Below are 230686 nucleotides of genomic sequence, written 5' to 3'. Positions count from 1 at the left end.
TTCCTCTTCTAAAAAATCTTCAAAGCTCCCTCTGACCAGTACAAGAAAAAGGCGCGGAGATACATCAGGATCTGAGAGGATCGTATCAATTAACGAGATGACTTCTTTTTTTGCCAGTTTTTCATTAATGATCAGCATGCGAAGTTGGCCAAACTTCAATTCCCGATAAAACTTCAGGTTGAATTCTTTTTTCCCCTGCTTTAATAAATCCACATTCAATGTAAACAGCCTTTTTTTATCATTAGTAACCGGAGGAACGAGGGTCGTTAATTTAAATTTGCCTCTTTCCCCTTGATTCAGGGACCAAAACGTGACCGGAGCAATCTCCTCAACCGTATTGTTTTCAACATAAGGTGATGAACAGCCTGAAAAAACAAGGAGGATACAAAGGATGGACAAAAGAGTCTTCATCTAAGACTGCCTCCTCTTCCATTTAATGGCAACGGCAAGTACAGAAGGAACCAAAAGGTAGGTTATTGCCCCCAGCCATAGCTGCAGTGTTACCCATACATTTAATTCCTCTCCTTCCCTCCAGTACCAACCATTAATGATCAGCATACAGATAAAAACTGCAGCTACACTTCCTAAAAAGCCCTTGCGATCCGTCTTGATGTTTATTCTCCCTGCCACGATTCTTATTGCTCCATACAAACATAATAAAAAAAGGGCAATCAAATAGAGAAAATAAATCATGTTTAGGGAAATTAATATAAGATCCACCCTTTCGAAAACAGGGGACTGAAGATAGCGGATCATATTCACAACCGGGAAACTAATCTTCTCCAAATATGGTGAACCATAATAGAGAAGACAAGCCACAAACAGAACAAGGTATTCAAAGACTGAGAGTGCATTGCCTATACTCATTCCCCTTAAAATCTTTTCCTTAGGGCCGATCCATGGGCCCAGGCAAACTAAATATTCCGGTCCGGAAAGAGCAGACCAAACCATCAGCAGTCCGTACCATGAATGAAGTGAAACCTCCCCCGGCACCAACGGATACAAATGATGAGTTTGGGAAATGGGCGGCAAGAAATATGGAATATAGACAAGAATCACCCAGATCGTGGCCAAAAAACTGATGATGGACAAACGAATCGTTTTCTCCATCCCTTGAGAAGCAATATAAAACCCGGATGCCATCAAGAAGAAAATAAGCCAGCTCGTCTTCATCGAGGGAAGCATAAATTGGTGGACAATTTCGACATACCCCAAAGTGGTCACGATCACTTTCATTAAAATGAAAAAAATCCCCAGAAATGCAAAGAATCGGACCATCTTTTCGCTGAATAATTGGACAAATCCGTTATAACCCAGCACAAAATAATGAGATGTTAAATATTTTGACAAAATCACAAGGTTGATCTGCGAAAGAATACCAACTCCAAGGATCCCTGCCATCATATAAGGATGGACCAAATTTTTGGGCAAAATTAATACGTAGTACAGCATTTGCATCCGGTTCACCATGGCAAAGATATAGCCGCTTCCCATAACGGCCGTTTTGTCAAACAAGCGAAATCTGCTGCTCATTCGCTCCCCTCCCCTTTAGAAACCCGCCATTTTTTCACCGTCTTCAAATATTCCGGCCGCAGCTTTGCCCACGGCAATGGTGCGCGAACAAAAAGATCTTTCCAATCTCTCCAGTAAAGCGGAGCAACCGGTGCAAAAAATGGTTGTTTTAAGGAAGAAAGACCATTCAGATGAGCGAGCAGGAGTATCAATCCAAAGGCAATCCCCAGGATCCCCAAAAAGGAAGCGAGAATAAGAAATAAAAATTGAAGGACGGTAGTTGCTTTTGTGACTAAATAATTCGGCACTAAAAAGCATGCAATCGCGGAGATTCCCACAAGAACAATCAGCACCTTGCTGGCAAATCCCGCTTCAACAGCAGCTTGTCCGATGACAATACCGCCAATAACTCCAATGGTCTGACTCGTTTTTGTCGGCATCCGTAAACTCGCTTCTTTAATAATTTCAATGATAACCAACATGATCAGTGATTCCCAAAATGGGGTGAACGGCAGTTTGGACCGTGATTCCATGAGTACATACAGAATCTGGAGTGGAATCATCTGATAATGATAAGTGGTTAATGCCACATAAAGAGGAATCAAAGTGATGGCTATAAAAAAACTTAAATAACGAAGGGTTCGTAAAAAACTGGCAATCACCCAGCGATGAACATAATCTTCTGGAGATTGAAACAGATGAAAAAAGGTAATGGGGGCGATAAGTGCAAAAGGTGTATCATTTATCAAAATAACGATCTTGCCAAGCCCCAGTGAATAGGCGCACGAGTCCGGACGATCCGTCTGCATAAACTGTGGAAACAAACTGTGCGTATGATCATCCATAAAAGCGGAAAGATTGGAGGCCTCCAAAATCATGTCAAAGTTTACTGTCGAAATACTTTCCCGTGCAATTTCGACGATATCGGGATTCGCAATTCCTTCAATATACAGCATCTGAACCTGTGTTTTGGTATTCGAACCTGCCTGGAACTTTTCTGCTTTTAGCTCAGTAACGGGCAGACGCCGCCGAATCATGAACACATTCTGCTCAATCCTTTCCGTAAAGCTGTCTTTGGGCCCGTACATTATCGTCTCTGTTTCCGAATTTTCGATCGCCCGGCTGAGTGAACTCTCCAGCTTTACGGCCCACCATTCATCCATCCCTTGATCATGGATGAGCACAGCACCAAACAGCATGTGTTCTTTGGCTTCTTCTATTGAATGGATTCTTAGAACGCTGCAGGTGGATATACATTGAATAAACGCCTGATCCCCACTCTGAAGAAGAGGCTGAATAATAGCCTCGTTCAGCCTCTCCTTGTCGATCAGAGTTTGTATGTATACAAGCGAAAAAGAAGCCCCGTTGTTTGTTTGCCGCTGCACGATTTCAGCATCATCCATTTTCGCTGTTACATTTTTTAATAATTCGAGCGTCACAGCTTCATGCGTAATCCTGTTCATCTCTTCATTTTTTTTCTGATTGGCTGCTGTCCTTTTCTTTTTACGGAACATCAATACCTACCACCTAACCGAATACCTTGATAGTTTCTGCATTTATTATGTACAGGTGAATAGATTTTAACCAAAGAAAAAAGCAAGTGCTCCGCCCATGTGCTTTGCCATGCACAAAAAAAACTGCGGGTCATATACAGGTATATCGGTTCAAATCGATGAGGGAGATGATGAATTTTATGCTGCCTATGGAAAAATATTTCGGTAAGTTTGAACTCGTTTATTCATTTTATGGGGCTATGCCTACAGGCGTTACCGTGTCAGAAACCGGGCGTATTTTCGTTTGCTTTCCGAAATGGGGAGATGACGTGAAATTTACGGTGGCTGAAATTGCGGGTGATCAATTACAGCCTTATCCAAATTTGGAAACAAATTTGGCCAACCCGGCAAACGTTTCGATGTCATTTATCAGTGTCCAAAGTGTAGTGGCTGATGGAAGGGGAACACTTTGGGTATTGGATACAGCAGCACCCAATTTTTCTGAACCGATTAAAGGGGGAGCAAAACTGGTCGCTGTTGATTTAAAAACAAATACAATCAGAAATATATATACCTTTACAGAAGAAGTCATCCTGCCAACCACATATTTGAATGATGTTCGCTTTGATTATCGCGTAGGAAAATCCGGTTATGCCTATATCACAGATTCATCCTCCAAAGGTCCAGGAGCGATCATTGTTGTGGATTTAGAAACCGGAAACGCATTCAGACGGTTAAGTGGCACCCCGCCTACATCCCCCGATCCTTATTTCTTGCCAAAAGTAGAAGGTAAAATACTGATGAACCGCAATAAAGACGGCTCCATTTCTCCCTTTCGACTGGCGTCTGATGGTATCGCGATTTCTGCGGATGGAAAGACATTATTTTTTTGTCCATTAACGAGCCGTCATTTGTTCTCCATTTCAACAGAAGCCCTGAGAGACAGAACGATACCGGAGAAGGACTTACTTTCCCGGGTGGAGTATTTTGGGGAAAAAGGGGCATCTGACGGAATGATTACCGGGGCAAAAGGAAACGTCTATGCAGGGGATTATGAAAACAACAGCATACGAAAGATCATGCCGAACGGAAACATGGAAACCATTGCACATGACCCGAGGCTTTTATGGCCGGATACGTTTTCGATTGGACCGGATCAATACTTATATGTGATTGTGAACCAATTACACCGGCAGGCCAGGTTTCATTATGGAAGGGATCTGCGGGAAAAGCCGTATAGTTTGCTTCGCATAAACATAGATGAATTGCCTGCTCCTGCATACTGACAATAAATGGCTGTCCAAGAAGTCTGGAAGTCGTTGATTTTTGTTCCAGGCCGCTCGCTTTAACCGGCTTAATCGCCTACTTTCGCAGGGCGGGCGGTGAGCCTTACCGGCGTGAACGCCTACCTTTTGGCGCAAGCACCTTCGGGAGTCTCACCTGTCCCGCTAGTCCTGCAGGAGTCTCGCACCTTCCACTACAATCAACTTTTCCACGAAGTTTTTTCTCGCAAAAAGGGTGCCTGAAGGTCATTTTTTGACTTTTCAGACAGCCCCTTTACATCATCTATAGTGTTGGCAAATCCAAAGCGGTATTCATATTTGTCAAATTCAATTGGATCTGCTCGTTCGTATCCCAAGCATGATACCATCCTTTTTCCGCCATATAACCGGAAATTTGTTCATGCATCTCTATGGCTTCCTCCAAATGCCGGGTTAACATTTCTTTGATTTCAGGTGTTCCGGCTTCCGTGGCAGCCATCGCGTAATTTCTGACACCGCTTTTTGCCGCAATCAATAAATCCATTGCAACAACCTGGTCCGAAATGGCATCCATTCCTGTTAAGTTTTCAATGATTGAATTCAATTTAACTCAGCTCCTAACGATTGCTTTGCATTGGATAAAACAGAGGTATATTCGTTCAACTGACTGGTGGAAAGATCAATGTCTTGCTGCATTATTTCTTTTAGCCTTGGGTCACTAACCAGTGCTTTCATCGTTTTGGACTTGGTTAAACAATTTGTTTTAAAAGCGGCCATTTCTTGAACCTCAAGTACTTCGTGCAGAGCATAGTTCATTTTCAATCCTCCTTCCTAAGGCTTCAGGACGACTTTTATGCAATCATCCGTTTTGGTATCAAAAATTTCATAGCCACGCTTAGCTTCACTGAGCGGAAGGACATGGCTGACCACATCTCCCGGATCGATCTTTCCTGTAGAAACGAGTTCAAACATATAAGGCATATAGTGAATAACAGGTGCTTGTCCGGAGCGGATATTGACATTGCGGTTCATAATATCTCCAAATGGGAAACCGTTGTATTTTCCCGCATAAACGCCGGTCACCTGGATATTGCCGCCTTTTCGGACAGCCTGGGTCGCCATGATAAATGCACCTAATGCACCACTGTGAAGTTTTAACCCACTGGCAAGAAACTCCATATCTGTCATTTTTCCATCCATACCAACCGCATCAATGACTACATCCGCACCGCCCTTGGTGATTTCCTTTAGGTATTCTCCACAATTTTTATGATCCTCAAAGTTAACGATTTCAACCTTGTTCGTCCGTTTCGCATGCTGCAGGCGATAATTGACATAATCAACGGCAATCACGCGCTTCGCCCCTTTTAGCCAGCAAAACTTTTGTGCAAAAAGCCCCACCGGACCACATCCCAAAACGATAACGGTATCCCCGTCCTTTACGCCCGCATTATCGACACTCCAAAAACCAGTGGTCATCGCATCCGCAATAACCGCTAACTTTTCATCAGGTTCCTCGCAGGTCTCCGGGATTTTAAAATGAGTAAAGTTGGCAAAAGGAACTCTCAAATATTCCGCTTGCCCGCCTGGGTAACCGCCAGTTGTTCCGGAATAGCCGAAATAGGCTCCCATATCTCCATTATCATTTGAATTGTCGCATTGGCTTTCCAAATTGTCCTTACAGAAACGGCATTCACCGCATGCGATGTTAAATGGAATGATGACGCGGTCTCCCTTTTTTACATTAGTCACTTCAGGGCCAACCTCTTCAACGATTCCCATCGGTTCATGTCCAATGACATAGTTCTCTTGCAGGTTAGGGATCATGCCATGAATTAAATGCAGATCAGAACCGCATATTGCTGTACTGGTTACTTTGATGATCATGTCATCCGGTTTTTCAATCTTAGGGTCTGGCACTTCTTTCACAACAACATTTTTTATCCCTTGATACGTTACCGCCTTCATACTATATAACCTCCAGTGTCAATGTTCATCAGGTGTCCGATCGAACAAGCCCTTTCGATTGGTCTCAACAGGAAACAGGTTCATTTTGCCAATTTTCATCGTATTGTTGGCCGATAGCTGGTCCAATTGGTACTGTTCCGTTAATTCGTAAGGATGGAACCATTTTTTCTTGATCATCAATTCAGATATTTCCTGATGCATCGCTATGCCCTGCATCAATTGTTTTCTTAATGTGGCACGGACATCAGGTGATGCGGATTCGGTTAATGCTACAGCTATGTTGCGAACACCTTCTTTGGCACGAAGAAGAAAGTCCATGGCAAAGGTAGTGTCTGCCATCTCAGGCATATGCAGCGAGTTTATCGGGTCCAAATAATCATTATTCAATGGATGGTACCTTCCTTTCCATCAATGATGGGAGTGGGGCGATTTTGAGGAACAGGAGCTTGAAAAGGCGCTCGTTCATAGAGGGACTGCAATTCAGTAAGATCCTGCGATGATTGTTGAACATCTTTTTTCATTAAATTCCTCAAATCGTCATCAAAAACCAGTCCTTGCATTAATTTTGACTTGGCGATACAAAGCGTTTTAAAGTTAATGGCCTCATGTAAGTCCAAAGACTCGTGGGCAGCTAATACTTTCTGTTGATCCATTTTGTTTCCCCTCCTTTTTTCGTAATACAATGGTATTGTTCCAAACATAGGATGAAGTATGCTTTACAATAATTCCTACAAAGACCAATCAATTACAAGAATAGAGTAACAAAGAGATAAGTGATTTTTCCTTTTTTGACCAAAATTTATTATGAATTGACATTATTGGTATTGATTTGATTTCATCCAGGTTTATAATCATAGAAAAAAGAGATGAAAAGTTTCAGGTGGTTACAATGAGAAAATGGTTATTACAATTACGACAGCAAAAAAACATGTCTCAGGGAAAAGTGGCATCCGCTGCTTTTATCGACAGGAGCTATTACTCCCAAATTGAATGGGGAAAAAGGGTCCCGAGCCAGGAGGTCGCCAGAAGAATAGCCGAAGTACTAAACTTTGATACGGCACGGTTTTACTCGAGCTATTTTAATGAACCTTTTAATGAAGTCCTATCCTGCTCACCTGTATCCATTGCCCACTGCGATTTGCAGCTCCGGTACACATGGGCCTTTAATCCTCCGTCTGATTACGATGCGCCCAATTTTCTTCTAGGAAAGAGAGATGATGAATTAATCGATCATGCAGGCTCCAAAGAATTTATGGCATTGAAGTATAAAATCATTAAAACGGACCAGCCCCAGCGCAAGCTTATTCATTATGACATGTCCGATGGCATTCATATGTATGACATTTTTGGAAAACCAATATATTCAATGGAGGGAAAATTGACGGGCGCCAGTTTTGTTGGCACAGATCTTACTGCCATAAAGCAACAACTCCTTCAGAATAGATCCGATTAGAGGAAAAAGGAAAAACAGGTGACCCTTATTCCGGTTCACCTGTTTTTCCTTTTTAAACATGATCTAATCCATCGAACTTGCGGTCATTTTGGCAGCTTTCACAGAGATGAAGAATTTTCGGGGAATCGCCTGCTTCGTGGTTTTCGAGCGGCTCTTCCAATCCGCAGATTTCACATTTTTTCATGCGTTTGTTCTCCTTTTTTCATCTGAATCATTGAAGACCATTCTCCACAACATAGCCTCTCTCATGGATGGCCTGAAGAAAATCCTCATAGGACGCCATACTTGGGTCGAAGCTGATGCTTGCTTCTCCCCGGCTGATGTTGACATCAACCTGCCCAATACCCCATACATGCTGAAGTGCATTTGAAATGGTATCGGCATCCTGCTCATTTTCAAGCCCTTTAATTTTGATGATTTTTGCTTCCAATGCGGGTTTCATCCTTTATTTATTGTGTCTTGGTACTTCATTTATGCCTTCGCCCATGCCCTGCAAAAACTCCATCATCATGGCCATCGTGGCTCTCGCTTCAGGAGTGCGCATGCTTTTTCCCAGCTGCCATAAACTTGGTGTTTCCTCTTTTTCTGCAGAATCGGCCGCTCTCTCAAGCCCCTTACTCATCCCGGAAAGCATCGTTTTCAGTTGATCCGGATGGATGGTACCGAGAAAATTAAAGGCATTGATTCCGTTTTTAATCGTTTTGTGCATTTCAGGCTTGTTAATTTGCTGAATGGCGATTACTCCAACATCGTTACGTTTTTCAATAAGAGCGGATAAAGTATCCAGTGCCCCCATTTCATGAAGGTTTTTCACAATGCTAATCATGGTCAAAATCGCTTCGCTGTTGTCCGCCAGTTCCCGAACAATTCCTGCCACTGCTTCTGCCTGTTCTTCTTCCCGGGTGCGGCCTTCCTTTTTAATTTGCCTGATTGCTTTCGCCATGCTTGTCCCCCCTTATCAACTCTTCAATCGGCGTGAAATCGTCACGCTTCCACTTGGCTTCCACGCGGACACTGATTTGTGGAATACGGTTCCCAAATCGGTGATTCACTTTTGGTAATGGAGGCTCTCCGGAAGTTTCGAGAACTTCCATTCTGACATCCATTTCCTTATATGCCGGTGTGTGAGTAATAATGTCGTGGTAGCTGCTCGTCAGCTTGTTAACCGCTTCAATGTCCTCAGAAGTGTTCATGGTCAGATATAGCTCATTGCCTTTCACCCGGTCGGTGACGATTACCCGGACCTCCACATGGCCATACGGGGAAGTCAGGCCAACGAGTGCCCCGTCCTCAAGCTCCCGTTCACGGGCAAGCTCTGGCGAGACTTCCACCCATGGATGTGGAACTTTGTGTGTAAGCCCCTCTGAGCGGTACGTCATGTTTCCTTCATGGAAATGTTCCAGCAAACGGCCGTTATTTAAATGCAGGTCGAACTCTTCACCCGGCTTAAACGGCTTAGTCCATTCAACAGCAACCAGCTTCGCCTTACCGTCAGGAAATGCAAACCTCTCCTTGTACAAGAGCGGAGAATCGGTACCATCTGCTGCTACCGGCCAAAGCTGGCTGTTCCATCCTTCCAGCCGATCATAGCTTACACCGGCAAAAAACTTGGCTAGGCTGGCCGCCTCTTTCATGATTTCACCAGGATGTGTGTAGTTCCAATTGGCTCCCATCAAGTTGGCCAACTCCTGAAAGATTTCCCAATCCGGTTTCGACTGGCCAAGCGGCTCAAGAACCTTGTAAAAACGCTGGATGCGTCGTTCCGTGTTGACAAACGTACCGTCCTTCTCCAGACTTGGTGCTGCCGGTAAAACCACATCCGCAAATTGAGCGGTTTTACTGAAGAAAATGTCCTGCACCACAAAGAATTCCAGCTTTTCAAAGCCATCATCCACAAAATTCGAATTGGAATCCACCAGTGACATGTCTTCACCGAACAAATAAAGTGCCTTTAGCTTTCCTTTATGGATGCCTTCCACCATTTGATGGTTGTCCAATCCCGGCTCTTCCGGAAGCTTGACGCCCCATGCCTTTTCATAGCGCTCACGCACCGCTTTGTCCTGGACAGGCTCATAACCGGGAAACCATGCCGGCATCGTGCCAAAATCACACGCACCCTGAACGTTGTTGTGTCCTCTAAGCGGATACGCACCTGTTCCGGTTCGTCCGTAGTTTCCTGTCACCAGCAGCAAATTGGAGATTGCTGTACTCGTATCGGTCGCTCCCATATGCTGGGTGACACCCATTGCCCATAAGGCACAGACCGACCTTGCCTCATGAATCATAGTTGCCATCTGGATCAACGTTTCTTTGGATAATCCTGTTTTTTCCTCAGCGTATTCCAGTGTGAACTTATTCAATGATGACCGGTATTCTTCCAATCCATTGACCCGTTTCTCCAAAAATGTTTTGTCTTCCCATCCTTGATCAAGAATGTACTTTGTAACTGCTGAAAGCAAAATCAAATCTGAACCCGGTTTGGGATGAACATGCAGATCAGCCCGCTCAGCCAGTTCATTTTTCCTCAGATCCACGACCATTAATTTCTGCCCGTGCAATTTATGGGACCGTTTAATTCGGGTAGCCAGAACAGGATGGGATTCTGCCGGATTGGCCCCAATAATCATTACCAGCTCAGATGCTGCAATATCCTTAATGGTTCCGGCATCACCGCCAATTCCAACGGTCCGCAACAGTCCTGCCGTTGCCGGAGACTGGCAGTATCGTGAGCAATTGTCCACATTGTTGGTTCCCATAATGGATCGCGCAAACTTTTGAAAAAGATAATTCTCTTCATTCGAGCATTTGGAAGAGGCGATATAGCCGATGGAATGAGCACCATGCTCTTCCTTTATCCCTGTCAGTTTTTCCGCAATGAGTTTCAACGCTTCTTCCCAGGTGGCTTCAACAAACTCTTCTCCTTTTCGGATCAAAGGCTTCGTCAGACGCTTGTCACTGTTAACGAAATCCCAGCCCCATTTTCCTTTGACGCAGGTGGATATTCCGTTAACCGGAGCTTCTTCACTCGGTTCGATCTTCAGGATTTCCCTGCCCTTCGTCCAAACCTCAAAACTGCAGCCTACCCCACAGTATGTACACACTGTTTTCGTCCGTTTGATCCGGGCTTTCCGCATGGCTGCTTCCATTTCGGATATGGCGAAAATCTCCTTATACCCCGGCTCGACTTCCTTCGTAAGATCGATCATCGGTCCAAGCATGTTGGCCGGAATGCCTGTCAGATACCCCGCCTCTCCAAGCATCGATTTTTCCATTAGTGCATTACAGGGACAGACCGTGACACAGTGGCCACAGGAAACACATGATGATTCATCGATCGGAACATCGTTATCCCAAATCACGCGCGGAGCTTCGCGTTCCCAGTCGATGGTCAGCGTCTCATTCACTTGCAAATCCTGGCAGGCTTCCACACACCTTCCACACAAAATGCACTGATCCGGTTCATAACGGTAAAAGGGATGTGAGTTATCCGGCGGGTAAGGTTTCGCTTCAAATTTATATTTCTGATGCTCAATCTCCAGATATTCAGCCGTATTATGCACCACGCAGTTGCCGTTATTGTTATCGCAAACCGTGCAATAGAGCTCATGATTTTTTAAAATGCGGGACATCGCTTCATATTGTGCATCCTTGACGGTTTTTGACAGTGAATCGACCTGCATCCCGGGTATTGCCTTAGTGGAGCAAGCACGAACCAGTTCGCCTTCTACCTGCACAAAACAGGTATCACACGTTTGAATCGTACCAAGGTCAGGGTGATAACAAATGCTCGGAATCTCATAGTTCTGTGATTTGGCCACCTGCAGAATGGTTTGGCCTTCTGTAGCAGGAAATTCTTTTCCGTTGATTTGTATGGAAAAATGGTTGTCTTCCATTGAATAAATCAGCCTCCTTTTATTCCAATTTCGTTTCTTTTTAACAAGCATTTCCAAAACCGAAGGGAATTAAAATGGATTTGCATAGAAAAAGTAGAGATTGGTTAGGATTTTGATAGATGTGATAAAGGAGTGGATCAAAAAATGGAAAAGGAAGAATTACTTTCGCATGTCACGGCGATGATTGTATCCTCAGCCAAAGTGCCGAAGCATATGGCGGTTTCACCTGTAAAAATGGCCGATTTGTATGGAGTCCAAGCAATCGAAGTGGAAAGGGGACTTGATGAATTAGTGGATGAAGGGAAGTTAAGAAGAGAGCAATTGCAGGATTATCCGCACTATATGGTATATCTCCTGCCTTAAAAATCCATATAAAAAAACAGGCTGTTCGTGTTCAACAGCCTGTTTCCTTATGTTATAAAGCTTTTTTCTGAAGAACATCAGTATCTTTCTCAACGCTCACATACCGGTTGCTTCCCGCTCCCATGCCAACGAAAAAGAGTAGCACGCCGGCCACGACCAACACTATAAGGGGAAGGGTCCAGCTATGGGTTTTATCATGCAAAAAGCCAAAAAGGGCCGGTCCAATCGCAGCCAGCAAATAACCGACCGATTGCGCCATTCCTGAAAGCTCTGCCGCCTGATGGGCATTTTGCGTCCGAAGCACAAAAAACATGGTCGCCAGGCCGAATCCTGAGCCGATGCCGATCCCAATCAAAATCACATAGAGAGGAGCGAGCCAGGTTATCCCGCTAAGAATGCCTGCATAGCCCAAGAGTAAAAAGAGGACCGTAAAGGCTACGAGTTTTCGCTGATCTGCGCTCCTGCCCGCCAAAACCGGAACGAAGAACGTTGGAAGAAGACTCGCAAATTGAGTCAGTGACAGCAGCCAGCCGGCTTTTGAAGGACTCAGTCCCTGCTGATGCAAAATGGCCGGTAGCCAGGTAATAATCGAATAAAAAACGGTGGACTGCAGCCCCATAAACAGCGTCACCTTCCAGGCAAGCCCTGAGCCCCACATGGATGTGCCTTTTAAAGAAGATATGGGAACATGCTTCATCCTTAGCTGAGGAAGCCAAACAAGAATGGAAACGAGCGAGATGAGCACCCAGCACACTAGCGCAAAGCGCCATCCATAGCCCAATCCTTTTGAAATGGGAATACTCACGCCGGAAGCAACGGCTGCCCACATGTTCATGGAAACCGAATAGGTTCCTGTCATCAACCCTACCTTGTTCGGGAACTCTCTTTTGATTAAACTCGGCAGCAGAACGTTGCATACCGCTATGGCAACTCCAAGCAATACCGTCCCGCCAAACAATCCGGATGAGAGAGGAACAGACCGCAATAAAATACCTGCTCCGAGTAACAGCAATGCACCAAAGAGCGTGTACTCCAGGCCGAATTTACGTGCCATTTTAGGCGCCAGTGGCGAGATCAACGCAAAAGCGAGCAGCGGCACTGTCGTCAGCATACCCGCGAGTGTGTTGGACATCCCTGTGTTCTCCCTTATCATCTCGATGAGCGGCCCTACACAGGTTAATGGCGCTCTCAGATTAGCGCCGGCAAAGATAATACCCAAAATCAAAAGCCATCCAGCCGGCTTGGAAACAGACAACATATGAACGTGTTGATTTTTCATTCTATCTTTCCTCCAATAAGAAAAGGCCCGACTCCTCAAATCCAATGGGGGGGCCGTGGCACAATGTCATTAGTCTATTTGCATCATAAACACTTATGTATTCGCCATAAGAGAATAGAGCTGAAAAAAGTGTCATACCTATAGTATAACATAAATCCAATTCCTTTAAAGGGGCACAGGAATAAAACGGTCGTTTAACAAACAAGCAGCCTCCCTCTTCGTGGTACGGGAGGCGGCTGCTTTTACACATTGTAGCCATTCAATATATTTTCTGCTTTTTAAGAATCGTAAAATCCTTATCAACCAGCCAAACCTGGTGCACACGGCGCTCAGGATCAGCTTCTGTGCTGAAATGGTCAAGACTTACAGTGAAGAATCGCTCCACTTGTTCGTTATAGGACTCATTTTTCGATTGGATGATAAAGAAGGTTTCCTTTTTAGCCAGAACCGCCTGCGTATCAAGAACCGAATGGTATCGTTTCAAATCCCCAAAAGTATAGGACATGGAGGCGCGAAACTCCTCTTCGATATCCTGCTTCATCTGACTTTTCGCTTCCCGCTCCAGCTGCTTCGGATCGACTCCAGCCACTATCAGGCCAGCCGGGGAAGTCTCATTATCTTCATATTTTGCAAAAAGCAGCTGATTCACTTTCATACCCGTACAAAGACCGGTTACAATAATAAACGCCATAAAAAAGAAAAATACTCCCCGTTTCATACATCCCCTCCATTCTGGTTGCTCAAATCTCTTAATACAACCTATGTCAGGGTGAAGGGAATTAGTAGTGAAAATCTAGCAAAATTTTATGTTTCTATCAGTTCATGAAACAAAAAAAAGTAACCACCCTGTCAGCGAAGACAACCTGAGGTGGTTACTTTTGCATAGAATCGAGCCACCGCACTTGCCGGATAGCTGTAGGAAGAACTTTGATGTTCCCGCATCAGGGTTCTTATTTATACTTATTATTTAGTTATTTATGTTACAAGCAAGGCCTCATCCCTTTTGCGAAAAGGGATTCCTCCACTCCATCAGCACTGCGCAGTTCCTGGATTCTTCATCCTCCAGATAGTTTTCCACGACCTTGACAGGAACACGGCCGCAGCTCATGAGAAACGTAATGACCGGATCATGAAACTCTCCCTTCACAATCGATTCGAGATACGCCTCTGGTGTATGACTGCTGCATTTTTCATGATAGCCCGGCATTCTTCCTCCGCCAATCAGCCGCTCAAGCCCATGGTGAACCACAATCTCATACATGGAGTTCATCAGGCATTTGCCGATTCCAAGCTTTCTATAGGAAGGGCGCACACAAATATCAACTACATACAGTGAGTTACCGTCTGGCTGGTGATTTCGGATATACCCGCCGTCTGTCACCTCTTCCCAGGTATGGTCCGGATCATCCTGCTGAAAATGAACCAGGTGAGAGGTCATGGAACCGGCCATTCTTCCGTTGATTTCTGCACAAAGCGCTCCCTGGGGGAATAATTCCACGTGATTCCTCAATTGCTCTTTTTCCCACCAAAGATCGGAAGGAAAAGGATGCGGGAAGCTTTCCTGCTGAACCGCAATCAAATCATCGAAATCCTCTTCGTTGTAGTTTCGGATGACAGCAGAAATGGGCGTTTTACGGTCTAACACATAGAATTCTTTCCGGTACATGAGCGCCTCCTTTGGAAATTTTAGAATTTTCTTACATTTATTATTATTGAAGGTGATGAAAAAGGCAACAAGAAAAGAGACTGTTCCCAGTCCCTTTGGTAAGGAGGCATCATGCAGCGGTATTCTGCTGCAGAGGTCTCTTCGTCTTTTTATTCGGTGATAATCGTTTCTCCAGCCATCCCATCATTAAATCTGCCAGAACAGCCATTACCGCAGTGGGAATCGCTCCAGCGAGGATGATGGATGTGCCATCGGTTGCGTTGGTACCGCGAAGAATGATATCCCCTAATCCGCCGGCGCCAATAAATGTACCAATGGTGGCAATCCCGATGGTGATGACCAATGCGGTACGCAACCCAGCCATGATGACTGAAATTGCCAACGGGAGCTCCACCATCCATAATACTTGAAATTTGGTCATTCCCATTGCTTTTCCTGACTCAAGCAAGGCATGGTCCACATTCCGGATTCCCGTATACGTGTTTTTAATAATAGGAAGCAGTGAATAGAGAAAGAGTGCAAATACCACCGTATTGGTGCCAAGCCCCATGACGAGCATCAGCACCGCCAGCATGGCCAGAGCAGGAATCGTTTGAATGACATTAGCCAATGAAATGACCCAGCCTGCAAGCCGGTGATAGCGCGCGATGAGTATGCCAAGAGGAATCGCTACAATGGCAGCAAATAACACGCCGTAGGCCGACATGAGAAAATGCCGGTAAAATTGTTCCCAAACGTAACTTCCATTCTGCATGTAATAGTTGAAAATTTCATTGATCGTCTCCAATTTGGCACCTCCTATTTAAAATAGTTGTGTTTCTCCAGGAATTCTTTTGCGATAATGGACGGTTCCTTCTTTTTTCCATCCGCTTCGAAATTCATCTTCTGCATCGTTTCCGTATCAATTTTTCCAGAGAGCTTTTCAAGCTTGCCTTTCAGTTCCGGATGTTCCTTCAGCACTTCATTCCGTGCAACAAGAGAACAATCATATGGCGGGAAAAACTGTTTATCGTCTTCAAGTACTTTTAAGTTATAAGATTTGATCCGTCCATCGGTTGTATAGGCCAGCACCACATCCATTTTCCCTTTGGCTGCCGCCTGATAGACCAGGCCGATCTGCATCGGATAGGTTTTTCCAAACTCAAAACCGTATTTTTCCGTAAATCCTTTATAACCGTCTCCCTTTCGTTTTAACCAGGCGTTATCTACACCAAGTTTAAGATTCTGGGCATGCTTCTCCAAATCCGAGACGGTATGAAGATTCTCTTTCTCGGCCAGTTCCTTCGTGACGGTAAACGCGTAGGAATTGGCAAAACCATAAGAATCAAACCACGTTTGATCGTATCTCTTTTGAAATTCCCGCTGAACAACTTTCAGGGCTTTCTTCGGATCTTTTACAGGTTCCATACCTAATGCCCCTTCCAGATCCGTTCCCGTATAACGTGTTGCCGTAATATCCACGTCACCGTTGATCATGGCCTGATGCTGAACGGTGGACGAACCCAGGTTATTGACCATATTGACTTTCAAATCGCTGTCATGTTCGATCATGAGACGAACCATGTTACCCATGATTTGAGATTCGGACGTTCCAAGTGTTCCGATTGCGATCGTTCCTTTTGCCGGGCCGCTTAATCCTGGAAGAGAGCAGCCACTGAGGCATAGAACTGCCATAACGGCAGTGACTAAAATAAGCCGGTTTACGCTTTTCATCAGTTGTCTCCTTCCTAAGCAGCTTCCTTCATTTTTCTCATGCCTTTTGGTGTAACCCATCGCTCGAGTCTGCCCAAAAGAATATCCGTTAACAGGGCAAGGATGGTAACAGGCACCGCCCCTGCAATAATAAATTCAGCCTGAAAAAGATTCAGCCCGTTGAAAATGTAATCGCCAAGGCCGCCAGCACCGATGTAGGCAGCAAGTGTTGCCCAGCCAATCAAGTAAACAGTAGAAAGCCGGATGCCCGCCATAATGACAGGAACAGCAAGCGGCAATTCCACATAGCGGATCCGCTCCCAACCGGACATTCCCATTCCTCGGCCGGCCTCCAGCAGACTGCGTTTCACGTCCTTCACCCCAATATAGGTATTTCGCAAAATCGGTAAAACGGAGTAAAAAAACAAAGCTATGATGGCCGGAACTTTTCCCACCCCGAGAAGAGGAATAAAAAAGGCCAAAATCGCAAAGCTCGGGAATGTCTGGACAATTCCCAAAATCCCCATCACCGCTCCTGCTGCTTTAGGAACCCTGGTTAAGGCGACACCAAGAGGAACAGCGATGATGATTCCAAGCAAAGCGGCAAGTAATGAAATATATAAGTGTTCCCACGTTTTGTACGCCAATTCACTGCCATACGTAGTTAAAAATTGGATGACGGCGTCCATTGCATCTCCTCCCTTGCTTCGCCCCAGATGGAATCGTAAACAATATCAACCAGGCTCGCCCTCGTCACAATGCCAGCAAGACGCTGATTTTCATCCACAACGGCTACATATTTCATTCCTTTTTTAAGGATCTTTCGGATGGTGTCACGTACCAGGTCATCTTTTTGCACGGTGAATTCCGTTTTAAGGACCTCATGGATTAAGTTTGCTTTTTTCCGGTTCTGATCAATAATCTCCACATCCACATACCCTTTAAGGATGTTACTTTCATCAACCACCAGCAAAGAATCCACACGATGCTGCTTCATCACTTGAATGGCTTGAGACAACGAACGATCCCCGGTAATCGTTACAGGCTGCGGATTCATGATTTGTTCAACGGTTTGAATGTTTGGTCTCGCTTGTACCAAACGGTCTTTCCCAATGAACTCTTCAACAAAATCGTTGGCCGGATTGCGGAGAATCTCATCTGGTGTATCGCATTGGACCAGCTCTCCATCCCGCATAATAACGATTCGGTCTCCCAACTTCAGAGCTTCATCCATGTCGTGAGTGACGAACACAATGGTTTTATCCAATTTCTTCTGCAGTTTCTTGAACTCTTCTTGCAGCGAATCCCTGGTAATGGGGTCAAGAGCACCAAACGGCTCATCCATTAAAATCAACGGCTGATCGGCAGCCAGCGCACGTAAGATACCAATTCGCTGCTGTTGGCCCCCACTCAGTTCATGAGGGTATCTCTCCAGATATTCTGGTGTCATATCCACAAGGGATAACAATTCTTCTGCCCGGGCGCGCCGTTTATCTTCCGGCCATTTCAACAATTTAAGGACGATGGAAATGTTCTCCTGGATGGTCATATGAGGAAACAACCCAATCTGTTGAATCACATAGCCAATTTCTCTTCTGAGCTCAACCGGATCCTTTTTTAATACATCCACACCATTAATATAGATGCTCCCTTCGGTTGGCTCGATGAGTCGGTTAATCATTTTCATCGTTGTTGTTTTTCCGCATCCACTAGGGCCAATAAAACAAATAAATTCGCCCTTTTCAAATTCCAGCGATAATTGGTTAACCGCTCTCTTTCCTCCTTTATACACTTTTGAAACTCGATCAAATTTCAGCAATGATAAAACACCTCCGTAAATTTCCCCTTCTGATTCGGATCTCACATTGGTTAACAACATTCCGTGACTTTTGTGCTATCTTCAGCTTAAATTAAACTTTGTGAAATAAAAAGTTTACAAATTGTATAAAATGCACAATATTTACGTAAAATTATTCAGATAATAAGTACAGACCGGCTTTTCCTTACAATTGCTTGCTGATTGCCTTGGTTTCTTTGATATATTGATTTTTGGTTTTCGCGGGTTTGTGATACATTGGCTCATGAAGAAGCTGGGAACTGGAAGGGTGATTCATTTGGTTGAAAAACAGCCATCTGTGAAAATAAGGAATGTTGAAGATCAACTGGTTGAGAAAATTGCTGACAATATGCACACCTATGGTGTTTCTACAACTGTCGGGCGGGTATTAGGCATCATTTATATGAATCGAAAGCCGATGACGCTTGATGAGCTATCAGAAGCTACGGGTATGAGCAAGACCCGTATGAGTCAGGTTGTCAGGGAAATGGTCGATCTGAATATTGCTGAAAAAGTGTTTGAGAAGGGTATTCGGAAGGATTTATATAACGTGGAGCAGGACTACTACCAAACCTTTATTTCCTTGTTTACCTCCAACTGGCAAAAAACGATCAACAAGAATAAAATGTTTGAAAAAAAGCTGTCAGCTGAGATAAAGGGCATATTGGATAATGAGACCCTTACGGAAGAGATGGAACTTAAGGTCAATGATCTTCTAAAGGAAACAAAAGAATGGCTGGATTATTATCAATGGTTGTCCCGCCTGGTCGATTTCTTTGAAAGCGGCGAGATCTTCAAGCATGTTCCTAAACCCTAAAGTTGAGCTACAGCGTACAACGAAAAAGAAAATGGAAGATTCTCTCCATTTTCTTTTTTTTACCCTTTTTAAGGAGGAATCCCTATGAATCAGAATGTTATTGTAACGTGTGCAGTAACCGGTGCAGGAGAAACCACCCAAAAAAGCCCGCACGTTCCAGTCACACCTAAGGAAATCGCAGAATCAGCCATCGAAGCCGCCAAAGCTGGTGCTACCATCGCCCATATCCATGTTCGTGATCCAAAGACCGGTGGAATCAGCCACGACCCTGAACTTTTCCGCGAAGTTGTAGAACGGATTCGGGAGTCTGAAATGGACGTCATCTTAAACCTCACTGCCGGCGGTGGCGGAGACTGGTTGCCCAGTAATCAGGACCCGGCCACCGGTGGGCCCGGCACTGATATCCAGCTGCCTGCAGAACGCCATGAACCTATTGGTAAACTTCTACCCGAGATATGCACGCTCGATTGCGGCAGCCTGAATTTTGGAGATCAGCTTTATATTAGTACGACCTCCTGGCTTCGTGAACAGGCAAAGCTCATCCAGCAAAGCGGCGTGAAGCCTGAACTTGAATGCTTTGATACCGGACATCTTCGCTTTGCCAAGCAGTTGATCCACGAAGGGCTGATCGATGACGATCCCATGTTCCAATTTTGCCTTGGCATTCCTTGGGGAGCAGAAGCAGATGCCGAAACGATGCTGTATATGAAGAACAGCCTGCCGGCAAATGCCCATTGGTCAGCGTTTGGCATTGGACGCCTGCAACTCCCAACGGCAATACAATCCATGCTGCTTGGCGGCAATGTACGTGTTGGTCTGGAAGATAACCTTTATGTTGGTAAAGGGATTTTGGGAACCAATGCCCAGCTGGTGGACAAGGTCGTCGGTATCATGGGTGGCCTTGGAGCTAACCCGATGACACCAGCAGAAGCGAGAAAACACTTAAAATTAAACAACCCGTTTGCAAAAGGAGTTCCCCATGAATAATCATTCGATACAGAAAATAACGGTCGTTGGAACAGGTGTAATCGGGAACGGCTGGATTGCCCGTTTTTTGTCACAAGGTTATGACGTAGTCGCTACGGATCCTGCACCTGGAGCGGAATCCAGAGTGAAAAACGCTTTGGGAAAAGCTTGGCCGGCGCTTGAAAAAGCTGGACTCGCAAAGGGTGCTTCAAAGGATAAGCTAACCTTTGAACCCAACCTGGAAAAAGCAGTTGCGAATGCCGATTTTATCCAGGAAAACGCTCCTGAACGCGAGGACATCAAGCGCAGCTTGTTGGCTCAAATTGATCAGTACGCAAACCCTGTGGCCATTATTGCCTCAAGCACATCAGGGTTGATGCCAAGCAGTCTGCAATCCGATTGCACTCGACCCGAACGGATCATTGTTGCCCATCCGTTTAACCCGGTTTATTTGATTCCTCTTGTTGAGCTTGTGGGGGGAAAGAAGACCTCTCCCAAAGTGATTCAAAGGGCTGAGCAATTCTATCATTCTATCAAGATGAAGCCGCTTGTCATTTCAAATGAAATTGAGGGTCATGTGGCTGACCGTCTGATGGAAGCGATTTGGAGAGAATCACTCCATCTTGTAAATGACGGGGTGGCTACTACCGAAGAAATAGATGCTGCCATTGTATATGGTCCCGGTCTGCGCTGGGCGCTGATGGGTCCCTTCTTAACACTGCATCTGGCCGGCGGAGAACAAGGAATGAAACACATGCTTGAGCAATTCGGACCCGCCTTGAAACTGCCTTGGACGAAACTCGTTGCCCCTGAACTTACCGAGGAATTAAGCAATAAAGTGATTGACGGCTGTGAACAACAAACGAAGGATCACACCATCACTGATTTGGAAAAGCGCAGAGACGACTTTCTGATCGAATTGCAGCAATTGCTTTCAAAATATTGGCCGGCAGCCAATTTAAACGGAAGACTCTAACTGATAGATTTGGAGGGAAAGTGATGGGTAATTTTATCAATCCTTTGCTGAAAACGACTGTACACAGCGACTGGATCGACTATAACGGCCATATGAACGATTCGGCCTATGCTCTCGTCTTCAGCAAAGCAGTGGATCAATTCATGGATGACCTGGGGATTGATCATCAATTCCGTGAAACACAACAGTACTCAATCTATACCCTGGAAACCCATCTGGTTTATTTAAAAGAAGCGCATTTGGATCAGGAACTTCATATCAGCCTTCAGCTTCTGGACTATGACACGAAACGTCTGCATGTCTTTTTTACGATGTATGATGAACAAGGAAATCGTCTGGCAATCAGCGAGCAAATGCTGATGGGCATGGATATGGCCAATGGCCGTGCAGCCCCTTTTCCGCCCGCCATTCAATCCAAGATTGATACTCTCGGAAAAGACCAGCAAATTCTATCAAAACCAGAAGAAGCGGGAAGAAGGATCGGGATACGGAGAAAATAGCAAAACGGCTGACCAGAAACCTTAGGTCAGCCGTTTTGAGGTCTGGTATATCTCAGTTGGACAATATTACTAGAATTTGCAAAGAGGAAGCGCAATATAAAATTGTTCCCTCCAGGCTGATCATAACCTTATGAAAATGGATATTGTCTAGGTTCCTTTTGAACGGATATCCATTTAACAGTTGTAAACTCTTCGAATGCCCATTCACCGCAATATCTGCCTAAACCTGAACTTTTCTCTCCGCCAAATGGAACATTAGACTCGACATTGATTGTTTGATCATTAACATGAATCATGCCTGTCTTAATCTGTTTGGCGACATCGATTCCTCTTTCAAGCGAGCCTGAAAATACTGCGCCACTTAAACCAAATGGGGTGTCATTAGCCACTTTAATGGCTTCTTCTTCATTATCTACTGGAATAATACAAGCTACAGGAGCAAACACTTCATCTTGGGCGATTGTCATATCATTTGTTACATCTACAAGGACAAACGGCTCCATGAGATTACCTTCGACATTTCCTTTTTTAATTAATTTTGCTCCTTGCTCCACACTTTTGTCGATAATACTCAATGCTCTATCCACTTGTTTTCGATTGATCATTGGGCCAATGATTGTATTACTCTCACGCGGATCCCCAACTTTAACCTTTGCAGTCTGTTCTAAAAATTTCTCAATAAACGGTTCATATAATTTACGATCTACAATGATACGATTAATCGCAATACAAATTTGGCCTGAATGCATGAATTTACCAAACGTTGCTGCAGAAACAGCCTCGTCTAAATTTGCGTCATCTAAAACGATAAAGGCATTGTTTCCTCCTAGTTCCAAGGCAGGCTTTTTAACATGCTTGACTGCAAGTGAGCCTACATGTTTTCCAGCAGCAGTAGAACCTGTAAATGAAATGACACTTGGAACTGGATGTTCTACGAAGGAGTCACCTATTTCTTCAAGATCGGCCACAGTCACGTTAATGACTCCTTTTGGAAGCCCAGCTTCTTCAAAGATTTTGGCAATGATAAGACCGCCAGTAATAGGGGTTTGCAGATCAGGTTTCACAACTATGCTGTTTCCAGTAGCAATGGCAGGTGCAACAACTCGCATTGTTAAATGTAAAGGCCAATTCCAAGGAGTGATGGCGCCAACAACTCCTGTAGGTTCACGGTAAACTCTGTTTTCTTTTCCTGGAATGGCGGATGGACGAATCGATCCCCCCATCAATAATGGGAAAGTAGCAGCTAGTTTTATATCGCCGATGCTGCAGTCAACTTCTACGCTGGCTTTTAAATGCGAGCTTCCTGTTTCTTCAATAAGAAGTTGGACCAGTTCTTCTTTCTTATCTTGCATAATTTGAGCAGCTTTTTCAAGAATGCTAATTTTTTTGTAAGGAGCAACTTTTGCCCAACTTTTTTGGGCCTCTTCAGCTGCCACATATGCCTCATGGATATCATTTTTACTCGCAAACTTCAATTCTGTCAGAATTTCATCATTATAAGGGTTCGTTACTGTACAAGTTTTCTCACTAGATCCTTCTCTCCAGCTACCATTAACCAGGTTATTGCTCCACTCAGAGTATTTAAGTGTTTTTACAGTCATTTTCATTTCCCCCTCTCAAAATTTAACCTATTTTTAGAACTGGTTTAATTGTCACTCCTGATGCTGAATCTGCACTCGCTTGGTTGATTTCTTCCAAACTATAAAATTTTATTAATTTATCAAACGGAAATTTCCCTTGTTTATAAAGTTCAATTAATTTCGGGATAAACATCTGAGGAACAGCCGATCCAAGTAAAACACCAATCACTGATCTTTCAAATAAAATGGTATTTACATCTAAATGAACTTCAGTCCCTACCGGTGGAGCACCAATGACTACGGCTTGTCCTAAAGTAGCTAGACAATCAACAGCTTGACGTAAAACTTCAGGACGGCTAGTGGTTTCAATGGAATAATTCACACCGCCTCCTGTTATTTTTTGGATTTCTTCAACCGAATTTGTATCTTTCGGATTAATAGTGTGGGTGGCACCAAGTTCCTTGGCTAATTCCAAGCGGCTTTCGTTAACGTCTATTGCAATAATCGTTGTACAGCTTGCCACCTTAGCACCCATGACAGCACTTAAACCTACTGCTCCGCATCCAAAAATGGCGATACTTGATCCCACTTTAGGCTTCAATTTATTTAGGACAGCTCCACTCCCAGTTTGAATCCCACATCCTAATGGCCCTAATAAATCAAGTGGAACATCTTTTGGAACTTTAACAACATTTCTTTCAGAGACGATGGAAAAATTAGCAAAGCTAGATTGACCAAAGAAATTATGAACGTCCCTTCCATCCTGGTGTAACCTGCAAGATCCATCTTTCATAGTACCTGTAAAGTTTAGCTCAAAAAACTGATTGCAGGCATAAGGGTCACCACTATGGCAATTTGAACAATCCCCGCAAGAACTATACGACATAACGACATGATCACCAGGTTTAACGCTGCTGACTCCCTCTCCTACCTTTTCAACAATACCTGAACCCTCATGACCCAATACGGCAGGTAGAGGAACAGGATAATATTGATCTCGAACAATCAAATCAGTATGACAAATCCCAGTAGCCTGAATACGAACGAGCACCTCTCCACCCTTTGGATCATCTACCGTAATGTCCTCGATTTTGAATGGCTCTCCTTTACCATGCGTGACAGCTGCTTTGGTTTTTAACATACCATCAACCTCCTTTTGAAAGCGTTTTCAATGACAATAATAACAGAATTCAATATTTTAGATTTTTAAAATATTACTTTCTTGCTTTTAAAATATGCTCCTTCGCCCTTTTCCAAAGGAAAAGGATTAATAATAGCCAAATGAATAGGGGGAAGAAAAATGAAAATATTGTTAATGGCTTTGGTTTCAGTATTTCTCGTCACAGGTCTTCTCGCAGGATGTGTATCCCAGCAAGGGGTACAAGGATCAAAAACGGACGAAGGTGCAAAACAGGCCGGCAAGGAATTTGGAGTAGATGTGATCTATTCTGGTCCTACTGAACATGACGCTTCGCAACAAGTTTTTTAGTGTAATCGCTCCGGCTGGTACTATCGTAACCGTTCAAACTCGATCTTTAAATGCCATTGTTTTTGATTTGGTTTTTGACAGTTTTTCGTTTGCGACTTTAAGTTCAAAGTCTGGATGATATGATATAGAACGTTCTGATACCTGTTTATCATTGGGATTCTTCTTTAACTGTGCAACCTGAAAGGTATATTTGATCCCCCGAATATCTAATTGTGTTGATTATAAACAAGTTTAAGGAATAGGAACATAAAAAAACCCGACTAGGGGTTTTTTTAGCTGACCATTATTCAGGTTACAGTTCAAATAAAGACCGGTTTTTTTTTTTAACTCTTATTTAACATGGTTTGCTGTTGTTCCTCTCCAAGCGTCTTTCTTTCTCGTATAAAGTTCATGGCAGCCAAAAACAGACCTGACACAATCAGTAATAAAACGAGACCTGTTAACCCATTTTTTTGCAGCGATCCCATTTCTTCAAAGAGGAAGATCGTTGAAAAGATTGAAAATAGAATGGAAAAGAAACCTAGACTACGGAAGGAAAACCTCCACTCCAACACTCCATCATTATCGATTAAACTTACTATCATAAGTGTAAGGATGTTAAAAATCATACCGATCCAAACAGGATGGACATTCTTATAGAATTCATTAACTTCCCATCCACCCAGATGGTACCAAATTAGCCCTGAAGCAGATCCGGCAAATAAAGAAACCACTGCTGCTTTCCTTGTAGCAATTGGCCAGAAAAGTGCAGCTACCACTGGGGCAAAAGTAGCGGAATTACGGGTTACCCATGCAAAAACATTCCACCACGCAGACTGTTCCGAACGAAGCAACGCAAAAATAACCATTAATACAGATAACAAAACTAAGGATTTTTTTGTATAACCCACAAGCTGCAGTTCTGTTGCCTTCGGGTTAAAAGCTTTACCGGCATCCCTTCCAAGACTTGTAGCTCCTGAAAACTGGCATGGTGCTCCCCAACTCAGAGCAGCAGCCCAGAACCCAAGGAAGAATAAAGCCACAAGAGGGGCAGGAAGCGTCTGCATTAAATAAAGGGGCACCGCAACTAATCCACGTGTTTCATTTGGTACAACTGACGCAGCCGCAAGACCAAATAACACCGCACCTACAATGAGGGGGACACCTAATACAGAAGCATAAATTAATCCGCGGCGTCCCTGTTCAGGCGTTTTACAGGAAAGAGCCATTTGAAAAGCTGCTTGTGCAAGGATGACATTAAACAAAAATGTCCCAAACCATGCAATGATAGTCTGAATACCAGCTCCATCCCACGAAGCAAATTGGGGTTTCTCCGCAAACAGGGTATGAATCCCCTCGATACCCGGATTGATAAAGAATGCGTATGTTCCTATTGCAAGCATAATGAAAAAAACAATTACATTGCTGAGCTGTGTAAATCCTATTGACCACATTCCTCCAAAGTGCAAATAGACCAACAACAGTAACGCAGTCAACGCAACCGACGCGATAAGGGAGATTCCTGTAAAAACAGATAATGCAGAGGCAAAAGCAAGCGCTGTAGCCACAGACCACATTGGAAATGTAAAAGCTGTAATTACCCCAGCGATCCCCCGAACTTTTTCGCCGTAACGGTCTCCTAACAAACCCGATATGGTTATAAGTGCTCTTTTTCTGAAAGGCGCAATTAATACTAATGCAATAATTAATATGTGGATGGTCTCCGCCACACCATACCAGATAGCTGATATTCCAGTAAGATAACTAAGCTCTAAAATAGATATATAAGAGGAACCAGAGAAAAGGCCCGTAATACATACCGTAACAAATAATGTATTAAACCCTCTCCCGCCGACAAAGAAGCCACTTCCATTTGTTGCTCTTTTTCTGGCAATCTGACTTACAAAAATAAGAAAAAATGTATAAGCCAGTGCAAAACCTATAAACCAATAACCAACATCAGTCATAATCTGCCTCCTTGTAAATACTTAGAGTATCCTAATAACTATATAGAACAGCAAAAAAACCTCTTCCTTGAGGAAGAGGTCAAATTTCTCTTCCTCATCTTCCAGACACTAATGTCTGTTGGAATTAGCACCTTACTATTCACAAGAAAAACGTTTTTCTTGAAAATAACAGGTTGCTGCAGGATCTTAGGACCAATTTCCTCCCCCGACTCACGATAAGGATGTTCTCCGTATAAAGTTAGGTATAACCTTACAAGAAACTTTTTTTGAAGTCAATAATTTTTTATTCTTTCAGTTGGTATCTTCGGGGGCTTTCCCCTGCTGACAATGAACAACTCTATCAACCTGGCACCTACTGTCAAAGCATGACCTGTCTCACACAATCTGAGCTTGCGCTGTGGTTGGACATCCCCTAAGCTTGTAGTTGGCCCAGTACCAGCGTTCGTGTAACAAGGGGCAAAGTAGATAACAATTAAGTATCTTTACTTTGCCTCGTTCACTATATATTGTCCTAGTTACCTTCTGTAACTTCCGTACAGAGTCATACGAGAGATACCAGCCTTTTCAGCAGCATCCGTACGACTCATCCCTTGATCCATAAGATATAAGGCATAATTACCCTTTTCCTCATCAGTTTTCGGTCATCCAGGATGTTTCCCTCGGCTGCTAATAGCAGCTGGGTCTTCAATACAAGGGGTTTGTGTAGCAATGGAACCAAATCACGCAATAAACATTAGTGGACATTATCTTTGAGAAAAAAGCGCCCTATATCATCAAAGAAAAAGCATTACCTCGAATAGAAGTAATGCACTAAATGATTCTTTAATATACATTGTCACTTGTTTTAAAATGATTTTCTTTTTTTGCTGTGGCAGGTGACAACTTAAATTATTAAATCTACCAAATCGGTTGCTCTTCAGCAATTTCTTGAAGGTAGTTCCTTTTAAACTCTTTCATAACAGATAATAATTTGCTCATTTTTAATGAAATTCCACATCTATTTTCTTGGTATTATTTGAGCTATTTTTGGCATTGTTATTTCAAGAACACCATTTTTGTAAGTAGCTTTACACCTTGGTTAGACACTGAAGCAGGAAGCGTTATAGCTCTGTGAAAGCTGCTGCTATATCTCTCTTTCCTATGCATATTCTCTTGCTCAACTTCATGTGTTTTATTCATTGATCCACTTATGCTTAATATATTCTTCTCAATATTTATATTTATATCTACTTTTTTCTCCAATCCAGGAATATCACAAGTTGCCACTACCTCACTATCTGTTTCATGTATATCTACTCGTATGTTTCCAAAGTGCCCGCCTTCAGCTCCTAAATCATCAAAAGGGGATTCAGCAAAAATTCGCTCAAAATCTCTTCTCATATTAGATAATTGTCTAAATGGTTCATAAGGTATTAATGACATCTCTTTCAAACTCCTAAATTATTTTAAACAACAATATTTTTTGTTACTAGCCAAAATATTATTCGTATAATTTTTCTCTTTAAATAAAAAAATCGATTCCTGAGCACATAGAAATCGATTTTTTCAAACTATCCTTTTTATGTAGTAAACCAAAGCAAAGATTATAGCTATCTAGATATTTTTATGAAATATTATTATCTTCTTTTTTCACGAACTTATTATAACAACCATGCTTTACTACTTATCAAACCTCAAGTGGCGCATTCTTTTCAATTTCTATCATATCTGAAACATTACAACAATCGTATTTGGCCCAGTACCAGCGTTCGTGTAACCATAAAGCTGTTTATCCAGATGCAAAACCATTAAAATACGGACCAGAGATGAAGCGTTAGTGGAGAAAGACATAGATGAAGTTATTGTACCTTTGGATGACGAGTTGAGATAAAACGCAATTTTTAGCCTCGTGAAATTCATTGAACTTCTTCACGGTGTGAAACTCACTTCACTCTTTAAAGTTCGTAATCTTTCCAGGCACCATTTTGATCTTCCTCTCTCTATATCGTTCTTCCCTCTTAGATAGAGAAAAAAGGAGAAAAAGAGGCATGGATCTTTCAGTGAATAAAAGCTTTTTTTATATCTATTTTATAACAAATCTAATTTACTAAGCAAACCGGTACGGTTCTTGACATCTAGCTTACTAAATATATTTTGAATGTGTCGTTTTACAGTATTAATGCTGATACATGACTGTTCGGCAATTTCCAAGTTTGTATATCCCTTTCGAATAAGACCACAAATTTCCATTTCTCGTGGTGTTAAGAGGGAGAGTGTATGATCAATCGTTGGTGTGGAGGTGTTATTATTTGTGTCTGGTATAAGATGGACAATATAGACGGGTTCCTTTTGAAAGTCGGATTTCGGATCAAATTGAATGGTGTATTGTTGAAATGAAGGAGAAGAAACGAATCTTACAAATCCCAATTGTACATAGCTTTGGCTCAACAGGTACTTTTGCACAAAGATATCTATTGTTTTTTCACTCTTGTTGGCCAATAGATCTGACGTGATGTCCCTAGCAGAACTATTGTAATAAAGGGGACGGAAAGTCAAATCTAAAATGATAAGACCATGAGGAGATCGATCTGCATGCGCTTCGAAGATTCTTTTTTGATATTCGGCTTTCTCCAACATTATTTGGCTGGAAATTTTTAGCGAAATAAATGTGGATATCGCTTCAAATCGCTTCACGTCTTGCTTGTCAAAAGGACGATCACCTTTCGATCTTAACAACCCTAGCGTTCCTACTAATTTGTTTTGGTAGGTAAAGTTGACTACCATTTCATCATCATAATGGTGCTTTTTCATAAAGCCATTATAAAATTCGCTTTTCTCAAATTTAGCATTTGAAACCATATCGCTGATGCGAAAAATCGTTTGCTCAGAGATCTTGTTCAAGTGCTTTTTGGGATGGAGAAAGTCCAGTTCATCATAATTGGCTAAATAATCAAAAATCACCTTATCTTGAATTTGATATAAATGTGGATGGGAAATATTCCCCGATTCGTCCGTGAACCATAAAACAGAATGATGATACCCCCACATTTTACATAGGAAATGTTGAATCTGCTGCCGGAAATGTTCAGGGGAATGTTCCAGGTGTTTTAAAAATTCCAATATTCCGTGATAGTCTTTTGTAGATAATTGGTAATCTTTAATAAGGTTCCACCTCCCTAATAGTAAAATGATTATGAATATTATAACATTAACTTTTAATAGTGATCACTCGAAAGTACTATTTATGATCGGATGGGTTAGTTCTATCAATTTAAGTTTCTATGCTTTAGCTTTATAAAATCATTCCCTACACCTTTTTATTAGACTCGAAACTATTGGATCAACAGGCGTAACTCAAAAGTGTTACTATTGGTCAAAAAAATCCCCCTTTTTAGTAATAGGTCTAGTAGTTAAACTCTGAGATAATGCAGATGAGAAGGTCAATAAATCATAAGGAGGAAAGAAAATGAAGTTTTCTGAGTATTCTCGCTATGATGCAACAGGTTTGGCAGAATTAGTTAGAAATAATGAAGTTACTCCCCAGGAATTGAAAGATACGGCTGTTGAAGCAATTCGAGAATTGAATCCAAAATTAAACGCTGTTAATAATGTTTTGGCAGAGTCAGGCCAAGAAATTGAAGGATCACAGGAAGGACCGTTCGCAGGAGTCCCATTTCTGATTAAAGAGGCTTTATTACATGCTGAGAATGTGCCGTCAAATCTTGGAAGCCGATTAGCTGAAGGTTTAGTTTATTCGGATGATACTGAATTGATGACCCGATTCAAAAAGGCGGGATTAGTAACTGTCGGAACAACTACGACTCCTGAATGGGCTTATAACGCGACAACAGAATCCATTTTTTATGGGCCGACCCGAAACCCATGGAATACTGATCATAGCCCAGGAGGATCTAGCGGCGGGGCAGGTGCAGCTGTGGCGGCAGGTATTGTACCTATAGCACATGCTAATGACGGAGGAGGTTCCATCCGTATTCCAGCCTCATGTAATGGATTGATAGGGTTGAAACCAACTCGAGGACGCACTCCAACAGGGCCTTTCGGAGAACTGCTTAGCGGAATCGGTGTGGAATTTGCTGTTTCTCGGAGTGTCCGTGATACAGCGGCACTGTTGGATGCTGTCTCCGGTCCTGATATTGGTGCTTACTCTTTTGCTCCGCCTCCCAATAGGCCGTTTTTGGAAGCGGTTACAGAACCGCCTAAACGGCTTCGTATTGCATTCATGGAAAAGCCGCTTACTGGAGTTCCAGTGAATCAAGAGTGCATAAATGCATTACGTGAAACAGCAGCACTTTGTCAGGAACTGGGACATGAAGTGGTAGAAGCTTCCCCGCAGATAGATGTTGAATTGCATAATCTTGCTACACTTCGAATTTGGACCGCGCACGTGGCCCATATGGTGAACGGAGTAGCTAAAGCCTTAAATCGTGTTCCGTCAGAGGAAAACCTGGAAACAGCAAGCTTCGCATGTTATCAATATGGTCAGGCAATCACAGCTCCACAGTTACTTGAAGCAACCGACATCATGGCAGCTGTTACTAGGTCGGTTGGCCGCTTTTTCGCGGAATACGATATTTTATTATCACCGACAACAGCCCAGCCGCCTCTCCCTCTTGGTGAATTAAATCAAAATGCTCTAGGAATAAATGCAGAACAATGGACTGAACAAATATTTACTTATGCCCCATTCACTAATCTATTTAATACAACAGGTCAACCAGCCATATCTCTTCCGCTTGCCTGGAGCAGCAATGGCCTTCCGATCGGAATGCAGTTTGGCGGACGATTTGCTGATGAGTCAACTCTAATTAATCTAGCAAGTCAACTAGAACAAGCACGTCCGTGGAAAGATAAACGCCCTCCTGCACTTGTTAATGCTTCATCATTAAATTAAAAAAAAAGCACCTATCTAAGAAAGACTAAAATTACAGTCGTTAATGGAGGGAAGAACAATGTCTCAAGAAACGAGAGATAAAGCAGTCTATTTGGATATAGACAGGCGGATTTTTGAAACGAAAATCAAGCCTCTCATTACAAAACAGTTATTGGACGAATACAAATTAAATCCTATTGGCAAACATAGCGAACAACTGGATGTCGTATTAAATTACCTGCGAAGACATCATGAACAAATGGAAGGGAAATATGTCATCGTATGTACCGAGCCACATAAGGAGTGGCATATAGGAGAACACCCAGGCGTTCGAGGAAAACATCCTAAAATTTTCTGGGAGGAAAGCTTTGATTCAAGAGAAGCAGCTGAATACGGCCTTTTTCTTAAGAGATTACAAAAATATGGTGTGGAAGTATAATTCAAAAAAAGGGAGAGAGTCATAGTGACCATTCATGGATATCCAGACAAACTAAGCGTAGAACCAGGACAAAATGTTAAATTTATGATCAATAGTGAGGGGAATGAAAGCTATCAGGCTGAAATCGTTCGACTAATACATGGGGATACTAATCCTGATGGACCAGGATGGAAAGTTGAATTGATTGATACTGACCTTAAAAAACAATACAGGGGGAGAGAACAGAAAATTTATAGCGGCTCGTATGTCACCGTACCGGATAACTCCTTGTTGAGGGAGATTGAAAGTTTTTCATTACAGGCGATGATTTGGCCAACTACACCTGATAAGGGTGCTCAGGGTCTACTCACAAAGTGGTCTGACTCGAAAAAAACTGGATATGGTTTATTTATCGATGAAAGCGGTTTCCTCTCATTATGGATTGGTGATGGCAGCGGTAAAGTGGAGAGAGTAAACACGGGGAAAAAATTAGTAGAGAGATGTTGGTTTTTTGTAGGGGCGTCTTTTGATGCAACTAATGGTACAGTTGAAGTATTTCAACAACCTTTAGTAGATAAAACTAATGGGAGATTCTCACTTGCATATTCGTTAGAGACAATGACAGCACATGTTAAGCAAGTAATTAAATCAAAACCTGATACTGATCATGAAGCCCCTTTTATTATGGCTGGCTATTTAGAAACTATCGTTGAAGGCAAGAGCATTGTTAGAGGCCTTTATAATGGAAAAATAGATAGGCCTCGCATGGCTGACCGTGTGCTTACTCGTCAAGAGATGGAACAATGTATAGAAAATCCCTTTGTGGATTTGCTAGCAGCATGGGATTTTGCAGCGAATATTGGCCCTAAAGGTTTGGAAATTCCCAGCCAGATTATAGACAAATCGCAAAATGAACTTCATGGAAAAGCTACTAATCTTCCAACTCGGGCGATGACAGGTTATAACTGGACATCTAATGAACAAAATTTTATCCATGCTCCAGAGCAGTATGGCGCTATTCATTTTCATGATGACGATCTTTCTGATGCCGACTGGAAAGTAGATTTTGAATTTACCATCCCAGATGATCTGAGAAGCGGTGTGTATGCAGCACATGTAAAAGCTGGAGAAGATGAAGACTACGTTACATTTTTCGTAAGACCTAAAAAGGGAACTGCAACGGCTAAAATTGCATTATTAATCCCCACAGCAAGTTATTTAGCGTATGCTAACACTAGATTCCAAGATGTCCCCCTTGCTCAATTGATGTTTGGCCGGGCTCCGGTTATACAAGCAGAAGATTTATATCTTATGGAACATAAGGAATATGGTCTTTCCACATACGATGTGCATTCCGATGGCAGTGGTGTCTGTTATTCATCAGGACTTCGGCCGATACTTAATATGAGACCCAAGTACAGGCATAATCTGTCGCCTTCATTATGGCAATTTAATGCCGATCTTCATTTAGTAGATTGGTTGACTGAAAAGGGATATACATTTGATGTAATTACCGATCACGACCTCAACGAAGAAGGGGTTGAACTTTTAAAACCATACAACGTTGTACTTACCGGATCTCACCCTGAATATTATTCAGGGGCTATGTTAGATGCAGTTGAAAATTACCAGCAACTGGGTGGAAGATTTATGTATATGGGAGCTAATGGCTTTTACTGGATCATTCAATTTAATCCAGAAAACCCTAATATCATCGAGGTACGAAAGCAATTTGGTTCAAATGCATGGAAAGCAAACCCCGGCGAATTACATCTGAGCTTTAGTGGGGAACAAGGTGGACTATGGAGAAACAGAGGCAGAGCACCCCAAAAAATTGCCGGAACAGGATTTATTGCCGAAGGATTTGATGTGTCTTCCTACTACCGTCGGAACCCAGATAGCCTTGATCCAAGAGTCTCCTGGATTTTTGAGGGAATTGGTGAAGACGAGCTAATTGGCAATTTTGGCTTAGTTGGCGGTGGTGCAGCAGGACTTGAAGTGGATACTTATGATCTTGAGTTGGGGACACCACCGGAAACACTTATTCTTGCATCTTCGGAAGGCCATTCTAATGCTTACATGCAGGTTGTTGAGGAACTGTATTTTAACGTTCCAAGTATGGGAGGTGCGGAGAATCCTAGGGTTCGGGCAGATATGGTATATTACCCGACTCCAAAGGGAGGAGCAGTTTTCTCGGTCAGTTCTATTGCTTATTGTGGAAGTTTATCCCATAACAATTACGATAATAATATATCCCAACTAACGGATAACGTACTTCAAAAATTCATGTCAGACGAACCGTTGCATTGGGAAGAAAAATCACCTCAAATTGCAGGTGCTAAAAGTAATAAAAACTAACTGGGCACTATTGTGAAAAGCCGGTATCCCCATGGTGGGTGAATACCGGCCTTTTACGCTCATAAAATCCAGTGCACAGAGGGTTCATTTTTTTGAAATAAAACCATTCTGTATGTACCCTCTCTCTCAATTGGTCTATCTTCCTATTCCCAAGACCTTTTACCCCTTTAGAAATTTTCTGAATTTAAGTTTTATATTAATTTCTTGCTTTATATTATTGCTTTTAATCGATATCATCCTCCCAGGAAATTAAATCTTTTATTACTAAAAGTGGGAGATTTCTTTATCAAAATAATAAAATTTTTGTATACTTCTATTAAAATTTTTTTGATAATAAAGCGTTAAATCCGGCAGGCGTTCAAACCAAGCTCTCCAAGGCATTTAGATCTCTTATACGTATACGAGCGCGACCTTTTGTAAGAGAAAAAAATACCTAGTGAAGAAAATCAATAGAATCTTTGGTAATTGATAATGGATGCGGATCTTTTAGTTGCTCTTTTTAGTTAATAAATCTTTTTTACTCATCTAGAAGAAACAAAAATTATTAACAAATAAAATAAATCAATTTATAACTAACCACCTTCTAAACTATTGTAAGCTATACGTACACTATTCTCAGGAGGGTTCTATATGTTAGTCGTTCGAACGGCGAAGGAATCGGAATATGATTTCCTTCAAGAACAAAGAATTAACGCTTATTCACAATATGAACAAGATGTACCTGAAGCGCATTTGCAAGTTTTACTAAAAGCTATTTCTGCTGATGTCAGCACAGAGGAAGAAGTAGAGTATTTGGTGGCAGAATGGGATGGGGAGATTGCTGGAAGTATCGTAGTATTCCCTCCAGAAACCGATGCCTATGATGGGCTGACTGGGATTTCAACTTTGCCGGAAATAAGAATGCTAGTGGTGGATCCTTCTTTCCGGAAGCGGGGGATTGGTAAAGCGCTCGTTGAAGAATGCCTTGTTAGAACCAAGGCCAAAGACTATTCTGCGGTCGGTCTTCATACGGCAGATTTTATGAAGAATGCCGTTAAGCTTTATGAGCGAATGGGTTTCAAGCGGTTACCTCAACTGGACTTTTCTCCCCTTGACGACGGGATTGTCGTAAAGGCCTTTCAATATACCTTATAAAGTCTCGCGCACTAAAACACTTAACGTGTTTCTAGTGCGTTTCCTTTAATTCGAGTGCGGATCACTTTATTTTCTTTACTATATGTTTCAGAAACAATCATACTTGTCCGGTTCATAGCGACTCCCTGGATCACTCGATAACTGTTCCAACCCTCCGATAATGATGAAAACACGTTATGTTCGGTTAAATAGGCACCTAATGCACACGCAGCTACACCTGTTGCCGGATCTTCGTTATACCCGGCTCTTTTGGGAAATTGACGAGCTTGGACACTGTGCCGATTGTTTTGTTCAATCGCAAAAGGGTAAAATCCAGTCGTGTTATATTCGTCACATAATTTCCAAAGGTATTCATAATCCGGTGTAAGACGATTAAGTGTTTCAACGCTTTTTAATGGAATGATTAATTTATAACGAGACGCAGAAACAGATTGAACAGGAAAGTCATGAATGTCATCCATTCCAATACCTAATGCTTTGCATACTTCTTCCTTTGAAGGGTTTTCGTCCTTAAATTCCGGGGAGAATTGTTCAACAGTAACGTCTACCTCCGATCCTCTTACTTCCCATTCCACTCTAACTGGCCCTAACAAGGTCTCCACCTGAAGCGGTGAGTGTTTGATCAATCCCCGTTTTACAAGAACAGTGGTGCTTCCAATTGTCGCATGAATACACATTTCCATCTCATGTAATGGAACAAAAAAACGAAACTTTACATCACAATCTGGACGAGTTGGTTTTAACACAAAGGCTGTTTCATGAGCAAAGTCCTTTGTCATCCTTTGCATTTCCTCTGTTGTTAAATCATCGGCATTTAACACAACGGGACATGGATTTCCTCCACCTTCTTCTAAAGAAAACACGTTGGTATGTACAACTTCGTAAGACATCTGCTTCCCCTCCATCCACTTTGTGATCCATTATAACATCAGCTTCTCCCCCCAAAAACAAAGACGACCCCGGAACCATACCGAGGTCATCCTATCATGAATACTCTATTAATGAGTAAGAGCTTTCCCCTCACTCACCCCAACCTTCACAATCTGCTTGGTCTGGTTCGACTCAATCGCAGCGAGGATGACATCCAGGGACTTCATGCCTTCTTCTCCCGTAATAAGCGGAGTTTTTCCATTCAGGACAGCGTCCGTGAAATGGTCGATGACATGAGATTGGGTCTGTCCGCCTTTATCATTGGATTGGATTCTCTCCAGCTCGTAGTTGACGGTTTCGCCGGTTTTGTATTGAGCGACGAGGGAATAATTCGGATTATCTTCCAGACGTAGAATGCCTTTCTCACCGTAAATGATGGTTGAGTTGTCTCCGCCGGAAACATAGGACCAGCTTGCAGCCAGGGTGCCGATAACGCCTTTTTCGGTCTTTAAAATGCAGACTGCGTTGTCATCGACTTCTGTGTTTTCCTTAGCGCTCGTATCGATGAACGAGCCGACTTCGGTGATCTCACCGAGGAGGTAGCGCATGAGGTCGGTTTTATGTACGCCAAGGTCACCCATCGCGCCGATAAAAGCTTTTTCTTTGTCAAAGAACCAGCTGTTGCGGCCATCGATGCTCCACTGCTCCGGTCCAGGATGGCCGAAGGTGGTGCGGAAGCTGTAGATTTTTCCGAGCTCACCGCTGTCGATCAGTTGCTTGGCCTTCTGATGGGAAGCCACAAATCGTTGGTTATGAGCGATCATCAATGTTTTGCCGCTTTCCTGAGCCGCCTTGTTCATCTCTTCTGCTTCTTCCTTTGAAGTAGCCATTGGCTTCTCACAAAGCACGTGCTTGCCAGCATTTAGTGCCGCAATCGTTACAGGCGCATGCAGGTAGTTCGGCAGACACACGCTGACTGCATCAATATCCGGATTTTTCAAAAGTTCTTCATAATCGGTATAGCTGGCAGCTCCATACTTGCTTGCAGTTTCCTGCACCCGTTCTGGGAGAAGGTCGCAAACTGCTACAATCTCTACTTGTTCGTTTGCTTCATATTCTGGCAGATGGCGCTTTCTTGCGATACTGCCGCAGCCGATCACTCCAACTCGTAATGTGTTCATTTATTGGTTCCCTCCTGATACTAACGTTTCGTTTACGCCTGCCGGGCGGTTGTAAGTGCTCTGCATGTCATAATGCTTGCCAAGTGACGCCGCCTCGTGGAATCCGTGCATGATCTCCAGCACATGAAACGCTTGTTCACCTGAAGCTCGATGCGGCCGTTTTTCCAAGATCGCATCTGCCATATCAGCGATTCCGATTCCTCTTGAATTTTCCACTGTTTCAGACACAAGCTCCTGCTCCACCCACTCGTCAGATCCCTTTTGCTTCAACACGACAGGACCGCCGAATGTGTTTGGATCCGGAACGGAGATCGTTCCCTCCGTTCCATAAATCTCGATAAAAGGAAGCCGGCTCGCCTGCACGTCAAAGCTTGTGATAATCGTGCCAACGGCTCCGCTTTCAAACTCCACATTACCTGAAATATGTGTCGGTGTATGAACAGGGATTTTCTTGCCCGCATCTTCTCCTGACATAATCGTACGCTCCAAAAACGGCATGCCGGCAGACGCGGTTACGCGTTTTACCGGTCCGAGCATTGAAATAAAGGCGGTCAGATAGTAAGGGCCCATATCATACATTGGTCCGCCGCCCGCCTGGTAAAAGAACGCCGGGCTCGGATGCCATTGCTCCGGTCCCCTTGACAACATGAAAGCCGTCGCCGCGACCGGCTGGCCGATGGCTCCGTCCTCAATCAAGGCACGGCATGTTTGCAGCCCTGCTCCAAGGAACGTATCCGGCGCAGCACCGATCAGCAGTCCTTTCTCGTTTGCCGTATCAATCAGTTCCTGAGCTTCCGGAACAGAAACCGAAAGCGGCTTTTCCACGTAAACATGCTTACCGGCGTTCAGCGCCTGCAGGCAAAGCGCATAATGACCGCCCGGAGGTGTCAGGTTCAGCACAATGTCAATATCTTCATGATGGATCAGTTCATCCACTGAAAGAACAGACGGAATGTTGTACTGCTGGCCCTTTTCTTCTGCCCGCTTCTGATCCAGATCGGATACAGCCACCACTTCCAGATGATCGTAACTGCTGCAGTTTTTCAAATAAATATCACTGATCACACCGCAGCCAATCAGTCCAATGTTAATCTTTTTCATGGTATCTCTCTCCTGTCTATTACTCTTTTACTGCTCCGCCCGCAAGTCCCTTGACCACTTTTTCCTGCGAGAAAATATAGACAACAAGAATCGGCAGGCTGGCCAATGTCAGTGCGGCCATCAAGCCCGGAATGTTGACAGAAAATTCGCCTTTAAAATCCTGCAATCCTAGCGGCAAGGTCATATTTTCAGGACTTGAAATGAGCACGAGAGCAAAGATAAATTCGTTCCATAGATGGATAAAGTTATAAATTAAAACGGTCATCAACGCCGGAGTCAGCATCGGCAGAATCACCCGCCAGAAAATGCCAAAATGGCTGCAGCCGTCAATCTTCGCCGCTTCCTCCAGTGAAGCCGGAATCTCCTGCATGAACTGCGTCAAAATAAAGATCGAAATCGGCAAGCTGAATGCGATATACGGCCCGAGCAGCGCCCAAACGGTGTCATACAATCCCATGCTTTGGGAAAGCTTAAAGACCGGGATCAAGGTGGCGTGAATCGGAAGCATCATGCCCGCAATAAACAGCAGGAACACCACGCGGTTCAGCTTAAATTTCATCCGGCTCAGCGGATAGCTGGCCAGCGCCGCAATCAGCATAACGGCAAACACAGCAATGACCGATACAAGAATACTGTTGAAAAAATAACGGGACAGTCCCATTTCAAATACACTTTTAAAGTTTTCTAACGTAAAGGATGAAAAAAGGGAATACGGCTTTTCAAAGAACTGCGTCCGGCTTTTTAAGCTGGTGGAGATCATGTAAAGAAAGGGATAGCCTGTGAACACCAGCAGAATAAGGGCAATCACATACAAAGGGACTTTTTTAATCGCTACATTCATACATAGGCTCCTTTCTTTTTCCGGTAATAATCAAGCGCCTGAATGATGATGGTCACAATCATGGCCAGGAAGAACATGACAAATGCGATGGCGCTGGCATAGCCCATGTTAAAGTTCACGAACGCCTGCTTGAACATGTACGTTCCGAGAAGCTCCGTACCATGGTTCGGTCCGCCGCCGGTCATAACGTAGAAAATATCAAACGCCTTCAGCGATCCGACAATCGCGAGGATGGATGAGCTCACAATCGTTGGCATCAAGAGCGGCAAGGTGATACGAAAGAACTTCGTGAAAGCGCTTGCCCCGTCGATTTCCGCTGCTTCATACAGCTCTTCCGGAATTCCGACGATCGCTGCCTTAAAGAGAATCATGTAAAACGGAGAAAACTGCCAGACAATAACGAGCAAGACCGCAAACATGGCTGTATTCGACTGGCTTAGCCATGCAACATTTTCAAAGCCAAACAGACTCACAATCTGGTTGATAATCCCGTTCAGCGGATCAAGCATCAGTACCCATAACAAACCGACCGCAACCGTGGAGATCAGGAATGGAAAAAAGTAAACACCGCTGAACAGCCTGATACCGCGAATCGGTGCCAGGAGCATCAGTGCCATGATCAGCCCGAGCGGGATCTGAACAAAAATCGATGTCAGAATTACCCACGTATTGTTCGTAAGCGACGTCCAAAACACGTTATCACTCAGCAGGTTAATATAGTTTTGCAAACCCACATATTCACCGGCGCCGACCCCGTCCCACTTGTAAAAGCTGTAGAGCAGCGTCGTAAAGATCGGGTAGAGCACATAAAGGATATAAACAATGATGGCTGGGGCCAGAAATAAGCTGATCGTAATGAATTTGTTCAATGACTTCTTCTTTGGCCGTGTTGCTGTTTGCGCCGCGGGTGTTGCCGTTCGTACTCCTTTTAATTGCGTTTCCACGTCATCCCTCCTCACGTTTTATGAAGGAAAGAATCAAAGGGGCTCTTTGCCCCTTTGATCCTCCGTCATTTACTCCTTCTTCAGGTCTTGCTTCGCTTTTTGCTCCATCTTTTTCGCTGCTTCCTGCGGTGTCATATCGAGACCGAACACAGCTTGTGTAGTGTCTTTGTGAAGCTCAGCAAGCTCTGGAGGAAGTGTCTGGTCGTAAGGCATTTGAAGGTGGGTTGCATTACTTACAGCTTCATAGAAGCGTTTGGTCATTTCATCTTTAGGAACCACGCCATTCACTGACGTTAATGATCCCGTACGGTCCACATAGGCTTCAGCGGTTTCTGTGCTAGCAAGCTCATTGGCAAGCTCAGTCGCAAGCTTCTGGTTTTTGCTGTTTTTCGCAACAGACCATACCGGAGCTGCTGCTGCGCCAAGGTTTGTTTGGTCACCTTTGCCGCCTTTAACGGTCGGGAAGATGAAGAAATCAAGCTTGCTCGCAAAATCAGGCGCTTCTTCTTTCATGTTGTTCACAAATGAAGTCGTCATATCCATCATGGCTGCCTTACCGGAATACATAAGCTGACGGCCCTGTCCTTCATCATAAGGAATGCCGTTAAAGCCTGAGTTAAAGGCCTTCTTCTTCACCATTTCCTGAATCAGCTCACCTGCTTTCACATACGCAGGATCATCAAAGGTTTTGCCCGTACGGTGGAACGCGCTGTCAAACAATTCAGGTCCGCCTACACGGCTCGCGAAGTTCATGAAATAATAGGCACCCGGCCATTTGGTTTTGTTGGCCAGCGCAAGAGGAATAATGTCATTCTTATTCAGTGTATCGATGATTTTCAGCCACTCATCATAGGTTTTCGGAGGGGTTAACCCGTATTTTTTGAAGATGTCTTTGTTGTAAAAGACCACGTCGATGGATAAGCCCAGCGGCACTCCGTAGACTTTGTTGTCAAACGTTGAATTGTCGAGCGCCAATTTGTTGAAATGATCTTTGTCAGTATCGGCTGTGATATCAAGCACCTTATCCTGGTCCACAAAGTTTTTGAGCCAGCCGCCGCCCCAGCTGGTAAACACGTCAGGCGCACGGTTGCCGGACATCGCAACAGAAAGCTTTTGCTTGTAAGCGTCGTTCGGAATCGTAAGGAATTTTACGTTTACATCTGGATGCTTTTTCTCAAAGCGTGCGACCGCTTCCTTATACACCTTTTCCTTTTCACCCGGATCAATCTGCCAGAATTCCAGCGTCTTTTTCCCTTTCGAGCCTGAACCATCGGCAGAAGACTCCTTCGATCCGCCGCCATTTAACCCACATGCTGATAACAACAGTGCTGCCACAAGGCTTAACATCAACATTACTCTTTTCACAGCAATTCCCTCTTTTCTTGTTTTAAATGATGGTTATACCGTTATGTAGTTCTTGGTGAGGTATTGAAAACTCATTTCGATGCTCTCAAGCGGTGAACGGCGGCTTTGGTCCTGTTCAACGACCCACCATTCGACCTGGGAAGCTTCTCCTTTATTTAAAATCGCAGAAAGATCCACGCCGCCGGTGCCAAGCTCTGCGAAGAACTTCTCCCCGTCTGTGGTCATGTCTTTTAAATGAACGAGTGGTGTGCGTCCCTGATACCTTTCAAGCCATTTCACAGGATCTTCTCCCGCTTTCGTCAGCCAGTACACATCAAACTCTGCTTTTACCCGGTCATGATTGGTTTCTTCGAGCAGCACTTCAAGCGGCTTGCGTCCGTCAGACAATGGCTGAAGTTCGAAATCATGGTTATGGTACGCGAAGGACAAGCCTTCCTTGTCACAGGTTTCACCAACAGAATTCAGAATGGAAACCAGCTCGCGGTAATCCTGCTCGCTTCTTCGCTCAGGAGGCAGGAACGGACAGACAATGTGCTTGTTGCCAATCGCATGCTGATACTCAATAACAGAGCTCAGTTCAGATTCCAATGTCGTCAATGGGACATGGCTGGATGCAGCTTTTAATCCAAGATCATCGAGCACCTTCTTTAATTCAGTAGCCTCCAGCCCGCCATATCCGGCAAACTCTACGCCTTCATAGCCGATTTCCGCTACTTTTTTCAGCGTTCCTGTGAAATCCTTCTCTGTTTCATTGCGCAGCGTGAACATCTGCAGCGCAACGGGTATGCGTTTGGACATAAACAACCTCTCCTTTTTGATATAGAGCATATTTTAAAATGTAATCGGTTTCATTTTTCATTGTTGCTGACCCCCTAAAATAAAGGGGTTCTTAAGTCTGTAAAAATGTAACCCATTACATGACTAACCGAGTTTTTTCTGATTTGCTCCGCAGGACTCCCGGATCACAAGCTCATTTTGAAGCACGTATTGTTTCTTGCTCGTCTCATCCCCGTTGATCTGCTCAAGCAGCAGCTCCATTGCTTTGCTTCCCATTTCAAACATCGGCTGGGCGATGGTTGTAATGCCCGGGTCATAAATGGCGGAGAGCTTGACGTTATCAAATCCCACAACCGCTAGATCTTCAGGAACTGAGAGCCCATGATCCTTCGCCGCCTTGATGATGCCTGTAGCCATTTCATCATTGGCCGAAAACACCGCAGTTGGCGGATGTTCCAGCGCCAGCAGCTTGGTCATCTGGTTGTACCCTGATTCATGGGAAAAATCGCCCTCCTGGATCAGGATGTTGTCAACATCCAGGTCATTTTGCAATAGCGCCTGACGGTACCCTTTCAGGCGGTCCTGACTGACCAGCAGATGAAGCGGACCGGTAATATGAGCGATTCGGGAGTGTCCAAGCTTAATGAGATGCTCGGTTGCCGTCCGGCCGCTGCTTACATTATCGATGGTCACCGTCGGAATGGGAATGCCTTCGAGATAGTCTGCAGTGAGAACAACCGGATACTGTTTCATCACTTCTGATAAGACGCCTTTATCCATCCGGGCTGACAGCAAAATCATGCCGTCCGCCTGGCGCTGTCTCAAATGGTCAAGATACTCATACTCCTTTTCCACCTGCCTGTTCGTATTGGCAAGAATTACACGGTACCCATGCATCCCGGCTTCATGTTCAATTCCGCCAAGAATATGGGAAAACACCGTATTCATGATGTTCGGAATCACGACAAGAATCGTATTCGTTTCACTGCGCCTGAAATGCCGCGCCAAAATGTTCGGCTGGTAATTCAACTGCTCAATGATCGCCAGCACCTTATCCCGCGTTGCTTTTTTCACGGTTTCCGGATTTCTCAAAACCCGTGAAACCGTCGCTTTTGAAACATTCGCCTTATCTGCCACATCGCTCATCTTTACCATTGGTGCATCCCCTATACTCATGAAATGATTTCTGCTAGATGTAAAATGTAATCGGTTACATTTAGTATAACTTTTATTGTCAGAATTGCAAGATAAATTTAATAAATTTGTTGAATAAAAAAGACGAATCCAAATTCATCACCGGGCAAATCATCCAAGTAGGCGGACATTATATCAGCAATCCAACCATGCCTGATTTTATGGCGGGCACTAAACGGGATGCTAAAATAAGACTTGTCCTTGAAATTGGACAAGTCTTTTCTTGTTGAATAAAACTATATAGATTATATTTTCTGATTTGTAATTTCAAAAATCTGGATTTAAAGATTTCTTTCGTTCCCATTCCAAGTACTCGTCAAATTTTTCTTTTGTCAAACCTATCTCTATTGCTTTATTGATGAGAAAAATCCATTCATCATCTATTTGGTTATGTGGATCTTGGTGTACAAGAGCATATGCCGGAACTCTTAGGGTTTGTGCAATTTTATGTAATATTGAGATAGACGGATTGGATTTGGCATTTTGCTCTATAGAACTTAAATAGGATTTAGCGATGCCTGTTTTCTCTGCTAATTGATTGATTGACATCTTCCTCTTTAGACGGTATTTTTTTACACGGTCCCCAATCAAATCATCACCTTCCTTCATTGATGAGAATATTACTTGATTTTCTTTTTTTGATACGTGGTCTTAAATCAACAAATTTCTTAACTTGGCGAATCAGCGGTCTTTCAATTAATTGGTAAACCAAGAGGCAAGACCCTACTGTACAAAGTTGAAGAAAAAGTAAAGACAAAAAGTTTCCCAAGACATGGGACAAATTTAGAAATTTAAATACGTATAAATAAAATTGAATACAGGGTCCATGTGCAATATATATAGAGTAAGAGGCATCTCCTAAAAGAGCTAAAACTGATGGAACCTTTGTTTGTTTCTTCAAATCTGTTATCGTAATTCCCAGCACCATCATGAACGAGAATAAGAAATAAAAATGGGGTTCATAAATGGATACCACGTGAAAAATATTGTCAGCCCATACAAGAAAATATCCGACTAAACCAATTAAGATCCATAACAAACCTTTTTTTATTTTCACATGCTGCACCAAATAAGAAATCAAACAGCCAGCAAGAATTTCTAAATTACTAAAGTTTAATAGAAATGTATCTTTACCAGGAATTAAACCCATTTGTACAATTAGTAAGATAACAGACCAACCCATCAGGATATACTTGAATATTTTCGGCCACGTTAAGAACCCTGCAAAAACTAGATAAAATAGCATAATATACTGCAGAGACCATGCAACAGTAAGAACAGGATCCACTGGAAGAAGAAACAGTGATTTAATAATGACTAGCATATTCCGTTTATGACTCTCATCCTCTATAGGCACTATGAATAATGTGGCAATTGCGGCTAGAGTAAACAAGAAATAAAGAGGATATACCCGTATCCATCTTTTTAAAAGGAACTGCTTTGCCTCAGTTAGAGAACCCGCTTTCCTGCCATACAAAAAATAGATCATGAAACCTGTAACAACAAAAAAGAAATCAACGCCCCCCATACGATTCCATTGGCTAATATGAAACCAGTCATAGTGAAATCGTTTGTAAAACATGTGGTTTGCATGACCCAACATAACAATGATAATCGCAATCGCTCTAAAGCTTTGGACTAATTGTAATTTATCTCTTCCAGCCCCCATTAATTCTGCACCTTCTTCTCAAATTAACCTGCGATCATTTGGTCCCTAACATCCTGTACTGATGTTTATGCTGCTCAGTCTTTACACCCTGAGCTTGATCACGCTGTAGTACCACTCCGATGGTTTGAAGTAAAATTTTAATATCCATGGTTAAAGAATAATTCCGTACATACATGAGATCATAACGAAGTTTATCCTCTACCGTTGTTGTGTAATTTCCCAAGACTTGTGCCAATCCAGTAATCCCCGGTTTAACTGTTAGCCGATATAAGTAATTGGGAACCTGCCGTGTAAATTGATGAATAAAGAACTCCCGCTCCGGCCTAGGACCAACAATGCTCATTTCTCCTTTTAAAACATTGATGATTTGAGGAAGTTCGTCTATCCTGGTTGCACGCAGCAAATGTCCTACTTTGGTGATCCGTGGATCATGATCTATAGCCAGAGTCGGACCTGTTAGTTTTTCAGCATCCTGCTTCATACTTCTGAATTTGTAAATATTGTATCTTTCTCCCCTTAATCCAATTCGTTCTTGTTTGTAAAAAGCAGGACCTCTGGATGTAGCAGGTATTAGAATGGAGAACAACAGGAAAATAGGACTGGTTAAGATAAGAATGGATAGAGCCACTGTTATATCAAATATCCTTTTAGCCAACAATGAACTTTTGCTCATCTTAGGAGGTTGAATTGAGAACACGAGCATATCATCAATTTGCTGGGTTTTAGCAACTGAAATAAATAGCTCATACATCTCAGGCACAATCAAGATTTCCTTTCCTTTTTCGGTACATATACTCATAATGTCATCCGTTATAGCCTTTGGAAGCCCGGACCCGATAACTACCGAATCGATGTTAGACAGATGTTTTTCCAATTGTCGGGTATTGTCTGCTGAAAGAAAGCCCTCCACATTAAACCATCCTTCAGTATGATTTAAAAATTTATTGGCCATATGAAGGCTTTCATCTTCATCCTTGGCAATAATTAATACGTTATTTTTTCCGGTATTCAGAAGGGCAATGTACCAGACAGCGAGACGGAAGGCGACAATAAGAATACATTGAGCCACAAAGGCAACCAATAGAAGCTGGTGGTTCTGCAAGAAAAGAAAACTCTTTTCAAAAGATCCCGCTACTTGTAAAAAAATTTGAAAAATAAAAAGAGCAATCATTAATGGGTACAACAGGTGCTTTATTCTTTTTCTCCTGCAATCGCTGTACAAGTCGAATAAGTAAAAGGTTACTATCCCAGCCAGTGACACGAAGTAAATCAGGAAAGGATCATCCACCCTGGACCCTTGAATTTTTAAGGCTAAAAGAAAACTGGCATGTAGCAAAACAAAATCTCCTAACGTTAATGCCCACTTACCTAACCGCCCATTATCGTTTTTTTCCATCTTCACCCTACTCCTTATTGTGGACTTATATAGATTGTTCTTAATAAAGAACATATTTACAAAAAAATTTAAGCATTTGCCTTGTATTCACGTAAGGTGTGATTTACCATTTTCTCTAAAGAAAACTCCTGTTCAACCTTTTTCCTCGCAGACAAGATCACTTTGTTTTTTATGTCCTGTTGAGATATTAAAGTGGATATTTTTTTTGCGAACTCCTGTACAATGTAACCTTCAACAAGAAAACCCGTTTGACTATCCTGTATGGCTTCCTTTATTCCACCTTTATCGATGGAGATGATTGGTGTGCCAATCGCCATCGCTTCAATAATTACCATTGGAAAGACTTCTCTTTTTGAGGTTAACAGGAGCATATCCATCTCCCTGATGAATGTTTCCGGCTGGCTTACATGACCGATCATCTTCACTTTTTCTGTTAGGCCAAGCCTATGAATATGATCCGAAATCCGCTTTTCCTCCGGCCCTTCTCCTGCTATATAAAATTCCACATTTGGCACGGTTCTCATAGAATGGGCTACCTCCAAAAAGAACTGATGGTTTTTTTCTTCCGACAATCTCGCAAGAATACCCACCTTCCAACGATTCTCCCTGTTGATTTTCTCTTTGAAGGTAAACTGTTTTAAATCCACCCCATTATAAATGGTCTTTATTTTATCTTCGAAAACTCCTAATCCTACTAGGCTATGTTTTTCAAAGTCACTAACTGTAATAATTTTGTCTACATTACGATTTAAAAGCCCAGCGAACATTTTTTGATACTTTTGCTCCAAAATCGTAACATTATGTTTGGTATAAAGAATTTTAAACGGCTTTTTGCTAGTTCGCTTTAACAAAACGGCATATAGGACCAGACGTAAGCTATTGGCATGAAGAATCGTGATGTCCTTTTCCTTAATTATTCTCTTGAGCTTGAGTAAATTTATTATGTGATTCTGGCGTGTCAGTTCCAGGAATTGATATTTATTTTTAATCCGGGTTTTCAGATCCCCTGTGGCAGCTGCCGTGAATAAGGTGAGTTCATCATGTTGCAATTCATTTTCAAGCTTGCAAAAATACATTTCTGCACCGCCAGTTATAAGCTTATCGGTCATTAAAAGAACATTCACAACGCGGCTGTCTCCTTTGCAGTTTTATAGAAGTTCGTCGCTGGCATTCTATTAGCCTCATACAGGTGTACTGAGAGAATAGCCATAAACAAAAAGAACATATCATTGATAATGACAGATAAGGACGCCATCTGAAGAATATAAGCGACAAATACCAGGAACAAATAAGGTTTATTGCGTGGCACCCTGTACTGGAACATTTGAATAAACACAAACAGAATGAACAGCAGGAAACAAAGGATCCCAAAAATGCCCGACTCGGCCAGTATTTCTAAAAAAGTGTTATGAACGTGTAACGTATCTCCGAATTGGGATTGATTATAATCAAGGAAATTATTTGCACCGATTCCTGTCAAAGGGTGGAGTACGAACACGTCCCATGCCCTTCCCCAGAGATCCAATCGGCCGCTTCCTCCATCACTCGAGAAGTCATTCATTCTGGCTTCCAAAATGCCATAAAGATCAAATTTCATAAATGTGACCAGAATGTAGGCTCCGAGCAGAACGGTAAACAGGGACCCCAAAACGAGTTTCAGCTGCTTAATTGGCTGGTGGTTAAGGAGAAACATATAAAGTACAAAGGTTAGAATCAGTACAAGCAATCCGCCTCTAGAAAAAGTTAGTATACTTGTTAAGACAGCGAGAGCCAGACCTATCCTATTCTTTTGTGAATCGGTATGGCACAAGTAATAGGTGAAGAAAATGCTGTTATAAAAAACGAAATAATTCGGATCCTCCAGCAATCCGATCAAGCGGGGATAATCCCTGTCCATGAGCACACCAAAAGAAGTTAAGGAATCACCTTCCAGGACAAAGTTAAGGCTTTTTAAGCCCCACACATATAAAGCCAAGCTTGCCAGATTGAATAAAATTCCGACGTTAGAGATACACGTCTCTATCATGGTTTGGGATGCATTCCCGATAATTACCTTCATGAGAAAATAACACAGCAAGTATAGGGTGATACCGATAATAATCCTTATACTTGAGAAGGGGTACAATGAAAAAGAACCACTGAAGCTATACACAAGATAAAAGAGCAACATCCCTGCTTCCATTAAATGAAGGCGCTGAAAGTAAAAGAATGAAAAATGAAATAGGAAAAGTAGAAAGAGAAACAGCATGTAGGGCTTTAAGGCAAATCCAATATAAATATTGTATTTGCCCAGGGTAACCAGAAGGATCAGCACAAACAATGCCCACCGGGATCGATAATCCTCATTCAATCTATAATCCATTTTCTATCCCCCTCTTCCTCCTCGTTTTCCACTTTAAAGGGCTCTTATGCAAATATTTTTTTACGGATTGATACAGGTCCCTGTCCAAGAGGAGGATAAAAGCTAAAATCAGAATATGAACCGTTGTTGCGACGAAAGGCAAGGAGTGAAGAAGGTAGTTCACCATCCACAGCCCCGCGAAAAAAAAGATGAGGTAAGGAACGATAACTTTTTGTGCCATTTTCCAGCGCCCGGGGAGGAATACCCAAAAACCGACAAGTGCCAGAGCTTCAATAAACAATCCAGCATACGCAGCTCCAACCACCCCATTCCCAAGGCTGAACGTATAATAAAAAATAACCGCAAGGATCACTGTAATAAACTGGATGAGTGTCCTAAAACGCTGCAATCCTCTTGTAGTAAGACCGTCTGCCAAAGCAATATTCATAGCCTGAAGGGTCAGCATGATGGATAGGATCTTCAAAGGCTCGGAAGCGAACAACCACTCAGAACCAAACAACATCGTAATAACCTGGTCCGAGCAATAAAAGAATGGAATCGTCATGACCATGCCAAACATACTCATGGTTTTAAGGAGCATCGTATTTTCCTTTGTGTGTTTATCCAATTCCTGATGATGATAATGGCGGAACATAACCGGTCGGTAAGCACCTGCAACGATAAACGGAACTTGCTGCAGGGCCTGAGGGATTCGATAAGCTACCGCAAAAAGACCCACTTGTTTCATTGATACTGTTTTCTCTAAAACGATCGGTCCAAGCTGAGGAAGGACCATAAACAATAATCCACTAAGGGTAAAAAATCCAAAGTTCTCCATCATTCCTTTGTGAAAAGGAAGACTAATCTTCAACTTGATTTTCTTCATGACCAAGCCAAGAGCAAGTACACCAGCAAGTAAATAGGAACCTCCATAAAGCACACACATTACGGGTGGATCTGTTGAAAAAAGCATGCCAAGTGAAATGGTTCCAACCAGCAGTACCGCTGACATCATTCGAATCAAACCTATATACTGCATTTTTTCTGTCATTTGAAAATAAGTCGTCCCTATACTTTGTAAAGCAATACCGGTCACCATGGGTATGGATAGAAAGTGAGAGGTGCGCAGCAATTCTTCCTGGCCCCGGTGCAAAAAGTGAATAATAATGAATCCGAACAGAAAGGTTGCCACCAGAAGAATGAACCGAACCTTGATGTAAGAAGTAATAATGACCGCATGATCGGCATCTTTTTTCAAGCCTTCCCTAAGGGTAATCTCACTTAACCCGGCGTCTGTAAAAAACCCCATAATCATAGCCAATGCCAGTGATACGCTAAACAATCCATAATGGTACGAGTGAAGATAGGAAGCGAGAATGATTAGTGTCAAGGCATTTAATCCGCTTGACACCGCCGTGCTGTAAAAAAGATGAAAGATATTTTTTGCAATGGTATTCTGTCCAGTGATTTTCATAAACTCAAACCTTATCCTGTTTGGTAGATGACACCCAAAATGTCGTTGTCTGCTTGCTGAAGTATATTTTTCGCGGCATATAATTGTTCTCTTTTTGTTTGCTTTTCTTTGACGACCAGGAGAACACCATCACAGTGATCAGCTAGCAGCTGCGGATCAGACAGCTTTAACAGCGGTGGAGCATCAAAGATCACAACATCGTAATTGCATCTTAACTCCTCCGTCCATCTGTTTAATCTCTCTGGACTCCACACTTCAGCAACGTTGACAACAGCAGGACCAGCCGGAAGGAGCGAAAGATTCTCCAATTCTGTAGAACGCGTGTATAGCCCAGTATTTTGCCTTTTTGTAACCACATTTGACAGCCCTTCGGTATTACTAACACCCAGCATCTGGTGAAGAGACGGTTTTCGAATATTGGCATCAACCAGAAGTGTATTTTTTCCATGCTCCGCAAAACAGACTGCAAGGTTTGCCGTTAATGAACTGTAGCTTAGCCGGTCACTGGGTGAGGTAACCATGACCAAACTGCCATTCATCGTTAACTTTCGTTGAAGATTCGCATACATCATTCGGAAGGATTCTGTCACTGGGCCTGTAAATGGACTTCTGCTTTTGAGACTGGTTTTATACATTAGCCTCACTCCTTTTTGTCTGCCGCTTCAACAAGCGTTTTTCGGGAAGGATTAAATGCTCTGTATTCTTTTTCATTTTCACTTGTCCAATTACCGGGAGGCCAAAGCCATGATCGACTTCTTTCGGATCTTTGATTGAATCATCAAGGTATTCAACGAGCATGGCTGCACCAATTCCTATAAACAATCCAACAAACATACCAATAATGATATTTAAATATGGATTTCCTATCTGTTTTACAGAAACCGCTTCTTCTGAATCATTAAGCATCTTTACTTTCTTTATGTTCAGCAGGCCATTAATTTCGGTAACGGAAGTCTTGGCAAGGGAGTGAGCGAGCTGTTTTGCGTAAGCAACGTCCGTCCCTTTAACCACAATGTTAATAATTTGGGAATCCTTGTTGTTTTGCAGCGCAATATGCTCCTCCAAGGCTTTTAGGTCTGTTTTCAGGTGCATTTCATTTTTTACTCTATTTAAGACAATGGGACTTTTCATTAAATCCATCGAAGATGCAAGAATCCTGCTAAATTCCTGGGTTTCAGTATAGGCGTCTTTGTTGTTTTGCTTTCCAATCATGATATACTCCGTAGCTTCAAACGTTGGCTTTAATAGGAACAGGGTGATAAAAGCAGTAAGAACTGAAACACCAATCGCTGTAAGAATGATGAGAAAAGCTCTCCGTTTAATAATTTGCAGGAACCTTTTTATATCCATTCTGTCTTCCATAATTACCTCCTCGGCCGTCGTTCTTAATAAAGAACATAAAAGGCATAATAAAGCTTAAAACTTGTTGTCAACTCCCCTATCCTTAACAAACTTGCCATTAATATTAAATTTGACTTGTGTCTGAATAGAATTGGCAGTCAAATCAACCGGTTCTGACGCGCTTGAGAGCAGTTGGGTGTCCCAAATCATGCCATCAAATGTGTTATGAGTTCCGCTTACTGAAAGTATTTGTTCTGTTTGTTTGGAAACCTGAATCTGCAGTCCTAAGAATTGGTTTCCTGAACTTTCATTTGGAACTGTTCTTGAACTATGAATGACAATACACTCGATACAGTCATCGAATGTAAAATTGATAAATCGGTTTCCATTAATCCATGCTGCTTTTTTCTTAGGCTTTTGAACACTAATCTCAAGCCCCTTCTGAAATCCCGCTATAGAAAGGTCTTGAAAGTTTACAAAACTGATGTAGTGGTCAACCCCACCTGCAAATAGTTTGATTCCTGTCCCACCATGGTTCCCGCTAGAATTGATGATTGTCAGATTACGTACCCGGGTTCTCGTATCGGACCAAAATTGTTCCTTGCCATCCAGGTAAATGACTTCCGAGCGAAAACGCTTGTCCGTAACCTCGACAATGCCGTTTGTAATGGATGAGTTTTTATGTAAGGAAAAGGCTCGGAAATTACCGTTAACTAGAATCTTAGTGTTCTGACCCAGTTCCAATTCAATACCTCGTTTTACATTCAGCCCCGAAGTAAGAACATAATGCTTGTTACCAGTAAGCCTGACTTTTCCAATCTTAGATGAGTAACTCTCGTTAATTGCTTGCTGTATTGCTTTCGTATCATCTTGCAAATCATCACCATTTGCTCCATATTTCTCAGCATTGATGTAGCCAGGGCATGATTTGCCGGAGTGGAAATAAAGGTAGGTTACAAGCAACCCTAAACACAAGAAGAAATAGATCCATTTTTTCCTTTTCTGCATTACACCCCTCTATTCCTTAATATTAAATCTCCCCCGATCAACCATTCTCGAAATAGGAATGGTTCGAAATTGGACGGTGTTATAAGAACTTGCAGCAACAAATTCAACCAAAGGATTTGATGAAATAATATCGAGGTCCCATGCCATGCCATTCAGTCTGTTATACTGTCCTGATATAGTAAAGAGCTTAGTGGTCTTGGTTGATGGTTGAATTTGCATATTTGAAAAGATATTCCCAGTACATTCATTAGGAACACTTTCACCAGAGGTAATTGCAACCATATTTATACAATCTTCCATTGAGAAATTGATAAACCGGTTTCCATTTACCCAGCTTTTTCCGCTTACTGGTTTTACCGCCTGCAATCGAACCCCGGTTTGAAAACCTGAGATTTTAATATCTTCGAAGTCAATAAAGGTGATCCCGTATTCTGAACCATTGGAATACAACTGAATAGCTGTTCCTTTGTTCGTTCCCGTCCAGTTGATAATGTTACAATTGCGAATAATGGTCCGTTCCCAGATGTTATAATATTTGTACTTACCATCCAGATAGATAACGTAAGAATTAAAAGCAGGATCGTCAATTGCGATATAAGCTCCCTCTAACGATGCATCCTTTTGGAGCTCAAAGACTTTGAAATTTCCTTGTACTATTATTCTGGTATTGTAGCCGCCTACCAGTTTAACTCCTTGCTTTATAATAATTCCTGATGTTAATAGATAATCTCTATTTTCCAATGTAACAACTTTATTTAAATTTACAGAAGCAGCGTCTATTAAGGATTGAATTACCGAAGAATCACTCATTGCACCTCTTGCCTTTCTAAAATACTGTGGTTATCTATTATATTCAGAGACAAGATAATTGGTGCGCTATTATTAATAATTTACGATTTTCATAGGAGATTCATATTCCTGAAGTACTTCTTCTGCTTTTATTTCATAGGATGCTTTTTGCGTACTGATCAAAACCATGTTGGTTAAGGCTCGAAGTGTTATAAGAGAATGTTGAGCCAGTTCAAGTACTTTCCCAGCCCCCAAGCCAATCACTTCTTTGTTTAGGATAAGTTCACCTTTCCCACTGATTATTGTCCATACCTCACTCCGGGAAGTTGGCAACTGTTGCTCCCATAGTCCCCCAGCATTGATTTTCAGTCTTTTAGTTACTACTGATTGACCGTCTTCAGCAAGCGTGTCATCAAGCACCTTATAGGATCCCCAACTTCTTTCTTCATATCTTGGTGTCATTTCAAACGTTTGAACGAGATCTTTGATGTGCGGACTTTGTTTTTTGTCAGCAACAAGAATTCCATCGGGACTAGCTGCAACGATAACATCATTTACTCCAACTACAGTCACTGGAATGTCCAATTCATTAATAAGGTGCGTATTATCACAGTCATGATGCAAAATCCCTTTTCCGATTTTTTGAATTCCCATCTCTTCTGTTAATGTATTCCATGTACCAAGGTCTTTCCAATATCCATCATAGGAAAGAGCTGCTATTTGTTCTTCTTGCTCAACAACTTCATAATCAAAGCTGATTTTAGGCAAATTGCCGTACTCCTTGAGCAAATCATGATATTCAATGGGAAATCCTTTCTCCTCCAATAGAGATAACAAGTATCCTAATTTAAAGGCAAATACCCCGCTGTTCCATAACGCTTTTTTCTCTATTAATGTTTCTGCCAGTTGTTTTTTTGGTTTTTCATAAAAGCTGTGTATTCTGATCCAACTGTTGTTCTCCCCTAGTTCAGGAACCATATATCCATACTTTTCGGAAGGATATGTAGGCTTTATACCGAGTAAAGCAAGATTGGCTTCCGATTGTCTCAGAAGTAATTCCAAATCCTTTACTCTTTGAAAAAACTCTCGATCTACAAAGGGGTCAACGGGGAGAATCGCAACCACTTCGTTTAAATTGGATCCCAGGACCGAAAACAAGTAAGTTGCAGCCAAGGCTACAGCAGGAAACGTATCTCTCCGTGCAGGTTCGACAATCAAAGGTACATCCGGCCCAATCTGGTTTTGTATCATATCTACCTGTGATCCATTGGTGGCTATGAGTGAGGATTCAGATAAGTGCACAGCTTCCAGCTGACTCCAAACTCTCTGGATCATGGATTCATTTTCATTCCCCCTACTATTGAGCACTTTTAAGAACTGTTTAGAGCGTGCATCATTAGAGAGGGGCCAAAGCCGCTTTCCTGATCCTCCTGACAATAAAACTAACTTCATTATGCACCTCCAATCAATCTGTCGAGATTAGCCATTTATCACTCTCTTATCAAACTCGCTATTCCTTCTTGAAATGGTATCCAGATAGAATTGCTCAAGCTTTTTATTTAAGGAATCCCAATGATAATTCTCCTCTACAAACGCTCTGGCATTGTTTCGAAGTTCCTCCAGTTTGTCAGTGTCGGCGAGCAAATTTACGACGGCATCAGCAAAGGCCTGATCGTTATCACGGACAATCACGGATTTTGAATTGACCGCACCAATCGGATCATTGACAATGGAAGTGGTTAAAACAGGGACCCCCGCGGACATAGCTTCCAATACCTTATTTTGCACACCAGCACCAGTCTTTAACGGACAAACGAACAGTTTTGATTGATGTAAATACTCACGAATATCATCGACCTCTCCTGTGACGATAATATCTTTTTTATCCTTACAAAGATGGATTAACTCTTTAGTCGGCTCCCGTCCCACAATATAAAAAGTGAAATCTGCTATTTTCTGTTTGATGAGCGGGTAAATATGTTCGATAAAGTGATGGACACCATGCCGATTTGGTTCGTATGACATGTTCCCTACAAAGATGAGATTTCTATTTGCAGGGAGTTGGTGTTGATAATGAAAATAATTCAAATCAACTCCATTACTTATGGAAGTTACTGTAGTCGAACGCCTTTCCACATTGTTTTTATCCACATTGGAAATAAAGATAGAACCATCAAAATCTTGAACTGCTTTCTTCTCCAACCGTTGAATAGCCTTTGCCTCATAGGTAAGAAAAGGATTTATAATGGATTTCTTAAAAGCTTTTCTCCGCGTAAGGTTTAATGAAATGGAATCCACAAAATCAATCACATTTGGCAAAGCCTTAAGCTCATTAAAATAGGGAGATGTTCTTACAAGCTGGGTGTGCACAATATCATAATGGCAGGTTTGCACGGCTTCTTTTATTGTTTTTCTAAATTCCTCAGATAGATAGTAAGAGACCTGCAAGGGATTGTTGGCAGCCATTCCTACCAACATGTTTTTCACTGCGGACATCTTTTTAAAATTCACTGGAAAAAATTTTGAACAAAAAGAGCTTATTTCCTTTGCTGGGACGGGTTGATCTGAATAACTAATCAAATGAATTTCATGTCCCAACTCGCTCAGTCCCTTTAACTGATGGTAAGCTCTTAGCTGGTCACCCTTTCTTGGCGGAAATGGAATTCTCGGTGTGATAAAAAGGATACGCATATCTTCACCTTCCTTCTAACAGCTAGGTTATGTTCTTTTTAAAGAACATTTTAAGCAAAAATAAAAGGCTTTTTAAAATTTATTATTTTAATTAAAATCAATAACAATATTGTTCTTTTTAAAGAACAGTTCTTATTCCCTAATTATATGTATAAAATTAACAATGTCAACCAATAAATGGGTGTATTCACAAAAAAACAATAAAAAAAGACCTTGGACTGATACCAAAGTCATAATATGTCGATTTTAGTCTTAAAAAGATTATTATTGTAACACCTTACCCCTGAAACCATTTACATTGTTCTTCTGCCAATTCCATGCATCACGGCACATATCATGTATATCTTTCTCTGCCTTCCATCCCAATTCACTTTTGGCCTTTGATGGGTCTGCATAACTGATCGCCACATCTCCCGGCCGACGATCTGTAACATCAAATGGGATTTTTACGCCAACCACTTGTTCAAAGGCGTGCAGAACTTGAAGGACACTATAGCCATTACCGGTCCCAAGATTGTAAGCTTCAATTCCTTTACTGTTTAAGACTTTAGCCAAAGCTTTTAAGTGGCCTTTCGCCAGATCCACGACATGTATGTAGTCTCTCACGCCCGTACCGTCTACTGTCTCATAGTTATCGCCGAACACTTGGAGCTTAGGCAGTTTTCCAACGGCAACTTGAGTAATATACGGAATTAAATTATTGGGTGTTCCATTGGGATCTTCTCCGATTTTCCCACTTTCATGAGCACCAATAGGATTAAAATACCGCAGCAACGAAATGCTCCATTCTCTATCAGACACACAAAGATCTCGAAGTATCTCCTCAATCATTAACTTAGTGCGTCCGTACGGATTGGTGGCATCGAGAGGTGCTCCTTCGGAGATCGGGACCTGATCTGTCAGACCATAAACTGTGGCTGATGAACTGAAAACCAGATTTTTTACGCCAAATTGCTGCATGACTTCACAAAGCACCAACGTTCCGGCTACATTATTATAATAGTAGAAAAGCGGTTTAGATACGGATTCACCAACCGCTTTTAGGCCAGCAAAATGAATAACTGCTTCAATCGAATGATCCGTAAATACTCTCATTACTTCATTTTTATCTAATAAATCCACCTGTTCAAAAACAAAAGACTTTCCTGTTATCTCACGGACCTGTTCTAATGATTCAATGTGGCTGTTTGATAAGTTATCCAATACAACAATCTCATATCCTGCATTCAATAGCTCGATACAGGTATGACTGCCGATAAAACCTGAACCGCCAGTGACTAAAATGGCCATAATTGTCCCCCATCTACCTTTATCACGTTAAATAAAAATAACATTTTGTTCTTATATAGAATTATAGCACACCTTATGGAATAGGCTTCAAATAAAAGAAATAAATGTAAATTACATCGGACAAATTCACTACTAATACAGGTTCACAGCCATAAAAAAAGCCTGAAGGTCTGTCATCCTCCAGGCTCACTAGGGGGTCTTGCTTGTCATGGGGGGCAAGCAAGTAAAAGGGTTATATATGTTATTCCCAAGTTATGCAGGAAATAAACGGGTTAATTGGTGGCTCGATGCCACATCCTTTATAAGATTTTGAGGACCTGCCTTTCCAATCATCATAACGTGCAATTAACGGCCATCAATCACAGCCGCTATTTTGTTCTTGATTTACAAGATCGACAACTTCTTTAATTGTATAGTTCTTTAAAAATTCACCCAAATGTTCTTCGGCACCTAAGAAAATTGTAAATAATACTCTTTTCATATTCGCGCCCACAATACAATTTTCATTTGAATCAGGACACTTAGGCTGCAGAGCACCTTCAGAGGTTATCCTATATATATCCCAAAGATTAACTTCACTAAGGTCTAGAGTAAAAATAAATCCGCCGCCGGTTCCTTCTTTTGATTTTATAAATCCATGTTTTTTTAACAAGCTTAACACTTTACGTATGCGTACCGGGTGGACACCGGCACTCTCTGAGATAGCATCACTTGTTGACATCCGGTCTCGCTGCAACGCAAGAAAAGTTAAACTATGAATGGCAAGCGTAAAATCACTATTCATTGCCCTACCCCCTAAGAAATAAAAACCTTTTAATATACAGTTAACCTTTTCACCTTTTAACAATTATAATATAATGTAATATTAAATATTACAGTTTAGCTTGTCAAGCAATAATGGAAACAGCTGTCATCACTTTTTCTAACGAAAAAGCTATTCGATGCCTTGTATAGGCAGTTATACATTTAAAGATCCCATTGTTTTTTGACTTGTTGTTCTGCTATTTTTTTAATTTTTTTCCATGTCATTTCTTTATTTACAATAACATTGGTTTGATAATTTCTATCTAAAAAATTAACTGTAACGAATACTTCAATCATCGTTTTCCTTCCTCCTTTGGACGTTTTTCCACGTCCGAGTCATCATCTTTTAAATTCATTAAGCGCATGTAATACAATATTTAAGCTCATTTCCTCCAGCTATACTGTAAATTTAATCATTACAGTTTATGGGGTCAACTGTAAATTAATGGATTAAATAAAAGTGACTAACTAAATGGAGTTATCGGCTTCTACTTCTTTGCTCATGGATCCGGCATCAAAAATCTGCTTCAGGTGAAAAACGAAAATACGATGAGAACTTTTCTTTGGTGTATACCCACTAAGGACGGAATTTGAGAATATCAAGTTAATTTTTCTTGACTTCACAAACTGTAAACATTAAAATTACAGTAATTCCTTTTGAACAGGAAGCAATCAATTTGGAAAGTGGCTTTTAAAATAGATTAGTTTGTTAGGGACATTTACCAGACCATTAACTGCAAACTATGCAAACTGTAACTTTTTTAATTACATTAAACCACTTTTATTAAAATTATAAGAATGAATTGGAGGATATAATTATGGCTATCTCACACGTAACAGATCAAACATTTAGCACTGAAATGAAAGAGGGATTAGTTTTAGTGGATTTTTGGGCACCATGGTGTGGTCCTTGTAAAATGATTGCACCTGTATTGGAGGAAATCGATGGCGAAATGGGTGACAACGTTAGAATTATCAAGCTTAATGTAGATGAAAACACAGAAACAGCAGGGAAATTTGGAGTCATGAGCATTCCAACCTTGATTCTTTTCAAAGACGGAGTGGCTGTAGATAAGGTTATCGGGTTCAATCCAAAAGAAGCTTTGACAGAAATAATTTCAAAGCATATGTAATACAGACCTTTTGAAAAGGGGATAAATCTATATCTGAGCATACAAAATTGGATATACCGTTCTCATTTCTAAACCTTCCACCGATTGTGCGTTGGAAGTTCTTCAGCTGATGCTTTTCACAATCCACTAGAACTTGCACAGCTCACTGAAATTGTTAACAACCACAAGTAAAAATACAATATAAGAAAAAGTGTTATCAACAGATCTTTTTCTTTTTGAGGAGAAAAAAATAATGAGTAAAAAAGCACTCTTAATTATACCCCCAGAACGTTTTAATGAAGATGAGTTATTCAAACCAAAAGAAGAACTTGAAAATGCTGGAGTCGAAGTAACCATTGCCAGCACCGTGGCAGGTGAAATTACTGGTGACTATGATGGAAAAGCAACTGCTTCTGTTATCTTTTCGGACGTATCGCCCACAGAATTTGATGTAGTTTCGGTCATTGGAGGATCTGGTACAAATGATCATCTATGGGGAAATCAAAAATTACAAGGCTTTTTGAAGCAAGCTTACAATGAGAAAGTTCTTGTAACAGGAATTTGTGCAGGGGCTGTTACCGTTGCTAAAACTGGTTTGCTTTCTGGAAGAGAAGCAACTTGCTATCCAGTAGACGTTCAAAAGAACGAATTGATAGCTGCTGACGTTAACTATGTTGAACAACATGTTGTTGCATACGATGATATTATTACTGGCGATGGTCCACAAGGGGCCAAAGAATTTGGAAAAGCCCTTGTTAAAGCATTACGTTAGTTACATTTTAGTTGGATAGAGAGTGGTTCGGAAGTAAATTTCGAGCCCACCTCTTCCATTAATTATAAGCATTTTTTTGAGAAAGTTTTTGCGATTACAAGGAGGGTTTTTAGATTGGACAAAAAAATTGCTACACTTATCACCAATTTATTTGAGGATGTTGAATTTACAGAACCTGCAGAAGCATTCAAAGAAGCTGGTCATCAAGTAATTACAATTGATAAACATGCAGGAAATGAAGTCACTGGTAAAAAAGGCGCAACCGTAAAAATTGATAAAGCCATTGATGAGGTTAATCCTGCAGACTTTGATGCTTTGCTTATTCCAGGTGGTTTCTCCCCTGATTTACTTCGTGAAGATGACCGCTTTGGTCAATTCGCAAAAGAATTTATCCAAGAAGGCAAACCTGTTTTTGCCATTTGCCATGGACCACAAGTATTGATCGATACAGACCTGTTAAAAGGCGTCGACATAACTGGTTTCAAATCTATTCGTAATGATTTAAAAAATGCAGGGGCTAACTACAAAGATGAAGAAGTTGTGGTAAGCAATAAAATTGTGACTAGCCGTGTTCCAGATGATATCCCGGCATTCAATCGTGAAGCGCTAAAACTATTGGCAAAATAAAATAATGTAGCGTTGGTTTATATTATTTTCACCAAAAGTAGTATGTAATATTGTTTTCAGATACAACCTAAAAAGAATTTTTCAAGGAGGGTTCATACAATGTCATTAAAAGGAAAACGTGTAGTCGTAATAGGAGGTACTTCTGGTATCGGATTATCCACAGCAAAGGCATTTCTTGATGAATCTGCTCGAGTCATTATTGCAAGTCGTTCTGAGGCAAAACTATCGGAGGCAAAGAATGTACTCGGTGATAATGTGGAAGGATACAATATTGATTTTCGCAGTGAAGAAAAACTAGCTGACTTTTTTAAAATGGTAGGTAATTTTGATCACCTTGTCGTTACGGCAGGTGAAGGTGCAATGGGTCATTTTAGTGACTTACCTGTTGCGGATGTTAGAGAAGCGTTTGATAGTAAGTTTTGGGGGCAATACTCAACCGTTCGTGCTGCTATTCCGTACTTAAATGATACCAGTTCTATCACATTGACCTCTGGTGTTTATGGAATCCGTCCGCCACAGGGGGCAACTACACTTGCTTCGATCAATTCAGCGATCGATGGCTTGGTTAGAGGGCTTTCAGTAGACCTGGCCCCTATACGGGTAAATGTTGTTTCACCTGGTATCGTAGACACCCCACTCTACGGAGGGATGCCTGACGAGCAAAGACAAAATTTATACAGCAACATTGCACAGCAGCTACCTGTTAATCGCGTGGCACAGCCTGAAGACATTGCAGAGGCCTACGTGTACTTAGTGAAAAATGGTTTTACAACCGGTACTGCTCTTCTTATTGATGGCGGAGCTCATTTGGTGTAAGTGAGCATTAATATGTTATTTTTGTGGCTATACTACAACATGTATAGCCACATTTTTTTTTAAAATTATAATCCAGTTTTTCAATAAATGTAATAAAGGAATTGTCGTTCAAGAAAAACAAGGTGATCTTTGAAAGGAATGATGAAATTGAGTTTACATGACCATGAAAAAATAGTGAGAATGAAGCATTCACTTGAAAAACGTATCGTAACTTTAGCTGATGGAACCTTTCTTCCAAGTATTGGTCAAGGAACATGGTACATGGGTGAAAATCCTCAAATGAAAAACAAAGAAATCAAAGCTTTACAACTTGGAATAGAACTAGGCATGAAGCTAATCGATACGGCTGAAATGTACGGAAATGGCGATTCCGAACGTTTGGTTGGTGAGGCAATCAAGGGGCGTAGAGATAAAGTTTTTTTAGTATCGAAAGTATATCCTCATCATTCCGGGTTAGATTTGATTGAAAGCGCATGTGAAAATAGTCTAAAACGATTAGGAACAGATTATCTTGATTTGTATCTTTTACACTGGAGAGGCCGTGTTCCTTTGGCAGAAACGATTGAAGGAATGGAGAAGCTGCGCAAGGATGGTAAAATTGCAAGATGGGGAGTTTCTAATTTTGACACGGAAGATATGATTGAGTTGTGGAATACCCCTAACGGAAAAAAATGTGTGACAAATCAAGTGTTATATCATCTGGGTTCTAGAGGAATTGATTATGAACTCCTGCCCTGGCATCATGAACATAACATGCCAATTATGGCCTATAGTCCCCTGGCCCAGGGAGGTAGCTTAAGAAGACAATTACTAAGCGATCCAACCATCATTGAGATTGCGGAAAAATACAATATGCAACCATTACAAATTGCTCTTGCGTGGACCATTCGTTCGAACAACGTAATTGCTATCCCAAAAGCTGTTAAGGAAGAACATGTTTTAGCCAATGCTCAAGCTGCTACGATTCAATTGACCATAGAAGATCTGAACAGACTTGACGAGGTATTTCCAAAACCAACAAGAAAAACACCTTTGGATATTATATAAAATGAATGGGGACAAAGGATCTGTACTCTTTGCCTCCTTTAAATATCCATGATAATCTTCATATTCTAGAAGAACTTCATCATAATTATAGTACCCATCATTCGTGTAGGCTCCTTCCACTACAGCCTGTCCGCACTTTGGGCAGTATAGGCTGTCTCTTTGCCAAGAAAATTCTTGGCCACAATAAATACAGACTTCCATATCTATCGCCTCCTAAGAGAAAGAAAGAATTTACCTTACACCTATAAAAAGAGGGGAATTTCGTTTCAACAAAAAAAAAACCATTCTTCTTCGTATGTATTGATTTATTTTTGGCGATATTGCAGCAAGCAGGATTTAGCCTTGATATGAAAAAGAAACTTGCTGATTAGACAGGTTTTTCTTTTATATCTTAAAAAACTAATTATTGAGAATATACTGAATTTATGTTATAATACATTTAAAGAATGGCCTCTTACCTTCTTGCCCTAAGTCTAAGCTTTCATATGAAACTAAGTTTTTTCTTCGATAAAAGATTTTTTAAAGCCTCGCATTTTTGCGAGGCTTTTTCATATGTTAATTACACTACTAATCTAACAGGAATGATAAAAATATTTATATATTTATTAAGGAGTGTAAATATGGAGACATTACCATGTCAAGGTTGTAAAGGGTTATGTTGCGGTCCTGTTCCTGTCAGTGTAGGCGAAGTTAAGATTATAAAAAAGAAAATAAAATCCATGCCTATTAAAGTACGTTTAGATTTAGAGAACCAAAGCAGATATTATGGAACATGTATTTTTTATGATTTAGATAAAGATAGATGTGGCATACACTCCGTAAGACCAGAAATTTGCCGTAAGTTTGGATATTACAAAGAATTGGTTTGTTTTCGAAAACCAGAGTTAGCAACAAAGAGCTTAAATAAATTTGTTGAAGGAAAGCATGCAGGAATTTTAACGTTGGATATTACCTGGGAAGACTTTAGATAGGGGGATATATCAATGAAAAAACGAGCACTTGGTGAAAACGGTCCTTTGGTTTCTGAGATTGGTCTTGGTTGTATGGGGATGTCATGGCTATATGGTAAAACAGATCGAAACGAAAGTATTGCAACAATCCATGCGGCACTTGAGGAAGGCATTACACTCTTTGATACAGGGGATTTCTATGGGGATGGACACAATGAATTACTTCTAAGTGAAGCTTTACAAGGAATCCAGAGGGAAAAAGCATTCATTTCAGTAAAATTCGATGGTAAACTACACTCACAAGGCAAGAGTTATCGGGAGAATGACAACCACCCTCATACAATAAAGAATTTCCTTGAGGATACCTTAATTCGCTTAGGTGTTGAATACATCGATCTTTATCAACCAGGCACAGCCTGCCTAGATCCCACCGTTCCAATTGAAGAAACGGTTGGTGCGATTTCGGATATGGTCAAAAAGGGATATGTGCGTTACATTGGTCTTTCTGAAGTAGGAGTGGATATAATTCGCCGGGCACATGCATCACATCCAATTAGTTGGCTGCAAATGGAATACTCATTATTTAATAGGAGCATTGAATCAAATATTTTGCCAACTCTAAGGGAATTAGGCATTTCGCTATCGGCTTATGGTGTCCTATCCAGAGGTTTGTTGAGTGGTAAATGGTCAAAAGATCGGGAGTTAGATTTGGATGATAAACGCAGAAATGGTCCGCGGTTTGCCAATGAAAATATTGAAAAGAATTTAGCTCTTGTAGAGGCATTGCATGAAATTGCTGAAGAAAAGCAAGTAACCATCGCACAGATCTCCATTGCATGGGCTTTATCCAAGGGTGAGGATGTTATCCCATTGATTGGTGCTAGAAAGCAATCACAACTTCATGATGCAATCGGGGCAGTCGAGCTGAATTTAAGTTCATCTGACCTTTTACGAATTGAAAAAGCCGTACCGCCAGAACTTGTCGCTGGTGAATATTACCCAATACCACGAAAAAAATGGTTCATTTAACAAAATTTATCAAAATATAAAAGGCCTGCAGTCAGTCACAGGCCTTCTTGGAAAAACCGCTCTTATACTTAGAGCTTTACACGATCCTCAATCTTTTGGTAGACACCTTTGTTAAAGTCTTTGACTGGATCAACAAAATCAGCGTAAGGTTCGTCGTATGGATCTTTGATTCCCCATCCTCTTGCTTTGTTCTCGAGATGAGCGCACCAATGCCAGCCAAGGAACCATGGCTCATGAAGAACCGTGTTCAGTGAGGCGATATAATCGTCAGCTCGTCCTGCCTGATCATGAATGTCACTTACGCGGTTGGGATTCATATGCGTTTTGCACCAGTTTCCGATATCTGCGATCACAACAGGCTTGTCAGCTATGGCTTGCCACCGGGCAAGATCTTCCTTCATTTGCTGGTAACCCGCTTCATCCGGGCTTGTGAAGTATTGGACCGACAGCACATCAACATAAGGTTTCATGGCTTTCAGCACTTCCTCCGGGATTCCTTTGTTGCCGTTAAATCGGTCCCCGAGAATCAGGTGGTTAGTATCGTACTTTCTGATGCTTGCTGTGATGGTTTCGTAATATTTCGCCGCTACCTCGTATAGTTTACTGCTGCGTTCCTGCTCGTTTAAACCTTCCAGCTGTTTAAAATCACTGCCGCTTGCATGGCGGATCCATGCCGGAATATCGACAAGGAAATACCCGATTAAATTCTTGCTGCCGGCATGGTCGGCACAGATGCTCCGCGCCAGATAGTCACAATACATTTCAAATTCATGGGAAAAGACGTCAGGATACACCGGATGTCCATTCCAATCCTCAAATTCAGAAACCCTTATTTGTAAGCAATACGGCATATCGGCATGCTTATAATCGGCCGCTGACCAGCTTTGTGAATGCCCGAGGTTGATCGGATCACCGAACCAATCAAGGGCTACCCCCCAGTCTCCGCTGATATAGTCCCCTGTCCAGCCGATTGTGTTGAACCCCCAGCTTTTAAGATCTTCGCTTAACCCTTTGATCCAATTTTCCCGTGAGCCGTATTTCGTTTTCCAGATATCAAAGTTATGGTCATACTTTAAATTGGTTTCATCCGCATGATTAACCCCGATGGTCACGAACTGATTCCCTTTCGGATCAACAAGCCACCAGCGCTCATTTTCGCGCTCAAGTCTGAAGTATCCCGTTGCCTCAAACGTTCGGTTCACATTGCCTCCATATGAGCTAAGCTCTGCCATTTGCATCTACTCTCCTTTTATATTTATCATTTAAACCGCTTTCAAATAGAGATTTATAGCTTATTTATTTTCCTATAAAATCGAGCAATACACGACTCAATTCTTCCGGACATTCTTCGGCCAACTGATGGCCCCACGGCAAAATTACTTCTTCTACATGTTCGGCAACCAGGTTCATTTCCCTTGTACACTCTTCAGCTATAAAATATTTGCTGCCCAGGGCAAGCACCGGCATTTGCAGCTTCGTTTTCGATGCTTCCAGGAAAAATTCAGCATCCTGAAATGTGGCACGATAGACTTCGAACATGGAACGGAGCCCGCCAGGTGCAGAATAGCAACGCACATACTCATCAATCGCTTCCTCAGTGATCGCGGTAGGGTCATAACATTCATGTCTAATAAAGTGAGAAAAATAGGCTTTTTCACGACCGCTAATTAAAAGTTCAGGAAAATCACGCACATTGTAAAAATTGATATGCCAAATCCAATGATTTGTTTTTACATTCTCAAGTGTTAAATGGGACCACTCTTCAAGACCGAACCCGGGAAGAAGCATTTCCTGATACACTAGTTTTTTTACTCGTTCAGGATATTTCGCCGTCAACGCATAAGCAACTGCCGCTCCCCAATCCTCACCTACAAGATAGAACGTTTCGTGGCCCAACGCCGTCATAAGCTGAGCAATATCCTCGGCCATATTGGGCATATCATAGCCATCGAGCGTACGGCCCGAATCCCCGAACCCGCGAAGGTCAGGTACGACAACCGTATAGTTCCCGGATAGCTTCGGCACCACATTGCGCCAGTAATACGACGTCTTGGGAACACCATGCAAGAGGACAACCGGTTCCCCTCGTCCAGCTGTATAGTAGTGAAGTCGAACACCATTTACTGTTTCACGGCCATGGATAACGTGTTCACCGTTATGGTCTTTAATTTTTTGCGCCATTTCGATCTCTCCCCTTTAACTTTTATAAACTCACAATCTTTCGTTCATCCTGCAGCTTCGATTTCAAAAACTCAATCGACGTTTTGGCGTACCAGTCTGGTTCCGACTGTCTGGTATGAAACCCAACCTCCATGGACAAGTAGCCGTCATATTTAATATCCTTCAAAGCCTTTATTACGGCATCAAAGTCCCCTCTGCCCTGTCCGGGAGGAAGGCGGTCATTATCCGAAATGTGAACATGGTGCAGCTGATCGGCCATCCGGTAGATATAGTCACTGGGCACTTCGTTTCGATAGAGAGCATGGAAGGTATCAAACATGACTTTTACATTAGAGGCGCCTGTCTGCTCGCTTAACAGCAGAGCATCATCCGCTGTTTCAATAAGATTGCTGTCCGCGGGAGTAGGTTCGACCACCAGTGTTATGCCAAGATCCTCCGAAAATTTCGCCACTTCTCCCAATCCTTCCAGGCTGTAATTCCAGGCGTCCTTTTGCGAGGTTCCATGAACCACCCAGCCCGCAACATAGATGACAGTCGGACACTCCCATTCATGAGCCAGCTGCACAATCTTTTTGTAATGATTAATCGTGAATTCCCGTTCTTCGGCAAGCGGAGAACTGACATTCATGCCGGGACCGCCCCCTGGTGCAGGAAGCATTGCCGATACCTTCAAATTCTTTTGCTTTAGAAGCTTGAGCACCTCCTGCCTTCTGTCGCCTGATAAATAATCAGGCCAGGCATGAGGGCTCGCACACCCGATTTCGATCGCATCATAGCCAAAGGAAGACAGCCTGCTGATGACCTCATCCAACGGATAGGAAGGTACCCAAACTGGAAAACTGCTGTACACCCATGTATTAAAAGATATTCCTTTCACTTCTGCATCTCCTCTCTCTTAAAATGGGTCATTCCCAAACAAAGACCGCCTTTTCTGTCTTCCGTTCATCAAAGAGTTGGAAGGCACGTTCCGCTTCTTCGAGTTTAAATGTGTGGGTCACCAGCTTTTCGACAGGCAATTCTTTTTTGATGATAAAATCTGCGATTTCGTCATACTCATGGATGGGAAAGTACCATGAGCCAATTAACGTAATCTGCTTGCGGATGAGCTGGTCACTCGGTTTGATCGTTGTTTCCCTGCTTTCTCCTATAAAGGCGACTCTGCCGTGGGCTCTGACACAGTCCAGCGCATTGTTTTCGGCATATGGACTTCCTGAACAGTCGATCGCCGCGTCTGCTCCCGCGCCATGGGTGATGCGGGCAATCTCATTCAGCACATCAGCTTCGCCACCGTTGATGACATAGTCTGCTCCCAGCTCTTTGGCGACCTCCAGCCGCTCGTGGATCATATCGACCGCAATCACTCGCGCGCCGAGTGCTTTTGCGATCATCACCCCGGCTCCTCCCATGGGACCCATGCCGAAGATCACAACCGTATCTCTTCCCGATACGGATAATCGTTTTTGGGCGTGGTACAAGGTTCCAACTGCATCCGTTGAAACAGCGGCTGTAATAAAGTCCATTTCATCCGGCAGCCTCATGCAGTTTTCAGCCGGAGCCACCATGTAGTCTGCATCCCCGCCATGTGCGTCAAACCCAATGCATTTAAATTCCTCACAAAACATCTTGTAGCCGCTCCTGCAGGAAGGGCATTCCCCGCAGCCGACCGCCAGATAAACTGCGACACGGTCACCGGCTTGAAACTGGGAAACTCCCTCCCCTGCCTTTTCAATGACCCCTGCTGGTTCATGGCCCGGAACATGACAGCCACATGTGGAATCGCCAGAGAAAACGGAGCTGCCATAGTACAAGCTCATATCGCTCCGGCAAATGGCCGAAGCCTTCATTTTGATCAGCACTTCACCCGGGCCGGGAACCGGAATCTCCACTTCACGTATTTCTACTTTCTTGTTACCTGGAAAAAAGGCAGCTTGCATCGTCATACGTTGTCCCTCCTGCACTTTCAGTGAATTTCTGTTTATGCCCACCATAATTCGGCCGCTTTGTCTTTGAATACGCTTCGTTTAAGTAAAGAAACGGCTTTGCCTAATCCTTCATCAGTGGAAGCCAGCATATCTTCATGTTCAATAGAAATGACATAGTCATACCCGACCGCACGAAGTGTACTGATGATATCCTTCCACATTTTTTCGTCATGACCGTATCCGACGGACCGGAATGTCCATGAACGATCCAATATTTCACTGTAATGCTTTGTATCCAGGACACCGTTGACCTTGATATTGGCCTGATCAAGGTACACGTCTTTCGCATGGACATGATGGATGGCATCTTCACGGCCAAGTTTTTTGATTGCTTCAACAGGATCAATGCCCTGCCAGATGAGATGGCTTGGGTCAAAGTTAGCACCGATCACCGGACCCGCATGCTCTCTCAGCTTGAGGAGCGTTTCCGGATTGTACACCACAAATCCCGGGTGCATCTCCAGGGCGATTCGTTCCATTCCGTGAAGCCGAGCGAAGGCTGCTTCTTCCTTCCAGTAGGGAATGACGACCTCGTTCCATTGCCAATCAAGCATTTCCTTGTACTCAGGCGGCCAGGAACAAGTTACCCAATTCGGATACTTGGCGTTCAGATGATCTCCCGGACAGCCTGAAAAGCCGTTGATCACAGGGACCTCCAGCTTTTCAGCGAGCAACACGGTTTTTCGCCAGACATCATGCGCCTCTTTTGCCGTATGAGGGTTGGGATGCAGCGGATTGCCATGGCAGCTTAATCCGCTGATTGTCATCCCTCTCGTTTCCAGTGCCCGTTGGAAAGCTCTCAGCTTATCAGGAGCATCCAGGAGCTCATCCGTATCGCAGTGGCTGTTTCCTGGAAAATTGCCAGTGCCTAACTCAACTGCATCAACGCCTGCTTCCGAAAGCTTGGTCAGCATTTCTTCAAACGAGAGATTCTGGTAGAGGACGGTAAACACACCAATTTTCACGAAAAGACCTCCTGACCGGCTCCAACCTTCACCCACTTTTGATGCTCATGGCTTTCCAAAATGGCTTCAGTTATGCACATCGACCGGTGGCCATCCTCAAATGTGGCAAAATTGATCTCAGCTCCGGATGTTTGTCCATCACGGATAGACGTGTAAAAGTTCAGCATCATATTTTTCAATGCATCGGGCCACCCTTCGTTATGTCCGCCCGGATGGTGGATATATGACTTGGCATCCGCCGAGAAGAGGGCAGGATCCGCCAAAAGGACCTCATTGGCACGATTACGATGCCCAATCCACAGCTTCTCCGGCTCCTCCTGATTCCAATAGGCGGAACACTTACTGCCGTTCAGTTCGAAGCTTAACCGGTTCTTCCGTCCTGCGCTGACCTGTGAAACAGTGAATACGCCTTTCGTTCCATCATTAAACCGGACAAGGACCGAAGCATAATCTTCCGTATGAATAGGTACATTCTCGTAACTTTCATCTTCTGTTTGCTGGCCGCCGAATGTTGAGACATTCACCACCGGTTTTTTCCTTACTGGAATGACCGTGGCCAAGTCCGCAAATACTTCCACAATTTTTTTCCCGGTCACATATTGAACCGTGTCACACCAATGGGATCCAATATCGGCTACCGCTCTGGATCTTCCCCCTGTACCAGGTGCCAATCGCCAATTATAGTCCGTATCGAACAGAAGCCAGTCCTGCAAATAGCTCCCGTGCACCAGGTTCACCTTTCCGATTTCATCGTTCTGGACCATCGTTTCGAGCTGTTTTAAAACCGGAAATTGACGGTAATTGAAGTTGACACCGTGAACAACCTTCTTCTCCGTGGCCAATGCCAGCAGCTCTTCCGATTCCCTGCTGGACATGGCCAACGGCTTTTCTGACAATACGTGCTTTCCAGCCAAAATGATGTCGCGGTTGATCTCGAAATGCAGATGATTCGGTGTGCAGTTATGGACCACCTGGATTTCCTTGTTTTTCAGCATTTCACGATAATCGCCGTAAGCATTTGGAATGCCAAGCTTCGCCGCTTTTTCTTCAGCCGAATCCTGGCTGCTTTCAGCCAGGGCATACACCTCAACAAAGCCAAGACGTCTGATGGCTTCAATGTGGGTGGGCCCAATAAAGCCTGTTCCTATGATGCCAACCTTTATCTTTTCCACTCTTGATGCTCCTTTGCGCTTCTTGTTAATTTTTCATCGCTTTCTTTCCAAAGGCTACAGCCAGGATGATAATGAGTCCCTTAATCATCATTTGCTGGCTGACATCCAGACCCATGATGATCAATCCGTTGTTAATGGTTCCGATCATCAAGGATCCAATCAATGTCCCGATCACCGTACCGACCCCGCCGAAAAGACTCGTCCCGCCAAGGATAACCGCGGCAATAACCGATAGTTCATCACCATCACCGAACGTATAGCGTCCTGCATGCATGCGACCGGCGTAGAGAATTCCGGCAAACCCTGCTGCCAATCCTGTTCCCAGAAAGACCATCAATTTAATGCGATGGGTTTTAACCCCGGAAAATCTTGCAGCGCTTTCATTTCCGCCGGTGGCGAGTGTCTGCCGGCCGAAGGAGGTTTTTCTCAGAATAATATGAGCGGCAACAGTTGCAAGCAATGTCCAAACTAATAGAATGGGAACGGAACCAATATCTCCCGAACCAAACAGAAAGTTAAAGGCAGAGTTGATGATGGGCACTGGAGCCGTATCGGTAATCCACATGGCCATCCCTTTAACGATCCCCATCATCCCGAGAGTCACCAGAAACGAAGGAATGACAAACCTGGTGATTAATAAGCCATTAATCAGTCCTACGATAAGCCCTGTACCAAGGCCTGCCACAAGTCCGCCAAGCATTCCAAATCCGGACTGGATGGCAAGCGCCGCAGTTAAAGAAGCAAGTGCGGTGGTTGATCCTACAGAAAGGTCGATTTCTCCGGTACTGATGACAAAGGTCATCGCCACACCCATGATCGAGATCATGGCTGTTTGTCTGGCGATATTCAACAGATTATCCGTTGAGACGAAGCCGTCATCGAACAGGGAAATGGAAAAATAAATCAGGACCCCGATGAATGCAAAATAAACAATATAGTTTCTCCAATCTAACTTTTGAACCGGCCGGGGTTTGCTTTTGCCAAAGGCAACCTGGCCCGGAGCATTAATTTCCTTGGATGGCATGCTGAAGCTCCTCCTCTGAATGGATTTCTGTTCTTCTTAATTCCTTCACGACCTGGCCATTGTGCATGGCGATGACCCGGTCGCTAAGCGCCATAAGTTCGGGGAATTCTGACGATATAACCACGATTGCTTTACCGCTGTCAGCAAGCTCGCGGATCACATCAATGATTTCGGTCTTTGCACCGATATCCACCCCGATCGTAGGCTCGTCCAAAATCAAAATCTCGGGATTGTTTGCCAGCCATTTGGCAAGGACGATTTTTTGCTGGTTTCCACCCGACAGTAAACGGGACGTCTTAAAAATATCGTCGGTCTTAATCCTCAGCTTCTCGACAAAATGGCTGGCCATTTCGTTCGCTTTTGCCTCATCAAGAACCGGCCCCTTTTTTAATTTTGATAAAATGGGCAGGATAATATTTTCTTTGACGCTGTGCTCAAGAATTAACCCCTGCATGCGGCGGTCTTCTGGAATGAGGGCCAATCCGGCATCAATCGCATCGGGAGCCGTTTTGATTGTTTTCTGTTCCCCGTTAATGAGGATCTCTCCGCCTTCTTTCGCATCGATTCCGAAAATGGCCCTCGCCGTCTCTGATCTGCCACTGCCCATCAATCCCGCAATACCAAGAATCTCTCCCGGAAATACCTTGAAGCTCACATCTTTTACTTTTGAACCGGCTTGCAGGTTTTTGACTTCCAGGACAGGAGTGACATCGGTTGAATACGGCCGTTCCTTCCATTCAAAGGCCTTGTTGGAATCCCTTCCGACAATGTGCTGGATCACGGTGTCCAGATCCGTGTTCCTGCATTCCTCAGTGGCAACAAACTTCCCGTCCCGCAGCACGGTAATCCGGTCACATATTTCAAAAATTTCCTCCATCCGGTGAGAGATGTAAATGATTGCATATCCCTTGTTTTTCAGCCTTTGAATAAAGGAAAACAGGATTTCTGTTTCTTTTTGGGTCAGAGAGGATGTCGGTTCATCCATCACAAGAATTTTGGTTTCCTGTGACAGAGCTTTCGCAATTTCTGTCATCTGCCAGTATCCGACGCCAAGATTACCAACTATATCATTGGGGTGGATGTCCACGTCCAACTCCTCGAGAAGCTTTTCTGTTTCCTCGATGCATTGTTTATCATTAAGAAGCCCTAAGGAAGTTTTTGATTCCCGCGTCAGAAAAATATTCTGCGCGACCGTCAATGAAGGAATCAGGCTGAATTCCTGAAAGATCATGGAGATGTAGTTGTTTCGGGCGTCATCGGTATTATGGATCTCTACTTTCTTGCCATCGATAAAAATATCGCCCTGGTCAGCTGAATAAACACCGGTTAATATTTTCATCAAGGTCGATTTGCCTGCGCCGTTTCCTCCCATCAGCGCATGCACTTCACCTTTCTTTACTGAAAAACTCACGGAATCCAAAACAGTGATTCCGTTAAAGGACTTTGAAATATTCTCCATCATAAGCAATGGCTGTTCCACGCACTCACCCTCTTAGCTAATAAGGACTGCGTTATAGAGGCAGCCCTTATCGAATTTCACTTCAGTTTATTTCACTTCGGAGAGTTCCTTTGCCACCGTCACCCATTGGCTGTTTTCTGCCGATTGAAGAATCGCGTCAGCAATGGCTTCGATTTTGTAGCCGTCATGGAAGTTTGGTGAAACGACAGTATCCTCTGTGATTGATTTGAAAAAGTCATAGGTTTCAATGATCTTGGTTTCCCCGTAGCCGATACCCAGTGCCGGTATTGGCCATAATCCTTCGCCATACGGGTGGTTAGGCCCTGTGTAAACGGTACGGAACCCTTTTGCGTCTCCCGGATCATCCGAGAAGCATACTTGCAGTTCATCACGGCGTTCGTAATTGAAGGCGAGAGAACCTTTTTCGCCATGGATTTCAAACGTTAGGTAATTGTTTCGTCCCCAGGCATTTCTGGTCGCTTCAATGGTTCCAATCGCGCCCTGGTCGAATTTCACCATCGTAATAAATTCATCGTCTACATCCACAGGGCTCTTTGGAACGTCCGCGCCACCTTTTACGTTCCCGAGACTGTCTGTACCTCCGGTTTGAACCGGTCGTTCAGGAATCCATGTTTTCGTTACAGCATTCACATCTGTAATTTCGCCGACAAGGTAACGCGCAAAATCAACAACGTGTGTCCCGATATCACCCAACGCACCAGATCCGGCAATCTTTTTCTGAAAGCGCCATGAAAGCGGGGATTCAGGGTCAGCTGACCAGTCTTGCAGATACGTACCACGGAAGCTTAAAATCTTGCCGATTCGCCCTTCTTCAATATATTTTTTCGCCAATGCGACAGCAGGAGTTCTTCGGTAGTTAAAAGCAACCATGTGTTTCACACCGGCTTCATTTACAGCATCCAGCATTTCTTTTGCTTGCTCGGCGCCGAGCGCCAACGGCTTTTCACAAATGATGTGCTTACCAGCCTTGGCCGCTGCGATCGCGATTTCGGCATGGGTATGGTTGGGCGTGACAATATCGATTACATCGATTTCCGGGTCGTTCACTACTTTTCTCCAATCCGTTTCATAGTGGTCGAAGCCCAGCTTCATCGCTGCGTTCTTTGCCAGCTCCTCAGTCACATCAACAATGGTGTGGCGGTGGGGAACCGCCGGTGCTGGCCAAAAGAACATCGGCATGCCTGCATACGCCAGTGCATGTGCTTTTCCCATAAATCCTCCGCCAATCATTCCTACGTTTAATTGTTTCATTTCAATCATTCCTCCTGTGTTTTTTATTTTGCAGCATCCTTGATAACATCTGGAGCGTCCGCCCCGTACACCAGTCTCCAGGATTCCAATACATTATCCTTAGTTACCTTTACAGCCGGTGCCGCCACATAAGTTGGTGCTTTCTTTCCAATCATCGCATAGCCCGCCAGCATCGCTTCCGTTACTCCCTGGTCGTAAGGCAGCTGGGCCCCAAGGCCTTTCACGATACCTCCGGAGGCAATTTCCAAGCCCACATTCGTTCCAAGGTCGGTCGTTGTAACGACGAGATTATCCTTGCCTGCCGTCCGTGCAGCAGCCAATGCCCCTTCGGCCGGCACGTCCCAGATGACAAACAGTCCATCAAGGTCACGGTATTTGGTAAGCATTCCTGAAGCTACCTTTTCGCCATCATTCGGTCCTGATATACCGGCTCTGGCTACAATTTTGATCTTTGGGTATTTTTCCTTGATCGTTTTTTCAAACTCATCGGACCGCTGCTTGGTGACAAAGAAATCAGCATCATGATAGATTACGCCGATTTTTCCTTTTCCGCCCAGCTTCTCGCCCATAACCTCTGCTGCGGCTGCACCGTTTCCGGAATTGTCACCCGACACGACGCTGACATAGTCTTTTCCAGGTTTCAGGTCATTCGCAACGCCATCCACAAACACGACCTTTACACCAGCATCCGCCGCTTTTTTGAAGGCTCCGGCGGTCGAAACGCGGTCAACCGGAACACTCACGATAATATCAGGCTTTTTTGCCAGGACCGTCTCGATGTCCGATACCTGCTTTTCCGCTTTAAATTGAGCATCGGTTACCGCGATAACCTTCACGCCCATCCGTTTAAAGGTCGCTTTAAGCGCCCGGATTTGCGCGGTGGAGTAGTCGTTTCCTGTGTAATGCATGACAATGGCCGCTTTATAGTTGCCTTTTTTGATCTTGGCAATCTCGGCCTCTGTCAGCTTCAATGTTTTGGCGGAAACCGCCTTTTCGCCATATGGACCCTTTCCTAAAATCTCTTTGTCTTCAATCTTCGGGTTGATCGTAATCGGACCCGATTTCGGTGATTCCTGTGTCTTCAGATCACTGGTTTCACTTTTTCCATTGGCACTCGAATTTGCATCTTGCTTCCCACAGCCGGTAAGCACCAGCATGCCGGCCAGGGCGGCAGCCGTTACAACAGAACCTATCTTTTTCATGGACCTAACCTCCCTATCTATTAACTTTTTCAAATTGAGTCAAATACTCGCGGCTGATCGTTGCTCCTTTTTTCGGATCCTCATATTGATCCAGTTCAATAATGATCCAGTCATCATAGCCCGCGTCATCCAGAAGGCGAATCATTTGGTCAAACTTTTGTACTCCTTCACCAAGAGGGACAAACGCGCCATCGCGGTAATCTTTCAAATGAATATATTTGATGCGGTTGATGTATTTTTTGATCACTTCAACCGGGTCCCCTCCGCCTGCTTCTATATGGGCGGTATCAGGGCAAAGATTGATGGTCGTCAGCGGCATTAGCTTGTCCAGTTGATCCGGTGATTGAACAATCGTTCCCAAATGAGGATGGTAGCTCGGGATGAGGCCGTATTTTTCCGCAAGCGCTGCAACCTGGTTTAGTGCCTCCCCCAGTTGACGGTAGTCGCTGTCCAATATTCCGTTCGCCCGGACGGCTCCCCCGCCAACAACGAAATGCCGTGCCCCCAGCTCTGAAGCGAGTGATGCTGCTTCCTCCAGCCGGAGCAGCTCTTCAGTCCAAATATCCGGGTAGATAAAGTTAGCGCCTGCGTATACCCCGACAAACTCCAGGGAATGCCGCTTGATCAATTCCTTGAACGCTTCCTTTTGATCCTTGTATTCCATCAGGTTTCCATCAAAGAGTTCAAACCCTTTAAAACCTGCATCCTTAATGTCCTGTAACGCTTCCTCTGTTGATCCATTGGCCAGATAGAATAAATCTTTTATGGACGTAACTCCTGCCGGATGGCCGACGACTCCGCCCCATGTATTTGTTTGATATCCGAGTTTCATTGTTTTTCCCCCTTAATTGATGGTTTTTAAGATTCATGATTGGGAAGCAGAATACCGCCAACACCACCTCCTTAAGGATGTTTAGTAACGTTTACATTCTTTTCCCAGGTTTTTTCAGCATTTATCGGTCCACTCCACTGTAAACGTTTACAGTCGTTTCAAAAATTTTTGGCTCTTCTTTGCCTATTCATTTGGGAGCTGATTCGTAAACGTTTACATCTGGCGTTTACTGATGGTGCTTAGCTTTTGGCATGAATCCCGGGTGATGATTTGGTTTTCCAAAATGTACTGGGTTTTGGTTTTGCTGAACCTCTGTTTTGTCATCAGCCTTAGCAGCAGATCCATCGCTTTCGTTCCGATTTGGAATGCCGGCTGAGCTACAGTAGTCAGTGCGGGTTTAAAAATGGCTGAAAACTGTATGTCATCGAACCCTATAATTGAAATATCCCTTGGGACCGATAATCCCTTCTGTTCGGCCGCGTTAATGGCACCGAAGGCCATCTCGTCATTCGCTGCAAATACCGCGGTTGGAGTTTGGCTGTACGCCAGCAGCTTCAGCATCATGTTAAAGCCGGTTTCGTAGGAAAAATCCCCTTCCTGAACCAGTTCAGGTTCAACCTTTACGTTGTACTGGGCCATTGCCTGGTAGAAGCCCTTTAGCCGGTCGCGCCCAAGCACACTGTTCATCGGGCCTGAAATGAGCCCGATTTTCTTATGACCCAGATGGATCAGGTACTCAGTCGCTTTGCGTGCACTGCTTACATTATCGATGGATACGGTGGGTACGTTGACACCTTCTAAGTACTCGCAGGCTAGAACCACAGGATACTCCAGGGCAATTTTCTCAACGATCTTCGCCTCAATCCCAGCCGTCAGCAGGATCATCCCGGCAGCTTTTTTTTGGCGGAGGATATTCAGGTATCCTTTACCCCGCTCCGCATTGTTGGCCGAGTCGCCAAGAAGAACCTGGTATCCATTCTCGATGGCGACCGATTCTATGCCTCTCAACACCTTTGAAAAAAAGGTATTCGTTATATCCGGGACTACAACCAATATCGTGGTCGTTTCCGACAGCCTCAACTGGCGGGCTGCTGCATTGGGCTGGTAGTTTAATAGCTCAATCACTTTCATGACCTTTTTCATCGTCTCTTCTGCTACTGTTTCCGGTTTGCTCAGCACCCTGGACACCGTAGCAATCGATACATTTGCCTGCTCAGCTACATCTCTTATCCCTGCCATATCTAGACTCTCTCTTCTGTTTTTGTGTTTCGTCAGACTATCTATAACGGCATTGTAATCGCATACATTTCGGTTGTCTAACCGCTTTCAAACCGCTTTTTCTTCCATTCGGACCAGGTGTTTTAATATTCGAACGTCTAATTAATCCCGCGAAACAAAAAAACCACAAATTTAAAAAAATAAAAAAGGAGCTGTCCAAGAAGTCTGGAAGCCGTTGATTTTCGTTCCAGGGAGCTCGCTTTCCGTGGGGCGTGCGGTGAGCCTTACCGGCGTGAACGCCTACCTTTTGGCGCATACGCCTGCGGTACCGGTGCTAGCACCTCCTTAGTCTCACCTGTCACGCTAGTCCCACAGGACAAGGAACGCTGCGGCAGCGGTGCATCGCACGAAGAAAATGTGATTTTCATTTTCGAGGATCTCGAGCCTTCCACTTCAATCAACTTTTCATGGAAGCTTTTTACGCAAAAAAGAACTGCCTGAAGGTCAATTTCTGACTTTCAGGACAGCCCTTTCTATAATGAACGGTTGGACAGAAGAATCGTTGTTTTGGACAGTAAATCTCAAATTTTGGCCAGTAAGTTCTCGATTTCCGATTGTATTTCCGTGTTCAACCTATTTTAAGTGATCTTATAACGCCTTATACCGCTGCAGTTCGTCGACTTTATGCTTGGAAATCTTTGCGGTTTCACCGTAGTCCTTAAAATAGGCTTTGTACATTTGTCCGGCTGCTTCAATCCGCACGAGATGCTCCGCGTTGATGATATATGACCGGTGTGATGCCTGGAACCTCGAATCCAGAGCCACTTCCAAACTGGCCAGCGGTTCGTTCGTCTCATAGGATTTGTTTTGCGTATGAATGACAGACTTGCGGTCCATCCGTTCAATAAACAAAATGTCGTCCAACGGGATAAAAATGATGTTTCTCTGCTGCTTGATCTTCAGGTCCTTTTTAGCGGGCTGCACTCTCTCACCCTGTGAATAAATCACCTGTGCTGCCCTATCCAAAGCTCCGTACAGGCGGTTCCGTTCGATCGGTTTCATAATATAGTCCACCGCCTTCACTTCGAATGCCTCAAGAGCGTAATCGTCGTGTCCCGTAATAAAAATCACCTGCATGGACGGCTGGAATTCCTTGCACGCCTTGACAGCTTCCATTCCATTTAACAAAGGCATGCCGATGTCCACCAATGCAATATCCGGCTTTTCACTGGCGGCATATTGAATTAATTCCTCCCCGTTTTTTGCTTCTCCTGCAATATGGTAATCAGGCAGACTGTCGATAAACAGTTTAAGCAGTTTTCTTGAAGAAGCATCATCCTCAGCAATCAGCACTTTCATCTCATCATCTCCCTTTTTCCTGCAGTGCATTTTGGATCCTTTCCGGTACCTCCATGTTATACACGAGCTTCCAGGCCTCAAGCATGTTCCTTTGGGTCACCTTTAATGCCGGCACCGCGACATAAGGCGGTGCCTGTCGGCCAAGAAGGGCGTAACCTGCCAAAATGGCTTCGGCCACTCCCTGTTGATACGGAAGTTGGGCGCCCAATCCTTTAATCAGTCCGTCACGAGCCATGTCCAGAGCAACATGGATACCAAGATCTGTCGTTGTGATGACCAAATCGTCTCTTCCTGCCTTGCGGGCCGCGGTCATCGCCCCTTCAGCTGGTATGTCCCATACGACAAACAAGCCATTCAGATCGGGATGCCTGTCCAACAGACCGGTAGTGGCTTCTTCTCCGCCGTCCGGACCTTTGATTCCCACACGTTCGACAATCCGGATGCCGGGATAGTGTTCCTTGATTGTTTTTTCAAAGGCTGTGGTCCGCTGCCGAGTGGAAAAGAAATCGCCTTCATAGTAAATGACTCCAATTGAGCCCCTGCCTTTCAGCTGCTCACCCATGATATGGGCGGACTCCTCACCGTTTCCATAGTGGTCGGCGGAGACGATGCTGACATAATCCTCGCCATGCTTCAGTCCTTCCGGTGTGTTTTCCATAAAAATCAGCTTGATGCCGGACTGTGCCGCCTTTTGGTAAGCTTTTGCCGTCTTGATCGAATCGACAGGAATACATACAAGGATATCCGGTTGTTTGGCAACGATTTCATCAATATCAGCCACTTGCTTTTCCCAGTTAAATTCTGCATTGGTAACGGCAATGACCTCAATTCCCATTCGTTCAAATGTTACGGTTAATCCTTCCACCTGAGTTCTTGCCCAATCATTCCCGGCATAATGCATGGAAATGGCAGCCCGATACTTTTTCTCATTGATTTTCTTCAGGTCCTCCAGGGAGAGCTGCAGCGTTTTTGCCGATACGGCTTGCTCACCATGCGGGCCTGTGCTGTAAATTCTCGCATCCGGTATATTTTGGTGAATGGTATTGTTCAGCACATCATTGATTACATTCAGAAATCCCTTTACATTGATCGGCTTCGTGACATAATGATCGAATCCCCTGTCAAGCGCCTGCTGTATGTTTCCGGAAGCTGCCATGGAGCTAACAGCAATGACCGCTGCATCCTTGGCCGCGTCTGAGGCTCTGATGATGTCGATCATTTCATAGCCATCCATGTCAGGAAGGTTAATATCCAGTAAAATCAGGTCTACTTTTTCCTGTGCCAGCAGGGACAGCCCTTCTTTCGCCGTCCGGGCAACAAGAAGATTATACGCAGGCTGTGGGTTAAGAATTTTTTGGACAAGATGAATATTAGATTCATTGTCTTCAATATAGAGCAACCGGTAAACGTCAGTTTTCTCCATATTCGTGCCGTCGGGTTCCACGTTTTCTCCCCACCTGACTCCTGTCTTTAGGTTAGGAGGGACGGGCAGAGTGACCTTGAAATTGCTTCCTTTTCCTTTCGTGCTCGTCACAGAAATCTTTCCATCCATCAGATTGACAAGCTGTTTGACCAGCGAGAGTCCAATCCCCGTCCCCTCCTCCTTTGAACCTTCAATTCGATAAAAAGGAACAAACACTTTATTATACTCGGAGGCTGAGAAACCGACTCCTGTATCCTCCACCTGGATCACCTGATTATCGCCTTCCTGGTGACAGTAGAGATACACCTTTCCAAATTCCCGGTTATATTTGATCGCATTATTCAACAGGTTAAGGAAGATCTGCTTCAGGCGTACAGGATCCGCCAGCACCCGCATCGTCGCATTGGAATGATCACGCTGTACATCGATCGTAATATTCTTCTTCTTAGCCATCGGTTTAACAATCTTAACGCATTCCTGGAGAACCGTTAGAAGCTCAACTTCAGTAATGGCTATCTTCAAGTTGCCAGTTTCGATGCGTGATAGATCCAGTACTTCATTAACCAACTCCAGCAGGTGCCTTCCGCCATTTAGTATTTCCTGTACAAAATCATACTGGGTGTCCGTTAAGTCCTCTTCCAATTCCAAAAGCTGAGCAAATCCCAGTATGCCATTCAGTGGCGTCCGGAGCTCATGGCTCATTTTTGATAGAAAGTCGGATCGCGCCATCGCATGGGCCAACTTTCTTTCCTGCTCTTTTTGCAGTGTGATGTCCGTACATATCCCCACCACTTGTGATACTGTTCCTTGATGGGCCACAGGCCGGAGACTGGTGAGGTACTCTTTGTCCCGATAGTGAATTTCGTATTCCACATACTCTCCATTCCACGCCATTTTATAATATTCATGGATAATATAAGCCAGATCTGGAGCATCCTTATACATGTCAAAAACGGTTTTTCCGGTAATCTCCTGGCCCCCATGGATTTGGTCCAGCAAAGCCCCATGAGAATACGAATAGACAAATTGTTGGTTTCTTTTCGAAAATATAAAAATCATTCCTTTGTCTTCACGATTTGCCTTAGATACATACTCTGCCATCGTGTACACCTCCCCTCGCCTGTTTTTAAGGATTTATCTTCTGTAAACGTTTTCTTCCTCTATTATAAAATCGCATCTCTGGTTCGTCTAATCCATATATTGCCTAAGACCTATTTCCTCAATTTCGAAGACAACATATGATGTTAACTAAAAGGAAAAACCTCACAGAAAAGGAATATCTTTAAAATGAAGTTGAAACGGGGGCTTTTGAAGATGAGTAAAAAATGGGTATTAGCTGTACTCTGTATAGGGGTCATTGTGGTGATTTACTTTTTTGTTTCACGGCCATCGAGTCCGGCCAGCCCCGCTCCTCCTGACATTCCTTCCACATCCCTCGAAGAACAGGTCTGCCAAAGAGTGGCTGAACAGGATGGTGACTGCAAAGGCATTCGTTTGTTTGATGCTGATTCACATCTGGTTTTTGCGGAAAGCAGTACAGGGATTACTCCCGCGTTGACCAATAATGCGTATACCGAATTTAAAAAGTTCATTTACCCGATGCTGAATTTCCAAGAATTTAACGAGGAGCGTGGCGACAGAGGCCCGATTATCTGGCAGGTGAAAAATAAGGTCCAAAAGAATTTATCCATCATATACGGGTTTGCCGAGGACGAGGCTAAGACCATCGTCATTAACAGTGAAGGCCATGTACAGCCAAACCGCTTTTTCGTCCGGGATAACCTGTGGGTGTGGTATGCGACTTTTCAAAAAGATGAAGTAAAGTTGCCGGTGAAGGTGACCGTTTATGATGCAAAAGGTAACGTTATTTCTAGTGGTGATGAAGAAGAATAATAGGTAAACGAGCGTATAAAAGCAACGCGTTTTCCCAACAGAAACTGCAGTTTATCCGTCCATTTCAACAGGGTAATAGGAATGCAAGGAGGAGATTGCGTTGTTTGAACATTTCGCATTAAAACAAATACAAACCAATGAAGCCACACTGCGTGTCCGCATTGGCGGAGAGGGACCACCGCTGCTGCTGCTTCATGGCCATCCCCAGACTCATGTCATGTGGCATAAAACAGCACCCCCTTTGGCCGAACACTTTACGGTGATCGCTCCTGATTTAAGAGGATACGGCGGAAGCTCGAAGCCACAAACGGATGAGAACCACTATCCTTATTCCAAGCAGGCCATGGCAAAGGATATGGTATCGCTCATGAATCAGCTTGGCTATAACCAATTTGCCGTAGCGGGCCACGACCGGGGCGGCAGGGTCGCCTACCGGTTAGCCCTTGACGAACCCGAAAAGGTGACAAGGCTGGCAGTCCTCGACATCGTACCAACCGGAGAAGCTTTCCGCAGGACGACGATGGACTTTGGCATGGGCTACTTTCATTGGTTCTTTCTGGCCCAGCCTTACGACCTTCCAGAAAAAATGATTAGTGAAAACCCAGAACACTTTTACTTCAACGGCAAAAAGGATCTGTTTGACCGGGCAGCACTTCGGGATTATATGCGGTGGATCAACGAGCCAGGAACCATCCATGCGATGTGCGAGGATTACAGGGCAGGTGCCTCGATTGATTATGAGCTTGATGAAGCAGACCGGGGAAATAAAAAAATCCAATGCCCTACTCTTGTGCTCTGGGGCAAAAAAGGAATGCTCCCACGCTGGTATAATGTGCTTGACGTTTGGCAGGACTGGGCGACCCACGTCGAAGGCAGGGATCTCGACTGCGGGCACTATCTTGCGGAAGAAGCGCCAAATGAAACATATGAAGAGCTTTGTCGTTTTTTTCGCAAAAGGGAATAAAGACAGTTTAAACAATCGTTTAAAAGCAGTGCCATTTCCCATCAGAAATTGCATTGCTTTTAGCATTACTTCTCTTTTGAAGCTCTTTTTATTTCCTTTTTCAACTCTGAGATATTTCTTTTATATACGTCCAGTTCCTGTTTTGTAAGTGGATGCTCACCATATCGTACCTTTCTGTATAAATCCGCAATCTCTCTTTTCATTTCCGACTTATAATCCATTCGACCAAACCAGTCTTCAACCGTTTCCTCCCGCTTCCTTCCCAACCCATATTTAAAAAGGGTTTGATCCAGTTGGTAAAGCAACTTGCGTGCCGGGTCAGACGGACGAGAATTTCGCAAATAAGAATGATTATAGACAGGTTGAGGGCTTAGGATGCTGCGGAAAACAGAGTTATCCTCTCCATTCCCCCCTGGCCTCCTTATTTTTCTTCGGAATAAATAGAGGCAAACAGCTGCAATGACGAATACGATTAAGGCAATAAGAATCCATTCATGATTGCCGTTTTGTTGAATCATCACTTGAATTTCAGAGGGTTGATTTGGATTTGCTTTTTTCCAGGCAGCATCGAAATCGTTCATTAATTGATCATCTGCTGATAGCTTTCTAAAAATATAATAGAAGACCGGCCCCACAAGAAAAGCAAGAAGCTTTGCACCAAGGCTTAAAAGATAAAGAAAAGTAAACTTGATATAGTTGAAAAGAAGCAAACCAGCCAGTCCTATCATCAAGAAAACGATCACCTTTTTAGCTTTTAGGGACTTTGCTGCAGCTAAAGGGACTTTAAATAAAAGAAAGTAAAACAACTGAAAAAGAATAATTCCGATCAACCATTCTTTTTTAGCGAACATCGGATTTAATACATACAAGGAAAAACAGAGAATCATGGTAATAAAAAGAATGGCCTCCGCTTCTTCCTTTGATCTCTTCCCATAATTCTCATACACCCGCCAATTGATCACGGAACCCAGCAAGATGGAAAGCAGCAAATGTATGCCTAAAAAATGCGACAAAGCGATGCCAAACAGCGAAGTCAGGATAATGTGACCATAAGTTAGTTTTTTCTTTGCTTTGGTCAGGACCATCAATAAAGGTACCGCGCCGGCAGCATATATGCCAAGAAACGTTAAAAGCGGCGCAAACTCATCATGATGCAGATAAAATAGCGATAACAAGGTGAACACTAAAAAGGCATCATATAAATAATAAAAATAAAACCTACCTGCCAGCGACCATGTCGTTTTCATTCGCTCTCCTCCATGACCTTAAATATGCGCCATCTTCTATATCTTGCTTTTCGGCTAAATAAATCCTGCTTCCGTTCTTTCTCCAGTTGACGAAATGCCGTTCTGAGAGCTGGTCTTTCTCACCAAAATAAAATAAGGTGGTGGAAGGGGCCAAGCGCGCGTCGATCGACAAAAGGAATCGCTTGTTTGGTACTTTTATCGATGAATGATCTAGTCTTGCAAGGATTTCCATCGTCCGCCCTAAATGCTCTTTCCCCTTACTGACATCCAGGTGAAAGGCGGAATGCTTACCTGGAATTTGTACGTTAATGAACATCTCATACGGGATATTTTTTGAAGTGGCATACTGGCACAAATAGGCTAAATAGCTGATGTTCTGTTCTATGCTTTGTTTGCTCAGCGTTGTCTTGATTTCCCCTAAATTTAAAATAAAGGACCAGCTTACCATTGTTGTTTTTTCAAAGACTTTCGTTTGCAATACATCCATCTTGGAGGAGAGCTTCCAATGAATTCGATTGAAGGAATCTCCCGAAACGTAATCTCTTGATCCAAACGGTTGACTTGTATCTTCGAAAAGCGATGAAGATAAAGGATATTCACCCAAGGTCATCTTTTCGATGTGTTCGATCCCTACTATTTTTGTGGGGTTTGGATAAACGACGACTTCTGTATGATAAATAGTATCAAACGTAAGATGGATCGTATTTAAACCTACGAGATCTTTCATTTGAACGGTGATATCTTTTATTCGGGAAACCCCGCGTTTCATTGAGGTGAACGGAACCGTGATTTCTGCCGCTTGATTGGGCAGCAAATGGATTTGAGGAGTATTGTGATTTTCGTCCCATAGCCTGATCACATCATTGAAAAAGTAATCCAGCTTTGCATGATGGATAGGGATGGTCCCTGTATTTCGCAGTAAAAAAGAAAAGCTGTCTTGTTCATCAGGAAAAAGCCGGATTGTGTGTTTGTTATTCTCTAATACGAGTGCAGTTGGAACGTGCTTTGTATAATACTTTGCAAAAAAATAAAGAGAAATTAAAACCATTCCTGCAAAAAATATCAGGACGGAATCTGTATAAAAGCTCAATAAAACAAAAATTGTAACAATAATAGGAATGCCTCCTAACAGCTTAGAGCTTACAATTCTTATTCTCCACCTCATTGAGGTGATCCGCTTTCAACAGGAACATGAACTTCATTGAGGATATCGGTGACGATTTGTCTCTTTGTCTTTCTCATAGCTCCCTCAACCGATAAGACGAGGCGGTGAGGAATTACATGGGGAGCTATATTTTTAACATCCTCCGGAATCACATACTCTCTCCCTTGCAGGTAAGCTTTGCCCTGACAGGCTCTCATCAATGCCAACGTCCCCCTTGGACTAATTCCTACCTCAACATATTGAGATTCACGCGAGTGTTGAACGATATCTAAAATGTAGTCCTCAATACTTTCCGAAACCAGGACGTTTTGAACTTCCTCCTGGCAGCGTTTAATCTCCTCCAGCGTCAGCAGAGTCTCAATGGTATGTAATGGCTCATTTCCTCTATGTACATTCATGATTCGCTTTTCTTCCTGCCGGGTGGGATATCCCACTTGAATTTGCATAAAGAAGCGATCCAACTGAGCTTCCGGAAGTGGAAAGGTTCCTGAGGACTCTATAGGATTTTGGGTAGCAATCACAATAAAAGGAGAGGGTAATTTGACCGTTTCCCCATCAATCGTAACCTGTTTCTCCTCCATTACCTCCAGCAAACTGGATTGAGTCCTCGGATTGGCCCGGTTGATTTCATCCGCAAGCAGCACATTGGTTACAACCGGACCAAGTCTCAATTGAAAGGTTCTTTCCTTTGGGTCAAAAAATTGGATTCCAATGACATCGCTGGGAAGAAGGTCGGGAGTAAACTGGATCCGTTTAAAATCGCCTCCAATGACTCTGGCCATACTTTTTGCCAGCATGGTTTTACCCGTACCCGGCACATCTTCTAATAGAATATGTCCTTTATTCATAATAGAAATCAGCATCAATTCTACGATGTTATCTTTTCCTATAATCACTTTACTAATTTCATTTTTTATCTTCATTACATCGAGCACAATTCATCCACCCTTAAGAATAACTAGATTTTTCAACATTTATCCTAGATTAATTATTTTTCAGTGATTTCATCTTCTAGTTTTTAAACAAGCGTTTAAATCCTTTCACCAAAAGAAAGAAGTCTGCTAAGAATAAAATGCCATCACTTGGATGGCACTTTATTTTTTATTAGTTTTGCGTCACTGCTTTATCAGCTTGATTTTTTGCTTTCGTTACCTTTAGGTCCTCAACTTTATTTATCAATGGTGTAAAGCCATCAATCTGGCATTCTACGATATCCCCGTCCCTAATAACCACTGCACCTGGTGTCCCTGTTGAAATAATGTCTCCTGGCAGCAATGTCATCACTTTTGAATGAAAGGATACAAGGTCCCAAGGCCGGAAAGTCATGTTGGCCACCACATTTTTCCGATGCACTTTACCATTTATAATCGTCGAGACGTTCAATTTATGGACATCTTCAACTTCATCAGGAGTTACGAGCTCCGGACCAAAGCTAAAGAATGTATCGAAACTTTTTGATCGTGTTAGATACCGGGGATTTCTCTGAAGAATATCTTCTGCCGTCATATCAATAATCGTCGTATAACCCGCTACAACCGACTGAGCATCTTCCTCAGAAATATCTTTGCATTCCTGTCCAATAATGATTCCAAGCTCCGCCTCTGCTGTTGTTCTTTCCGATTGTAAAGGAACCTGAATCGTATCATTATATCCAATAATGGTGGTATCAGGCTTCATGAAGCTGGCTGGTTCACTATTCGGCGCCTTTTCACTAAGGTCTGATGCATGTTCCACATAGTTTAAACCAATCCCCCATATCTTTCCTGGATGTTTATATAGAGGTGCATATCTTAGTTGCTCTCTCGGAATCACTTCACACACCTGCTCGAGCTCTTCACTGTCCTTTGCGTCATACCAATCTGTTAGTTGGGTGAGCCGGTTAGACTGAATGATTTCAAAAATCCTAGTTTCAAATCGTTGTTGAAACTGTTGATTGATCGTTTCTATTGAGATGGCTCCATTGTTTGTTATAACAGCAGCCTTCTCTTCCCCGTCTATTACTAAAGTTGATAATCTCATATACATCCCCTCTACCTTTTATTTTTAAAAGATCCATTCCTCACATCGATCAGCCAGCTCCTGAACCTCATTAATAAACAAACTCACATGATAGCCGTCGCAGACCGCATGATGCATTTGTACGGCTAATGGAAAAAGTGTTTTACCGTCCTGGTTAAAATACTTTCCGCCTGTTAGGATGGGCAATAAATAGTTGTTGTCTTCATTAATATTCAAGTTGAATCCTGTAAAACTGACCCACGGTACCATGGAGATCGGAAAGGTGTTTGGAGCTTCATGGCTTTTCGTGAAAAAGCCATGGACATCGCCATATCGCTTCATATCTTCATTAAAGTTATGATGAAATACAGAAAAATCCGGCGAAAACTCTGTCCATATGCTGGAGAAGGTTTTGGTATCGTTGTGGAAGATCGTATAACTCGGCAGCATGTGATCCCAATAGCCCAATACACCGTTGTTGAAGCACGTTCGAAATTCGGTATGTGCATTCACTACCTTACTGACCATGTAAATAAATGCAGGGTAAAACTTGAGTTTTTTGGTCTGAAGCCTTTCTATCAACTTCGTAATAACAATATTCGCCGTTACGCTATAGCTGCACTTTTGGCTTAAATAATGTTCATAATAGGGAGCTCGATCCCAATTTCTCCGATCATTGATATGAAATGCCATTTGATTTGCCTCCTAAAATGTAATTTTGCGATTTTAGGAGGCGAACTTAACTGCTTTGACCATTTCCCTCACCTCTACTCTTTACTTTCAACATGAATGGCAGGATACCTTTTAACGCAATAAGTCTGGGAGTATCATCCCAAACGGATATAGGCTTTACTACCTGTTTCGTTCCCTTGCTAAAACATGTTAGACTGCTAGAAAGCGGTTACATCTCGTCAAATCTGTCACTATTTTAACTTTTGTAACCTTTTTCACATGAAAGTTTGTTAGATTTTGTGACACAGTTAGTGAAAGATGTCGGAAATCTGTACTATGATAGTCAACATATTCAAAAGGAGATGAAAAATTGGTGATATGACCCGGCAATGGATGACAAGCATAGGATTAGATATTGGAACAAGCACAACCAAACTGATAATCAGTGAGCTGTTGATTGCACAATCACACGATCAGTTCACGCTGCCAGGCTGTCAAATTATCGACCGCCGGGTGACGTATGCCAGTTCCATCTATACCACCCCTATGGTAAACGAAGTTGAAATTGATGTAGAGCAATTAACGCAGTTGCTACAGAAGGAGTACAAACAAGCCGGGGTCACCCTGGAGCAAGTCCATGCGGGAGCGGTTATCATTACAGGCGAAAGTGCCCGCAAGCAAAATGCGGAGAAAATCGTTCATTACCTGGCGGAGCATGCCGGAAACTTTGTGGTCGCGACAGCAGGAGCCGATTTGGAAGGCGTGCTGGCCGCCAAAGGATCAGGAGCCATCGAACGCTCCACTCAAACCGGCGAAATAATCGCAAATATCGATGTGGGTGGCGGCACAGCCAACATTGCTTTATGTCAGGACGGAAAAGTCATTGAGACGTTCACCCTTCATGTGGGCGGAAGACAGATTCGTCTGGATAAGGACGGCCAAGTGACCTACGTCTCTTCCTATTTGACTGAATTTTTAGAAAATAGTTCGAATCATTTGAGGAAAGGAGAAAAGGCGAGCTTCGAACAACTCTCTTCCATCTGCCAGCTGATGGCGGAAGAAACGGTCAATTACGTCAAAGGAAGCAGGAAAGCCTCTTCCCTGCTCGTGTCCCCTCATACGAGGTCCGCGATCCAGCCCGATATCCTGCTCGTGTCAGGCGGCGTGGGAGCCATGACGAAAGGGAAAAAGCCGGAAACGTTAGAGGAAGTGACCGTGCACGGAGATATCGGCCCGCTTCTCGCCTATCATTTTCAAGCTCTGGGTGTGTCACAGGCGACGGAAACCTCACGTGCAACCGTCATTGGTGCCGGTATGCAAAATACAGAAGTGAGCGGATCAACCGTCTATATCAAGTCCGACCGGCTTCCGCTAAAAAACGTTCCGATCGTGAACGTACCGGTGCAACTGGAAGACGAGTGGGAGCCCGAGCGGTTTCAAGAACGGGTTCAACAGGCATTAACACAGGCTTCCACCCTTTTTAGCGAGGATGATCCTCCGGTTGCTCTGGCGTTATCTCACTTTCCATACTGCAGCTATACAATGCTTCAGCAGTTGACAAAAGTTATCCTTGCTGAATTTACCGCTTGTTTTAAGGAAGCAAAGTGCCTTGTCGTCCTATGTGAACAGGATATCGCAAAAGCGTTGGGGCAGGCCCTCGCCAAACAGAGCAAAGCGCTCGATATCATTTGTCTGGATCAGATTGATTTTACACATGGAGACTTTATCGATTTAGGATTGCCAGTCGCAGGAGAAGCTATTTCCGTCTCGGTAAAAACCCTGGCTTTTTCATCCTAATCCAAACCACTTTCAAGGAGACTGACCATGTATAAAACGACGACCTTACTAGGAGAAACCTTTTCATTTCATAGTCTGAAAGAAATCATGGCAAAAGCAAACGAAGAACGTTCCGGAGACGAATTAGCAGGAATCAGCGCCGGCTCCATGAAAGAACGGATGGCCGCCAAGCAGGTGCTGGCGGATCTTACGCTTTCCGAAATTCGGAATTACCCTCTGCTCAGTCCCGATAAAGACAACGTATCCGCACTCATCGAAAATCAGCTCGAAGCTGCCGTTTATGAAATCATCAAAAACTGGACCGTCGCCGAGCTGAGGGAATATATCCTGTCCGACCAGCACGTCAGCGATGATCTGTTAACTCTCAGCCAAGGATTGAGCAGTGAAATGATTGCCGCTACCGCCAAAATCATGTCCAATCTGGATTTGATTCAGGCTGCTTCCAAAATTGAAGTGCAAACCACCTGCCAGACGACCATTGGCCAAAAAGGAATTCTCGCTTCCAGAGCCCAGCCCAATCACCCGTCTGATAACATCAAGGGCATGAGAGCTTCTTTATATGAAGCTCTGAGCTACGGAATCGGTGACGCGGTGATTGGAATCAATCCCGTCATTGACACGACCGACAACATCTATGCCCTTCTGCATGAAACGAAAAATGTGATCAATGAATGGTCGATTCCCACCCAAAACTGCGTGCTGTCCCATGTGACCAGCCAGATGAGAGCGATCGAAAAAGGCGCGCCTGCCGACCTGATTTTTCAAAGTCTCGCTGGTACCGAAGTTGGCAATGATTCGTTTGGCATCTCCCTTTCCATGCTGGATGAAGCGACCGCTTTGATCAAGGAAAAAGGAACAGCAGCCGGCCCGAACCGTTGGTATTTTGAAACCGGCCAGGGCTCGGAACTCTCATCTGAAGCTCACTTTGGCATTGACCAGGTGACACTTGAAGCCCGGTGCTACGGCCTCGCCCGCCATTATAAGCCGTTCATCGTAAACACCGTGGTCGGCTTCATCGGACCGGAATATTTGTATAACAGCAAGCAGGTCCTACGGGCAGGTCTCGAAGATCATTTTATGGGCAAAATGCACGGCCTGCCGATGGGCGTTGACGTCTGCTACACCAATCATATGGATGCCGACCAAAATGACATGGACAACCTGAGCATGCTGCTCGGAACCGCAGGAGTCAATTTTGTGATCGGCGTACCGATGGCCGATGACTGCATGCTGAATTACCAGTCCCTGAGCTATCACGACATCGCCACCGTCCGCCAGGTGCTCGGCCAGACCCCTGCTCCCCTCTTTGCGCTGTGGCTTGAAGAGCAAGGCATCACGCAAAATGGCCGCTTTACCTCCAAGGCTGGCGATCCGACGATTTTTATGAATTTAACGTAAGGAGTGGCTTATCATGTTGGCAAATTCAAAACGAGATCCGCTTGAAACGCTCAAACAATTCACCCCTGCCCGCATCGGTGTCGGCCGGACAGGAACTCGGCCCTTAACCAAGGATGTGCTTCAATTTCGTACCGATCACGCCGCTGCTGTCGATTCGGTATACGGCACCGTGCCTGACAAAATCCTGTCCGAATTCAACCTTTTCTCGGTTACCACACAAGTAGAATCCATGGAACATTACTTAAAACGGCCCGACCACGGAAGATTATTGGCCGACGATGCAAAGGCCTTCCTTCAGAAAAACTGCCTGCAGGCACCGGAGGTACAGGTCGTTGTGTCGGATGGATTAAGCGCAAAGGCCATTGAAGAAAACCTGAGTGACGTTTATCCGGCATTGATCGATTCCCTGGAATCCTACAACCTCCAGATTGGAACCTCCTTTTTTGTCAAAGGAGGGCGTGTCGCCTGCATGGATGAAATCGGCGAGATATTAAAGCCAAAAGCCCTTGTCCTTTTGATCGGGGAACGGCCGGGACTGATGAGTGCCGAATCGATGAGTGCCTATATGTGCTACCAGCCGGGCAAAGGTAAAAAGGAATCCGATCGCATGGTCATTTCCAATATCCATAAACGGGGAACGCCTCCGATTGAAGCAGCCGCCCATATCGGAACCTTGATTGACAAGATGCTTCAGCAGCAAACGAGCGGTGTGCACCTCATTGTTTAAGTGCGATTTCGTTGTCTTTGGAAGTGGTTGATTTCCGTTTCAGGGGCGCTGAGCCTTACCGGCGTAAACGCCTACCTTACCGGCGTAAACGCCTACCTTACCGGCGTAAACGCCTACCTGGTCTCATCTGTCCCGCTTTTCCCGTAGGACAAGGAAAGCTTCGGCAGCGAGACATCGCACGAAGTAAATGTGAAATTCATTTTCGAGGAGTCTCGCACCTTCCACTTCAATCAACTAATCAATGAAGACTTTTTGAAACAAAAGTCCCCAAATCCTAAGTAAACACAACTAAAGGAGGAGTAGAGATGGCGCTACAAAAACAGTTAAAGCCGATTCATTTATGGGCAATTTCAGTAGGGATGGTAATCTCGGGGCAATACTTCGGATGGAACTATGGATTTGAACAGGGTGGGATTATCGGACTTGCGATTGCTACGCTGATTGTCACTGTTTTTTACACGACCTTTATGTTCAGCTATGCAGAGCTCTCCACCTCCATTCCCCAAGCCGGCGGTCCTTCCGCGTATGCGAGACGAGCCATGGGACCGTTTGGCGGCTATATGGCAGGCATGGCCTGTCTGCTTGAATTCATATTCGCGCCTCCAGCCATTGCGGTATCAACAGGCGCGTACATTCACTTCCTCATTCCGGCTGTGAACCCGGTGTACGCCACGGTCGGAGCATTTATTTTCTTCATCCTATTAAATCTGATCGGTGTTAAGGAAGTTGCCGTCATTGAGCTTACCGCTACCATTCTGGCACTGATCGGCTTGTCCATCTTTTATGTGGCGGGCCTGCCTCATGTGGAGGCTTCTAACATCTTGAACGACAACTCCTTTCTGAATGGACCGACAGGTGTCCTGGCCGCTATCCCGTTTGCCGTCTGGTTTTACCTGGCGATTGAAGGCGGAGCGATGGCTGCGGAAGAAGTAGAGAATCCTAGAAAAGACATTCCGAAAGGTTTTATTGGTGCGATCATCACTTTAGCTACAGCTACATTATTTACGCTTTTTGTTACCGCCGGTCTTGGCGGAGGAAACGGTAAGCTTGCCGATTATCCCCTTCCCCAGGCGCTGTCCTCCGTATACGACAACGGCCTTTCAACCGTTTTGGCCATCATCGGATTGTTTGGCCTGATCGCCAGCTTGAACGGCATCATCATGGGCTTCTCCAGACAGACGTACGCCCTGGCACGGGATGGCTACTTCCCGAAGTTCTTGGCCAAAACGAACAAGAAAGGCGTTCCGGTCGGCGGCCTCTTGATTCCTGGAGCCATCGGTGTGATCTGTGCAGGCTCAGCGAGCTTCGCCAACGCGCTCATCATCCTTTCTGTCTTTGGAGCAATGATGATGTACTGCATCAGCATGGTTTCCCTCTTCATTCTTCGTAAAAAAGAACCCCAGCTGGCACGTCCATTCAAGGTAAAGTATCCGGTTGTGCCAAGCATTGCCCTGATCCTCGGATTGGTGTGTTTGTACAGCATCATTAAATACAGCGTATTGACCACCAATATGATGCTGTTTGGCGCATCGGTCCCTTTGATCTATGTGATTCTCGGTATTTTCCTAGTTTCTCTGGTCTACTATGTGCTGTATGGATCTGCCCGGCTTAAGAGACAAGCGAATGCTTCGTATGCGGAGGAAGAGGGAGTTTCGGTGAATTAGAACCTGAATTAAAAAAAGGAAAAGATACACCCGTACCGGAGGATGGTACGGGTGTTCTTCCCTCTATTCATATGGTTTCTTTGCAGGATCGCATCTTTTCCCTTTATTTAAAATGGAATAACCCTCAATCCCGGCTCGCCCATAAAAAGTCTTTGTCATTGAACCAACTGAAGAACAAGTCTAGTATGATATATTCGGGTAAAATTTGTTAAGGTGTTTCATTCATCTTTTATGGATCTCCATAAAAGGAAAGGAACCCTTGAATACAAGGGATAATCGTTGTTAGATAAAACGATTTTGCCTAATGCCTTCCTGGACTCCAGGTAATCGTGCGCTTTCGAGACTTCATCAAACGTAAAGCAGATGGAATCAACGAGCGGGCGAGCTTCCCCTCCTCAACTACTTGGCCAACTCTTTTCAAAATCTCACCATGATATTTTCGCCCTTAAGTTTAGCTTTGGGGAGTAGTAGGAGCTCCAATAGCTGATCGGGAAGAAGAAGGACCAATGATGGTTCCTGCTTCTTCTTTTTCGTTTGTCTAGTTATTAAACATTTGTTTAATTAACAGTAAAATGGCGCTGTGTTCTAGCAATCACATTTCGTCATAAAAATCAAAATAGTCAAAAAATATCCTTCTTTTTGTATTGTTATTGTGGTAGTGTAGTAACAAATGAAGGATATAATGCAACGATGATTAACTAAGAAGGAAATAATTCACATTTGAAGGGAGTATTTGATGGACCAGATTCCTTTTAAACTTTTAGTAAAAGAAAAATTTCCCCATTTATCAGCTGGGCAGAAAAAAGTAGCGAATTACCTGATCGAAAATCTGGATGAGGCCGTCTTTAAAACAGCTTTTCAGATTGGACGGAAAGCGGAGGTAAGTGAAACGACGGTTATTCGGCTTTCTTACGCATTAGGATTTGAAAGTTTCAGTAAAATGCAGGATAGAATTCAAGAACAGTTGCTACATCCCGCTGAAATAGAGAGATTTGATAATAATTATCGTGAGCAGCCAGATGAGAATGATCCATTTACCAAGGTAATAGAAAGCGAAGTTCATATTCTAAGGAATCTGTTAAATCATACGAGCATACAGGACATATGGGAAACGGTGGATGTGTTATTACAAGCGGACCAAATATTAATTGCCGGGCATCGGATTTCCCATGCCGCAGCTTATTGGTTTTCCTATACGCTAAGCTCTTTAAGGGAAAACGTATATTTAAGTTCACCTGCAGGAGATTTTTTAGAAAAGTTTTGTAATCTCACTGACAAGTCAGTGGTCGTTGTTTTTTCTTTTCCGAGATATGCCCAGGAAACGTTAAAAATCGCTGAAACTGCAAAGAAACATGGGATTAGTTTAATATCCGTTACAGACCGTCTCCTTTCACCTGTTGGAAGTATTTCTGATATTACACTGACGACAGAAGAAAATGCGGAGACCGGAACCAATTCAATGGCGTCCGTTATTAGCTTATTAGACTTGATTATCGCGGGCATTTATGAAAAAGACAAACAACGGATTAAAACTCGTCAGCAAAAATTAGAAAACCTGTATTCAAGCTATGAAGTATTTAGTGAATAACATACTGCCAAGGATATTACACTGCGAAAGAATCCCGCAGTAGTTACTAAAACCATAAGGCTAGAGAACAATGACATTCACAATAAAAATCCAAGAAAGAGGTGTAATTTATGCAAAATTCCCCACTTGCAAACCAAATCGATGTACAAGCTGTTCAAACAGTTTCCGGAGAAAAACCTTTAGAACGAAAGCTTAAAACAAGACATCTTTCCATGATAGCAATCGGCGGAACGATTGGAACCGGTCTTTTTGTAGCAAGTGGATCAATTATTAATACAGCGGGTCCCGGTGGAGCTATAGCAGCCTATTTGATTGCCGGCATTATGGTTTACTTCCTGATGACAAGCTTATCTGAAATGGCAGCTTTAATTCCTATTACTGGCTCGTTTAGCACATACACTTCTAAGTTTGTTGATCCTGCCTTAGGATTCGCGGTCGGCTGGAACTATTGGTATAACAATGCGATTGTTGTAGCCCTTGAATTAGCAGCATCGGCGTTAATTATGAAATATTGGCTGCCATCTGTTCCAGGCATTGTATGGAGTTCCTTATTTCTTGCCATCATTTTTGGTCTAAATATTTTATCGGTAAAAGGGTATGGCGAATCTGAGTTTTGGTTTTCATTGATAAAAGTTTTTACGATTATCGTGTTTATAGCAGTTGGGCTAATGATGATCCTTGGAATTATGGGTGGACATTCCGCGGGATTTGAAAACTTCACTAAAGGAGAGGCACCGTTTAAAGGAGGCTTTTTATCCATATTGGGCGTCTTTATGGTCGTTGGATTTGCCTTCCAAGGTACAGAGTTAGTCGGAATTGCAGCAGGAGAGAGTGAAAATCCAAGAAAGAATATCCCGAAAGCCATTAAACAGATTTTCTGGAGACTTCTCTTGTTCTATGTATTGGCCATTATCGTCATTGGATTTTTGATCAGCTATGATGATCCGCGTTTGCTAAATTCGGATATTGATAATATTGCCGTGAGTCCATTTACACTTGTGTTTAAAAATGCAGGGCTTGCCATCGCTGCCTCTGTTATGAATGCAGTCATTCTTACCTCTGTTTTATCGGCAGGCAATTCCGCTATGTACGGTGCTTCTCGCGTCCTATGGGTACTGGCGAAGGAAGGGAAAGCTCCTGCATTTCTGAAAAAAGTAAATGCAGGCGGCGTTCCAGCAAACGCTGTATTCTTTTCGACCATTATCGGGATGACTGCTTTTCTAACTTCTCTTTTTGGAGAAGGAACGGTTTATACGTGGTTATTAAATGCCGCAGGATTATCCGGCTTTCTATCCTGGCTAGGAATTTCCATTACACACTATCGTTTCAGGAAAGCTTATACTGCGCAAGGAAGAGATTTAAATGATCTGCCTTATGTAGCGAAAGGGTTCCCATTCGGCCCATTTTTAGCTACGGTTTTGTGTATGACAGCCATTCTTGGACAAAATTACTCCGCTTTCTTTGGGGCAAACATCGATTGGTATGGCATTTTAGTTTCTTACATCGGACTTCCTTTGTTTTTACTGGCGTATATCGGCTATAAACTCGTCAAGAAAACGAAAATGGTTCCATTGCAGGACGCTGACTTCAGCCATGAATAAATTTTTTAAGGGGGAAGTAACCCGTGGCACGGATTGAAATTCGTTCCCTTCGTCGTATCGAAGAGCTGGAAGACGTCAGAAAACTGGAATCAAAAATCTGGGGAGAGAGCGATTCAATCCCCTCCCATCAAACGATAACAGCAGTGAAAAATGGCGGTTTGGTATTAGGGGCTTATAACGGAGACCAGTTGATTGGATTTCAATACAGCTTTCCGGGGTTTAACGGAAATTCCATTTATCTTTGTTCGCACATTTTGGGCACTGATGAACAGTTTCGCAACAGAAAAATTGGTGAGCAGCTAAAGCTCGCACAGCGGGAGGAAGCGCTCAAGCTTGGCTATTCTCTTATTACCTGGACGTATGATCCGTTAGAAAGTATTAATGGATATTTAAATATAGCCAAGCTTGGCGGTGTTTGTTCTACCTATATTGAAAACTGTTATGGAGAACTGGAGGATCCGCTAAACCATGGTATTCCTTCTGACCGCTTTTTTGTCGAATGGCATATTAAGGAGGAAAAAGCGACGGATTCTCGTGCAGAGGAAGTTCAGCTTGAACGCGCTTTACAGAAGTCGCTCATTCAATGGGAGACAAATGAGGAAGGGATGCCTGTTCCTTCTTTCACCCTTTCTTTGCCTGAACAAGAAAGTGATGCAGCGTTTGTGGCCGTTCCAAAGGATTTCAGAAGCATAAGACAAACCAATATGAAAGCTGCCACAGAATGGCGGTTGAAAACAAGAAGTATTTTTAATGACTTGTTTCAACAAGGATGGCAAGTGACTGGTTTTAAAAAGAATTCGATAAAAGAAATTCCTGTCCAGTTTTATGTGCTTTCAAAAAAAAGAATAGGACCAGCTTTGCGGAAAAAGGAGCATCCACATGAAAATTAAGCAAGTGATTTTAAGGCATCTGAAGCTAGATTTGCTTCACCCATTTATAACGAGCTTTGCAAAGGAATACGATAGAGAATTCATTCTAGTAGAAGTAAAAAGCGATGATGGTATTTCGGGCTGGGCTGAATCGGTAGCGATGCTTGATCCTGTTTATAACGAAGAAACGGTGAAAACCAACTGGCATATGCTTGAGGATTACTTGATTCCTATTCTTCTCAAAAACGAAATTGAGCACCCGGATAACCTCTCTGAAAAATACTTTTCCTATATTCGCGGCAATTATATGGCAAAAGCAGCTTTAGAGGGTGCCGTTTGGGATCTGTACGCGAAAAAGCAAAACGCTGCTCTTTCAAGCGTGCTTGGCGGAACGAAGAGGCAAATAGAAGTGGGCGTAAGCATTGGCATCAAGGATTCAGTCGATGAAACGCTGGAAATGATTGCAGCTCGACTTGACGAAGGCTATAAACGTTTTAAACTAAAAATCAAACCGGGCTGGGATATCAATTTAATTGATAAGGTCCGTAAAGTATATCCTGAAATCCCACTTATGGCAGATGCGAATTCTGCTTACACCTTACAGGACATCGACCGGTTAAGTGCCCTGGACCATTATAATTTAATGATGATTGAACAGCCGCTTGCCTATAACGATATTATTGACCATGCATACCTGCAGGCCAGGCTGAAAACACCGATTTGCCTGGATGAAAGCATTCACTCTGTAGAAGATGCACGAAAAGCTCTAAAATTAGGAAGCTGTAAAATTATTAATGTTAAGATTGGCCGTGTCGGAGGCTTAACACAGTCCAGAAAAATCCATGACTTATGCCAGGAACATGGTATTCCGCTGTGGTGCGGAGGAATGCTGGAGTCAGGGGTAGGAAGAGCACATAACATCGCGATTACCACTCTTCCAAACTTTGTCCTGCCGGGTGATACGGCAGCATCATCAGTCTACTGGGCAACAGACATTATTGAACCTGAAGTCACAGTTGAAAATGGAATCATTACCGTTCCGAACTCACCGGGAATTGGCTATGAACCAAGTTTGGAAAAAATCAATAAGTACACGACATACAGTCAAACATATAGTTCAAATGAAATAGCAGCCGTTTAAAAAGTCTACAAAAAAAGCTCATCCTTACCAAATTGGGATGAGCTTTTTATAGTTATAAAAGTTTTTTGGTCTGTAGTTGTTTTAAGTCCTATTTTTAACCTATGAAGCCTTCACTGTAACCACTTCTTCTGGAGCTTTTGCGCTGAATCTGCTAATCACCAGGCCTACAATAGTACCAACAAGTGCAGGCACGATCCATTCTAATCCAACAGAGGACAGGGGAAGGAGGTTTCTCAAGGTTTCGATTGGCCCTAAATCAAGGCCGAACGTATTTAAACCGTTGATTACGGCAAATACAGCTGTAAATAAGATCGCGCTTCCGTAGACTTTTTTCGCATTCTTAAAGAAGCGATGGAAAAAGGTTAGTGTGATTAATACAATTGTTAACGGATAAGCAGTGACAAGGAACGGCACCGAAACTTTAAGGATTTGGTTCAATCCCAGGTTTGAAAGGGTGAAGCCTACAAGTGTAACGGCTAACACGACCGTTTTGTAGCTTGCTTTAGGAATCAGATTCGAAAAATATTGGCCACAGGCTGATGTTAATCCGACCACTGTGGTGAAGCAGGCTAACGTAAAAATTAAGCCGAGCAAGGTTTTACCACTCTGTCCCAATAAAAGGGTCGAAGCCGTTGAGAGAATTTCGGTGCCATTCTCAAACGAACCATTGGCCTGCATTTTTCCACCGATTAATCCGAGACTGATGTATACCAATGAAAGCAATACCCCGGCAATCAACCCGGCTTTCAACGTATAGTTCGTTAATTGTTTTCTATCACGGACGCCTCTTTGCTGGATCGCTGTAAGAATGACAATTCCAAATGCCAGTGCGGCAAGGGCATCCATTGTGTTATACCCTTCAAGGAAGCCTGTAGAAAAAGCACCGGATTCATATTTCGCTGATGGTGACTGGAGTGGCGCATCCAGTTTAACAAACCCGACTACGCACAAGACAACCATAGCTAACAGTAAAACTGGAGTAATCCAACGGCCCATGTATTTTTCCATTTTGGAAGGGTTTAAGCTGATAACATAAACAAGGGCAAAAAATAGAACAGTGAATAAGAATAAAATCAAAGATGAGTTCACTGATTTGCCAAGAAAGGGTTTAACTCCCATCTCATAAGCAACGTTGGCGTTTCGCGGAATAGCAAGGAATGGTCCAATCGATAAATAAATGACAACCATAAAGGCTGTACTGAATAGCGGATGAACGCGATTTCCGATGGTTTGGACGCCGCCTTTTACAAGGGAAACGGCGAACAGCACGGCAAAGGGCAGTCCCACGCCGGTAACGATAAATCCTGTCATGGCGAGCCAGTAAGATGTACCTGATTCCGCTCCAAGGAATGGCGGGAAGATCAGGTTTCCGGCTCCAAAAAACATAGAAAATAACATCAATCCAATAAATAAGGTGTCCAGTTTTCTCAAAGTAATCTCTCCTTTATTGTTTTTTAAACATAAAAAAACCCGTCCCTAATGCAGGGACGAGTTTGTGCTCGCGTTACCACCCTTATTCCGCAGCTTCCAACAAGCTTACGGCTCTCAGTCAACGTACAATCATACGTGTTCCTTGTAACGGCGGACAACCCGTCAAAGCTTACGAATGTTCAGCTTTGCACCTCAGAGATGATATTCGGACAAGACCTGAACATCGGCTTTCACCAGACACCGACTCTCTTTAGGACAGGATTCCTATCTTACTCTTCTCGTCATTGATTTTAGTTATAAAAGTAATTTAGCAAACAAAAATTGATAAGTCAATATTTTTTGGTAATTTTAAATATTGGTAACTCAACCACTTATATTGGATTGCCGGATTTAATCATTCTAAATTAAGGATATACGTTTGGGTACTAACAATATTTTTAAGATAATCTTCTTGGAGAATTCCATAAACTGCACAGTCCTTGTATTGATTCTTGGCATTGCGGATCTTATGCCTGATCATTCCTTCCTGTGTCATCCCAACTTTACTCATAATTCTGCCAGAAGCTGCATTATCGATGTTATGTGCTGCGGATATTTTGTGAATATTCATATACCTAAAACCAAATTCAACAACCACTCTTAACGCTTCAGTCCCATAGCCCTGATGCCACCATCTGCATCCAAGCGAATAACCTACTTCACAGTTTTCAGTGGGAATGTCAAAATTGTACAATTCGATTTCTCCAATTAGTTCACCGGTAGTTTTTATTTCAATGCCCCAATCACAAAATTCTTTACTGCTATACTCCCTCACAATTCCATCCACCCACTCAAACGTTTCCGAAACTGTCTTGTGTGCTCCTTTGATGAGATTGTCAGTTACCCGTTCGTCTGAAAGCCAATGGTCAAAAATACTTTGAGCATCAGTAGGTTCCAATCTTCTAAGGATTAATCTGTCGGTTTCTATTTTTGGTGTTCCTAAATAGTTAATCATTCTGTCACCTTCTCCAATTAAACCATTATATTAAAACCAATTTCCTAACACTTTTCTACGTTTTCATTTAAATCAATCTATCTCTCGACTTCAGTCAATATAGATTGTTCCATAAACGATCAATTATCATCCATGATCTGTTTGTGCCTAACATTCCTTCCTTCTCAAACTATGGTAGGAGCTGGTTTTGAGGTGGAGAAAATTTATGAAGTTTAACGGATTAAACAAATTATTCAGGCAGCCATCAAGGGAAGACATTGACGTTACAATTCTTTTGGTCGTTGGCTCGGTTCCCAAGGGTGAATGTTCGGAATATTTACTATGTGTTCCTAAAGTACCGTTCGATATGTAGTAGAACTTGTTCCCCAGTCAAATAAACAATAGTAAAAGCGTACACAACCTTTGATACATTAGTGGATTTCGATTTATAAAAGAGAAATTATGATTCATAGAGGGGGAAAGATGAATAAGCGGAGCGTTTTAACCATTGCTTTATCGACATTAGCGTTATCTTTGTTAATTGTATCAACAGATTATTTTTTCTGGAGCCGGATCGGTGTTCCAGAGAACGGACCGATCGATCTATCGGGAGTGGTCGAAACATTCATTACCTGTTTGATCGTTTTCGCATTTATGTTCAGCATCATTGAACGAAAGAAATATAAGAAGAGAGAATCAAAGTAAAAAAAGAGGTCGCGATGACCTCTCATGAATTAATCCAATGTTCAAAGGAAGGGATTCGTAACTTACCGGCTTTCGTAAGATTCCGGTATTTAACGAGCCCTTTTCCTCATTTCCCATCCATATATTTCCTTAATTATAGCATGCACATTGTTAAAACCAAAACGTTAAAAGTATATTTAAAAGGCTTAAATTAAGCCAATACAAATAAAACAAGGAGAAAAAATATCCCGTATGCAGCTTCTGGCATCGGTATTGTTTTAATGAAACAAAATCGTAGCCGCCGTATAAACAAGCAACAAAGCCATGGTGATATTGAAAACCTTCTGATACTGTGCAATCCACTTCTTAAACAATGAGCCAAACAAGCTCCAGCTGAATGTTCCCAGAAATCCAATGACAGCCAACAAGATGACAAAAAGAAATTGAGACAAATAATGATGGTAAAATGGAGCAACGAATGTGGCCGTTACGGTAATGGCATAAACGGTTCCTTTCGGGTTGATAAATTGCAGCATCGCACCTGATTTCATATTGTTGTATCGGCTATTGAACTGTTGTTCTTTCCCCAGCTTGCTCTTCATGATCTTAAAGGCCAGGTAAAGCAAATAGAGACAGCCAAATAATTTCATAATGTACTCAACTTGTGGAAAAACGGTGTTTAAGGCAACGGTAAAATAATTAGCGATCGACAATAAAATGAAAAACCCAATACCCACTCCTACACAAAATCTAAACGTGTGTTTCAAACCAAATTGATTGGCGAAATACAATGACATAATATTATTGGGCCCAGGGGTGAAGCTTGCAACAAAAGCATAAACCAACAGTGACAACACGGACATAATGGCAGCACTCCTTGTGTGCTATAAAGCACAAATATACTTTATAGCGTCATGTGCTTTAAATTGTATAATTTATACGTTATATTGTAAATAAAAAATTGAGGGATAATTGTGAAGGAAATCCATGTTGTGGTTGCTGAAAACATGAAGGCATTCAGAAGGATGAATAAATTAAGTTTGGATAAAGTATCTGAGTTGACCGGTGTCAGCAAAACCATGTTAGGCCAAATCGAACGCGGAGAATCGATTCCAACCATAACCACGCTGTGGAAAATTGCGAATGGACTAAAGGTTTCATTCACTTCGCTCATTCAAGAATCAGCGAACGATATAACGATCATTTCAAAAGAAGATTTATTGGAATTGCCCGAGAATGATGGGAAATATAAAGTATATCCCTACTTCCCCTTCGAAAACAACAAGCAATTTGAAATATACATGGTAGAGATTGAGCCAGGGGGCTATTTAGAGGCCGCTCCTCATCACGATGGCACAGAGGAATACATTACCGTTTTTGACGGTCAGCTCGAATTAACAATATCAGGGCAAACCTACTTACTCGAAAAAGATCAGTCGATCCGTTTTAAAGCCAACTGCAACCATGCGTACCACAATCCAGGCGCTGAATTAACAAGACTAAATATGACGATTAATTATCAATCCATGTAGCAAAAATGAAAAAGATAAAAACCGTCTAGACGATGTGGGACATGCTCCTCAACTTAGAACCGGAAGAAACCAATGCGTTTATGAGAGACTTTTCGCAAAATAGCTAAGGGCGTGAACCTTTAGACTTACATTAAACAAGCAGATCCTATAGGATCTGCTTGTTCTTTTTTTCTGTTTTATATGCTTGTCCAAACAAAAACGAACACAACTGAATAATATAAAATACAGAGAAAAGTTACTATGTTTCTCTGCTCTTTTAAGGAGGGAAGACATATGCCAAAAAAACCCGGAAAAAGAAGCTCTAGCTCTAGCTCTTCTTCTCATCACAAACGTTCCTCTAAACGTTCCTCTAAACGTTCCTCTAAACGATCCTCAAAACGATCCTCAAAATGTAGACGTTCTTCTAGTTCTTCTAGTTCTTCTAGTTTCATTTTTAAATGTAAAAAGAAGAAGAAAAAAAACCGCCACAGTTGCTAAGATTGATTTTATGTTGGCGTAGAGACTTGGATAGAATCCTGGTCTCTTTTTACTTTATCTTTTTTTTCCAAAAACCAATTTCAATAAAATGTCCATGCATTTCCTATTGATTTGCATAGTATAAAGTAGAAAAGAGAAAAGAAGGTATTCTCTTTTCTATCGCGCTCATGAAACCACCAAGATGTGAAAAGAAATGAAACCCAAATTCTCATTTTAATACAGAGAAATTGGGCTTTTTATTTGGCGGTTTCTGTAAATTTTTTGTTTTACTGGTATCTTTTCTACCAACCTTTTAGTTAACTAGTGCTTTTGACACCTTAACTTTATTGCTGCGATTCATCTACTGCCAATCGAAAATATAATAAGAACTCAAGGTATTAATAAATGACATATTACCAATAGCTATTACTGGACTTGTGATGGTTCCAATGTGAATATGCAGATGTAAAGGGCAGGTTTGGTGAACCTCCCTCAATTCTGTGTGGATTTACCTCGTTTTCATTTCTTAAAATGGGTGAGTTCGGCAAATTCCAGGTTTCAAAAGATAAATAAGTCCCTAATATTTCGGGATACAACTTGCTATAATAAAGGTCAACTGAATCAAAGGAGTTTTCGCTATGGACCAGATAGGAATAAACATATCAAATGCTGACTTGTTAAATAGCATTGGGGAAGTAATCATCATTTCAGACACTGAATACAGGATCGTTTGGGTGAACAAGAAAGCGGAAGAAGTGATGAAAAACATCTATCCGTTATACGGTTTAAATTCAATTGATGAGATCATTGGGAAAAATATGGACTTTTTTCATAAAAACCCTAAAAACCAGCGCTTCATTATGGACAAAGGCATTAAGGATGGCCATAAGGCAAGGATTAATATTAAAAGCAAAATTATTGCTGATATTATCATTACCCCTATCCAGGACAATGAAGAACTAGTTGGTTATACAGTAATGTTAATGGACATGACAACAAAAGATGAGGAAGAGCGAAGGAAGGATCAACTAATTCAAGAACTTTCCGTACCTATACTACACATTTGGGATAAAACAATAGCTTTACCTTTATATGGGGATATGAATATTTTACGGGGAGAGCATATTATATCAACTGTTTTACAAGAATGTGTAGACAAAAGAATTCGTTACGTTATGCTTAGTCTCGCTGGTGTTACGAGTTTTGATGAAACTGTGCATTATAACCTTAACCGTTTGACTGAAACATTGCGCTTAATCGGTGTTAAATCTATTATGGTAGGAATTAATCCTGATTTAGCATTAGCAATACCAGAGCGTATTGATGCACCAATTTTTAAAGATGCACATTCCGGTCTAAAATATATTATTAATTTAGAAAAAGATAATGAGAATACATGAAGAATGGTGTGATGCTGCACCGTAACAGATACTTCACTTATGGAGTTCAGCAATTTTGTTCAATAACTCCACGGGATCATTTGAATGTCTCATGTTCAAATAAAAGCAAGTGATAAGCTAATCCGGTTAACATTTTTTCTTGTCCATCACCGCTATACTCGGACTCCAATGTTTAGGAGTCCCTTAATCCTTAATTAGAATCCCCTTGTGTCAAATTTACTTTTTCAAAATGTTCCACTGTCGGAAAAGGATGATAGAAACGATGTAATAACGATTTCCATTCTTAATACTCATTTGATTGTCTGAATCCTACAGTGTGGTCTTCTAAACTCTCCCACTTAACAAGAAGCAAATATTTACCCTCTACTTCCATACAACGCTGTAATTCGTGTGAAATATAGCCCTTCACAGATGAAATAATCTTAGATGCTTTGCGAAATGATTCTTCATATTCCTGCTCCATTCCGGGTTTCACCTGAAGCATAGCGGCTTCCAGTATCATTGACCTTTCCCCCTTCATAAACATGCGATTTGCTACTGAAATCTTGATATCATCCTATTTTACCTTACTCTGTTAATTCTTTAACCCTATCATTTTTACCAACATGGTTCGGTCCATCTAGTACTTTTTACACCTCTCAACTCATTTAGACAGCAAAAAAGCTCCACTTCGTCTTTAAGGATGAAGGAGAGCTTTTAACAAGGCAAAGAAGATTTTCGCTTTATATTCTTTTATTCCAACTATTCACAAAAATGGTGATTCACTATAAAATAATAAAGCTTGGCATTTTTATTATGTATGGGGGATTGGTATGGGAAATACGACAAATATGCTGATTGAGCATCTCATTAATGGATTTCATTTTTTTATCGCTTTGGTTTTATGCGCCATCATGGTCTTGGGCGTGGATTTTTTCCAGCCTTTGTTTGGTTATCTAAAGAGCACCAACAAGGATACTTTATTGGCTCTTTTTGTTCTTATGCTTCCCTTTGTTTATACACTTGGTATTTTGATCGATAACTTTGTAGATGATGTCGTTTTTAGAAAGAGAAAAAAAGAAACAAGGGACGAAAACCGAAAAACAGCACGGGAGCTCATCCTTCTCACAAATGACCAAAACCAGGCTAACCAGTTGGACTACATCCGGACGAAAATCCGTATCACCCGTACCGCTTGCTTCAACTTCGCACTCATTACTCTCTTTTCTTTGGTCATCATCTACCGAACGTACCATTTTAAATACATAGCTGTACTGATACTGATTAGTTTACTCGGCGGTTTGCTTACGTTTTTGGCCTATTGGTCATGGGAACATAACACAAAATCCTCCAACAAACGTGTGAGCGACGGGTTTCGGATTTATGAGAAGCACAAGACAGCAAAAAAAGAAGAAACTACAACACCTATGTAGTCTAATTAAAGAGGTTCTGCACCTCTTTTTTTAATTGGTGAAACAGCGGGAACGTCCCTACCCGACGGCCAAGTGCCTCAACAAGTGAGGTATAATACCACTCCTGCAAATCTTTGCCTCGTTTAAAATGGCTCCAAACGGCCTCTCCCTGCTTCTCTAGATCCTGCCTTAACGAAAGTACATTATGGAGCTTATCGGCGCATACAATTTGGCATACCTCCACCGAAGCTTCTTTCTGCAAATACGTAATCGTATGCTTTTTTCTCGCTTCCCACGATTGAGATTTATCCGGTTCAGAGCTTCCCTTCACCATCTCCATAACCCGATCGCCAAATGCTGAACGAATGTCTTCAACAGTGACATCCGTATCCTCGATCACATCATGTAAAATACCGGCAAGAACGGTCTCCTCTGTGCAGCCAGCATCCAGCAGAAGCATTCCTACAAAATAGGGGTGGGAAATATAAGGCTTCTTATTCCCTTTTCTGACTTGTGATTGATGAGCAGCCGCAGCCATTTCAATGGCTGCGTTCATTTTATCTAATTGTTGGATTTTCATCTTTTACACTTCCCATTGGTTTATCCTTTTAAAAAACCTGCGTTCCATTGGTCGGCATCAATGTCCTTGAGTTTTTTCGCGACAGAACAGAGCCAGCCTTGAACATACTTAATGCCATCCTGTGTAAGCTGCTTCAATTCTTCCTCTTCAACATGTTCAATGACCATTTTCCGGATGTATTGGCGGTCCAAATCCATAATCGCACCATAGTACTCCTGCAGCTTGTTTCTTTTCATTTTTACAAAGGCTGGCTGTAAAACTGTGATTTCCTCCAGCTCAGTTGCCGCTTTTTCACCGAAATCATCCAAAGAAAGAGCAACGCCCTCTTCTTCAGCAATGCTTTTCCAAAGCTCCAAATCCTTCTTTACATGCTCTGTGATCTCTATCGTGAACGAAAGCTGAGTCTGTTTTAATAGCTCAATGCATTTCACAATGGTCTCTTTTGTCAAATCGGCTTCCAGATTATAAAAGATTCCTTTAATCTTTAATTCTTTCAAATCGTTGGCATTTCGGACAAATTCTTCACAGGTGGCAATCGTAATCTCATCCAATCGGCCATCCCTTCTCGCCATGTCATACCAGTGATCAGGACTCTTGCTGTTGAATCTCGTCAGGATTTCAACATATTCCATTTCTTTGGTCAATGTATTTACGATCGGCTGTGCGTAAATCGAAAACAACTTTTCCCGGATGATCTGCTCAAGCTCCTTACTCTCCCGGTCAGCAGGCCAGGCCAGCGGAAGGGAAACTTCATTGGGCAAACCAATGTTCAAGCATTGAAGGGCTTTTTTTAGGTTAAATAGGGCATAAACAAAGGCGGCAAACCGGTTCAATACATTTATTTTTGTTCTTCGCGCATAAATCAATCCTGCGCATACTCCTGCAATATAGTAGGACGGCTGATAATCCTTCACAGCGATTTCGCCCACTTCTTCAATGAATTCCGCTCCAAAACAAGGCAAGATTTTATCGAACGGAGCAATGCCATCCGGAATATCATGTGGTTGCTGAAGCTCTTTCATGAGGTCTCGTGTCACATAACTGCCGATTTCCATCCATTTATCCTGATTGTCACTGGATTCCAACGGAAAGCAATCCAGCAAAAGGTGAAGCTCCAAGTACCGATAATCATAAAAAAGATTCGTATGCTGCTTTAACTCCGCAAAGTCAATAATAGAAATATCACTCTTGTTTTTATCGGTGACGATAATATTATTTCCATGGTAGTCTCCATGTGAATGACTGAGTTTGACATACATGGTTTCTTCTTTCCATAGATTTTTATTGTACAGGTAAACGAGAGGATTTGGGAATAGATTCCCATGAAAACTCAGTACGGCAGAATTGGTATCAGCCCCCAATTCCTTAATGGGATTAAACAGCGTCTCCCACCTTTCCGTCCCCAGGGTTTCAATCATATGATCATAAGGAGAGAGGATCTTTTTTTTCTCCACGCCCCAACCATTTATAAAATTTAATGCTTCATTGATGATGCCAGAATAATCAACAGCCATCTGTTTTTCAATGGCTTCATTGATTGTAAAACTCTCTGCGGCTCCGGCAAACTCATACATGACCGCATGCTCATTTTCAAACGTTTTAATATCCAGGACACTTGGAATAAAATGATTCATTTCTGCTTCACTTGCAAGATGAAGAGCCATTTTGTATGCTGCCTCTTCCCGCTCTCCTTCTTCAATGGAGGTAATCTTCACAAGAGCTGGCACCCGGCGGCGTTTCTTTTCTATTTTTTTTATATATTGGACAAGGTAGATCTCTGCCCCTGACTTCCCCGTATTGATTTTTCTATGTATATCCGGTAAAAGGTCAAACTCAAACCGATCAAGCCTCTCCTGGCTTTCTTCAAAATTAAACATAGACCGTTTATCCCCCAAACCCCATTAAATTCGTTTTGGCTGCTACACATTTTCGCTCATAGCTAGTCTCTGCTTACCAATAAATCAATCTCAATAAGGTCCCATGCGGTTACAATACCTAAGGGAGCTTCCAGAGGAGAACCGTTCTCGGTGACGATTACTGCTTCCAGCTTTCTTTTTTTCTGAAAGGATTCCTCATAAATGTCCTCCAACTCAAAGATATCCATCGAACGTTTAACAAACACGACATTATGATGCTCTTCATAGGGCTTAAGATTCTCCACCGTTTTTCCTTTGACATGGATACTTCCTTTGTGAATAGAAGCCGCCATCCATTTCGTTAACCCACACTCTGAGATCAAGAACTGAAACACACCCTTCTCATAGACAGGAAATTGATTATACGAAGAAGTGCCCATGATTTTAATCAGATCTTCAAGCGGTGTTGTGAGGTTTACGGACACAACAAAAGCGGTAGCGATATCCAATACCGTCGGTGGCTTAGTAAGCAGCTTGGCGATATTTTCAATTTTAAGAACCGTGTTTTCATGGGGGATGGCGATGAACGTTTTTCGCTCCAGTTTTTCATGAACCAGTGCATTTCGCAGCTTAGCAAACTGCTTTAAGTCATAATACACTTGCTGTATCACCCGGTGCTTGCGGCTGGAGTCCGTGAGAAGCTTCATAAAAGCATCGTTATATTCATTAGGATTCAGGCGTTTTAAGATATGGTGGATTTGGTTGAATGCTACTTCAAAGCGTTCAACGGATTCACTGTTTGAAGTCATCGTTGGTTTATCAATATTGGATTTGTGCATTTTCACACCTCAGGTAAATGATATATAGGAATATTATACCAACCGTGTATAGGCTTTTCTACCTGTATATTTTTATTGATAGTAAAAGAGATTTTTCGCTAATTACAAGAAGGACTCCTATTAAATCTTCTCTCCGCCGGTGCTTCAAGTGGATCAAGACTTTCGCTTCATGGTCCATAAAGCTCAGGAAGGTTTTGGTGTTTCAGCTGTGGATGTTTAAGAATGATGCAGGAGGGAATGGCTTTACTATAGCCAAGATCAAACTTGAGCATTTTAGAAAGGGAGATGAATAAACATGGCTAAAAATAATAGAGATGGCATGAGCAGAGAAGAAGCCGGAAGAAAAGGCGGAGAAGCTACATCCAAAAATCATGATAAAGATTTTTACCAAGAAATTGGTGAAAAGGGTGGAGAGGCCACCTCTAAAAATCATGATAAGGAATTTTACGAGGAAATTGGAAGAAAGGGCGGAGAAGCCCGTAATAATAATGACAACAAGTAACATAAAACCTGATCTCTTATTGGAGATCAGGTTTTTTTGTTGTGGGAAACACGCCAAGTATAATAAACGGGGTTTTGTATCTTGCATATGGTATCACGAAACCTACCATGATACATGTATGTTCAAAGATGTCTATGCAAACCCTCTTTGCGTACAATATCGCATTTTGTTAATAACTTTAAAAAGTCTTTCTATCTAAGCTAAAATATCAATATTACTCACATTATTAAATTTTATTCTCCTGAGCCTAACAAAGGCTAAGCCCGCAATGAGTTCAAGTGTCGCTTTAAAATTTGAATCAGCCTTACCCAGCCGTTTAATAATGTCTTCTATTTCTTCCTCAATTGATGATGCTCCTGCCCTGGAACCGTCCGAATATCAAGTGTGGTCATGCATTGTGCCGCAACCAGAGTCATAAATCGCAATAACGTTTGGCCGTCCTCGCACTACTTCTTCATAATAAACCTTTAACCCGATGTTCTTCAGATAATGAGCTTTAAAACGAGCTACCTTTTCTTCGTTTCCATCATCGACTTTTGGACGATAAACACTTTGAATACGAATAAGACTCCTTGTCAGTTCAACCACTTCTTTTTTATCAACATAATGAAGAATAGATTCTATAGCCGTTGTCATTGCTCCCGTTCTTTCTTAATGAGAATCATTGAGTTCTTTACTTGATGGAAAGCCTTCAATCGCTATAGCATTCTTAACCGCCAGGAGGGTTACCGTAGGCATCCATACACCTTGTAGCCGAGGATTAGCACTTGCTGGCCTATGTAAAACAGAACTTACAAATAAGCGTTTAAGTTAGATCTAGGAGTTTAGTAGTATTTTAAAATAATTATATAACAGTTGTTGACGATTCTTATCTGTTATAATACAATGAATTTAATTAAAAAATAGGAGGTAATGCTGAATGTTGACGTTGGAATTTTATCGTAATTTGCCAAAGAAGCAATGCCGGGAATGCGGAAAAACGATTGAGGAACAGCATGAATCATACGTTTATGAATGTGAGAGATGCATGGGACAACATGAAGCATAGGTGATCGTCAATGAATAATTTATGCAACTCCTTATACCCTGTTTGCCGTGAAAAGGTGAGCAGGGTATTATCTGTTATAAAACAGTTTAGTTTCATAGAGAACAAGATTCTCCAGTAATGAGAAAACCGCCCACCTTCAGAATAATTTGTATGTACGTTATAGTGCGCAATTCTAAACGTAAGCGTAAAATACTTCCCACCTAGAATTTAGAAGAGGAGGATGTTTATTTATGACAAGACTAGAGCAGCGAATCGAGTAGGAAAACGGGTGAATAAAACTATAGTAAATCCAGCTTTCCATTAGGGTTCACTTTTCGTATCTATTCCTTTTACGTCATCTTAAGCACGCCATTTGGTGCTGCTTTAATACAGAAGACACCTCTTGTTTCATTTGCTCGTTTTTTATAAATCAGGGGAATAAGCGTATATCGAAACAAAACCCATCCAAATTAATGTTGAATTAATAATTCTTTAAAATCTAACAATACAGCTTTTATATTTCCGTATTACACTATTAAAGTGAAAGAGCGGTGGCAATATCAACGAGCAATGAGGAAAAACAGATGGTCGTCAATTACGACAAAAGTTTTCTAATCTTTCTCCTGGAGGTTTGCCTTATGAGTATGTCAATGGGGAATGTTATGGATCTTAATATTACACATGAAAAATTGAACGGTACACATTATTTGGAATTAGACGGAGAAGTTCAGAGCTACACAGCACCCAAGTTAAAAGCAATACTATTCCCTTTGTCCGAACAAACTAAACAAAAAATCATTATTGATGTTGAGAAAATTGATTTTATAGATAGTGTTGGGTTAGGAGTGTTCGCCGGAGCAATTAAATCATCGATCATGAACAATAGTACGTTAATACTTAGAGGCATGACCTGTCGAGTCCGCCGACTATTTGAGATAACTGGGCTGATAGAAATGATCTAAGTCAGGTATGTGCCCTTTGCTCAAATTAAAAAAGAAGAAATGCAAATGAAGGGAAAGTTAACCAAAAAAGGGGCGGCCATTCAATCTGTATTTCATCAACAAACGATTGCAATGTGAAGGCTTATGGACTCCTTCACCGACTCTTGCAACGAACGAGGACTACAATGCTTCGTTGGAAGAAAAAAAAACCGCTCTCAACTGAAAATTTGAAAGCTGGTTTTACTGTTTGACAGTCATTAAGTTATATTGCCTTTGATGTTTTCTACCATCTACTCCTTCTCCTTATTTCTAAATAATAATTTACCCTCTCTCTCAATTGGTCTATCTGCGAATATAAGTTTTATATATGAGTCATCGCACTGCTGCTGATCTCCTGTACATTATAAAGAACCAATGTGTTACCCGCCGAATATGTCATCTCACAAAAAAAGCTTGTAGACTCAGTGGTCTACAAGCTATCCAGTGTTTCACATCTACTTATCCAGTGATCAAATTCCTCTTTTATATTGACCCATTGTAATTGGTTGGTCGTTTCAAACACCAAATCCGCTTCCTGTAGTGTGTGACCTACCCCTACTGCAAACATTCCGCTTGCCTTGATGGATTCAATTCCTGCTACTGCATCTTCTATACCTATAGACCTTAGAGGGTCAGCACCAAGTCCACTGCATGCGGTTAAGAATATTTCCGGATCTGGTTTTGATTTACTAATTTTTGCAGCATCCGCACAAAAATCAAAGGCACCCTCTAAATCTAATGCCTTTAAGACAGTACCCGCATTTTTCGAAACCGAAGCAAGCCCAATCTGAATCCCCTCCGCTTTAATATTGCGAATCAGCTCAGGAATACCCGGTAATACATGTTCTGGTTTCAGGTCGTTTAAATAAAGACGGTAATGATCATTTTTCTTATTCGCCATTTCTTCTTTTTCATCTGTGGAAAAGTCATGTTGCCGATTTCCGTATTCTAAAATCAACTCAAGGGAATCCAGCCGGCTGATCCCCTTTAGCGTTTCATTAAATGTCTCGTCAATGGTAATGCCTATTTCATTGGCTAGTTGTTTCCAAGCTAAAAAATGATAATGGGCTGTATCTGTGATGACACCATCAAGATCAAATACTACAGCTTCAATCATACTTTTTTTCATTTCCTACTCCCTTTCTCTTCGAAGCAGAGCCGCGATATTACGAGTGGGAAACGCGCTGCTCATTATCGATTCTGTTGACAATAGCGCCGGAATCGCAGGTTAAGATCATCAATACCATGGCTGTAAAGAACTTCACGAATGGCATGAGCCACATCATTGCAGCTAAACCTTCTTTAAATGAATCTGGTGCAATCACAACTTTCATAGTTTACTGTCTTATGAGCGGAGCGATTTCAATTCGATCTGATAAAAGATACTCAGAACCGTTGATTTCAATCATGACTTCTGGTCCTAAAACCTTTTTCAAAATGATGTGCTCCTTTGTCACCTTAATGTTTAAAGTGGCCCCTTGCCAATGTAACGGAAAAGCGAGTTCGGACCAGTTTGCCGGTAAGATGGGATTTAATGTTAAACGGCTGTTTTTTATGGAAATGTTCGCAAATCCAAACACGGTCGCTAACCAAATGGCTCCAAGTGAAGCAGCATGCAGCCCTTCATCCGATGAATGAGGATTCGGGCCTAAATCTATTAAACAAGCTTCCTGGAAAAAGCGATATGCCGCATCATTTTCACCGCATCTTGCGGCCACGATAGCATGAATCGCTTTGCTCAGCGAAGAATCGTGGATGGTATGCGCCTCGTAATAATACAAATTTTCAGATACGACGCTGATTGGAAACAGCTCTGGAAACAGATACAGCAACATGACGACATCCGCTTGCTTTAAAATTTGCATATCATTTACTTCATCTCGTGAATAATCCAATAAGATGCCCTGGCTGCCCTGATTGACTTTGTAGCGTGATAGATCAATCTCAGGCTTACTCAAAAATGTATCATCCTGTGGAATGATTCTGTTCGCATTCGGCTTCGGTAAATACAAACGGCTAAGAAAATCTTGTCCCCTCGTTTTGAGCAACTCATCTCTGTCATCATATTTTTCCAGAAAGTAAAGCGCTTTCTTTACATTGTAATAAGCCATATAGTTTGTATAGGCATTGTTATCAATATGCTCCGTATATTCATCCGGCCCTATTACATTCTTAATAGAAAGCTGTCCGTTTTCTTCTGTTGAACGGCTGATCCAAAAACGTGCAGTTTCTTTAAGTAAAGCCAGCCCTTCCTTTTTCATAAACTCGTCATCCAGGGTATTTTCATAATACTGCACTACAGAATAAGCGATGTCTGCTACAATATGATGTTCCGCTTCAGCAGAGGCGACTTTTTGTCGTGTCCCCGTTCGGATATTAATAGCCGCAAATTCAGGTGTTTCTTCTTTTCCTGACAACGCACTCTCCCATGGAAATAAAGCTCCTTCATATCCATTTCGTTCCGCCTTTTCCATCGCGTGCTGCAAATTTAAGTAACGGTAACGTATCAGTTTCTTCGCCGTTTCTGGTTCAGTAAAAAGATGAAAAGGTAATAAGAACATTTCGGCATCCCAAAAAACATGCCCTTTATAGCCTTCACCGGTCAATCCTTTAGCCCCTACACTAAATCGTTCATCATGACTGGGCGTCATACCCTCGATTTGAAACAATGCATAGTCAAGAGCAAGCTGGTCAAACCCGTTCTCCGACGTAACCTTGACACGTTTTTGCTGCCAGGTTTTCTCCCATTCTAATGCTGACTTTTCTAATAACGCATCATAGCCATATGGTGCATGCGCTTTTAAGGCTTTCAAACCGGCAGTTGCTGGATCTTTTCCAGCCTCACCCTGATCAAGGGAAGTATATACGGTTCCAAACTTTTCGAGAGTAAAAGGGATGTTTTCGATGAGATCCGCTTTTATCGTGGTCAAGAGCCTGCGATTTTTGGCAGCAAATGAAACATCACTCATCAAGGAGCACTTACAGGCTGTAGTTATTGCGATCGTATGTCCGGACTCTGTCGTTTGATAAACACCTTGCATGACTTCCTCGTTAAACACTCGGACATTCTCTACACTGAGGTGTTGAGTCCCGAAGTTGGTTTGTTGAGCATCAATACCTGTCATCATTTTTAATGTGGCTGATCGATCCAAACTGGTAACCGTTACTTTCGTGGCAAGTAAATGCACATCATGTTTTGCTGTAAACCGTTGAAAAAGGAATTGGAAACGGGCACCTGAGTTGCTTCTCCAGAGAATCTCACGCTGTATTTCACCCATTGCAAGGTGTAACCTTCTTTCATAAGAAAGAATTTCGCCATCCATCAATGAGAAAAGTTCCCCGTCAATCTCCATCTTTATTCCTGTTAAATCAGGCAGATTAACTAACTCCGACGTTTCGTTCTCATTTGCTTTATTATAAATACCGGCGACGTACAGCCCTCGGGTTTGTTCCGGATAGTCTTCTTCAAGGGCACCACGCACACCTAAGTAACCATTTCCTAATGTCATTAAACTTCCATATTTATTGAGATAATGGACACCGAATTTTTTGTCATATAATACTTGTTCTTTCATCATAGAGATACACTTTCACCCTTTTCCGCCGATTGATAGAGAGCTTCAATTAGTTGTTGGATGATGTACCCTTCTTTTGCGTCTGCGATCATAACATCTTCTCCAAAGCACTTGTCTACAAATGCAGCCATACTCTTTTGATGCCGTTCTGGATCTGCAGTCTCCCTTTCTAAAAGTGAGACGAGTTCTCCCCTTTTATCGGTATAGATCTGAGCCGGAAAAAGAGTGGCTCCTGCCTGATCTCCACAAAACTTAACATTCATGATCGAGGTTTCCTTAATGTTTAAGGCAAAAGAGGTTTCCAATTGTAACAATCGGCCGCCTTCTAATTCGATAAAACCAAAAAGCGAATCTTCAACTTCAAACGTTTCCGGGTCCCATTCTCCAAACGTTCCATACGATTTTTTGTTCCCGATTTTCTGAAACATTTTAGCCGTTACTTTCTCAATCTTCGGGTAACCTAGTACATATAAAGCAGCATCCAGCATATGGACTCCTAAATCGATGAGGGGACCGCCCCCTTGCAATGATTTATTGGTGAAGTTTCCCCAACCAGGAATCCCACAACGACGCAAGGCTTGGGCTTTCACAACATAGATATCGCCAAGCATTCCTTCCTCGACTTTTTTTCTAAGAAGGGAGACATCATCCGCAAATCGATGATGAAAGTCATAGGCAAGGACGCACTGGTTTTTCTCCGCTTCTTGCTTCATTTTCTTTGCCTCATCCGCCGAAATAGCTGGCGGCTTTTCACACATCACATCACAGCCATTTTCCAGAGCCTGCATGACATGTTCATAATGAAATCGATTTGGCGTACAAACACTGACGATATGCGGTTTCTGTGCAGCATACATCTCAGCGGTATCTGTATAGTAGTAAGGAATCCCATGACGCTTCGCGAAGTTTTTCACCCGATCGGCGTTTTGTCCAACTACAGCAACCAGTTCAATGTCATCCCGTGAGAGGTAATAAGGAACGTGAACCGTTTCCGCTACTTGTCCTCCTCCTATGATCGCCACCCTTTTTTTACTCATGATGTAACTCCTCTCACACTAATGCTTCTTTTAGGTGATGCAGCGCTTTTTTGTATTCTCCTTCTGGATCGTTCCCTCGAACACGGCACTCTATGGTTAAAAAACCGTCATAGCCATCTTTTTTCAATTGATTAAAATGCTTTTTGAAATCAATCGAGCCACTGCCAGGCTGGAAACGGTGATTATCCGCAAGATGAATATGTCCAATTAAATCACGTTGTAGATGTAAAGCTTCGGAAATAGCATCCTCTTCAATGTTCATATGATAGAAGTCAGCGATAATTTTTACGTTCTTCAAGTTATTTTCTTCTATATAACGGCGCGCATCAGCAAGCGTATTGATCATATGGTCTTGATACCGATTCAATGGTTCTAAGAAAACAGTGGTCGCTGTTTCTTCTGCCGCTTTATCTAAGTAAAGAAGGGAGTCACTTACTGCCTTCCAATCTCCTGATTGGCTTCTTGGTGAAACCATTGGTGGCAAACGATAGGTGAACATGCCCCAGGCTGCGGGAACAACTATTCCATTTCCCCCTACTTCCTGCAAGGCTTTTAAGATTTGCTTCATTTCTGCTAAACCGTTTAATCTGCGTTCTTCGATAAAGTCACCGATCCATCCGCTATAACCGCCACAGGCTGTTGTCACGGGCAGTCCGGTTTCAGAAATCGCTTCTTTTATTTCCTCTAAATGATCAACCAATAGTCTTCCGTCAATTTCGAAGCCATCAAAACCAGCTTCCTTTAGATAGTGAAACTTCTCCCTGATGTTTTCCGGAAAAAACGCTTGGTTTTGTGTACCAATTTTCATGGTTAAACTCCTCCTACATGCGGCCAGTTTACTTCAATGTAATTCCCATCTTGATACTTAGCTCTGGATGCTGATCGACGTAATGCATATATGCTTGGTCACTCTGCTCAAAAGGCACGATTGGATCAATGATATCTTCGCAATTCAGGTAACCATTCATTAATAATTCCCAGCATGTATTTTCAATTCGTTTACGGGACCAGCGCGGGTAATCCGGATTGGGTTCGCTTGCTGCACGGGAAAACACGATTTTCGCATTGTTAAAATGAGCTTCGCGTCCAAAATTCAATCCTTCTGGAAAAGGCTTTGTAAAGGCAACGTAAGAGATGGTGCCTCCATAGGCAATTCCTTTTAATGCCGCTTGAAGAGCTGCTGCATTTCCGCTTGTTTCAATAATGGAATCCGCTCCGATTTTATTGGTGAGCTTTTTCACCTCATATCCGACATCACAGGAAGTCGGATCAAAACATTCATCGGCTCCATGACGAAGCGCGATCTCTCGTCGATGGCTTAGAGGATCAACTCCAACAACGATGCTGGCACCGGCTTTTTTTGCAAGCTGGATTGCGATTTGGCCGATGGCGCCCAATCCGACAACAACCACATAATCGCCTGCACGTACGTTGGCATCACGAACACCGCTCATGGCAAATTGGGCGGGATCATAACAAACCGCATTTTGCCATTTGGCCCCCTCGGGCATTTTGCGTAATCGGTGGTTATCCACCGCATTGACGATGACTGTTTCCATAATGGGACCATACGTACAAACCATTTCTCCCACTTGGTACTCCGTAACATCAGTGCCTACTTCTATGATTTTGCCGACAACCATATTTCCCAACTGAAATTCACCAAAAACGATACCAGGCTTTGATCCCTCTTCTCTGGGCATGAACATGCGCCAATCTTCAGAAAAATCTTCGTCAATAAACGGAGTTAACCCACGGAAGTCTACCACTTCTGTACCATGTTTAGGTGAGGCGAATTCTACTTCAATTTTTGCCTCATTCGGTTGGACGGAACGTTCTTCATAGTCTACAAATGCGGCTTCTCTTGGTTTTACTGCAATTAGCTTTTTCATGATGTGATTACTTCCTCTCGATTTTTAAAGTGATTTACCCTTTTACTCCGCCTTCGGTCAGGTTCCCTTTTATAAAGTGCTCGGATATGGCATACATAATCACGACTGGCAATGCGGTTACCAGTGATGCGGCCATCATTCGGCCCCAAACGTAATCTGGTGTACTGAACAAGGCATTCAAGCCAATGGGGAGCGTGAAGTTTGCTGAATCGGATAAGAAAATGGATGCAAACAAGTAATCGTTCCAGGCCACCATAAACGAATAGACGAACACAGATATAATTCCGGAAATGGATAATGGAATCACGATATAGAAAATGATCTGCACCCGGTTTAGTCCATCGATCATAGCCGCTTCTTCAAGGTCATCCGGTATCGTATCAAAGTAACTTTTCAACATGAAGATGGCGGTTGGCAACGTTTGTACAATCATCGTTATGATGATCGCCGTTTTTGTATCGTATAAACCAAGACCGGAGATGATTTTGAATAAGGGCACGACAAGCAAAATGCCCGAAAACATATAAACCGTGTAAAAACTTGCATTGATTGTGGTTCTGCCCATAAATTTTAATTTCGACAGGGCATATGCCCCAAAGATCCCAATGATAACGGCCAAACCAGCTGCCGTGAGGGCAACGGTTAAACTGTTTTTAAAATAGGAGAGATACGGGAAAATATCAGGATTGAACATGTCCACATAATGTTTAAATGTCCAGTGTTGTGGAAGTAACGTCGGATTCGTCGCAACCGCTTCCTTCGGACTTTTAAAGGAGGTCATCAGCATGATAAAAAAGGGAAAAAGGGACACGGTCAACAGGCATATCAGCCCAGTGTAAAACGCCACTTTTTTTGTTGCTCTTGACTTTTTGCTGCTCGCCATCGCCATTAGAATTTCACCCGCTTTCTTGCTAAGATAATCACAATAGAAAGAATAATAAACAGAATTACAGAAATGGATGCCGCTTTTCCAAGATCGTTAAATGCAAATGCTGTTTCATACAAGTAAATACCAAGGATATTCACTTTATTCGTCAGCAGATAAACATCCGTAAACATATAGAACAGCCAGATCGAACGTAATGTAACGACCGTTAACAACACCGGCATAATCGCTGGAATCGTAACAATTTTAAATTTATCCCATGCTGAAGCTCCATCAATTTCAGCTGCTTCATATAATGAGGAATCAATGGTTTGCAAGATGGCCAGAAATGAAATGAAGGCATAAGGAAAGTACCTCCAAATGGCAAAAAGAACAACCAGGACAAAGCTTGAGACCGGATTGTCAAACCATAGAGGCGCCTTATCAAACAAATGTAATACGTCCCCGCCCAAATAGTTCACGACACCGTATCCATTGTTAAACATGTATTTCCATGCAAAAACTAAAGAAATGGAGGGTGTTACATAAGACAAAATAATTAATGAACGGGCTATCTTGCGAAATTTAAACGGTCGATTAAAAAAGATAGCAACTCCCAATCCCAGTGCTGTACTTCCCGAAACGGCAAGAATCATATACAAAAGTGTGACTCCTAAGGATTTAAAGAACTCTGCATCCGTAAGTATGTCTGTATAATTTTTTAACCCGACAAACGTGGCACTTAACCTCGGATTAACGGGCTGGTCAAAAAAGCTGATCTGAATATTGGATAACATCGGGTATGCAACGAGCAACAGCACTAAAAAAATGCTTGGAAAAAGGAACGCCATTGCTAATTTGATATCCGATTTCGGTCTTTTTATGTTTGTGAATTTGAAATCAGATTTCGTACTTTTAATCGTTTTCATGGTACCTCCCCTGTAATTTAATAAAAATGCTGCCCACTACATGATCTTGAGAAATTGAGACAACCTTTGTTTGGTAGAGGGAACCAGCCAAAAGGCTGCCCTCTCCACGTATCCAAATTATCTTTTCTCTAAGGCGTCTTTCATTGCTTTTTCTGCTTTTTTCAGTTCGCTTTTAACATCTTTCCCGCCAACCGTGATGCTGTTGACCATTTTAGGGAAAGCGCCGGAGCTTGTGATATCTCCCGCTTTCAAGAAGTTTTTACCGTCCACTAAACCAAACACTTGAATATCGTTGAATGATGCTGCGATTTCAGATGAAAGGGGACCAAAAGCCTTAACCACTTTGTTTGCCTTGTAGTCTGGGTTTGCTGTGACCTTCTTATTGACTGGCTGTGCACCGCCAGGAGACATTAATACCCAATCCGTCGTATTCTCAGGTTTAGCCATGAACGAGACGAATTTCTCAGCAGCTTTTTTCTGATCATCATCTAATCCAGAAGAAATGGTCAAGGCTGAAACCGTTCCAAAAACGGCCTTTGTTTTTTCTGTTGGTACGGCAAAACCGATATTGTCTGTTTTACCTTCTTCAAATACGGCCGGAAGGAGATAGGTGGAATAAACCGCCATCGGCACCGTTCCGTTCATAAACGCATCTTTAATTTCAGTGGTATCGTTGGAACCGGGCATTGTGTATTTAGACAATTCTTTGTAATAGGAAGCAGCCTCTGTCATTTCAGGTGTTTTTGCATTTAAGTCACCCTTGCTGTTTAGCACATTTGCATTGTTTGACAAAGCAAACTGGGAGAAAGCCTGTTCAGAGAATAATCCTTCTACAGTCGGTAATCCGATTCCATATTTTTTATGTCCTTTATCAGTAAACGCTTTGGCTATTTTCATAACCTCGTTCCAATTCTTAGGTTCACTGAATCCTTTGGCTTTTAGCATCTCTTTGTTATACCAAATCCCCTGAACCCAGCCGCTGACTGGAACCCCAGTATAGCTTTTTCCATTTTCCGTTTTTACGAGCTTTAAAGCACCTTCATAAAAATCACCTTCTCCGGTTTTATGAAGGACCTTTTTAACGGAGTTACGGTCGATAAGCTCGTCTTTATCCATTACTTTTGCATAGTCCTGACCGACTTCCAGAACTGCAGGAAGCTTCCCGGAGTTTGCAAGCGTCACTATTTTGGTGTTGTAGCTGTCTTCTTCAACCGGAACTTGTTTGACTTCAATATTGGGATTTTCTTTTTCAAACTTAGCAACCAGCTTCTTGATCACAGCCAGACGGTCCTGTTCGACGGATGAATGCATGAACTCAATTGTCGTTTTTCCGTTTCCGCTGCCATTAGTGCTGCCGCACGCTGTCAATATGGTGCTCAATGCTAATAACAAGATCAAAGCTAAACTAAAATTTTTAAACTTCATTTAGTTCTCCTCCTGGTGTATGGGCTTTAGCCAAAGGAATTGGTAGGGATCCAGCTTACTGTTCCCTGCATATTCTGCTTCTTCCCCGGTAATAAGGTTCAGATACCTTCCAGTGATATCACAAACGTTGAATTCATTCGCTAGATTATGAATAACTAACAATTCATCCTTTTCGTTTAAGACTCTTTTGACTGCGAACACTTTGTCACCCAGATCGACTACTTCCATAGGGACGTCCGGGTTAAAAAGTGCTTCAGCTTTTCTGATTTGGATGAGGTTCGTGAGTTCGGTAAAGACATGGTAACGTAATGAATCAGTGTCTGCTAATTCCTTTTCAATCCCTTCCAAGCTGTACTTTTGCCGGTTAATGGACCGATTCATTCCGGTTTTTGACACTCCATCATAATCATTTCTGGAACCTAGCATGCTTTGAATATAAACGGCAGGCACTCCTGGAAGAGTCAGAAGGATGGAATGGGCCAGTAAAAATCGTTTCAACCGGATCGTATCATCATCAGAACGCTTGTTTAATGCATCCATATAGGTCACATTGATTTCGTAAGGGCTTTCACTTCCGTCCGGATTTTTCTTGTAGTTTACCAATGCTCCTTCTTTTTTTAACTCCTCGACCATTCCCAGTATTTCGTCTTCAGCTATGATTCCGCGAATGGGATTAAGGCCAATCCCATCATGTGAAGCAAGAAAGTTGAAGAATGTCGTCTTTTCACCGGCGGGCTCGAGTTGGTTTGCCCAATTGGTGAGAGCGCTCCCATTTTCACGCACAATGGAGTAAAGAACCAATGGCGGCAGGGGGAATTGATAAACCATATGTGCCTCATCATGGCCGTTTCCAAAATAAGAAACATTATCTTTATGAGGGACATTCGTTTCTGTAATGATCACTGTCCCTCTGGCGACTTCATCCGCAATATCCCGGAACAGCTTGATGATTTGATGGGTCTTTTCATGGTGGATACAGGTAGTCCCGATCTCTTTCCACATAAAACCGACGGCATCCAAACGCAAATATTCTGCGCCTTGTTCCAGATAAAAGAGCAAGACATCTATCATTTTAACTAATAGGTTTGGGTTGCTGAAGTTTAAATCGATTTGATCATCACTGAACGTTGTCCAAATATGCTTTTCTGTTTCATCTGCTAATGTGAATTTCGTTAAAACGGGGGTTGCTCTTGGTCTTGTTACCAAACTCAAATCAATAGATGGTTCCACTTCAATGAAAAAATCTTGAAATTCTGGATTTCCCTTCAAATACTCTTGAAACCATGAACTTTTTGCTGAAATGTGATTACAGACATAATCAAACATTAATCTTGTTACTTTAGTTAAGCTATTAACATCTTCCCAGTCTCCGGCGATTGGATTGACGTTTTTGTAATCGATTACGGAAAATCCATCATCTGAAGAATACGGATAGAAAGGCAGGAGGTGGACCACTTCAAACTTGTCCGCCAAATACCGGTTAAACATTTGTTTAAACGTCGCTAAAGTCGGCTGCTCCTTCTCATGGAACTGATCTGCATATGTGATTAATACGACATCTTTTTCGTCCCATGTTGTCTTTCTGTCTTTTAGTCGTTTTTCCTTAGCTTCAACCAATCTATTCTCCAGATTGGGCCAAATTTCTTCAACCTCGTTTTTAGGATATAAGTAAGCCAATCTGTCTTTAATGTGCTCCATATTCTCCTCCTCCTGGAACCGCTCCCATATTGAAAGTTTCTTCTAGTTATCATATAATGGTACCGCTCCCACAAACAAAATATAATCCAGAAAACGCTTTCTGTCAATAAATGTTCCGATATTTCAGACCTGCATTATTTTCCAAAAAAGTGCAATGTTATGATTGCTAAATCTTTGGCACATTATTATAATTTTTCCTGATAAGGTTGCCCGGTTTGCAACGCCTTGTAATTTGCATGGGCGCAATTTATTGAAAACCATTTTGAAAACGCATTCACTTTTATTGACTCGAAAATGAAACGCTGATTTATGCGCGTCTATCATTAAACTCTAAGCCTTGTTAGGAGGAAAAGCATAGTGGCTCACACTATTTATGACATTGCCCGAGTGGCAGGGGTTTCAAAGTCTACTGTATCTCGAGCGTTAAATAACAAGAGTAATATCTCTGATGAAGCTCGAGAACGGGTTTTACTTGCCGTTCAACAATTAGATTACCAGCCCAGTAAGCTAGCGCGTGCCCTTTCTGCTGGTTTTGACGCGATCATGGTTGTATCCCGCTCTACAAAAACAACCGTTAATAATCCTTTTTTCTCGGGAATTATTCAAGCCATTTCAACGAAAGCTGAAGAGGAAAATTTTGATGTTATCTTACAGACATCAAAGAACAGTGAGGAAGAACTTGAAAAGTGTATTACTAAAATAAAGGGGAGAATGATAAAGGGAATTATAATGCTTACCTCCCCTTCGGATGAGGATTTCTTCAAACAATTAGACAGTTACAACATACCGATTGTCGTCATAGGAAAAGTAGATGGCGACTATCAAAATGTCTTTTCGGTCGATACCAATAATTATCAAGACAGTTATGATCTAACAAACTATTTAATTGAGCAAGGGCACCGTGATATTGCGTGTTTGCATTCTCCTCTTGACTATCATGTATCGATTGATCGACTCGAAGGTTTTAAACAATGCCTAAAAGATTATGGGCTGCCGCTGAATGACGAATGGATCATTAATAGCGGATATACGGATGAAAGTGCGCATCAAGCAGCTAAAACACTTCTCCTGTCTAAAAACAGACCCTCTGCTGTTATGGCCATTGATGATTTAAAAGTGATCAGTTTGTATAAAGTTGCCGCAGAAACGGGCATTTCTATTCCAGGGGAGCTATCCATCGCCGGTTTTAGTAATACATCCTTTCTTTCTCCTTCTTTGACACGAATAGAAATTCCAATCCATGAGTTAGGGGAAGCAGGCACCGAGTTTCTTTTTGCTAAAATCAAAAAAAATAAAAACAATGCAGTTGAGATGACTATTCCCACGAAAAAAATCATTCAGGATTCGGTCGCTCATTTAAAATAACTAAAAGCCAACGGAACTTGTCTTCCGTTGGCTTTTGTTATACAAGTTAAACACATTTTGTTTTCATAGGTCCCTTTATTTCTTCAAGACCTTTTCAATGCCTTTTTTTGCATTTTCAATTTCACTGTCGACTTTTTTACCGCCTACTGTGACGCTGTTTACCATTTTAGCAATCGCTCCTGAACTTGTTACATCCCCCATCTTTAGAAAGTTTTTTCCATCGACTAAACCAAATATTTGGGTTTGATCGAAAGAAGCTGCGATTTCTTTTGATAGACCACCAAAGGCTTTCACCACTTCGTTGGCCTGATATTCTTTATTTTCTGTAACCCCTTTATTAACCGGCTGTGCCCCTCCTGGGGACATCAATACATACTTGGTCATATTTTCAGGCTTGGACATAAAAGACACAAATTTTACTGCAGCATCTTTTTGGCTGTCTTCTAATCCTGAAGTGACGGTTAAGGAAGATACAGAAGCATAAACCGCCTTTTGTTTTTGCGTAGGGATGGCAAAACCAATATTCTTCGCATTTCCTTCTTCAAAGACAGATGGCAGGATATACGTAGAATAAACCGCCATTGGTGCTGTACCGTTCATGAATGCATCTTTAACTTCAGTCGTATCATTGGATCCAGGCATCGTATACTGAGCCAATTCTTTGTAATAAGATAAAGCCTCTTTCATTTCAGGTGTATTAATGTTTAATTTCCCATTATTGTCAAGCACATTGGCCTTGTTGGACAAAGCGAATTGAGAAAATGCCTGTTCAGAGAAATTGCCTTCCACAGTGGGTAATGCGATTCCGTATTTTTTATTCCCTTTATCCGTAAAGGCTTTAGCGATTGACAGTACATCATCCCAATTTTTTGGTTCTTTCAACCCTTTTGATGCAAGCATTTTTTTATTGTACCAGATCCCTTGAACCCAACCGCTCATTGGAACCCCTGTAAAACTTTTACCGTTTTCCGTTCTCATTAAATTTAAAGCGCCCTCATAGTAATTTTTTTCGCCAACTTCATCGATGATCTTTTTTACTGCACCTTTGTCAATCAGTTGATCTTTATCCATTACCTTTGCGTAGTCCTGCCCAGCTTCAACAACAGCCGGCAACTTTCCTGAATTAGCCAGAGTTATAATTTTTGTATTAATTTTATCTTCTTCAATCGGAACTTGTTTAACTTTAATATTTGGATTTTCTTTCTCAAACTTAGCAATCAACTTGTCTAATACCGCTATACGCTCTTGTTCAACCGAAGAGTGCAAAAATTCGATGGTGGTTTTTCCGCTTCCCCCCGTTTGTTTACTGTTTGAACAGGCAGTTAAAGCAACTGCTAATACCAAAACGATTACAAAGCTTATACCCCTTTTTAACATTAACTTCTCCTCCTGATTTGTGGTTTTATATGGACTTTCATTGTTCCTAAACGCGAAGTATTTAGTTTTCAACTAATCGACTGAAGAGTCTGGTATTTGCAAGCGCATTCACTTAGTTCAACAGCCTCTTTATCCCCGAAATCCAGTCCCCCGCCCTGATCGCTTCCTGTTATCGCAGAGATAACAGGATCATTAGCCAAAACTTTCCCCCAGGTTGTGAGTATTTGAAAATCAGTTAGAGGGAACGATCCGGACAGCATTTTTCTGCGCAATCAAACATAATTCAGCGGCTTTGAATGCGTGCTCCTGGGTCATGGCCACCTCGGTACGATTCAAACAATCCAGGATGAGTTCACCAAAGAAGGGAAAGCCTACTTTTCCGTCCAGAGAATAATGCTCTATACCCTGGTCATTGGCGAGATACAGTTGATTTCCGCTATTTTCACGTGCTACGTCCACATATTTACGAAGTTCGATGTGCCCTTTGGTACCGATGATGAACGTTCGTCCATCTCCCCAAGTCGGTAATCCATCAGGGGTGAACCAGTCGACCCTGAAGAAATTCGTTACCCCGTTATCGCCAACAAGGGTGGCATCCCCGTAGTCCTCCAATTCCGGAAATAGCGGATTGCCGTAGTTGCCTACTTTGCTGTGGAGCACTTTTGCATCCTTACAGCTTCCAAAATATAAAAACTGCTCGATTTGATGACTACCAATATCGCAAATGATGCCTCCGTAATTTTCCTTTTTAAAAAACCAGTCCGGACGATTGGGAGCATTTAAACGGTGGGGACCGAAACCGGTAATCTGAACAACCTTCCCGATTTCTCCCGCTTGTATTAACTGTCCGGCAAACACGGAGCTTTCCACATGCAGACGTTCGCTGAAGTACACCATATATTTCAATCCAGTTTCTGCCGTCTTTTGCCGCGCCTGTTCTAACTGCTCCAAAGTGGTAAAAGGAGTTTTATCCGTAAAATAATCTTTTCCGTGATCCATCGCACGCAGTCCGAGCGCACAACGTTCTGAAGGCACCGCAGCTCCGGCAATAAGACGGATTTCTCGATCATTCATCACCATTTCTTCTGAAGCCGCCACTTTAGCTTGCGGGAATACTTGAAGAAAGGCTTCAACTTTTTTCGGATCCGGGTCGTAAACCCATTTTAGGGTGGCCCCCGCTTCTGTCAATCCGTTGCACATTCCGTAAATATGCCCATGATCCAAAGACACGGCTGCAAAAGAAAATTCGCCGTCTCCCACAACCGGCTTTGGTTTTCCTTCTGGGGCATAATTCATTCCATCTTTTTTATTCAAATCAAACCGCCCCTTCCACCTTTAGGTATCGCATACTTTCAAGTGAACTTTCGTTTTAGGAAAGCCAGGCTGTCTTCAAACTCACGAGTGTCTCGAACGGTACATTCAGCAGAAATCATTCCGCTGTAACCTGCCGTTTTCAATCGTTCAGCAAACTCATTATACGAATACTCCCCGGTTCCGGGTGATAAACGTCCGGTATCCGCCACGTGGATATGAGTAAGCCAATCTTTATGATCGATCAGCGTCTGAAAAGACTCATTTTCTAATTCCATATGGTGCAGATCGGCAAGGACTTTTATTGAATCCCGGTTTATTATTTGAGCAAATCTGCTTGCTTCCTCTACACTGTTTACCAAATTGGTTTCTTTTCTATTAAGAGGTTCAATTGCAAGTACAATTCCGGTACCGGAAAATTCATCGCTGACCCTTTCGAGCGTTCTGACAAACTGCTCTTCCGCTTTTTCGCTTTCCCATCCATCAGGAATAGCTCTAGATCTTCCGCTTCCAAGAACCGCAACTTTAGCTCCGATTCTGTTAAGGGCCTCCGCCACCCTCGCTACGTATCGATCAATCCTGTTCCAATCGACATCCGGTCCAACGATTTTTAAATCTGCCGGAAAAAATAAATTAAATGATTTTACTGGAAGAGGACTGTCCAGATAACGAGACAAGACGTTTTTAAACTCATTTTCATGCTCCAATTTGAGCTCAGTAATCGCACATTCAATATAATCGTAACCGGCTTCCTTCAGAAATTCTGCATCTTCAATACCCCTGCACCATCCAAATGAGTACACCAGCAAATCAACTCCTTAATCCCAATTGATCAAAGTACCAATCATATTGTAGTTCCATGACAGCATATCTCTGTATACTTTTTCCACTTGCATCCAATGGACCCGATCCGTGATCATCGGCTCCAAGGTTAGTCTTTCGTGCTTGATAAGGTTCAAGAACGCTGTCCCATCTTCCCTCCAGGTCCAATAACCGGGCCTCGAGTCCGAAACAGGGTTTCCAGAGATATGTGCTCCAAGAATGGTAATGGCTTTTTTATGAACATCCCGGTAAAAATTGATGGTACTGTTCCCACGGGTACTGCTCAGGATCACAACGCGGCCGAAATCTCTTACCGTTTCGAAACAGGTGCTGATGACCTCTGGGACACCCGTGCTTTCAATAACCACATGCGGACCTTTCCCTTCTGTCACATCGTTCAAGGTCTCCCTCCAATGCTCATCGGACGAATCCAGAGAAAAATCACTGCCACACTGCTTGGCTAACTCCAATCGGTTTTGTACCCGATCCACTCCGATGACCGGCAATGCTCCGTTTAGCCTGGCTAATTGAAGTGATAACTGGCCGATGATTCCCAAACCGAAAATCATAGCGGATTCTCCCAACTCCAGTCTGGCTTTGCGGACCCCTTGCAAGGCAATAACCCCTAGCGATGTAAACGCAGCCAATTCAAAAGAGACACCATCTGGAATTTTGACCGCCCGTTTTTCCCTGATGTTCCCTACGGAACGATGTCCAATTCCGTGGCATGCTATCCGATCGCCTACCTTAAAATCAGTTACGTCTTGTCCAACCTTAATGACGACCCCTGATGAGCTGTAACCCGGATACATCGGATATTCTCCTGATGTATTGTCCATATTGAGAACAAACGCCCGTTCAGTTCCTGGACTGATGAGCGAGGCGTGTACTTTCACTTGTATTTCGTCATGGCCTGGTTCTGGGATTTGAAATTCTTTAAGCGCGATTTTTCCCTTTTCTTCGCTGACTAACACATGGTTGTTCATTGTTTATCACCTTTTTAATGTTTATTTGATCTTGATCGGTATCCCCGTTTTGGATGATTGATAAATGGCTAAAATGATCTCTAGTGTCTTCCTTGCTTCCCAACCATTAACTAACGGCTCTCTGTCTTCCCTGATGCAAAGCAAAAATTCCTGGATTTGCTGCTTATGGGAGTCATGCGAGATATTCGCATTGGATGAGCCGGTAATATGGTTCTTTTCTACCTTAGGCGGTTCATCGACGTGACCGTTTTTAAATCTCCATTCCTTTACCTGATCATTTTCGATAATAACGCTGCCCTCAGATCCGTAGATCTCCAATTTCGCGCTAAATCCTGGATATGCTGCTGTATTCCCTTCGATTAATCCAATAGCACCATTCTTGAATTTAACGGTTGCAGCCGCAATATCTTCCACTTCAATTCTTTCATGTGCCCTGTTGACACAATACGAAAATACTTCATCAACAGGTCCCATAATGTATTGGAGTAAATCCACGTAGTGAATCGATTGATTGATCAGTGCGCCTCCCCCATCCAAAGCCCTCGTACCGCGCCATTTATTACTATCATAGTACTCCTGGGAGCGGTACCAGGTTGTGCGTGAGACGCCAAAGTTCAACTGCCCAAGCTGGTTGGTGTCCACCGCCTTTTTTAATTCAACAATCGCTGGATCATATCGATGCTGGGAGATGCAGCAAAGCTTTACATTACTGGCGCGGCATGTCTCGAGAAGTTTATCGGTAGCTTCAAGGGTGACGTCAATCGGTTTTTCTACAATGATATGTTTACCGGACAGGGCCGCAGCAATGCCCAGCTCAGCATGCGTTCCGCTGGGGGTAAGTATACAAACAACATCTATGTCCTTATTGGCTAGCATCTCGTCATAATCTGTATAAACTTGTGCTCCGTAACTGGCCGCGAAAGATTCTGCTTTGTTTTGGTTATTACCGCAAATTGCAATTAATTTAGCGCCTTGTATTTCATCGATGCACGTAGCATGAATTTTGGCGATCATACCATATCCAACGATTCCGAAGTTCAAAACCTCTTTCATTCGTCAACTCCTCCAAGTATTATCCCGATCGTCGTGTTGTGAAATTCCTCATCCAGCTCAAACATTAAAGTCTTTTTCCTATATGCATTTCTTTTGGCAGCATACATTCATTTCCAAATCCATGAGTTTTTCCTGTGTTAAATAGTCACAAGCCAACCCGATTACAGCTCTCTCCACATGCTCTCGCATGAACCTAGCTTCTTCTACAGATTAAGTCTATTAAAGATACAAAAGTTTCCCCGCTTGTAGGAAAACAATAACTAAACCTTCTTGTGCCAGACGTAGAAACGCCTCTCTCACCGGGGTACGACTTTCATTAAATGTTGATGATATCTCTTTTTCTGAAATACCTGTCCCTGGGAAACCTGAAGACTTAAAATTTGTTCTTTCAGACCTGTATAAACCTGGTCCATAGTAGTGAGTGCATTTGATTTCAATCAGTTCTCCTACATGTATCCTCCATAACTGCCATACTACTACTAGTATATGCAGAATATTAGCAAAACAAATTCCAACTGTAAATCATTATTTTGAAAACGCTTTACGGTAATTCTTACCATTAGCACTAAATTTTTCACTTAAAACCTTCCTTCACTCTTTTATTGACCTCCTGTAAAGTGTCAAAAACAAATATCAAAATCACCTCCGACTACTTAAAAATATGCATAACATTCCTAGAAATTAATCTTCACCATACATTAAATCATCTAACGCTTGATTTTGTCGTTGAATTTCTTTGAATCTATCAAATCTATTCATCATGTATTCAATCGATACTTCCTTATTTTTAGCAAATTCACCATCAAACAGTCTTATATTTGCATCAATATTTATCAATTCATTAATTAATTTTTTTAGTTTTGCATCGTCTTCCTCATCTTTAAATAGATCACACTCCATTATTGGACTACCAATCCCTATTCTTTTTTTTATCTCAGATAGTCCTAAATTCGTATTTTTCCTTATTGTGGATATATATTTCATTGGATTTTCATCTTGTTCTACTACTAAAAGTATTACTGACATATTTATATCCTCCTTAAAAGTCATTATTGACTGAATCATTTAGAGGTTTACCAGGTAAGCTTTTCTTATAGCTACCACCATGCCATCGATACAAATGCTCTCTAAATGTTACTGGATATATAATTTCACCTTTATTAGCAATTTGCGGATATTTAGATGCACTATAAGTATGGTGACCAATCATTGTTTTATCTTCAAATTTTGGTGATTACCATTTACTATGTCTTTTGCTTGCATTTCCGTCCATACCCTCGTTGGAGATTCACCATTTAACAATCGGCCTCTTTCTTGTTCCCAGAAGTCATCCACACCATTGTCTCTTCTGCGTTTAAATCTCTTATTCCACGTCAATTGCTTCCATTCTTCTTTTGTGATAGTTCTATTTTTCGCTTTTTCATTCAATTGTTTGATTTTTTTACTACCCATAATTTTATATGGGGTTTCTCTTGAAGTTAAATCTAAGCCTTTAGCTCTTTCAGCAATAATATCTGCTTCACTTTTTATGTTCTTAACAGGAATAGTTTCACTCGTACCTTTAATTACATCGGCCGCCCCAACAACTCTCCTCGCTGCCTGTCCTTCCTTCGCCACACCAATTACTTTATCAGTCGTTCTCATCACCTTGAATGCCTTAACACCCTTCCCAATTGGGGTAAGCCCAAAGACAAACATTCTTCCAGCCAAAACCCTGCCCCATCCAGAGATTTTTTCTCCGGTGGCTGGGTCAATGCTGGTGGCGGCGCGTTGGCATCGTATACTCTAAGTTAGTCATAAAAAAACAATAGCTCCTGTTTTTATTTTATATAAAAACAGGAGCTACAGTTAGGCACAAAATTTTATTACAAATTATTCTATATCAATGTAATAGTTATCGTCATCCTTCATATTTCTTAAAAACTCTTCTAAAGAATTAGCTATTTTTATTTCATCATAATAAATAGGATTATTTCCTTCACCTAACCCAATAAGTAACAAGGCACTTTCATTTGCTTCAAAGAAAATTAATTTGTCTTCTTCAAGTTCTTCATATGCTTCTATATCTGGATAAAATTTAAAATCATTAACTTTCAATCTAGCATCTCTTATTGAAGCCGGTCCCATAATACGATTATTTTCTGTTTTTTTAAGGAAACCATATCCAACCTCTAAAAGAAACTCTCTTAAATCGTTAGGGAACTTCAAACCCAAGTTTGATTCAGCTTCTTCAATTTCTTTTTCACTTACTGGATAAAACTCATTACCTACTTGTTCCTTTATATAATCAAATCTCATTTATTACTTACCACCTTTGAATAGTTTATTAGCTGGAGAACCAGTGCCATGGATTCCAGATTGGTGTTCGTTCGGGAATCTTGCGGGATGTATATTCCACCATTCATGTTCTATTTGGAAATTATTTTCAATAATAAGGAAACGATCGTCTATAGGCGCACGAATTTCCCATTACCAATCAGCAGTGTTGTGTCTATTTAAGAAGGAAGAACTAATAAGTAATATAAAAAAAGTCGAGCCAGCAGTATGCTGACCCGGCTTTTTGCATTGGTTACATGGAGCATTCAAGATTGATCTCTTGAGCTGTGTAGCATTTCTGCATGCTCTCTTTATTCCTCGTCCACTCCATTAGCATATCCTAAGACCTTGTAATCGTTCATGTACTCCACGATCGTATACATCTTGTTGTCTTCTTTTCCCTTTATGTACCCTAAAACCAAAACCGTTCCGGATAGTAAAAAGCATTTGAAACTTCTTCAAATAATTGATCATCTGCAGATGCAGTTTTATATGCCTCGTTTATAATACTGAACAACCATTTGTGAAACTCTTGCTAAACTCTTGATCAATGGTATCCGGATTATTGGAGATTAATTGTTCAAGTAATAGATCTATTCAGATCTATTCAGATCTATTCAGATCTATTTTATCTTCTGTTTGTCCCCACGCTAGTTCGAGGATAACGTCATCATTAAACGAGGGATAATTCTAGCATATGAATCGTCACTTTTGCTTTGACCATTTAACATTTACTGTTTTGACATTTTACTTTTCAAAAAATCATCATAAGATCTTATGGTGAACAGCATACACTCTTTCCTCAACTCTCTAATAAACTCATCTAGTGCCTGTTCAGGGGAGTTATCTTGGTGAAAGGTCCCACCTAAGAAGTCTTTCAGTTCGTTTATGAATTCATAGTGTTCGCCGATACTAACTCCTCACTTAAAAATCTTCTTCCCAAGCTTCTTTCGCATCCAAAAACCTCTGAAATAAAAATTCATAAAAATGTTCTGTCGTATTGTAGTCATCAAGTCCGCCCTGCCTATTCCATGCAATTACAGGGCATTCATTATTTTTCTTTTGACTTGTATCTAAACAATAAGCGTATTCCCCACTATCTTCAATAACAACCAGACTCTCATCCATTCCTAAACTTCGGTAATTCTCTGTTACAGTAACAACCGTCGCAATATTAGACTTAGCCACTCCTAAAACATCAACACCAAATAACCCACCAGATCCATAGGATGTTAAAAACCATTGATAACTTTCCGGGAGTTCCACTCCAAGCGCAGCTTCAATGACAGTGATTTGGCTTTTATCCACTCCACCAGTAAAGTCATCTGTTTCCATGTATTCTTGTATAAAATCTATTAGTTCTTTTTCATCCATTTTATCTCCTCAATTCTTTTTAAGCCTCACTCTCCATTTATGGCTATATCCCCTAAACTCATATGTATATCTCAATACCCTACTCACCCAGTCATACTTTATTTGCTGTGCTATAACCTATGTAAAAGCGTGATCCATTTCATGTCCTACCCCATTTTTGGGCATACAATAAATCGGATTCACTTGGTTCCGTTTTTTGTTCGATCATTTTTCCGTTTTGGTCGTACTTTATAAATGTCATTTCCAGTCCAGCAATGCAATGAGATTCATACTTTTTTGTCCCGTTCTCATAAAATTCAACTTGAAGCCCTTCAGCAGCACTTTTGTTCATATTTCCAATTCTTTTTATATTACCGCTTGGATAAAACTCGACATACTTTCCTTGTTTTACACCATCTTTTACACACAAGTAACTTTCTATATTTCCATTTTCATATAAATCATAAGCTAATCCCGTAAATAGTTTTTCTTGCCCATCATCGCTATACTCTACTATTGCTAACTCATTAGGACCACCGTATTCCAGGTATCCTTCAAATTCCACACCGTTTTGCAAAATATACTCTTTTGATAAAATACTCTCCAACATTTCTGAGACCTCCCTGGAAGAACTAAAACTAAACCTTTATCCCAATGCCTTTTCTAATATTTTCTTTTCATGTTCTAGTACACCACTTACCAGGGTGCCACAAAGGTTGTTCTTAGCATCTAAAGCAAATCTGAACAGGGTCATGTTGAATAAAATAGGAGATTTCATTTTTCTCAGAACGTGATCCATACGTCAATCAGCCTTCTCATCGAGATACGGTTGATTCTTAAACCCTTCCACTCGGAAAACCGGAGTTCCTCTATCTGTCATCAAATTCTTACGATCAAAGAGAAATTCCTTTGTTTTAAAAACCTTCTCGCTCAACGCTCCTTCAACCGCTCTTTTTTATCTCATCAAGCCATGCATCAAAAATGTCATCAGGTAATAACTCTTCATCTTCAGAATAGATCAAATCATATTTATACTGTGCTTTCAGACTGTTTTGCTTAACATTATAATGTAATTTCATTTCCGTTGGCATATCTCTTCCATATTCTTTACATAGCGCATGAATGTCTTCTAAATCTTTAAGCCCAATATCTAATACCGCCATTTGTCTTTGTTCTGATGTATCATATGTAAAAGAATCATTAGTTTCCTTAACTGCATGATTCAAATGATTCTTAAGCACAACACGTCCGTTGATTCTAAAAGATACATCAAATGCATACATTTCTGGTTCGTAGGAACAGTAAATATAAATATCTTCAGCCCTATTTTCAACGTACTCCAGACAGATCGCTACCATATCTGACTGCAATTCAGAAAAACAATCTTCAAATTTTTTTCGCATTGTTATCATCTCAATCCATTAGTGAATTTGTAGTCTTCTTAAATAAAGAGAAAATGTAACAAAGCTCGAAAGGAATGTTCCACCAATCAAGATTTTCACATCATTTTTTACCAGCATTGATTTCTGAGAATGATTTCATGAGAAAATGAGGTTACTGCAGTTGATTTTTCTCCAAACCAATTACTATTTAACAGGTTTCCCGCCTCTCCCATACATACCTACCCTTATTCAATGGATTATCTAATTTACAAAATTACAATGAATAGAAAATAAACCTTGAGAGGCCTTTGCCTATCAAGGTCACATTATTTCTAACACTCGCCTAGAATATGTAAATCAAAAAATCCGTTTGTTATTAAAGTACTGTTTCAATTGCATCACTCAACATGGAATCAAAGCTATCATATGACTGAATTAACGTTCCTGAAGGTTTATCGAGTTCCACATAAAGTTGTTCCTTTAAGTCAAAACAATACCATGCTGTATCGGAATCCCCATAAAATATATATTTTTTTTGCCAATCATTTTCATACCAAATTTCATTGGTCTCAATAAACCCATGGAGTTCTTCATCGATTTCATTATCTAAAAAATCTTCATCAATCCCATAGATTACTAAACCATTAAAATCTAATCCATTTACTTTTTGTAGAAACTCAATATATGACTGGGTAATTGTAATGTTTCCTAATCTCTGATGAATATTATCATTCATTTTTCTAATCTCTGTATCTGAAGCAGGTTCCCTGAGTGAACTCCCATATTTTTTTTCTATTTTTTCTATTTCTGTAAGCAAGTCTTTCCATTGAGGCATATTTACTCTTCCCTTCTTTTTAGTTTTGGTGGGTAAACATTATCCTCAAACAATGGCCAATGTATCTTTTTACTTTCAGTTGGAGTTAATCCTCTAGTTAAGGAGTTCTGTTCATTAGTAACCGCTTTATGAAAAGGATCATTCTTTATTAACACTAAGTTATTTAAATCATTATTGCCGCCATCGTCCAAAGGTAAGTTATGATGTACTTGCCAGCCTTTAGGATTAAGCCCATCTTTCATTCTTGCAATGTCTCCCTCAGTTAAACCAGCTTTTCTAAGATGTTCAACTCTCACTGGGTCGTTAGCAAACCCTTTAAGAAAATTTTTCCTAACAGAACTGTTAAATTCTTTCCTAAGTTTAGCTGTTTCTTCTGGAAGTCTCTTAGTGTATTTAATTTCTTCTACCCTTACACCTTCAAAATGAATTTTTTCTCCTTTTAGGGTTCCTATAAAATGATTATTTGTTTTACTACTTATTTTACTGACATCCGCCGACCCAACAACTCTCCTCGCGGCCTGCCCTTCCTTCGCCACTCCAATCACTTTATCGGCTGTTCTTACAACTTTGAATGCCTTTATACCTTTTCCTATAGGTGTAAATCCAAGAGCAAACATTCCTCCGGCCATAACCCTGCTCCATCCGGAGATTTTTTCTCCCGTTGCAGGATCGATACCAGTAGCTGCACGCTGGGCATCGTATACGCCGGTTAGTTCTCCGGCAGCGTCTTTTGTGAGCTTTCCTGCATCGATGCCGTCTGTCTTGCCCGGGTCCTTGAACCGGTCGTCGTACTTTGCAAGGATGGCTGTGGCCTGAGTGAGCGAGAGCGGTACGTTATCGGCACCAGAGGCCTGGTGGGCAAAATATGAGAGCCAGGCGGCCTGGTATTCGAGAGTCTGTACGATCGTTTGGCTCGTTTCCTTTATACTACCATTTGTGGCGGAAATCTGTCCTGAAAACGGAGGCGGGAATTCAGAACGAGAGAGAATGGAACTGGCTTTTCCGGTTTCTCTTTCCAGACTGTACTGAAGGTTCTTCGCCCGGTTTTGGTGCTCCAGCATTCGTTTGGAAAGGCTTGCCAGCTGATTAGGTTCTATTTTGATTTCCATGAAGTCCCTCCTGCCTTATTTGTTGGATTCCTGCTTCTTCAGTGCTTCTTTAATTTCGTGAAGGGACACCATTAACTTGGATCGTTCGCCCTCCAAAAAAGAAATCCAGTAATCCATGTAATAGACTTGCTGTCCGATGTCACCCTTAAAGCTTGAAAGGGTCTTGTCCAGCGACTCATACATGTCCTTGTACTCCTGCTGCTTCTTTCCCTTCCAGATGTCTTCCCGCGTTTCCTGAATGACATCACGAGCAATATTCTGAGAAAGCGTATTTGTCTCTTTTTGCAAGGTAAGAAGGCCTTGCTGAACCTCTTTAATTTGCTGTATATCCTGATTAATTGATTCAATCTGCCTTTGTACACGCACACCATCCAAAAACCCGAGCATAACGGCCATCCTCCTTTCGTCCTTAGAACTTTACCGTACAAATCCCTATAAAAGTTTGTCACCATCATATTTTACCTTATTTTGTTAACCCTTTAACTCTATCCTTTTTACCAACCTGAATTGGTTTATCTAGTTCTTTTGGCACCCGAATTACCCAGCAACAATAAACATTTCGCCCCCTTTATTAGGAAGCTATTTTACAACTATCACAGTGAATAACTTTAGTAAACAAACCATAAAACAGACTATTATTTTACTAAACACCGTTTGATTACTTACTGAAGAAAGCGCCTTTCAAGCATAAAATATCCTTTAAAACCATGAGTCTAGTCTTTTTTTCGCAAAACTAGTAAAAATTACGAAAAATATATTGTCAGAAAACGCTTTCCATGATATCTTTAATTTGAATTTAGTTAAATTAACTAAACATAACTAACAGAAACAATGGAAGCAGGTGTTCAGATGACCACGATTAGAGATATTGCACGGCATGCCAAGGTTTCTACTGCAACAGTATCCAGGATATTAAATAACGATTCATCCTTATCGGTTTCAGAGCAAACGAAGAAAAGAGTACTTGAGGCAACAAAGGAATTGAAATATAAGCCACTTAGAAAAAAAGCACCCAAAGTGGAAATGAAGCGAACTGAATGTCCAATAGGAGTTTTGATACTTAACGATGAAACAGTCGATACGTATTTTCAATCCATCCGTTTAGGAATTGAAAGGACATGCAGGGAATTTGATTTGAATATCGCTTCTGTAATGGCGGTCGGCAAGTCTGACATTTCTTCTGAAAGTTTCAGTGATCTCGATGGACTCATTGTTATTGGAGATATTGATATCAGTGATTTGAAAACCATTTATCATCAGAATAACAATATTGTTGTTGTCGATTATTTCCCTGTAGAAAAAGACGTGGATGCCGTTATTTCTGATTTTGAAAACGCAACGGATGAAATCCTTAACTATCTTTTCTCGCTGGGCCATTCCAATATTGCTTTTATCGGCGGTAAAGGAATGGTATATGGTTTAAGCAATAAAAACAACCGTGAGAAAGAAGATGCCCGGCATGCGGCCTTTAACAAGATCATGAAAGAAAAAGGCCTCTATCATTCAAAGTTTATAAAGACAGATGAGTGGGGAACCGCAAACGGATATGCATTAATGAAGGAATTGCTGGAAGAAGAACATTTGCCAACAGCAGTAGTCGTTGGCAGTGATCCAATGGCCCTCGGAGTTTACAGAGCACTTCATGAAGCAGGATTAAAGATTCCAGAGGATATTTCCATCGTGAGCTACGATAACATTGAAGCGGCAGCCTTTTTAACTCCCCCGCTATCCACTGTCAAAGTTTACACAGACGAAATGGGCAAGACGGCTGTAAAGATACTTTACGACAAGCTTAATGGAAGAAATGTTCCCTTGAAGGTAACCCTTCCCACTGAGTTAGTCATCCGGGAGAGTTCTGGCCCGGTAAACAACGCTTTACTTAGGGAGGTGAATTAACCTTCCGGACCCTCCATTTTGAAACCGTTGTCATTTTTTTAAATTATTAAATTAGTAGAGGAGATTAATTCTATGAAAAAGACGATTTCATTCGCATTAACAGGGATGCTTGCCATATCGGCTCTTGCCGGCTGTTCTGACTCCAAAGATGCTTCATCCAACGGAAAAGTGAAGATCGAGTTTTTGTCCTATAAATCTGAGGCCAAAGGAACGTTTGATGAACTGATCAAAAAGTTTGAGAAGGAAAACCCCAAAATTGACGTCGTACAGACTCAGCCACCTGATGCGGTGACGGTTTTAAAAACAAGGATCTCCAAGCGTGATATACCGGATGTAATCGGAATGGGAGGAGACATTTCGTATTCCGATGTTGCCAAAGCCGGTGCACTTAAAGATGTTTCTAAGGACAGCCACCTGAACGATATCCAGCCAGCGTACATTGACATGCTCAAGGATATCTCTAAGCAGGACAAAGTATTCGGCCTTCCATATGCTGCGAACGCAGATGCTGTGATCTACAACAAGACGATGTTCAAGGAATTGGGGCTAGATGTTCCGAAAACTTGGGATGAATTTATTGCAGCGGCCAAAAAAGTACAAGATGCAGGCAAAACCCCGTTCTACTTTACGTTTAAAGACGCATGGACAGCTCTTCCTGCCTATAACGTATTAGCGGCCAATACGCAGGGCGATGACTTCTTCAAAAAGCTTGATCAAGGAAAAACATCCTTTAAAAAAGACCATAAAGAAGCCGCTGAAAAATTTCTTCAACTGATTCAATATGGACATAAAAACCAGAACGGCAAAGCTTACAATGACGGAAACACAGCATTCGCAAAAGGCGAATCAGCCATGTATCTTCAAGGTATTTGGGCGATTCCTGAAATCAAAAAAGCCAATCCAAATATTGAATTAGGCGTATTCCCTTATCCGGTTGGAGATTCAAAGGTCGTATCCGGTGTAGACTTGTTGATTGCTCAATCCTCTACTACCAGTCATCCAAAGGAAGCGAAGAAGTTTGTAGACTTCCTGTTCAGTGATGAAGCAGTAAAAATTTATTTAAAGGAACAAAATGCGTTCCCTGCCATGAAAGGATACACGCAGGAAGCTCCTGAATTGGAAGGCCTGAAAGAAAAGATTGCAGATGGCGCTTTATCAGATTTCCCTGACCACTACGTTCCGACAGCAGTTGCGCTTGATAAGCAATTACAAGTCCTTACTCAGAAAAAAGATGTAAATCTCTACCTGAAAACATTGGACAGCGAGTGGAAAAAAGTAGCTGACCGTAAATAACAATCAAGAGATGGAGAAATTGGGATTTAATCACTCATTTCTCCATCTTTACTAGGAGTGAACACGATGAGCAGAGAAGATGTTGTTTTAAACAACCCGAAATCTTCTACAGTGACCATTAAGAAAAAGAAGACGAAGATAAGAATGAAAAATATTCATTTTTATCTAATGACCATTCCTGCTTTTATTCTCTTCCTCACCTTTCATACCTACCCAGCTCTGCAAGGAATCTATTATTCTTTCACGAACTGGGACGGCTTGAGCCTAACGTACGATTTTGTCGGGCTTAAGAATTACTTAAACATATTTAAAGACGTGAATGTCTTGAACTCGTATTTATTCACCTTTAAATTCGCTATTGTTTCTACCATTCTTGTAAACATCATCAGCCTGGCCGTTGCCATGGGCTTGAACTCAAAAATTAAAGGCCGGAATTTTTTCCGGGCAGTCTATTTCCTTCCCAACGTACTCGGTGTGCTCATTGTAGGATTTATCTTTAACTTTATCTTTTCCAATGTTATTCCTAAGCTGGGTGACACTTGGCATATCGCCTTCCTATCCAACAATATTTTGGGAAGCGAAAAAATGGCATGGATTGGCATTGTCATTGTCGCTGTATGGCAGGCTTGTGCATTTAATATCATCCTGTATCTATCCGGTTTGCAGACGGTTCCAACCGAACTGTATGAAGCATCCGCTCTTGATGGAGCAAACAAATGGCAGGAATTCTGGAAGATTACTTTTCCGATGATTGCCCCTTTCTTCACCATTAACATGGTTTTATCAATGAAAAATTTCCTGATGGTTTTCGACCATGTTGTGGCTTTGACAGGCGGCGGACCCGGACGGGCAACCGAATCGATTTCTTTGATCATTTATAAAGGCGGTTTCTCCGGAGGCGAGTTTGCCTATCAGTCTGCCAACTCGGTCATCTACTTAATTGTCATTGTTGCTATTTCAATTTTTCAAATTAAAGTTCTCCAAAGAAGGGAGATGGATATGTAATGCTGAAGCAAAGAACAAACTGGTTGGTAACCTCACTCATTGCATTAGGTTCATTAGTGATTTTCATCCCTTTGTATCTTGTGATTTCCATCGCGTTGAAAACGCCTGACGAAATGGCTCAATCCGTCCTTTCTTTACCGACAGGGCTTCATTTTGAAAACTTTACAAAAGCCATTGAAGCGACCAATTTTTTCGCAGCCTTCAAAAACAGTACCGTGATTACCGTGGTAACGGTTGTTTTTACCATCCTGACAAATTCGATGGTCGCTTATGCGATTGCGAGAAATATGGATCGTAAATTCTTTAAGGGGCTTTATTACTTTTTTGTAAGCGCCATGTTTGTCCCTTTTCCGATTATCATGCTTCCACTGGTCAAGCAGACTTCCCAATTGGGCATGGATAACCCGGGCGGACTGATCTTCTTGTACATTGTATATGGAGCGGCGCTGAATATTTTCATCTATGTCGGGTATATCCGTTCGATTCCAAGAGAGCTTGAAGAGGCTGCTATTGTCGATGGCTGCAGTCCCTGGGGTGTATTTTGGAAGGTCATTTTCCCGCTGTTAACACCAATCAATGCAACGATCGCTATACTTACATGCCTGTGGGCATGGAACGATTTCATGCTTCCATTAATTATCTTGAACGATCCGGCAGATGCCACATTGCCACTTGTGCAATATATTTTCCAATCTGAATTTGGAACAGATTTCAACCTGGCCTTCGCCTCATATCTGTTGGCTTTATCACCAATGGTAATTGTCTATATCTTTGCACAAAAATGGATCATTGGCGGAATCGTCAAGGGAGCAATAAAATAAGTAGGAGTTCGATAATACATGGGGATTTCGTTTAATTCTGAAAGCAGACAATTTCACTTGCAAGCAAAAGATACCAGCTATGTAATGGGTATTGAAAGAGATGGCTTTCTTCTTCATCTTTATTGGGGTAAAAAAATAAAAGCCTACCGGGGTTCTAATTTTCTCCAACTCCTTGACCGTGGGTTTTCAGGCAATCCTTATAAAGAGGACAGGACGTTCTCATTAGATACCCTCCCTCAGGAATATCCACAATACGGAACCACCGATTTTCGCAAGCCGGCGTATCATGTCCAGCTTGAAAATGGCTCAACGGTTACAGACTTGCGTTACGAATCGCATCGTATCTTCAAAGGAAAAGAGCCACTGGATGGCCTGCCGGCAACGTATGTTGAGAATGAAAATGAAGCGGAAACCCTCGAAATTACGATGGTAGATACCACGGCTGGATTAAAGGTCTTTTTAACCTATACAGTATTTGAAAACTTTAATGTGATCACCCGCTCCACCAGGTTCGTCAATAAAGGAAAGCAATCTCTCAAATTATTGAGCGCCCTCAGCATGAGTGTAGATTTCAAAGATGCTGATTTTGAGTTTTTGCATTTGCACGGTGCCCATGTCAAAGAGCGCCATATTGAAAGGCAGCCGCTTCGGCAGGGCATTCAATCCATTGAAAGCACAAGAGGCGCCAGCAGCCATCAGCATAATCCTTTTATAGCGTTACTAAGAAAAGGGACTACTGAAGAGACGGGCGAAGTGTATGCGTTCAACTTTGTCTACAGCGGGAATTTTCTTGCTCAGGCGGAGGTCGATCAGTTTAGTACAACCAGGGTAACCATGGGCATTAACCCCTTCGATTTTAGTTGGAAACTTGAACCCTCGGCTTCCTTCCAAACGCCTGAAGTGGTCATGGTTTTCTCTTCAGAAGGTCTCGGCGATATGTCCCGCACCTTCCATCATTTATTTCAATCCCGCCTAGTGAGGGGAAAGTTCCGGGATGAAGAAAGACCAGTTCTAGTCAACAATTGGGAAGCTACCTACTTTGATTTTAATGCCGAAAAGATTCTGGACATAGTAGAAGTTGGAGCGGAGCTTGGAATTGAGTTATTTGTCCTTGACGATGGCTGGTTTGGAAAAAGAAATGATGACAAAACTTCTTTGGGAGACTGGTTTGTAAACAAGGAAAAGCTTCCGGAAGGTCTTGATACTCTTGCCGAAAAGGTTAGGTCGCATGACATGCAGTTCGGCCTTTGGTTTGAACCGGAAATGGTTTCAGTGGACAGCGAGTTATATCGTAATCACCCGGACTGGTGCCTCCATGTTCCAGGTCGTCAGCGGTCTGAGAGCCGAAACCAGCTCATCCTTGATTTTTCACGAGAAGACGTGTGTGAAGAAGTGATCCGGATGGTATCCGACATCCTTTCGAGTGTACCCATCTCGTATGTAAAATGGGATATGAACCGCCATATGACGGAGATCGGTTCAGCGCTCCTTCCAGCCGACAGGCAAAGAGAAACCGCACACCGTTATATGCTCGGCTTATACAGGGTGATGGAACATATAACATCCGCGTTCCCTGATATCCTTTTTGAAAGCTGCTCCGGCGGCGGAGGAAGATTTGACCCCGGAATGCTATATTACATGCCACAGACGTGGACAAGCGACAATACGGATGCGGTTTCGCGCTTGAAAATCCAGTACGGGACCAGCCTGGTATATCCTATTGTTTCAATGGGATCTCATGTATCGGCGGTTCCAAACCACCAGGTGAACAGGATCACTTCCATAAACATGCGCGGCGATGTGGCCATGTCCGGAAACCTTGGGTATGAACTGGACTTGACCAAGCTGACGGACGAGGAAAAAGAAGCCGTAAAGGATCAGGTGGCTACCTACAAGCAAATTCGTAAGCTCGTCCAATTCGGTGATTTCTACCGCCTGAAGAGTCCTTTTGAAGGCAATGAAACAGCCTGGCTTTTCGTCAATGAGGATAAGTCGGAAGCCATTGTTTACTATTTCCGTACATTGGAAGAACCCGCAGAACCCCTGCGTTACCTCCGTCTAACAGGTATAAATACCGATAAGACCTATCAGATCGTTGGGACCGATTCCTTCTATGGAGGAGACGAGCTCTCCTATGTTGGCTTGAGTATCCCGACTTCCATAAAGGGTGACTTCCAGAGCTATGTTTGGCATTTAAAGGAAATTAAATAGCAGCCTAAAAAAGCTCCCCTTCATTTCAAGTTGAAGGGGAGCTTTCAAATTGTTATTCCGCCTTATATTAAACACCAGTTCTTCCGCTCTCGCTCATTCCTGTATTAGTAACAGTCAGGTAGGCCGTTCCTGCCTTGGCCCCCAATTGTTTAATAGAAATGGTAACACTGGTGCCCGTTGCAGCACTTGACGTAGCGAGTAATTATCCTCCTTTGGAAGCATCGTACACTTTGATTACATCACCCTTGGTTAATTCGGAAACGGTGATGGTATCGTTTTTATTTTTGTTGTTTACACACTTTTAATTTAAAAATTTCACTTTTTGGACCTCCTTCCAAAGCTTATCAAATATTTTTTGGTGTCCTGCTTTATTAGGATTTACTCCATCATCAGAATAAGTAGCAACCTCTTCGTATGTATACGCTAAATCAAATCTGGCTAAACCCATTCCGTTCGCGCTTGCAACTTCTGCCATGGCATCACGGTAATTTTGAATGGTTGATCGTTTCGGATCAGTAGTTTGGCTCGGCGTGCAAAGGATAATGTCTCCAGTAGGATTGACCGTTCTTAATGTATCGATCACAGTTTGCAGATTTGTTTTGTAGTTCGAGACTGGTACATATCCATTTACGGCATCATTCATACCGATTCCAATGGTGACGATATCAGGAACGACTCTGGTACACCAATGCATATTCTGAACTAAATGATTGGAAGTAATTCCGCCAATCCCGTTATTAACCAACTTTATAGGCCGATAATTTGCAGCGATGGCATCTCTTACTTTCATCGCGTAGAAGTCACTCCCTTTTGTAGTCCCCGTGACCGATGCCCATGTTATTGAATCACCTAGAGCTAAATAATAACCCAAATTCATTGTAGCTTACCTCCAAATAATATATTGAACCATCCATTTTTGCATGAGCGGCATAAGGAAGTCTCGATAAGTCATGAGCTACCTTCATAACAAACGATATCATTGTCAAAATTTTATTGAATGTTACTGTATGGTTCTGCTGTAAACAGTCTCCATTCTTCGTATACGTCCATTCAACATCAATCTGCCATCTATCATTTCATTTCCAAGCAAACGTATTACTCCTGCAAAAGGGTTCTGCTCCCCAAAAAATATTTTTAAAACCCATGCCTCCTTTTCCCCCTTTTTCTCTATTTAAAGAGTGAAGACCCTTATATAGAGAGGAAGAGACATATGGTGCCTGGAAAGATTACGAATTTTAAAACCTTAAGTGAGTTTCAAACGGTTAAGGAGTTTAATGAATCAAACAAACACTTTTTGGAGGAGCATGGGGAGAAGTTTACGAAGGGGGAGTTGATCGCCTTTCACCAGCTCACACGCTATAGTGTTAAAGTCATTGGCGTATGCAATGCAAGAATCAGTACGCTTGTTTCTGCGTGTCATGAAAAAGGCGGTATTTCCCGTTCCACGGTTGAACGCATGCTGCGCAAAGCAAGAAAACTTGGGATCATTTCCATCCATCACACCATCCGGAACAAGGGCGGCTATTCCCACAACATTTTTGTGTTCCATCATTTTGACAGACCGATTCCCCAACAATTGACGGGTCGGCAAAGTCCTCAACCCCCTTGCAGCTCTGGGAAAAATCCCGACATTTCGATATCGGAAACTAAAAACCTAGAAACAAAAAATATAAAAAAATTAAAAACCAAAACCATACGTAAGCAACCCGCGTTTTCTCCAACTTCATTGGATTATTCATATCTTCCTGACTACATACCTATGGATTTTATTTCTGCGGTCAAACCCTTCTTCACCACCGCTGCAGAAATTTGCTCCCTTTGGCAGAAAGCACGACTCGCCTATAATAAACTGCAGATGGAACGGCCGCTCGAGGTATTGGTCCCAGATGTGATTCAAGCCTTCAAGATCACGGTTTACCAGTACAAACTGCGAAAAATCAAATCAACGTTTGCTCAATATTTTTATGGGGTTCTCTATGGGGTTCTTACCGTTGAGCGCAGGAGAGAGCGGTATGCTGAGGTTCACACGTATGATTGGCTGAATGCAGATGAATCAGCATTGTAAAAATCCTGTTGGAGGTGAGTCATGGCAATTATTCGAATGGAAGAAGTAAAGTTAAACGACATTGCATATGATTTTAAAATTTTTCCTTCAAAAGCCACCATGGTGAAAAAGTACAGGTTAATGACAAATGGCATTACTGGTCCTCTAATTGAATTGGAAAAAATGAAGGACTGCTACTATGTGGCGGGTCATTTTGAATACTTTTTTAGCTGCCTGTACATGGATGCTAACGGGGTATTTAAATGCAACGTATCACAATACGAAAACAGTAATAAAATTGATCGGTTTATAAGAACGGTTAATAACCTGTTAGTAGAAGGAAGCCGATACTGGAGTTTGAAAAATTTCTATGTGAAGAGCATTCTGGCAGATTCCAATTGGGACATTTCTTCCTTATCCCAAAGACTAAAGGTCGATCAGGCAGACCTGGAAAAATTCATATTACATCCCACGCTGGGTAGAAATGAAAAGTTTGCCAACTCATTAGGTGAACAACCGTTATTTAATTACATAAAAACCTCCCAATTAAACGCTGAAAATAAGCATTTCCTTTTTTCCATCGCCTCTAAGAACACAGTAAAACTCACTCAAAAGGACGTTTCTACCTTTATTGATTATCACATCAAAGAAGGAAATACCTTTAATTGCTTCCACCCTGGTGCAGAGAAAATCTTCTGGAAAATTGTTAACTATATGGACCATGTTAAGAACGTGCATTGGCGGAATATTGAGCAGCGTTACTTTACGAACCCATTTGTCATAAAGAAGGATATCTCAAACAACTTAAATGTAAATACCCATGTTAAATAACAGACTTAAAATTATGCTTATTTGTATGTACCATTCAAGTAGGCTGAAAACCCAGTATAAGGAGTTTGTTGCTTAGGAAGGGGGTTCTTACGATTTTCAGAAGATTTTTTTGGAGGAGAATAGGCATTTATTATTTGCTTGGCACGAAATATAGACATTCTCTCTTTAGGATTACGAAAACTAGAATCGCGTTCTACCACCTTCAATGTTCTTCGATCTTCCTTGGTGGAGGGCTGATGAAAGAAGAAATCTTCAATTCTGACGAGTACATCCAATCGCCGCAAAGCTTTTCCTGGGTTGGGTGAATATTGCAGCCCTATTTTCTCAGCACGTCCTTCTTTCAGCAGCTGCTGGATCGCCCTATACTTTAATGAATAAAGGATCGGCGCATTTTTCGCATGGTTGTTGATCACATAGATCGCTATCGCAATTTCTCGAATTGTCATTTACTCATCTCCTTTTCTTAAATATGTGAGAAAGCATCCATTATTAAAAAATATCGGTGCTTTCTCACGCTTGTTTAGCATTGGCTGCCTTTTTTACATCGACGACTCATGACTTCTCGCTTTAAATTGCTTCAGCAACACATACACCGAAATAATCCCCATCGTATCAATAATGACATCATACAACCGGCCATCCCGTCCAAAATACAGCTGCATTACTTCGGTAAATACAGCAAATCCAAAGGACAGAATCACTGCCCGCCCATGCTTCCCTAACCAGGCAAAAAGCAAAAGATCCAGGATGGCAAAACCTAAAAAGTGTCCGGTTTTAATAAGAATAAAGTTAGGATGAATCAGGGTAATGTCTGAGAAACTGAAAAAGTGGGAGAAGTCAGGTGAGGTCAGTCTAAATTCAATAATCTGGCTGCCTAACAATGCTTCAAGATTGTCCGTAAACGTGTGAATACCAAGGAAAAGGGTCCAGGCAACAACGATAACAATTTTAAATGTTTTCATAGTCTTTTATTTCCAACTGATCTATGCTTAATAACTTTAATAGAGGATTTCACTATTAAAATCCCTCCACTCTCTAATTCAAAACAACCATAATATGGGGGAATTATATCATACCCGTCATTTATCATTAGCATATATGTAAATTTCAATTTAAAAATGTCCTAACTAGTTCTCCATATACTAAAAACCACAGAAAAAAAACCTCAACCCGCATCCATTCCAATGCAGGCCGAGGCACACATATGAATCACTCTTTATTTAAAGAATATTGGTTTTCAAAGTAATTTTGGTATTCCCCACTAATGATTTGCTCCCACCACCATTTTTTATCTAAATACCAGTCAATCGTTTGAGCAATTCCTGAATCAAATGTATAAGTTGGTTTCCAACCTAACTTCTCCAATTTAGTAGGATCAATTGCGTAACGCTTATCATGGCCTAAACGATCGGTTACAAATTCAATTAACTCCTCAGATTTACCAAGAGTTTTTATAATAGTTTTAACGACTTCTAAATTTGTTTTTTCATTATGTCCACCGACATTGTAGACCTCTCCATTTACTCCCTCATGCAGAACAAGGTCAATGGCAGCACAGTGATCTAAAACATGCAACCAATCACGGATATTTTTACCGTCACCATATACAGGTACTTTTTCATCATTGAGTACTCTTGAAATGGTTAAAGGTATAAGCTTTTCAGGGAAGTGGAATGGACCATAGTTATTTGAACAACGAGTAATATTAATAGGAAGTCCAAACGTTTCATGATAGGCTCTTACCATGAAATCAGATGAGGCCTTACTTGCACTATACGGACTATTTGGATTTAATGGGGTTTCTTCTGTAAAGAACGTCGTTGTGTCAAAATCCAATTCACCATATACTTCATCGGTAGAAACGTGAACAAATTTTGTCACACCAATGTGTTTAGCCGCGTCTAGTAATACTTGAGTTCCTAACACATTCGTTTGTACAAAAATTTCCGGCTCAGTTATGGAACGATCCACATGACTTTCTGCAGCAAAGTGGGCCACATAATCAAAGTATTCTTTTTCAAAGAGTTCCATAATTCCTTCCCGGTCAGCAATATCCATTTGGATAAATTTATAATTATCTTTCTTTTCAATTTCACGGTGTTTGGTTAAATCACCCGCGTACGTTAATAAGTCTAGATTATAAATGTCATACTGGGGATATTTGTTCACCATATATTGAACAAAGTTCCCACCAATGAACCCTGCCCCACCTGTAACAAGAATTTTCTTCCTATCCATTATTTCACCTCATGTTTTAATGCGATTAAGTAAGATTTTAAAGAGTCCTGCCAACCCGGTAAAGGGTTAAAGCCGTTATCAATTAGTTTTTGCTTAGACATACGAGAGTTTTTAGGACGTACTGCCCTCGTAGGATACTCTTCCATTGTAATGGAATTCACTTTTACTTTTTTCTCGGTTACATTAAAAATTTCCTCGGCAAATTCTGCCCAACTACAAAATCCTTCATTTGTTGCATGATATATCCCATACTTATTAGTCTGAACCATCTTTAACAATAAGCGTGATAAATCATACGTATTTGTAGGAGAACCCACTTGATCTCCTACCACATTTAATTCATCACGAGTTTCAGCTAGACGCAGCATGGTTTTCACAAAGTTATTTCCATTTAAACCAAATACCCAGGATATGCGGACAATGAACCATTCAGATAAAAGAGACTGTACTGCCTTTTCACCTTCAAGCTTGGTCTGTCCGTAATATCCGACTGGGTTTGGAGCATCGGTTTCAACAAAGGGAATTTCACCTAATCCATCAAACACATAATCTGTACTTATGTACATAAATTTCGCATTAAAATCTTTTGCAGCGTTCGTTAAGTACTTCGTCCCATTAACATTTACGTTCCAGCAGTTTTCCTTATCATCTTCTGCTTTATCCACGGCAGTATAGGCAGCACAATGTATGATAGCATCTGGATTGATTTCCTTAACATACTGGTAAACTGATTGTTCATCAGATATGTCCAAATCATTTGATCCTACACCAATCATCTCAAGACCATGGTTTGTTCCTTCACATACAACATCATAACCAAGTTGGCCTGTATAACCTGTTACTAGAATTTTCATAGGTTATCTCCAACGACAAAATTATTGTAAGCTTTCTCCAGGATAGGTGCTTTTTGGTCTTTCTCAGATAATACTGGTGTAATATCAATCGGCCATTCAATGCCAATTGCCGGGTCATTCCAGATGATGCCTCTATCACAATCAGGAGCATACAATTCATCCACTTTATACTGAACTTCCACATTGGAAGTCAATGTCATAAAGCCATGGGCAAACCCTTTAGGAATTAGTAATTGTTTCTTGTTTTCCGCACTTAACTCGATACCGAACCATTTACCGTAGGATGGACTGCCCTTGCGAATATCCACTGCGACATCAAAAATAGCTCCTTTAGTGCATCGAACGAGTTTTGTTTGAGCTTTCGGATTTAATTGATAATGCAAACCTCTTAATGTTCCTTTAGCAGTTGAAAACGAATGATTACCCTGAACAAATTTAATATCAATTCCAGCTTCTTTAAAGACTTCCGTACTATATGTTTCCATGAACCAACCACGATGATCACCGAATACCTTTGGTTCAATTACTTTTACACCTGACAAGGAAGTTTCAAGTACATTCATATATTTAACACCTCTTATTTAATACTTTATATTGCCGCTGGCTACTTTTAATAGATATTGTCCATAACCTGTTTTCGAAAATTTTTCTCCAGCTTCAATTAACTCTTCTTTTCCAATCCAACCATTGATATAAGCGATTTCTTCAGGAGTAGCAATTTTAATCCCTTGGTGTTCCTCAATTGTTTTAACAAAGTTTGTTGCTGCTACTAAACTTTTGTGTGTTCCCGTATCCAACCAAGTAAACCCGCGTCCCAAAAGTTCTACTTCAAGCTCTCCCATTTGAAGATAAGCTTCATTCACTGCGGTAATCTCTAACTCGCCACGTGCCGAGGGTTTAACATGTTTAGCAATATCTACAATACGGTTATCATAAAAGTATAAACCAGTGACAGCATAATTAGATTTTGGCACTGCAGGTTTTTCTTCAACACTTAACACTTTTCCATTATCATCAAACTCAACCACACCGAAGCGCTCTGGATCTTGCACATGGTATCCAAAAACGGTAGCTCCTTGTTCCTTCTGAGCTGCTCTTCGAAGAATACTCCTCATTCCGTTACCATAATAAATGTTATCACCTAGTACCATGGCAACCGAATCATCACCAATAAAATTTTCTCCAATTAAAAAAGCCTGGGCTAATCCATCCGGGCTTGGTTGAACTTTGTATTCAAGATTTATACCGAACTGAGAACCATCGCCTAATAATGATTCAAATCGGGGGGTGTCTTCTGGTGTTGAAATAATTAATATATCGTGAATTCCGGCAAGCATCAATGTTGAAAGTGGATAATAAATCATTGGTTTATCGTATATTGGTAGTAACTGTTTGCTAGTTACCATTGTTAGTGGATAAAGACGTGTTCCACTACCTCCTGCTAAAATAATTCCTTTCATTTATGATCAACTCCTTTATCTAAGAACAATGTTTCATACTCTGTTACAATTTTTTCCCAGGAATAGTCATTCAAAATCCTATTTCTAGCCTTCTTACTAAGCTGCTCAAGTTCTTCAGAAGAATATAATTCGACTTTGTTTACTAAATTGGCTAGGGAACCAACTTGTTTTGAAAAGTAAACCGCCCCATCTTTGCCAACCTCTTTATTAAATACTACATTTAACAATAGATTTAATTTAGTCGATGCTAATGCCTCTAAAAGAGACGGATTTGTACCACCTACTTCATGCCCATGAAAATATCCGTATGCTTGCTCTCTTATTTTCTTTAATAATTCTTGGTTATAAACTGTTCCTACGAATTTGACTCTTGGATCTTTATCAAATTGCGTTTTCTCCAATAGTTCCTGGTAAAACTCATTTTGTTCAACATTAGATATAATAACAAAATCTCTTTTTGAGTCTGATTTCATAAACTCTCGAACCATAAGTTCATAGTTGTTTTCTGGAACAAATCTACCCACTACTAAAAAATAATTATTAGCTTTCACATTATGTCTTTGATACCATTCTGTAAGCTGCACATCATCATGTGTAAGAGTAGAATTTGTAACATCTGCACCATATGCAATAAAAGTTGTCTTTGGCTCATAGGACCTGTATGTTTTTTTTATATAGGTTTCAATTCCCTTAGAATCACATACTAACAAGTCGGCATGCTTTACCATTAGTTTTTCAGATTGCTTCCAGTATTGTCTTATAGCTATATTCCATTTACTTCTTTTCCATTCATGACCGTCTGGATTTACATATACCTTTACATTCATTTTTTTTAATTTTTTATAATAAAAGGAAAAGAAAGGACCAATACGACAAGCTAAAATATATATAATGCAATCCTTTAAATTATTTTTTTTAATGTATGCTATACATTCGCGCAAGCTAAATAGGTCGTATAATACAGCTTTGGCGCTACCAACATTTAAAACCCTTACATTAAAACAACGGGCACTATTGTATTCGAATACTTCATTATCATTAGCTAAACAAGAAACATGATAAGATATATCTTTGCTTTTTTTTCTACTTGTTAAATAATCAACAAACGTTTCAAAACCACCATATACTGCTGGAATTCCTTTAGATCCTATTATAAATACATGTTTCATTTATGACCCTACTCCTACCTCCACTTGATTGTACAAGTTTATTATTTCTTTTGTATGCTCCTTCATTGTATAAGGAAAATGCATATTCATTATATTAGTCTTAATATTTTGCAGAAAATTTCTATTATTAATTAAGACACTAATTTTGTTAGCTAATATGTTTTTATCTATTCTAAAAACAATTCCTGTTTTTTTATCTTCTATTATATCTTTAAAACCTACATACTCGGATACTAGCGTAGGAACACCGTGCGATAATGCCTCTAAGCCAATAAAACCGAATGTCTCCTTCCAAATACTAGGAATAACTAGAAGGTCAGTAGCAGAAAAAATTTTTTGCAAATCACTATATTGATACCTACCATTAAATGTATAATGTTTAGGATTATATGCAACTGGATCATTAAGAAAATCACCATATACATTTAAATGCCAATTCTTTTGTCCTTTTTCCATTAAGTCGTTTAAGCTATCCTTTAATAAATAAAAACCCTTATATTTATTTATCGGACCAAGATAGGTAATTTTCAAGGGGTTAGTTGGTTCAAAATTTAGGGCATGATCATTATTTTTACGTTTATCTATAATATCAGAATGAGTAATGGGGATAAAACGCCCATTCACATTTAAATATCTTTCATATTGTTTTTTTGCTACTGAACTATTAAAGTGGAATAAATCAATTAAGTTTAACATTTCGATGTAATAACTTCGCAACACAACATATTCATTAGCTAATTTACTTGTCATGATTTTTGGTTTTTTCACAATTACTTCGAGCTCACTGGTTTTGATATTTCCTTTTTTATACTTTCTTATTTTTTTCACTGTATTACTTTCCTTAAACTTTTTGTAAGTGTGTGACTGTAATAAATGTATCATAGGGAGGCTGAATCCATTTATATTACATCCAATACATTTTTCTCCTTGTAAATAGTCATCACATACTGCTCCACTAGTATCAATTAAGTTAACTTTAGGACATATTCCAAAATAATCATGTGTAGTAAATACTGTTCTTATTCCTATATCTTTAGCCGCCTGTATAAACTCTTTATATATACCCATTAACGTGTGGAAATGAATGATATCTGGGGACAAGTCTTTTAGATATTTTTTAAAAATTGCTACCTCACTTTTTTGATAGAAGTATGATGGATTCTGAACACCACTGGTTAAAGGTACTGGCAATGGGTTATTTAATTCGTAAACTTGTATTCCATTAAAGTCCCTTCTCTTCACAATATTACATTTATTAGAAATTGTGTAATGACCAGGGAAAAGTAATGAAACAGAATGTTGTTGAGCTTTTTGTTCGAGCATTAAGTCTAAAGAATACTTTGTTAGCCCACCTGTACGATAAGGAGGTAGACCTAGCGACACATGCAATATATTCACCGTCCTGCCTCCTTAAATTTCTTTCTATTTTTAATGACTTTTACCGGGTTCCCCACTGCTACGCTATATGGTGGAATATCTTTATTCACTAGTGAATTTGCTCCAATTACACAACCTTCCCCTACCTGAACTCCATCTAAAAACACTACTCCTGACCCAATCCAACAATCATCTCCAACAAATATACCTTTATTAGTTACACCTTGTTCTTTTATTGGGATATCTATCCTATCAAAATTATGATTTTCCGAATGAAATCTTACATTTTGACCCATTATTACATTACTACCTATGGATATACCTCCTGCTGCACCAAAGAAACAAAAATCTCCGATACCACTATTTGATTTTATTCTGATTCCCTTTCCTAAGTTTGTAAGATTTCCCGAACAAGCTATTATCGAATAAGAACCAACTTTAACGTTATCCCCCAAAATGAGCCCTTCTCTAGATAAACCATCTAATAAAACATAATCCTCTATTGTAACTCCATTTCCTAATTCAATAAAATTTTTGTGTTTTATTTTTACGCCTTTACCAAAAAATAAGATTTTACCTCTCTTTTTAAACCCTAAGCTTTTAAGAGAACCTCTTAACAATGATATAAATCTTAAATATAGTATTCCTAACAAATTGTAAAATTTTATTCTATTATCTAGTTTAAATTCTCTTTTTTTTAATTTGCTAACAATATAATTTAGTAGTGCAATCATTTGTACCACCTTTTCATTTTTTATACTTTCAACATCAATTTATAGGACTTTTTTAAGTAAGTTTTTGTTCTTTTGATTTTACACAATTTATTAAATGAATTTCTTTTTAATACTTTATTTATACAATAAGCCGGATAATCCCTTAAATATAATACACCTAATCTAATAATATAGTGTATCAGCATTCCTAATTTAGTTTTAGTTTCATAATGCCATTGGGCAATTGAATCTCCTTCTAGGGACAGTCTCTTAGATATATATTCTGTATTTACTTTATTTTCATGGACACTATGATATACAAAAGCATCAGGTAAATAGTATATTTTTTTTCCCAACTTTAAGATGCGATCACAAATTTCCACTTCTTCTCCCAGATACAATTGATCACCTTTTATACCTAGTTCAGTATTAAATAATCCTATTTCGTTAAATATATCTTTTTTAAATATCATATTACAACCTATTGGATACTCTCTATAATTTAGGATTCTAACATTCGCACCATAGGTTGTCTCCCCTACAATAGAAGCAAACTCAGTTGAGAACCAACTTGGCTTTTGAAAGTTCCATACAGGTATTACTTTTCCACTAATACAAACTTCATCAGGATATTTTTCGGAAAATTGTACAATAGAATTAATGTAATTTGAATTCACCTCAACATCGTCATCTATAAAAGCAACAATATTGCCTTTTGCTTCTGTGATTCCCCTATTTCGTGCAAAAGATAATCCCACTTGCTCTTCTTTAATATATTTAATATTACTTTTTCCTTTAATAAACTGGTGAACAATTTCTTTAGTTTGGTCTACAGAATTATTATCTATTATAAGAATTTCATAACTTTTTTCACTAAACTTATTAGATAAGATACTTTTAATACATTTTTCTAAAAAAGCACTCCTATTATAAGTACAGATAATTACGGAAACTTTTATCATCTTTATGCTCATTCCTTTAAATTTTAATAAACTCTAGTCCATAGAGATAACAATTAACTACACATTGTGGGAGACGAGCAGGCTATTCCAGGTTTTGGAATAAGCATATCTTATCTTTGAGATTACCTATTCAAGCAAAATAAGTATATACTTTTTACTAGTATCAATTAATAAGACTTGATCCCAATATCTTTTAAATTGAATACATACTTTCCTAATATTCAATAGAACTATAAAGTGGGATTTTAATTTTATACAAAGTTAATAAATAAAATAATTGGAAACGAAAAAGCTGTATCCCTACGGGATACAGCTAAAGTACAACTATTAAGTGGATTGTTTATAATAAATTATAGTTGGATATAAGTTTATATTAATTGAAATAATATGTTTGCTATAGCCAACTAAAAATTAGCGCATAAATTCACTTTTTTAATTTAATAGAATTAAAGTATACTGGTCTTAAACATCTCATAACCCCTTTTACAAAAGTTCGAGAATTTATACTCCGTGTATTATAAGCTTTTGAAAGTATTTTTAAAGGCATTATTCTTTTCCCACTTAAAATCAGTTGATTAGCGACTATTTTAGCTAAAAAAGCGTTATAAACTTTTTCAGAAACTACATCCTTTATAGATTTTGCCCATTCATTAGAAAGCTCGTATTTTAGATCATTTGCAATTCGTCCTTCTCTGTTGTCTGAATAGTAAATAGAGAGATGCTCAGGTAAATAAATAAAATTCGCACCGTTTTTTTTCAACCTCAGGCAAAAATCCCAATCTTGATGTTTCTTTACATTTTCACCAAACATTGTTTTCTTTGCGAGGTCGCTAGAAAGCATATATGTGCTTGTTTGCACAACATTATCATGAAGCAAAATATATTCCATTATATCATTTTTATCATCAAAACTTTCATTACTTGATAAAACTTCTTTCTTATCATCTTTCAGAATGACTCCAGTAAAACAGACAATATCTTTATAACCGGTCTCTCTAACATATTTTAACTGTTTTTCTAATTTATCATTAACCCATTCATCGTCAGAGTCTAATAAAGCTATAAATTCTCCTGAGGCTTCTTTTATCCCTATATTTCTTGGTTTTGTTCCCTTACTATTTTTTTCTAGCTTAAAGTACTTAATACGTGAATCATTGAATGTTTTAACTACAGCCTCAGTATTATCAGTGGATGCATCATCTATTATTAACAATTCAAAGTTTGAATAAGTCTGATTTAAAACACTCTTAATTGTCCTTCGTATTAATTTTTCTCTATTATATGTTGGTACTACTACTGATATCAACTCTTTACTTTTATCCATACATAGAACCTCTATTTATATTTTTTTGATATTCTAATGGAAAGTTATCCACAAAAATCAAATATAGTTAAATTAAACTTAATCATCATATCCTATAGTTTTATCCAGCATCTGTATTGTTTTACTGATTTCTTCCTTCGTTTTAAATCTCCAATTAGTATGGAATACAGGAGAGACTTCCATTTGTTTTTTATTTTTTTCAATATAGTCACTAGTAAATCCAATTATTTTTGCAGGAACTCCTGCTACAACACTATTACTTGGAATATCTTTAGAAACAACACTGCCTGCAGCAACAATCACATCATCACCAATAGTAACATTTGGTAAGACTATACTTCCCCAGCCAATAAACACTCTGTTTCCTATTTTTATCTTCCCAATTCGGCTTTTACCTAACATCATTTTTGTAGATGCATCATGAGCTAAAATTGTGCTATGTGTTATAGTAACATCATCACCAATTTCGACCAAGTAACAGAAAGAAAAATCAATTTCAGTATGATATAAGTTGAAGTTTTTTCCGTACTTTAATCCTCTCTCTTTTAATTTCTCAAGATATTCTTTTCGACCAAGGAGTTTTTTAACAATTTTTTTTATTTTCAATTAGCCCTCTCCTTACTATAAACTTGCTTTTTATTTAAAAAGTAATGTTTTATTTCGATTATTATTTCTTTATATAATAGAACTAATAAGATTAAATTAGTAAGCCCTATAACCAAATAATAATAATCAAAAGAATAGAATGTCGCATATAAAGCAAATAAAGTCATACAAAAACACATAAAATAAAATTTCTTTAATTGATATTCAACTTTAAAAAGTTTTTGTGAAACTAATGTCCTTAATGTGAAAAATAAATTGTAAGAGAGGCCAGTTGATATTGCTGCGCCAACAGCTCCATACTTAGGAACAAGAAGAATATTCCCTATTATGTTTGCGACTGCTGAAATAATTGCAATAATAAAATGGTATTTACTTTTCTTTTTGAAATTAATTCCCAATACTGTGGTTTCGGATATTGTGTACATAATGGGCATTAATACTAAAAATGGCATTATATTTGACGCACCCCGGAATTCTTTACCTAATAAAAAAATAATTATATCTTTAAATAAAATTAGAAATATACCTATGCCAAACATTGCAAAGGTTACAATCGAATTTATTTTTCGAAAAAAAGTTTTATCTTCAGGATCCTTTTCATAATGTTCATATGCGACAGGAATCCAGAAAGTTGAGAAAGCGGTTTGGACAGCATTTAAGAGTGCGACTATAGAAAAAGCGGCTGAATACAAGCCAAGTTCATAATAATCGTTGTAATATTTAATAAAAATTCTATCAGCTGCTTGAAATAACCATGTAACCAAAAAAGTGAATACTAAGGGAAGACCGAACTTAATTAATTCAGAGTTTTTAGTTTTAATTTTTTTGTTAGTTCCTCTTAACTTCCACATATCTTTACTTAAAATTATAGAAATAAAGGTTGCTATAAACAACGAAATAGTCATCGACAGAATAAGAGTAAGGAATCCATCATTTATTACCTTTACTAAAATAAGGGTTATAAATATATTGGTTGCCTTCTGGACTATTTGCAAGTATGAGTATAATCTTCCTTTTTGAAGCATTCTAATTACTAAAAAAGAGAATCTATTGAAGACTAAAACAAAGTTTGTTACTAGAAAAACTATAACTGGTTCAATATTACTTGAACTAAATAAAGTCTTTGAGACCCATCCCCAAAAAATAATAGTAAGAAAAGATATAATCAAACATGCTAATATAGGATATTTAATAGTTTGATATAATAGACCTCTTTGGTTTTCTTCTTCATGATAAAAATAGCGTATAAAGGATTGATCAAGTCCTATCAAAATTATAAAGCTTAAAATATTAGTATATAATCCGAACATTGAAAATTGACCGAAGGCTTCAGGTGTAAAAAGCCTAGTATTTATTGGTGAAGAAATAAACCCCAATAAAAGTACTACTCCGCTTCCTAAAGCATATTCAAAAAATTTATTAACTAGCGATTTATTACTTGACTTGCCCACATTAGCTTCTCCTCCTACACACTAAATTGAACGACTGAAATTACTTTTCACTGTTGAATCATTTCCCTTCAGAAACGCTTTTATCAACAAATAACTAAACCAAAAAATCGGAACAATTTCGTTATATAAAATATTGTCAATACTAAATACAATGGTTATCGGAATAAAGAGTCTTAAGGTTCTTTTATCAATTTTAAATAGAGAGTAAAAATAGATAATATAAACAATAAAGAATATTAATCCCCCGATAATCCCATAGTCAAGAATTTCATTTAAAAAAATATTATGGGCACCTTTAAATTGATTGCCTATTGAATAAAAATACCAATTATCAATAACACCAAATGGATGAACCCTATAAAACTCTATTGCGTAACTCCATATTTCCCCACGTGATCCTAATGAATCAAGGTCTCGTACACTGTTCATATAATTAAAGACATATCTTACATAAGGAGCGAATATTAATATAAATACCAAATATAATGGATATCTTAGATACACACTTACCTTTTTAAAGTTTATACTTAACCATAACAAAGCTATAGAAGCAATCATCGCTGTAACAGAATTGGTTAGAATTATATTTAAAAATAGTATTACTATCCCTATAAATTTAATTTTTGCGTTTAATTTACTATTAATACTTAGCAAAAACATACCTATTAAACAGAAGCTAGCGAATTTAGCTTTTTGTGAAAAAAACGACTGAAATCTTATTTCTTTAAAATATTCCATCATTGCGTGTTCATCTAATACTTTTATGAACGGAGAATTAAATGATAAGATTATTCCATAGACATGGAAACTATACATTAAAATACTTATTAATCCTGTAAAGATAAAACCATATGATATCCAACGGCTTAACCTAGTTGAAAACTCTTTATATTCCTTAAACTGTATTAATATTAGTATAAAGGTGGTAATAAATATATTATTACTTAAAACTTTCAGTATAGACTTATTATCCAGACCAATGGCTAATCCTAAAAGTAGTGTATATAACATATAGATAAATAGAAATATTATAAGAGTTAACTCAGTTTTAGTGATCTTTATCTTTAAAGTTTGTGTTCTTACTATTTTCAATAAATAATACATTAATAATACAAGACAACTAATTGTTGACCCATAGATCACAATGTTTTCATATTTATAACTCACTATAAAGAAATAAGAAAACAAAAATACCAAAAAAACAAAAAACTTCTCCATATATTTACCTACTAATTTTTTTATTTTTGTAAATATTATTTAGTAACTTGTATTCTGTTGCATAACCGACTTGAGGATTAAAATTTTTAATTACTCTCTCTCTTAAGAAATCCTTCTCATATCCTTTTCTTAAAAACTCTATGATTTTTTCACTCATCTTATATTCAAATTCAAAATTATCATCGATTAATAAATCAGAATTCTCTAAAGCCTCCGGAATCCCCCCCGTGTTACTTCCTATAGCAAGTGTTCCACACAAATTTGCCTCTAAAATTACTAATCCAAATGATTCTTGTCTGCTAGGTAATATAAGGACATCTATAATATTCATAAACTCATTTATTTTTTCAGGTTCAACCTTCCCTGGAAATAAAGCATTTAAATTTTTCTTGCGAAATTGTTCCTTTAAATCACTTGAAAGTTCTCCATCACCTATTACTATAAAGTCAACATTTTCTTTATTATGTGATTTAACATAACTGAATATTTTCGGAAGCCTATCTACACCTTTTACATAAGTTAAATTGCCTACATAACCAACCACTTTATCCTTAAAATTATATATCTTTTTTAGCTTTTGAATTTCTTCTCGTGAAACTGGATTATACTTTTCTATTTCAACTGTATTTTTTATAACAACACTGTTTATTTTTGTATTTCCTAAATAATTAATACTGTAGTCCATTAAATCGTTACTTACAAAAATATTTAAATTAGAATTAGTTAGAGTCTTAACGATATTGTTAAAAAAGAACTTATATTTTAAAGGCAATGTATGTATATCGCTCCCGTGATAAGTTACAGTAAAAGGTAAATTTAACAATTTCGATAAAATATATGCAAGTCTACCTTGTGGAAAACCCCAGTGTGCACATATCATTTCATAGTTAGAAATTTCTTTTTTTATTTTCAGTGCTATTATGAACGGATGATATAATCCCAATTTTTTTAATATTTGAGAACAAATTGTATTCTTCACATACAAGCTTTTTATCTTTAGATTTTTGTAATAAAAGAAATCTTTTTCTTTATTTACTACATTTTTTTTTACCAACTTTTTTAAGAGAGAATATATTCTACCATCATAACTTTTAATTGAATAGATATTATAATCTTCAAGATATGGTAATAAACCATTAATTCTTTGATATGTGGAATTAAACAATCCAGTCTTTTGGTCTTCGTTCATTTCAACAAGAAAGCATATTTTTTTAAGGTTCTCCATTGTCTACACTCCAATACCACCATTGAGATCATTTATACCTTTAAAAGGGACCAAAAGGAAAACACTTAAAATCACATCATTTCTGAGGATTTGTAAGTGTTATACAAATAGAAACATACTATTTACCTAGTCGATTTTCATTCATGTAAAGGAAAATTTATTAAAAGCCCAATTGTTAACTAATAGATATCTCTAACCATTCATAGCTGCATGTTTGGTATTTTAAATTTAAACGTCCATGCGTAATACCCATTTAATTTGTTCGTCGATTAGCCTTTAATTTAGTATGCATTATCAGTCACGAAAAGTACTTTAACTGTTTTCACAATTATAGTTATATCAAAATATATACTCCGCTCAGAGATATATTGAAGGTCCAAGTCCACCATTTCTTCAAAGCTCATATTATTACGTCCGCTTACTTGCCAAAGACCTGTACAACCTGGTGTTACAATCAGCCTTTGTTTATGAAAAGTGTTATATTCCGCAACTTCACGAGGAAGCGGTGGCCTTGGGCCGACAAGACTCATATCACCCATTAATACATTCCACAATTGTGGTAACTCATCAATGCTTGTCTTTCTTATAAACTTTCCAACCTTTGTGATTCGCGGATCTTTTTTAATCTTAAACATAGCTCCTTCAATTTCATTAAACTGAAGAAGTTCTGCTAACTTATCTTCCGCATCACTTACCATGGAACGGAATTTATACATATAGAATTCATTTCCGTCTTTGCCTACACGTATTTGCTTAAAGAAAATAGTGCCTTTCGGGTCTTCTTTTTTAATTAATAATGCAATGATAAAGAATAATGGAAACAACAACAATATACCAGTAAGAGCACCAACAATATCCAAACTTCTTTTGAAAATGAGGTAATGGGTTTTTTTATTAGCTGAAACAACAACAGTTTTTTGTACAGAGTGCGTGTTTACATTCAATTTATTTTCTGCTACAACCGGCATTTAAGAACCTCCTTATCAAATTAATTTGTTACAATCTCTACAACCATTTTTTCATTTATAGGAGGTCTTCCCATTGAATAATACTCTATTTGTGAGCTCTTTATTTTCTCTATGTCTAAGCAATTACGCCCATCAAAGATAACGGGTTGCTTTACGTTAGAAGTAAGCAGATTAATATTGTTTAACTTTTTAATTTCTGCCCACTCTGTAAGAATTAATATTGCATCTGCTCCCTCAATAGCATCTATCATTTCTGTTTTATAAGTGATATTTTTATCCAATATTCTTTTAGCATTTTCTACAGCAATAGGATCATAGGCAATAACATTAGCTCCCTGGCTTATAAGGTGTTTTGTTATTGGAATGGATGGTGCTTCGCGCATATCATCAGTATTTGGTTTGAAGGCAAGACCTAACACTGCTATGGTTTTTCCCCTTAAATTTTCAAACCTTTTATGCAATTTATTTAACAAGATACTTTGTTGTTTTCTATTAACTTCTATTACACCTTTTAACAATTCAAATTCGTATTCAACGTTTCCAGCTATTTGCACAAGAGCTTTTGTATCCTTTGGAAAACAAGAACCTCCGTACCCAATACCTGCATTTAAAAATTGTGAACCAATTCGATTATCTTTACCCATACCAATTGCAACATCCTCCACATTCGCTCCTACCCTCTCACATATGTTGGATATTTCATTAATAAAACTAATTTTAGTTGCTAAGAATGCATTAGCGGCGTACTTAATCATCTCCGCACTACGTACATCTGTTTTAAATACTGGAATGCCAAAAGGTTTGTTAACCTCTTCTAATAAATTTGCTATGTGAGGGTTTTCTGCTCCAACCACTATTCTATCTCCGTGAAAAGAATCATAAATAGCCGAACCTTCTCTCAAAAATTCCGGATTTGACACAACCTCTACATTTACATTTAACTTCAAATTCTTTTGAATTGTTTCCTTAATCCAATCATTTGTCCCCACAGGGACAGTGCTTTTAGTAACAACAACAAAGTCTTTTATGGCATTTTGAGAAATATTAACAGCTACTTGATTAACAAACGATAAATTTGCTGATCCATCTTCATTCTCAGGCGTGCCTACTGCTATATAGATCAAATCGGCTGTTTGAAAAGGAACGACATATTCCGTTGTAAAATCCAAACGGCCAGCTTTGATATTTTTTACCATGAGTTCATCTAGACCTGGTTCGAAAATAGGAGAAATTCCTTTTTTCATTTTGTTTATTTTCTCATTATCAATATCAATGCATATCACGTTATGCCCAATCTCAGATAGACAAGTTCCTGTTACAAGTCCGACGTAACCTGTACCCACTACAGCAATTTTCACTATAATTCCTTCTCCCTTTTCTTCACTGCATATTTAATAGCTAATGAAAAAACACAAAATGCTCTTTCATTAGGTATCAATTGTGTCAACATTAAGTTAAAAATAAAGAGGGGCATTTAACCCCACCTCACACCACACCTTTGACGACTTGCGTCTAAGGTAAACTGAAATACCCACAATGTGACCGAGTGCCTCCTTTGATACAGGTAAGGAGGCATCACCTTTTGTTTCTTTATTTCGTTGCTTTTGCTTTATAAATAGCAGTTAATCGTTCTAACTCTTGCAGAAGACTAGGACGCAAATCACTATCTTTTAATGCAAACTCCAATGTCGTTGAAATGAACCCGAACTTTTCCCCAACATCATAACGAGTACCTTCAAAGTCATAAGCAAATACTCTTTGGAAAGTATTGAGCTTCTGAATTGCATCCGTCAGTTGAACTTCTCCGCCAGATCCCTTTTCCTGCTTGTCGAGATAGTGGAAAATTTCTGGAGAAAGGACATAACGGCCCATGATTGCCAGGTTGGATGGTGCTTCACCTTGTGCTGGCTTTTCTACGAAGTTTTGAACACCATACAGTCTACCGTTGTGAGAAGTTGGGTCCACAATGCCATAGCGGCTTGTTTGATCTTCAGGTACCGTTTGTACGCCGATCACAGATGACCCTGTGTTTTCGTATTGTTCAATGAGCTGCTTCAGGCAAGGCTTCTCCGCCTGGACGATGTCGTCACCAAGCAATACAGCGAACGGTTCATCCCCAATGAACTTGCGTGCGCACCATACGGCATGCCCAAGACCTTTTGGCTCTTTTTGGCGGATGTAATGGATGTCTGCCATTTTGGAGGACTGCTGTACTTTTTGAAGTAAATCGATTTTGCCTTTTTCAAAAAGATTCTGTTCGAGTTCAAACGCATGGTCGAAGTGGTCTTCAATCGCACGCTTTCCTTTACCGGTTACGATAATGATGTCTTCGATTCCGGATTCAATCGCTTCTTCCACGATGTATTGAATCGTTGGCTTGTCTACAATCGGCAGCATTTCCTTTGGCATGGCCTTTGTTGCCGGCAAGAATCGTGTCCCTAATCCCGCTGCCGGTATAATCGCCTTTCTAACCTTTTTCATCCCTATCATCCTTTTCAACTTAAAAGTTTTGTTCTTTAAAAAAGACCCAATAGCTTTCTCTTTTTAATTTTGGTTGGTTCCTCTGCATAAATACTTTCATTGTTAAATAACTGCTGTGCGTTCTCTCTTAGGTAATAAGACATGGTTTCACCGGACCTTTTACCTATTTCGCTATACGCTTCCCATAAAGAAAAGCCTCGTGACGAAATATTATGAGCGTCGGAAGCTATAATGTGTGTCAAATGATGGTCTATTAGTTTGATAGAAAACGCACTGATTTTCTTGCCGAAAGCTCCGATAATGCTAGAAGCTGTTACCTGGGTAAGTGCACCTTCTTTTACAAGTTCGTATAGAAGATCTGGATTTTCCATAATTTCGCTGTTTCGTTCTGGGTGTACAATAATCGGTGTGATGCCCTGCAACGTGCATTCATAAATGATTTGGCTGGTGTAACTGGGAACGCGGTTTGATGGAAGTTCGATCAGTATGTATTTATTCTGGTTGTTTAAGGTAAGCAGCTCACCTGCTGCCAGATCATCCAGAAACTCCGAATAAATGCGAACTTCTTGCCCGGGAAGTATGGTTAGAGGGATTTGATGTTGTGATAAAGCGAGATTTAATTCATCCGTTTTCATCAGGATGTCGTCTTTGGTGTTTTCATAGTGGCCATTCCGATGGTGTGGTGTGGCAAATACAGTGGTTATGCCGTTATCGACCGCCTGCCGGGCCATGACGAGGCTGGACGCCAGATCCTGTGCACCGTCATCTACGTTCGGTAAAATGTGACTATGGACATCAATCAAAAGACCCACTCCCCTTTCACAAAAAAAGGTGCCAAGAACCAATGTAACGAGACCTAAACCTGTCAATGGTTCTTTTTACCATGTTTTCTCATCTGTTTCCTATCGTAGCATAATTACCAAATTTGAAAAGGGGCGTATTTTGTCGAATGTGTAAATTTTTTGTTAATTTGCCCCATAATAGTAATAATAGCTGTTTTCATTCATTTCTTTTTGGTTCAAAACGACGCCCAAAATCTTTGCATTCGCGTTATCGAGCAATTCCTTCGCTTTGATGGCCGCTTCTTTCTCTGTTTTTCTACTGCTTGTCACGAGTACCACTCCGTCACAACGGTTTGCTAACACTTGGGCATCTGTTACAGCCAATACCGGCGGCGTGTCAAACAATACATAATCGTATTTGCTCTTCGCCTCTTCGACCAGCATTTCCATCGACTTTGAGTTTAATAGTTCAGAAGGATTCGGCGGAACCGGTCCGCTTGGTAATACAGACAGATCTTCAACGCTTGTTTGTACAGCTGCATCTTCCAAGGTAATTTGGCGGGTAAGAACGTTTGTGATTCCCTGGATGTTACTGACCTTGAATGTATAGTGCACAGTAGGTTTTCGCAGATCACCGTCAATTAAGAGAACGCTTTTCCCCTGCTGAGCGAGTACAACGGCGAGGTTGGCCACGGTTGTTGATTTTCCTTCTCCTGGAGTCGATGAAGTGACCATAATCGTTTGATATTGTGTGTCGATGGACGAAAACTGTATGTTTGTCCGGATGGTACGGTATTGCTCAGAGATCGGTGACTTCGGATTATTGTGTGTAATTAAACTACGTTGTGTCAGATCATTAATCGTTTTTCGTAATTTACGGCTCAATGGTTCTTCCTCCTACCGTACTTATACTGCTGTTTCTGCGAGTACCGAGATGCTTTTCATCGTTTACTGAAATCTTGGGGATGGTTCCTAGTACAGGCAACCCGAGTATGTTCTCAATATCTTGTTCTGTTTTTAATGTGTTGTCCATGTATTCCAGTAAAAATGCGAGACCTACTCCTGCCATCAGTCCGACAACAAGGGCAATAGCCATGTTCATTTTCGGATTTGGTTTGACGGGCGAAGGGTCATCTTTTAATTCTGCTTTGGAAAGTACACTTACGTTGTCGATTTTCATGATGTTCGGCACTTCTTCTTTAAAGGTTGAGGCTATATTGTTGGCAATTTTGACAGCCATCGCTGGATCTTCGTCCTGAACGGCTACATTTAATACTTGGGTATCTTGTTCACTGCTGATGGTGAGTTTTCCGTTGAGTGCTTCAACTGTTGTATTAAGGTTGAGGTTATCTATGACTTTACTAAGAATGGCTGGGCTTTTAATAATCACGCTGTAGGTGTTTACCATCTGCAAATTGGTTTGGACTTGATTATATTCTGGTACATCCTTCGCCTTTTTCTGATTAACGAGAATTTGCGTAGATGACTGGTAAACTGGGGTTAATACAAAATAAGAAACAACGCCGGCAATGGCTACTGCAATTACAGCAATCAAGGTAATCATGACAATTCGCTTTCTTATCGTTTGGTAAATATCTTTCAAACTTATTGTTTCTTCCATAACACCCTCCGAAAATATGTATAAGTAAAATTTTCACATACGCTGTATTATAGCATAGGAATTTGGTATTTAAAGACATGATTTTATATTTTTTGTAAAAAATTTTCATATTTTGTTTTCCCTGAATAATTTTATGAAATATCTTCCACTCTATTTTCTACTGGTTATCCTCCTCACTGCGTATTATAATGTTTTTATGAAATAGGAACTATACACTTAAAATTAATAGTTACAACTTAAAAATATTGTTCTTTTTATAGGACCTATTACTCATAATGTGGTATATTTTGTATTAAACCATTTATTTTGTGTAGGATATATGGTTTAATAAACTAAGGTAGTTCTTTATAAAGAACTTAACAATGGACACCTGGAGGATGATTATGTCAGAACTTCACGTCGTGATGGTAATGCCGGAAAAAAAACGCCCGTATATTACCGACATTCCGAACTCAACTAGGGAATTCGAACAGCTGGTTGGCGGACCAGTGGATATTCTCAATTTCCATCAGCAGTATCGGTTAGTGTGCAACATTGACGAAGGCTACGACCTGACGTACAACAAAAAGAAGCCCTCAAGTACTTTTTTTATCGTCAAGTACCAAGGGCAGTTTGAGAGTTTAAGCGAAGCGGAAGCAGAAGAAGTATCCCATGTTCTTAAGCTTAAATTGAAGAAGTGGAAGTAAAGTGATTTAAAAGGGAGTGCCTGGCCGCACTCTCTTTTGCTTTGTTTGCTTCTATAAACTCATGGTACGTCCACTATATCGGACGTTTTTTGTCGTTGTTTAGTTGTTTTTTAAATCGTGATGTAATGAACAGTCAAAAAGATCACTAGCCAGATCGGAAATGACATCCCCAACCCCCACATACAACCCCTGAAGAAACTCAAGTCGTCGGTCATGTACGTTATCCCCCGCTCTATTTAATGGGTCTATAGGTATGATAACCTAGATTTGTCTATTTCTGTATTGGGAAAATAGGTAATTAAATGCCGGAATAACCGTGTAGATTTTTGCGGAATTTTCCCGAGTTTTATCGAAACATGATTACTTTCTTGAAATCACCGTGGAAAGGAAGGAATCCTGTCTTTTCTGTGAAACTGTTTAAGGAGTCAAAATTTCCTTTATGAAAGGATGCTGTGGATTGAAGATCAGAAAAATGTATGCGTTTACTTTGGGGCTTTTAATTGTAGCTTTACTTTTCCCTTCTCCTTCGTCCGCCAGTGCTCATTCAGAAATGAAGCTGTTTAAGAACCCTGTTGTTGGTGATGGTGCCGATCCATGGGTGGTGAAGCATACAGACGGCTACTACTATTACATGCAGACGACCGGCAACAACCTGACCATCCGGAAATCGAAAACATTGACTGGTTTGGATTATGCCGAGAAAAAGGTCGTCTGGACACCTGAGCCTGGTGCTGAAAACAGCGGAAACATTTGGGCACCCGAGCTGCATTTTCTCGATGGCAAGTGGTATATCTATTTTGCCGCAAGTAACGGAGATATGGGCAAGCAGCGGATGTATGTGCTGGAATCCGAAAGCTCTGATCCGCTCGGGAAGTACTCCTATCCTAAAGGAACGAAACTCGGGAAAATTTCTGATCCAACGGACAAGTGGGCCATTGACGGCACCGTATTGGAATACAAAAACAAACGGTATTTTGTCTGGTCGGGCTGGGAAGGAGATGAAAACGTCAGCCAGCAGATTTATATTGCCCCGATGAAGAACCCTTGGACGATTTCCGGTGAGCGAGTTGAGTTGTCACGTCCAGAGCTTCCATGGGAAAAGAACGGTACCCCTTTGATTAATGAAGGGCCGGAAATTTTGAAGAACAAACAGGGTGATGTGTTTATTGTTTATTCGGCGAGTGGCAGCTGGACGGATGACTACTGTTTGGGAATGCTGAAGTTGACTGGGAAGGATCCTCTGAAAGCTGGAGATTGGGTGAAGAATCCTGAGCCGGTGTTTAAAAGCAGTCCTGCCGACAATGTCTATGGTCCCGGCCATAACAGTTTTGTCAAATCACCGGACGGCAAGGAAGACTGGATCGTCTATCATGCCGCTAAGTTCAGGGGAGCCGGCTGGAACCGAAATGTCAGGATGCAGAAGTTCACATGGAATTCAGACGGCACACCGAACTTCGGAACCCCTGTGCCTGCTGATACTCTGTTGCGTGCCCCATCAGGTGAAGACGGTGGTAAGCTCGTTCCCGCTCTTCCTGGAAAGGTTTATTCCTATGAAGCGGAAAACGGAGTAGTAAACCATGCTACTATTGTAAATAATACGAGTGCTTCCGGTGGCAGCAAGGTTGGCATGATTGATTACAAGGACAGCTATGTGGAATATAATGTGGATGCACCTCCTGGAGATTATACTTTGAAGGTTCGCTATTCCAATGGCATGGGTGAAACCTCTACTCATCAGTTGGCATTGAATGGAGAATCTTTAGGTGAAGTGGATTATCCAAGCTATGGCTGGGATACATGGCGAGATGCCGAACAAGAAGTTCATCTGAATGCTGGTGAGAATAAAATCAGGTTATCCAAAGGAACGCTTTTTGCCGAAATTGACCGGATTGATCTTGTCCCGAAGAAGACGAAGGTTTTTCAGTATGAAGCAGAGCTTGGATACTTGAAGAACGCCAAGGTTGTGAATGAGTATGATGCGGCCAATCATCAAAAGGTCAGTCTGATGTCCGCTCATAACAGTTCGGTACGAATCCCAATTTCTGTGGAGAAGGCAGGAACGTATGAAATGAACATTCGGTATAAACAGCCTCAAGGCGACAATGGGGTGCAGGCGCTTCATGTTAATGGCAAAAGATCGCTGGTTCTTTACAAGGGTGAAGGAAGTGATCAGTGGAAGGAGAAAAAGGTAAAGGTAAAATTGAAAAAAGGAAAGAATGTTCTTTCGTTAAGCAAGAGCAGAGGTGCGGTGGAACTGGATTATTTTACGTTAGAGCAAGGAAGCCTTTAAATCTATTCTCTAATGGAGGTGAATAAAATGTGCACTTGTACATGTATTAAGGAGGAAGTAAAAACAAAGAATGAGGCCTGTAGAGTTGCAAAAAAGATGCTTGGGGCATACGGGGAAAGCGTTACGATTAAAAGAGGTGTAAATAGCTCAGGTGGGAGAACATTTACAGTGCTAGCACTCTCACAAGAATGTCCAAAACATGGTTTAAGATCTCTGTTTAGGTCTGGTATTACTTATATTAAATAGAAAAATAGTAAAACCTTATAATTTATCAATAGTGGAGGTGTGGGGATGAAAATATTCGCCATTTTTGGTGACTACTACCACAAAGGCGAGTGGGCAAAAACGTTGTTGAACCAGGCGATATCCTGGAAAGAGATTGAAATCATTGAGGTGCAGGCTGAGGAAATCAAGGATCGGCTCGCCGAGCAGCCAGATGCGGTTATTTTATTCAAGGAAAACCGGGTGAATCCCCAGGATGAGAATGTTCATCACTGGATGAGGATGAAACGGAAGAAGCGATTGCGGATTATGTGGAGAACGGCGGCGTATGGCTCGTCTGGCATGCGGGTTTGGCGTCTTATAATTGTGAAGGCGCGTATATTGGTATGTTGAGGGGTTCCTTTGACTACCATCCAAAGGAACATCAGGTGGTCTCCTACAAAAAGACGGCGAACGGTCCTTTTTCGGCAGCTAATTTTGCGCTGAAGGATGAGCAATACTTCGTTCATTGTGAAACGGATCAGACCTCGGTGTTTTTGGAGTCGGAATCAGCGGATGGAAACTCGATTGCCGGCTGGTACCATTCGTATGGCCAAGGGCGTGTATGCTGCCTGACCCTTGCTCATAACCAGGAAGGACTACAGGATACGGACTTTTTGCAGATTCTTGGAGAGTGTGTTCAATGGATCATCCTGCAGCCGAGTGGGGTTAAACAAAAGTAGAGATAAAAACGAGCCGTTTACATAAAGGAGACACTTATATGCTTACAAAAATTCATCACGCGGCTATCATTTGTTCTGACTATAAAACTTCTAGATACTTTTATGTGAATATATTAGGACTGCGTGTGATCAATGAAGTCTACCGGGAAGAACGGAATTCCTATAAGCTTGACCTGGAGATTGGGAATGCCCAAATTGAACTGTTTTCTTTCCCCAATCCCCCGGAGCGTCCAAGCTATCCGGAAGCTCGGGGACTGCGGCATCTGGCGTTTGAGGTGGAGAATATTGAAGAAACGGTCTTACATTTGGAGAAACATGGAGTGACAGTTGAGACTGTCCGGGTGGATGAATGGACTGGGAAAAGATTTACGTTTTTCAGTGATCCGGATAGTTTGCCGCTGGAGCTGTATGAAAGGTAAGCGTGCAGGAAAATCTTGCACGCTTTTTTTATGCTTGGTTTATGAAAATGAGGTGATATGTGACTAAATCATGTCGAACCGAAAATAGAGTTACTTTTGGATGTAATCCTCTAAGGCCTCAATGGCGAGATCAATCGCCCTAATCCGTCTTTCAATGATCGTCTTTTGGGCACTGCCCTCTTTCGCTTTCTCATACTGTTTTTGAATAGAAGGAAGCAGATCTTGAAGAATTTGTTTTGCAGATAAAATAGTTCCTTCATCGTATAAAAATTTCGTTCCATGCCAAGCATTCTCCAGACAGTCAAATCCAACTTTTACGGCATCACGCCTCTTTTCCACAAGGGTTGTATTTGAATTGTTCTCGGTCATACTTTTATAGGCATTTTCAAGCTTTCGAAGAGTGGACTGCAGAGATTTTATAGACAAAGTTTGGATTTCTTTGCTGACTGTCTTCATTTTTCACATACCCCTTTCTTTTCAGGTAACCATTTTTACATAGTTAAGGGTATCTTACAATCACATATTTTTGATGGATAGAAGGGGGATTTGCCGGCTTTCCATGGAATATACAGGTGTACATAACTTTCATAAGGGAGAGGTTCGCATGCAAAATCAAACTCAATCACCAGCAAACATTTTGGGGACGAACGTGATTACGCAAATCGGGATTCTCGTTCATGACATTGAAAAGACGGCACAGGCGTACGCCGACTTTTTTGGCGTGGAAAAGCCGCCGGGCAACTGGACGGATAGTGCAGACATCGCCCATACCGAATACAGAGGCAAGCCTTCCGAGGCACGCGCCATGCTGGCCTTTTTTGACATGGGTTCCTTACAGCTGGAACTGATCCAGCCGGACGAAAAACCGAGCACCTGGCGGGAGTACCTTGATGAGCATGGAGAGGGCCCGCATCCGCGTTTGTGGTCGAGGGTATGAAGGAGAAAGTGATGCTGATGGAAGGGAAAAACATGTCCCTCCTTCAAAAGGGAGAATATACCGGCGGCCGGTACGCGTACATGGATACCTTCAAGGATTTGAAGATTATTTTTGAACTATTGGAGAATGACAAATGAGCGAGTATCTGTTTACACAGCTGCGGTTTGTCAGAGGTAACACGCTGAAACTGGTCGAGGGTTTGAGCGAGGAACAGTCGGAGATTATCCCAGACGGTTTTAATAACAACATTAAGTGGAACCTGGGGCACATTTATAACATCTTGGAGAGAAATGCCTTTTATTTTGCCAAAGAAGACTGGGTGATGCCCGAGGCGTTTCCGTCCCTTTTCAACCCCGGTACAAAGCCGGAAAACGGACAAAGGGTGACAGTCAGTCTATCTGAAATCACGGATCTGCTTGAAAATCAGATCGACCGGATCGAAGCCACATTCAGCGGCCGTTTGAAGGAAAAGACAGCGGAAGACTATACCACTTCCCAGGGACTTTATATGTCCACGGTCGAAGAGTTTTTGAGCTGTAATTTGTATCATGAGGGCATGCATCTCGACCGGATCAAGGTGCTGAAGAAACTGAACAGCACAAAGGTAAATCAAGGCACCAATCATTAGAACGTATCGTAAAATAAGAGGTATGTATATTTAAGGATCAGGAGGAATCTCCATGTCTATCCTTACGTTTCTTTTACTTGCGGTGTCGTTCATTGCGTTGCATCAGACGATCAGAAACCGAACGTTTTCGAAAAGCTTTCTTTTGTATTTGGCTTTGGTTGTTTCGGCTTTCCCGCTCGCCTATGCCCTGTATGATGATGCTAAACATCCCACTGCGGATGCGAACATCGGACTTGGTCTCGCCTTCTTTTTGACCTGGGGCATTACTGCCGGTGTGGCGATCGTTGCTTTTGTTAAGTATTTGGATAAGCGAAAAAAAGCCTAGGAAACCCTTGAGTAGGGTTTCCTCGTTTTTGTTTGAATCTTCATATTCGTGCTTTATACGCCCTCATGGCAAAGAAATAAGCTACAATCATAATTCCCACGCACCATGCCAGCGCTATCCATATCTCGTTTCCCACAGGCTGGTTTGACAGCAGTGCACGGATGGACTCCACGATCGAGGTGACGGGCTGGTTTTCGGCAAAGGCGCGAACGGCGGACGGCATTGAATTGGTGGGTACAAACGCTGAGCTGATAAACGGCAGGAAGATTAAAGGATAGGAGAAGGCGCTGACACCGTCCACTGATTTGGCGGACAGTCCGGCAATCGCTGCGATCCAAGTGAGGGCGAGGGTAAACAGTGCAATCATGCCGGCTACGGCGAGCCATGACAGCACCCCTGCCGATGAGCGAAAACCCATGATGAACGCTACGAGAATGATGATGAGAACAGAAAGGGCATTGGATACGAGCGAGGTGAGGACGTGCCCCCACAGCACGGTGGAACGCGCAATGGGCATGGAGTGAAACCTTTCGAATATCCCTCTTTGCTTATCCAAGAACAGGCGGTAAGCCGTATAAGAGATACCACTCGCAACCGCGATCAGCAAGATGCCGGGCATCAGATAGTTCACATAATTATCCGTGCCGGTTTTAATGGCACCGCCAAACACATAAACGAACAGCAGCAATAAGGCAATCGGCGTGATTGTTACCGTAATTATGGTGTCCAAGCTTCGCGAAATATGGCGCATCGACCGTCCAAACATCACACCCATGTCACTGAAGAAATGTTTATTCATCCTAATTTTTCCTCCTTTTTATTGATGATCGTGAGGAATATTTCTTCCAATGATGGCTGTTTTTCCACATATTCCACTTTTGCAGGCGGGAATAGCTTTTTCAGTTCCTCAAGCGTACCGCTGGCAATCACCCTGCCCTCATGCAGAATGGCAATTTTGTCAGCAAGCTGTTCCGCCTCCTCCAAATACTGAGTGGTCAGGAATACCGTCGTTCCGCTGTCCGCCAATTCTTTGACGACCTTCCAAACCTCGATACGCGCCTCGGGATCCAGCCCGGTCGTCGGTTCGTCGAGGAAAATAATCTGCGGTTTGCCGATCAGGCTCATCGCAATGTCGAGCCTGCGGCGCATCCCGCCTGAATAGGTAGACGCCCTCCGGCCAGCGGCGTCGGTCAAACCGAAGCGTTGCAGCAGCTCATCCGCAACCTGACGGGGCTGCTCAAGGTGCCGGAGTTTGGCGATCATGATCAGATTTTCACGCCCGGTCAACACCTCATCCACAGCGGCAAATTGCCCCGTCAGGCTGATCGACTTCCTCACATTCTCGCTCTTTGACACGACCTCAAATCCGTTTACGGTGGCCGTGCCCCCATCCTGTTTGAGCAGCGTAGAGAGGATTCTGACGATGGTCGTCTTGCCCGCTCCGTTGGAACCGAGCAGGGCAAAAATACAGCCCTTTTCCACCTCGAAATCCACACCCTTTAATACATGAAGATTTTTATAGGACTTTTGCAAACCTTTTACTTGAATGGAATGGTTTTGCATCCTCTTCTCCTCCTATTCTGACTCCTTAAATAACCGTAACCTTTGATAAATCGGCTTCCAAACCTTTAAGCGCGGCGTAGGTCAGTTTATCCATTCTTGCATCATCAAAGCAGATGGTTTTGATGGCGCGGTAAAATCTATTGGATAAAGCTGGCCCCTTGAAGGATACATTTTTGAGGGTTGCGCCTCTGAACGTCACTTCTTTCAGCCCGGCCTTATCAAATTTAACGCCGATAAAGGTTTGATGATCCAGATTCAATCCTTCCAGTGAAGAGTTGGTGAAGTCTACGCCGTCAAAGGTACAATTTTCAAAGGTGGTTTTGCTAAGATCGGTCATGGTCAGTTTTACATCGGTCATGGTGATATCTCTGAATGTGACGCCGGCCAGCGACGACTTACTGAAGGTTGTGCGCACAAGGATGGAATGGTTGAAGCTTGAATTGGAGAGGTCTAAGGTGGAGAAAGTGCAGTCTGTCAGATTAGCGTTGTTGAAATTGGCTTCACGCACATCGCTAGACTTAAATGAGCTGCCGGTCAAGTCAGCGCCCGAGAAGTCGGAGCCGTGCAATGAGCTCCCCGCAAACTTTCCTTTGTGTGCGGTAACACCTGCAAAGTCACTATTTGTTAAGTCGCTTGAGCTGAGGTTGGTCAGCACCTGACGCTCCAATGATCGGGTGAGGTTGGCAACTTCCTGTACCGTTTGTTCAATATCACCAATGCTGTCAATCGTCATCTCTAAGGCTGTTTGATCGTCCTTCCCTTCTTTTTTTAGTTCGTTGAACCGCTCCTGCAGATCGGTCAGCAGATCAGCCTGTAATTCATCCACACTTTTCACCCCATTATAGGGCGCAAAAACGCCATTTACGTATTGATTTAATTTTTCGTTCATACGTCACGTCTCCTTATAATAATTTTTCGAGTACACGTTTGGCATACTCCCAATTGCTGATGTTGTTGGCATGAGTCTCTTTGCCTTTTTCGGTAATCTTAAAATACTTACGCCGTCCTCCCTGAGAACCATCGCCCCAGTACCACTCCACATCTCCGTCGGCTTCAAGCCGGCGAAGGCTGGAGTACATCGTGGCTTCCTTTAACTCATAATTGCCGTCCGACCGTTCAGCAATCAACTTCACAATTTCGTACCCATAACGATCCGCTTCGGAAAGAAGCCGTAAAATCATCGTATCGGTATGGCCCCGCAGCAGGTCGGATGTGATCTTGTTTTCACTCATAAAATTACCTCCATATCTGCATTATGCATCAAAGTACTGTGACTGTCAAGGTAATATTATAATTTTTATACTATGTATGGAAAAATAATACGTGCAACGATTTGCGAATTCCTTTAAAAATCAGCACTGACGCGGTTTTAGACATAGAAAAAAACCTCTGCCTTAACCCCTATATGGGTATTTGGTGGAGGCTTTTTATCAATTGCTAATGCTTCTAATGATGATGTATTCATTAGAAATAAGTCCTAAATTATGTAAAAACCCGCTCAAAAAGAAGAGTGCAGGTAAATCCGCACTCTTCTTCTGTTCTTTCTCGCCACTACAGAACCACTATGCGGCCATAAACGATAAGATTTTCTCTTTTACGCCGCCAATATTGGTGAAAAGTATGTAGGTCCCCTTTATTTTGAACAAATTATAAAAGGAACAGCCCTGATCAAAGGGCCGTTCCTTCCTTATGCTTCTACGAATGAAGTTAATGAGTCCAAAATCTCGCTCAAGCTTAATTCCGCACATGCCATCGATGTATCGGACACGCCGTAGTACATTCTCACCGTATCCCCATCGACCAGCGCTCCACAGGAGAATACGACATTTCCGAAGAAGCCGTTCACTTCATAGTCTGCTTCCGGCTCGAGAATCGGAGTTTCCGAGCGGGCGATCACCTTGGTCGGGTCGTTCAGATCAAGGAGTACCGCGCCCATGCAGTAGCGGTTGTCCTTGCTTGCGCCATGGTAGAGCTCGAGCCAGCCTTTATCCGTCTTTATCGGCACAGCTCCCCCGCCGATGCGGCCGTCGTCCCACATGCCGTCGCGCAGTCCGAGTAGATATTTATGATATCCCCAGTGCAGAAGGTCAGGAGATTCGGCGATCCAGATTTCCGGTGCGCCGGTGCTTTTTGGTACCGGACGGTGAAGCGCGTAGTATTTGCCGTTCACTTTTTCCGGGAAAATGAGCACGTCTTTGTTTTCCGGCGCAAAGATCATGCCATGATGCTCGATGGTTTGAAAGTCTTTTGTCGAAATCATCGACTCTCCCACACCAACCGGTGAAACCGCACTGAAGTAGATATAGTACGTGTCGCCGATCTGCGTGATGCGCGGATCCTCAATGCCAAAGGACTCCAGCTCGTTGGATGGATAGTAGAATGGCTCTGGATCAATCGTAAAGTTGCGGCCGTCTTTGCTTCGGGCAATTCGTGTATACGATAACGACGTAAGATACGCAAACCGGCTCAGGTCATCGGCTTTCCGGATCGTACGAGGGTCGTCAAAATCGTATTGCTCATCGGATGTATCGAACTCCAGGATTTCAAGTTCATTTTTTTCCGTATTAAAAACGGGCGCTTTCACAATAGTAGGATCGTCACTCACCGGACGCTCTGCCACTCGAAGCAGCATGATGACTTCATCCTTGTATCGGGCGATACCCGCGTTAAACGCGCCAATTACTTCAAAATCTTCTCGGTGAGGTTTAACATCACTTGGTGTTACTAAGGGGTTCTCTTCATATCGATATACGTTCATGCTGCAGTCTCCTTATCTCTCATAGGGTAGGAACGGATCTTGAATCGTCAGTTTATGGGCCTCGGCGTCCGAGATGCCCGCATACAGATCGGCCGTTCCGTCTTCTTTTCGCACCAATCCGCCGCTGAACACCACATCGACCAGATCGGGACGCTTCGTTTCTCCAGGCAAAAAGTCATCTCGTACAGCAATCAGCTCGATGTCCGAATGCTCACCGGTTTTCGGATCAACAATAAAGCGCATCGGATAGTAATGGCGGTCGCCCTGCTCATCAAAGCTTGCAATATGGCCAAGCACACCAATCAGCCCGCTGGAGAGAACATGAAGCTCGTTCGCCCCTCCCCACTCCTCGTCAATGAATTGGTTTTCCAGCAATGGCGCATTGTCGATCACTTCAATGGACAAATCATCAAGCGAAAAAACCGTCGTAAACCCGATCTTCCCTCTTCCGCCCTTTTCGCCCTGCGGCCGAGTAAAAATGGCGATGGAGCCGTTAAGAAGCTCAGCAATCCGGAGGTCCTTCATGCCGTCCGGACCTTTGAAGAATTCTTCCAGGTCGTTGATGCTGCTGCCTTTATAAAAAACGGTGCGCCAGCCAAGGGCATTTTCAATCGCAGGATGCGGAAAGGTCTGCACGCCACCGAGAACCAGCTCGCCTGCGATATGGGTAAAAAACGGATCCTGCAGCTTCAGGACCGGAGCGCCCTCTCTTGGCACCCAAACCTCTCCGGATTGAATAAAGAAATGAACCTCGGACTGTTCGCTGTCCCGGGCTTCCACCCGTCCGGCAATCACAAGCTGGCCGTTATCTTCAAATGGTGCTGTGATGTTGTAGACGTCATGGTTTCCTACACCTTCAAAAATAAGCTTTTCCGGCAGACCCGGCTTGTCTTTTTTCTTGTATTGGTTCAGCAGCTCGCTGCACGTTTTTACATCAGATTTCATTAGTTTCAAAGGGTTCACCCTCCTTATTTCAGTGTAAATTGCATACCTTCCTTAAACTGCTTGGCAAAGAACAGGAACAGAATGATGATCGGCACGGTCAGGATCACGGATGCCGCATACATCGGTCCCGGATAGCCGCCGTACGGACCAAACATTTGTGATAAAAGAACGTTCAGAGTCAGCATGTTGTCACTTTTGACGACAATCATATCCCACAGAAGCTCGGTCCAGCGTTCCATGAACAAGAACAGGAACACGACGATCGTGATGGATTTGGACATCGGCAGAATGATCCGGAAGATGATCTGCCAGTCGGATGCCCCGTCCAGTTTTGCCGCTTCAATAAACGTGTCCGGAATCGCCCGGAAGAAGTTCGTGTACATGAAGACCGCCCACAAGCTCAGTGCTTTTGGAAGAATCATCCCCCAGTAGGAGTCATACATACCGAGTCTCTGGATGATCAGAAACGTCGGCACAAGCAGGATGATCGCCGGGAAAAACATCTGAAACAGAATAGCGTTGTTCAGGAAGTTGCGGCCGCGGAACTGCAGCTTGGCAAGCGCATAAGCAACGACCACACCGGTAACCATCATTAAAATGGTTGAACCGGATGAGACGATCAGGCTGTTGCAGAAAGCCCTGATCCAAGGACGCGGTTCGGCAGACTGCCCGCCGCCGAGCAGCCATTCATACGAATGAAGCGTGAAGCTCGTCGGGATCAGCTTGCGGTCCACCTGGCTCCAGTCCGCAAACGAGTTGAGTACCATGTACAGGTACGGAAACACCATAAGCAAAAGCAGAAGGAACGCGATAATATAGCGGATGGTGAGTGATTTTTTCTTATGTCCAACCATTTCGTTTCCCCCACATTTCCAAGAATTTTCGAATGATAAAAATCGAGATGAACGTTACGACCGATGCGATCAAGGCAACGGCAGAAGCATAGCCGGCGGACAAGTTCTGGAACGCCTGCTTGTAGATCTCCATCTGCCATGTGTTGGTCCCAAAGTTCGGTCCGCCTCCTGTCAGCTGGTACACCTCGGTAAAGATCCCGAAGGTCACGCCGATCGAAAGAATCAATGTCGTAAACAATGCCGGATACAGCAGCGGCAGGGTAATTCTCCAAAAGCGCTGCCAGCCGTTTACGCCGTCAATGGCGGCCGCTTCATAAATTTCCTGGTTAATGGACTCAAAGCCGGACGTTAAGATAAGCGCATAATAGCCGGTAAACTTCCAGGCGATAATGACCGCCACTAGAAGCAAGGCCGACAATGGTGTGCCGAGCCAGTTGATGTCGAGTCCTAACTGTCCTCTTAGGAAGGTGTTCACCGGGCTGTTGTAGGAAAGAAATCCTTTCACGATAAAGGACGATACAACGCCGGATGCGAGATACGGCAGGAAGAAGCCGATCAGGAACAAGCCTTTGAAGCGCGGCAGGCCGTGAACGACAAGTGCCACGATTAATGATGACGCGATAACCATCGGCACGAACACGATCATGAATTTGAAGGTGACAAAAAAGGCCGCATGGACGCCTGGACTTTTCAGTGCTTTGATAAAGTTGTCAATCCCAACATGATGAAATACCGGGGCGATCAGGTTCCAGTCGGTGATCGAAAGATAGAACGACCAGCCGAGCGGAATGAGAAAGAAAATCAGCCCGTATAAAAGGTAAGGACTGGCAAATAGCCAGCCCATCCCGTTGTTATTTTTGGCTCTCATTACTTGAGATCCCCCTCAATGGCCTCTTTCATCTTTTCCCAGCCTTTCTTCGGCTGTACTTCCCCTTTAACGACTGGGTTGACGGCATATTGGCCAATGTACGTTTGAAGCTCATTGTATTTCGCATTATCAATGGACGGCACGGCGTTCGGAATCGCTTCGGCATACGGCTTCAGCGCAGGATTCTTGTCAAAGATCGCTTTGAACGCATCATTCGTTGCCAAATCGTCACGTGCTGGCGGAAGGTTCGTTTTCTCCATCCACTTCACATCATTTTCAGGTTTTGAATAGACCCACTTGATGAATTCCATCGCTGCTTTTTTCTCATTTTCAGGAGCGGAGGAATAAATCACAAGACCTTTTGTATCCGCAAACGTGGATACATTTTTTGTATCGGTGCCATCCGGAACCGGAGGCGTAGAGAATGCAAAGGTTTTGTTGTATTTCATTTCAGGGAATTTCTCTGCCCAGTATTGAAGGGTCCATGGTCCGATGTCGGTAAAGATGCCAAGACCGGTTTCAAACGGATCCTTGGATTGCTTGGTCAGAATTCCTTTTTCCTTGCGGATGTTGTCCATGAAGTTCAGGACGTCCACACCGGCTTTGTCATCTGCTACGAGCTTGTTGCCTTCGATAAAGTTGTTTCCGCCGGATGCTGCGTCATACAGCATGAAGAAGTCAAACCAGCGCTTCCAAGCCGTTGGATCAGCAAGATCAGGCTTTGCCCACAAGTATTTGTCCGGGTATTTGGCTTTCAGTTTCTTGGTTACATCAAGCACTTCACTGTATGTTTTTGGCGGCTCGTTGTAGCCGAGTTTCTTCAGGATATCGAGTCTCCAGCCAAACAGCATTGCATTGGAGTAGATTGGCAGGACGTACTGGTTGCCGTCAGAGAACTTCCAGCCTTTGATGGTGTCACTCATGCTCCGTGACTTCAGGATATCGTCGTATCCTTCCATCTTGTTCAGCGGCTCGATCGCTTTACTTTCTGCCAGCTGGGCGGCAAATCCGCGGTTAATGTTTTCCGACATAGTTGGCGCTTCCATACCCGCGATGGCGGACTGGATGCTCGCTTCTGATGTAGGGCTTTCCTTAATCGGGCTCACCTTGATCTTGATTTTCGGGTGATCCTTTTCAAACGCTTTAGCAGTTTCTTTCCAATAAGCTTGCTGTGGCGGGTTTGGCGCAGCCCAGAATTCAATCGTGGTCGTTCCGTTCTTGGACGTCGAATCCTCGCTCGCCGGGTTTCCGGTTGAACAGCCCGCAAGTGAACCAGCCAATACTGACGCTCCAAGCAATAGTGATGCTGCCTTTTTCATTTTCATCACAATATCCCCCAATACGTTTTTTGATAGCGCTATCATTCAATAGTAGAAAAAAATCCAGCGCCCTTCCTTTTCCTTGCCGAAAAACATTACATTTTATTCTATTTGTCACTTTGTAATGTGATTAATAACCTTACAATTACAGTTTTACATGATTACAAAAGTTCTGTCAACTTTTTTTCGCGTAAGTCTTTAAGATGATTTTTATGAGTAGTTGTTTACCAATTGCCTCAGTTAGGTTATGATTATTTTGTAACGTGACAAATTAATGATTGTCATTATCCGTTGAAAGGTTTGAGACCCTATGGCAAAAAAAATATCCATGCAGGATATCGCAGATGCATTGAATATATCGAAAAACTCCGTTTCCCAGGCTCTGTCCGGAAAGCCGGGCGTAAGTGACGCCACCCGGAAACGAATTGAACAAAAAGCTCAGGAGCTGGGCTATCGAATAAGAAAGCAGACTCTCTCGATTGATCCCGTCAGCCGGGGAACCGGCAATATCGGATTGATCGCCTCGGATTATGCTTTTTCGCTGAAAAGCTTTTTCGGCGAAATCTACCTGAGCATTGAAAAAGAAGTAACCGCGCGCGGCATGAACCTGCTCATTCAGTCGGTGAATACCGGGTCACGGGACAATCTCGTGCTTCCGTCCTTTATCGCTGAAGGTAAAGTGGATGGCGTGCTTATTCTTTCCCACATCAGCAACGAGTACACGAACGCGGTGATCGCGACCGGCATCCCGACGGTCATGATCGACCATCACCACCCGCTCATCCATGCGGACGCCATTTTAACGAACAACCGGTTCGGTGCCTATACCGCGGTCAAACACTTGCTTGAGCTTGGCCACCGGGATATCGCGTATGTCGGAAACGCGAAGCTCTCCCCGAGCTACCAGGAACGGTTGGAAGGCTATGATCTGGCACTCGCCGAGCATGGGATCGAGCGGAAGGATGAGTTTGTATTTAGTGCAATAGAAGAAGATGAACGAGATGTGAATGGGCTCGTGCAGGGGCTCGATGTGTGGCCGACCGCCTGGTTCTGCGTCAATGACGGATTTGGCTTTTTCGTCCGGTCCGCCCTGCAGCAGCACGGCATCTCGGTACCTGACGCGGCGTCCGTGGTTAGTTTTGACAACGGTATGCTCTCCCGGCTGACCACCCCTAAAATCACAACGATGAACATCGACCTTGATCTGTACGGCCGTAAAGCAGTCGAGCAGCTCACCTGGCGCATGCAGCACCGGGACGAGCCGATCATCGAACTGCTCCTTCCTGCAGAATTAATTGTGCGGGAGTCAACCGCCAAAGCGAGGTCCAACGGATGAACCAGATTTACATTTTTTCCGGGCCGTGTGGGGTGGGTAAATCCACGTTGACCAAGCTGCTGGCCGAGAACATGGAAAAAGTGGTCCTGATTCACGGGGATGACATTCATTCGATGTTTGTCGGCAGGGATCAGCCGTCCTGGGGTGATCAGCTGTCGATCGTCTGGCAAAACACCCTCTCCATCACGCGTAATTTCCTAGATCACGGGTTGAATATCGTCCTCGATTATGTAGTGGAGGATGAGCTGGAGTGGTTTTGCCAGGAGCTGTCCGGGTATGATGTTGAGCTTTATTATGTTGTGCTGCGGGCGGATGAAGATGTTCTTGTGCAGCGGCTGCAGGAACGGGGCGATGGTGACCTGATTGACCGGTCGCTGTTTTTATTGGACCAGCTTGAGGATGACCCGGCCAATCAGCCTTATCTATATGACACCACGAACAAGACACCAAAGGAAATTCTTGAGGAGTTACGTAACCGTTTTCATGAATTCAGGCTTTAACTTTTTAAAAGTTTTACGATAAAAAGGAGGAAGATTATGAAGAGAGTTAGAATGCTTTTGGCGTTTGTGGTGGCCTTTTGTCTGGCGTCACCGGCTTATGCACATGCGGCGGGGAAACCGTCACAGGAACAAACACCGGTGAATCTGGAGCACCTCAATTTTTTAAATGAGGATGTGACAATTGACGGTGTGGACATGCTGATCACCCACATCTATTCGGAAGCTCCGGATTACAAGTGGGTCGATGCGTCAGGTGAAGGGATTGCCTGCGTGGACGATGTCGCCCGTGCAGCGGTCGTGTACCTGAACGATTATGAACAAAACGGGAATAAGGATTCCTTGGAGAATGCGAAGAAAGCGTTGAATTTTGTCATGCACATGCAGGCGGATGACGGTGAGTTTTATAACTTTGTGAACATGGACCTCTCGATCAATACCGATGGCCCAACAAGCAAAAAGTCGTTTGACTGGTGGGCCGCACGCGCGATGTGGGCCATGGGACAAGGATACGGCGTGTTCAAGAAAGCCGATCCTGCTTATGCTGCTAAATTGGAGGACAGTTTCCTTTTAGCGAATCAAGCCCTGCAGAAAAAAGTGAACGAGAACTATGGTGAATACAAAAATGTACACGGTTACAAAGTGCCCGCATGGATCGGCGGCTTTGACGCCATGTCCAATGCCTTGCTGGGTCTTGCTTATTTTTATGAGGTTGAACCTCTGGCGAGTGTAAAGTATTCAATGAAAAAAGTGGGCCGTGGACTCGATGAGTTTCAGTATGGTTCGTATACGCAGTACCCGTACGGTGCCCATCTTGGCTGGGACGGCTCCCCTACCCTCTGGCATGCATGGGGCAGCGGCCAATCCTTTGCTTTGGCAAAAGCCGGCCGGGTGCTCGGTGAAAAGAAGTGGGTGAAGTCCGCACAGCAGGAAGCAGGCCAGCTCTTCTCCCATCTTCTCGTTACGGGAATGATCAAGGAAATGGCGCCAACGATGGCGAAGGATGAGCAAATCGCCTATGGCGTGAACATGCTGACGCAAGGCTTTGCTGAAGTTTACAAAGCAACGAAAGATCCAAAGTATGCTCAATATGCGGGATTGGCTGCCTCCTGGTTTACAGGCAACAATGATGCAAATGCCGTGATGTATGATGCCAAGACCGGCCGTGGCTATGACGGCTTAAACGGTGTAACCGGAAAAGTAAACTGGAACTCCGGTGCCGAGTCGACGATCGAAGCATTGATGGCGTTGCAGACGGTAAATTCCATTCCGAAAGCAGTGAAGCTTTTACATGCAAAAACCGTTAAGCGGCATACAGCGGTTGTAGAAGAAGCTGAAGATTTTGATACGGTGCTTGGCAAGCCGAAGACGGTGACACCTGAAAGCTCATGGACTGGCGATGCTTCCTATAGCGGAAAAATTGTGAGATTGGGAGATAGTGATGTCATCTCCAAAAAAATTTCGGTCGATAAGAGCGGCTTGTACCTGTTGTCCGGTGCACTGGTTCGGGAAGCTGGTTCTGCAAGCAAGCTTGATGTTCAGGTCGATGGCCGAAACGTGAACTTTATGAAGGTCCTCCCTTCCCCGGATACCGATTTTCTGACGTTGGTTAATGCAGAGCACCCTGTTTATCTAAGCAAGGGTGTGCATGAGCTCAAGCTGAAGTTTAAAGGTGAGGAATTGCTGCTCGACAACGTGGTGGTACAGCCCGCTGTGGAGTATGCAGTGTTCAAAACCAGTGGTAAAACAGTGAAATTGGAGAGGGATTTGCTGAAAGGTCGTAATTTTTTAAAGTGACATAAAAAAGGAGAAACTCGTCGGCCTTAGATGAGTTTCTTTTTTGTTCACAAACTTCTAAAATTAGGATAATGGCTGGGTTATAATTAACTTGTAAAAGTTAACAGAGAGGGGTCAGATACGATGATAAAGGGTTTCGGAGGAATATTTTGGAGAACAAAGAATCTTGATACGACAAAAAAGTGGTACAGTGAAGTGTTGAAGATTGATCTGGAAAATTGGAACGGGACAATGATTAAACCCGAATCAGGAAATGAAACGATCTTCTCTTTCTTTACCGAGGATGACAGCTATTTTCCAACAGAACAGCAAGTGATGTTAAATTTCCAAGTACATAACCTGGATGAAACGATTCATCATCTTGAACAAATTGGCGTCCCTCTTGAAAAGGACAAAGAGGTTAGTGAATATGGAAAGTTTACTTGGATTAAAGATCCTGACGGTCGACTCGTCGAGCTTTGGGAGAAATAGTGTGCAGGACCTCATGATCAACTTTATTTAACATTTATTCAATTATACTTTACTTTGTTTCGGTGACGATAATCAATTCAATGAGGAGGAGTAATAAAGTGAAAGATATTGAATTCAGAGAACTAGAAACATGGAAAGAACACTATCCTTTACTAAACCAACTCATTTCAATGAAGGAAATATTTTGGTTAAACCCAAATATTGAAGAGTTTAAAACAGGAATTAAAAAATCCCCCCTTACTCAAGAGGATGTAAGGGATGCAGAGGAAAGGCTGAAACGCTTCGCTCCATACATTGCCAAAGTTTTCCCGGAAACAAAAAAGATGAATGGGATAATAGAATCTCCTTTAACACGAATTCCTTCCATGAAACAATCCTTAGAGCAGAATTATCAACAACCTATACTGGGTGAATTATTGCTTAAGTGTGATAGTCACCTTCCTATATCCGGGTCTATAAAAGCAAGAGGCGGGATTTATGAAGTTCTCAAACATGCAGAAAAATTAGCTCTTCAACATCAATTGTTAACGATTCAAGATGACTATTCCATTTTAGATAGTGAAAGGTTTCGGACATTCTTCTCACAATATTCAATCGCAGTAGGCTCGACTGGAAATTTAGGACTTAGCATAGGCATAATGAGTGCAAAGTTAGGATTTCATGTGACCGTTCATATGTCGGCTGATGCAAAACAATGGAAAAAAGACTTACTTCGAAACAAAAATGTGAATGTAATTGAATATGATTCGGATTATAGTAAAGCAGTAGAGGAAGGTCGGCTCCAAGCAGATGCGGATCCTGCATGTTATTTTGTAGATGATGAAAATTCTAATGATCTATTTTTAGGATACGCAGTAGCTGCATCTCGATTAAAAAAACAATTAGAAGAGTTAAAGATAACCATAGATGAAAATCATCCTTTGTTTGTTTACCTTCCATGCGGAGTAGGCGGTGGTCCCGGCGGTATAGCTTTTGGATTGAAGTTATTGTATCAAGACCATGTTCACTGTTTCTTTGCAGAGCCTACCCACTCGCCATGTATGTTACTTGGTTTAATGACTGGACTTCATGATAAAATTTCCGTACAAGATATTGGGATTGATAATGTAACAGATGCTGATGGACTTGCTGTTGGAAGACCATCTGGATTTGTGGGTAAAACCATAGAGCCGTTTCTAAGTGGTAATTATACAGTTTGCGATGAACAGTTGTATAAGTTATTAAAGGAACTAATTGATACAGAGGGCATTCATTTAGAACCTTCAGCACTGGCAGGCATGATAGGACCAGTTAAATTAAGTAAAGAAGGAACCGATTATTTACGAAAGCATAATTTAACGGAAAAAATGAGTAAAGGTACCCACATTATTTGGGGGACTGGCGGAAATATGGTTCCTGAAGAAATGATGATGCAATATTATCAAAAAGGATTGAATTTAACACGGGGTTAGTTGACCCTGTGTTTTTTATTAAACTATCCTGCCGTTAACTCCATAAGAAAAAGCTGCCGCAACGACAGCCCTAATCCTCAACTATCGTGCAGCACCATCAAGATAACCATCCCCATTATTACACCTAAGACGATTCCAGCCTGTGTGGTTGATTTTTTTTTAAAAAAAGAAGCCTGTTTGACCAGTAATTTTGCATAACTTTGGGATTTACAAGGTTTTTTTGTAAATAATAAGATTGTTACACAAGAATTTGAGGAGGAATGATATGCAACAGGATCAACAAGCTAAAGGGAACTCAGGTTCAATGAAACCAGAATTCTCTGGAACTGATGCACAAAAAGTGAAACAAGAAATTCAAAAAGATGTAAGCGAAGGACAAGGTGCAATGACTTCCCGAGAGGCAGGAGCAATGCGCGATTAAAAAAACCACTCTGAGTGGTTTTTTATTTTTCTGATTCATCGCCAAGCCTAGGGCGATGACGAAAATCTGTTTATTGTGAAAACGGATATTCCCATCCATAAACACCAAAAAAGCACCCCGAAGAGTGCTTTCCTTCATGTTAGGACTTTATCGGTTTCAAAACTCTCTCTCTTTGATTCAGACGCGTCGTCAGAAAGGTAGTCTTGTAGATTTAGCTCATCATATCCCGGAATGGTAATTCTCTTATATCTCATGGGTTCACTATTTAATGGGATGGTACAGTCAAAACCGGTTTTTGAACCTAAGCCGTTATCGGTAGATGGATCGAGCTTTGAACCTTGGGCATCGTGAATCACAACCATATCTTTGCTGGCCTGGAAGCGTGTGGCGATAGCCCATTCGACTTCCTCCATGTTGAAAATATCAACGTCCTCATCTGCAACTACAACATGTTTAATGTCAAAGCTGTTGGCGAAGGCAGCGAGAATGGCATTCTTGGCTTCACCTTCATTTCGTTTTTTTATCGAAACGATGGCATGATATCGACACGTGCCTCCCGGACTCATATGGACAGCCGCTACAGAAGGGACTGTCTGTCGTATGCTCTCGAGGAGGCTTGCTTCTCTTGGAATCCCCCCCAATAAAAGATGTTCATAACCTGCCGGGACAATGGTATAAAAGATGGGATTATCTCGATGGGAAATGGCAGTCACCTGCACGATTTCTTTGTCACTCCGCGGCCCATAATATTTAGGGAATTCTCCAAACGGCCCCTCAGGTTCCCGTATATGAGGAAGGATTTTTCCCTCTATTACAATTTCGGCGCGGGCAGGCACATCGATGTCCACCGTTTCACATCGTACGGTTTCCAGCGGTTCAGAACGCAATGCGCTCGCGATTTCCAGCTCATCCACGCCAAATGGCGTACTCGCCTGCGAGGCTAGCAGTGTCAGCGGATCGACACCAATCACGATGGCGCATTCCAATGGTTTCCCCTGCTCCTCTGCCTGTTTATATAGATGATGAGTGTGCCTCGGAAGCAATAATACACCAAGCTTGTCCTTACCTGAAATTTGCAGGCGATGAATCGATACATTTTGCTTGCGCGTGTCCGGATCGCGTGTAATGAACAGTGCTGCCGAGATGTAATGACCTGAATCCATTTCATGATGTATAGGAATAGGAAAGGTTTTGAGTATATCGATGTTTTCCGTTATAATATTTTCCTTTACTGGGGCATCCTCCTTTTCTATTAATCTGCACGGCTTTGGAATTGAAACCGCCTTAGAGAATTTAGGAATGATTCCTTTTTCATCGGTTTCCAAGGCATCTGCAAAATCCTGACGGCTCGAGCATATTCCTGAAACCAGAGGAACTTTATAGCCATCTACATTTGAGAAGTAGGCTGCTTTTTGGCCATCAAGCTTTTTGGCCACTGCCGCAATCTCAAAATCAGGACTCACCTTTTTATTGATTACGGCCAACCGTCCCTTTGATTGAAGATGATCCAGCCATGTACGAAAAGTTCTAGCTTTCATACAACTCTCTCCTTTCATTTTATTTTCTTCACTTGATAACTGTCATTCATGTCGATGGATTGTTCATTTTGGTGTACCCGTTTGTTTTTCCGGAATAAGTGATCTATGCTCATTACAATTAAAGGTGTGATCGCTGCAATGTAAATGTTATCAATATGAAGAGGGTTTCCGGATAGGAACCAGATTGTGGTTGTAACAACCGCAGACACCATGCCCATTGTAGCTCCAAAACCGCTGCTGAAGCGGGGAAAATAAAACATAAGAATGACAATCACTGCAATGGTCGTGCGAAGAGCTCTGGCAAAGAATATTGTATTCAGGATTTCCGGAGCAAAAATGGCAAACGGAATGGGCAACAGCCCCATAACAATAGTTGCTATCCTAGAAAATCGTAATGATTTAGCATCAGATCCTTCTCTATTAAAAAACGGTGTATAAAAATCTTTTAACAGAAGGGCAGCGGCTCCAATCGTAGAAGCGGCTACCGTGCCAAAGACAGCAGCTATCAAGCCGGCGATGACCAGCCCGGCCAAGAAAGGATTCATAAGAGTGGTTGTCATCGGAAAAGCCTCAGAGGAAGCAATATCAGGAAACAATACAGAGGCTGCCATTCCGATCAGAGCAGCCATTATTCCAACAGGAATAATCATAATGCCTGCATAAATGCTCGCTTTTTTTGCGTTGTGATCATCGTTTGTTGAACTGACGGCTTGGATGATATATTGGGTAGAGAAAATGGAGCCGATGTTAGCAATGGTCCATGCAATAATGGTCGGCCATGAAATTCCTGTCCAATTAAGCATGGATGGCTTCATCTCTATTGATAATCCAGAAAAACCCCCAACTGCTGCCAGTGAAAAGGAGACAGCCAGAATTAATCCCACGTATTTAAAAAAGGCATGAATCAAATTGGTATAGGCTACAGCGAACATTCCGCCCAGTGACACATAAACGACTGTCACTACTCCAACGAGAATGGCTGCCATAGAATGGGGAATATGCAATATGGCAGATAACGTAGCTGCACCGCCGGCATACATGGAAACATTGACCACTCCCAGCGCATATATCATGACAATGGACGTGATGGTTCTCGCACCATTTCCATATGTTTTGGAAATGGCCCCTGATATCGTATATTCTCCCCGTTCATGAAACTTCTTGGCGAGCGTATAGGCAAATAGAGCAAAGGCAAGTGCAAGGGTGATTAGATTCCAAGAAGCGGAAATCCCTTCGGAAAAAGCGGTTTGAGCTGTACCAATTGTTGAGCCGGTGCCAATAAATTCAGACATCATCAAGACGCCGATCACAAACGGGCCAAATGCTTTTCCCCCTGTCATGTACTTATCCGAGCTTTTCGAAAACCTTTTCGTATATACGCCAAGGCATGAGGTTGCCAAAACATACAAAATCACTATACCCATAATAATAGTACTGGCTGTCAACAAAATGGATTTCCTCCTTTGTTCAGCTCACCGAAACGACCCCAAAAATATCCTTCAGGCGGCGCTCAAAAAGTTTCATCACGCGCTCTCGACCGTTTACTTCTGGGGGAACAGGAATTTGGCGGCCGTTGACGATAACCGGCTGATCATACCGGATGGCAATGAGCGGACGATATTCTTCATACACTCTCCGAATGCTGGCTGCATGCTTTTCGTGTTTGGCGAGCAGCTTCAGCATGCGGAGTCCAAACCCGACATGACGCCCTTCATCTTCCTTGATCCGTTTGAATCCTTCCTTCAATCCCGGCAAAATCCCTTTACTGCCATACACGGCTTCGAAAACGTCGTAACCTGCCATGGCCTGTACGCCTTCAATGATTCCCTGGTAATGAGCGAGCCCCTCCACCAGAGCCTCTTCCTTCTGCTCTTCACTGCCTTCCAGAGCGTTCAGCATCCTTTTGCCCCGCTCGTCCAGCTTTTGCTGAACCGCATTTTGCACACCTTCAGTCCTGTCGATGCCGAGTACTTCCTGAAAATAGCGAAGAAAAAATTCGGTATGCTTGAATTCTTCCACGAGCTGCGTGCTAAGAAAGGCCTGCTGCTGAGTGGAACCCCCGAGCATGATCCATGGACAGAATTTCAAAGCTACATTTTCTTCCGCGTCGAGAAAACCGGTACAAAAGTGAATGAGGTAATCTTGCAAATCCTTGTCCAGTCTTTCATAGTCCTCCCTGTCACGTGATAAGTCAATTTCAGCAGGATCCCACGTGCCAAACCGAATCGCTTTTCGATAAAGCTTCCAGGCCACTTCATCCGTACTTTCATCCAAACCAAATACCAGTTCTTCAGCCATCGAACATACCTCCCATTGGATTAGTATATTTTCTTCAACAGTTCCAGCACCTCAGCCTCGGACGGCTGTTTCGGGTTCCACTTCATCATTCCGCTTTTGAAAGAATCCAAAGCGATAACACCAAGCTGATGTTCAGATACATCAACGTCTCTTAACCGGGTCGGCAGACCAATATCAGAAACCAGTTGAGCTACGGCTTCTGCTGCCTGCGCCGCTAGGGATGAAGATGATCCATTATGGATTCCCAGCAGGTTCGCAATGTTTGCTGCTTTTTGAACATTTTCTCCCGCATTGAACTCGATGACATGCGGAAGCAACAACCCGATCGCTATGCCATGAGGAACGTGACAATGTCCTGAAAGCGCGCTGCCAATGGCATGCGCCAGTCCAAGCAATCCGTTATTGAATGCCATGCCTGCGAGCAAGCTTCCATGCGACATCCGGGTCCGTGCCGCCTTGTCATGACCTTTCTCCACTGCTGCTCTCAAAGAAGATCCTATCGTTGCAATTGCCTCTGTCGCCAGTGCGTCGGTTGCCGGGCTGGCCCGGCGGGAAAAGTAGGTTTCTATTCCATGGGCCAATGCATCAATTCCGGTGGATGCGGTTATTTTTTTCGGCAGGCCCAATGTCAGCTCAGGATCCACAATGGCCAATGTCGGTGCCATATATCGGCTGTTGACGGTTACTTTCACCTGGTTTTCCCAGTCCGAATAAACTCCGAAAATCGTAACCTCACTGCCCGTCCCGGAGGTGGTCGGTACCGCGACAAGCGGAATGACCGAACCACTTTTGATCCGTTCGACTCCTGCGTAATCCCCAATACTTTGACCATGTTGAGCTACGATTCTTATTCCTTTGGCCGTATCCATCACGCTGCCTCCTCCAACGGCGATCAGGACATCACAGTCACTTTTGCGAAAACAATCCGCTCCTCTGTCAATCGTTTTAAAACTGGGATCCGGCTCCACCTCGAGATACAGTTCAGATGAGATGCCAGCTTCTTGAAGAGAGGCATTAATGTTACTTAATAATCCTGCGGACACCACTCCCTGGTCACTTACAATAAACGCTTGTTTCACTCCCATAGCCGATAGGTGTCCGCCAAGTATGGAGGCTTTGCCAAACCCGAATTCAATTCGGGTCGGCAGATGAAAGGAGTAGCTTTGCTCCGACTGTTGAGTAATGGAACTACTCTGCATCATACTTCCTCCCCCAGTTCTTCGACTTCAATATGGACATGCTTCGTTTCACAGTATTCCATCAAACCATCCACGCCCCGTGTCCGGCCCAGACCGCTTTGCTTGTAGCCGCCAAACTCTGCTTCAGGGAAGTTTTTATTATACGTATTGATCCATACGGTTCCAGCCTTAATCCCTTTTGACAATCGCATGGCGCGGTTAAGGTTGGATGTCCATACTCCCGCAGAAAGCCCAAAGTCGCTGTCATTTGCCAGATGAAGCGCTTCTTCTTCGCTCGAAAACGTCTGAACAGCGAGTACAGGCCCGAAAATTTCTTCCTGCATCACCCTGCTGTCACTCGCGAGGCCGTCAATAATGGTCGGTTGGAAGTAATAGCCCAGGTCGTGCGATCCCCCGGTTAAGCGCTCACCGCCTGTTACAATCGTCCCTTCCTGACGCCCCAGATCGCAATAGCCTTGGACAATGTCCAATTGACTTTGCGACACAAGCGGCCCCATATCGGATGTTTCCAAAAGGCCGTTATCCACCTTGAGCTGTTCGGCATATTCTTTCAACCGCTGAACCACTGTGTCCTTAATGGATTCCTCAATTATTACTCTGGACCCGGCCATGCAGATTTGGCCGGCGGAAATAAAAATGGAACGGCCGATGATCGGAATGGCCTTGTCTAGATTGGCATCCTCAAAAACAATATTGGGGGATTTGCCTCCAAGTTCGAGCGCGATCTTTTTGATATTTTTGGCCCCTGTTTCCATGATCGACTTTCCGGTCGCTGTATCTCCGGTAAAACTGATCATATCGATCTTTTCACTGGCCGCCATCGCCGCACCAATTTCTCTTCCGGGACCTGTTATGAGACTCACGATTCCCTTAGGAAAATGAGGGATCTCGGCGATCAGCTTGAAAATTTCAGCAGAAATCGAGGGCGTCAGGCTCGCGGGCTTGACGATGACCCCATTACCGGCAGCAAGCGCCGGGGCAAGCTCACGGACCATCAGCAACGCGGGCCAGTTCCACGGAGAGATGATGCCCACCACCCCGATGGGTTCTTTAACAATCACCCCGAAGTTGGCAGGTTCCAGCTGCATGGAACGCCCAAACACGGTTCTAGCGGCCCCGGCAAAATATTTAAGAGTGTCGATGCAGCCCGCCAGTTCCCCTCTTGACTCTCGTATGGTCTTCCCCTGGTCAATCGTGAGAATCCGGGAAAGACGCTCCAGGTTCTTTGTCATATTTTCAGCGAGAGCCAGCAAGGCTTCATAGCGGCGCTTTGGATTTACCGCCCAGTCACTGGTCCGAAAGGCGTGCCGTACAGACTCAATGGCAGCTGTAACATCTCTTACATTTGATTTTTGCGAGTAGCTAAACAGATCTCCAGTCGCAGGATTGTACGACTCAATCAGCTCATTGGACGTGGATTCTGTCCATTCACCACCGGCAAAATTATAGTAGGTTGGTACTTTCTGAGTAACGAAAGTGGACATCCCATCATACTCCTTTCCGTTTTAGATTGGATGATTATTGCAGCCTTCCTTTGGTCTCTGGTATGATAACGCTTCCAACAATGTAGACAAGATAGATGACAATGGCAAAATACATTAGAGTGTGTGGAATATTATCAACCGTTCCGCTTGCTAGGGTGACAAAGGTAGGCATCATGCCTCCAATGGCAAAACCCATGTTCCAGGACAGGCCGGTGCCGGTGGATCGGATGGAGGTCGGGAACCGCTCGTTTAAGAAGATCAGGACAGGAGCGTAGGCCGCATTTCCCAAAAACACAAGACATACCACGTAAAAGTAGATGGCAGTAACTGAGCCTGCATCGGCCAGCGAGAGATAAAAATACGGCAGACCGATCACGTTTAACAACCCGACAACCATGAAAACCTTTTTCCTTCCATACACTTCACTCAGATGGCCGGCAATCATGGCCGCTATGATCGTCGCTATACTTGCGGCGATAAGAACGCCTGACAGAGTTGCAGAAGATACCTTATTGACGACATTGAGGAACGTTGGAATAAATCCGGCGGTTAGATAATAACCGGATCCTCCCCCGATTACGATCATCAAGTTAACCAGCAAAATTTTTGAATATGTCGTAAATAGGGCTTTGACGGGTTTTTGTTCCACCACATTCTGATTCTCATTCTTTTTCTTTTTCATTTCCGTCCATAGTGGGGATTCTTCCAGTGTCCGGAAAACAAAAAGACCAGCAACAGATCCCAAAATCCCCGTAAAGAACATGACTCTCCATCCCCAGCCCTCAAATGCTTCACCAGGGAAAATGGCAGAGACCACCATAAATGCGATGGAAGCAAACAGTGCACCCAATCCTGCACCGCCTCCGCCGATCAACCCCGACATGAGTCCCCTCCATTTAGGAGGCGCTGATTCGGTACCGATCGTATGGGTGGAAGCAACCACCCCTCCAACAAAAACACCCTGAACCAGGCGAAGCAGTAAAAAAAGAAGGGCAGCAAAAAACCCGATTTGAGGAACCGTGGGGAGCAGCCCGAAAACAGCGGTGCTTAAACCCACTCCTATAATGGCTACGGTCATCGCATTTTTTCTTCCGTGCTTGTCCGCATAGGAACCAAATATGGCGGATCCCAGCGGCCGCATAAGCAGGGTAACGGCGAAAGAGGCATACACCGCAGCAAGAGACAGCGTAGGATTGGTCGTTGGAAAAAATAATTTGCCTATGGTGGGTGTCACATATAGCAGGATGAAAAGGTCATATAAATCAAACGACCAGCCCAGTAGAGAAGCGGCGGTAGCCGAAACGATCTGCTTGTTTTCCGTTTTTTTCGGTTCTGTTTCTCTTACTACACCGGTAGATACAGCATTTGACATCATTATTTCCTCCAATACTAAAGTTTTTATGTGACTTAGCTTGGATGAGTTATAAACAGAATATTCAGTTTTTTAATTATGCAAAAAACGGGTACAGAGTAACCCCGCCAGAATCGCGGGATTACTCTCATCCGTTACTTCCCAGTAAATTTAGGTTTTCTTTTTTCCACAAAAGAATCGACACCTTCTTTAAAATCCTCCGTGCATCTCAGCATTCCGTAAGCTCTTCCCTCAATCTCCAAGCCTGTACTCAAAGGGCCTTCTTCGGCGGCATTTAAGACTTCCTTGCAAACCCGCTGTGCCAAAGGAGAAAAACGGACAAGCTCTTCAGCCAAACTGTTCACTTCATTTTCAAGCTCGGCCTTGCTAACAACCTTTGTCAGCAATCCCCATTGATAGGCTTCATCCGCAGGAATTCTTCTTGCCCTCATAATCATATCCTTCGCCCTGGTCAGTCCAACAGCACGTGCTACACGCTGGGTTCCGCCGCTTCCCGGAATCATTCCAAGGTTCATTTCCGGCAATCCAAGCAGTGTGTCATCGGCGGCGATCCGGAAGTCGCAAGCCATCGCAATTTCAAACCCTACACCGAACGTATATCCCTGAAGCTGGGCAATAACCGGTTTTGGAGAGCGTTCGGGTGCAGCCACATTAACTCTTAATCGCGACAGTTCTTCAGGGTGGGTTTCCATGAACTGCGGAATGCTTCCTCCCGCACTAAAGCATTTATCGCCTTCCCCCTTTACGATAATTACGCGCACATCTTCATCCGCATTTAATTCATCAAAGATCTTGGAAAACTGAGCTCTCGCCAGCATGCTGATATAATTCATTTTTTCTGGCCTGTCAAAGATAATTGTGGCTGTTTGTGCCGCCTCGTTTTTTTCCACACGGATATGGTCATATTGAGTTGCAGTTGTCATTTTCATTTCTCCTCTCATTGATCAGCAATTACACTACTTTTTCTGTTCCAAATGGTTCAAATTCCCCGTCTCTGAGCTTCCGCCGCAGGATTTTACCAACCGGGCTTTTTGGGATTTCCTTAACAAATACATATTTGCGCGGCCGTTTGTAATTGGACAGTTGGGGATGGTTCTTGCAAAACTCATCAAGCTCCTGGATGGACACCGTATGGCAGCCGGGAACAACAAAAGCAGATACTATTTGCCCCCACCTGTCATCCTCTTCCCCGACGATCGCAACCTCCAGTACCTTTTCATGTTCGGCCAGCACGTCCTCCACCTCCAAAGGGTGGATATTCTCCCCGCCTGATATAATCATGTCATCCACTCTGCCGACCACGTACAAGTCACCGTCTTCATCCATCACGCCAAGGTCTCCGGTAAAATACCAGCCGTCACGAATCGCTTTCTGGTTCGCATCTGGCCGGTTCCAGTACCCTTTGAATGCTTCTCCCGATTCCAGGTTGACGATGATCTCCCCTACCTCGTCTTTGCCCACAATTTCTTCACAGGTTGCTGTTGCATCCGGGTCCGCCCTGACCAGCCTGATGTTTTGGTGGAATCCTGGTTTCCCGGCACAGCACGGTTTTTCGAATACGTTCGAATTGATCGTAAACGTGTAAACCTCTGTGCTGCCATAGTGGTTTACAAACACCTCGGGCTTTAGCTTCTTGATGCACTTTTCGGTCAGCGATGTGGTCATTGAGGCTCCCGCGTATCCGATCTTTTTCAGGGCAGAAAGGTCGTATTCGGCAAATTGGGGATGCTTCAGGATGTCATGGTACAGAGTGGGAACAAGATACAGACAGGAAACTGCTTCTTTACTGAGTAATTCAAGCGCTTCCTTCGCATCGAAGTCAGGCAGTATAACCAGTTTTCCGTTTAAAAAGGTAATGGAGAGCAGAGACCGCATGCCCATCGTATGGTAAAGGGGCATGGTGCCGAGTGTGCTTTCCCCTTCCGAATATTGATTCTGGATGATATGAGCAAGTGCCGACGCATACTCATTTTTATGACTTCTTGGCACACCTTTTGGCTTTCCGGTTGTTCCCGATGTGTAAAGCATTAGCGCAATGTCATCATCCTGAATCGCGGGTCTCTCATACGTATTGGGGCTTCTTTCAATCAGTTCGGAAAAATAGATATCCGCTCCCTCTACTCCATTAAGACCAATGTATACCGGCCGTTCGTTAAACCTTGCTTTTAACACCGCCTCCTGACTCGCATCTTCATAGACAATCGCCGTTGCTTCCGCGTCATTGAAGCAATACTCTACCTCCTTTGCCGATAGCCTGAAGTTCAACGGTGTGTATATGGCTCCCAGCTTTTGCAGAGACCAATAGAGGATTACATTTTCTACCCGGTTTTTGAGCAGAACCATGACGCGATCCTGCTGCTTGATTCCAATCCGTTGAAGCGATGCGGCAAGTTTATCAATCTGGTTGTTCAGTCTGGCGTAAGATATACGCTCTTCTTGCTGTACAACTGCATCCTTGTTCGGAAACCGCTCAACTGCAAATTCAAGTAACGTTCCAAGATTCATGGGTTCAACTCCTTTGCAAGACTTCTTTTTGGTTATCCTGAACCGTTTTCTGTACAGCCTTTACAATTCCGTCATAGCCTGTACAGCGGCACAGATGCCCTGACAGGGTCTCTTTGATTTCTTTTGTGGATGGCTGTGGGTTCTTTTCAAGGAAATCGGTGATGGACATTAAGATTCCGGCGGTGCAAAAACCGCACTGCAGACCATGGCATTCCACAAAATTCTTTTGAAGCGCTGTCATTTCTCCGTTGCAGGCCAGTCCTTCGACCGTCTTTATTTCCCTGTTATCGGCCTGCACGGCAAAGATGAGGCAGGCTCGGACAGCTGCACCATCCATGCTGATGGTACACGCGCCGCACACGCCATGCTCACAGCCGACATGGGTGCCTGTCAATCCGCATGTTTCGCGAATGAAGTCACTTAGCAGCATTCGCGGTTCCACCCATTCGGAGTATGCTTTGCCGTTGATCGTCACATTTATCTCGGTTAAGGACATACTGCTCACCCCTTTGCTCTCTCGTATGCTTGGTGCACTACTCTCGTCGTCAATACCTTCGCCAATTGTGTCCGGTAGGCCGCAGAGGCGTGCAGATCCGATTCAGGCTCCACACTGCCTGCCACCACATCGGCCACTTTTTGCAGTGCTGCATCCGTAAGCCTTTCTCCTGCAAGAAGTTCTTTCGCGTCACTAATTAAAAGGGGAATCGCCTCGACCCCGCCAAGAGCCAGCCGGATATCTGAAATTCGGTCATGAGCATCAAGCTCAAGCTGACAAGCGGCGGCTACAAGAGCAAAATCCCCATGACGCCTCGCCACTTCCTGAAAGGAAGACCCGACCCGTCCCTTCCAAATAGGCAAATGAACTTCAGTCAGCATTTCGTTGGGCATCATGTCTGTCGTTAGAAATGTGAGAAAAAAATCCTCCGCCTTCACGCTTCTTGTTTCGTCTTCTGAAGAGATATGAAGCGTGCCATTGAGCGCCATCATTACAAGAGGAAGCTCGGCACTGGGGTCGGCATGGACAATGCTTCCTCCGATCGTTCCACGGTTTCTCGTTTGAAGATGGCCGATATGTGCAACCGCTTCGGTAACGAGACTGCATTGATCTTTGATGAGTTGTGATGTCTCCACCGTATTTTGCCGGGTCATCGTCCCGATCTTCAACACATGATCATCGCTCTCGATAAAATTCAGATCCTGAAGACCGTTAATGTCAATTAAACATTCAGGTGTTGCCAGCCTCATGTTCATAATCGGCACCAGGCTCTGTCCCCCTGCAATAATCTTGCCGTCAAAACCGCTTGATTCGAGAAGAGACAGCGCTTCCGGAAGATCCTTAGGACGGTAGTAATCGAACTTGGCCGGTTTCATTATGTGCTCTGCCCCTTTCTTTAGGCGCTCTGTTCCATTCGTTTTAGTTCCTTGCCCAGTTTCTTAAAAAAGTCCTGAATCACCAGTTTTGCTACCCCTCCGAGCATTCGCTGGCCGACCATCGCTACCTTTCCGCCTACTTCTGCTTCATAGGAGTAGTTTAGAAGAGTCGAGCTTTCGCCATCCGGCGTCAAGTCTACGATTCCAACGGCTTCTACCGTTCCCGGAGCTCCTTCACCCTTGACCGCCAATTTGTAATGACGGGGCTCTTCCAGGTCGAGGATCTCAATCGTTGAAGAGTAGTTTCCTTTGATAGCAGCAATTCCAATGGACAGCTCTGCTTCATACTTGTTGTCACCCACCAACACAAGTTTTTTGCAGCCCATAATGCATTTTTCAAGCACAGCAGGATCAAGGAGCACTTCATACGCTCTGTTTACTCCTGCCTCCAATACCATATTTCCTTTTCCTTCCATCAGACGGTCACCTCTTTATTTTTGTTTTGCTTCGCTTGATTCAGAAGCGTCCAAATTCGATTGGGACTCAGCGGTAATGTGTCAATTTCTATTTGATATGGAGTGAGTGCATCACTCACCGCATTGGCGACAGCCACTGGCGCACTCATCGTATTGCCTTCCCCAAGGCCCTTGGCACCAAGTGGAGTCATGGGAGATGGCGTTTCGATATGCTTGATTGTCACGTTCGGGATTTCCGGGGCAGTCGGACACAAATAGTCCATGAATGATCCTGTTAGCAGCTGCCCTTTGTTGTCGTATACGAGCTCCTCATAGAGCGCCCCGCCCAGCCCATGGGCAAGCCCGCCAAAGATTTGTCCATCGACGATGAGTGGATTCAGTAGTTTCCCGGCATCGTGAATCGTGACATAATCGAGAATACGAACCTCCCCAGTATCCGGGTCAATCTCCACTGTTACCAGATCAGCCACAAATCCGTACGTGACGGATGAGTTGATGAGATCATTTTCATCAGGCGGCTCAGCCGCTTTTACAGAGTAATAGTATGTTTCATAGATTCCAGGCTCCATTCCTTCTGGAAGAGAAAGAGGATTCCAATGGGCAGATCCCGCCGCTCTTTTTAATGCATATTTTTTTGTCGGGTCGTTCTTTTCATAAAAAGCTCCGTCTCGCAGTTCCAGTTCACTCTCACTCACCTTCATCTGGTGAGAAGCAATTTTCATCAATTTTTCCTTCACCTTGTGCGCTGCATAAAAGACTGCGCTTGAACCTAATGAAGCAAAACGGCTTGAATAGCTGCCTGACGCAATGGACCAGGCGCTTGTGGACGTGTCCAGCTCTGCCACCACCTTGATTTTATCCGCCGGAATGCTCAATACCTCAGAAACGATTTGTGCCGCAACGGTTTCATGCCCTTGTCCGGAAGGTGTTGTACTGATCCTAACATTCACGCTTCCCATTGGATCCATCGAAACGGTAGCCGCTTCCGAACAGCCCGATTTCGGCAACGATTTTGCCCGTTCTTCCGGAGTCAGTGCCACCGTGATATATCCCATGTTAGACCCCGAAGGTTCGACAATGCAGGCAAGACCGACACCGACGATTTTCCCTTCCTTTCTTGCTTTTTCTTGTTTTTTGCGGAATTCCTCATACTTTCCGGTCTCCAGTGCCAGTTCGAATCCTTTCATATAATCCCCGCTGTCATACATGCCGCCTGAAGCCGTTTTGTAAGGAAACTGTTCTTTTTTAATGAGATTTTCACGAATAACATCCGCCGGATCCAGATTCAGCTCGAACGCCACCCTTTGCATGATCCTCTCCAGAGGAAAATACAGTTCCTGGCCACCGTAGCCTCTGATCAGCCCTGTAGGCAGCTTATTCGTCATAATGGCGTAAGCATCAATATGCAGGTTGGGAATATCATAGGCACCCGTTGAATTTGCGTGTGTACGGTACAGGCAGGCGGGCTCGGGAGCCCTGATGTAGGCACCAACATTATCGATCATCTTCATGCGCAGCCCGGTTACCTTCCCGTTGTTCTTGACCGCCGCTTCAATATAGGTTACCCTGTCCGTTCCGCTGGAGCTGGCCGACAGGTGCTCCTGGCGGTCTTCAATCCACTTTACCGGGCATCCGGCAATCCGGCTTGCCACCGAAAGGAGCACCATGTAGGGAAAAGTTCCCGCTTTGATGCCATAGCTTCCGCCAATGTCCTTTGGAACAATAATTCTCAGCTTATTGCTTGGTATTTTCAGTGCCTGAGCCATGATGGCCTGGATAACAAATGGTCCGTGAAAATTAGCGTGCACCGTATACTGATTTTCACTGGATTCATAGTTTGCGATAATTCCGTATGTCTCCACAGGGGTTGCGGTATATTTCGGAAAAAGGTATTTATGCTTAATGATCCTGTCCGCTTCTTCAAACGCCTGATCGACTTTTCCGTAATGAAACGTACGGTGATTGGCGATATTGGATCCAACGTTTTCATGAAGGATGGGGGCATCTTCCTCCATTGAACCCTCAATATCAACGACCGGCGGGAGCGCTTCATACTTCACTTTGATCCGTTCCATCGCATCCTCGGCGATATATCGGCTTTTTGCAACCACGACCGCCACAGGCTCTCCGACATATCTTACTTTATCAACGGCGATTGGATAATAATGAACGGGAGCGCTGACACCTACACTGAACGGCTCAAGGTATTTCTTCACCTGCTCACCGGTTATTACTGCTTTTACTCCTGGCACCTTTTCAGCCTCAGCCGTATCGATTGAAACAAGATTGGCATGGGGGCTGGAGCTTCTTAAAATGGCCGCTTGAAAGGTCTGGGCAGGGGTTCCGATATCATCAATGTATTTGCCTTGTCCGGTCAACAGCCGCATGTCCTCGACTCTTGTCACGGCCTTGCCAATAACTTTGCCCATTTTAGGAGACCTCCTTTTTTAATAGCCTTCTGTAATCGTCCTTGGTATCAATATCAAAAGGGTGACTTCTTCCCATTTCAACGGTTTGGGTCTCTCCGGAAAATTGCCTGATCACCTCGCGGCCCCCTTTGTCGCCCTTGACATCAAGCAGCCGGTCGAACATACGCCGTTGAAACAAGACAGGGTGTCCCTTCTTTCCCCGATAGGACGATTGATATATGGAATAAGCCTGGTTCCCCTGAAACTCCTCCAGAAGTAAATTAATCTCTCTGGTGGTGACAAGGGGCTGGTCCCCCAGCAGAAAAATGGCGGCTTCTGCTTCTGACGGCAACACGTAAAGGCCTGATTTCATAGACATCGACAATCCGCTGTCCGACTGATCATTCAAGAAAACCTTGCTGACCCCCGGAACAGAAGCCTCTGCAAGCAAACCGTCTACTTCCGGGTTAATCACAATGATTACACCGTCTGCTTTAGAATTTACAGCCGCATCTATGACGTGATGGATAAGTGTTTTTCCCTTGTGGCGCAGCATCATTTTTGGCGTTCCCATCCGTTTTGACTGCCCGGCTGCCAAAATGATGGCCCATGTGTTTTTTTGGGGAGTCACAATGCCAGTTCACCCACTTTCTTTTCCATGTATTTCGTGAAGCTCGTTTCCTTCATCACATGAAGAGGATTTCCGCTTCCCTTGTCTCGGTAGATCATGGTGATTTCCGCCAAAATACTGAGCGCAATTTCTTCCGGTGTTTTTGAGCCGATATCCAAGCCAATAGGACTGTGGAGACGAGAAAGTTGCTCCTGGGTAAGCCCGGAATTCATCTGATCCAACAGCTGGTACGTCCGTTTGTTCGGACCAAGCACCCCAATATATGGAGCCGCTGTTTTCAGTGACTGATTCAGAAAAAGAGCATCCTGTTCAAAATGATGGGTCATAATGACCACAAACGAATAGCTGCCTATCTGAAGGTCAGGCCATTCTCCTTTTGAAACACAAACGAGATGATCGGCCTCCGGAAAATATTGTTGGTTCACAAAAGCAGGACGATGATCGATGACAGTCACTTGCCAGTTCAATTGCTTTGCTCCCTTAATGAGAGGCACTGCATCCGGTCCTGCACCAAAAATGACCAGTTGTGGAGGAGGCGTGAGGGTTTCTGAAAATACAAGGGCCTCTTTCTCCCCGTAAGGGATGGAATATACCCCTGCCCTGGATTGATGAAAAGGAACCTGTTCACATACCCATTTTTCACCAATCAACACAGGGTCAGGCGCTTCTACAATAGTGGCGATGCTGACTTCATCGGCAAGTGCCGTTTGACAGATCTCCATGCTACGAGCTGCCTTTTCAGGGTCACCCAGTGAATCAAAGGGCTCCAGGAAAATATCAATGGAACCGTTGCATCCGAGGCCAAGGCCCCATAAATCGTCACCGCCACCTCGGAAATCATAGCTTATCGTTTTACAGGATGCCGACTTCAACACCTCTTTTGCGTGTTCCATGAAGTCTCCCTCAACACACCCCCCGCTTAATAATCCGGTTAACGTTCCATCTTCGCTCCAAAAGCATTTGGCCCCTGACTTTTGATAGGTAGAGCCTTCCGTACGGATAATTGTCCCCAAAACTCCCCGGAGACCGTTTTGGATACAGCGTTTCATTTCAAGATAAATCGGCAGCATCTACACACCTCCAGCTGATATCGTTAGTCCCCGCTCAGCCTCTAAATGAAATTGCTCACGGTAATCGCTCGGTGTTATTCCAGTAAGCTTTTTAAAGGTAGTGGCAAAATATCCCGAATTCGCAAAACCGGCATTGTTGGCAATCACTTCAATGGGCAGTGTTGACATTCTCAGCAGGGATTTGGCTTTTTGCACTCTGACAAACGACAGATATTCAACAAACGTCATTCCTGTTTCCTCTTTAAACAGTTTGCTGAAATAAGAAGGGCTCAGGTATACCTTGTCTGCAACACCTTTTAATGTGAGGGGTTCGCTGTAATAGATTTGCATGTATTGGATGGCGCTGCCGATCGGATTTTTCAGATCTGCAGTAAATGGCTCTTCATTTGATTTCATAACCTGGTTTATACTTTTGCTCAGAACAGGAATCAACACCCTGTCTAACGTTTCAATCAGTTCATTTTTAGAAAGCGGTTTCAATAAGTAACCCAAAAAACCGGCATTGATGGACGATTGAACGAGTTCAAACATCTTTAATTGGGTCATCACGATAATCGGAAGGTCCGGATACAACTGAAGAGCTATTTTGCCAAACGCTATGCCATCGGTATCTGGCAAAGAAATATCAATCATGAGTGCGCTCGGCTTGCTTTGTTTCAGCAACAGCATCCCTCGATGGGCCGTACTGGATTCATAAATGGATAAAAAGCTGTATTTACTTTCCTGAATGATTGCACAAACTTCTCTTCGGCATTGTTTATCATTATCGACAATAAGTAATTCCGACACGTGTGCCCCCCCTCACATCCTTAAAGTAACGCAATTACAAAATCAGCAGTTTTAAAATCGAGTTTTGATCGTTTTAAAATTTTGTTATAATTTTCTGATATTGTTAAGATAACCGACTATAAAAAGTCGAAATATGTAGAATCTTTATCTATATCAAACCATAATAACACCACCCCGACAACAGACAGCGAGGTCGTGTTTCCTTTTTTGTGAATTTATGAGATTACTTGCGGTTCGACAAAGAATACTTGCATATCACGTCATTTTCATAAACCCTCCTCCGAGCAGAATCTACAAAAAAGAGCGCTCAACCAATCGCTGCATCCCGGTCAATGACATAGACTGACATAAAGGATTTCAGGGTTCTTCTCTGAAAAAAATTCCATGGAGATGTTTGGCCCATTCACAGGATCGGCGTGACTAAAGGATTCCGTTTTGAGGTGCTTTTACAATAAACTTTTCGTAAAGATTGTTGCTTTTAAATAAGACAAGTTCAAATTTACTTTTTATGGTATTATTTTTCCAGTGCTTATTCAGCAAACGTAGCAGGATTGTGAAGGATAAACGAACAGGCGATACATAATAGGAGGTTCAGATATGTTTTATCGAAGAAAATTTTATACTGTTAAAAGTGATTTTGTTGAGGAGTTCAATGCTCACTTCAACAATACAAACTTACCTAATCAATTAAAGCATGGTGCACGCTTGGTAGGGAGATGGATGAGGGATAACAAGGACAATACTGTCGAAATTTTTGCTATATGGGAATATGACAGCTATGAAAAATATGTGGAAATTGAAACAAATGTGAAAAATGATAAAGCACATGTTCAAAGGATTAAAAATTGGTACGAAAAAAATGGCGGTAGAGAACAGGTGCTTAGTAAGTACATACTTGAAGTTAAAAATGAAGCACTAGAGTCTACACTAAAATAATTCATCTTCTATGCAAACTAGTATTGAATAACGAATACAGCCAGTCTATCGAAGAATGGCTGTGATTCTTTATACTATTTAGGGGGTTAAAAAAACAACAATCTATGCGAAAAGAGCCTTTTATTATAAATTGCCAGTTCGTCTTCAACTCAAGCACCTTTTGTTTACGTACAACTATTTACGTATCACAAATTTAGTGTTGAAGTCCTTTTCTACATTTTCATATTACTTACCTTTTGGGGGTTGTGCACCTGCAACCATTTATCAGCTTCGTTTATCATCCACGTTCCCATATCATCTAAAAAAACAATGATCGCATTTCCATTTTCTGTAGGATTAATAGCATATTTAACTGCTTGTTTCATTTCAGACTCTTTCTCTGGATAATAAGTAGAAAATATCTCATACGCCGGGTACAAGTCTCTTGTATACTTCCTTTCTTTCTCAATGACAAGTGCAAGACCTGCCCTAACGATGATTTTCATAATCCATACGCAACAATCCAATATATCTTCTTTATCGTCATTGCCTACAACGTCTTCTTTAGCTTGTCTGATTTGATTCTTTAGGTTAACAAGATGTTGGTTCCCAAGTGTTTTATCTGCCTTATAGTTAGGTAATTTCCCCCTTATATCTTCTCCATATACACAAACACTATGAGTCTTAATCATAAACGGAATGATTGAAAAGTTAATGGTTTCTATCATATCTTCAATGGAATAGAAACTAAACTCTACACCCTTTATGCAATCATATTTTCTATTCAAGTCATTTTCTGCTTTATCCACCCATTTCATGTCTATATCATTCGTTTCTCTATTCGTTATTGCTATTGTATCTAAGTCTGAAACCCCATATATACCCAATCCACGGGGAACTGACCCCCTGACATATACACTATGCAGATCGGAGCCTAAGTGTTTTTGGTAATTTTCTACTACCTCTTCTATCACCTTGTAAAATTCAGGTTTAACCTTCTCTAAATTTGAGTCGTTTATTATATAACCATTATCATTGGTCGAACAAAAACGTCCAATATTTTTAATATCAGTCAACGTATCTCCCCCTTGCTTTCTTTAAGTAATCTGCCCCGTTGGTTAGATGCGAAGCGCATATTGCCAGCATCCCAAGTGGCACTGATTTTGATCCACCCTACTTATTGTCCATTATAAAATATAATGTCATTTGCAGTGCCAAAAATAAGGAAACAAGCTAAAACTAGACTAAATAGGGAAAATGACGTGTGCCAATTCACACGTCATTTATTATGTCATTTGATCAATAAAGCAACCGAAAACGGAATCCTTTAATGTGTGACCGGTTGGCTTTTTTGCGGTTAGTTGCTTGCGGCATGATTTAGTTTATCACTTTGAAACAAAAAAGATCGGTGGATAAGGGAGATCTTCCGCCCATACACCTGCCGCCACACTAACATAAACTGAAGGATACTTTTGTTCGGAATAGAAAGGAGAAATTAACTTTGGGCAAATTCCGGATCATGACCTTTGATGGAGGCGGCACTTTGGGGGCATTAAGCTTACAGCTTTTGAACCGATTGGCGAAAGTAACCCCGCAGCTCGTCCGTAAAACGGATCTTTTCGCCGGCACTTCCGTCGGTTCATTCACCGCCCTTGCGCTAGCCAGCGGAAGAACGCCAAAAGAGACCTTCCGTTATTTTAAGGAAGAAATTCTGCCGGCATTCAGTGTTTCCCGGCCAGGTGGACCTGTTTTCAACCAACAATTACCGTATTCCGATTTCATTCAAGCGATACGAGAGTTTTTTCCGGATGGCCTCCGCCTGAAAGACTTAAACCGCAGAGTGGTTGTGCCTGCGTTTCACTTGTACGACCAGAAATTGGATCGTTGGAACGTTGTCCTATTCCACAACTTCCCCGGTTCTCCCTATTTAAATGAAAAAGCGAGCGATGTCATTCTGAGAAGCAGCGGGGCTCCCGCTACTCAACGTGCCTATCAGAACTATGTGGATGGGTATATCTTTGCAGCAAACCCCAGTGCAGACAGCATCTCGTTGGCCGTTGGGAAGGCTGGTGTACCTCTCGACAAAATCGCGGTTTTATCCATTGGAACCGGTGAATCCCCGACACGCTTAAAAAGAGACACCAGAGGCTGGGGAATGGTGAGCGCAGATAACATCCGTCCCGAAAACCTGGAGGATTTGCCTCCAAACTGGGGCGTCCTCTTAGACCATGCAACAGATGAACCGTTATTGCCCTTTCTTCAAGTGACCGGCAGCAGCGCCTCGTTTAATGCAACCATGATCAGTGGCAATCTGCTGGGCAAACGCTTTTTTCGTTTAAATCCGCGCATCCCCAGCCTCTCCCTAACCGACCCTGCCTCCGCTCCCATTGTCATCGAGATTGCGAACGAAACCAATTTGCAGCCGGTTGTTCGTTTTGTGGAGAACTATTGGGGTGTATGCAAGTAGACTGACGTTGGCGAGAGGAGAACTTGACTAAATTCTATTAGTTTTGAGGCATTTTCGTGTGAAAAAGAATGCCTTTTGGGTTATCCATGCAGATTTAATCTAAACCGTTAGTGGATAAGGATAGGCCTCAACAACCTACGCTGTTCAATTATCCTGCCCGGTCGTTCTATTGACTTTTGTTTCATACACCAGCATAGAAGATTGATCGTCATCGGGAACAGCGTACATTTTTATTCCTTGTTTCGTATTTTCAAGAAATACTGGATTCCGTGTCACAACATGTCCCTGAGTCGAAAACAGAGTAATGGGCAATTCGTGAACCATATCCATTGTTCTCATATCTAGTAAAGCTAGTCCACCTAATTCATATTTATCATTGGCAGATCCATGTTGTGGCAATTCAGTAATGCCACTGCAAATCATGCTATCTTTTCCTGCGTTTTCACAATCCTGATAATCGATGAAATGACTAGGGTTATTTGATTTGCTAAGTACTTTTCCTTTTTCATTAAACTCATAAAAGGATCTTGAACCCCAACTTACAGCTTTTAAAGTTCCATGTTTTCCATCACGAAGAATTCCACCAATGTGGTCATTTGCGCGGAACACTTCCTTAGATTTCATTGTTTGAGGATCTATCTTGTATATGATTGACTTGCTGTTTGGGCGGTATTCGGCAGCGGGAACCCAAACCGATTTACCATCATAGGCAATGCCACCTGGGTGGTATATACTGCCTTCACCAAGCTTAATATCCTTTAAAAGTTCACCTTCATTATTGAATACAAAAAGGTGGCCAATGCCTTTACCTGGTGTACGGTCATAACCTTCTTGAGGCTTATTGTATTTTACCGGTTTTTCTATGATTTCTACGGAAGACATGTAATAAACGTCTCCAACTTTCGTCATTCCTTGTGGATGATAAGTGTTAAATTTAAGATCGATTTTTCCTTTTTGTTCCCAGGTATTATCCCGTGTAAGGTCTTGAAATTTCTCAACCATTTCATTTTCTTCTTTCCCGGAATTATGAGCATCAGCGTAGACAAACGCAGTTGATAAAGTACTAATAGCAATGGTGGCTGCTATTGCAAAAATTACTTTTTTCATTATTCATCCTCCTCAGTTTATTAATATCAAGTTGTCTTTTTAACCTTACACAAAGGATATTAAGAAAGAGTAATTTGATTATTTGATATTTGTAAACTTTTGCTTACAAAATACAAGAACAAATTTACCTGAGGACATGAACTTAAGCAAAACACCACTGCGATCGGACCTCCTCCATAGTCATTCAGTAATTTTTGGCGATAAAGGAAGGGATAAGGCCGCCAGCAGCTTGTGCTCGGTTGGCTTTTTTGTGTTTACTCGGGGTTCAACAAAGGGAGTTTTTTCGCCCATACAATTGCAACCAAACTAACATAAACTGAAGGATACTTGTGATCGGAATAGAAAGGAGAATTTTCTTTGGGCAAATACCGGATCATGACCTTTGACGGAGGCGGAGTTTTGGGGGCATTAAGCTTACAGCTTTTGAACCGGTTGGTGAAATTAACGCCACAACTTGTTCGTAAAACGGATGTTTTCGCCGGAAATTCCATCGGTTCCTTTACCGCTCTTGCGCTAGCCAGCGGAAGAACGCCAAAAGAAACCTTCCGTTTTTTCAAGAAAGAAATTCTGCCGGCATTCAGTGTTTCGCGGCCAGGTGGTCCTGTTTTTAATCAGCAATTGCCATTCTCCGGCTTTATTAAAGCGATTCGGGAGTTTTTCCCGGATCACCTTCGTCTTAAAGACTTAAAACCAAAAGTTGTTATTCCTTCGTTTCACTTGTACGACCCAGAAGTGGATCGGTGGAATCCTGTGCTGTTCAACAACTTCCCTGGCTCTCCCTACTTAAATGAAAAAGTGAGCGATGTTATCCTCCGGAGCAGCGGCGCACCCACGGCACAACGCGCCTACCAGAATTATGCGGATGGCTATCTCGTCGCAACAAACCCATGTACGGCCTGCATTTCGTTCGCAGTTGGTAAAGCGTGCGTCCCTTTGAACAAAATTGCGGTTTTATCCATCGGAACAGGCGAACAGCCAACACAGTTAAGAAGAGATACCAGAGGCTGGGGAATGGTCAGCGCAGATAACATCCGTCCTGAAAACCTGGAGGACCTGCCACCGAACTGGGGCGTCCTCCTGGATCATTCAACGAATGAACCGCTGCTGCCCTTTTTGCAAATTACCAGCAGCAGCTCTGCCTATTATGAATCGATGGTTAGTGAGAACCTGCTCGGCAAGCGCTTCTATCGGCTGGATCCACGCATCCCTAATTTCTCTAAAACCGATCCAACCGTCGTCCCCGCTTTGATCGAGATTGCAAATGAGACTAACTTAGAACCTGTTGTTCGATTTGTGGAGAAGAATTGGGGTTGATGTTAGGAATGTAAGGAAGCCGCCCAAATCGGGTGGCTTTTTGCTGTTTGCTTGTGGTTTACGGGGATATATCGTGTTAAAAAGAAGGCATTTGAGTTATTAAAGCAGTTAAATAGAGTCCGCAAAACGATTTTAGCCTCTTATCGGCCAATTTATTGGAATAGAAGAGGATTTTACCACGCCTCTTACATAAATTAACTTATAAGCGAATTTAGGCTATTTATCCGCGAATTCTTGCTCTTTATCTGCGAAAATTCCTCTATTATGCGCGAACCGTTTATGCTTAATAAGTTTCAACAAATTTCGCTATATTTATTTCAACCTCTCTCCCTACGCACAAAAAAGAAGAGGCCCCCACAAGCCTCTTCTCCTGCATCCGATCCATTCACCTATTACCTGACCCATAGGCCTTAATGATATCCTGATTAAGGGAATCGGAGTTAGCTAATAACTTATTAAGCTCGAAAATGGAAGCGGGAACTAAACGTTCTCGCTTCCATTTCATAAGTCCATTTTAAGGTTGTTCTATATTCAAGAACTAGGTTTCTTTCAAATGCTTTTCATAAAGGGACTTGAATTGTTCGGCTATTTTTATTGAATCATGGTGCTTTTCAGTATACTCTCTGCCTTTAATCCCAAGTTCCCTCCGACTTGCGGGGTTAAGGATTAAACCTTTTAATTTTTCGTAGATTGTATCCGGATTAGCATTAAGGATAGGAATTTCACGAGGATACTTTTCATATAGGTCATCACGAATATAACATAGTACAGGCTTTCCTAAAGCCATTCCTTCAAGACTTAATACACCAATTCCTCCAATGCATATTTGATCGATTAGGATATCTGCCTTCTGATATACTTCTTTTGCTGTCGTATGGTTCATGTTCTCCACTAGTTTGAAATTAAACTTATAACCTTCAGCTTCTAACCGTTTTATCGCATCCAATACAAATGCAGTTCCTTTTATTTCTCTATGAGAGGGAGCGTGAACAATTAAAGGAATTGGGGTATCAGGATCAGGAAATATTGGAGAAAAATTAGATATATCAATGGGTTGCCGGATAACATGTATATTATTATAGAAACCTTCAATATAAGGAAAAAGCTCATGATCAGCGATAATGGCATGATCAAAAATCTTACCCCATTGAGTCAAACGGTTTACTAACATCTTCTCATTACTCCATTGCGGTTTCACTTTGACATAGGGGTTCCCAAGGTTTCTAGCAATAGACAGTCTTCTAACTTCCGATCCATGGTGCTGAATAAGCAAAGGTTTACCTGTTTGTTTTACTACCGCAAGATCCTTCTCAGTTGGTGTATAGGGAACACCAGTCGGCATATCATGAAAATGAAAAAGATCATATTCGTTAGCTGCCTTTTCAAGGAAATCCCTCATTAAATTTTTAACATTTGATCCAGACATCTTTTCCATATTTAAACAAATATCAGGTTTGAATCTAAATGAATGAGTCTTGAATTGTACAGATGTAGAATCCACACCAATTTGTTTAAGGGCATTAGATTGAATTATCATAGGTAAGCTATTTGGAAAATGTAAAACCTTCAATTCATATTCTCCCTTCTGCTAAATCCCACAACGGTAATTTTCATCAACAAACTCCTTATTTAAAAGATTTTTTCATTACATTTTATAGTATGCAAAAAGGTATGTGGTTGTCCTTAAAACGGGGGATATTTTCTATTAGCTGATTCAAAAATTAAATTAGAATTAACGGTAAATGCCTCAATCACTTTATAAATTTATTTCATATATTAATTGAGGAAGTGGATTAATAACAGTTCAAAAGGTAGGTGGGTTACTGGTGACAGAAAAGTTGAAAATATTGATTTTGGTAAAAGAATTCTGGAAAAATCTACCTAAACATAAGCCGAAATTCGATATGATTACTGCCATAGAAAATTATGCGGATATACGATTTTGGCACAGTAATGGAAACATTTTTGACATTATAAAAAAACTAAACTTTATGCCTGATTTTATTCTCCATTATGATATTGCAAATCACTATGGACTTTCCCCGAACATTACTGGCCTTGGTCAAACTAACATTCCAAAGGGATGTATTGTAATAGATTCCCATAATAATCCAGCGAAAAGAAAACAGTACTTTAAAGATAATAAAATAGACTTAATTTTCTCCGTTACAAAAGAACACTTTTTGAAGACTCATCCTGAATATAAAGGAAAATTCAGGTGGTTTCCTTTTTCGATAAACCCCAGTATGTTCAACGACTGGAAGTTGGACAAAGAGATTGATTACTTACTTGTTGGACAACTATATGACCAAATGCATAAAACTCCTAATAACACAAATACACGTAAGGGGCAATATCCTTTCAGAGAAGAAGTACTGAATAGGATGCGTGATGTTAAAGGTTTTGTCCATCATCCACATCCTGGACATATGGCCCCAAGTAACGCTTTTCTTAATGAAAAATATGCAAATGAATTAAATCGATCGAAGATTTTCTTTACATGTGGCTCAGTTTACAAATATCCAGTACTTAAATATTTTGAAGCACCTGCATGTAGGACATTGCTCCTGGCCGAGCCAAATCAGGACATCCTGAACTTAGGATTTGAAGATGGGGTTAATTTTGTAGCTTGTAATCGGACAAACTTCTACGAAAAAGCTATTTATTATTTGGAACATGAAGAAGAAAGGCGGAGGATCACCGATAATGGCTACCAATTTATCCATACTTGTCATACAAATGATGTTAGAGCTAGGAACATAGTAAACGAAATTGAAGAATTTTTAGCCACTAGATTAAATAAATAAGTAAATTTAGTCCTCCAAAATTCGGGGAATTCCCCCGGAAATGGCGAGAAAAAGTTTGGGGATAAAAGTAGTGGTGCCAGGCACCTCCATTACACACTTGTGTAATTGGAGTGCCTGGCACCGTTTTTTGTTATTTCGTAATCAAGTCCAGATCAACCGGAATAAACTTGTCTACTTTTTCTTTCTTGCTTACTTTTACCGCTGTTTGTACGGCTTCTGAACCGATCATGTCCGGCTTTTGGGCAACGGTTGCAGCCATTTTTCCTTCTTTGATCGCTTTTTGTGCGTCATCGGTGGCGTCAAAGCCGACGACAATTACATCTTTCAAGCCTGCTGCTTCCAACGCTTGTAGGGCGCCAAGCGCCATTTCATCGTTGTGCGCGAATACTCCATCGACGTTTTTGTTGCCTTGAAGGATGTTTTCCATAACATTTAAGCCTTTGGCACGGTCAAAGCTTGCGGTTTGCTTCGCTACAACTTTTATTCCTTTTTCATTATCAACGGCTTTATGGAATCCTTCTCCACGCTCACGGGCGGCTGAAGATCCGGAAATCCCCTCAAGCTCGACGACATTTCCTTTGCCTTTCAGTTGCTTGGCAATGTATTCGCCTGCCATTTTACCGCCTTTCACGTTATCGGAAGCGATATGGGAGACTACTTTTCCGCCTTCTGCACTACGGTCGACGGTGATGACCGGAATGCCGGCGCTGTTGGCTGATTCAATCGCTGAGGAAATGGCAGCGGAATCTGTTGGGTTCACAAGAAGTACGTCCACACCTTGCTGGATTAAGTCCTCGATGTCATTGGCCTGTTTTGCAGAATCGTCCTGTGCATCCACTGACTTAAGCTGCACGCCTGCTTTTTTCGCTTCTTTTTGAGCACCTTCTTTTAGCGTAACAAAGAACGGGTTGTTGAGTGTGGAAATGGAAAGACCGATTTTCAGATCCCCTTTGCCTTTTTTCTTGCTGTCGCTCTCTGTTCCTGGCGCTTTTGTGGAGCAAGCGGTCAAGAGCAGCGCTCCAACCAGCAATAGAACAAAACTTTTAACCATGGTTTTCATCATGTATTCCTCCCTATATTTTGACTAAAATTAAGCGGCCTTCTTGCGGTCTAGCAATACGGCGAGAAGGATGACCCCGCCCTTTACGACCTGCTGATAGAAGGATGAAACGTTTAATAGATTCAGTCCGTTGTTCAGTACACCGATGATAAGAGCACCGATCAGCGTTCCGAAAATCCATCCTCTGCCTCCTGACAAGCTTGTTCCGCCAAGTACAACTGCTGCGATCGCATCGAGTTCGTACGCAGTACCCGCTGTTGGCTGTGCGGAATTCAATCGGGATGTAAGGATGATTCCTGCAAAGGCAGAAAGCAAACCCGTCAGCGAGTAGATCATCACTTTGATGCGGTCGACTTTTATCCCGGAGAGCAGTGAAGCCTCCTCGTTGCCTCCGATGGCGTATGTTCTTCGTCCAAAGGTAGTCTTTTTCAAAAGGAACCAAAGAACAGCGAAGGATACGAGCATCCAGATGACCGGAATCGGGATACCGGCGAAATAGCCCCGGCCCATCAACACAAAGCTCATATCATCGGACAAGCCTGTGATCGGTTTTCCATCGGTGTATACGAGGGTCAACCCGCGGAATACGGTCATGGTAGCAAGGGTTGCGATGAACGGTGCGACCTTCCCTTTCGTGATGATCAAACCATTGATAGCACCCATGACGGCGCCCGCTGCCAATCCGACAAGCATGGCGAGTATCGGATCGGTGCCGCCGGCCATCAATCCTGCCGTTATGGCTCCGGACAGTGCGAGCATCGAGCCGACGGACAGGTCAATGCCTCCCGTCAGGATGACAAAGGTGAGTCCAAATGCGATCAATGCATTAATGGACACCTGCCGCAGCACATTTAAAATATTGGCCAATGTGAAAAACTGCGGACTTAATATGGATAGAACAATTAAGATAATAGCCAGTCCGATAAGCGGACCCAGTTTCTGAAAAATGCTGATCTTTCTTGTTGATGCAGACATTCTTACATCCCTCCTGTAGCAGCGTGCATGATTTTCTCCTGATCGGCTTCCTCACGGTGCAAGATTTTGGCGATCTTCCCTTCATGAATGACGAGAATCCGGTCACTCATGCCAAGGATTTCGGGTAGCTCGGAAGATACCATAATGATCGACACCCCCTGCTCGGTCAGTTCATTCATGATCTGGTAGATTTCTTTCTTGGCGCCAACATCGACCCCGCGCGTCGGCTCATCAAGGATCAATACCTTCGGCTGATTGTTCACCCATTTACCGATGACAATCTTTTGCTGATTTCCTCCGCTCAACGACTTGACGGTTTGTTCCCGCCCTGACGTTTTCACGTGGAGTTTCTTAATCAGCTGGTCGGTTTCTTCCTGTTCCGAGCGCGCAGAAAGAATTCCGTTTTTTGAGACCGCTTTCAAATTGGTGAGAGTAAAGTTTTCTCGGACAGTCATCCCGATCACCAGTCCTTTGTCTTTGCGGTCCTCTGTGACAAAAGCCAATCCTGCGGCAATCGCATCCGCGGGTTTTGAGATGTTCAAGCGCTGACCGTCCAGATAAACGGTGCCGCTGTCCTTTTTCTTGTATCCGAAAATGGCTTCCATGATCTCGGTACGGCCAGCACCCATCAATCCGGCGACTCCAAGGACTTCTCCCTGCTTTACATCAAAATGAATGTCCTCGAAGTATTCATTCCGCGACAGGTTTTCCACTCTGAGCCGTTCCGGTCCAATCTTGACCTGTCGTTCCGGGAACCGGTCACCGAGCTCGCGGCCGACCATCATGGAGACAATTTCGTCGAAGTCCGTTTCACTGACCGTTTTTGTACCGATAAAATTTCCATCCCGCAGTACAGAGATTCGGTCACAAATACGAAAGATTTCCTCCATCCGGTGGGAAATATACACAATGCCTACGCCCTGGTTTCTCAGTTTTTCAATGACTTCAAAAAGGGCTTCGATTTCACGATCGGTCAGTGCGGCGGTCGGCTCGTCCATGATGATGCAGTCCAAGTTCGTTTCAAGCACTTTCGCAATTTCGATCATCTGCTGCTGCCCGACAGACAGCTCGCCGGCGACCGCATCGGGATCGATCTTAACTCCTAATGCCTCCAATGCTTTCCTTGCTTGTTTTCGCATGGCACCTGTCCTTAAAATTCCGCTTTTACCGTAGGTTAGTTCTTTTCCAAGAAACAGATTTTCGGTGACGGTCAGATAAGGAATAATGTTCAGCTCCTGATGGACAACGCCGATTCCCATTTCTTCCGCTTCCTTAGGCGAGGAAAAATGAACCTCTTTTCCTTTCATCATGGCTGTTCCCTTGTCCCGCTGGTAGATGCCGGCCATAATTTTCATTAATGTTGATTTGCCGGCGCCGTTTTCTCCCATTAGGGCGTGAACCTCTCCGGGCCTCACTTCAAAATTCACATCTTTTAACACGTGTACATCAGAAAAAGATTTATAGATTCCGCTTAACTGAACAAGTGGTGTTTCATTCATCAGAAAATCACCCCCGCATGTAAAATAATGTTGGCGTAAGGTGTGGTTTCACCTGTACGGATGACGGCTTTCGCGTTTTTCGTTAACCTTTTGAACGTTTCGTGCGGCACCATCTGCTGTTTTGCCTCAGGCACTGTGCCCAGGACTTGCTGGAGGTAGGCGCTGTTTTCCTGCAGCTCCTCAGCAAACGTGATTTCTTCTGTCTCCATGTCCTCCACGACAGCCCTCAAGGTTTCCAGAAAGCCTGGTGTGCCCATGGTCAGGGAGATGTCGATCCGTTTTACGCCGTCAGGGATCGGCAGTCCGCAGTCTGCGATCACGATGGTATCTGTATGCCCGAGCCGTGCCAGCACAGCTGCTATCTCACTGTTCAGCATCCCGTGTTTTTTCAATTGCCTCACCTCTTTTTCGTGCTGTAATTTCTATAAAAATTTATCCGTTAACAGCGATAAACTGCTCGACTTCTTCCTTAGTTGGCATGCCGGTCTGGGCACCGAGCTTGGTGGTCGAGAGGGCCGCGACCGCATTTCCATATCTGCAGGCTTCTTGCAGCGACAGGCCCTGGCTCAATCCAACAGCCAGTCCGCCGTTAAATGAATCACCAGCTCCAGTCGTGTCCTTTACCTCAACAGAGTAGGAAGGAATGTTGACTTCCTCATTGTTTTGATAAAACGTAAGGCCTTCCGATCCCTTGGTGACAATGATTTTGTCCTGAATGGAGGCTTGGTCACGATCTTGAAGCAGCCGTTCCAGCTCATGTTCATTAGGGGTGATATAGTCCGTTTGCTGTAGGAGTTCTTCAGACAACTCCTGTATAGGGGCGGGATTCAGGATGACCTTTACTCCGTTTTCCTTTGCGATGCTCACCGCCTTTTGGACACTTTCCAGCGGAATTTCAAGCTGTACCAACAGAAAATCACTGCCGGCGATGGCATCCCGCTTCTTTTCCACCAACAGAGGAGTCACACTATGGTTGGCTGCAGGAACCACAATGATGCTGTTATCACCTTCTGAAACAAGGATGGTAGCCGTTCCTGTTGATCCGGAAACCTTATCTACATGGCTGACATCGACGCCCTGTTTTTTCAGATGCTCCAGCAGCTCTGTGCCAAATACATCATCACCGACACAACCTACCATCCGGACATCAGCTCCGAGTTTTGCCGCTGCCACTGCTTGGTTGGCTCCCTTTCCTCCAGGTATCGTCCTGAATTCCTGTCCAAGGAGGGTTTCTCCCATCTTGGGCACTTTTTCCGAAAGGGTCACCAGGTCCATGTTAATACTGCCTACTACTGTGATCTTTGGCGCCATGTTATCGTCCTCCTTTGTTGTTGTTCTGTTTTCTGGTGGATTCCCGCTCGATTAGCTCAACCTCCAATTCGAGGAACGTGCGCTCGACAGGCTTCTTTTCAATGAGCTTTACGAGCAGATCGGTAACCGCTGTCCCCATATCGTAGATCGGCTGCGCAATGGTGGTAAGCTCTGGTGTCGTCGCCTCGGCCATGGAAATTCCGTCAAACCCGATGATGGCCAGCTCCTCAGGCACCTTTTTTCCAATCCGATGAGCTGCCTTTATTGCTCCTATCGCCATCACATCGTTTGCCGCAAAAATTCCATCAATCTCTGGATGACGCTCCAAAAGCTCCAGCGTAGACTGAATCGCGGTCTTCATCACATAGTTTCCGTCCGCTATATAGCTGGATTGGAACCAGGGCGCGCTTCCCACTCCTTCAAGGTAGCCGTCCACCCGCTCGTTCGCGTTGTCAATATGGTGGGGGCCCCTGAGATGGGCAATGCGCTCGCAGCCAATTTCTTTTAGATAACTTGTTGCCTTTTGCGCACCTTCCTTATTTTTTACGACCACTGTTGGAATTTCCGCGGTAATCTTACGGTCAATACTTACGACAGGTATGTTCAGCTCTTTCACTTTTTCAGCTGTGAGCGTATTGGAGGCAACAATCACGCCATCCACATACTTTTGGAGAAGAATCTCCAGATAATGCTCTTCCTTCTCCACATTCTCATCAGTGTTGCAAAAGAACACATTATAGCCCTTCTTGTGAGCCGTATCCTCCACCGCTCTTGCCAGTTCGGGGAAAAACGGGTTCACAATGTCCGGTACGATCAATCCGATTGTTTTTGATGTTTTTTTATAAAGGCTTCGGGCAACCGCATTTGGCTTGTAATTCAATTGCCTGATCGCTTCGTCTACCTTTTTCTTTGTTTCATTATTTACGTATCCATTGCTGTTGAGCACCCTGGATACCGTCGCCACGGAAACCCCCGCTTGTTTGGCGACATCTCTGATGGTTGCCATACTGAACACCCCATAAAATCCAAATCGCTATGTGTAACCGGTTACATGTTGTTGAAATAAATAAGCGGTTCTGATGTGTAACCGGTTACACACAGTATAATTTCTCTTTTTATAAATGTCAAAGAGAAATTTTTGGCAGTCCAGGCTAGTGGATGTACATTACTTGCGCTAAAGACCCGAATACTTGTGAGAAGGTAAATATTACTTGCGGTTCGACAAAGAATAGTTGCATATGACGTCATTTTCATAAAAAATAATCCCTTATTGAGTGAACAGTTTCTATCTCGTAAAATTAATTAAATAGGGGGTGATGACAGTGAAAATACAAATCATCGGTGGGTCTGGAGCCGGAAAAAGCACGTTGGCCCAATACATTAGTGAAAAAGAAAAGATTAAATGGATCGATACCGATCAATATTTGTGGAAAGATGATACTTTTACTGAAAATCATCCGATTGAAAAGCGGTTGGACATGTATCAAAAAGACATGGAGTCTTTCAGCAGTTATGCGGTCTCCGGTTCTATCGATTCATGGTATCCCCAGGGCTTTTGCAGCCGGGAGCTCCTGGTTTTTCTTTCACTTGATGAAACCATCCGATTAACACGGTTAAGAGATAGAGAACGCCAACGGGAAAATCGAAATAAATCTTGGTGGTTTGATGAAAACAGAGAGTACACAAACGACTTTTTAGAGTGGTGCAAAACCTATTACACGGCAAAAAGTAAGAGCAGTGCAGGCACATTTGCTCAGCATACGTATCTCATGAGAATATCAAAAAGCCCCGTTCTTAAGCTTGATAGTTCACAGCCTGTTGAAGAACTGTACGAAGAAATCAGAAAGGAATATAAAAGACTCTATCCATAATCTCTTCTCCCCAGGACTTTATACCCATTATTTCCAGAACGATTGACAAACTTTTATGACCATAATAAAATTATCGACAGAATTATCTGTTTATTTTTTTGTTATATTATCAAAACTTAGTTTTATAATATAAAACTAATGAAGATTTTGCCTCCCTGTCCAAACAGAAGATTGTCTCATTTTTATCATTTTGAAAGCGCTGCCAATTAAGGCGTTTTAATAAATTTAGGAGGGATAGGTATGGCTATGGAAGCAAATCTGCAAACCAAGCAGGTAAAAACGGCCAATTTGGCAAAGAAGTTTCGGTGGACGGTCGTTATCTGGCTGTTGATCGGGGGTATTATCAATTATCTTGACCGTGCGAACCTTTCGATCGCTGCCCCGCAAATGATGAAGGATCTGGGGCTGACTGCCACGGATATCGGTTTATTAGGCACTGTTTTTTCATGGAGCTATGCCCTCATGCAGCTTCCGGCGGGCTGGCTGATCGACCGGTTTGGCACGAAAAAAGTGTATACCCTGGCCTTGATTTGGTGGAGCGGAGCGACCATGCTGACAGGCGCAGTATCCAAGATGGGCACGTTCATTTTCGCCCGCGTGCTGCTCGGTGTCGGTGAAGCACCGTGCTTTCCGACGATGGCAAAGATCACGTCTTATTGGTTTCCGAAAAAGGAACGCGGGCTGGCAACAGGCATATGGGACTCCTCCTCCAAGTGGGGCCCTGCTATTGCACCGCCTTTGCTCGTATTTATCATGGTTACGTTTGGCTGGAGAGCCCTTTTTTACATCACTGGCGTTCTTGGCATCATATTCGCCATCGGATTCTACGTCTTTTACAAAAATCCGGACCAAAGCCGCAAGCTGACCAAACAGGAATTGGACTATATCCAGTCGGATGGGGCAGGTTCTGAGCAAAGCATCCAAACCTCCAAAATTAAATGGAGAGAGCTGTTCAAATACCGGAGTGTATGGGGGATGATTCTCGGCTTTTTCTGCACCATCTGGATCTGGAACATCTTCCTTGTCTTCCTTCCCCTGTTCCTGACGAACGTTCATGGTGTTACACTTAAAGAATTGGGAATTTATGCAGGGATTCCTTGGGTAGGTGGAATCTTCGGCAACATTTTCGGAGGCTACCTGACCAAAAAGATGGTGGACAAAGAAATGGCGACACCGATCAAGGCAAAACGCATTGCGATTAGTGTAAGTGCCATTTGTGCTGCTATCGTCGTATGCGCTGTTCCGTTTGTCGAGAGCCTTGCCATGACGATTGCTCTGCTTACCCTTGCTCTTTGCTTTATTTCAGCGATGACTGGAAGTGCATGGGCGCTGGCCGGGGACATTGCCCCGCCGTCTATGGTCGCATCTGTCGGGTCCATTCAAAACTTTGGCGGGTATTTTGGCGGCGCATTTTCTCCTGTCATCGCCGGCCTGATCGTCGACTCTACCGGCTCCTACTCTCTGGCTTTTATTTCCGGAGGCGTTATTGCTGGCTGTGCGGCCTTGTGCTACTGGTTCATCGTGAACAAACCGATTGAAAACTAAAAAGGAGGAACATCCTTGAAACCTTATGTTTACCTGGCAAAACCTGTACCAGAAGAAGTCGAAAACTATATTGCTCAACACTGCTCCTACGATAAATGGGAAGGCTCGGAGCCGATTCCCCGCAGCGAGCTGCTGCAGAAGCTGGGACAAGCAGAAGGTCTTTTGATTACCGGGGAAAAGATCGATGATGAACTGCTTGATCATGCGCCCAACTTAAAAGTCGTGAGCAACATCTCGGTCGGCTACAACAATTTTGATACGGATGCCATGAAACGAAGGAACATCATCGGGACCAACACACCGGACGTGTTGAACGAGACCGTGGCTGACCTAGCCCTCGCGCTCATGCTGTCTGCGGCCCGCCGTGTACCTGAGCTCGACAAGCTCGTGAAGGACGGAAAATGGGAAAAGAAAAGTGATGAACCGCTGTTTGGTGTGGACGTCCACGGAAAAACGCTGGGTATCATCGGCATGGGAAGGATTGGCGAGGCGATCGGCCGCCGTGCCAAATTCGGCTTCAACATGGATATTCTGTATCACAACCGCCACAGAAAGATGGAGACAGAAAAAGAACTGGATGCATCCTATGTGTCACAGGAAGAACTTTTACAGAAGTCGGACTTTGTGCTGCTGATGGTTCCGTTTACCGAAGAAACAAAGCATCTGATGGGCAGGGAGCAGTTTGCCCAAATGAAAAAGTCAGCCATTTTTATTAATACGTCCCGTGGACAAACAGTCGACGAAGGGGCACTGACAGAAGCTCTTCAAAATGGGAAAATCCTTGCTGCCGGCCTCGACGTCTTCGACCAGGAGCCAGTTTCGCCGGATAACCCGCTGCTCGAATTGCCAAATGTGGTGACCCTTCCCCATATCGGATCGGCCACCTGCCAAACGAGATTTGATATGGCCATGCTTGCCGCGGAGAATTTGGTTGCAGCCGTAACCGGCAAAGAACCGGCCTCTGTAGTAGGTGAACTAAAAGGAGTATTGAAATAAACAACAGCCAGGTCATTTTAGCGGCCTGGCTTCGTATTGCTCGGCGACCTGTATTTTTCTTCTTTTTCACCTTCAGTTCTTCGTGAAGCGTATACAGCTCCTGAAGGCTGTTCCCTGGAGGGGGTTCGGACATTACGGGAAGATCGCTTCCTCCGCCAATGATACTAAAAACAATAGGATGGACCATTTAATCGTACATGGTAAATAGTGCCCAGGTCCCTTTATCTAAGGAAAAAAAGTTACTTCTTGCTCATTCCAAAATAAACCTAAAGTTGGATTTTATAGTATAAATTTGTCTGCTACTGTAAAACGGTAGCGTAAAAAAATAGCGAGAGGTGATGTAGATTGATGAAGATTGTAAAAAGAATTGCAGTTTTAGTCGTCATGGGGTTCACACTAGTAGCCACACCAAGCTTGTCGTACGCTCAAATGCTGGGAAAAGGGAGTACCGGCCGGGAAGTCACCGCTCTGCAGCATACGATGAAAAACGCCGGCTATTTTCATGGCCCGGTGACTGGATACTTTGGTCCTCTTACCAAAAATTCTGTTGCGAACTTTCAACAGGCAGCCGGACTTGTTCCTGATGGAGTAGCGGGTCCTAAAACACTGAGAAAATTAAACGATTTGGACATTATGGCAAGGGTGGTTAACGGTGAGGCACGCGGAGAATCCTATATTGGTAAAGTCGCAGTTGCTGCCGTGATCCTGAACCGCCTGGAAGACCGCCGTTTTCCAAAGGATGCCTACCGTGTTGTCAACCAGACAAACGCGTTTACTGCCGTTCATGACGGCCAATACAATCTATCTCCCGGCCCCGATTCATATCGTGCAGTTGTTGATGCTTTAAAAGGCTGGGATCCTACATACGGTTCCGTTTTCTATTACAATCCAAACACGGCAACCAACCAGTGGATTTTCAAACGACAAAGTGTTACACGCATTGGCAATCATATTTTTGCTAAATAATTTTTTTATAAGCTAAAGCCGATTCTATTGATGAGGATTGGCTTTTTTGGCGTGCAATTAAAAATTTGCTGTAATAATCTTTCAATAATCCCTAGCAAACTTGTAATTTTCTGTTATATTATAAAAGATATTGAAATTAATCCGATATAAAACATGCTATGAATTTTAGCCGTTACTAATAAAGAAGAGGTTGATGAAATGGATAGTCGTTCAGCAAAGCGCAAGAAAAAGCGCTCTGGTTTAAAGATTGCGTTAATCGTTATAGGGGTAATCGTGCTTATTGCTGCAGGCGGAATTTACTATGTCTATGGTTCCGTTAAAAGCACAGCCAACAAAATGCATGAAGGTTCTGAATGGAATGGATCGGACAAGCGTAAAGGTGCGCTGACACCTGACAAAGGTGATCCCCTATCCATCCTGATTCTTGGGGTCGACGAGCGGCAAGGCGACCGAGGCCGTTCGGACACGTTGATCTTGGTTACCGTTAATCCAAAAACAAACAAAATGGTCATGACCAGTATCCCGCGTGATACGCGCACCGAGATTGTTGGAAAAGGCAAAGAAGACAAGATCAACCATGCATACGCGTTTGGCGGAGAAAAAATGGCCATCAAAACGGTGGAAAATTTCCTGGACGTTCCGGTTGATTATTATGTAAAAGTAAACATGGAAAGCTTCCAGGGATTGGTGGATGCGCTTGGCGGAGTAACGGTAGACAACGAACGCCTGGCGTTTAAATACGACGGTTATAACTTCCCGAAAGGCGAGTTGAAGCTGAGTGGTAAAGAAGCATTGGCTTACACCCGTATGAGAAAAGAAGATCCTCAAGGCGACTTTGGCCGTAACGCCCGCCAGCGCCAAGTGATCTCAGCGATCATTAACGAAGGAGCCCAGGTTTCTTCCGTAACAAAAATGGGGGACATTCTGGACGTGATCGGTTCCAACGTCAAAACCAACTTGACCTTTGATGAAATGAAAGACATTCAGTCCAAATACAAAGGTGCCCGCAACAACGTGGATAACGTAGAGATCAAAGGAAACAGCCAAATGATCAACGGCATCTATTATCTTATCGTACCGGATGAAGAACGCACACGCATCCAGACGATGCTGAAGGAACAATTGGAGATTTCTTAATAGAGTAGATGAAGAAGGCTGCCCTCCGGGGTGGTCTTTTTTTGGGTGCTGGCGAGGGTTTAGCGTTTACTCACCGTTTTCCTGTGTTCACTCACGGAAATGTTTTGCTTACTCACCATATTAAAGACTTTTCTCACGGAAATTCAGATTTTACTCACCGTTTTGAACCTTTACTCACCAAACACATCGTTTTCATAAAAAGATAAGAAAATCCCATGCAGCATAATAGTCTGCATGGGGTTTCATCGTCTCTCTTATTCTTCCTCTTGAAGCTCTTCCCCTTCTGCGTTCACAGGCTCTTGATAAAAATAAACGCCTCTGCCCGGGCTAGTGATCGCATCCGTTTCTTTTTTCAGCTTGTAAAGGATGGTTGTCAGGTTGGCTGGTGATAAGCCATATTGCCTGTCCAGTTCACGTCTGATTTCTGAAATGGTCAGGCTCTTGCTGCTGTCTTTCAGAACATCTCTTACGGCTTGGACGTTTGAAACCTTTGGTCTTGGAGCAGCTGCAGCAGAACTGCTGCTTGATGAGGGTAATGACTCCACCACCTCTTCTTTTCCAGGAACAGCCGTCGGTGCTTCATCCTCTAGCACTCCCGTTTCTACTGCAACAGCTGCCTCTTCCCTCACCTTCACCGGTTCTTTAAATGCAGCCAACGATGACAGGCTTGGCTGGCTGTCAATTTCCCGCAGCCGATCATATATTTCGTTTCTTTCCTTTTGAAGTTCTTTCAGGAAAAATCGTTCTTTTTCCTCCATCTGCTGCAAACGAAAAAGCAATGCTTCTTTTTCACTAGACAATGTAAAATCCCCCCATATTTCTATATGTATCTACTCATTCATTACTAGAGTATCACAAGATATTGAGATAAATAGTGGCTAATTGCAGCAATTCCAAAAGGTAATTTATCCCAAGTTTTCGACAAAATCTAATATAGAATCATGGTTTCTTTAAAATTAACGCGTCAAAAGAAGGAGATTAGTGTAAATTTATGGAACATATTCTAGGTATGGGGTACTGATTCACTGTGCCTTCATTTATCTTTTTGATCGGAGGCCTTTTCCATTTTATGTTGATAAAACACATGTTTATCACATTTGTTACATCCATCCTTGGTATCTTGCTGATGGGGGCTGTTCCGTTTGCTTTTAACGGAACATCTTTTCAATTCAGCAAGTATACGGATGGATTGAAAGAGTTGCTGAGCCAGCTGTCCCATTTGGCTGATATTACTTATCCAGCCGGGGCAGCCCAACGATCGCTTTTTCCTGATGTGTGGGAGCCTTATACCTATTCCATGACAGTGCTGTTTTCCGCGTTGTTTCTTGCTCTATTTCTAGCGATCCTGCTCAGCATTCTGATTTCCCTGCTTCCAAAACGGTTGTATCAGGGAGCCAAGTCCGTTCTGTTTGTGTTTGAGTCGTTTCCCGATATTTTGATTACGGTGCTGATTCAATTTTTAATCATCTGGATTTACAAAAAAACAAATGTGCTTCTTTTTGATGTAGTTGCCTTTGGTGATTCACAGCCATACACTCTCCCGATTCTCTGTTTAAGTGTGATGCCGATTATCCTTTCCCTGCGCATTCTGCTGTTTCATATGGAAGAGGAGTGGGAAGAACCGTACATCGAAAATGCAAAAAGTAAGGGACTTTCACGGCTCTATATTCTGATTCATCACATCATGCCAAACACCTTGATTCACTTTTTTCACCAGTCCAAAATGATTCTTTGGTTCATGCTTTCAAATTTGCTCGTCATTGAAATCCTCTTCAACATTCGCGGCATCACCAATTTTGTCTATCAGCACGGGGTTCCGGCTATTTTTACCGTTTCCTCCCTGCTTGTCTTCCTTCCGATGTATGCGTTTTTCGCCCTTGGATCGTGGTTTACCAACCGTTGGGCCATGCAAAGCGAGGCGGCAGCAACTGCCGCAGCTCAATCGAGCTTGAATTTGGAGCCGTTGTGGCGAGTGCTGAAGCGTTTGCTCGTTCGAATCGTACGCCCGCTGCAATATGTCGCTTCACAGCCTCTTTTTGTTGCTGGATTTTGCATCATCGGTTCCATCCTTGCGTTAAGCCTGATCCATAACTATGCGTTTGGCAACGAGATTCCACAAACTCAAGTCATATATGCCAAGGATGGATTCAACGCCCTTGGGCGCGCGCCATTTGAGCCTTCTTCCCGTTTCTGGTTTGGCACCGACCAGTTTGGCTTTGAACTGCTTTATAAAATCGCATCAGGTGCCAAGTATACGATCGGACTTGCTTTCTTCATCAGCCTGGCCCGGCTTCTCCTATCCTTTGCTGGCGGCTATTTGTTCTTTATCATGAATCAAAGGGTGAAAGAATGGCTCAAAGGGCTTGTCGATTCCACCCATTATATACCGGTTGCGCTGCTTTGTTATTTTATTCTGAACGCGGTCGTTCTTTCAGAAGGTCTGACGTTTTGGCAAAAAGGCACCTTTTACATTCTGATCTTGACGCTCGTTGCCGTTCCTGCGGTGTCTGTGATGATCGGTTCGGAAATGGAATTGATCAGTTACCGTGAGTTTGTCACCAGCGCGAAAGTTCTCGGAGGCAGCCGCTTTCATGTTTTTTCCAGGCATATCCTTCCGCACACGCTGCCGAAATTGTGGTTTATCTACATTCAGCAAATAATGTACGTCCTGATTTTGTTTGCCCACCTCGGGCTGCTGCAAATATTTTTTGGCGGCACCATTCTTGAAGAGTACACGGTCTTTGGCGGTGATCTTTTACCGAAGTCCATGTCGAATGAATGGTCCGGCCTGATTGGCTCCTACTACCGGCAAATGATGCTCCGGCCGTATCTTCTTATCATTCCTGTTCTGTTCTTTGCGGTGTCCATTTTCGGGGTCAACTTGATGCTTGAGGGGTTGAAAAGGACGATTGAGGATTTACAGTGGCAAAGAAAGAAGTACTTTCATCCTGCTTCCCTCGTGATCGTGGCTGTAGCCGTTGGCTTTTGTTTCTTTGCCGTTCACAAGTTTTCGGATGACTTCAGACAAAGAGCAAAAGCAGTCTCCGCACAGAAAGTTCAAGCGAAGGAAACAGAACGGAAGATTCCCATTGTGGAACTCGAACGTGACACGATCAGCCAATTTGAAGACGGAATGATCAATGGGGTCAGAGAGTACTATATTGGCGGACCAATGGAACGGTCGATCATTAACAGCGTTTATGGAAAGCCGATAAAAGTGAAAGATTATGAGAAACGAACGGACTATTATTACAAGGAAGACGGCTACCAAATCATTATTTCCTCCGGGTTGAGCCGGGTGATCAACCGCATGCAGGTTGAGTACGACAGCTCCCGCAAGGATATTAAAGAGGCGATGAAAATGAAGCCGATGAAAGAGACGAAAGATTCATTATCCTATCTCAAAGGACGATATCTTGTCCTTTTCACCGAAAAATCAAAGGGACACTGGTGGCTAAGCCTCCAGGATCAATATTATTTCAGGTAAAACGATGAAAACCGCACCGGATTTGACTTCCGGCGCGGTTTTTTTGGTTGGAGGCGACGCTATTTATGTGTCTGCACAATTTTTTTCAATTAGGGGTATTTTATTTTCAAAAAAGGCGAGTTTATTTTAAAAACTCTTATTTATGTTCAAAAACCACCCTTTTACTTTCAAATGGTTTATCCTTATTTGATTTCGACTAAATTCGACAAACTTATCTTATCGAACAAAAATCGGCCCAAGCTAACTCAAAAACTACTCTCTTTCAGCTCGAGCACACGATTTCATTTTCCCCTTCTTTAGGCCTTGGAAGATGGAGTGTTTCCTACGGACCTTC

General features: G+C 42.4%; 224 protein-coding genes, 7 pseudogenes, 1 riboswitch and 1 other annotated feature (1 of these 233 running past the window's edge). Of the genes and pseudogenes, 70 read left to right on the top strand and 161 right to left on the bottom strand.

What is annotated here, in order from left to right; genetic code table 11:
- The 3 genes in view from DMO16_RS19200 to DMO16_RS19190 are tightly spaced (each overlapping or abutting the next) and all read right to left on the bottom strand, a layout consistent with a single transcriptional unit that may run on beyond the window.
- Nucleotides 1-411, bottom strand: partial view of a Ger(x)C family spore germination protein gene (locus DMO16_RS19200; protein WP_129479467.1) — the 5' portion only. It extends 654 nt beyond the left edge of the window; the window shows 411 of its 1065 coding nt (coding positions 1-411); the start codon lies at nucleotides 409-411; its stop codon lies off the left edge, out of view.
- Nucleotides 412-1533 carry a GerAB/ArcD/ProY family transporter gene (locus tag DMO16_RS19195; RefSeq protein ID WP_206738133.1) on the bottom strand — a complete coding sequence of 374 codons (1122 nt, stop codon included), beginning with the start codon at nucleotides 1531-1533 and terminating at the stop codon, nucleotides 412-414.
- Entirely contained in the window at nucleotides 1530-3026 is a 1497-nt protein-coding gene (locus tag DMO16_RS19190) for a spore germination protein (protein WP_129479465.1), read from the bottom strand. Before DMO16_RS19190 ends, DMO16_RS19195 begins: the two co-directional genes overlap by 4 nt.
- A gap of 170 nt (nucleotides 3027-3196) precedes the next feature.
- On the opposite strand from DMO16_RS19190, the gene DMO16_RS19185 reads away from it, so the two are divergent.
- Nucleotides 3197-4291, top strand: a complete 1095-nt coding sequence (locus DMO16_RS19185) for an L-dopachrome tautomerase-related protein (RefSeq protein ID WP_129479462.1) — start codon at nucleotides 3197-3199, stop codon at nucleotides 4289-4291.
- Nucleotides 4292-4571: 280 nt separating this feature from the next.
- Here the strand turns inward: DMO16_RS19185 and DMO16_RS19180 are convergent, their stop codons facing one another.
- The 5 genes from DMO16_RS19180 to DMO16_RS19160 are packed head-to-tail and all read right to left on the bottom strand — an operon-like array spanning nucleotide 4572 to nucleotide 6888.
- Nucleotides 4572-4871, bottom strand: coding sequence for a spore coat protein (locus tag DMO16_RS19180; RefSeq protein WP_061975292.1), 300 nt, complete (start codon nucleotides 4869-4871; stop codon nucleotides 4572-4574).
- Nucleotides 4868-5083, bottom strand: a complete 216-nt coding sequence (locus DMO16_RS19175; protein ID WP_061975294.1) for a hypothetical protein — start codon at nucleotides 5081-5083, stop codon at nucleotides 4868-4870. The genes DMO16_RS19180 and DMO16_RS19175 overlap by 4 nt, the downstream gene beginning before the upstream one ends.
- A gap of 15 nt (nucleotides 5084-5098) precedes the next feature.
- Nucleotides 5099-6235, bottom strand: a complete 1137-nt coding sequence (locus DMO16_RS19170; protein WP_061975296.1) for a zinc-dependent alcohol dehydrogenase — start codon at nucleotides 6233-6235, stop codon at nucleotides 5099-5101.
- An 18-nt stretch (nucleotides 6236-6253) separates the two neighbouring features.
- The gene (locus tag DMO16_RS19165) at nucleotides 6254-6622 is read right to left on the bottom strand and encodes a spore coat protein (RefSeq protein ID WP_061975298.1); all 369 of its coding nucleotides are present in this window, start codon (nucleotides 6620-6622) and stop codon (nucleotides 6254-6256) included.
- Entirely contained in the window at nucleotides 6619-6888 is a 270-nt protein-coding gene (locus DMO16_RS19160) for a hypothetical protein (RefSeq protein ID WP_061975300.1), read from the bottom strand. The genes DMO16_RS19165 and DMO16_RS19160 overlap by 4 nt, the downstream gene beginning before the upstream one ends.
- A 236-nt stretch (nucleotides 6889-7124) precedes the next feature.
- Between DMO16_RS19160 and DMO16_RS19155 the strand changes: the two genes are divergently transcribed.
- The gene (locus DMO16_RS19155) at nucleotides 7125-7688 is read left to right on the top strand and encodes a helix-turn-helix domain-containing protein (protein ID WP_129479460.1); all 564 of its coding nucleotides are present in this window, start codon (nucleotides 7125-7127) and stop codon (nucleotides 7686-7688) included.
- A gap of 52 nt (nucleotides 7689-7740) precedes the next feature.
- On the opposite strand, the gene DMO16_RS25235 is transcribed toward DMO16_RS19155, so the two are convergent.
- From DMO16_RS25235 to fdhF, 4 genes are read right to left on the bottom strand one after another with little or no spacing between them, the layout of a single operon-like run.
- Nucleotides 7741-7872 (bottom strand): hypothetical protein, encoded by a 132-nt coding sequence (locus DMO16_RS25235; protein WP_276203876.1) that lies wholly within the window; start codon nucleotides 7870-7872, stop codon nucleotides 7741-7743.
- 27 nt (nucleotides 7873-7899) lie between these two features.
- Nucleotides 7900-8130 carry a heavy-metal-associated domain-containing protein gene (locus DMO16_RS19150; protein ID WP_206738132.1) on the bottom strand — a complete coding sequence of 77 codons (231 nt, stop codon included), beginning with the start codon at nucleotides 8128-8130 and terminating at the stop codon, nucleotides 7900-7902.
- A gap of 3 nt (nucleotides 8131-8133) precedes the next feature.
- On the bottom strand, nucleotides 8134-8631 hold the full coding sequence (locus tag DMO16_RS19145; protein ID WP_129479458.1) for a DUF1641 domain-containing protein: 498 nt from the start codon (nucleotides 8629-8631) through the stop codon (nucleotides 8134-8136).
- A complete protein-coding gene (fdhF, locus tag DMO16_RS19140; protein ID WP_129479456.1) occupies nucleotides 8606-11581 on the bottom strand; it encodes a formate dehydrogenase subunit alpha in 2976 nt (991 codons plus the stop codon). Before fdhF ends, DMO16_RS19145 begins: the two co-directional genes overlap by 26 nt.
- Before the next feature lie 144 nt (nucleotides 11582-11725).
- Between fdhF and DMO16_RS19135 the strand changes: the two genes are divergently transcribed.
- A complete protein-coding gene (locus tag DMO16_RS19135; protein ID WP_129479453.1) occupies nucleotides 11726-11944 on the top strand; it encodes a hypothetical protein in 219 nt (72 codons plus the stop codon).
- 52 nt (nucleotides 11945-11996) lie between these two features.
- Here DMO16_RS19135 and DMO16_RS19130 read toward each other — a convergent pair whose 3' ends face one another.
- The 7 genes from DMO16_RS19130 to DMO16_RS19100 all read right to left on the bottom strand — a co-directional run bounded on the left by DMO16_RS19130 (nucleotide 11997) and on the right by DMO16_RS19100 (nucleotide 18400).
- Complete coding sequence (locus DMO16_RS19130; RefSeq protein ID WP_129479451.1) at nucleotides 11997-13223, bottom strand: CynX/NimT family MFS transporter; 1227 nt, start codon at nucleotides 13221-13223, stop codon at nucleotides 11997-11999.
- A gap of 259 nt (nucleotides 13224-13482) precedes the next feature.
- Entirely contained in the window at nucleotides 13483-13941 is a 459-nt protein-coding gene (locus DMO16_RS19125; protein WP_129479449.1) for a hypothetical protein, read from the bottom strand.
- A gap of 276 nt (nucleotides 13942-14217) precedes the next feature.
- Nucleotides 14218-14889 carry a GNAT family N-acetyltransferase gene (locus DMO16_RS19120; RefSeq protein ID WP_129479447.1) on the bottom strand — a complete coding sequence of 224 codons (672 nt, stop codon included), beginning with the start codon at nucleotides 14887-14889 and terminating at the stop codon, nucleotides 14218-14220.
- A 109-nt stretch (nucleotides 14890-14998) separates the two neighbouring features.
- Nucleotides 14999-15643, bottom strand: a complete 645-nt coding sequence (locus tag DMO16_RS19115; RefSeq protein WP_425590077.1) for an ABC transporter permease — start codon at nucleotides 15641-15643, stop codon at nucleotides 14999-15001.
- 44 nt (nucleotides 15644-15687) lie between these two features.
- Nucleotides 15688-16605: an osmoprotectant ABC transporter substrate-binding protein gene (locus DMO16_RS19110; RefSeq protein WP_425590076.1), complete on the bottom strand. Its 918-nt coding sequence runs from the start codon at nucleotides 16603-16605 to the stop codon at nucleotides 15688-15690.
- An 11-nt stretch (nucleotides 16606-16616) separates the two neighbouring features.
- Complete coding sequence (locus DMO16_RS19105) at nucleotides 16617-17270, bottom strand: ABC transporter permease (RefSeq protein WP_129479440.1); 654 nt, start codon at nucleotides 17268-17270, stop codon at nucleotides 16617-16619.
- Entirely contained in the window at nucleotides 17246-18400 is a 1155-nt protein-coding gene (locus DMO16_RS19100; RefSeq protein ID WP_129479437.1) for a betaine/proline/choline family ABC transporter ATP-binding protein, read from the bottom strand. The genes DMO16_RS19105 and DMO16_RS19100 overlap by 25 nt, the downstream gene beginning before the upstream one ends.
- A 262-nt stretch (nucleotides 18401-18662) precedes the next feature.
- Here DMO16_RS19100 and DMO16_RS19095 point away from each other — a divergent pair, with 262 nt between their 5' ends.
- The 4 genes from DMO16_RS19095 to DMO16_RS19080 all read left to right on the top strand — a co-directional run bounded on the left by DMO16_RS19095 (nucleotide 18663) and on the right by DMO16_RS19080 (nucleotide 21677).
- Nucleotides 18663-19235, top strand: coding sequence for a GbsR/MarR family transcriptional regulator (locus tag DMO16_RS19095; protein ID WP_289487276.1), 573 nt, complete (start codon nucleotides 18663-18665; stop codon nucleotides 19233-19235).
- An 84-nt stretch (nucleotides 19236-19319) separates the two neighbouring features.
- Complete coding sequence (locus tag DMO16_RS19090) at nucleotides 19320-20222, top strand: 3-keto-5-aminohexanoate cleavage protein (RefSeq protein ID WP_129479435.1); 903 nt, start codon at nucleotides 19320-19322, stop codon at nucleotides 20220-20222.
- Nucleotides 20215-21177, top strand: a complete 963-nt coding sequence (locus DMO16_RS19085; RefSeq protein WP_129479433.1) for an L-carnitine dehydrogenase — start codon at nucleotides 20215-20217, stop codon at nucleotides 21175-21177. Before DMO16_RS19090 ends, DMO16_RS19085 begins: the two co-directional genes overlap by 8 nt.
- Before the next feature lie 23 nt (nucleotides 21178-21200).
- Nucleotides 21201-21677, top strand: coding sequence for a thioesterase family protein (locus DMO16_RS19080; RefSeq protein ID WP_129479431.1), 477 nt, complete (start codon nucleotides 21201-21203; stop codon nucleotides 21675-21677).
- A gap of 128 nt (nucleotides 21678-21805) precedes the next feature.
- Here the strand turns inward: DMO16_RS19080 and DMO16_RS19075 are convergent, their stop codons facing one another.
- Together DMO16_RS19075 and DMO16_RS19070 are read right to left on the bottom strand one after the other, a co-directional pair.
- Complete coding sequence (locus tag DMO16_RS19075; RefSeq protein WP_129479429.1) at nucleotides 21806-23278, bottom strand: aldehyde dehydrogenase family protein; 1473 nt, start codon at nucleotides 23276-23278, stop codon at nucleotides 21806-21808.
- A 22-nt stretch (nucleotides 23279-23300) separates the two neighbouring features.
- Complete coding sequence (locus DMO16_RS19070; protein WP_129479427.1) at nucleotides 23301-24398, bottom strand: NAD(P)-dependent alcohol dehydrogenase; 1098 nt, start codon at nucleotides 24396-24398, stop codon at nucleotides 23301-23303.
- Nucleotides 24399-24557: 159 nt separating this feature from the next.
- On the opposite strand from DMO16_RS19070, the gene DMO16_RS19065 reads away from it, so the two are divergent.
- Nucleotides 24558-24746, top strand: a complete 189-nt coding sequence (locus tag DMO16_RS19065) for a hypothetical protein (RefSeq protein ID WP_129479425.1) — start codon at nucleotides 24558-24560, stop codon at nucleotides 24744-24746.
- 323 nt (nucleotides 24747-25069) lie between these two features.
- On the opposite strand, the gene DMO16_RS19060 is transcribed toward DMO16_RS19065, so the two are convergent.
- The 4 genes and pseudogenes from DMO16_RS19060 to DMO16_RS25230 form a co-directional block, all read right to left on the bottom strand.
- Nucleotides 25070-26692, bottom strand: a complete 1623-nt coding sequence (locus DMO16_RS19060; protein WP_129479423.1) for a sodium:solute symporter family protein — start codon at nucleotides 26690-26692, stop codon at nucleotides 25070-25072.
- Nucleotides 26693-26783: 91 nt separating this feature from the next.
- Nucleotides 26784-26914, bottom strand: a riboswitch (SAM riboswitch).
- 293 nt (nucleotides 26915-27207) lie between these two features.
- Nucleotides 27208-27366 (bottom strand): annotated as a pseudogene (locus DMO16_RS19055) (helix-turn-helix domain-containing protein); the annotation flags it as partial.
- Between the two features lie 306 nt (nucleotides 27367-27672).
- Nucleotides 27673-28114, bottom strand: a pseudogene (locus DMO16_RS19045) (Hsp20/alpha crystallin family protein).
- 645 nt (nucleotides 28115-28759) lie between these two features.
- On the bottom strand, nucleotides 28760-29719 hold the full coding sequence (locus tag DMO16_RS25230; RefSeq protein ID WP_277873769.1) for a LuxR C-terminal-related transcriptional regulator: 960 nt from the start codon (nucleotides 29717-29719) through the stop codon (nucleotides 28760-28762).
- Between the two features lie 418 nt (nucleotides 29720-30137).
- Between DMO16_RS25230 and DMO16_RS19035 the strand changes: the two genes are divergently transcribed.
- The 4 genes from DMO16_RS19035 to DMO16_RS19020 all read left to right on the top strand — a co-directional run bounded on the left by DMO16_RS19035 (nucleotide 30138) and on the right by DMO16_RS19020 (nucleotide 35472).
- Complete coding sequence (locus DMO16_RS19035) at nucleotides 30138-31583, top strand: amidase (protein ID WP_129479421.1); 1446 nt, start codon at nucleotides 30138-30140, stop codon at nucleotides 31581-31583.
- A gap of 58 nt (nucleotides 31584-31641) precedes the next feature.
- Nucleotides 31642-32001, top strand: coding sequence for an inner-membrane translocator (locus DMO16_RS19030; protein ID WP_129479418.1), 360 nt, complete (start codon nucleotides 31642-31644; stop codon nucleotides 31999-32001).
- Nucleotides 32002-32025: 24 nt separating this feature from the next.
- Entirely contained in the window at nucleotides 32026-34338 is a 2313-nt protein-coding gene (locus DMO16_RS19025) for a N,N-dimethylformamidase beta subunit family domain-containing protein (protein ID WP_206738131.1), read from the top strand.
- 630 nt (nucleotides 34339-34968) lie between these two features.
- On the top strand, nucleotides 34969-35472 hold the full coding sequence (locus DMO16_RS19020; RefSeq protein ID WP_129479413.1) for a GNAT family N-acetyltransferase: 504 nt from the start codon (nucleotides 34969-34971) through the stop codon (nucleotides 35470-35472).
- A 20-nt stretch (nucleotides 35473-35492) separates the two neighbouring features.
- On the opposite strand, the gene DMO16_RS19015 is transcribed toward DMO16_RS19020, so the two are convergent.
- From DMO16_RS19015 to DMO16_RS18905, 23 genes are all read right to left on the bottom strand, one after another.
- Complete coding sequence (locus tag DMO16_RS19015; RefSeq protein ID WP_164988964.1) at nucleotides 35493-36362, bottom strand: PhzF family phenazine biosynthesis protein; 870 nt, start codon at nucleotides 36360-36362, stop codon at nucleotides 35493-35495.
- 108 nt (nucleotides 36363-36470) lie between these two features.
- Nucleotides 36471-37523, bottom strand: a complete 1053-nt coding sequence (locus DMO16_RS19010; RefSeq protein ID WP_129479409.1) for a Gfo/Idh/MocA family protein — start codon at nucleotides 37521-37523, stop codon at nucleotides 36471-36473.
- Entirely contained in the window at nucleotides 37524-38624 is a 1101-nt protein-coding gene (locus tag DMO16_RS19005; protein ID WP_129479407.1) for a Gfo/Idh/MocA family protein, read from the bottom strand.
- A 19-nt stretch (nucleotides 38625-38643) separates the two neighbouring features.
- A complete protein-coding gene (locus tag DMO16_RS19000) occupies nucleotides 38644-39465 on the bottom strand; it encodes a carbohydrate ABC transporter permease (protein ID WP_061975352.1) in 822 nt (273 codons plus the stop codon).
- Nucleotides 39462-40409 carry a carbohydrate ABC transporter permease gene (locus tag DMO16_RS18995; protein WP_129479405.1) on the bottom strand — a complete coding sequence of 316 codons (948 nt, stop codon included), beginning with the start codon at nucleotides 40407-40409 and terminating at the stop codon, nucleotides 39462-39464. Before DMO16_RS18995 ends, DMO16_RS19000 begins: the two co-directional genes overlap by 4 nt.
- Before the next feature lie 69 nt (nucleotides 40410-40478).
- Nucleotides 40479-41774, bottom strand: coding sequence for an extracellular solute-binding protein (locus DMO16_RS18990; protein WP_129479403.1), 1296 nt, complete (start codon nucleotides 41772-41774; stop codon nucleotides 40479-40481).
- A 33-nt stretch (nucleotides 41775-41807) separates the two neighbouring features.
- Complete coding sequence (locus DMO16_RS18985) at nucleotides 41808-42572, bottom strand: sugar phosphate isomerase/epimerase family protein (protein ID WP_129479401.1); 765 nt, start codon at nucleotides 42570-42572, stop codon at nucleotides 41808-41810.
- A 123-nt stretch (nucleotides 42573-42695) separates the two neighbouring features.
- Nucleotides 42696-43706, bottom strand: a complete 1011-nt coding sequence (locus DMO16_RS18980) for a LacI family DNA-binding transcriptional regulator (RefSeq protein ID WP_129479396.1) — start codon at nucleotides 43704-43706, stop codon at nucleotides 42696-42698.
- Between the two features lie 306 nt (nucleotides 43707-44012).
- Entirely contained in the window at nucleotides 44013-44354 is a 342-nt protein-coding gene (locus DMO16_RS18975) for a helix-turn-helix domain-containing protein (RefSeq protein ID WP_241840601.1), read from the bottom strand.
- Complete coding sequence (locus tag DMO16_RS18970; protein WP_129479392.1) at nucleotides 44341-45414, bottom strand: acyltransferase family protein; 1074 nt, start codon at nucleotides 45412-45414, stop codon at nucleotides 44341-44343. The genes DMO16_RS18975 and DMO16_RS18970 overlap by 14 nt, the downstream gene beginning before the upstream one ends.
- Before the next feature lie 34 nt (nucleotides 45415-45448).
- Nucleotides 45449-46810 carry a sugar transferase gene (locus tag DMO16_RS18965; protein ID WP_164988963.1) on the bottom strand — a complete coding sequence of 454 codons (1362 nt, stop codon included), beginning with the start codon at nucleotides 46808-46810 and terminating at the stop codon, nucleotides 45449-45451.
- A gap of 68 nt (nucleotides 46811-46878) precedes the next feature.
- Nucleotides 46879-47934 carry a glycosyltransferase family 4 protein gene (locus DMO16_RS18960; protein ID WP_129479387.1) on the bottom strand — a complete coding sequence of 352 codons (1056 nt, stop codon included), beginning with the start codon at nucleotides 47932-47934 and terminating at the stop codon, nucleotides 46879-46881.
- The gene (locus tag DMO16_RS18955; protein ID WP_129479385.1) at nucleotides 47931-49172 is read right to left on the bottom strand and encodes an O-antigen ligase family protein; all 1242 of its coding nucleotides are present in this window, start codon (nucleotides 49170-49172) and stop codon (nucleotides 47931-47933) included. The genes DMO16_RS18960 and DMO16_RS18955 overlap by 4 nt, the downstream gene beginning before the upstream one ends.
- The gene (locus tag DMO16_RS18950; protein WP_129479383.1) at nucleotides 49162-50625 is read right to left on the bottom strand and encodes a lipopolysaccharide biosynthesis protein; all 1464 of its coding nucleotides are present in this window, start codon (nucleotides 50623-50625) and stop codon (nucleotides 49162-49164) included. The genes DMO16_RS18955 and DMO16_RS18950 overlap by 11 nt, the downstream gene beginning before the upstream one ends.
- Before the next feature lie 11 nt (nucleotides 50626-50636).
- Entirely contained in the window at nucleotides 50637-51260 is a 624-nt protein-coding gene (locus DMO16_RS18945; RefSeq protein ID WP_129479381.1) for a CpsD/CapB family tyrosine-protein kinase, read from the bottom strand.
- A complete protein-coding gene (locus DMO16_RS18940) occupies nucleotides 51253-51987 on the bottom strand; it encodes a YveK family protein (protein ID WP_129479379.1) in 735 nt (244 codons plus the stop codon). Before DMO16_RS18940 ends, DMO16_RS18945 begins: the two co-directional genes overlap by 8 nt.
- Nucleotides 51988-52041: 54 nt before the next feature.
- Nucleotides 52042-52974, bottom strand: coding sequence for a hypothetical protein (locus DMO16_RS18935; protein ID WP_129479377.1), 933 nt, complete (start codon nucleotides 52972-52974; stop codon nucleotides 52042-52044).
- Between the two features lie 9 nt (nucleotides 52975-52983).
- Nucleotides 52984-53784, bottom strand: a complete 801-nt coding sequence (locus tag DMO16_RS18930; protein WP_129479375.1) for a hypothetical protein — start codon at nucleotides 53782-53784, stop codon at nucleotides 52984-52986.
- 72 nt (nucleotides 53785-53856) lie between these two features.
- Nucleotides 53857-55215: a sugar phosphate nucleotidyltransferase gene (locus DMO16_RS18925; RefSeq protein ID WP_129479373.1), complete on the bottom strand. Its 1359-nt coding sequence runs from the start codon at nucleotides 55213-55215 to the stop codon at nucleotides 53857-53859.
- Nucleotides 55216-55242: 27 nt separating this feature from the next.
- Nucleotides 55243-56454, bottom strand: a complete 1212-nt coding sequence (locus DMO16_RS18920; RefSeq protein WP_129479371.1) for a glycosyltransferase — start codon at nucleotides 56452-56454, stop codon at nucleotides 55243-55245.
- 264 nt (nucleotides 56455-56718) lie between these two features.
- Nucleotides 56719-57744: a UDP-glucose 4-epimerase GalE gene (galE, locus tag DMO16_RS18915; protein ID WP_129479369.1), complete on the bottom strand. Its 1026-nt coding sequence runs from the start codon at nucleotides 57742-57744 to the stop codon at nucleotides 56719-56721.
- 355 nt (nucleotides 57745-58099) lie between these two features.
- Nucleotides 58100-58528: an RrF2 family transcriptional regulator gene (locus tag DMO16_RS18910; RefSeq protein ID WP_129479367.1), complete on the bottom strand. Its 429-nt coding sequence runs from the start codon at nucleotides 58526-58528 to the stop codon at nucleotides 58100-58102.
- Nucleotides 58529-58710: 182 nt separating this feature from the next.
- Nucleotides 58711-58845 (bottom strand): BA3454 family stress response protein, encoded by a 135-nt coding sequence (locus tag DMO16_RS18905; protein ID WP_129479365.1) that lies wholly within the window; start codon nucleotides 58843-58845, stop codon nucleotides 58711-58713.
- Nucleotides 58846-59366: 521 nt separating this feature from the next.
- Between DMO16_RS18905 and trxA the strand changes: the two genes are divergently transcribed.
- From trxA to DMO16_RS18870, 7 genes are all read left to right on the top strand, one after another.
- The gene (gene trxA / locus DMO16_RS18900; RefSeq protein WP_129479363.1) at nucleotides 59367-59681 is read left to right on the top strand and encodes a thioredoxin; all 315 of its coding nucleotides are present in this window, start codon (nucleotides 59367-59369) and stop codon (nucleotides 59679-59681) included.
- Nucleotides 59682-59913: 232 nt separating this feature from the next.
- Complete coding sequence (locus tag DMO16_RS18895) at nucleotides 59914-60432, top strand: DJ-1/PfpI family protein (RefSeq protein ID WP_129479361.1); 519 nt, start codon at nucleotides 59914-59916, stop codon at nucleotides 60430-60432.
- Nucleotides 60433-60546: 114 nt separating this feature from the next.
- On the top strand, nucleotides 60547-61059 hold the full coding sequence (locus DMO16_RS18890; protein ID WP_129479359.1) for a type 1 glutamine amidotransferase domain-containing protein: 513 nt from the start codon (nucleotides 60547-60549) through the stop codon (nucleotides 61057-61059).
- Nucleotides 61060-61158: 99 nt separating this feature from the next.
- Complete coding sequence (locus DMO16_RS18885; protein WP_129479357.1) at nucleotides 61159-61875, top strand: SDR family oxidoreductase; 717 nt, start codon at nucleotides 61159-61161, stop codon at nucleotides 61873-61875.
- Nucleotides 61876-62013: 138 nt separating this feature from the next.
- Entirely contained in the window at nucleotides 62014-62922 is a 909-nt protein-coding gene (locus DMO16_RS18880; protein WP_164988962.1) for an aldo/keto reductase, read from the top strand.
- Between the two features lie 620 nt (nucleotides 62923-63542).
- A complete protein-coding gene (locus tag DMO16_RS18875; protein ID WP_061975379.1) occupies nucleotides 63543-63893 on the top strand; it encodes a YkgJ family cysteine cluster protein in 351 nt (116 codons plus the stop codon).
- Between the two features lie 12 nt (nucleotides 63894-63905).
- Nucleotides 63906-64901 (top strand): aldo/keto reductase, encoded by a 996-nt coding sequence (locus DMO16_RS18870; RefSeq protein WP_129479355.1) that lies wholly within the window; start codon nucleotides 63906-63908, stop codon nucleotides 64899-64901.
- A 68-nt stretch (nucleotides 64902-64969) separates the two neighbouring features.
- On the opposite strand, the gene DMO16_RS18865 is transcribed toward DMO16_RS18870, so the two are convergent.
- The 14 genes from DMO16_RS18865 to DMO16_RS18800 form a co-directional block, all read right to left on the bottom strand.
- Nucleotides 64970-66133: an agarase gene (locus DMO16_RS18865; RefSeq protein ID WP_129479353.1), complete on the bottom strand. Its 1164-nt coding sequence runs from the start codon at nucleotides 66131-66133 to the stop codon at nucleotides 64970-64972.
- A gap of 64 nt (nucleotides 66134-66197) precedes the next feature.
- The gene (locus DMO16_RS18860) at nucleotides 66198-67082 is read right to left on the bottom strand and encodes an alpha/beta fold hydrolase (RefSeq protein ID WP_129479351.1); all 885 of its coding nucleotides are present in this window, start codon (nucleotides 67080-67082) and stop codon (nucleotides 66198-66200) included.
- Between the two features lie 22 nt (nucleotides 67083-67104).
- Nucleotides 67105-67959 (bottom strand): sugar phosphate isomerase/epimerase family protein, encoded by an 855-nt coding sequence (locus DMO16_RS18855; RefSeq protein WP_129479349.1) that lies wholly within the window; start codon nucleotides 67957-67959, stop codon nucleotides 67105-67107.
- A gap of 28 nt (nucleotides 67960-67987) precedes the next feature.
- Nucleotides 67988-69022 carry a zinc-dependent alcohol dehydrogenase family protein gene (locus tag DMO16_RS18850; protein WP_129479347.1) on the bottom strand — a complete coding sequence of 345 codons (1035 nt, stop codon included), beginning with the start codon at nucleotides 69020-69022 and terminating at the stop codon, nucleotides 67988-67990.
- 35 nt (nucleotides 69023-69057) lie between these two features.
- Nucleotides 69058-70029 carry a sugar phosphate isomerase/epimerase family protein gene (locus DMO16_RS18845; RefSeq protein ID WP_129479345.1) on the bottom strand — a complete coding sequence of 324 codons (972 nt, stop codon included), beginning with the start codon at nucleotides 70027-70029 and terminating at the stop codon, nucleotides 69058-69060.
- On the bottom strand, nucleotides 70026-71201 hold the full coding sequence (locus DMO16_RS18840) for a Gfo/Idh/MocA family protein (RefSeq protein WP_129479343.1): 1176 nt from the start codon (nucleotides 71199-71201) through the stop codon (nucleotides 70026-70028). Before DMO16_RS18840 ends, DMO16_RS18845 begins: the two co-directional genes overlap by 4 nt.
- 25 nt (nucleotides 71202-71226) lie before the next feature.
- Nucleotides 71227-72225 (bottom strand): ABC transporter permease, encoded by a 999-nt coding sequence (locus DMO16_RS18835; RefSeq protein WP_129479341.1) that lies wholly within the window; start codon nucleotides 72223-72225, stop codon nucleotides 71227-71229.
- Nucleotides 72206-73705 (bottom strand): sugar ABC transporter ATP-binding protein, encoded by a 1500-nt coding sequence (locus DMO16_RS18830; protein ID WP_205728275.1) that lies wholly within the window; start codon nucleotides 73703-73705, stop codon nucleotides 72206-72208. The genes DMO16_RS18835 and DMO16_RS18830 overlap by 20 nt, the downstream gene beginning before the upstream one ends.
- A gap of 66 nt (nucleotides 73706-73771) precedes the next feature.
- Nucleotides 73772-74956: a Gfo/Idh/MocA family protein gene (locus tag DMO16_RS18825; protein WP_061974148.1), complete on the bottom strand. Its 1185-nt coding sequence runs from the start codon at nucleotides 74954-74956 to the stop codon at nucleotides 73772-73774.
- 23 nt (nucleotides 74957-74979) lie between these two features.
- A complete protein-coding gene (locus tag DMO16_RS18820) occupies nucleotides 74980-76158 on the bottom strand; it encodes a substrate-binding domain-containing protein (protein ID WP_061974146.1) in 1179 nt (392 codons plus the stop codon).
- Between the two features lie 13 nt (nucleotides 76159-76171).
- Nucleotides 76172-76990 carry a sugar phosphate isomerase/epimerase family protein gene (locus DMO16_RS18815; RefSeq protein WP_129479339.1) on the bottom strand — a complete coding sequence of 273 codons (819 nt, stop codon included), beginning with the start codon at nucleotides 76988-76990 and terminating at the stop codon, nucleotides 76172-76174.
- Between the two features lie 213 nt (nucleotides 76991-77203).
- On the bottom strand, nucleotides 77204-78229 hold the full coding sequence (locus DMO16_RS18810; RefSeq protein ID WP_061974142.1) for a LacI family DNA-binding transcriptional regulator: 1026 nt from the start codon (nucleotides 78227-78229) through the stop codon (nucleotides 77204-77206).
- A gap of 627 nt (nucleotides 78230-78856) precedes the next feature.
- Nucleotides 78857-79567, bottom strand: a complete 711-nt coding sequence (locus tag DMO16_RS18805) for a LytR/AlgR family response regulator transcription factor (protein ID WP_129479337.1) — start codon at nucleotides 79565-79567, stop codon at nucleotides 78857-78859.
- 4 nt (nucleotides 79568-79571) lie between these two features.
- Nucleotides 79572-82091 (bottom strand): substrate-binding domain-containing protein, encoded by a 2520-nt coding sequence (locus DMO16_RS18800; protein ID WP_129479335.1) that lies wholly within the window; start codon nucleotides 82089-82091, stop codon nucleotides 79572-79574.
- A 213-nt stretch (nucleotides 82092-82304) separates the two neighbouring features.
- Here DMO16_RS18800 and DMO16_RS18795 point away from each other — a divergent pair, with 213 nt between their 5' ends.
- On the top strand, nucleotides 82305-82883 hold the full coding sequence (locus tag DMO16_RS18795) for a hypothetical protein (protein ID WP_129479333.1): 579 nt from the start codon (nucleotides 82305-82307) through the stop codon (nucleotides 82881-82883).
- Between the two features lie 100 nt (nucleotides 82884-82983).
- The gene (locus tag DMO16_RS18790) at nucleotides 82984-83847 is read left to right on the top strand and encodes an alpha/beta fold hydrolase (protein WP_129479331.1); all 864 of its coding nucleotides are present in this window, start codon (nucleotides 82984-82986) and stop codon (nucleotides 83845-83847) included.
- A 65-nt stretch (nucleotides 83848-83912) separates the two neighbouring features.
- Here the strand turns inward: DMO16_RS18790 and DMO16_RS18785 are convergent, their stop codons facing one another.
- The 5 genes from DMO16_RS18785 to catA all read right to left on the bottom strand — a co-directional run bounded on the left by DMO16_RS18785 (nucleotide 83913) and on the right by catA (nucleotide 88950).
- Nucleotides 83913-85094 carry a DUF4129 domain-containing protein gene (locus DMO16_RS18785; RefSeq protein ID WP_129479329.1) on the bottom strand — a complete coding sequence of 394 codons (1182 nt, stop codon included), beginning with the start codon at nucleotides 85092-85094 and terminating at the stop codon, nucleotides 83913-83915.
- The gene (locus DMO16_RS18780; protein WP_164988961.1) at nucleotides 85066-86142 is read right to left on the bottom strand and encodes a DUF58 domain-containing protein; all 1077 of its coding nucleotides are present in this window, start codon (nucleotides 86140-86142) and stop codon (nucleotides 85066-85068) included. Before DMO16_RS18780 ends, DMO16_RS18785 begins: the two co-directional genes overlap by 29 nt.
- A gap of 113 nt (nucleotides 86143-86255) precedes the next feature.
- Nucleotides 86256-87182: an AAA family ATPase gene (locus DMO16_RS18775; protein ID WP_206738130.1), complete on the bottom strand. Its 927-nt coding sequence runs from the start codon at nucleotides 87180-87182 to the stop codon at nucleotides 86256-86258.
- Nucleotides 87183-87363: 181 nt separating this feature from the next.
- Nucleotides 87364-88278, bottom strand: coding sequence for a fumarylacetoacetate hydrolase family protein (locus tag DMO16_RS18770; RefSeq protein WP_129479322.1), 915 nt, complete (start codon nucleotides 88276-88278; stop codon nucleotides 87364-87366).
- Nucleotides 88279-88302: 24 nt separating this feature from the next.
- A complete protein-coding gene (catA, locus tag DMO16_RS18765) occupies nucleotides 88303-88950 on the bottom strand; it encodes a type A chloramphenicol O-acetyltransferase (protein ID WP_129479320.1) in 648 nt (215 codons plus the stop codon).
- 372 nt (nucleotides 88951-89322) lie between these two features.
- On the opposite strand from catA, the gene DMO16_RS18760 reads away from it, so the two are divergent.
- The 5 genes from DMO16_RS18760 to eat all read left to right on the top strand — a co-directional run bounded on the left by DMO16_RS18760 (nucleotide 89323) and on the right by eat (nucleotide 94515).
- Nucleotides 89323-90726, top strand: coding sequence for an ethanolamine ammonia-lyase reactivating factor EutA (locus DMO16_RS18760; RefSeq protein WP_241840600.1), 1404 nt, complete (start codon nucleotides 89323-89325; stop codon nucleotides 90724-90726).
- Nucleotides 90727-90753: 27 nt separating this feature from the next.
- Nucleotides 90754-92124, top strand: a complete 1371-nt coding sequence (locus tag DMO16_RS18755; protein ID WP_129479316.1) for an ethanolamine ammonia-lyase subunit EutB — start codon at nucleotides 90754-90756, stop codon at nucleotides 92122-92124.
- 13 nt (nucleotides 92125-92137) lie between these two features.
- On the top strand, nucleotides 92138-92851 hold the full coding sequence (gene eutC, locus DMO16_RS18750) for an ethanolamine ammonia-lyase subunit EutC (protein ID WP_061974097.1): 714 nt from the start codon (nucleotides 92138-92140) through the stop codon (nucleotides 92849-92851).
- Nucleotides 92852-92998 carry a hypothetical protein gene (locus tag DMO16_RS24665; RefSeq protein WP_206738129.1) on the top strand — a complete coding sequence of 49 codons (147 nt, stop codon included), beginning with the start codon at nucleotides 92852-92854 and terminating at the stop codon, nucleotides 92996-92998. It abuts the gene before it with no gap.
- 158 nt (nucleotides 92999-93156) lie between these two features.
- Nucleotides 93157-94515 carry an ethanolamine permease gene (eat, locus tag DMO16_RS18745; protein ID WP_129479314.1) on the top strand — a complete coding sequence of 453 codons (1359 nt, stop codon included), beginning with the start codon at nucleotides 93157-93159 and terminating at the stop codon, nucleotides 94513-94515.
- 218 nt (nucleotides 94516-94733) lie between these two features.
- Here eat and DMO16_RS18740 read toward each other — a convergent pair.
- A pseudogene (locus tag DMO16_RS18740) lies at nucleotides 94734-94895 on the bottom strand (zinc-binding dehydrogenase); the annotation flags it as partial.
- A 356-nt stretch (nucleotides 94896-95251) separates the two neighbouring features.
- Here DMO16_RS18740 and DMO16_RS18735 point away from each other — a divergent pair.
- The 4 genes from DMO16_RS18735 to menC all read left to right on the top strand — a co-directional run bounded on the left by DMO16_RS18735 (nucleotide 95252) and on the right by menC (nucleotide 99714).
- Nucleotides 95252-96103 (top strand): MurR/RpiR family transcriptional regulator, encoded by an 852-nt coding sequence (locus DMO16_RS18735; protein ID WP_129479312.1) that lies wholly within the window; start codon nucleotides 95252-95254, stop codon nucleotides 96101-96103.
- 110 nt (nucleotides 96104-96213) lie between these two features.
- Entirely contained in the window at nucleotides 96214-97704 is a 1491-nt protein-coding gene (locus DMO16_RS18730) for an amino acid permease (RefSeq protein WP_129479310.1), read from the top strand.
- Between the two features lie 23 nt (nucleotides 97705-97727).
- Entirely contained in the window at nucleotides 97728-98594 is an 867-nt protein-coding gene (locus DMO16_RS18725; protein WP_129479308.1) for a GNAT family N-acetyltransferase, read from the top strand.
- Nucleotides 98584-99714 (top strand): o-succinylbenzoate synthase, encoded by a 1131-nt coding sequence (menC, locus tag DMO16_RS18720; protein WP_129479306.1) that lies wholly within the window; start codon nucleotides 98584-98586, stop codon nucleotides 99712-99714. The genes DMO16_RS18725 and menC overlap by 11 nt, the downstream gene beginning before the upstream one ends.
- A 99-nt stretch (nucleotides 99715-99813) precedes the next feature.
- On the opposite strand, the gene brnQ is transcribed toward menC, so the two are convergent.
- Both brnQ and DMO16_RS18710 read right to left on the bottom strand, forming a co-directional pair.
- A complete protein-coding gene (gene brnQ / locus DMO16_RS18715) occupies nucleotides 99814-101145 on the bottom strand; it encodes a branched-chain amino acid transport system II carrier protein (RefSeq protein ID WP_129479303.1) in 1332 nt (443 codons plus the stop codon).
- A 49-nt stretch (nucleotides 101146-101194) separates the two neighbouring features.
- Nucleotides 101195-101439, bottom strand: a binding site (T-box leader).
- A gap of 100 nt (nucleotides 101440-101539) precedes the next feature.
- Entirely contained in the window at nucleotides 101540-102139 is a 600-nt protein-coding gene (locus DMO16_RS18710) for a GNAT family N-acetyltransferase (RefSeq protein ID WP_129479301.1), read from the bottom strand.
- 462 nt (nucleotides 102140-102601) lie between these two features.
- On the opposite strand from DMO16_RS18710, the gene DMO16_RS18705 reads away from it, so the two are divergent.
- Nucleotides 102602-102823 carry a hypothetical protein gene (locus tag DMO16_RS18705; protein WP_129479299.1) on the top strand — a complete coding sequence of 74 codons (222 nt, stop codon included), beginning with the start codon at nucleotides 102602-102604 and terminating at the stop codon, nucleotides 102821-102823.
- 257 nt (nucleotides 102824-103080) lie between these two features.
- Here DMO16_RS18705 and DMO16_RS18700 read toward each other — a convergent pair whose 3' ends face one another.
- Nucleotides 103081-103665, bottom strand: a complete 585-nt coding sequence (locus tag DMO16_RS18700) for a LysE family translocator (protein ID WP_061974085.1) — start codon at nucleotides 103663-103665, stop codon at nucleotides 103081-103083.
- A gap of 111 nt (nucleotides 103666-103776) precedes the next feature.
- Here DMO16_RS18700 and DMO16_RS18695 point away from each other — a divergent pair, with 111 nt between their 5' ends.
- The 3 genes from DMO16_RS18695 to DMO16_RS18690 all read left to right on the top strand — a co-directional run bounded on the left by DMO16_RS18695 (nucleotide 103777) and on the right by DMO16_RS18690 (nucleotide 106190).
- The gene (locus tag DMO16_RS18695) at nucleotides 103777-104334 is read left to right on the top strand and encodes a helix-turn-helix domain-containing protein (protein WP_129479297.1); all 558 of its coding nucleotides are present in this window, start codon (nucleotides 103777-103779) and stop codon (nucleotides 104332-104334) included.
- Between the two features lie 184 nt (nucleotides 104335-104518).
- Nucleotides 104519-104833, top strand: coding sequence for a hypothetical protein (locus tag DMO16_RS24660; protein WP_206738128.1), 315 nt, complete (start codon nucleotides 104519-104521; stop codon nucleotides 104831-104833).
- 595 nt (nucleotides 104834-105428) lie between these two features.
- Complete coding sequence (locus tag DMO16_RS18690) at nucleotides 105429-106190, top strand: STAS domain-containing protein (protein ID WP_129479295.1); 762 nt, start codon at nucleotides 105429-105431, stop codon at nucleotides 106188-106190.
- A 190-nt stretch (nucleotides 106191-106380) separates the two neighbouring features.
- Here the strand turns inward: DMO16_RS18690 and DMO16_RS18685 are convergent.
- A pseudogene (locus DMO16_RS18685) lies at nucleotides 106381-106692 on the bottom strand (antibiotic biosynthesis monooxygenase family protein).
- A gap of 310 nt (nucleotides 106693-107002) precedes the next feature.
- Here DMO16_RS18685 and DMO16_RS18680 point away from each other — a divergent pair.
- On the top strand, nucleotides 107003-107602 hold the full coding sequence (locus DMO16_RS18680; RefSeq protein ID WP_129479293.1) for a hypothetical protein: 600 nt from the start codon (nucleotides 107003-107005) through the stop codon (nucleotides 107600-107602).
- A 1-nt stretch (nucleotide 107603) separates the two neighbouring features.
- On the opposite strand, the gene DMO16_RS18675 is transcribed toward DMO16_RS18680, so the two are convergent.
- The 3 genes from DMO16_RS18675 to DMO16_RS18665 form a co-directional block, all read right to left on the bottom strand.
- Nucleotides 107604-108161: an HD domain-containing protein gene (locus DMO16_RS18675; RefSeq protein WP_129479291.1), complete on the bottom strand. Its 558-nt coding sequence runs from the start codon at nucleotides 108159-108161 to the stop codon at nucleotides 107604-107606.
- 20 nt (nucleotides 108162-108181) lie between these two features.
- The gene (locus DMO16_RS18670; protein WP_129479289.1) at nucleotides 108182-110038 is read right to left on the bottom strand and encodes an EAL domain-containing protein; all 1857 of its coding nucleotides are present in this window, start codon (nucleotides 110036-110038) and stop codon (nucleotides 108182-108184) included.
- 62 nt (nucleotides 110039-110100) lie between these two features.
- Nucleotides 110101-110856, bottom strand: a complete 756-nt coding sequence (locus DMO16_RS18665; RefSeq protein WP_129479287.1) for a CBS domain-containing protein — start codon at nucleotides 110854-110856, stop codon at nucleotides 110101-110103.
- 295 nt (nucleotides 110857-111151) lie between these two features.
- Between DMO16_RS18665 and DMO16_RS18660 the strand changes: the two are divergent.
- Nucleotides 111152-111355 (top strand): annotated as a pseudogene (locus tag DMO16_RS18660) (KGG domain-containing protein); the annotation flags it as partial.
- A gap of 381 nt (nucleotides 111356-111736) precedes the next feature.
- On the opposite strand, the gene DMO16_RS18655 reads toward DMO16_RS18660, so the two are convergent.
- A complete protein-coding gene (locus tag DMO16_RS18655) occupies nucleotides 111737-111994 on the bottom strand; it encodes a hypothetical protein (RefSeq protein ID WP_206738127.1) in 258 nt (85 codons plus the stop codon).
- A 283-nt stretch (nucleotides 111995-112277) separates the two neighbouring features.
- Here DMO16_RS18655 and yhfH point away from each other — a divergent pair, with 283 nt between their 5' ends.
- Entirely contained in the window at nucleotides 112278-112406 is a 129-nt protein-coding gene (gene yhfH / locus DMO16_RS18650; RefSeq protein ID WP_074440588.1) for a protein YhfH, read from the top strand.
- A gap of 617 nt (nucleotides 112407-113023) precedes the next feature.
- The gene (locus DMO16_RS18645; protein WP_240482391.1) at nucleotides 113024-113347 is read left to right on the top strand and encodes an STAS domain-containing protein; all 324 of its coding nucleotides are present in this window, start codon (nucleotides 113024-113026) and stop codon (nucleotides 113345-113347) included.
- A gap of 448 nt (nucleotides 113348-113795) precedes the next feature.
- Here DMO16_RS18645 and pgmB read toward each other — a convergent pair whose 3' ends face one another.
- The 10 genes from pgmB to DMO16_RS18600 all read right to left on the bottom strand — a co-directional run bounded on the left by pgmB (nucleotide 113796) and on the right by DMO16_RS18600 (nucleotide 124786).
- Nucleotides 113796-114494, bottom strand: coding sequence for a beta-phosphoglucomutase (pgmB, locus tag DMO16_RS18640; RefSeq protein ID WP_206738126.1), 699 nt, complete (start codon nucleotides 114492-114494; stop codon nucleotides 113796-113798).
- A 37-nt stretch (nucleotides 114495-114531) separates the two neighbouring features.
- Nucleotides 114532-114699, bottom strand: a complete 168-nt coding sequence (locus tag DMO16_RS24400; protein WP_164988960.1) for a hypothetical protein — start codon at nucleotides 114697-114699, stop codon at nucleotides 114532-114534.
- Between the two features lie 3 nt (nucleotides 114700-114702).
- Nucleotides 114703-116940: a glycoside hydrolase family 65 protein gene (locus DMO16_RS18635; RefSeq protein ID WP_129480430.1), complete on the bottom strand. Its 2238-nt coding sequence runs from the start codon at nucleotides 116938-116940 to the stop codon at nucleotides 114703-114705.
- Nucleotides 116940-117977 carry a Gfo/Idh/MocA family protein gene (locus DMO16_RS18630; RefSeq protein ID WP_129479283.1) on the bottom strand — a complete coding sequence of 346 codons (1038 nt, stop codon included), beginning with the start codon at nucleotides 117975-117977 and terminating at the stop codon, nucleotides 116940-116942. The genes DMO16_RS18635 and DMO16_RS18630 overlap by 1 nt, the downstream gene beginning before the upstream one ends.
- 13 nt (nucleotides 117978-117990) lie before the next feature.
- Complete coding sequence (locus DMO16_RS18625; RefSeq protein ID WP_129479281.1) at nucleotides 117991-118785, bottom strand: sugar phosphate isomerase/epimerase family protein; 795 nt, start codon at nucleotides 118783-118785, stop codon at nucleotides 117991-117993.
- A gap of 28 nt (nucleotides 118786-118813) precedes the next feature.
- Complete coding sequence (locus DMO16_RS18620; protein ID WP_129479278.1) at nucleotides 118814-119869, bottom strand: zinc-dependent alcohol dehydrogenase; 1056 nt, start codon at nucleotides 119867-119869, stop codon at nucleotides 118814-118816.
- Nucleotides 119870-119903: 34 nt separating this feature from the next.
- Nucleotides 119904-120752, bottom strand: a complete 849-nt coding sequence (locus DMO16_RS18615; protein ID WP_425590075.1) for a carbohydrate ABC transporter permease — start codon at nucleotides 120750-120752, stop codon at nucleotides 119904-119906.
- A 5-nt stretch (nucleotides 120753-120757) separates the two neighbouring features.
- Nucleotides 120758-121663 (bottom strand): carbohydrate ABC transporter permease, encoded by a 906-nt coding sequence (locus DMO16_RS18610; RefSeq protein WP_129479274.1) that lies wholly within the window; start codon nucleotides 121661-121663, stop codon nucleotides 120758-120760.
- A 117-nt stretch (nucleotides 121664-121780) separates the two neighbouring features.
- Complete coding sequence (locus DMO16_RS18605) at nucleotides 121781-123088, bottom strand: ABC transporter substrate-binding protein (RefSeq protein ID WP_129479272.1); 1308 nt, start codon at nucleotides 123086-123088, stop codon at nucleotides 121781-121783.
- Nucleotides 123089-124786 carry a sugar phosphorylase gene (locus DMO16_RS18600; protein ID WP_129479270.1) on the bottom strand — a complete coding sequence of 566 codons (1698 nt, stop codon included), beginning with the start codon at nucleotides 124784-124786 and terminating at the stop codon, nucleotides 123089-123091.
- Between the two features lie 357 nt (nucleotides 124787-125143).
- On the opposite strand from DMO16_RS18600, the gene DMO16_RS18595 reads away from it, so the two are divergent.
- On the top strand, nucleotides 125144-126151 hold the full coding sequence (locus DMO16_RS18595) for a LacI family DNA-binding transcriptional regulator (RefSeq protein ID WP_129479268.1): 1008 nt from the start codon (nucleotides 125144-125146) through the stop codon (nucleotides 126149-126151).
- A 75-nt stretch (nucleotides 126152-126226) separates the two neighbouring features.
- Here DMO16_RS18595 and DMO16_RS18590 read toward each other — a convergent pair whose 3' ends face one another.
- From DMO16_RS18590 to DMO16_RS18515, 18 genes and pseudogenes are all read right to left on the bottom strand, one after another.
- Complete coding sequence (locus tag DMO16_RS18590; RefSeq protein WP_129479266.1) at nucleotides 126227-127528, bottom strand: ABC transporter substrate-binding protein; 1302 nt, start codon at nucleotides 127526-127528, stop codon at nucleotides 126227-126229.
- A 68-nt stretch (nucleotides 127529-127596) separates the two neighbouring features.
- Entirely contained in the window at nucleotides 127597-127728 is a 132-nt protein-coding gene (locus DMO16_RS25225) for a hypothetical protein (protein WP_277873768.1), read from the bottom strand.
- Nucleotides 127729-127759: 31 nt separating this feature from the next.
- The gene (locus DMO16_RS18585; RefSeq protein ID WP_129479264.1) at nucleotides 127760-128842 is read right to left on the bottom strand and encodes a Gfo/Idh/MocA family protein; all 1083 of its coding nucleotides are present in this window, start codon (nucleotides 128840-128842) and stop codon (nucleotides 127760-127762) included.
- Between the two features lie 38 nt (nucleotides 128843-128880).
- On the bottom strand, nucleotides 128881-129642 hold the full coding sequence (locus DMO16_RS18580; RefSeq protein WP_164988959.1) for a sugar phosphate isomerase/epimerase family protein: 762 nt from the start codon (nucleotides 129640-129642) through the stop codon (nucleotides 128881-128883).
- 15 nt (nucleotides 129643-129657) lie between these two features.
- Nucleotides 129658-130647 carry a zinc-dependent alcohol dehydrogenase gene (locus DMO16_RS18575; RefSeq protein ID WP_129479259.1) on the bottom strand — a complete coding sequence of 330 codons (990 nt, stop codon included), beginning with the start codon at nucleotides 130645-130647 and terminating at the stop codon, nucleotides 129658-129660.
- Between the two features lie 21 nt (nucleotides 130648-130668).
- Nucleotides 130669-131700, bottom strand: coding sequence for a Gfo/Idh/MocA family protein (locus tag DMO16_RS18570; RefSeq protein WP_129479257.1), 1032 nt, complete (start codon nucleotides 131698-131700; stop codon nucleotides 130669-130671).
- Between the two features lie 219 nt (nucleotides 131701-131919).
- Complete coding sequence (locus DMO16_RS25460) at nucleotides 131920-132033, bottom strand: GntR family transcriptional regulator (RefSeq protein ID WP_425590074.1); 114 nt, start codon at nucleotides 132031-132033, stop codon at nucleotides 131920-131922.
- 348 nt (nucleotides 132034-132381) lie between these two features.
- Nucleotides 132382-132726 carry a hypothetical protein gene (locus DMO16_RS18560; protein ID WP_129479255.1) on the bottom strand — a complete coding sequence of 115 codons (345 nt, stop codon included), beginning with the start codon at nucleotides 132724-132726 and terminating at the stop codon, nucleotides 132382-132384.
- A 180-nt stretch (nucleotides 132727-132906) separates the two neighbouring features.
- Complete coding sequence (locus DMO16_RS24990; protein WP_241840687.1) at nucleotides 132907-133431, bottom strand: hypothetical protein; 525 nt, start codon at nucleotides 133429-133431, stop codon at nucleotides 132907-132909.
- 141 nt (nucleotides 133432-133572) lie between these two features.
- Entirely contained in the window at nucleotides 133573-133998 is a 426-nt protein-coding gene (locus DMO16_RS18550) for an SMI1/KNR4 family protein (protein ID WP_129479253.1), read from the bottom strand.
- Between the two features lie 3 nt (nucleotides 133999-134001).
- A pseudogene (locus DMO16_RS24985) lies at nucleotides 134002-134145 on the bottom strand (hypothetical protein); the annotation flags it as partial.
- A 602-nt stretch (nucleotides 134146-134747) separates the two neighbouring features.
- Nucleotides 134748-134897, bottom strand: coding sequence for a hypothetical protein (locus DMO16_RS24395; protein ID WP_241840686.1), 150 nt, complete (start codon nucleotides 134895-134897; stop codon nucleotides 134748-134750).
- Nucleotides 134898-134940: 43 nt separating this feature from the next.
- Nucleotides 134941-135390, bottom strand: a complete 450-nt coding sequence (locus DMO16_RS18540) for an SMI1/KNR4 family protein (protein ID WP_129479251.1) — start codon at nucleotides 135388-135390, stop codon at nucleotides 134941-134943.
- Nucleotides 135391-135529: 139 nt separating this feature from the next.
- Nucleotides 135530-135979: a toxin-antitoxin system YwqK family antitoxin gene (locus DMO16_RS18535; protein ID WP_129479249.1), complete on the bottom strand. Its 450-nt coding sequence runs from the start codon at nucleotides 135977-135979 to the stop codon at nucleotides 135530-135532.
- 331 nt (nucleotides 135980-136310) lie between these two features.
- A complete protein-coding gene (locus DMO16_RS18530; RefSeq protein WP_129479247.1) occupies nucleotides 136311-136772 on the bottom strand; it encodes a DUF600 domain-containing protein in 462 nt (153 codons plus the stop codon).
- A gap of 355 nt (nucleotides 136773-137127) precedes the next feature.
- Entirely contained in the window at nucleotides 137128-137586 is a 459-nt protein-coding gene (locus DMO16_RS18525; RefSeq protein WP_129479244.1) for a YrhA family protein, read from the bottom strand.
- A 2-nt stretch (nucleotides 137587-137588) separates the two neighbouring features.
- Nucleotides 137589-138647, bottom strand: a complete 1059-nt coding sequence (locus DMO16_RS24980) for a pre-toxin TG domain-containing protein (protein ID WP_241840599.1) — start codon at nucleotides 138645-138647, stop codon at nucleotides 137589-137591.
- A 63-nt stretch (nucleotides 138648-138710) separates the two neighbouring features.
- Entirely contained in the window at nucleotides 138711-139082 is a 372-nt protein-coding gene (locus tag DMO16_RS18515; RefSeq protein WP_129479239.1) for a hypothetical protein, read from the bottom strand.
- A gap of 462 nt (nucleotides 139083-139544) precedes the next feature.
- On the opposite strand from DMO16_RS18515, the gene DMO16_RS18510 reads away from it, so the two are divergent.
- The 5 genes from DMO16_RS18510 (at nucleotide 139545) to DMO16_RS18490 (ending at nucleotide 145921) form a co-directional block, all read left to right on the top strand.
- Nucleotides 139545-140591 (top strand): LacI family DNA-binding transcriptional regulator, encoded by a 1047-nt coding sequence (locus DMO16_RS18510; RefSeq protein WP_164988958.1) that lies wholly within the window; start codon nucleotides 139545-139547, stop codon nucleotides 140589-140591.
- A gap of 72 nt (nucleotides 140592-140663) precedes the next feature.
- Entirely contained in the window at nucleotides 140664-141884 is a 1221-nt protein-coding gene (locus tag DMO16_RS18505; RefSeq protein WP_129479235.1) for an ABC transporter substrate-binding protein, read from the top strand.
- A gap of 144 nt (nucleotides 141885-142028) precedes the next feature.
- Nucleotides 142029-142889 carry a carbohydrate ABC transporter permease gene (locus tag DMO16_RS18500; protein WP_061974213.1) on the top strand — a complete coding sequence of 287 codons (861 nt, stop codon included), beginning with the start codon at nucleotides 142029-142031 and terminating at the stop codon, nucleotides 142887-142889.
- On the top strand, nucleotides 142889-143710 hold the full coding sequence (locus tag DMO16_RS18495) for a carbohydrate ABC transporter permease (RefSeq protein ID WP_074440587.1): 822 nt from the start codon (nucleotides 142889-142891) through the stop codon (nucleotides 143708-143710). The genes DMO16_RS18500 and DMO16_RS18495 overlap by 1 nt, the downstream gene beginning before the upstream one ends.
- A gap of 18 nt (nucleotides 143711-143728) precedes the next feature.
- Nucleotides 143729-145921 carry an alpha-galactosidase gene (locus tag DMO16_RS18490; protein WP_129479231.1) on the top strand — a complete coding sequence of 731 codons (2193 nt, stop codon included), beginning with the start codon at nucleotides 143729-143731 and terminating at the stop codon, nucleotides 145919-145921.
- Nucleotides 145922-146222: 301 nt separating this feature from the next.
- Here the strand turns inward: DMO16_RS18490 and DMO16_RS18485 are convergent, their stop codons facing one another.
- A complete protein-coding gene (locus tag DMO16_RS18485) occupies nucleotides 146223-146798 on the bottom strand; it encodes an SGNH/GDSL hydrolase family protein (RefSeq protein ID WP_129479229.1) in 576 nt (191 codons plus the stop codon).
- A 333-nt stretch (nucleotides 146799-147131) separates the two neighbouring features.
- On the opposite strand from DMO16_RS18485, the gene DMO16_RS18480 reads away from it, so the two are divergent.
- Nucleotides 147132-147986 (top strand): Lrp/AsnC family transcriptional regulator, encoded by an 855-nt coding sequence (locus DMO16_RS18480; protein ID WP_129479227.1) that lies wholly within the window; start codon nucleotides 147132-147134, stop codon nucleotides 147984-147986.
- A 21-nt stretch (nucleotides 147987-148007) separates the two neighbouring features.
- Nucleotides 148008-148796: a hypothetical protein gene (locus DMO16_RS18475; protein WP_129479225.1), complete on the top strand. Its 789-nt coding sequence runs from the start codon at nucleotides 148008-148010 to the stop codon at nucleotides 148794-148796.
- Nucleotides 148797-148813: 17 nt separating this feature from the next.
- Here DMO16_RS18475 and DMO16_RS18470 read toward each other — a convergent pair whose 3' ends face one another.
- From DMO16_RS18470 to DMO16_RS18370, 21 genes are all read right to left on the bottom strand, one after another.
- Nucleotides 148814-149242, bottom strand: coding sequence for a YkyB family protein (locus DMO16_RS18470; RefSeq protein WP_129479223.1), 429 nt, complete (start codon nucleotides 149240-149242; stop codon nucleotides 148814-148816).
- A 93-nt stretch (nucleotides 149243-149335) separates the two neighbouring features.
- The gene (locus tag DMO16_RS18465) at nucleotides 149336-149758 is read right to left on the bottom strand and encodes a VanZ family protein (RefSeq protein WP_129479221.1); all 423 of its coding nucleotides are present in this window, start codon (nucleotides 149756-149758) and stop codon (nucleotides 149336-149338) included.
- 247 nt (nucleotides 149759-150005) lie between these two features.
- Complete coding sequence (gene rfbB, locus DMO16_RS18460; protein WP_129479219.1) at nucleotides 150006-151034, bottom strand: dTDP-glucose 4,6-dehydratase; 1029 nt, start codon at nucleotides 151032-151034, stop codon at nucleotides 150006-150008.
- Entirely contained in the window at nucleotides 151034-151888 is an 855-nt protein-coding gene (gene rfbD / locus DMO16_RS18455; protein WP_129479217.1) for a dTDP-4-dehydrorhamnose reductase, read from the bottom strand. The genes rfbB and rfbD overlap by 1 nt, the downstream gene beginning before the upstream one ends.
- Nucleotides 151885-152451 carry a dTDP-4-dehydrorhamnose 3,5-epimerase gene (gene rfbC, locus DMO16_RS18450; RefSeq protein ID WP_129479215.1) on the bottom strand — a complete coding sequence of 189 codons (567 nt, stop codon included), beginning with the start codon at nucleotides 152449-152451 and terminating at the stop codon, nucleotides 151885-151887. The genes rfbD and rfbC overlap by 4 nt, the downstream gene beginning before the upstream one ends.
- Before the next feature lie 18 nt (nucleotides 152452-152469).
- Entirely contained in the window at nucleotides 152470-153348 is an 879-nt protein-coding gene (rfbA, locus tag DMO16_RS18445; RefSeq protein WP_129479213.1) for a glucose-1-phosphate thymidylyltransferase RfbA, read from the bottom strand.
- A complete protein-coding gene (gene cps2T, locus DMO16_RS18440; RefSeq protein ID WP_129479211.1) occupies nucleotides 153345-154517 on the bottom strand; it encodes a beta 1-4 rhamnosyltransferase Cps2T in 1173 nt (390 codons plus the stop codon). Before cps2T ends, rfbA begins: the two co-directional genes overlap by 4 nt.
- Nucleotides 154518-155915: a glycosyltransferase gene (locus DMO16_RS18435; protein WP_129479209.1), complete on the bottom strand. Its 1398-nt coding sequence runs from the start codon at nucleotides 155913-155915 to the stop codon at nucleotides 154518-154520. It lies immediately after the preceding gene.
- The gene (locus tag DMO16_RS18430) at nucleotides 155912-156628 is read right to left on the bottom strand and encodes an acyltransferase (protein WP_129479207.1); all 717 of its coding nucleotides are present in this window, start codon (nucleotides 156626-156628) and stop codon (nucleotides 155912-155914) included. The genes DMO16_RS18435 and DMO16_RS18430 overlap by 4 nt, the downstream gene beginning before the upstream one ends.
- 20 nt (nucleotides 156629-156648) lie before the next feature.
- Nucleotides 156649-157581: a glycosyltransferase family 2 protein gene (locus tag DMO16_RS18425; protein ID WP_129479205.1), complete on the bottom strand. Its 933-nt coding sequence runs from the start codon at nucleotides 157579-157581 to the stop codon at nucleotides 156649-156651.
- 412 nt (nucleotides 157582-157993) lie between these two features.
- Nucleotides 157994-158893 (bottom strand): glycosyltransferase family 2 protein, encoded by a 900-nt coding sequence (locus tag DMO16_RS18420; protein ID WP_129479203.1) that lies wholly within the window; start codon nucleotides 158891-158893, stop codon nucleotides 157994-157996.
- A gap of 78 nt (nucleotides 158894-158971) precedes the next feature.
- The gene (locus tag DMO16_RS18415; protein WP_206738125.1) at nucleotides 158972-159499 is read right to left on the bottom strand and encodes an acyltransferase; all 528 of its coding nucleotides are present in this window, start codon (nucleotides 159497-159499) and stop codon (nucleotides 158972-158974) included.
- A complete protein-coding gene (locus tag DMO16_RS18410; RefSeq protein ID WP_129479201.1) occupies nucleotides 159496-160950 on the bottom strand; it encodes a lipopolysaccharide biosynthesis protein in 1455 nt (484 codons plus the stop codon). The genes DMO16_RS18415 and DMO16_RS18410 overlap by 4 nt, the downstream gene beginning before the upstream one ends.
- Before the next feature lie 21 nt (nucleotides 160951-160971).
- Complete coding sequence (locus tag DMO16_RS18405) at nucleotides 160972-161961, bottom strand: O-antigen ligase family protein (protein WP_241840598.1); 990 nt, start codon at nucleotides 161959-161961, stop codon at nucleotides 160972-160974.
- Between the two features lie 211 nt (nucleotides 161962-162172).
- Complete coding sequence (locus DMO16_RS18400) at nucleotides 162173-163357, bottom strand: glycosyltransferase family 4 protein (protein WP_206738124.1); 1185 nt, start codon at nucleotides 163355-163357, stop codon at nucleotides 162173-162175.
- Between the two features lie 317 nt (nucleotides 163358-163674).
- Nucleotides 163675-164361, bottom strand: coding sequence for a sugar transferase (locus DMO16_RS18395; RefSeq protein WP_129479195.1), 687 nt, complete (start codon nucleotides 164359-164361; stop codon nucleotides 163675-163677).
- A gap of 20 nt (nucleotides 164362-164381) precedes the next feature.
- Nucleotides 164382-165719: a UDP-glucose dehydrogenase family protein gene (locus DMO16_RS18390; RefSeq protein WP_129479193.1), complete on the bottom strand. Its 1338-nt coding sequence runs from the start codon at nucleotides 165717-165719 to the stop codon at nucleotides 164382-164384.
- A gap of 232 nt (nucleotides 165720-165951) precedes the next feature.
- Nucleotides 165952-166842 (bottom strand): UTP--glucose-1-phosphate uridylyltransferase GalU, encoded by an 891-nt coding sequence (gene galU / locus DMO16_RS18385; protein WP_129479191.1) that lies wholly within the window; start codon nucleotides 166840-166842, stop codon nucleotides 165952-165954.
- 35 nt (nucleotides 166843-166877) lie between these two features.
- Complete coding sequence (locus DMO16_RS18380) at nucleotides 166878-167645, bottom strand: tyrosine-protein phosphatase (RefSeq protein WP_129479189.1); 768 nt, start codon at nucleotides 167643-167645, stop codon at nucleotides 166878-166880.
- 162 nt (nucleotides 167646-167807) lie between these two features.
- The gene (locus tag DMO16_RS18375; protein WP_129479187.1) at nucleotides 167808-168509 is read right to left on the bottom strand and encodes a CpsD/CapB family tyrosine-protein kinase; all 702 of its coding nucleotides are present in this window, start codon (nucleotides 168507-168509) and stop codon (nucleotides 167808-167810) included.
- Nucleotides 168499-169245, bottom strand: coding sequence for a YveK family protein (locus DMO16_RS18370; RefSeq protein WP_129479184.1), 747 nt, complete (start codon nucleotides 169243-169245; stop codon nucleotides 168499-168501). Before DMO16_RS18370 ends, DMO16_RS18375 begins: the two co-directional genes overlap by 11 nt.
- 383 nt (nucleotides 169246-169628) lie before the next feature.
- On the opposite strand from DMO16_RS18370, the gene DMO16_RS18365 reads away from it, so the two are divergent.
- From DMO16_RS18365 to gloA2, 5 genes are all read left to right on the top strand, one after another.
- The gene (locus DMO16_RS18365) at nucleotides 169629-169931 is read left to right on the top strand and encodes a DUF3846 domain-containing protein (protein WP_061973993.1); all 303 of its coding nucleotides are present in this window, start codon (nucleotides 169629-169631) and stop codon (nucleotides 169929-169931) included.
- 457 nt (nucleotides 169932-170388) lie between these two features.
- Nucleotides 170389-172221: a family 43 glycosylhydrolase gene (locus tag DMO16_RS18360; protein WP_129479182.1), complete on the top strand. Its 1833-nt coding sequence runs from the start codon at nucleotides 170389-170391 to the stop codon at nucleotides 172219-172221.
- A gap of 291 nt (nucleotides 172222-172512) precedes the next feature.
- Nucleotides 172513-172836 carry a hypothetical protein gene (locus tag DMO16_RS24390; RefSeq protein ID WP_164988956.1) on the top strand — a complete coding sequence of 108 codons (324 nt, stop codon included), beginning with the start codon at nucleotides 172513-172515 and terminating at the stop codon, nucleotides 172834-172836.
- Nucleotides 172755-173165, top strand: coding sequence for a ThuA domain-containing protein (locus tag DMO16_RS18355; protein WP_164988955.1), 411 nt, complete (start codon nucleotides 172755-172757; stop codon nucleotides 173163-173165). Before DMO16_RS24390 ends, DMO16_RS18355 begins: the two co-directional genes overlap by 82 nt.
- A gap of 38 nt (nucleotides 173166-173203) precedes the next feature.
- On the top strand, nucleotides 173204-173584 hold the full coding sequence (gloA2, locus tag DMO16_RS18350) for an SMU1112c/YaeR family gloxylase I-like metalloprotein (RefSeq protein ID WP_129479178.1): 381 nt from the start codon (nucleotides 173204-173206) through the stop codon (nucleotides 173582-173584).
- Nucleotides 173585-173674: 90 nt separating this feature from the next.
- Here the strand turns inward: gloA2 and DMO16_RS18345 are convergent, their stop codons facing one another.
- Entirely contained in the window at nucleotides 173675-174040 is a 366-nt protein-coding gene (locus tag DMO16_RS18345) for a hypothetical protein (RefSeq protein ID WP_129479176.1), read from the bottom strand.
- A gap of 148 nt (nucleotides 174041-174188) precedes the next feature.
- Between DMO16_RS18345 and DMO16_RS18340 the strand changes: the two are divergent.
- The 3 genes and pseudogenes from DMO16_RS18340 to DMO16_RS18330 all read left to right on the top strand — a co-directional run bounded on the left by DMO16_RS18340 (nucleotide 174189) and on the right by DMO16_RS18330 (nucleotide 175474).
- A pseudogene (locus tag DMO16_RS18340) lies at nucleotides 174189-174658 on the top strand (VOC family protein).
- Complete coding sequence (locus DMO16_RS18335) at nucleotides 174655-175149, top strand: DinB family protein (protein WP_129479174.1); 495 nt, start codon at nucleotides 174655-174657, stop codon at nucleotides 175147-175149. Before DMO16_RS18340 ends, DMO16_RS18335 begins: the two are co-directional and overlap by 4 nt.
- A 52-nt stretch (nucleotides 175150-175201) precedes the next feature.
- Nucleotides 175202-175474: a hypothetical protein gene (locus DMO16_RS18330; RefSeq protein ID WP_129479172.1), complete on the top strand. Its 273-nt coding sequence runs from the start codon at nucleotides 175202-175204 to the stop codon at nucleotides 175472-175474.
- A gap of 40 nt (nucleotides 175475-175514) precedes the next feature.
- Here DMO16_RS18330 and DMO16_RS18325 read toward each other — a convergent pair whose 3' ends face one another.
- From DMO16_RS18325 to DMO16_RS18285, 9 genes are all read right to left on the bottom strand, one after another.
- Nucleotides 175515-176273 carry an ABC transporter permease gene (locus DMO16_RS18325; protein ID WP_129479170.1) on the bottom strand — a complete coding sequence of 253 codons (759 nt, stop codon included), beginning with the start codon at nucleotides 176271-176273 and terminating at the stop codon, nucleotides 175515-175517.
- Nucleotides 176270-177037: an ABC transporter ATP-binding protein gene (locus tag DMO16_RS18320; protein WP_129479168.1), complete on the bottom strand. Its 768-nt coding sequence runs from the start codon at nucleotides 177035-177037 to the stop codon at nucleotides 176270-176272. The genes DMO16_RS18325 and DMO16_RS18320 overlap by 4 nt, the downstream gene beginning before the upstream one ends.
- A gap of 25 nt (nucleotides 177038-177062) precedes the next feature.
- On the bottom strand, nucleotides 177063-177926 hold the full coding sequence (locus tag DMO16_RS18315) for a pentapeptide repeat-containing protein (protein WP_129479166.1): 864 nt from the start codon (nucleotides 177924-177926) through the stop codon (nucleotides 177063-177065).
- A gap of 13 nt (nucleotides 177927-177939) precedes the next feature.
- Entirely contained in the window at nucleotides 177940-178269 is a 330-nt protein-coding gene (locus DMO16_RS18310) for a PadR family transcriptional regulator (RefSeq protein ID WP_061973976.1), read from the bottom strand.
- Between the two features lie 455 nt (nucleotides 178270-178724).
- On the bottom strand, nucleotides 178725-179795 hold the full coding sequence (locus DMO16_RS18305; RefSeq protein ID WP_129479164.1) for a BtaManbiosPhlase: 1071 nt from the start codon (nucleotides 179793-179795) through the stop codon (nucleotides 178725-178727).
- A gap of 12 nt (nucleotides 179796-179807) precedes the next feature.
- Nucleotides 179808-180740, bottom strand: coding sequence for an MTP-1 family protein (locus DMO16_RS18300; RefSeq protein ID WP_129480427.1), 933 nt, complete (start codon nucleotides 180738-180740; stop codon nucleotides 179808-179810).
- 23 nt (nucleotides 180741-180763) lie between these two features.
- Nucleotides 180764-181594, bottom strand: coding sequence for a carbohydrate ABC transporter permease (locus tag DMO16_RS18295; protein ID WP_129479162.1), 831 nt, complete (start codon nucleotides 181592-181594; stop codon nucleotides 180764-180766).
- On the bottom strand, nucleotides 181581-182462 hold the full coding sequence (locus DMO16_RS18290; protein ID WP_061973968.1) for a carbohydrate ABC transporter permease: 882 nt from the start codon (nucleotides 182460-182462) through the stop codon (nucleotides 181581-181583). The genes DMO16_RS18295 and DMO16_RS18290 overlap by 14 nt, the downstream gene beginning before the upstream one ends.
- Nucleotides 182462-183781 carry an ABC transporter substrate-binding protein gene (locus DMO16_RS18285; RefSeq protein WP_129480426.1) on the bottom strand — a complete coding sequence of 440 codons (1320 nt, stop codon included), beginning with the start codon at nucleotides 183779-183781 and terminating at the stop codon, nucleotides 182462-182464. Before DMO16_RS18285 ends, DMO16_RS18290 begins: the two co-directional genes overlap by 1 nt.
- Before the next feature lie 310 nt (nucleotides 183782-184091).
- Between DMO16_RS18285 and DMO16_RS18280 the strand changes: the two genes are divergently transcribed.
- The 6 genes from DMO16_RS18280 (at nucleotide 184092) to DMO16_RS24385 (ending at nucleotide 189754) form a co-directional block, all read left to right on the top strand.
- Complete coding sequence (locus DMO16_RS18280) at nucleotides 184092-185117, top strand: LacI family DNA-binding transcriptional regulator (protein ID WP_129479160.1); 1026 nt, start codon at nucleotides 184092-184094, stop codon at nucleotides 185115-185117.
- The gene (locus DMO16_RS18275) at nucleotides 185114-185617 is read left to right on the top strand and encodes an AAA family ATPase (RefSeq protein WP_129479158.1); all 504 of its coding nucleotides are present in this window, start codon (nucleotides 185114-185116) and stop codon (nucleotides 185615-185617) included. Before DMO16_RS18280 ends, DMO16_RS18275 begins: the two co-directional genes overlap by 4 nt.
- 36 nt (nucleotides 185618-185653) lie before the next feature.
- A complete protein-coding gene (locus DMO16_RS18270; protein WP_129479156.1) occupies nucleotides 185654-187411 on the top strand; it encodes a hypothetical protein in 1758 nt (585 codons plus the stop codon).
- A 123-nt stretch (nucleotides 187412-187534) separates the two neighbouring features.
- Nucleotides 187535-187882 carry a VOC family protein gene (locus tag DMO16_RS18265; RefSeq protein WP_129479154.1) on the top strand — a complete coding sequence of 116 codons (348 nt, stop codon included), beginning with the start codon at nucleotides 187535-187537 and terminating at the stop codon, nucleotides 187880-187882.
- An 80-nt stretch (nucleotides 187883-187962) separates the two neighbouring features.
- The gene (locus tag DMO16_RS18260; protein WP_129479152.1) at nucleotides 187963-189333 is read left to right on the top strand and encodes a D-serine ammonia-lyase; all 1371 of its coding nucleotides are present in this window, start codon (nucleotides 187963-187965) and stop codon (nucleotides 189331-189333) included.
- A 265-nt stretch (nucleotides 189334-189598) separates the two neighbouring features.
- Nucleotides 189599-189754: a hypothetical protein gene (locus DMO16_RS24385; RefSeq protein ID WP_164988954.1), complete on the top strand. Its 156-nt coding sequence runs from the start codon at nucleotides 189599-189601 to the stop codon at nucleotides 189752-189754.
- 134 nt (nucleotides 189755-189888) lie between these two features.
- Here DMO16_RS24385 and DMO16_RS18255 read toward each other — a convergent pair whose 3' ends face one another.
- From DMO16_RS18255 to DMO16_RS18185, 15 genes are all read right to left on the bottom strand, one after another.
- Nucleotides 189889-191292 (bottom strand): UbiD family decarboxylase, encoded by a 1404-nt coding sequence (locus tag DMO16_RS18255; protein WP_129479150.1) that lies wholly within the window; start codon nucleotides 191290-191292, stop codon nucleotides 189889-189891.
- Nucleotides 191293-191306: 14 nt separating this feature from the next.
- Nucleotides 191307-192740 carry a sodium:solute symporter family protein gene (locus tag DMO16_RS18250; protein WP_129479148.1) on the bottom strand — a complete coding sequence of 478 codons (1434 nt, stop codon included), beginning with the start codon at nucleotides 192738-192740 and terminating at the stop codon, nucleotides 191307-191309.
- A 19-nt stretch (nucleotides 192741-192759) separates the two neighbouring features.
- Nucleotides 192760-193590: a R2-like ligand-binding oxidase gene (locus DMO16_RS18245; protein ID WP_129479146.1), complete on the bottom strand. Its 831-nt coding sequence runs from the start codon at nucleotides 193588-193590 to the stop codon at nucleotides 192760-192762.
- 20 nt (nucleotides 193591-193610) lie between these two features.
- Nucleotides 193611-194789 carry an iron-containing alcohol dehydrogenase family protein gene (locus tag DMO16_RS18240; RefSeq protein WP_129480425.1) on the bottom strand — a complete coding sequence of 393 codons (1179 nt, stop codon included), beginning with the start codon at nucleotides 194787-194789 and terminating at the stop codon, nucleotides 193611-193613.
- Nucleotides 194789-196273: an aldehyde dehydrogenase family protein gene (locus DMO16_RS18235; protein ID WP_129479144.1), complete on the bottom strand. Its 1485-nt coding sequence runs from the start codon at nucleotides 196271-196273 to the stop codon at nucleotides 194789-194791. The genes DMO16_RS18240 and DMO16_RS18235 overlap by 1 nt, the downstream gene beginning before the upstream one ends.
- Before the next feature lie 34 nt (nucleotides 196274-196307).
- The gene (locus DMO16_RS18230) at nucleotides 196308-197645 is read right to left on the bottom strand and encodes an MFS transporter (RefSeq protein ID WP_129479142.1); all 1338 of its coding nucleotides are present in this window, start codon (nucleotides 197643-197645) and stop codon (nucleotides 196308-196310) included.
- Between the two features lie 134 nt (nucleotides 197646-197779).
- Nucleotides 197780-198568, bottom strand: a complete 789-nt coding sequence (locus DMO16_RS18225; RefSeq protein WP_061973922.1) for an enoyl-CoA hydratase/isomerase family protein — start codon at nucleotides 198566-198568, stop codon at nucleotides 197780-197782.
- Between the two features lie 28 nt (nucleotides 198569-198596).
- On the bottom strand, nucleotides 198597-200150 hold the full coding sequence (locus DMO16_RS18220) for a class I adenylate-forming enzyme family protein (protein ID WP_129479140.1): 1554 nt from the start codon (nucleotides 200148-200150) through the stop codon (nucleotides 198597-198599).
- Nucleotides 200151-200154: 4 nt separating this feature from the next.
- Nucleotides 200155-200646, bottom strand: a complete 492-nt coding sequence (locus DMO16_RS18215; protein ID WP_129479137.1) for a (2Fe-2S)-binding protein — start codon at nucleotides 200644-200646, stop codon at nucleotides 200155-200157.
- A gap of 5 nt (nucleotides 200647-200651) precedes the next feature.
- Entirely contained in the window at nucleotides 200652-201521 is an 870-nt protein-coding gene (locus tag DMO16_RS18210; protein WP_129479134.1) for an FAD binding domain-containing protein, read from the bottom strand.
- Between the two features lie 20 nt (nucleotides 201522-201541).
- A complete protein-coding gene (locus tag DMO16_RS18205; RefSeq protein WP_129479131.1) occupies nucleotides 201542-201997 on the bottom strand; it encodes an SRPBCC family protein in 456 nt (151 codons plus the stop codon).
- Nucleotides 201997-204426, bottom strand: a complete 2430-nt coding sequence (locus DMO16_RS18200; protein ID WP_129479129.1) for a xanthine dehydrogenase family protein molybdopterin-binding subunit — start codon at nucleotides 204424-204426, stop codon at nucleotides 201997-201999. Before DMO16_RS18200 ends, DMO16_RS18205 begins: the two co-directional genes overlap by 1 nt.
- A gap of 1 nt (nucleotide 204427) precedes the next feature.
- The gene (locus DMO16_RS18195) at nucleotides 204428-205036 is read right to left on the bottom strand and encodes a nucleotidyltransferase family protein (protein ID WP_129479127.1); all 609 of its coding nucleotides are present in this window, start codon (nucleotides 205034-205036) and stop codon (nucleotides 204428-204430) included.
- Nucleotides 205033-206106 (bottom strand): XdhC family protein, encoded by a 1074-nt coding sequence (locus DMO16_RS18190; RefSeq protein WP_129479125.1) that lies wholly within the window; start codon nucleotides 206104-206106, stop codon nucleotides 205033-205035. The genes DMO16_RS18195 and DMO16_RS18190 overlap by 4 nt, the downstream gene beginning before the upstream one ends.
- Nucleotides 206107-206895 carry a response regulator transcription factor gene (locus DMO16_RS18185; protein WP_129479123.1) on the bottom strand — a complete coding sequence of 263 codons (789 nt, stop codon included), beginning with the start codon at nucleotides 206893-206895 and terminating at the stop codon, nucleotides 206107-206109.
- A 597-nt stretch (nucleotides 206896-207492) separates the two neighbouring features.
- Between DMO16_RS18185 and DMO16_RS18180 the strand changes: the two genes are divergently transcribed.
- Nucleotides 207493-207831 carry an NIPSNAP family protein gene (locus DMO16_RS18180; RefSeq protein WP_129479121.1) on the top strand — a complete coding sequence of 113 codons (339 nt, stop codon included), beginning with the start codon at nucleotides 207493-207495 and terminating at the stop codon, nucleotides 207829-207831.
- Between the two features lie 212 nt (nucleotides 207832-208043).
- On the opposite strand, the gene DMO16_RS18175 is transcribed toward DMO16_RS18180, so the two are convergent.
- The gene (locus tag DMO16_RS18175) at nucleotides 208044-208886 is read right to left on the bottom strand and encodes a nucleotidyltransferase (protein WP_129479119.1); all 843 of its coding nucleotides are present in this window, start codon (nucleotides 208884-208886) and stop codon (nucleotides 208044-208046) included.
- 425 nt (nucleotides 208887-209311) lie between these two features.
- On the opposite strand from DMO16_RS18175, the gene DMO16_RS18170 reads away from it, so the two are divergent.
- Nucleotides 209312-210277, top strand: coding sequence for a patatin-like phospholipase family protein (locus DMO16_RS18170; protein ID WP_129479112.1), 966 nt, complete (start codon nucleotides 209312-209314; stop codon nucleotides 210275-210277).
- Nucleotides 210278-210421: 144 nt separating this feature from the next.
- On the opposite strand, the gene DMO16_RS18165 is transcribed toward DMO16_RS18170, so the two are convergent.
- Complete coding sequence (locus DMO16_RS18165; protein WP_129479110.1) at nucleotides 210422-211384, bottom strand: DUF6454 family protein; 963 nt, start codon at nucleotides 211382-211384, stop codon at nucleotides 210422-210424.
- Nucleotides 211385-211741: 357 nt separating this feature from the next.
- Here DMO16_RS18165 and DMO16_RS18160 point away from each other — a divergent pair, with 357 nt between their 5' ends.
- Nucleotides 211742-212698 carry a patatin-like phospholipase family protein gene (locus tag DMO16_RS18160; RefSeq protein WP_129479107.1) on the top strand — a complete coding sequence of 319 codons (957 nt, stop codon included), beginning with the start codon at nucleotides 211742-211744 and terminating at the stop codon, nucleotides 212696-212698.
- A 538-nt stretch (nucleotides 212699-213236) separates the two neighbouring features.
- Here the strand turns inward: DMO16_RS18160 and DMO16_RS18155 are convergent.
- The gene (locus tag DMO16_RS18155) at nucleotides 213237-214268 is read right to left on the bottom strand and encodes a glycosyltransferase family 4 protein (RefSeq protein ID WP_129479105.1); all 1032 of its coding nucleotides are present in this window, start codon (nucleotides 214266-214268) and stop codon (nucleotides 213237-213239) included.
- A 256-nt stretch (nucleotides 214269-214524) separates the two neighbouring features.
- Here DMO16_RS18155 and DMO16_RS18150 point away from each other — a divergent pair, with 256 nt between their 5' ends.
- Nucleotides 214525-215505 carry a glycosyltransferase gene (locus DMO16_RS18150; RefSeq protein ID WP_129479103.1) on the top strand — a complete coding sequence of 327 codons (981 nt, stop codon included), beginning with the start codon at nucleotides 214525-214527 and terminating at the stop codon, nucleotides 215503-215505.
- A gap of 130 nt (nucleotides 215506-215635) precedes the next feature.
- On the opposite strand, the gene rbsB is transcribed toward DMO16_RS18150, so the two are convergent.
- The 6 genes from rbsB to DMO16_RS18120 are packed head-to-tail and all read right to left on the bottom strand — an operon-like array spanning nucleotide 215636 to nucleotide 221356.
- Entirely contained in the window at nucleotides 215636-216565 is a 930-nt protein-coding gene (gene rbsB / locus DMO16_RS18145) for a ribose ABC transporter substrate-binding protein RbsB (RefSeq protein ID WP_277873766.1), read from the bottom strand.
- A gap of 30 nt (nucleotides 216566-216595) precedes the next feature.
- Nucleotides 216596-217540 (bottom strand): ribose ABC transporter permease, encoded by a 945-nt coding sequence (gene rbsC / locus DMO16_RS18140; protein ID WP_129479099.1) that lies wholly within the window; start codon nucleotides 217538-217540, stop codon nucleotides 216596-216598.
- 2 nt (nucleotides 217541-217542) lie between these two features.
- Nucleotides 217543-219039: a sugar ABC transporter ATP-binding protein gene (locus DMO16_RS18135; RefSeq protein ID WP_129479097.1), complete on the bottom strand. Its 1497-nt coding sequence runs from the start codon at nucleotides 219037-219039 to the stop codon at nucleotides 217543-217545.
- Nucleotides 219039-219431, bottom strand: a complete 393-nt coding sequence (gene rbsD / locus DMO16_RS18130) for a D-ribose pyranase (RefSeq protein ID WP_129479095.1) — start codon at nucleotides 219429-219431, stop codon at nucleotides 219039-219041. The genes DMO16_RS18135 and rbsD overlap by 1 nt, the downstream gene beginning before the upstream one ends.
- Nucleotides 219432-219471: 40 nt before the next feature.
- A complete protein-coding gene (gene rbsK / locus DMO16_RS18125; protein WP_129479093.1) occupies nucleotides 219472-220350 on the bottom strand; it encodes a ribokinase in 879 nt (292 codons plus the stop codon).
- A 1-nt stretch (nucleotide 220351) separates the two neighbouring features.
- Nucleotides 220352-221356, bottom strand: a complete 1005-nt coding sequence (locus DMO16_RS18120) for a LacI family DNA-binding transcriptional regulator (RefSeq protein ID WP_129479091.1) — start codon at nucleotides 221354-221356, stop codon at nucleotides 220352-220354.
- Between the two features lie 316 nt (nucleotides 221357-221672).
- On the opposite strand from DMO16_RS18120, the gene DMO16_RS18115 reads away from it, so the two are divergent.
- The 5 genes from DMO16_RS18115 (at nucleotide 221673) to DMO16_RS18095 (ending at nucleotide 226865) form a co-directional block, all read left to right on the top strand.
- Nucleotides 221673-222221, top strand: coding sequence for an AAA family ATPase (locus DMO16_RS18115; RefSeq protein ID WP_129479089.1), 549 nt, complete (start codon nucleotides 221673-221675; stop codon nucleotides 222219-222221).
- Between the two features lie 240 nt (nucleotides 222222-222461).
- A complete protein-coding gene (locus DMO16_RS18110; RefSeq protein WP_241840595.1) occupies nucleotides 222462-223766 on the top strand; it encodes an MFS transporter in 1305 nt (434 codons plus the stop codon).
- 15 nt (nucleotides 223767-223781) lie between these two features.
- Nucleotides 223782-224762 carry a 2-hydroxyacid dehydrogenase gene (locus DMO16_RS18105; protein WP_129479086.1) on the top strand — a complete coding sequence of 327 codons (981 nt, stop codon included), beginning with the start codon at nucleotides 223782-223784 and terminating at the stop codon, nucleotides 224760-224762.
- A 348-nt stretch (nucleotides 224763-225110) separates the two neighbouring features.
- Nucleotides 225111-225728, top strand: a complete 618-nt coding sequence (locus DMO16_RS18100; protein ID WP_129479084.1) for a cell wall hydrolase — start codon at nucleotides 225111-225113, stop codon at nucleotides 225726-225728.
- Between the two features lie 198 nt (nucleotides 225729-225926).
- Nucleotides 225927-226865: a LytR family transcriptional regulator gene (locus DMO16_RS18095; protein WP_129479081.1), complete on the top strand. Its 939-nt coding sequence runs from the start codon at nucleotides 225927-225929 to the stop codon at nucleotides 226863-226865.
- A gap of 254 nt (nucleotides 226866-227119) precedes the next feature.
- Here DMO16_RS18095 and DMO16_RS18090 read toward each other — a convergent pair whose 3' ends face one another.
- Nucleotides 227120-227665, bottom strand: a complete 546-nt coding sequence (locus DMO16_RS18090) for a hypothetical protein (protein WP_129479079.1) — start codon at nucleotides 227663-227665, stop codon at nucleotides 227120-227122.
- Nucleotides 227666-227949: 284 nt separating this feature from the next.
- On the opposite strand from DMO16_RS18090, the gene DMO16_RS18085 reads away from it, so the two are divergent.
- Entirely contained in the window at nucleotides 227950-230352 is a 2403-nt protein-coding gene (locus DMO16_RS18085; RefSeq protein WP_206738123.1) for an ABC transporter permease subunit, read from the top strand.
- The last annotated feature ends 334 nt before the right edge of the window (nucleotides 230353-230686 follow it).

The organism is Fictibacillus sp. S7 (genome assembly GCF_004127935.1).
GTDB classification, from domain to species: Bacteria; Bacillota; Bacilli; order Bacillales; family Fictibacillaceae; genus Fictibacillus_C; species Fictibacillus_C enclensis.
The sequence above is the reverse complement of the archived record's forward strand: the minus strand, read 5'-3'. Positions and strand labels throughout refer to the sequence as shown.

Excerpts from the sequence above, each read along its gene's own strand:
- DMO16_RS19195 (WP_206738133.1), bottom strand. The coding sequence starts at position 1,533 with ATGAGCAGCAGATTTCGCTTGTTTGACAAAACGGCCGTTATGGGAAGC.
- DMO16_RS19190 (WP_129479465.1), bottom strand. The coding sequence starts at position 3,026 with ATGTTCCGTAAAAAGAAAAGGACAGCAGCCAATCAGAAAAAAAATGAA.
- DMO16_RS19185 (WP_129479462.1), top strand. The coding sequence starts at position 3,197 with ATGAATTTTATGCTGCCTATGGAAAAATATTTCGGTAAGTTTGAACTC.
- DMO16_RS19175 (WP_061975294.1), bottom strand. The coding sequence starts at position 5,083 with ATGAACTATGCTCTGCACGAAGTACTTGAGGTTCAAGAAATGGCCGCT.
- DMO16_RS19170 (WP_061975296.1), bottom strand. The coding sequence starts at position 6,235 with ATGAAGGCGGTAACGTATCAAGGGATAAAAAATGTTGTTGTGAAAGAA.
- DMO16_RS19160 (WP_061975300.1), bottom strand. The coding sequence starts at position 6,888 with ATGGATCAACAGAAAGTATTAGCTGCCCACGAGTCTTTGGACTTACAT.
- DMO16_RS19155 (WP_129479460.1), top strand. The coding sequence starts at position 7,125 with ATGAGAAAATGGTTATTACAATTACGACAGCAAAAAAACATGTCTCAG.
- DMO16_RS25235 (WP_276203876.1), bottom strand. The coding sequence starts at position 7,872 with ATGAAAAAATGTGAAATCTGCGGATTGGAAGAGCCGCTCGAAAACCAC.
- DMO16_RS19150 (WP_206738132.1), bottom strand. The coding sequence starts at position 8,130 with ATGAAACCCGCATTGGAAGCAAAAATCATCAAAATTAAAGGGCTTGAA.
- DMO16_RS19145 (WP_129479458.1), bottom strand. The coding sequence starts at position 8,631 with ATGGCGAAAGCAATCAGGCAAATTAAAAAGGAAGGCCGCACCCGGGAA.
- fdhF (WP_129479456.1), bottom strand. The coding sequence starts at position 11,581 with ATGGAAGACAACCATTTTTCCATACAAATCAACGGAAAAGAATTTCCT.
- DMO16_RS19135 (WP_129479453.1), top strand. The coding sequence starts at position 11,726 with ATGGAAAAGGAAGAATTACTTTCGCATGTCACGGCGATGATTGTATCC.
- DMO16_RS19130 (WP_129479451.1), bottom strand. The coding sequence starts at position 13,223 with ATGAAAAATCAACACGTTCATATGTTGTCTGTTTCCAAGCCGGCTGGA.
- DMO16_RS19125 (WP_129479449.1), bottom strand. The coding sequence starts at position 13,941 with ATGAAACGGGGAGTATTTTTCTTTTTTATGGCGTTTATTATTGTAACC.
- DMO16_RS19120 (WP_129479447.1), bottom strand. The coding sequence starts at position 14,889 with ATGTACCGGAAAGAATTCTATGTGTTAGACCGTAAAACGCCCATTTCT.
- DMO16_RS19115 (WP_425590077.1), bottom strand. The coding sequence starts at position 15,643 with ATGCAGAATGGAAGTTACGTTTGGGAACAATTTTACCGGCATTTTCTC.
- DMO16_RS19105 (WP_129479440.1), bottom strand. The coding sequence starts at position 17,270 with ATGGACGCCGTCATCCAATTTTTAACTACGTATGGCAGTGAATTGGCG.
- DMO16_RS19095 (WP_289487276.1), top strand. The coding sequence starts at position 18,663 with ATGAAGAAGCTGGGAACTGGAAGGGTGATTCATTTGGTTGAAAAACAG.
- DMO16_RS19090 (WP_129479435.1), top strand. The coding sequence starts at position 19,320 with ATGAATCAGAATGTTATTGTAACGTGTGCAGTAACCGGTGCAGGAGAA.
- DMO16_RS19085 (WP_129479433.1), top strand. The coding sequence starts at position 20,215 with ATGAATAATCATTCGATACAGAAAATAACGGTCGTTGGAACAGGTGTA.
- DMO16_RS19080 (WP_129479431.1), top strand. The coding sequence starts at position 21,201 with ATGGGTAATTTTATCAATCCTTTGCTGAAAACGACTGTACACAGCGAC.
- DMO16_RS19075 (WP_129479429.1), bottom strand. The coding sequence starts at position 23,278 with ATGACTGTAAAAACACTTAAATACTCTGAGTGGAGCAATAACCTGGTT.
- DMO16_RS19070 (WP_129479427.1), bottom strand. The coding sequence starts at position 24,398 with ATGTTAAAAACCAAAGCAGCTGTCACGCATGGTAAAGGAGAGCCATTC.
- DMO16_RS19065 (WP_129479425.1), top strand. The coding sequence starts at position 24,558 with ATGAAAATATTGTTAATGGCTTTGGTTTCAGTATTTCTCGTCACAGGT.
- DMO16_RS19060 (WP_129479423.1), bottom strand. The coding sequence starts at position 26,692 with ATGACTGATGTTGGTTATTGGTTTATAGGTTTTGCACTGGCTTATACA.
- DMO16_RS25230 (WP_277873769.1), bottom strand. The coding sequence starts at position 29,719 with ATGTGGGGGTATCATCATTCTGTTTTATGGTTCACGGACGAATCGGGG.
- DMO16_RS19035 (WP_129479421.1), top strand. The coding sequence starts at position 30,138 with ATGAAGTTTTCTGAGTATTCTCGCTATGATGCAACAGGTTTGGCAGAA.
- DMO16_RS19030 (WP_129479418.1), top strand. The coding sequence starts at position 31,642 with ATGTCTCAAGAAACGAGAGATAAAGCAGTCTATTTGGATATAGACAGG.
- DMO16_RS19020 (WP_129479413.1), top strand. The coding sequence starts at position 34,969 with ATGTTAGTCGTTCGAACGGCGAAGGAATCGGAATATGATTTCCTTCAA.
- DMO16_RS19015 (WP_164988964.1), bottom strand. The coding sequence starts at position 36,362 with ATGTCTTACGAAGTTGTACATACCAACGTGTTTTCTTTAGAAGAAGGT.
- DMO16_RS19010 (WP_129479409.1), bottom strand. The coding sequence starts at position 37,523 with ATGAACACATTACGAGTTGGAGTGATCGGCTGCGGCAGTATCGCAAGA.
- DMO16_RS19005 (WP_129479407.1), bottom strand. The coding sequence starts at position 38,624 with ATGAAAAAGATTAACATTGGACTGATTGGCTGCGGTGTGATCAGTGAT.
- DMO16_RS19000 (WP_061975352.1), bottom strand. The coding sequence starts at position 39,465 with ATGAATGTAGCGATTAAAAAAGTCCCTTTGTATGTGATTGCCCTTATT.
- DMO16_RS18985 (WP_129479401.1), bottom strand. The coding sequence starts at position 42,572 with ATGTCCAAACGCATACCCGTTGCGCTGCAGATGTTCACGCTGCGCAAT.
- DMO16_RS18980 (WP_129479396.1), bottom strand. The coding sequence starts at position 43,706 with ATGGTAAAGATGAGCGATGTGGCAGATAAGGCGAATGTTTCAAAAGCG.
- DMO16_RS18975 (WP_241840601.1), bottom strand. The coding sequence starts at position 44,354 with ATGAAGGAAGGTGATGATTTGATTGGGGACCGTGTAAAAAAATACCGT.
- DMO16_RS18970 (WP_129479392.1), bottom strand. The coding sequence starts at position 45,414 with ATGGGGGCTGGAAGAGATAAATTACAATTAGTCCAAAGCTTTAGAGCG.
- DMO16_RS18965 (WP_164988963.1), bottom strand. The coding sequence starts at position 46,810 with ATGGAAAAAAACGATAATGGGCGGTTAGGTAAGTGGGCATTAACGTTA.
- DMO16_RS18955 (WP_129479385.1), bottom strand. The coding sequence starts at position 49,172 with ATGGATTATAGATTGAATGAGGATTATCGATCCCGGTGGGCATTGTTT.
- DMO16_RS18950 (WP_129479383.1), bottom strand. The coding sequence starts at position 50,625 with ATGAAAATCACTGGACAGAATACCATTGCAAAAAATATCTTTCATCTT.
- DMO16_RS18945 (WP_129479381.1), bottom strand. The coding sequence starts at position 51,260 with ATGTATAAAACCAGTCTCAAAAGCAGAAGTCCATTTACAGGCCCAGTG.
- DMO16_RS18940 (WP_129479379.1), bottom strand. The coding sequence starts at position 51,987 with ATGGAAGACAGAATGGATATAAAAAGGTTCCTGCAAATTATTAAACGG.
- DMO16_RS18935 (WP_129479377.1), bottom strand. The coding sequence starts at position 52,974 with ATGCAGAAAAGGAAAAAATGGATCTATTTCTTCTTGTGTTTAGGGTTG.
- DMO16_RS18930 (WP_129479375.1), bottom strand. The coding sequence starts at position 53,784 with ATGAGTGATTCTTCGGTAATTCAATCCTTAATAGACGCTGCTTCTGTA.
- DMO16_RS18925 (WP_129479373.1), bottom strand. The coding sequence starts at position 55,215 with ATGAAGTTAGTTTTATTGTCAGGAGGATCAGGAAAGCGGCTTTGGCCC.
- DMO16_RS18920 (WP_129479371.1), bottom strand. The coding sequence starts at position 56,454 with ATGCGTATCCTTTTTATCACACCGAGAATTCCATTTCCGCCAAGAAAG.
- galE (WP_129479369.1), bottom strand. The coding sequence starts at position 57,744 with ATGGCCATTTTAGTCACTGGCGGTTCAGGTTTTATCGGCAGTCATACC.
- DMO16_RS18910 (WP_129479367.1), bottom strand. The coding sequence starts at position 58,528 with ATGAATAGTGATTTTACGCTTGCCATTCATAGTTTAACTTTTCTTGCG.
- DMO16_RS18905 (WP_129479365.1), bottom strand. The coding sequence starts at position 58,845 with ATGATTGAAGTATTCGTTACAGTTAATTTTTTAGATAGAAATTATCAA.
- trxA (WP_129479363.1), top strand. The coding sequence starts at position 59,367 with ATGGCTATCTCACACGTAACAGATCAAACATTTAGCACTGAAATGAAA.
- DMO16_RS18895 (WP_129479361.1), top strand. The coding sequence starts at position 59,914 with ATGAGTAAAAAAGCACTCTTAATTATACCCCCAGAACGTTTTAATGAA.
- DMO16_RS18885 (WP_129479357.1), top strand. The coding sequence starts at position 61,159 with ATGTCATTAAAAGGAAAACGTGTAGTCGTAATAGGAGGTACTTCTGGT.
- DMO16_RS18880 (WP_164988962.1), top strand. The coding sequence starts at position 62,014 with ATGATGAAATTGAGTTTACATGACCATGAAAAAATAGTGAGAATGAAG.
- DMO16_RS18875 (WP_061975379.1), top strand. The coding sequence starts at position 63,543 with ATGGAGACATTACCATGTCAAGGTTGTAAAGGGTTATGTTGCGGTCCT.
- DMO16_RS18870 (WP_129479355.1), top strand. The coding sequence starts at position 63,906 with ATGAAAAAACGAGCACTTGGTGAAAACGGTCCTTTGGTTTCTGAGATT.
- DMO16_RS18865 (WP_129479353.1), bottom strand. The coding sequence starts at position 66,133 with ATGGCAGAGCTTAGCTCATATGGAGGCAATGTGAACCGAACGTTTGAG.
- DMO16_RS18860 (WP_129479351.1), bottom strand. The coding sequence starts at position 67,082 with ATGGCGCAAAAAATTAAAGACCATAACGGTGAACACGTTATCCATGGC.
- DMO16_RS18850 (WP_129479347.1), bottom strand. The coding sequence starts at position 69,022 with ATGACGATGCAAGCTGCCTTTTTTCCAGGTAACAAGAAAGTAGAAATA.
- DMO16_RS18835 (WP_129479341.1), bottom strand. The coding sequence starts at position 72,225 with ATGCCATCCAAGGAAATTAATGCTCCGGGCCAGGTTGCCTTTGGCAAA.
- DMO16_RS18825 (WP_061974148.1), bottom strand. The coding sequence starts at position 74,956 with ATGAAACAATTAAACGTAGGAATGATTGGCGGAGGATTTATGGGAAAA.
- DMO16_RS18820 (WP_061974146.1), bottom strand. The coding sequence starts at position 76,158 with ATGAAAAAGATAGGTTCTGTTGTAACGGCTGCCGCCCTGGCCGGCATG.
- DMO16_RS18815 (WP_129479339.1), bottom strand. The coding sequence starts at position 76,990 with ATGAAACTCGGATATCAAACAAATACATGGGGCGGAGTCGTCGGCCAT.
- DMO16_RS18810 (WP_061974142.1), bottom strand. The coding sequence starts at position 78,229 with ATGGCAGGGATAAGAGATGTAGCTGAGCAGGCAAATGTATCGATTGCT.
- DMO16_RS18805 (WP_129479337.1), bottom strand. The coding sequence starts at position 79,567 with ATGAAAGTGCTGATTGCTGAGGATGATGCTTCTTCAAGAAAACTGCTT.
- DMO16_RS18800 (WP_129479335.1), bottom strand. The coding sequence starts at position 82,091 with ATGGCAGAGTATGTATCTAAGGCAAATCGTGAAGACAAAGGAATGATT.
- DMO16_RS18795 (WP_129479333.1), top strand. The coding sequence starts at position 82,305 with ATGAGTAAAAAATGGGTATTAGCTGTACTCTGTATAGGGGTCATTGTG.
- DMO16_RS18785 (WP_129479329.1), bottom strand. The coding sequence starts at position 85,094 with ATGAAAACGACATGGTCGCTGGCAGGTAGGTTTTATTTTTATTATTTA.
- DMO16_RS18780 (WP_164988961.1), bottom strand. The coding sequence starts at position 86,142 with ATGGTTTTAATTTCTCTTTATTTTTTTGCAAAGTATTATACAAAGCAC.
- DMO16_RS18775 (WP_206738130.1), bottom strand. The coding sequence starts at position 87,182 with ATGAAGATAAAAAATGAAATTAGTAAAGTGATTATAGGAAAAGATAAC.
- DMO16_RS18770 (WP_129479322.1), bottom strand. The coding sequence starts at position 88,278 with ATGAGATTATCAACTTTAGTAATAGACGGGGAAGAGAAGGCTGCTGTT.
- catA (WP_129479320.1), bottom strand. The coding sequence starts at position 88,950 with ATGGCATTTCATATCAATGATCGGAGAAATTGGGATCGAGCTCCCTAT.
- DMO16_RS18760 (WP_241840600.1), top strand. The coding sequence starts at position 89,323 with ATGACAAGCATAGGATTAGATATTGGAACAAGCACAACCAAACTGATA.
- DMO16_RS18755 (WP_129479316.1), top strand. The coding sequence starts at position 90,754 with ATGTATAAAACGACGACCTTACTAGGAGAAACCTTTTCATTTCATAGT.
- eutC (WP_061974097.1), top strand. The coding sequence starts at position 92,138 with ATGTTGGCAAATTCAAAACGAGATCCGCTTGAAACGCTCAAACAATTC.
- eat (WP_129479314.1), top strand. The coding sequence starts at position 93,157 with ATGGCGCTACAAAAACAGTTAAAGCCGATTCATTTATGGGCAATTTCA.
- DMO16_RS18735 (WP_129479312.1), top strand. The coding sequence starts at position 95,252 with ATGGACCAGATTCCTTTTAAACTTTTAGTAAAAGAAAAATTTCCCCAT.
- DMO16_RS18730 (WP_129479310.1), top strand. The coding sequence starts at position 96,214 with ATGCAAAATTCCCCACTTGCAAACCAAATCGATGTACAAGCTGTTCAA.
- menC (WP_129479306.1), top strand. The coding sequence starts at position 98,584 with ATGAAAATTAAGCAAGTGATTTTAAGGCATCTGAAGCTAGATTTGCTT.
- DMO16_RS18710 (WP_129479301.1), bottom strand. The coding sequence starts at position 102,139 with ATGATTAACTATTTAGGAACACCAAAAATAGAAACCGACAGATTAATC.
- DMO16_RS18705 (WP_129479299.1), top strand. The coding sequence starts at position 102,602 with ATGAATAAGCGGAGCGTTTTAACCATTGCTTTATCGACATTAGCGTTA.
- DMO16_RS18700 (WP_061974085.1), bottom strand. The coding sequence starts at position 103,665 with ATGTCCGTGTTGTCACTGTTGGTTTATGCTTTTGTTGCAAGCTTCACC.
- DMO16_RS18690 (WP_129479295.1), top strand. The coding sequence starts at position 105,429 with ATGGACCAGATAGGAATAAACATATCAAATGCTGACTTGTTAAATAGC.
- DMO16_RS18680 (WP_129479293.1), top strand. The coding sequence starts at position 107,003 with ATGGGAAATACGACAAATATGCTGATTGAGCATCTCATTAATGGATTT.
- DMO16_RS18675 (WP_129479291.1), bottom strand. The coding sequence starts at position 108,161 with ATGAAAATCCAACAATTAGATAAAATGAACGCAGCCATTGAAATGGCT.
- DMO16_RS18670 (WP_129479289.1), bottom strand. The coding sequence starts at position 110,038 with ATGTTTAATTTTGAAGAAAGCCAGGAGAGGCTTGATCGGTTTGAGTTT.
- DMO16_RS18665 (WP_129479287.1), bottom strand. The coding sequence starts at position 110,856 with ATGCACAAATCCAATATTGATAAACCAACGATGACTTCAAACAGTGAA.
- DMO16_RS18655 (WP_206738127.1), bottom strand. The coding sequence starts at position 111,994 with ATGACAACGGCTATAGAATCTATTCTTCATTATGTTGATAAAAAAGAA.
- yhfH (WP_074440588.1), top strand. The coding sequence starts at position 112,278 with ATGTTGACGTTGGAATTTTATCGTAATTTGCCAAAGAAGCAATGCCGG.
- DMO16_RS18645 (WP_240482391.1), top strand. The coding sequence starts at position 113,024 with ATGAGTATGTCAATGGGGAATGTTATGGATCTTAATATTACACATGAA.
- pgmB (WP_206738126.1), bottom strand. The coding sequence starts at position 114,494 with ATGAAAAAAAGTATGATTGAAGCTGTAGTATTTGATCTTGATGGTGTC.
- DMO16_RS24400 (WP_164988960.1), bottom strand. The coding sequence starts at position 114,699 with ATGAAAGTTGTGATTGCACCAGATTCATTTAAAGAAGGTTTAGCTGCA.
- DMO16_RS18635 (WP_129480430.1), bottom strand. The coding sequence starts at position 116,940 with ATGAAAGAACAAGTATTATATGACAAAAAATTCGGTGTCCATTATCTC.
- DMO16_RS18630 (WP_129479283.1), bottom strand. The coding sequence starts at position 117,977 with ATGAGTAAAAAAAGGGTGGCGATCATAGGAGGAGGACAAGTAGCGGAA.
- DMO16_RS18625 (WP_129479281.1), bottom strand. The coding sequence starts at position 118,785 with ATGAAAATTGGTACACAAAACCAAGCGTTTTTTCCGGAAAACATCAGG.
- DMO16_RS18620 (WP_129479278.1), bottom strand. The coding sequence starts at position 119,869 with ATGAAAAAGCTAATTGCAGTAAAACCAAGAGAAGCCGCATTTGTAGAC.
- DMO16_RS18615 (WP_425590075.1), bottom strand. The coding sequence starts at position 120,752 with ATGGCGAGCAGCAAAAAGTCAAGAGCAACAAAAAAAGTGGCGTTTTAC.
- DMO16_RS18610 (WP_129479274.1), bottom strand. The coding sequence starts at position 121,663 with ATGAAAACGATTAAAAGTACGAAATCTGATTTCAAATTCACAAACATA.
- DMO16_RS18605 (WP_129479272.1), bottom strand. The coding sequence starts at position 123,088 with ATGAAGTTTAAAAATTTTAGTTTAGCTTTGATCTTGTTATTAGCATTG.
- DMO16_RS18600 (WP_129479270.1), bottom strand. The coding sequence starts at position 124,786 with ATGGAGCACATTAAAGACAGATTGGCTTACTTATATCCTAAAAACGAG.
- DMO16_RS18590 (WP_129479266.1), bottom strand. The coding sequence starts at position 127,528 with ATGTTAAAAAGGGGTATAAGCTTTGTAATCGTTTTGGTATTAGCAGTT.
- DMO16_RS18575 (WP_129479259.1), bottom strand. The coding sequence starts at position 130,647 with ATGAACAACCATGTGTTAGTCAGCGAAGAAAAGGGAAAAATCGCGCTT.
- DMO16_RS18570 (WP_129479257.1), bottom strand. The coding sequence starts at position 131,700 with ATGAAAGAGGTTTTGAACTTCGGAATCGTTGGATATGGTATGATCGCC.
- DMO16_RS18560 (WP_129479255.1), bottom strand. The coding sequence starts at position 132,726 with ATGTCAGTAATACTTTTAGTAGTAGAACAAGATGAAAATCCAATGAAA.
- DMO16_RS18550 (WP_129479253.1), bottom strand. The coding sequence starts at position 133,998 with ATGAGATTTGATTATATAAAGGAACAAGTAGGTAATGAGTTTTATCCA.
- DMO16_RS18540 (WP_129479251.1), bottom strand. The coding sequence starts at position 135,390 with ATGGATGAAAAAGAACTAATAGATTTTATACAAGAATACATGGAAACA.
- DMO16_RS18535 (WP_129479249.1), bottom strand. The coding sequence starts at position 135,979 with ATGTTGGAGAGTATTTTATCAAAAGAGTATATTTTGCAAAACGGTGTG.
- DMO16_RS18530 (WP_129479247.1), bottom strand. The coding sequence starts at position 136,772 with ATGCGAAAAAAATTTGAAGATTGTTTTTCTGAATTGCAGTCAGATATG.
- DMO16_RS18525 (WP_129479244.1), bottom strand. The coding sequence starts at position 137,586 with ATGCCTCAATGGAAAGACTTGCTTACAGAAATAGAAAAAATAGAAAAA.
- DMO16_RS24980 (WP_241840599.1), bottom strand. The coding sequence starts at position 138,647 with ATGCTGGAGCACCAAAACCGGGCGAAGAACCTTCAGTACAGTCTGGAA.
- DMO16_RS18515 (WP_129479239.1), bottom strand. The coding sequence starts at position 139,082 with ATGCTCGGGTTTTTGGATGGTGTGCGTGTACAAAGGCAGATTGAATCA.
- DMO16_RS18510 (WP_164988958.1), top strand. The coding sequence starts at position 139,545 with ATGACCACGATTAGAGATATTGCACGGCATGCCAAGGTTTCTACTGCA.
- DMO16_RS18505 (WP_129479235.1), top strand. The coding sequence starts at position 140,664 with ATGAAAAAGACGATTTCATTCGCATTAACAGGGATGCTTGCCATATCG.
- DMO16_RS18500 (WP_061974213.1), top strand. The coding sequence starts at position 142,029 with ATGAAAAATATTCATTTTTATCTAATGACCATTCCTGCTTTTATTCTC.
- DMO16_RS18495 (WP_074440587.1), top strand. The coding sequence starts at position 142,889 with ATGCTGAAGCAAAGAACAAACTGGTTGGTAACCTCACTCATTGCATTA.
- DMO16_RS18490 (WP_129479231.1), top strand. The coding sequence starts at position 143,729 with ATGGGGATTTCGTTTAATTCTGAAAGCAGACAATTTCACTTGCAAGCA.
- DMO16_RS18485 (WP_129479229.1), bottom strand. The coding sequence starts at position 146,798 with ATGAATTTGGGTTATTATTTAGCTCTAGGTGATTCAATAACATGGGCA.
- DMO16_RS18480 (WP_129479227.1), top strand. The coding sequence starts at position 147,132 with ATGGTGCCTGGAAAGATTACGAATTTTAAAACCTTAAGTGAGTTTCAA.
- DMO16_RS18475 (WP_129479225.1), top strand. The coding sequence starts at position 148,008 with ATGGCAATTATTCGAATGGAAGAAGTAAAGTTAAACGACATTGCATAT.
- DMO16_RS18470 (WP_129479223.1), bottom strand. The coding sequence starts at position 149,242 with ATGACAATTCGAGAAATTGCGATAGCGATCTATGTGATCAACAACCAT.
- DMO16_RS18465 (WP_129479221.1), bottom strand. The coding sequence starts at position 149,758 with ATGAAAACATTTAAAATTGTTATCGTTGTTGCCTGGACCCTTTTCCTT.
- rfbB (WP_129479219.1), bottom strand. The coding sequence starts at position 151,034 with ATGGATAGGAAGAAAATTCTTGTTACAGGTGGGGCAGGGTTCATTGGT.
- rfbD (WP_129479217.1), bottom strand. The coding sequence starts at position 151,888 with ATGAAAATTCTAGTAACAGGTTATACAGGCCAACTTGGTTATGATGTT.
- rfbC (WP_129479215.1), bottom strand. The coding sequence starts at position 152,451 with ATGAATGTACTTGAAACTTCCTTGTCAGGTGTAAAAGTAATTGAACCA.
- rfbA (WP_129479213.1), bottom strand. The coding sequence starts at position 153,348 with ATGAAAGGAATTATTTTAGCAGGAGGTAGTGGAACACGTCTTTATCCA.
- cps2T (WP_129479211.1), bottom strand. The coding sequence starts at position 154,517 with ATGAAACATGTATTTATAATAGGATCTAAAGGAATTCCAGCAGTATAT.
- DMO16_RS18430 (WP_129479207.1), bottom strand. The coding sequence starts at position 156,628 with ATGATTGCACTACTAAATTATATTGTTAGCAAATTAAAAAAAAGAGAA.
- DMO16_RS18425 (WP_129479205.1), bottom strand. The coding sequence starts at position 157,581 with ATGAGCATAAAGATGATAAAAGTTTCCGTAATTATCTGTACTTATAAT.
- DMO16_RS18420 (WP_129479203.1), bottom strand. The coding sequence starts at position 158,893 with ATGGATAAAAGTAAAGAGTTGATATCAGTAGTAGTACCAACATATAAT.
- DMO16_RS18405 (WP_241840598.1), bottom strand. The coding sequence starts at position 161,961 with ATGTTATATACACTACTTTTAGGATTAGCCATTGGTCTGGATAATAAG.
- DMO16_RS18400 (WP_206738124.1), bottom strand. The coding sequence starts at position 163,357 with ATGAACGAAGACCAAAAGACTGGATTGTTTAATTCCACATATCAAAGA.
- DMO16_RS18395 (WP_129479195.1), bottom strand. The coding sequence starts at position 164,361 with ATGCCGGTTGTAGCAGAAAATAAATTGAATGTAAACACGCACTCTGTA.
- galU (WP_129479191.1), bottom strand. The coding sequence starts at position 166,842 with ATGAAAAAGGTTAGAAAGGCGATTATACCGGCAGCGGGATTAGGGACA.
- DMO16_RS18370 (WP_129479184.1), bottom strand. The coding sequence starts at position 169,245 with ATGGAAGAAACAATAAGTTTGAAAGATATTTACCAAACGATAAGAAAG.
- DMO16_RS18365 (WP_061973993.1), top strand. The coding sequence starts at position 169,629 with ATGTCAGAACTTCACGTCGTGATGGTAATGCCGGAAAAAAAACGCCCG.
- DMO16_RS24390 (WP_164988956.1), top strand. The coding sequence starts at position 172,513 with ATGAAAATATTCGCCATTTTTGGTGACTACTACCACAAAGGCGAGTGG.
- gloA2 (WP_129479178.1), top strand. The coding sequence starts at position 173,204 with ATGCTTACAAAAATTCATCACGCGGCTATCATTTGTTCTGACTATAAA.
- DMO16_RS18345 (WP_129479176.1), bottom strand. The coding sequence starts at position 174,040 with ATGAAGACAGTCAGCAAAGAAATCCAAACTTTGTCTATAAAATCTCTG.
- DMO16_RS18335 (WP_129479174.1), top strand. The coding sequence starts at position 174,655 with ATGAGCGAGTATCTGTTTACACAGCTGCGGTTTGTCAGAGGTAACACG.
- DMO16_RS18330 (WP_129479172.1), top strand. The coding sequence starts at position 175,202 with ATGTCTATCCTTACGTTTCTTTTACTTGCGGTGTCGTTCATTGCGTTG.
- DMO16_RS18325 (WP_129479170.1), bottom strand. The coding sequence starts at position 176,273 with ATGAATAAACATTTCTTCAGTGACATGGGTGTGATGTTTGGACGGTCG.
- DMO16_RS18320 (WP_129479168.1), bottom strand. The coding sequence starts at position 177,037 with ATGCAAAACCATTCCATTCAAGTAAAAGGTTTGCAAAAGTCCTATAAA.
- DMO16_RS18315 (WP_129479166.1), bottom strand. The coding sequence starts at position 177,926 with ATGAACGAAAAATTAAATCAATACGTAAATGGCGTTTTTGCGCCCTAT.
- DMO16_RS18310 (WP_061973976.1), bottom strand. The coding sequence starts at position 178,269 with ATGAGTGAAAACAAGATCACATCCGACCTGCTGCGGGGCCATACCGAT.
- DMO16_RS18305 (WP_129479164.1), bottom strand. The coding sequence starts at position 179,795 with ATGAACGTATATCGATATGAAGAGAACCCCTTAGTAACACCAAGTGAT.
- DMO16_RS18300 (WP_129480427.1), bottom strand. The coding sequence starts at position 180,740 with ATGAAATCTGATGTAAAAACGTGCAGCGAGCTGCTGAACCAATACAAG.
- DMO16_RS18295 (WP_129479162.1), bottom strand. The coding sequence starts at position 181,594 with ATGGTTGGACATAAGAAAAAATCACTCACCATCCGCTATATTATCGCG.
- DMO16_RS18290 (WP_061973968.1), bottom strand. The coding sequence starts at position 182,462 with ATGAGAGCCAAAAATAACAACGGGATGGGCTGGCTATTTGCCAGTCCT.
- DMO16_RS18285 (WP_129480426.1), bottom strand. The coding sequence starts at position 183,781 with ATGAAAAAGGCAGCATCACTATTGCTTGGAGCGTCAGTATTGGCTGGT.
- DMO16_RS18280 (WP_129479160.1), top strand. The coding sequence starts at position 184,092 with ATGGCAAAAAAAATATCCATGCAGGATATCGCAGATGCATTGAATATA.
- DMO16_RS18275 (WP_129479158.1), top strand. The coding sequence starts at position 185,114 with ATGAACCAGATTTACATTTTTTCCGGGCCGTGTGGGGTGGGTAAATCC.
- DMO16_RS18270 (WP_129479156.1), top strand. The coding sequence starts at position 185,654 with ATGAAGAGAGTTAGAATGCTTTTGGCGTTTGTGGTGGCCTTTTGTCTG.
- DMO16_RS18265 (WP_129479154.1), top strand. The coding sequence starts at position 187,535 with ATGATAAAGGGTTTCGGAGGAATATTTTGGAGAACAAAGAATCTTGAT.
- DMO16_RS18260 (WP_129479152.1), top strand. The coding sequence starts at position 187,963 with ATGAGGAGGAGTAATAAAGTGAAAGATATTGAATTCAGAGAACTAGAA.
- DMO16_RS24385 (WP_164988954.1), top strand. The coding sequence starts at position 189,599 with ATGCAACAGGATCAACAAGCTAAAGGGAACTCAGGTTCAATGAAACCA.
- DMO16_RS18255 (WP_129479150.1), bottom strand. The coding sequence starts at position 191,292 with ATGAAAGCTAGAACTTTTCGTACATGGCTGGATCATCTTCAATCAAAG.
- DMO16_RS18245 (WP_129479146.1), bottom strand. The coding sequence starts at position 193,590 with ATGGCTGAAGAACTGGTATTTGGTTTGGATGAAAGTACGGATGAAGTG.
- DMO16_RS18240 (WP_129480425.1), bottom strand. The coding sequence starts at position 194,789 with ATGCAGAGTAGTTCCATTACTCAACAGTCGGAGCAAAGCTACTCCTTT.
- DMO16_RS18235 (WP_129479144.1), bottom strand. The coding sequence starts at position 196,273 with ATGTCCACTTTCGTTACTCAGAAAGTACCAACCTACTATAATTTTGCC.
- DMO16_RS18230 (WP_129479142.1), bottom strand. The coding sequence starts at position 197,645 with ATGTCAAATGCTGTATCTACCGGTGTAGTAAGAGAAACAGAACCGAAA.
- DMO16_RS18225 (WP_061973922.1), bottom strand. The coding sequence starts at position 198,568 with ATGACAACTGCAACTCAATATGACCATATCCGTGTGGAAAAAAACGAG.
- DMO16_RS18220 (WP_129479140.1), bottom strand. The coding sequence starts at position 200,150 with ATGAATCTTGGAACGTTACTTGAATTTGCAGTTGAGCGGTTTCCGAAC.
- DMO16_RS18215 (WP_129479137.1), bottom strand. The coding sequence starts at position 200,646 with ATGTCCTTAACCGAGATAAATGTGACGATCAACGGCAAAGCATACTCC.
- DMO16_RS18210 (WP_129479134.1), bottom strand. The coding sequence starts at position 201,521 with ATGAAACCGGCCAAGTTCGATTACTACCGTCCTAAGGATCTTCCGGAA.
- DMO16_RS18205 (WP_129479131.1), bottom strand. The coding sequence starts at position 201,997 with ATGGAAGGAAAAGGAAATATGGTATTGGAGGCAGGAGTAAACAGAGCG.
- DMO16_RS18200 (WP_129479129.1), bottom strand. The coding sequence starts at position 204,426 with ATGGGCAAAGTTATTGGCAAGGCCGTGACAAGAGTCGAGGACATGCGG.
- DMO16_RS18190 (WP_129479125.1), bottom strand. The coding sequence starts at position 206,106 with ATGCTGCCGATTTATCTTGAAATGAAACGCTGTATCCAAAACGGTCTC.
- DMO16_RS18180 (WP_129479121.1), top strand. The coding sequence starts at position 207,493 with ATGTTTTATCGAAGAAAATTTTATACTGTTAAAAGTGATTTTGTTGAG.
- DMO16_RS18165 (WP_129479110.1), bottom strand. The coding sequence starts at position 211,384 with ATGAAAAAAGTAATTTTTGCAATAGCAGCCACCATTGCTATTAGTACT.
- rbsB (WP_277873766.1), bottom strand. The coding sequence starts at position 216,565 with ATGAAAACCATGGTTAAAAGTTTTGTTCTATTGCTGGTTGGAGCGCTG.
- rbsC (WP_129479099.1), bottom strand. The coding sequence starts at position 217,540 with ATGTCTGCATCAACAAGAAAGATCAGCATTTTTCAGAAACTGGGTCCG.
- DMO16_RS18135 (WP_129479097.1), bottom strand. The coding sequence starts at position 219,039 with ATGAATGAAACACCACTTGTTCAGTTAAGCGGAATCTATAAATCTTTT.
- rbsK (WP_129479093.1), bottom strand. The coding sequence starts at position 220,350 with ATGGCGCCAAAGATCACAGTAGTAGGCAGTATTAACATGGACCTGGTG.
- DMO16_RS18120 (WP_129479091.1), bottom strand. The coding sequence starts at position 221,356 with ATGGCAACCATCAGAGATGTCGCCAAACAAGCGGGGGTTTCCGTGGCG.
- DMO16_RS18110 (WP_241840595.1), top strand. The coding sequence starts at position 222,462 with ATGGCTATGGAAGCAAATCTGCAAACCAAGCAGGTAAAAACGGCCAAT.
- DMO16_RS18100 (WP_129479084.1), top strand. The coding sequence starts at position 225,111 with ATGAAGATTGTAAAAAGAATTGCAGTTTTAGTCGTCATGGGGTTCACA.
- DMO16_RS18095 (WP_129479081.1), top strand. The coding sequence starts at position 225,927 with ATGGATAGTCGTTCAGCAAAGCGCAAGAAAAAGCGCTCTGGTTTAAAG.
- DMO16_RS18085 (WP_206738123.1), top strand. The coding sequence starts at position 227,950 with ATGTTTATCACATTTGTTACATCCATCCTTGGTATCTTGCTGATGGGG.